This is a genomic window from Solibacillus sp. FSL H8-0523 (assembly GCF_038051985.1).
Lineage (GTDB): Bacteria > Bacillota > Bacilli > Bacillales_A > Planococcaceae > Solibacillus.
On the sequence record NZ_CP150291.1, the window covers coordinates 1 to 230,686 of the forward strand.

At 41.6% G+C, this 230,686-nt stretch carries 180 protein-coding genes, 30 tRNA genes, 18 rRNA genes, 1 other RNA gene, 1 riboswitch and 1 other annotated feature (1 of these 231 cut by a window edge); of the genes, 183 read left to right on the forward strand and 46 right to left on the reverse strand.

Annotated elements, in window-relative coordinates; all coding sequences use genetic code 11:
- From dnaA to asnB, 16 genes are all read left to right on the forward strand, one after another.
- On the forward strand, positions 1–1,344 hold the full coding sequence (dnaA, locus tag NSQ62_RS00005; protein ID WP_341321935.1) for a chromosomal replication initiator protein DnaA: 1,344 nt from the start codon (positions 1–3) through the stop codon (positions 1,342–1,344).
- A gap of 170 nt (positions 1,345–1,514) precedes the next feature.
- Positions 1,515–2,651: a DNA polymerase III subunit beta gene (gene dnaN / locus NSQ62_RS00010; RefSeq protein WP_341321936.1), complete on the forward strand. Its 1,137-nt coding sequence runs from the start codon at positions 1,515–1,517 to the stop codon at positions 2,649–2,651.
- A gap of 125 nt (positions 2,652–2,776) precedes the next feature.
- Positions 2,777–3,013, forward strand: coding sequence for a S4 domain-containing protein YaaA (gene yaaA, locus NSQ62_RS00015; RefSeq protein ID WP_341321937.1), 237 nt, complete (start codon positions 2,777–2,779; stop codon positions 3,011–3,013).
- 3 nt (positions 3,014–3,016) lie between these two features.
- The gene (gene recF / locus NSQ62_RS00020; RefSeq protein ID WP_341321938.1) at positions 3,017–4,132 is read left to right on the forward strand and encodes a DNA replication/repair protein RecF; all 1,116 of its coding nucleotides are present in this window, start codon (positions 3,017–3,019) and stop codon (positions 4,130–4,132) included.
- A gap of 71 nt (positions 4,133–4,203) precedes the next feature.
- Positions 4,204–6,129: a DNA topoisomerase (ATP-hydrolyzing) subunit B gene (gene gyrB, locus NSQ62_RS00025; protein WP_341321939.1), complete on the forward strand. Its 1,926-nt coding sequence runs from the start codon at positions 4,204–4,206 to the stop codon at positions 6,127–6,129.
- A gap of 114 nt (positions 6,130–6,243) precedes the next feature.
- Positions 6,244–8,724, forward strand: coding sequence for a DNA gyrase subunit A (gene gyrA, locus NSQ62_RS00030; protein WP_341321940.1), 2,481 nt, complete (start codon positions 6,244–6,246; stop codon positions 8,722–8,724).
- Positions 8,725–8,926: 202 nt separating this feature from the next.
- Entirely contained in the window at positions 8,927–10,027 is a 1,101-nt protein-coding gene (locus NSQ62_RS00035; protein ID WP_341321941.1) for an HD-GYP domain-containing protein, read from the forward strand.
- Between the two features lie 416 nt (positions 10,028–10,443).
- Positions 10,444–11,998: ribosomal RNA gene (locus NSQ62_RS00040) — 16S ribosomal RNA — on the forward strand.
- Positions 11,999–12,217: 219 nt separating this feature from the next.
- A 23S ribosomal RNA gene (locus NSQ62_RS00045) occupies positions 12,218–15,145 on the forward strand.
- 59 nt (positions 15,146–15,204) lie between these two features.
- A 5S ribosomal RNA gene (gene rrf, locus NSQ62_RS00050) occupies positions 15,205–15,320 on the forward strand.
- 1,697 nt (positions 15,321–17,017) lie between these two features.
- Positions 17,018–18,572, forward strand: a 16S ribosomal RNA gene (locus NSQ62_RS00055).
- Between the two features lie 219 nt (positions 18,573–18,791).
- A 23S ribosomal RNA gene (locus tag NSQ62_RS00060) occupies positions 18,792–21,719 on the forward strand.
- 59 nt (positions 21,720–21,778) lie between these two features.
- Positions 21,779–21,894, forward strand: a 5S ribosomal RNA gene (gene rrf / locus NSQ62_RS00065).
- The 16S, 23S and 5S rRNA genes sit together here, the layout of an rRNA operon.
- A 379-nt stretch (positions 21,895–22,273) precedes the next feature.
- Positions 22,274–23,737, forward strand: a complete 1,464-nt coding sequence (guaB, locus tag NSQ62_RS00070; protein WP_341321942.1) for an IMP dehydrogenase — start codon at positions 22,274–22,276, stop codon at positions 23,735–23,737.
- Positions 23,738–23,881: 144 nt separating this feature from the next.
- Entirely contained in the window at positions 23,882–25,216 is a 1,335-nt protein-coding gene (locus NSQ62_RS00075; RefSeq protein ID WP_341321943.1) for a D-alanyl-D-alanine carboxypeptidase family protein, read from the forward strand.
- Positions 25,217–25,327: 111 nt separating this feature from the next.
- Positions 25,328–27,148: an asparagine synthase (glutamine-hydrolyzing) gene (gene asnB, locus NSQ62_RS00080; protein WP_341323853.1), complete on the forward strand. Its 1,821-nt coding sequence runs from the start codon at positions 25,328–25,330 to the stop codon at positions 27,146–27,148.
- 44 nt (positions 27,149–27,192) lie between these two features.
- Here the strand turns inward: asnB and NSQ62_RS00085 are convergent, their stop codons facing one another.
- Entirely contained in the window at positions 27,193–28,587 is a 1,395-nt protein-coding gene (locus NSQ62_RS00085) for a PLP-dependent aminotransferase family protein (protein ID WP_341321944.1), read from the reverse strand.
- A gap of 154 nt (positions 28,588–28,741) precedes the next feature.
- Positions 28,742–28,958: a binding site (T-box leader), on the forward strand.
- A 97-nt stretch (positions 28,959–29,055) separates the two neighbouring features.
- On the opposite strand from NSQ62_RS00085, the gene serS reads away from it, so the two are divergent.
- Both serS and NSQ62_RS00095 read left to right on the forward strand, forming a co-directional pair.
- Positions 29,056–30,348: a serine--tRNA ligase gene (gene serS, locus NSQ62_RS00090; protein WP_341321945.1), complete on the forward strand. Its 1,293-nt coding sequence runs from the start codon at positions 29,056–29,058 to the stop codon at positions 30,346–30,348.
- 136 nt (positions 30,349–30,484) lie between these two features.
- Entirely contained in the window at positions 30,485–31,336 is an 852-nt protein-coding gene (locus NSQ62_RS00095; protein WP_341321946.1) for a hydroxymethylglutaryl-CoA lyase, read from the forward strand.
- Between the two features lie 21 nt (positions 31,337–31,357).
- Here the strand turns inward: NSQ62_RS00095 and NSQ62_RS00100 are convergent, their stop codons facing one another.
- Both NSQ62_RS00100 and tadA read right to left on the reverse strand, forming a co-directional pair.
- Positions 31,358–32,044 carry a YwaF family protein gene (locus NSQ62_RS00100; RefSeq protein ID WP_341321947.1) on the reverse strand — a complete coding sequence of 229 codons (687 nt, stop codon included), beginning with the start codon at positions 32,042–32,044 and terminating at the stop codon, positions 31,358–31,360.
- A 10-nt stretch (positions 32,045–32,054) separates the two neighbouring features.
- Positions 32,055–32,552, reverse strand: coding sequence for a tRNA adenosine(34) deaminase TadA (gene tadA / locus NSQ62_RS00105; protein WP_341321948.1), 498 nt, complete (start codon positions 32,550–32,552; stop codon positions 32,055–32,057).
- Positions 32,553–32,657: 105 nt separating this feature from the next.
- Here tadA and NSQ62_RS00110 point away from each other — a divergent pair, with 105 nt between their 5' ends.
- The 3 genes from NSQ62_RS00110 (at position 32,658) to NSQ62_RS00120 (ending at position 34,898) form a co-directional block, all read left to right on the forward strand.
- Entirely contained in the window at positions 32,658–33,470 is an 813-nt protein-coding gene (locus tag NSQ62_RS00110; RefSeq protein WP_341321949.1) for a hypothetical protein, read from the forward strand.
- Between the two features lie 124 nt (positions 33,471–33,594).
- Positions 33,595–34,230 carry a deoxynucleoside kinase gene (locus NSQ62_RS00115; RefSeq protein WP_341321950.1) on the forward strand — a complete coding sequence of 212 codons (636 nt, stop codon included), beginning with the start codon at positions 33,595–33,597 and terminating at the stop codon, positions 34,228–34,230.
- Positions 34,230–34,898, forward strand: coding sequence for a deoxynucleoside kinase (locus NSQ62_RS00120; RefSeq protein ID WP_341321951.1), 669 nt, complete (start codon positions 34,230–34,232; stop codon positions 34,896–34,898). Before NSQ62_RS00115 ends, NSQ62_RS00120 begins: the two co-directional genes overlap by 1 nt.
- 175 nt (positions 34,899–35,073) lie before the next feature.
- Here the strand turns inward: NSQ62_RS00120 and NSQ62_RS00125 are convergent, their stop codons facing one another.
- Positions 35,074–35,451: a sodium:proton antiporter gene (locus NSQ62_RS00125; protein WP_341321952.1), complete on the reverse strand. Its 378-nt coding sequence runs from the start codon at positions 35,449–35,451 to the stop codon at positions 35,074–35,076.
- A gap of 147 nt (positions 35,452–35,598) precedes the next feature.
- On the opposite strand from NSQ62_RS00125, the gene NSQ62_RS00130 reads away from it, so the two are divergent.
- Positions 35,599–36,222, forward strand: coding sequence for an RraA family protein (locus tag NSQ62_RS00130; protein ID WP_341321953.1), 624 nt, complete (start codon positions 35,599–35,601; stop codon positions 36,220–36,222).
- 50 nt (positions 36,223–36,272) lie between these two features.
- Here NSQ62_RS00130 and NSQ62_RS00135 read toward each other — a convergent pair whose 3' ends face one another.
- The 4 genes from NSQ62_RS00135 to NSQ62_RS00150 all read right to left on the reverse strand — a co-directional run bounded on the left by NSQ62_RS00135 (position 36,273) and on the right by NSQ62_RS00150 (position 40,183).
- Positions 36,273–37,511: a cation:dicarboxylase symporter family transporter gene (locus NSQ62_RS00135; protein WP_341323854.1), complete on the reverse strand. Its 1,239-nt coding sequence runs from the start codon at positions 37,509–37,511 to the stop codon at positions 36,273–36,275.
- Between the two features lie 109 nt (positions 37,512–37,620).
- The gene (locus NSQ62_RS00140; RefSeq protein ID WP_341321954.1) at positions 37,621–38,499 is read right to left on the reverse strand and encodes a response regulator; all 879 of its coding nucleotides are present in this window, start codon (positions 38,497–38,499) and stop codon (positions 37,621–37,623) included.
- A gap of 1 nt (position 38,500) precedes the next feature.
- Entirely contained in the window at positions 38,501–39,760 is a 1,260-nt protein-coding gene (locus tag NSQ62_RS00145) for an ATP-binding protein (RefSeq protein ID WP_341321955.1), read from the reverse strand.
- 330 nt (positions 39,761–40,090) lie between these two features.
- Positions 40,091–40,183 (reverse strand) — tRNA-Ser (locus NSQ62_RS00150).
- Between the two features lie 208 nt (positions 40,184–40,391).
- On the opposite strand from NSQ62_RS00150, the gene ffs reads away from it, so the two are divergent.
- The 19 genes from ffs (at position 40,392) to rsmI (ending at position 56,864) form a co-directional block, all read left to right on the forward strand.
- Positions 40,392–40,659, forward strand: an RNA gene (ffs, locus tag NSQ62_RS00155) — signal recognition particle sRNA large type.
- A 193-nt stretch (positions 40,660–40,852) separates the two neighbouring features.
- On the forward strand, positions 40,853–42,592 hold the full coding sequence (dnaX, locus tag NSQ62_RS00160; RefSeq protein ID WP_341321956.1) for a DNA polymerase III subunit gamma/tau: 1,740 nt from the start codon (positions 40,853–40,855) through the stop codon (positions 42,590–42,592).
- A 27-nt stretch (positions 42,593–42,619) separates the two neighbouring features.
- Entirely contained in the window at positions 42,620–42,934 is a 315-nt protein-coding gene (locus NSQ62_RS00165) for a YbaB/EbfC family nucleoid-associated protein (protein ID WP_341321957.1), read from the forward strand.
- Positions 42,935–43,003: 69 nt separating this feature from the next.
- Positions 43,004–43,600: a recombination mediator RecR gene (gene recR / locus NSQ62_RS00170; protein WP_341321958.1), complete on the forward strand. Its 597-nt coding sequence runs from the start codon at positions 43,004–43,006 to the stop codon at positions 43,598–43,600.
- A 15-nt stretch (positions 43,601–43,615) separates the two neighbouring features.
- Positions 43,616–43,831: a YaaL family protein gene (locus NSQ62_RS00175; protein WP_341323855.1), complete on the forward strand. Its 216-nt coding sequence runs from the start codon at positions 43,616–43,618 to the stop codon at positions 43,829–43,831.
- Between the two features lie 82 nt (positions 43,832–43,913).
- On the forward strand, positions 43,914–44,165 hold the full coding sequence (locus NSQ62_RS00180; protein WP_341323856.1) for a pro-sigmaK processing inhibitor BofA family protein: 252 nt from the start codon (positions 43,914–43,916) through the stop codon (positions 44,163–44,165).
- 271 nt (positions 44,166–44,436) lie between these two features.
- A 16S ribosomal RNA gene (locus NSQ62_RS00185) occupies positions 44,437–45,991 on the forward strand.
- A 219-nt stretch (positions 45,992–46,210) separates the two neighbouring features.
- Positions 46,211–49,138: ribosomal RNA gene (locus NSQ62_RS00190) — 23S ribosomal RNA — on the forward strand.
- A 59-nt stretch (positions 49,139–49,197) separates the two neighbouring features.
- Positions 49,198–49,313: ribosomal RNA gene (gene rrf / locus NSQ62_RS00195) — 5S ribosomal RNA — on the forward strand.
- Between the two features lie 227 nt (positions 49,314–49,540).
- Complete coding sequence (locus NSQ62_RS00200) at positions 49,541–50,959, forward strand: aminotransferase class I/II-fold pyridoxal phosphate-dependent enzyme (protein WP_341321959.1); 1,419 nt, start codon at positions 49,541–49,543, stop codon at positions 50,957–50,959.
- Positions 50,960–50,978: 19 nt separating this feature from the next.
- Entirely contained in the window at positions 50,979–51,608 is a 630-nt protein-coding gene (gene tmk, locus NSQ62_RS00205) for a dTMP kinase (protein ID WP_341321960.1), read from the forward strand.
- Positions 51,609–51,677: 69 nt separating this feature from the next.
- Entirely contained in the window at positions 51,678–52,007 is a 330-nt protein-coding gene (locus NSQ62_RS00210) for a cyclic-di-AMP receptor (protein ID WP_341321961.1), read from the forward strand.
- A gap of 85 nt (positions 52,008–52,092) precedes the next feature.
- The gene (locus NSQ62_RS00215; protein ID WP_341321962.1) at positions 52,093–52,530 is read left to right on the forward strand and encodes a YaaR family protein; all 438 of its coding nucleotides are present in this window, start codon (positions 52,093–52,095) and stop codon (positions 52,528–52,530) included.
- Between the two features lie 111 nt (positions 52,531–52,641).
- Positions 52,642–53,646, forward strand: coding sequence for a DNA polymerase III subunit delta' (gene holB, locus NSQ62_RS00220; protein ID WP_341321963.1), 1,005 nt, complete (start codon positions 52,642–52,644; stop codon positions 53,644–53,646).
- The gene (locus tag NSQ62_RS00225; protein WP_341321964.1) at positions 53,639–54,454 is read left to right on the forward strand and encodes a stage 0 sporulation family protein; all 816 of its coding nucleotides are present in this window, start codon (positions 53,639–53,641) and stop codon (positions 54,452–54,454) included. Before holB ends, NSQ62_RS00225 begins: the two co-directional genes overlap by 8 nt.
- 24 nt (positions 54,455–54,478) lie before the next feature.
- Positions 54,479–54,838 carry a DNA replication initiation control protein YabA gene (yabA, locus tag NSQ62_RS00230; protein WP_341321965.1) on the forward strand — a complete coding sequence of 120 codons (360 nt, stop codon included), beginning with the start codon at positions 54,479–54,481 and terminating at the stop codon, positions 54,836–54,838.
- A gap of 164 nt (positions 54,839–55,002) precedes the next feature.
- The gene (locus tag NSQ62_RS00235) at positions 55,003–55,749 is read left to right on the forward strand and encodes a tRNA1(Val) (adenine(37)-N6)-methyltransferase (RefSeq protein ID WP_341321966.1); all 747 of its coding nucleotides are present in this window, start codon (positions 55,003–55,005) and stop codon (positions 55,747–55,749) included.
- The gene (locus NSQ62_RS00240) at positions 55,733–56,011 is read left to right on the forward strand and encodes a GIY-YIG nuclease family protein (protein ID WP_341321967.1); all 279 of its coding nucleotides are present in this window, start codon (positions 55,733–55,735) and stop codon (positions 56,009–56,011) included. Before NSQ62_RS00235 ends, NSQ62_RS00240 begins: the two co-directional genes overlap by 17 nt.
- A complete protein-coding gene (gene rsmI / locus NSQ62_RS00245) occupies positions 55,992–56,864 on the forward strand; it encodes a 16S rRNA (cytidine(1402)-2'-O)-methyltransferase (RefSeq protein WP_341323857.1) in 873 nt (290 codons plus the stop codon). The genes NSQ62_RS00240 and rsmI overlap by 20 nt, the downstream gene beginning before the upstream one ends.
- 176 nt (positions 56,865–57,040) lie before the next feature.
- Here the strand turns inward: rsmI and NSQ62_RS00250 are convergent, their stop codons facing one another.
- Positions 57,041–57,325 (reverse strand): AbrB/MazE/SpoVT family DNA-binding domain-containing protein, encoded by a 285-nt coding sequence (locus NSQ62_RS00250; protein WP_341323858.1) that lies wholly within the window; start codon positions 57,323–57,325, stop codon positions 57,041–57,043.
- A gap of 324 nt (positions 57,326–57,649) precedes the next feature.
- Between NSQ62_RS00250 and metG the strand changes: the two genes are divergently transcribed.
- The 18 genes from metG (at position 57,650) to mfd (ending at position 76,633) form a co-directional block, all read left to right on the forward strand.
- Positions 57,650–59,623 carry a methionine--tRNA ligase gene (gene metG, locus NSQ62_RS00255; protein WP_341321968.1) on the forward strand — a complete coding sequence of 658 codons (1,974 nt, stop codon included), beginning with the start codon at positions 57,650–57,652 and terminating at the stop codon, positions 59,621–59,623.
- A gap of 238 nt (positions 59,624–59,861) precedes the next feature.
- Positions 59,862–60,638: a TatD family hydrolase gene (locus NSQ62_RS00260; protein WP_341321969.1), complete on the forward strand. Its 777-nt coding sequence runs from the start codon at positions 59,862–59,864 to the stop codon at positions 60,636–60,638.
- A gap of 246 nt (positions 60,639–60,884) precedes the next feature.
- The gene (locus NSQ62_RS00265) at positions 60,885–62,084 is read left to right on the forward strand and encodes a ubiquitin-like domain-containing protein (RefSeq protein WP_341321970.1); all 1,200 of its coding nucleotides are present in this window, start codon (positions 60,885–60,887) and stop codon (positions 62,082–62,084) included.
- A 164-nt stretch (positions 62,085–62,248) separates the two neighbouring features.
- Entirely contained in the window at positions 62,249–62,812 is a 564-nt protein-coding gene (rnmV, locus tag NSQ62_RS00270; RefSeq protein WP_341321971.1) for a ribonuclease M5, read from the forward strand.
- Positions 62,805–63,692: a 16S rRNA (adenine(1518)-N(6)/adenine(1519)-N(6))-dimethyltransferase RsmA gene (gene rsmA, locus NSQ62_RS00275; RefSeq protein WP_341321972.1), complete on the forward strand. Its 888-nt coding sequence runs from the start codon at positions 62,805–62,807 to the stop codon at positions 63,690–63,692. Before rnmV ends, rsmA begins: the two co-directional genes overlap by 8 nt.
- A gap of 139 nt (positions 63,693–63,831) precedes the next feature.
- Positions 63,832–64,089: a Veg family protein gene (locus NSQ62_RS00280; protein WP_341321973.1), complete on the forward strand. Its 258-nt coding sequence runs from the start codon at positions 63,832–63,834 to the stop codon at positions 64,087–64,089.
- A gap of 106 nt (positions 64,090–64,195) precedes the next feature.
- A complete protein-coding gene (locus NSQ62_RS00285; protein WP_341321974.1) occupies positions 64,196–64,387 on the forward strand; it encodes a small, acid-soluble spore protein, alpha/beta type in 192 nt (63 codons plus the stop codon).
- 197 nt (positions 64,388–64,584) lie between these two features.
- On the forward strand, positions 64,585–65,451 hold the full coding sequence (gene ispE / locus NSQ62_RS00290; RefSeq protein WP_341321975.1) for a 4-(cytidine 5'-diphospho)-2-C-methyl-D-erythritol kinase: 867 nt from the start codon (positions 64,585–64,587) through the stop codon (positions 65,449–65,451).
- Between the two features lie 73 nt (positions 65,452–65,524).
- Positions 65,525–66,349, forward strand: a complete 825-nt coding sequence (gene purR / locus NSQ62_RS00295) for a pur operon repressor (RefSeq protein WP_341321976.1) — start codon at positions 65,525–65,527, stop codon at positions 66,347–66,349.
- A 2-nt stretch (positions 66,350–66,351) separates the two neighbouring features.
- Complete coding sequence (locus NSQ62_RS00300) at positions 66,352–66,726, forward strand: RidA family protein (protein WP_341321977.1); 375 nt, start codon at positions 66,352–66,354, stop codon at positions 66,724–66,726.
- 346 nt (positions 66,727–67,072) lie between these two features.
- A complete protein-coding gene (gene spoVG / locus NSQ62_RS00305; protein ID WP_341321978.1) occupies positions 67,073–67,372 on the forward strand; it encodes a septation regulator SpoVG in 300 nt (99 codons plus the stop codon).
- A gap of 284 nt (positions 67,373–67,656) precedes the next feature.
- Positions 67,657–69,027, forward strand: coding sequence for a bifunctional UDP-N-acetylglucosamine diphosphorylase/glucosamine-1-phosphate N-acetyltransferase GlmU (gene glmU, locus NSQ62_RS00310; RefSeq protein WP_341321979.1), 1,371 nt, complete (start codon positions 67,657–67,659; stop codon positions 69,025–69,027).
- Positions 69,028–69,053: 26 nt separating this feature from the next.
- Positions 69,054–70,013: a ribose-phosphate diphosphokinase gene (locus NSQ62_RS00315; protein ID WP_341321980.1), complete on the forward strand. Its 960-nt coding sequence runs from the start codon at positions 69,054–69,056 to the stop codon at positions 70,011–70,013.
- A 122-nt stretch (positions 70,014–70,135) separates the two neighbouring features.
- Positions 70,136–70,747: a 50S ribosomal protein L25/general stress protein Ctc gene (locus NSQ62_RS00320; protein ID WP_341321981.1), complete on the forward strand. Its 612-nt coding sequence runs from the start codon at positions 70,136–70,138 to the stop codon at positions 70,745–70,747.
- Positions 70,748–70,906: 159 nt separating this feature from the next.
- Positions 70,907–72,106: an MFS transporter gene (locus NSQ62_RS00325; protein ID WP_341321982.1), complete on the forward strand. Its 1,200-nt coding sequence runs from the start codon at positions 70,907–70,909 to the stop codon at positions 72,104–72,106.
- A 73-nt stretch (positions 72,107–72,179) separates the two neighbouring features.
- Entirely contained in the window at positions 72,180–72,743 is a 564-nt protein-coding gene (gene pth / locus NSQ62_RS00330; protein WP_341321983.1) for an aminoacyl-tRNA hydrolase, read from the forward strand.
- A 56-nt stretch (positions 72,744–72,799) separates the two neighbouring features.
- A complete protein-coding gene (locus NSQ62_RS00335; protein ID WP_341321984.1) occupies positions 72,800–73,027 on the forward strand; it encodes an anti-sigma-F factor Fin in 228 nt (75 codons plus the stop codon).
- 90 nt (positions 73,028–73,117) lie between these two features.
- Entirely contained in the window at positions 73,118–76,633 is a 3,516-nt protein-coding gene (mfd, locus tag NSQ62_RS00340; protein WP_341321985.1) for a transcription-repair coupling factor, read from the forward strand.
- Positions 76,634–76,697: 64 nt separating this feature from the next.
- On the opposite strand, the gene NSQ62_RS00345 is transcribed toward mfd, so the two are convergent.
- Entirely contained in the window at positions 76,698–77,024 is a 327-nt protein-coding gene (locus tag NSQ62_RS00345; protein ID WP_341321986.1) for a hypothetical protein, read from the reverse strand.
- 248 nt (positions 77,025–77,272) lie between these two features.
- On the opposite strand from NSQ62_RS00345, the gene spoVT reads away from it, so the two are divergent.
- From spoVT to NSQ62_RS00385, 8 genes are all read left to right on the forward strand, one after another.
- Entirely contained in the window at positions 77,273–77,809 is a 537-nt protein-coding gene (gene spoVT / locus NSQ62_RS00350) for a stage V sporulation protein T (RefSeq protein WP_341321987.1), read from the forward strand.
- 121 nt (positions 77,810–77,930) lie between these two features.
- Positions 77,931–79,535: a polysaccharide biosynthesis protein gene (locus NSQ62_RS00355; RefSeq protein WP_341321988.1), complete on the forward strand. Its 1,605-nt coding sequence runs from the start codon at positions 77,931–77,933 to the stop codon at positions 79,533–79,535.
- Between the two features lie 9 nt (positions 79,536–79,544).
- The gene (gene mazG, locus NSQ62_RS00360) at positions 79,545–81,008 is read left to right on the forward strand and encodes a nucleoside triphosphate pyrophosphohydrolase (RefSeq protein WP_341321989.1); all 1,464 of its coding nucleotides are present in this window, start codon (positions 79,545–79,547) and stop codon (positions 81,006–81,008) included.
- Between the two features lie 3 nt (positions 81,009–81,011).
- On the forward strand, positions 81,012–81,302 hold the full coding sequence (locus NSQ62_RS00365) for an RNA-binding S4 domain-containing protein (RefSeq protein WP_341321990.1): 291 nt from the start codon (positions 81,012–81,014) through the stop codon (positions 81,300–81,302).
- 83 nt (positions 81,303–81,385) lie between these two features.
- Positions 81,386–81,685, forward strand: a complete 300-nt coding sequence (yabP, locus tag NSQ62_RS00370) for a sporulation protein YabP (protein WP_341321991.1) — start codon at positions 81,386–81,388, stop codon at positions 81,683–81,685.
- Positions 81,682–82,137, forward strand: coding sequence for a spore cortex biosynthesis protein YabQ (gene yabQ / locus NSQ62_RS00375; protein ID WP_341321992.1), 456 nt, complete (start codon positions 81,682–81,684; stop codon positions 82,135–82,137). The genes yabP and yabQ overlap by 4 nt, the downstream gene beginning before the upstream one ends.
- A 50-nt stretch (positions 82,138–82,187) precedes the next feature.
- Positions 82,188–82,628 carry a septum formation initiator family protein gene (locus NSQ62_RS00380; protein ID WP_341321993.1) on the forward strand — a complete coding sequence of 147 codons (441 nt, stop codon included), beginning with the start codon at positions 82,188–82,190 and terminating at the stop codon, positions 82,626–82,628.
- Positions 82,629–82,860: 232 nt separating this feature from the next.
- On the forward strand, positions 82,861–83,298 hold the full coding sequence (locus NSQ62_RS00385) for a S1 domain-containing RNA-binding protein (RefSeq protein WP_341321994.1): 438 nt from the start codon (positions 82,861–82,863) through the stop codon (positions 83,296–83,298).
- 100 nt (positions 83,299–83,398) lie between these two features.
- Here the strand turns inward: NSQ62_RS00385 and NSQ62_RS00390 are convergent, their stop codons facing one another.
- The 3 genes from NSQ62_RS00390 to NSQ62_RS00400 form a co-directional block, all read right to left on the reverse strand.
- The gene (locus NSQ62_RS00390; RefSeq protein ID WP_341321995.1) at positions 83,399–83,605 is read right to left on the reverse strand and encodes a sodium:potassium antiporter; all 207 of its coding nucleotides are present in this window, start codon (positions 83,603–83,605) and stop codon (positions 83,399–83,401) included.
- Positions 83,606–83,710: 105 nt separating this feature from the next.
- Positions 83,711–83,782, reverse strand: a tRNA-Glu gene (locus tag NSQ62_RS00395).
- A 7-nt stretch (positions 83,783–83,789) separates the two neighbouring features.
- Positions 83,790–83,866 (reverse strand) — tRNA-Met (locus tag NSQ62_RS00400).
- Between the two features lie 281 nt (positions 83,867–84,147).
- Here NSQ62_RS00400 and NSQ62_RS00405 point away from each other — a divergent pair.
- The 34 genes from NSQ62_RS00405 (at position 84,148) to rrf (NSQ62_RS00570) (ending at position 113,943) form a co-directional block, all read left to right on the forward strand.
- Positions 84,148–86,505, forward strand: coding sequence for a SpoIIE family protein phosphatase (locus NSQ62_RS00405; RefSeq protein WP_341321996.1), 2,358 nt, complete (start codon positions 84,148–84,150; stop codon positions 86,503–86,505).
- Positions 86,506–86,519: 14 nt separating this feature from the next.
- Positions 86,520–87,926, forward strand: a complete 1,407-nt coding sequence (gene tilS, locus NSQ62_RS00410) for a tRNA lysidine(34) synthetase TilS (protein WP_341321997.1) — start codon at positions 86,520–86,522, stop codon at positions 87,924–87,926.
- A 32-nt stretch (positions 87,927–87,958) separates the two neighbouring features.
- Positions 87,959–88,501, forward strand: a complete 543-nt coding sequence (hpt, locus tag NSQ62_RS00415) for a hypoxanthine phosphoribosyltransferase (protein WP_341321998.1) — start codon at positions 87,959–87,961, stop codon at positions 88,499–88,501.
- A gap of 173 nt (positions 88,502–88,674) precedes the next feature.
- The gene (gene ftsH, locus NSQ62_RS00420) at positions 88,675–90,699 is read left to right on the forward strand and encodes an ATP-dependent zinc metalloprotease FtsH (RefSeq protein WP_341321999.1); all 2,025 of its coding nucleotides are present in this window, start codon (positions 88,675–88,677) and stop codon (positions 90,697–90,699) included.
- Between the two features lie 173 nt (positions 90,700–90,872).
- Positions 90,873–91,640: a type III pantothenate kinase gene (locus tag NSQ62_RS00425; protein WP_341322000.1), complete on the forward strand. Its 768-nt coding sequence runs from the start codon at positions 90,873–90,875 to the stop codon at positions 91,638–91,640.
- A gap of 17 nt (positions 91,641–91,657) precedes the next feature.
- The gene (gene hslO / locus NSQ62_RS00430) at positions 91,658–92,539 is read left to right on the forward strand and encodes an Hsp33 family molecular chaperone HslO (RefSeq protein ID WP_341322001.1); all 882 of its coding nucleotides are present in this window, start codon (positions 91,658–91,660) and stop codon (positions 92,537–92,539) included.
- Positions 92,523–93,485, forward strand: coding sequence for a peptidyl-prolyl cis-trans isomerase (locus NSQ62_RS00435; protein WP_341322002.1), 963 nt, complete (start codon positions 92,523–92,525; stop codon positions 93,483–93,485). Before hslO ends, NSQ62_RS00435 begins: the two co-directional genes overlap by 17 nt.
- A gap of 282 nt (positions 93,486–93,767) precedes the next feature.
- The gene (cysK, locus tag NSQ62_RS00440) at positions 93,768–94,703 is read left to right on the forward strand and encodes a cysteine synthase A (protein ID WP_341322003.1); all 936 of its coding nucleotides are present in this window, start codon (positions 93,768–93,770) and stop codon (positions 94,701–94,703) included.
- Between the two features lie 138 nt (positions 94,704–94,841).
- The gene (locus tag NSQ62_RS00445) at positions 94,842–96,251 is read left to right on the forward strand and encodes an anthranilate synthase component I family protein (protein WP_341322004.1); all 1,410 of its coding nucleotides are present in this window, start codon (positions 94,842–94,844) and stop codon (positions 96,249–96,251) included.
- On the forward strand, positions 96,248–96,817 hold the full coding sequence (gene pabA / locus NSQ62_RS00450; protein WP_341322005.1) for an aminodeoxychorismate/anthranilate synthase component II: 570 nt from the start codon (positions 96,248–96,250) through the stop codon (positions 96,815–96,817). Before NSQ62_RS00445 ends, pabA begins: the two co-directional genes overlap by 4 nt.
- Before the next feature lie 12 nt (positions 96,818–96,829).
- Positions 96,830–97,675, forward strand: coding sequence for an aminodeoxychorismate lyase (gene pabC, locus NSQ62_RS00455; RefSeq protein ID WP_341323859.1), 846 nt, complete (start codon positions 96,830–96,832; stop codon positions 97,673–97,675).
- Between the two features lies 1 nt (position 97,676).
- Positions 97,677–98,537 (forward strand): dihydropteroate synthase, encoded by an 861-nt coding sequence (folP, locus tag NSQ62_RS00460; RefSeq protein ID WP_341322006.1) that lies wholly within the window; start codon positions 97,677–97,679, stop codon positions 98,535–98,537.
- Positions 98,538–98,547: 10 nt separating this feature from the next.
- Positions 98,548–98,916, forward strand: a complete 369-nt coding sequence (gene folB / locus NSQ62_RS00465) for a dihydroneopterin aldolase (RefSeq protein ID WP_341322007.1) — start codon at positions 98,548–98,550, stop codon at positions 98,914–98,916.
- The gene (gene folK, locus NSQ62_RS00470) at positions 98,913–99,434 is read left to right on the forward strand and encodes a 2-amino-4-hydroxy-6-hydroxymethyldihydropteridine diphosphokinase (protein ID WP_341322008.1); all 522 of its coding nucleotides are present in this window, start codon (positions 98,913–98,915) and stop codon (positions 99,432–99,434) included. Before folB ends, folK begins: the two co-directional genes overlap by 4 nt.
- The gene (locus tag NSQ62_RS00475) at positions 99,386–99,592 is read left to right on the forward strand and encodes a helix-turn-helix transcriptional regulator (protein ID WP_341322009.1); all 207 of its coding nucleotides are present in this window, start codon (positions 99,386–99,388) and stop codon (positions 99,590–99,592) included. Before folK ends, NSQ62_RS00475 begins: the two co-directional genes overlap by 49 nt.
- A 14-nt stretch (positions 99,593–99,606) precedes the next feature.
- Positions 99,607–100,623 (forward strand): tRNA dihydrouridine synthase DusB, encoded by a 1,017-nt coding sequence (gene dusB / locus NSQ62_RS00480; RefSeq protein WP_341323860.1) that lies wholly within the window; start codon positions 99,607–99,609, stop codon positions 100,621–100,623.
- Positions 100,624–100,795: 172 nt separating this feature from the next.
- Positions 100,796–102,298 carry a lysine--tRNA ligase gene (gene lysS / locus NSQ62_RS00485; RefSeq protein ID WP_341322010.1) on the forward strand — a complete coding sequence of 501 codons (1,503 nt, stop codon included), beginning with the start codon at positions 100,796–100,798 and terminating at the stop codon, positions 102,296–102,298.
- A gap of 596 nt (positions 102,299–102,894) precedes the next feature.
- A 16S ribosomal RNA gene (locus NSQ62_RS00490) occupies positions 102,895–104,449 on the forward strand.
- Between the two features lie 310 nt (positions 104,450–104,759).
- Positions 104,760–107,687: ribosomal RNA gene (locus NSQ62_RS00495) — 23S ribosomal RNA — on the forward strand.
- 116 nt (positions 107,688–107,803) lie between these two features.
- A 5S ribosomal RNA gene (rrf, locus tag NSQ62_RS00500) occupies positions 107,804–107,919 on the forward strand.
- Positions 107,920–107,930: 11 nt separating this feature from the next.
- Positions 107,931–108,006: transfer RNA gene (locus tag NSQ62_RS00505), tRNA-Val, on the forward strand.
- A gap of 10 nt (positions 108,007–108,016) precedes the next feature.
- A tRNA-Thr gene (locus NSQ62_RS00510) sits at positions 108,017–108,092 on the forward strand.
- Positions 108,093–108,099: 7 nt separating this feature from the next.
- Positions 108,100–108,175, forward strand: a tRNA-Lys gene (locus NSQ62_RS00515).
- An 18-nt stretch (positions 108,176–108,193) separates the two neighbouring features.
- Positions 108,194–108,278: transfer RNA gene (locus tag NSQ62_RS00520), tRNA-Leu, on the forward strand.
- A 44-nt stretch (positions 108,279–108,322) separates the two neighbouring features.
- Positions 108,323–108,397, forward strand: a tRNA-Gly gene (locus tag NSQ62_RS00525).
- A gap of 6 nt (positions 108,398–108,403) precedes the next feature.
- A tRNA-Leu gene (locus NSQ62_RS00530) sits at positions 108,404–108,492 on the forward strand.
- A gap of 17 nt (positions 108,493–108,509) precedes the next feature.
- Positions 108,510–108,586: transfer RNA gene (locus tag NSQ62_RS00535), tRNA-Arg, on the forward strand.
- Positions 108,587–108,592: 6 nt separating this feature from the next.
- Positions 108,593–108,669, forward strand: a tRNA-Pro gene (locus NSQ62_RS00540).
- A gap of 6 nt (positions 108,670–108,675) precedes the next feature.
- Positions 108,676–108,751: transfer RNA gene (locus NSQ62_RS00545), tRNA-Ala, on the forward strand.
- Positions 108,752–108,873: 122 nt separating this feature from the next.
- A 16S ribosomal RNA gene (locus NSQ62_RS00550) occupies positions 108,874–110,428 on the forward strand.
- Between the two features lie 99 nt (positions 110,429–110,527).
- Positions 110,528–110,604: transfer RNA gene (locus tag NSQ62_RS00555), tRNA-Ile, on the forward strand.
- Positions 110,605–110,641: 37 nt separating this feature from the next.
- A tRNA-Ala gene (locus NSQ62_RS00560) sits at positions 110,642–110,717 on the forward strand.
- 123 nt (positions 110,718–110,840) lie between these two features.
- Positions 110,841–113,768, forward strand: a 23S ribosomal RNA gene (locus NSQ62_RS00565).
- Positions 113,769–113,827: 59 nt separating this feature from the next.
- Positions 113,828–113,943: ribosomal RNA gene (gene rrf / locus NSQ62_RS00570) — 5S ribosomal RNA — on the forward strand.
- A 147-nt stretch (positions 113,944–114,090) separates the two neighbouring features.
- On the opposite strand, the gene NSQ62_RS00575 is transcribed toward rrf (NSQ62_RS00570), so the two are convergent.
- Entirely contained in the window at positions 114,091–114,726 is a 636-nt protein-coding gene (locus tag NSQ62_RS00575) for a LytTR family DNA-binding domain-containing protein (protein WP_341322011.1), read from the reverse strand.
- Between the two features lie 249 nt (positions 114,727–114,975).
- Between NSQ62_RS00575 and aceA the strand changes: the two genes are divergently transcribed.
- Together aceA and NSQ62_RS00585 are read left to right on the forward strand one after the other, a co-directional pair.
- A complete protein-coding gene (gene aceA / locus NSQ62_RS00580; protein WP_341322012.1) occupies positions 114,976–116,259 on the forward strand; it encodes an isocitrate lyase in 1,284 nt (427 codons plus the stop codon).
- A gap of 351 nt (positions 116,260–116,610) precedes the next feature.
- Entirely contained in the window at positions 116,611–117,783 is a 1,173-nt protein-coding gene (locus tag NSQ62_RS00585; protein WP_341322013.1) for an alanine--glyoxylate aminotransferase family protein, read from the forward strand.
- Between the two features lie 40 nt (positions 117,784–117,823).
- Here the strand turns inward: NSQ62_RS00585 and NSQ62_RS00590 are convergent, their stop codons facing one another.
- Positions 117,824–119,746 (reverse strand): tetratricopeptide repeat protein, encoded by a 1,923-nt coding sequence (locus tag NSQ62_RS00590; protein WP_341322014.1) that lies wholly within the window; start codon positions 119,744–119,746, stop codon positions 117,824–117,826.
- Between the two features lie 268 nt (positions 119,747–120,014).
- Between NSQ62_RS00590 and NSQ62_RS00595 the strand changes: the two genes are divergently transcribed.
- Both NSQ62_RS00595 and NSQ62_RS00600 read left to right on the forward strand, forming a co-directional pair.
- Entirely contained in the window at positions 120,015–120,752 is a 738-nt protein-coding gene (locus NSQ62_RS00595; protein WP_341322015.1) for a glycosyltransferase family 2 protein, read from the forward strand.
- 103 nt (positions 120,753–120,855) lie between these two features.
- Positions 120,856–121,224, forward strand: coding sequence for a YkvA family protein (locus NSQ62_RS00600; RefSeq protein ID WP_341322016.1), 369 nt, complete (start codon positions 120,856–120,858; stop codon positions 121,222–121,224).
- A 42-nt stretch (positions 121,225–121,266) separates the two neighbouring features.
- On the opposite strand, the gene NSQ62_RS00605 is transcribed toward NSQ62_RS00600, so the two are convergent.
- The 4 genes from NSQ62_RS00605 to NSQ62_RS00620 form a co-directional block, all read right to left on the reverse strand.
- On the reverse strand, positions 121,267–122,211 hold the full coding sequence (locus NSQ62_RS00605) for a BadF/BadG/BcrA/BcrD ATPase family protein (RefSeq protein WP_341322017.1): 945 nt from the start codon (positions 122,209–122,211) through the stop codon (positions 121,267–121,269).
- Positions 122,204–123,727 carry an argininosuccinate lyase gene (gene argH, locus NSQ62_RS00610; RefSeq protein WP_341322018.1) on the reverse strand — a complete coding sequence of 508 codons (1,524 nt, stop codon included), beginning with the start codon at positions 123,725–123,727 and terminating at the stop codon, positions 122,204–122,206. The genes NSQ62_RS00605 and argH overlap by 8 nt, the downstream gene beginning before the upstream one ends.
- Positions 123,728–123,860: 133 nt before the next feature.
- Complete coding sequence (locus NSQ62_RS00615) at positions 123,861–124,751, reverse strand: DMT family transporter (protein ID WP_341322019.1); 891 nt, start codon at positions 124,749–124,751, stop codon at positions 123,861–123,863.
- Between the two features lie 20 nt (positions 124,752–124,771).
- Positions 124,772–125,332: a GNAT family N-acetyltransferase gene (locus NSQ62_RS00620; protein WP_341322020.1), complete on the reverse strand. Its 561-nt coding sequence runs from the start codon at positions 125,330–125,332 to the stop codon at positions 124,772–124,774.
- A 149-nt stretch (positions 125,333–125,481) separates the two neighbouring features.
- On the opposite strand from NSQ62_RS00620, the gene NSQ62_RS00625 reads away from it, so the two are divergent.
- From NSQ62_RS00625 to NSQ62_RS00650, 6 genes are all read left to right on the forward strand, one after another.
- On the forward strand, positions 125,482–126,429 hold the full coding sequence (locus NSQ62_RS00625; protein WP_341322021.1) for a carbohydrate kinase: 948 nt from the start codon (positions 125,482–125,484) through the stop codon (positions 126,427–126,429).
- 153 nt (positions 126,430–126,582) lie between these two features.
- Positions 126,583–127,695 carry a helix-turn-helix transcriptional regulator gene (locus NSQ62_RS00630; RefSeq protein WP_341322022.1) on the forward strand — a complete coding sequence of 371 codons (1,113 nt, stop codon included), beginning with the start codon at positions 126,583–126,585 and terminating at the stop codon, positions 127,693–127,695.
- 3 nt (positions 127,696–127,698) lie between these two features.
- Entirely contained in the window at positions 127,699–127,899 is a 201-nt protein-coding gene (locus NSQ62_RS00635; protein WP_341322023.1) for a PLD nuclease N-terminal domain-containing protein, read from the forward strand.
- A complete protein-coding gene (locus NSQ62_RS00640) occupies positions 127,896–128,798 on the forward strand; it encodes an ABC transporter ATP-binding protein (RefSeq protein ID WP_341322024.1) in 903 nt (300 codons plus the stop codon). The genes NSQ62_RS00635 and NSQ62_RS00640 overlap by 4 nt, the downstream gene beginning before the upstream one ends.
- Positions 128,785–129,567 (forward strand): ABC transporter permease subunit, encoded by a 783-nt coding sequence (locus tag NSQ62_RS00645; RefSeq protein WP_341322025.1) that lies wholly within the window; start codon positions 128,785–128,787, stop codon positions 129,565–129,567. Before NSQ62_RS00640 ends, NSQ62_RS00645 begins: the two co-directional genes overlap by 14 nt.
- 169 nt (positions 129,568–129,736) lie before the next feature.
- A complete protein-coding gene (locus tag NSQ62_RS00650) occupies positions 129,737–130,444 on the forward strand; it encodes a CBS domain-containing protein (protein ID WP_341322026.1) in 708 nt (235 codons plus the stop codon).
- Here the strand turns inward: NSQ62_RS00650 and NSQ62_RS00655 are convergent.
- Positions 130,428–131,129, reverse strand: coding sequence for a DUF421 domain-containing protein (locus NSQ62_RS00655; protein WP_341322027.1), 702 nt, complete (start codon positions 131,127–131,129; stop codon positions 130,428–130,430). The genes NSQ62_RS00650 and NSQ62_RS00655 overlap by 17 nt on opposite strands.
- Positions 131,130–131,210: 81 nt before the next feature.
- On the opposite strand from NSQ62_RS00655, the gene NSQ62_RS00660 reads away from it, so the two are divergent.
- Positions 131,211–132,416, forward strand: coding sequence for an MFS transporter (locus tag NSQ62_RS00660; protein ID WP_341322028.1), 1,206 nt, complete (start codon positions 131,211–131,213; stop codon positions 132,414–132,416).
- A gap of 51 nt (positions 132,417–132,467) precedes the next feature.
- Here the strand turns inward: NSQ62_RS00660 and NSQ62_RS00665 are convergent, their stop codons facing one another.
- Positions 132,468–133,151, reverse strand: a complete 684-nt coding sequence (locus NSQ62_RS00665; protein ID WP_341322029.1) for a universal stress protein — start codon at positions 133,149–133,151, stop codon at positions 132,468–132,470.
- Positions 133,152–133,494: 343 nt separating this feature from the next.
- On the opposite strand from NSQ62_RS00665, the gene NSQ62_RS00670 reads away from it, so the two are divergent.
- From NSQ62_RS00670 to NSQ62_RS00745, 16 genes are all read left to right on the forward strand, one after another.
- Positions 133,495–135,906 (forward strand): Na+/H+ antiporter subunit A, encoded by a 2,412-nt coding sequence (locus tag NSQ62_RS00670; RefSeq protein ID WP_341322030.1) that lies wholly within the window; start codon positions 133,495–133,497, stop codon positions 135,904–135,906.
- Positions 135,893–136,315 carry a Na(+)/H(+) antiporter subunit B gene (locus NSQ62_RS00675; RefSeq protein ID WP_341322031.1) on the forward strand — a complete coding sequence of 141 codons (423 nt, stop codon included), beginning with the start codon at positions 135,893–135,895 and terminating at the stop codon, positions 136,313–136,315. The genes NSQ62_RS00670 and NSQ62_RS00675 overlap by 14 nt, the downstream gene beginning before the upstream one ends.
- Before the next feature lies 1 nt (position 136,316).
- The gene (locus NSQ62_RS00680) at positions 136,317–136,655 is read left to right on the forward strand and encodes a Na(+)/H(+) antiporter subunit C (protein WP_341322032.1); all 339 of its coding nucleotides are present in this window, start codon (positions 136,317–136,319) and stop codon (positions 136,653–136,655) included.
- Positions 136,648–138,132, forward strand: coding sequence for a Na+/H+ antiporter subunit D (locus NSQ62_RS00685; RefSeq protein WP_341322033.1), 1,485 nt, complete (start codon positions 136,648–136,650; stop codon positions 138,130–138,132). Before NSQ62_RS00680 ends, NSQ62_RS00685 begins: the two co-directional genes overlap by 8 nt.
- 13 nt (positions 138,133–138,145) lie before the next feature.
- Complete coding sequence (locus tag NSQ62_RS00690) at positions 138,146–138,628, forward strand: Na+/H+ antiporter subunit E (protein WP_341322034.1); 483 nt, start codon at positions 138,146–138,148, stop codon at positions 138,626–138,628.
- A complete protein-coding gene (locus NSQ62_RS00695) occupies positions 138,625–138,909 on the forward strand; it encodes a Na(+)/H(+) antiporter subunit F1 (RefSeq protein WP_341322035.1) in 285 nt (94 codons plus the stop codon). The genes NSQ62_RS00690 and NSQ62_RS00695 overlap by 4 nt, the downstream gene beginning before the upstream one ends.
- A complete protein-coding gene (locus tag NSQ62_RS00700) occupies positions 138,887–139,279 on the forward strand; it encodes a Na+/H+ antiporter subunit G (RefSeq protein ID WP_341322036.1) in 393 nt (130 codons plus the stop codon). The genes NSQ62_RS00695 and NSQ62_RS00700 overlap by 23 nt, the downstream gene beginning before the upstream one ends.
- 445 nt (positions 139,280–139,724) lie before the next feature.
- Positions 139,725–140,096: a GntR family transcriptional regulator gene (locus NSQ62_RS00705; protein ID WP_341322037.1), complete on the forward strand. Its 372-nt coding sequence runs from the start codon at positions 139,725–139,727 to the stop codon at positions 140,094–140,096.
- A 5-nt stretch (positions 140,097–140,101) separates the two neighbouring features.
- Positions 140,102–140,989, forward strand: a complete 888-nt coding sequence (locus tag NSQ62_RS00710; RefSeq protein WP_341322038.1) for an ABC transporter ATP-binding protein — start codon at positions 140,102–140,104, stop codon at positions 140,987–140,989.
- Positions 140,955–141,665: a silver transporter gene (locus NSQ62_RS00715; RefSeq protein WP_341322039.1), complete on the forward strand. Its 711-nt coding sequence runs from the start codon at positions 140,955–140,957 to the stop codon at positions 141,663–141,665. Before NSQ62_RS00710 ends, NSQ62_RS00715 begins: the two co-directional genes overlap by 35 nt.
- Complete coding sequence (locus NSQ62_RS00720) at positions 141,665–142,327, forward strand: glucose-6-phosphate isomerase (protein WP_341322040.1); 663 nt, start codon at positions 141,665–141,667, stop codon at positions 142,325–142,327. Before NSQ62_RS00715 ends, NSQ62_RS00720 begins: the two co-directional genes overlap by 1 nt.
- Before the next feature lie 35 nt (positions 142,328–142,362).
- Positions 142,363–143,178, forward strand: a complete 816-nt coding sequence (locus NSQ62_RS00725) for a metallophosphoesterase (RefSeq protein ID WP_341322041.1) — start codon at positions 142,363–142,365, stop codon at positions 143,176–143,178.
- Between the two features lie 182 nt (positions 143,179–143,360).
- Entirely contained in the window at positions 143,361–145,358 is a 1,998-nt protein-coding gene (locus NSQ62_RS00730) for a methyl-accepting chemotaxis protein (RefSeq protein WP_341322042.1), read from the forward strand.
- Positions 145,359–145,474: 116 nt separating this feature from the next.
- Positions 145,475–145,831, forward strand: coding sequence for a rhodanese-like domain-containing protein (locus NSQ62_RS00735; protein WP_341322043.1), 357 nt, complete (start codon positions 145,475–145,477; stop codon positions 145,829–145,831).
- Positions 145,832–146,103: 272 nt separating this feature from the next.
- A complete protein-coding gene (locus NSQ62_RS00740; RefSeq protein WP_341322044.1) occupies positions 146,104–146,424 on the forward strand; it encodes a hypothetical protein in 321 nt (106 codons plus the stop codon).
- Positions 146,425–146,753: 329 nt separating this feature from the next.
- The gene (locus NSQ62_RS00745) at positions 146,754–147,212 is read left to right on the forward strand and encodes a hypothetical protein (RefSeq protein WP_341322045.1); all 459 of its coding nucleotides are present in this window, start codon (positions 146,754–146,756) and stop codon (positions 147,210–147,212) included.
- 271 nt (positions 147,213–147,483) lie between these two features.
- Here the strand turns inward: NSQ62_RS00745 and NSQ62_RS00750 are convergent, their stop codons facing one another.
- Positions 147,484–148,656 carry a DHHA1 domain-containing protein gene (locus NSQ62_RS00750; protein WP_341322046.1) on the reverse strand — a complete coding sequence of 391 codons (1,173 nt, stop codon included), beginning with the start codon at positions 148,654–148,656 and terminating at the stop codon, positions 147,484–147,486.
- A gap of 133 nt (positions 148,657–148,789) precedes the next feature.
- Here NSQ62_RS00750 and NSQ62_RS00755 point away from each other — a divergent pair, with 133 nt between their 5' ends.
- Positions 148,790–149,098: a DUF6509 family protein gene (locus tag NSQ62_RS00755; RefSeq protein WP_341322047.1), complete on the forward strand. Its 309-nt coding sequence runs from the start codon at positions 148,790–148,792 to the stop codon at positions 149,096–149,098.
- A 151-nt stretch (positions 149,099–149,249) separates the two neighbouring features.
- Here the strand turns inward: NSQ62_RS00755 and NSQ62_RS00760 are convergent, their stop codons facing one another.
- Positions 149,250–150,857, reverse strand: a complete 1,608-nt coding sequence (locus NSQ62_RS00760; RefSeq protein WP_341322048.1) for a gamma-glutamyltransferase family protein — start codon at positions 150,855–150,857, stop codon at positions 149,250–149,252.
- Between the two features lie 21 nt (positions 150,858–150,878).
- Entirely contained in the window at positions 150,879–151,811 is a 933-nt protein-coding gene (locus NSQ62_RS00765) for a Gfo/Idh/MocA family oxidoreductase (protein ID WP_341322049.1), read from the reverse strand.
- A 229-nt stretch (positions 151,812–152,040) separates the two neighbouring features.
- On the opposite strand from NSQ62_RS00765, the gene NSQ62_RS00770 reads away from it, so the two are divergent.
- The 6 genes from NSQ62_RS00770 (at position 152,041) to NSQ62_RS00795 (ending at position 158,593) form a co-directional block, all read left to right on the forward strand.
- Positions 152,041–153,369, forward strand: a complete 1,329-nt coding sequence (locus NSQ62_RS00770) for an FAD-dependent oxidoreductase (protein ID WP_341322050.1) — start codon at positions 152,041–152,043, stop codon at positions 153,367–153,369.
- A 609-nt stretch (positions 153,370–153,978) separates the two neighbouring features.
- A complete protein-coding gene (locus NSQ62_RS00775) occupies positions 153,979–154,746 on the forward strand; it encodes an ABC transporter ATP-binding protein (RefSeq protein WP_341322051.1) in 768 nt (255 codons plus the stop codon).
- Entirely contained in the window at positions 154,733–156,586 is a 1,854-nt protein-coding gene (locus NSQ62_RS00780; protein ID WP_341322052.1) for an ABC transporter permease, read from the forward strand. Before NSQ62_RS00775 ends, NSQ62_RS00780 begins: the two co-directional genes overlap by 14 nt.
- Before the next feature lie 15 nt (positions 156,587–156,601).
- Positions 156,602–156,961 (forward strand): YxeA family protein, encoded by a 360-nt coding sequence (locus NSQ62_RS00785; RefSeq protein ID WP_341322053.1) that lies wholly within the window; start codon positions 156,602–156,604, stop codon positions 156,959–156,961.
- A 106-nt stretch (positions 156,962–157,067) separates the two neighbouring features.
- Positions 157,068–158,060 (forward strand): D-cysteine desulfhydrase, encoded by a 993-nt coding sequence (locus NSQ62_RS00790; protein WP_341322054.1) that lies wholly within the window; start codon positions 157,068–157,070, stop codon positions 158,058–158,060.
- The gene (locus tag NSQ62_RS00795) at positions 158,057–158,593 is read left to right on the forward strand and encodes a GNAT family N-acetyltransferase (protein WP_341322055.1); all 537 of its coding nucleotides are present in this window, start codon (positions 158,057–158,059) and stop codon (positions 158,591–158,593) included. The genes NSQ62_RS00790 and NSQ62_RS00795 overlap by 4 nt, the downstream gene beginning before the upstream one ends.
- A 71-nt stretch (positions 158,594–158,664) precedes the next feature.
- Here NSQ62_RS00795 and NSQ62_RS00800 read toward each other — a convergent pair whose 3' ends face one another.
- The 3 genes from NSQ62_RS00800 to NSQ62_RS00810 are packed head-to-tail and all read right to left on the reverse strand — an operon-like array spanning position 158,665 to position 161,133.
- Positions 158,665–159,012, reverse strand: a complete 348-nt coding sequence (locus tag NSQ62_RS00800; protein WP_341322056.1) for a YbgA family protein — start codon at positions 159,010–159,012, stop codon at positions 158,665–158,667.
- Between the two features lie 11 nt (positions 159,013–159,023).
- Complete coding sequence (locus NSQ62_RS00805; RefSeq protein WP_341322057.1) at positions 159,024–160,415, reverse strand: HAMP domain-containing sensor histidine kinase; 1,392 nt, start codon at positions 160,413–160,415, stop codon at positions 159,024–159,026.
- 19 nt (positions 160,416–160,434) lie between these two features.
- Complete coding sequence (locus tag NSQ62_RS00810; protein WP_341322058.1) at positions 160,435–161,133, reverse strand: response regulator transcription factor; 699 nt, start codon at positions 161,131–161,133, stop codon at positions 160,435–160,437.
- 176 nt (positions 161,134–161,309) lie between these two features.
- Here NSQ62_RS00810 and NSQ62_RS00815 point away from each other — a divergent pair, with 176 nt between their 5' ends.
- The 3 genes from NSQ62_RS00815 (at position 161,310) to NSQ62_RS00825 (ending at position 164,870) form a co-directional block, all read left to right on the forward strand.
- Entirely contained in the window at positions 161,310–162,683 is a 1,374-nt protein-coding gene (locus NSQ62_RS00815) for an acetamidase/formamidase family protein (RefSeq protein ID WP_341322059.1), read from the forward strand.
- Between the two features lie 94 nt (positions 162,684–162,777).
- Positions 162,778–163,293 carry a hypothetical protein gene (locus NSQ62_RS00820; protein WP_341322060.1) on the forward strand — a complete coding sequence of 172 codons (516 nt, stop codon included), beginning with the start codon at positions 162,778–162,780 and terminating at the stop codon, positions 163,291–163,293.
- 131 nt (positions 163,294–163,424) lie between these two features.
- Entirely contained in the window at positions 163,425–164,870 is a 1,446-nt protein-coding gene (locus NSQ62_RS00825) for a Fe-S-cluster redox enzyme (protein ID WP_341322061.1), read from the forward strand.
- Positions 164,871–165,107: 237 nt separating this feature from the next.
- Here NSQ62_RS00825 and NSQ62_RS00830 read toward each other — a convergent pair whose 3' ends face one another.
- Both NSQ62_RS00830 and NSQ62_RS00835 read right to left on the reverse strand, forming a co-directional pair.
- Positions 165,108–166,292 (reverse strand): CaiB/BaiF CoA-transferase family protein, encoded by a 1,185-nt coding sequence (locus NSQ62_RS00830; RefSeq protein ID WP_341322062.1) that lies wholly within the window; start codon positions 166,290–166,292, stop codon positions 165,108–165,110.
- Between the two features lie 246 nt (positions 166,293–166,538).
- The gene (locus NSQ62_RS00835; protein ID WP_341322063.1) at positions 166,539–167,738 is read right to left on the reverse strand and encodes a CAP-associated domain-containing protein; all 1,200 of its coding nucleotides are present in this window, start codon (positions 167,736–167,738) and stop codon (positions 166,539–166,541) included.
- A 605-nt stretch (positions 167,739–168,343) separates the two neighbouring features.
- Between NSQ62_RS00835 and NSQ62_RS00840 the strand changes: the two genes are divergently transcribed.
- From NSQ62_RS00840 to NSQ62_RS00865, 6 genes are all read left to right on the forward strand, one after another.
- Positions 168,344–172,744 (forward strand): S-layer homology domain-containing protein, encoded by a 4,401-nt coding sequence (locus tag NSQ62_RS00840; RefSeq protein ID WP_341322064.1) that lies wholly within the window; start codon positions 168,344–168,346, stop codon positions 172,742–172,744.
- Between the two features lie 336 nt (positions 172,745–173,080).
- Positions 173,081–174,349, forward strand: coding sequence for an OFA family MFS transporter (locus tag NSQ62_RS00845; protein ID WP_341322065.1), 1,269 nt, complete (start codon positions 173,081–173,083; stop codon positions 174,347–174,349).
- Between the two features lie 210 nt (positions 174,350–174,559).
- A complete protein-coding gene (locus NSQ62_RS00850) occupies positions 174,560–175,186 on the forward strand; it encodes a nitroreductase family protein (protein WP_341322066.1) in 627 nt (208 codons plus the stop codon).
- A 216-nt stretch (positions 175,187–175,402) separates the two neighbouring features.
- Positions 175,403–175,711: a DUF3243 family protein gene (locus NSQ62_RS00855; protein ID WP_341322067.1), complete on the forward strand. Its 309-nt coding sequence runs from the start codon at positions 175,403–175,405 to the stop codon at positions 175,709–175,711.
- Between the two features lie 222 nt (positions 175,712–175,933).
- A complete protein-coding gene (locus tag NSQ62_RS00860) occupies positions 175,934–176,716 on the forward strand; it encodes a glucose 1-dehydrogenase (RefSeq protein WP_341322068.1) in 783 nt (260 codons plus the stop codon).
- 616 nt (positions 176,717–177,332) lie between these two features.
- Positions 177,333–178,058, forward strand: a complete 726-nt coding sequence (locus tag NSQ62_RS00865; RefSeq protein ID WP_341322069.1) for a 3-ketoacyl-ACP reductase — start codon at positions 177,333–177,335, stop codon at positions 178,056–178,058.
- A gap of 139 nt (positions 178,059–178,197) precedes the next feature.
- Here NSQ62_RS00865 and NSQ62_RS00870 read toward each other — a convergent pair whose 3' ends face one another.
- Positions 178,198–179,442 (reverse strand): glutathionylspermidine synthase family protein, encoded by a 1,245-nt coding sequence (locus NSQ62_RS00870; RefSeq protein ID WP_341322070.1) that lies wholly within the window; start codon positions 179,440–179,442, stop codon positions 178,198–178,200.
- A 12-nt stretch (positions 179,443–179,454) separates the two neighbouring features.
- The gene (locus tag NSQ62_RS00875; RefSeq protein WP_341322071.1) at positions 179,455–180,024 is read right to left on the reverse strand and encodes a hypothetical protein; all 570 of its coding nucleotides are present in this window, start codon (positions 180,022–180,024) and stop codon (positions 179,455–179,457) included.
- Positions 180,025–180,201: 177 nt separating this feature from the next.
- Between NSQ62_RS00875 and dacB the strand changes: the two genes are divergently transcribed.
- From dacB to NSQ62_RS00890, 3 genes are all read left to right on the forward strand, one after another.
- Positions 180,202–181,596 carry a D-alanyl-D-alanine carboxypeptidase/D-alanyl-D-alanine-endopeptidase gene (gene dacB / locus NSQ62_RS00880; protein WP_341322072.1) on the forward strand — a complete coding sequence of 465 codons (1,395 nt, stop codon included), beginning with the start codon at positions 180,202–180,204 and terminating at the stop codon, positions 181,594–181,596.
- Between the two features lie 64 nt (positions 181,597–181,660).
- Complete coding sequence (locus NSQ62_RS00885) at positions 181,661–182,797, forward strand: DUF418 domain-containing protein (protein WP_341322073.1); 1,137 nt, start codon at positions 181,661–181,663, stop codon at positions 182,795–182,797.
- Between the two features lie 147 nt (positions 182,798–182,944).
- Complete coding sequence (locus NSQ62_RS00890) at positions 182,945–183,454, forward strand: GrpB family protein (protein WP_341322074.1); 510 nt, start codon at positions 182,945–182,947, stop codon at positions 183,452–183,454.
- 175 nt (positions 183,455–183,629) lie between these two features.
- Here NSQ62_RS00890 and NSQ62_RS00895 read toward each other — a convergent pair whose 3' ends face one another.
- Positions 183,630–183,830, reverse strand: a complete 201-nt coding sequence (locus NSQ62_RS00895) for a cold-shock protein (RefSeq protein ID WP_341322075.1) — start codon at positions 183,828–183,830, stop codon at positions 183,630–183,632.
- A gap of 322 nt (positions 183,831–184,152) precedes the next feature.
- Between NSQ62_RS00895 and NSQ62_RS00900 the strand changes: the two genes are divergently transcribed.
- Both NSQ62_RS00900 and NSQ62_RS00905 read left to right on the forward strand, forming a co-directional pair.
- Positions 184,153–184,662, forward strand: a complete 510-nt coding sequence (locus NSQ62_RS00900) for a sigma-70 family RNA polymerase sigma factor (protein WP_341322076.1) — start codon at positions 184,153–184,155, stop codon at positions 184,660–184,662.
- Positions 184,649–185,824 (forward strand): hypothetical protein, encoded by a 1,176-nt coding sequence (locus NSQ62_RS00905; protein WP_341322077.1) that lies wholly within the window; start codon positions 184,649–184,651, stop codon positions 185,822–185,824. Before NSQ62_RS00900 ends, NSQ62_RS00905 begins: the two co-directional genes overlap by 14 nt.
- A gap of 35 nt (positions 185,825–185,859) precedes the next feature.
- On the opposite strand, the gene NSQ62_RS00910 is transcribed toward NSQ62_RS00905, so the two are convergent.
- The 3 genes from NSQ62_RS00910 to NSQ62_RS00920 are packed head-to-tail and all read right to left on the reverse strand — an operon-like array spanning position 185,860 to position 188,362.
- Positions 185,860–186,651 (reverse strand): ABC transporter permease, encoded by a 792-nt coding sequence (locus NSQ62_RS00910; RefSeq protein WP_341323861.1) that lies wholly within the window; start codon positions 186,649–186,651, stop codon positions 185,860–185,862.
- Positions 186,641–187,384: an ABC transporter ATP-binding protein gene (locus NSQ62_RS00915; RefSeq protein ID WP_341322078.1), complete on the reverse strand. Its 744-nt coding sequence runs from the start codon at positions 187,382–187,384 to the stop codon at positions 186,641–186,643. The genes NSQ62_RS00910 and NSQ62_RS00915 overlap by 11 nt, the downstream gene beginning before the upstream one ends.
- Positions 187,385–188,362, reverse strand: a complete 978-nt coding sequence (locus NSQ62_RS00920) for an ABC transporter substrate-binding protein (RefSeq protein WP_341322079.1) — start codon at positions 188,360–188,362, stop codon at positions 187,385–187,387.
- A 144-nt stretch (positions 188,363–188,506) separates the two neighbouring features.
- On the opposite strand from NSQ62_RS00920, the gene NSQ62_RS00925 reads away from it, so the two are divergent.
- Positions 188,507–189,118 (forward strand): CoA pyrophosphatase, encoded by a 612-nt coding sequence (locus tag NSQ62_RS00925; protein ID WP_341322080.1) that lies wholly within the window; start codon positions 188,507–188,509, stop codon positions 189,116–189,118.
- A 66-nt stretch (positions 189,119–189,184) separates the two neighbouring features.
- Here the strand turns inward: NSQ62_RS00925 and NSQ62_RS00930 are convergent, their stop codons facing one another.
- From NSQ62_RS00930 to NSQ62_RS00945, 4 genes are all read right to left on the reverse strand, one after another.
- Positions 189,185–189,421 (reverse strand): hypothetical protein, encoded by a 237-nt coding sequence (locus NSQ62_RS00930; RefSeq protein WP_341322081.1) that lies wholly within the window; start codon positions 189,419–189,421, stop codon positions 189,185–189,187.
- A gap of 134 nt (positions 189,422–189,555) precedes the next feature.
- Positions 189,556–191,550 carry a methyl-accepting chemotaxis protein gene (locus tag NSQ62_RS00935; protein WP_341322082.1) on the reverse strand — a complete coding sequence of 665 codons (1,995 nt, stop codon included), beginning with the start codon at positions 191,548–191,550 and terminating at the stop codon, positions 189,556–189,558.
- A 1,214-nt stretch (positions 191,551–192,764) separates the two neighbouring features.
- Positions 192,765–193,079, reverse strand: coding sequence for a hypothetical protein (locus NSQ62_RS00940; RefSeq protein ID WP_341322083.1), 315 nt, complete (start codon positions 193,077–193,079; stop codon positions 192,765–192,767).
- A gap of 186 nt (positions 193,080–193,265) precedes the next feature.
- Entirely contained in the window at positions 193,266–194,753 is a 1,488-nt protein-coding gene (locus NSQ62_RS00945; protein WP_341322084.1) for a carboxypeptidase M32, read from the reverse strand.
- 373 nt (positions 194,754–195,126) lie between these two features.
- On the opposite strand from NSQ62_RS00945, the gene NSQ62_RS00950 reads away from it, so the two are divergent.
- The 19 genes from NSQ62_RS00950 (at position 195,127) to NSQ62_RS01040 (ending at position 201,525) form a co-directional block, all read left to right on the forward strand.
- A 16S ribosomal RNA gene (locus NSQ62_RS00950) occupies positions 195,127–196,682 on the forward strand.
- A 99-nt stretch (positions 196,683–196,781) separates the two neighbouring features.
- Positions 196,782–196,858, forward strand: a tRNA-Ile gene (locus NSQ62_RS00955).
- A 37-nt stretch (positions 196,859–196,895) separates the two neighbouring features.
- A tRNA-Ala gene (locus NSQ62_RS00960) sits at positions 196,896–196,971 on the forward strand.
- 124 nt (positions 196,972–197,095) lie between these two features.
- Positions 197,096–200,023 (forward strand): 23S ribosomal RNA (locus tag NSQ62_RS00965).
- A 65-nt stretch (positions 200,024–200,088) separates the two neighbouring features.
- Positions 200,089–200,204, forward strand: a 5S ribosomal RNA gene (rrf, locus tag NSQ62_RS00970).
- Between the two features lie 14 nt (positions 200,205–200,218).
- Positions 200,219–200,294 (forward strand) — tRNA-Val (locus NSQ62_RS00975).
- A 10-nt stretch (positions 200,295–200,304) separates the two neighbouring features.
- Positions 200,305–200,380 (forward strand) — tRNA-Thr (locus NSQ62_RS00980).
- A 7-nt stretch (positions 200,381–200,387) separates the two neighbouring features.
- A tRNA-Lys gene (locus NSQ62_RS00985) sits at positions 200,388–200,463 on the forward strand.
- Between the two features lie 50 nt (positions 200,464–200,513).
- Positions 200,514–200,588: transfer RNA gene (locus NSQ62_RS00990), tRNA-Gly, on the forward strand.
- A gap of 5 nt (positions 200,589–200,593) precedes the next feature.
- Positions 200,594–200,682, forward strand: a tRNA-Leu gene (locus tag NSQ62_RS00995).
- 30 nt (positions 200,683–200,712) lie between these two features.
- Positions 200,713–200,789, forward strand: a tRNA-Arg gene (locus NSQ62_RS01000).
- Positions 200,790–200,809: 20 nt separating this feature from the next.
- Positions 200,810–200,886, forward strand: a tRNA-Pro gene (locus NSQ62_RS01005).
- A gap of 6 nt (positions 200,887–200,892) precedes the next feature.
- A tRNA-Ala gene (locus tag NSQ62_RS01010) sits at positions 200,893–200,968 on the forward strand.
- Between the two features lie 19 nt (positions 200,969–200,987).
- Positions 200,988–201,080, forward strand: a tRNA-Ser gene (locus tag NSQ62_RS01015).
- A 32-nt stretch (positions 201,081–201,112) separates the two neighbouring features.
- Positions 201,113–201,188: transfer RNA gene (locus tag NSQ62_RS01020), tRNA-Asp, on the forward strand.
- Positions 201,189–201,198: 10 nt separating this feature from the next.
- A tRNA-Phe gene (locus tag NSQ62_RS01025) sits at positions 201,199–201,274 on the forward strand.
- Between the two features lie 6 nt (positions 201,275–201,280).
- Positions 201,281–201,357: transfer RNA gene (locus NSQ62_RS01030), tRNA-Ile, on the forward strand.
- Between the two features lie 18 nt (positions 201,358–201,375).
- A tRNA-Asn gene (locus NSQ62_RS01035) sits at positions 201,376–201,451 on the forward strand.
- Between the two features lie 2 nt (positions 201,452–201,453).
- A tRNA-Glu gene (locus NSQ62_RS01040) sits at positions 201,454–201,525 on the forward strand.
- Between the two features lie 108 nt (positions 201,526–201,633).
- On the opposite strand, the gene NSQ62_RS01045 is transcribed toward NSQ62_RS01040, so the two are convergent.
- Positions 201,634–202,704 carry an S-layer homology domain-containing protein gene (locus NSQ62_RS01045; protein WP_341322085.1) on the reverse strand — a complete coding sequence of 357 codons (1,071 nt, stop codon included), beginning with the start codon at positions 202,702–202,704 and terminating at the stop codon, positions 201,634–201,636.
- Positions 202,705–202,923: 219 nt separating this feature from the next.
- On the opposite strand from NSQ62_RS01045, the gene NSQ62_RS01050 reads away from it, so the two are divergent.
- The 4 genes from NSQ62_RS01050 to NSQ62_RS01065 all read left to right on the forward strand — a co-directional run bounded on the left by NSQ62_RS01050 (position 202,924) and on the right by NSQ62_RS01065 (position 211,168).
- Positions 202,924–207,882 carry an S-layer homology domain-containing protein gene (locus NSQ62_RS01050; protein ID WP_341322086.1) on the forward strand — a complete coding sequence of 1,653 codons (4,959 nt, stop codon included), beginning with the start codon at positions 202,924–202,926 and terminating at the stop codon, positions 207,880–207,882.
- A gap of 123 nt (positions 207,883–208,005) precedes the next feature.
- The gene (locus NSQ62_RS01055; RefSeq protein WP_341322087.1) at positions 208,006–208,935 is read left to right on the forward strand and encodes an AEC family transporter; all 930 of its coding nucleotides are present in this window, start codon (positions 208,006–208,008) and stop codon (positions 208,933–208,935) included.
- A gap of 152 nt (positions 208,936–209,087) precedes the next feature.
- Positions 209,088–210,710, forward strand: coding sequence for an FAD-dependent oxidoreductase (locus NSQ62_RS01060; RefSeq protein WP_341322088.1), 1,623 nt, complete (start codon positions 209,088–209,090; stop codon positions 210,708–210,710).
- 11 nt (positions 210,711–210,721) lie between these two features.
- The gene (locus tag NSQ62_RS01065) at positions 210,722–211,168 is read left to right on the forward strand and encodes an SRPBCC family protein (protein ID WP_341322089.1); all 447 of its coding nucleotides are present in this window, start codon (positions 210,722–210,724) and stop codon (positions 211,166–211,168) included.
- A gap of 45 nt (positions 211,169–211,213) precedes the next feature.
- Here NSQ62_RS01065 and NSQ62_RS01070 read toward each other — a convergent pair whose 3' ends face one another.
- Together NSQ62_RS01070 and NSQ62_RS01075 are read right to left on the reverse strand one after the other, a co-directional pair.
- Entirely contained in the window at positions 211,214–211,831 is a 618-nt protein-coding gene (locus NSQ62_RS01070) for a helix-turn-helix domain-containing protein (protein WP_341322090.1), read from the reverse strand.
- Positions 211,832–211,975: 144 nt separating this feature from the next.
- Entirely contained in the window at positions 211,976–213,463 is a 1,488-nt protein-coding gene (locus tag NSQ62_RS01075) for a catalase (RefSeq protein ID WP_341322091.1), read from the reverse strand.
- Positions 213,464–213,919: 456 nt separating this feature from the next.
- On the opposite strand from NSQ62_RS01075, the gene NSQ62_RS01080 reads away from it, so the two are divergent.
- Complete coding sequence (locus NSQ62_RS01080) at positions 213,920–215,767, forward strand: SLC13 family permease (RefSeq protein ID WP_341322092.1); 1,848 nt, start codon at positions 213,920–213,922, stop codon at positions 215,765–215,767.
- A 20-nt stretch (positions 215,768–215,787) separates the two neighbouring features.
- Here NSQ62_RS01080 and NSQ62_RS01085 read toward each other — a convergent pair whose 3' ends face one another.
- A complete protein-coding gene (locus NSQ62_RS01085) occupies positions 215,788–217,248 on the reverse strand; it encodes a helix-turn-helix domain-containing protein (RefSeq protein WP_341322093.1) in 1,461 nt (486 codons plus the stop codon).
- A gap of 155 nt (positions 217,249–217,403) precedes the next feature.
- On the opposite strand from NSQ62_RS01085, the gene NSQ62_RS01090 reads away from it, so the two are divergent.
- The 7 genes from NSQ62_RS01090 (at position 217,404) to NSQ62_RS01120 (ending at position 225,535) form a co-directional block, all read left to right on the forward strand.
- Positions 217,404–218,738, forward strand: coding sequence for a YjiH family protein (locus tag NSQ62_RS01090; RefSeq protein WP_341322094.1), 1,335 nt, complete (start codon positions 217,404–217,406; stop codon positions 218,736–218,738).
- Between the two features lie 18 nt (positions 218,739–218,756).
- A complete protein-coding gene (hutU, locus tag NSQ62_RS01095; RefSeq protein ID WP_341322095.1) occupies positions 218,757–220,415 on the forward strand; it encodes a urocanate hydratase in 1,659 nt (552 codons plus the stop codon).
- 6 nt (positions 220,416–220,421) lie between these two features.
- Positions 220,422–221,690, forward strand: coding sequence for an imidazolonepropionase (hutI, locus tag NSQ62_RS01100; protein ID WP_341322096.1), 1,269 nt, complete (start codon positions 220,422–220,424; stop codon positions 221,688–221,690).
- On the forward strand, positions 221,687–222,655 hold the full coding sequence (locus NSQ62_RS01105) for an agmatinase family protein (RefSeq protein ID WP_341322097.1): 969 nt from the start codon (positions 221,687–221,689) through the stop codon (positions 222,653–222,655). Before hutI ends, NSQ62_RS01105 begins: the two co-directional genes overlap by 4 nt.
- Positions 222,656–222,764: 109 nt before the next feature.
- Positions 222,765–223,028, forward strand: a complete 264-nt coding sequence (locus NSQ62_RS01110; RefSeq protein WP_341322098.1) for a hypothetical protein — start codon at positions 222,765–222,767, stop codon at positions 223,026–223,028.
- Positions 223,029–223,032: 4 nt separating this feature from the next.
- Positions 223,033–224,238, forward strand: a complete 1,206-nt coding sequence (locus tag NSQ62_RS01115; protein ID WP_341322099.1) for an RtcB family protein — start codon at positions 223,033–223,035, stop codon at positions 224,236–224,238.
- 238 nt (positions 224,239–224,476) lie between these two features.
- Positions 224,477–225,535, forward strand: coding sequence for a nitric oxide synthase oxygenase (locus NSQ62_RS01120; protein WP_341323862.1), 1,059 nt, complete (start codon positions 224,477–224,479; stop codon positions 225,533–225,535).
- A gap of 42 nt (positions 225,536–225,577) precedes the next feature.
- Here the strand turns inward: NSQ62_RS01120 and NSQ62_RS01125 are convergent, their stop codons facing one another.
- From NSQ62_RS01125 to NSQ62_RS01135, 3 genes are all read right to left on the reverse strand, one after another.
- Positions 225,578–226,555 (reverse strand): alpha/beta hydrolase, encoded by a 978-nt coding sequence (locus NSQ62_RS01125; RefSeq protein WP_341322100.1) that lies wholly within the window; start codon positions 226,553–226,555, stop codon positions 225,578–225,580.
- Between the two features lie 116 nt (positions 226,556–226,671).
- Positions 226,672–227,226 (reverse strand): restriction endonuclease, encoded by a 555-nt coding sequence (locus NSQ62_RS01130; protein WP_341322101.1) that lies wholly within the window; start codon positions 227,224–227,226, stop codon positions 226,672–226,674.
- A gap of 63 nt (positions 227,227–227,289) precedes the next feature.
- Positions 227,290–228,489: an MFS transporter gene (locus tag NSQ62_RS01135; RefSeq protein WP_341322102.1), complete on the reverse strand. Its 1,200-nt coding sequence runs from the start codon at positions 228,487–228,489 to the stop codon at positions 227,290–227,292.
- A gap of 153 nt (positions 228,490–228,642) precedes the next feature.
- A riboswitch (Lysine riboswitch) is annotated at positions 228,643–228,823 on the forward strand.
- A gap of 101 nt (positions 228,824–228,924) precedes the next feature.
- On the opposite strand from NSQ62_RS01135, the gene NSQ62_RS01140 reads away from it, so the two are divergent.
- Entirely contained in the window at positions 228,925–230,382 is a 1,458-nt protein-coding gene (locus NSQ62_RS01140; protein WP_341322103.1) for an amino acid permease, read from the forward strand.
- A 243-nt stretch (positions 230,383–230,625) separates the two neighbouring features.
- Positions 230,626–230,686, forward strand: partial view of an HD domain-containing protein gene (locus NSQ62_RS01145; protein WP_341322104.1) — the 5' portion only. The gene runs 491 nt beyond the window's last position; the window shows 61 of its 552 coding nt (coding positions 1–61); its start codon is at positions 230,626–230,628; its stop codon lies off the right edge, out of view.

The window sequence follows — 230,686 nt, forward strand, 5'->3', positions numbered from 1 at the left end:
TTGGAACATTTAGAAACTCTATGGAACGCAGTACTTACCCAAGCTGAACAAAAAATTTCAAAACCGAGCTTCGATACATGGCTAAAATCGACAAAATTACTCGCACACAGCGGCACAAACGTAACGATTTCAGCACCTAACTCTTTTGCCCGTGATTGGCTTGAACAATACTACATTCATATGATTACAGGAATTTTAAACGAGTTAACCGGCGAAGATTTGGTCATTAAATTTGTCGTTCAGAAGGATCAAATCGCAGATGATTTCGAACTACCACCACCGATTACACAAGCAAAGTCAAATGAAAACTCAGACATTTCACCAGGTATGCTGAACCCAAAGTATACATTTGATACGTTCGTTATTGGCTCTGGTAACCGCTTCGCACACGCAGCGAGCTTGGCGGTCGCAGAAGCACCTGCAAAAGCATACAATCCCTTCTTCATCTACGGGGGCGTAGGTTTAGGCAAAACACACTTAATGCACGCAATTGGTCATTATGTAAAAGAACATAACCCAAAGGCGAATGTCGTGTATTTGTCATCCGAAAAATTTACAAATGAGTTTATTAACTCGATTCGTGACAACAAAGCAATTGATTTCCGCAATAAATACCGAAACGTCGACGTTTTACTAATTGATGATATTCAATTTTTAGCTGGGAAAGAATCAACACAAGAGGAATTTTTCCATACGTTTAATACGTTGCATGAAGAATCAAAGCAAATCGTCATTTCAAGTGACCGACCTCCTAAGGAAATTCCTACATTAGAGGATCGTTTACGTTCTCGCTTTGAGTGGGGTTTAATTACAGACATCGCACCACCTGATTTAGAAACGCGTATTGCGATTTTACGCAAAAAGGCAAAAGCAGATGGACTAGATATTCCAAATGAAGTTATGCTCTATATCGCCAATCAAGTCGACACGAACATTCGTGAGTTAGAGGGCGCGTTAATTCGCGTTGTTGCTTACTCTTCTTTAGTAAACAAAGATGTAACGCCGGAGCTCGCTGCTGAAGCATTAAAGGACATTATGCCAAACGCTAAACCGCGTAAAGTGTCCATTTTAGACATTCAAACAGCCACTGGAGAGCACTTTAGCATTCGTTTAGAGGACTTTTCAGCAAAACGTCGTACGAAGTCAATTGCATTCCCACGCCAAGTCGCGATGTACTTATCACGTGAGCTTACAGACTTTTCATTACCAAAAATCGGCGAAGAATTTGGTGGCCGTGACCATACAACAGTTATTCACGCACATGAAAAGATTTCTTCTTTACTGAAAATAGATCAACAATTACAGCAAGATATTAAACAAATTCGTAGCATGTTAGGCAAATAAACCTGTGTATAAGTCGTTTAGTTTCTCACAGCATTGTTCACAACTTATCAACATGTGAATAACCTTGTGTTATCGTGCTAAACTATAGTTATCCACAAATCCACAGCCCCTACTACTATATCTATTAATATCTTTTAATAAATAATTAATTATATAAGAGAGGTAAAACCATGAAATTTGACATTTTACGAGATCGTTTATTAGACGGATTAAACGATGTAATGAAAGCAGTAAGTTCAAAAACAACGATTCCTATTTTAACGGGGATTAAAATTGATGTAACAAACGAAGGTGTTAGCTTAACGGGTAGTGATGCAGATATTACAATCCAAACATTTATTCCTGTAGAAGAAAATGGTCAGCAAATCATTAACATTACAGAAACCGGTTCAATTGTTTTACAAGCACGTATGTTCAACGAAATCATTCGTAAATTACCTACCAACGAAGTAGAAATCGAAATTACAAACAATTTTGCAACAACAATTCGCTCAGGTAAATCAGAATTTAACTTAATCGGTTTAGATTCAACAGAATATCCACAGCTTCCAGAAGTCGCTGCTGATAAACAATTTGCGATTCCAGCGGATCTTTTAAAATCAATTATCCGTGAAACAGGATTTGCCGTAGCTACTTCAGAAAGTCGCCCCGTGTTGACAGGTGTAAACTGGAAAGTAGAAGCGAATGAATTAATATGCGTTGCAACGGATAGTCACCGTCTTGCTCGACGCAAAGTAAATCTTGAAAACTTACCAACTGATGTGACTTCCGTTGTGATTCCAGGAAAAAGTTTAAATGAATTAAGCAAAATTCTAGATGATACAAATAACCCAGTTCAAATTGTATTAACAAATCAACAAGTGTTATTTAAAACAGACGATGTTTTATTCTTCTCTCGTTTACTAGAGGGCAACTATCCAGATACCTCTCGTTTAATTCCAGATGATTTTAAAACAAGCATCACGATTAACGGCAAATCGTTACTTCAGGCAATTGACCGTGCATCACTTTTAGCACGTGAAGATCGTAATAACGTTGTACGTTTTGAAACATTAGAAGACCAAACAATTGAAGTATCTTCAAACTCACCTGAAATCGGTAAAGTAGAAGAGCAAATTCAAGTTGAAAACCTTGAAGGTGAATCACTTAAGATTTCATTTAGTGCGAAATACATGATGGAAGCATTAAAAGCAATAGATGGACAAGATGTTGTCATTGAATTTACTGGTGCAATGCGCCCGTTCATCTTACGTTCAGCTTTAGACGATGCAATTTTACAATTAATTTTACCGGTACGTACGTATTAATTTCATACGAAAATAGAAAGGAACGGTCTTGAACTTGTTAATGAGACCGTTCCTTTTTTACTTATGAGCAAATTTTAGGTATGATAGAATGATAAGACTTTATATAAAGCGGAGGATGAATTACATTGAACGAATTAAAAATTAATAGAGAATATATTACGCTAGGTCAAGCGTTAAAAATGACAGATACAATTAGCTCTGGTGGTATGGCCAAATGGTTTTTAAGTGAACATGAGGTATTTGTGAACGGTGAAGCCGAGAATCGTCGTGGGAAAAAATTACGTCATGATGATGTCATTAACATTCCAGGTGTGGGTCGTTTCAAAATTGTTGATGAATTTATTGTAAACGGAGAAATGTAATTCATGAATATCGAGCGCTTGCAGCTAACGAATTATCGTAATTATGAATCGCTCACATTGGATTTTTCAGACAAAATTAATGTTTTTATTGGGGAAAATGCTCAAGGAAAAACAAATGTTATGGAATCGATTTATGTATTAGCGATGGCCAAGTCTCACCGTACTGCGAACGATAAAGAATTGATACGTTGGGATGCGGATTATGGTAAAATAGAAGGTGTAATTAATAAGCGTTACGGTAGTATACCGATTGAATTAACGATTTCCAAAAAGGGCAAAAAAGGCAAAATCAATCATCTCGAACAAACAAAGCTAAGTAACTATATTGGTCAGATGAATGTTGTGATGTTTGCACCGGAGGATTTAAATATCGTCAAAGGAAGTCCGCAAATTCGCCGTCGATTTATCGATATGGAAATCGGGCAAATTTCGCCTGTTTACTTACATGATTTACTAACCTTTCAAAAGATATTAAAACAACGTAATCATTTATTAAAAAGTAATCATGGAAAAGCAGCACTCGCAAGCGACGTGATGTTTGAAATTTATACGGAACAATATATAAGTGCAGCGGTAAAAATTATCCGTAAACGATTTCAGTTTATGGAGCTACTGCAAGCATGGGCAGAACCAATTCATGAAGGCATTTCGCGCGGATTAGAAAAGCTTGTGATTAAATATCGTCCGGTTAGTGGGATCGATGCAAGCTTGAGCGAAGAAGAAATGCGTAACTATTTAAAGCAAAAGCTTGATGAAGTGAAAATGCGTGAAATTGATCGTGGTGTCACGTTAATCGGCCCACATCGTGATGATTTGCAGTTTTTTGTGAATGACTACGATGTGCAAGTATATGGTTCACAAGGGCAACAGCGTACAACAGCACTGTCACTGAAGCTCGCTGAAATTGAGCTTATTAAACAAGAAACTAAAGAAACACCGATATTATTATTAGACGATGTATTATCAGAGCTTGATGATCATCGCCAATCGCATTTATTAAACACCATTCAAGGTGAAGTGCAAACATTCGTTACCACAACAAGCGTGGATGGAATTAACCATGAAACTATTAGGCATGCTAAATTATTCCACGTAAAACAAGGTACAATTGAACAATAGATACGCATATTTTTATGCATAAAAATAGAAAAGAAGCCCAATGATCGTTATGAAGGAGTAGGTGAACTATAGTGACTTTAGAAGATAATAAAGTCCAGCATTCTTATGATGCTGAGCAAATTCAAGTACTAGAAGGTTTAGAAGCTGTTCGTAAACGTCCTGGTATGTATATTGGCTCAACAAGTGCAAAAGGATTGCACCATTTAGTATGGGAAATCGTTGACAACAGTATTGACGAAGCGTTAGCTGGTTATTGTACAGACATTAAAGTAACAATCGAACAAGATAATTGGATTCGTGTAGAAGATAATGGTCGAGGTATTCCAGTAGATAATCAAGAAAAAATGGGTATGCCCGCTGTTGAAGTAATTATGACTGTCCTACATGCCGGTGGTAAATTCGGTGGTGGGGGCTACAAAGTTTCAGGTGGTCTTCACGGTGTAGGTGCTTCTGTAGTAAACGCATTATCAAGTGAGACAATCGTTCAAGTACACCGTGATGAAAAAATTCACGAAATTCGATTTGAGCGCGGTCATACAAAGCAAAAATTAATGGTCATCGGTGAAACAGATCGTACAGGTACGACAACACGTTTTAAAGCCGATATTGAAATTTTTAAAGAAACACAAGTCTATGAATACGACATTTTAGCAACACGTATTCGTGAATTAGCATATTTAAACCGTGGTATCAGTATTTCAATTGCAGATGAACGTGAAGGTCAAGAGCGTTCTGAAACGTTCCATTTTGAAGGCGGTATCCGTGAATACGTTGAACACATTAACAAAAACAAAGAACCAATTCATACACCAATCGATGTATTTGGTGAAAAGGAAGGTATTTCTGTTGAAATCGCTATGCAATACAATGCCGGCTTCAATTCAACAATTATGTCATTCGCTAACAACATCAACACGTACGAAGGCGGTACGCATGAATCCGGTTTTAAAACAGCGTTAACACGTGTGATTAACGACTATGCGCGTAAATCCAACATAATTAAAGAAGCGGATGCCAACCTTACAGGGGAAGATGTACGTGAAGGTTTAATCGCAATCGTATCAATCAAACATCCAGATCCTCAATTTGAAGGCCAAACGAAAACGAAGCTTGGAAACTCAGAGGTAAGTCAAATTACCAATGCGCTATTCTCTGAAGGCTTTGAACGTTTCTTACTAGAAAACCCGAGTGTTGCGCGTCAAGTTGTTGAAAAAGGTACGATGGCAGCACGTGCCCGTGTAGCTGCGAAAAAAGCACGTGAATTTACACGTCGTAAATCAGCGCTTGAAGTATCGAACTTACCAGGTAAACTAGCAGATTGTTCTTCAACAAACCCTGCTGAATCAGAAATTTACATCGTAGAGGGTGACTCTGCCGGTGGTTCTGCTAAATCTGGTCGTGACCGTCACTTCCAAGCCATCTTGCCACTGCGCGGTAAAATTTTAAACGTTGAAAAAGCACGTTTAGACCGAATTTTATCAAATGCCGAAATTCGTGCAATGATTACAGCGTTTGGTACAGGTATTGGAGAAGACTTTAACTTAGAAAAAGCGCGCTATCACAAAATCATCATTATGACCGATGCCGATGTTGATGGTGCACATATTCGTGTATTAATGTTAACCTTCTTCTTCCGTTTCATGCGTCCATTAATCGAGGCAGGTTATGTGTATGCTGCAAAGCCACCACTTTACCAAGTAAAACAAGGTAAGCACGTGGAATACTGCTACTCAGATGCTGAATTAGATGAAATTTTAGGTCGTCTGCCAAAATTACCAAAACCAAACGTACAGCGTTACAAAGGTTTAGGGGAAATGAATGCTACGCAGTTATGGGATACAACAATGGATCCAGAGCACCGTACATTAATTCGAGTAGAATTGGATGATGCTATTGAAGCCGATAAAATTTTCGACCACTTAATGGGGGATGAAGTAGCCCCACGTCGTGATTTTATTGAGGAAAATGCAGTTTACGTGCAAGACTTAGACGTTTAATTTTCTTGAAGTGCGTAGTAAAATACACGCTACAAAGAAATGACAGCCAAATTCGGATGCAATTATGCCTCGGCATAATTGATCAGTTAGTGCAATTGGAAGGGGGCCCTTATTTTGTCTGACATTGAACACGGACATATTGAATCAAGAAATATTACAACCGAAATTAAAACATCCTTCTTAAGCTATGCGATGAGTGTAATCGTTTCACGTGCATTACCAGATGTACGTGATGGGCTTAAACCTGTACATCGCCGTATTTTGTACGGTATGCAGGAGCTAGGAAATACTTCGGATAAACCATATAAAAAGAGTGCGCGTATTGTCGGGGACGTAATGGGTAAATACCACCCACATGGTGACTCGTCAATTTATGACGCGATGGTGCGTATGGCGCAAGATTTCAGCTACCGTTACATGCTGGTAGACGGACACGGTAACTTCGGTTCTGTCGATGGTGATGGCGCGGCTGCAATGCGTTATACAGAATCACGTATGTCAAAAATAGCAATGGAAATGCTACGTGATATTAACAAAGATACAATTGATTACCAACCGAACTATGATGGTAGTGAAAACGAGCCAAAAGTATTACCAGCACGTTACCCGAACTTATTAGTAAACGGAGCTTCAGGGATCGCAGTTGGTATGGCGACAAACATTCCACCCCATCAGCTTGCTGAAACAATCGACGGGGTATTAGCAATTGCGGATAACCCTAGCATTACAACAGAAGAGCTAATGGAAATTATTCCAGGACCAGACTTCCCAACAGGTGGTATAATTCTAGGTCGCTCAGGTATTCGCCGTGCATATGAAACAGGGCGCGGTTCGTTAACAATTCGTGCAAAAGTAGAAATTGAGCAGGCTGCAAACGGTAGAGAAACAATTTTAGTTCATGAATTGCCGTACCAAGTGAATAAAGCAAAATTAATCGAAAAAATTGCCGAATTAGTACGCGACAAAAAAATCGATGGTATTACAAAGCTTCAAGATGAATCAGACCGTAACGGGATGCGTATCGTCATTGAAGTACGTCGTGATGCGAATGCCAATGTTGTATTAAACAATTTATATAAACAAACAGCGATGCAGTCGAGCTTCGGCGTTAACATGCTTGCTTTAGTTAACGGTCAACCGAAAGTTTTAAGCTTAAAAGAAGTGCTTTATCATTACTTAGAACATCAAAAAGTAGTTATTAAACGCCGTACTGCATTCGAACTTCGAAAAGCAGAAGAGCGCGCACATATTTTAGAAGGCTTACGTATTGCACTTGATCATATCGATGAAATCATTTCAATTATCCGTGGCTCTCGTAGCGGAGAAGAAGCAAGACCTCAATTAATGGAACGCTTCAACTTATCTGAACGTCAGGCACAAGCCATTTTAGATATGCGCCTTGTTCGTTTAAGCGGGTTAGAGCGTGAAAAGATTGAAGCTGAATACCAAGAGTTATTAAAACTAATCGATGAGTTAAAAGCTGTATTAGCGGATGAAGCGAAAGTAATTGAAATTATTCGTACAGAAATGACAGAAATTAAAGAGCGTTATAACAATCCACGCCGTACGGAGATTACAGCTGGTGGCTTAGAAATGATCGAAGATGAGGATTTAATTCCTCGTGAAAATTCTGTTTTAACCTTAACGCATAACGGCTACATTAAACGTTTAGCAGCGAACACATATCGCTCACAAAAACGCGGTGGTCGTGGTGTACAAGGTATGGGTACAAATGAAGATGACTTCGTAGAACACCTACTATTCACATCAACGCATGATACGATCCTATTCTTCACATCTAAGGGGAAAGTATTCCGTGCCAAAGGGTATGAAATTCCAGAGTTCGGTCGTCAAGCGAAAGGATTACCAATCGTTAACTTATTGAATATTGATAAGGGCGAAAAAGTTACAGCGATGATTCGTGTAGCTGAATTCAAAGAGGATGCGTACTTTATCTTTACAACAAAAACAGGTGTAACAAAACGTACACCAGTGGATCAATTCGCAAATATCCGTACAAATGGTCTAATCGCCATTACATTACGTGAAGATGATGATTTAATTTCAGTACATTTAACAGATGGTACGAAGGAAATTATTATTGGTACACGTGAAGGAATGCTTGTACGTTTCAAAGAGGACGATATCCGTTCAATGGGACGTACAGCAGCTGGGGTACGTGGTATTAAATTACGTGAAGGTGACCATGTCGTAGGTATGGAAATACTGGAGCCAGGTCAAGAAATTTTAGTTGTCACAGAAAAAGGTTACGGAAAACGTACACCTGAAGAAGAGTATCGTCTGCAAAGTCGCGGTGGTCTTGGTCTAAAAACAATGCAAATTACTGAGAAGAACGGTAAAATGTGTGCAGTAAAAGCGGTAGATGGCACAGAGGACATTATGTTAATTACAATTAACGGTATGTTAATTCGTATGGACGTTAAGGATATCTCGGTAATCGGTCGTAGTACACAAGGTGTTCGCTTAATTCGTCTTTCAGATGAAGAGATTGTAGCGACAGTAGCACGTGTAAAAAAAGACGAAGATGTTATTGATGACGAAGAGCTAGAAGAAACAGAACAAACAGAACAATAAAATTCAAAAGCAATCTAGGTGGATTTCCCCACATAGGTTGCTTTTTTTAATTGTAATTTATGAGAATTAAGTTAAGATAGTATAAAATACACTCAATTCGTAGGTATAAAGATCTTCTTAGAATCGTTAGTTTAAAAATGATTTTCTTCTCAATGGTTTAAATATTCGTTACAATTGAATTAACTAATAAATGTAAGGAGTTGTGGATTTGGAAGCAGTATTTATGAGGGTAGAGGAATTACAATTAGGTAAAGTCATCGCAGAAGACGTATTTGCAAATACACAATATCCAATTATTCATAAAGACACAAAAATAAAACCAGAGCATTTACGTGTATTTGAATTGTTTAATTTAAAAATGATTTTAGTTTATAAAGGTGAAAGTATAGAGGAACTAAGTGAAAATTGCTTAGAAAACCAAGTAACCTCCGTTTCAATACCAAAATATATAGCATTCGAAACATATTATAATGATGCAGTGAATCAATTGAAAAAGGAATTTTCAAATTGGGGAGCTGGAGGGAAAATAGATATTACAAAAGTTCGTGGAATGATTATCCCTTTAATAGAGAAGGTTTTAGAAGATCGTTCTTATATATTTGATTTAAACGCTTACTCAAATCCAAAAGATTATTTATATCATCATTGTATTGCAACTGGAGTAATTGCATCGGTGATGGCAAAAAAATTAGGATTTGAGCGTGGAATTACCATCCAGATGGCAATTGCCGGCATGTTAGCAGATAGCGGAATGGCTCGTATCTCTAATCGCATCCGAGAAAAGAAAGTCCAGTTAACGAAGGAAGAATTTGAAGAAGTAAAAAATCATCCTTATTATAGCTTTATGCTTGTAAAGAATTTGCCTGCTCTAAAAGAGGTTATGAAAGAAGCAATCTACCAACATCACGAGCGTTTAGACGGAAGTGGTTACCCAAAAGGAGATCGAATTGGTTCCATTTCGAATTTTGCTCAAATTATTGCGGTAGCTGATGTATTTCATGCAATGACAAGTGAACGGTTGTATCGTACTAAGCAATCGCCATTTAAAGTCATGGAAATGATTAAAGAAGAAGAGTTCGGTAAGTTTGATATAAAAGTAGTTCAAGCATTAGTAGACATTGTTGTTGATTTACCAATCGGTACAAAAATTGAGTTATCAAATTTAGAACTAGGTGAAGTAATGTATATTAATAAGTATGCACCAACACGCCCTCTTGTTAAGTTAATTAGAACAGGTGAAATTATTGATCTTTCTTTAAATCGAGGCCTCTACATTTCACGTGTTATTACCAAAAATATTTAACACCCAAAGTAAAATGGAGCCCACAGTTAACCTATGATTAACTAGGGCTCTATTTTATTTTATTTATTTACGAAAAAGTATTGACGTTAACGAAATGAATTGGTATTATATTAATTGTCCTTAACAAACAAACGAAAATTCAAATGCAACGAAATGAATTTGGTTTTATATTTACAGGGCAATAAATTTTATAACCTGATTCCATCGATTGAATGAAAAAACCTTTTAAATAAAGTGTTGACAAACAAACGAATGGATGATAAGATATAAAAGTTGTCACAAACGACAACAACATGAACCTTGAAAACTGAACAAGCAACGTTAATGAAAAACAAGTTTCTTAAATGAAACAAACAATAGATTACAACTTTAATTAGTTGGATCGCTAGCAAAGCAAATGAGCTTTCAAACTAACTATTATGGAGAGTTTGATCCTGGCTCAGGACGAACGCTGGCGGCGTGCCTAATACATGCAAGTCGAGCGAATGATTAGAGAAGCTTGCTTCTCTCTGATTTAGCGGCGGACGGGTGAGTAACACGTGGGTAACCTACCCTATAGACTGGGATAACTTCGGGAAACCGGAGCTAATACCGGATAATACTTCGAAACACATGTTTTGAAGTTGAAAGATGGTTTCGGCTATCACTATAGGATGGACCCGCGGCGCATTAGCTAGTTGGTGAGGTAACGGCTCACCAAGGCAACGATGCGTAGCCGACCTGAGAGGGTGATCGGCCACACTGGGACTGAGACACGGCCCAGACTCCTACGGGAGGCAGCAGTAGGGAATCTTCCACAATGGACGAAAGTCTGATGGAGCAACGCCGCGTGAGTGAAGAAGGATTTCGGTTCGTAAAACTCTGTTGCAAGGGAAGAACAAGTAGCGTAGTAACTGGCGCTACCTTGACGGTACCTTGTTAGAAAGCCACGGCTAACTACGTGCCAGCAGCCGCGGTAATACGTAGGTGGCAAGCGTTGTCCGGAATTATTGGGCGTAAAGCGCGCGCAGGTGGTTCCTTAAGTCTGATGTGAAAGCCCCCGGCTCAACCGGGGAGGGTCATTGGAAACTGGGGAACTTGAGTGCAGAAGAGGATAGTGGAATTCCAAGTGTAGCGGTGAAATGCGTAGAGATTTGGAGGAACACCAGTGGCGAAGGCGACTATCTGGTCTGTAACTGACACTGAGGCGCGAAAGCGTGGGGAGCAAACAGGATTAGATACCCTGGTAGTCCACGCCGTAAACGATGAGTGCTAAGTGTTGGGGGGTTTCCGCCCCTCAGTGCTGCAGCTAACGCATTAAGCACTCCGCCTGGGGAGTACGGTCGCAAGACTGAAACTCAAAGGAATTGACGGGGGCCCGCACAAGCGGTGGAGCATGTGGTTTAATTCGAAGCAACGCGAAGAACCTTACCAGGTCTTGACATCCCATTGACCACTGTAGAGATACAGTTTTCCCTTCGGGGACAACGGTGACAGGTGGTGCATGGTTGTCGTCAGCTCGTGTCGTGAGATGTTGGGTTAAGTCCCGCAACGAGCGCAACCCTTGTTCTTAGTTGCCATCATTTAGTTGGGCACTCTAAGGAGACTGCCGGTGATAAACCGGAGGAAGGTGGGGATGACGTCAAATCATCATGCCCCTTATGACCTGGGCTACACACGTGCTACAATGGACGATACAAACGGTTGCCAACCCGCGAGGGGGAGCTAATCCGATAAAATCGTTCTCAGTTCGGATTGTAGGCTGCAACTCGCCTACATGAAGCCGGAATCGCTAGTAATCGTGGATCAGCATGCCACGGTGAATACGTTCCCGGGCCTTGTACACACCGCCCGTCACACCACGAGAGTTTGTAACACCCGAAGTCGGTGAGGTAACCTTTATGGAGCCAGCCGCCGAAGGTGGGATAGATGATTGGGGTGAAGTCGTAACAAGGTAGCCGTATCGGAAGGTGCGGCTGGATCACCTCCTTTCTAAGGATTATTTCGGAAATCTTTCCATGGGAAAGATACTCATTAACGTTTGCTGTTCAGTTTTGAAGGTTCATTCTTAATTGAATGAGATACTTCAAAACATTGTTCTTTGAAAACTGGATAAAACGACATTGATAAGTAATAAACAAACAATAGATCAAGAAATTGGTCGTGCAATATCCTTAAAATCTTAAATCTTTTGATTTAAGTTTAACTTTTGGTTAAGTTAATAAGGGCGCACGGTGGATGCCTTGGCACTAGGAGTCGATGAAGGACGGCACTAACACCGATATGCCTCGGGGAGCTGTAAGTAAGCTTTGATCCGGGGATTTCCGAATGGGGGAACCCACTATCTTTAATCGGATAGTACACTCACGTGAATTCATAGCGTGTTTGAGACAGACGCAGGGAACTGAAACATCTAAGTACCTGCAGGAACAGAAAGAAAATTCGATTCCCTGAGTAGCGGCGAGCGAAACGGGAAGAGCCCAAACCAAAGAGCTTGCTCTTTGGGGTTGTAGGACACTCAATACGGAGTTACAAAAGAATGATTTAGGCGAAGCGACTTGGAAAGGTCCGCAAAATAAGGTAAAAGCCCTGTAGCCCAAAAGTTATTCCCTCCTGAGTGGATCCTGAGTACGGCGGAACACGTGAAATTCCGTCGGAATCCGGGAGGACCATCTCCCAAGGCTAAATACTACCTAGTGACCGATAGTGAACCAGTACCGTGAGGGAAAGGTGAAAAGCACCCCGGAAGGGGAGTGAAATAGATCCTGAAACCGTGTGCCTACAAGTAGTTAGAGCCCGTTAATGGGTGATAGCGTGCCTTTTGTAGAATGAACCGGCGAGTTACGATTACGTGCGAGGTTAAGTTGAGAAGACGGAGCCGCAGCGAAAGCGAGTCTGAATAGGGCGAATTAGTACGTGGTCGTAGACCCGAAACCAGGTGATCTACCCATGTCCAGGGTGAAGGTGAGGTAACACTTACTGGAGGCCCGAACCCACGCACGTTGAAAAGTGCGGGGATGAGGTGTGGGTAGCGGAGAAATTCCAATCGAACCTGGAGATAGCTGGTTCTCTCCGAAATAGCTTTAGGGCTAGCCTCGTGATTGAGAATACTGGAGGTAGAGCACTGTTTGGACTAGGGGGGCATCTCGCTTTACCGAATTCAGACAAACTCCGAATGCCAGATATTTATACACGGGAGTCAGACTGCGAGTGATAAGATCCGTAGTCAAGAGGGAAACAGCCCAGACCACCAGCTAAGGTCCCAAAGTAATCGTTAAGTGGAAAAGGATGTGGCGTTGCTTAGACAACCAGGATGTTGGCTTAGAAGCAGCCATCATTTAAAGAGTGCGTAATAGCTCACTGGTCGAGTGACGCTGCGCCGAAAATGTATCGGGGCTAAACGATTCACCGAAGCTGTGGATGCATCCGTATGGATGCGTGGTAGGAGAGCGTTCTAAGGGCGTTGAAGTCAGACCGGAAGGACTGGTGGAGCGCTTAGAAGTGAGAATGCCGGTATGAGTAGCGAAAGACGGGTGAGAATCCCGTCCACCGTATGACTAAGGTTTCCTGAGGAAGGCTCGTCCGCTCAGGGTTAGTCGGGACCTAAGCCGAGGCCGATAGGCGTAGGCGATGGACAACAGGTTGATATTCCTGTACCACCTCCTCACCGTTTGAGAAATGGGGGGACGCAGTAGGATAGGGTAAGCACGCCGTTGGTTGCGCGTGTTCAAGCAGTAAGGTGTGTATGTAGGCAAATCCGCATACTTTAACATTGAGCTGTGATGACGAGTCCGTATGGACGAAGTTCCTGATTTCACACTGCCAAGAAAAGCCTCTATCGAGGTGAGAGGTGCCCGTACCGCAAACCGACACAGGTAGTCGAGGAGAGAATCCTAAGGTGTGCGAGAGAACTCTCGTTAAGGAACTCGGCAAAATGACCCCGTAACTTCGGGAGAAGGGGTGCTCTGTTAGCGTGCAAGCGTGAGAGAGCCGCAGTGAATAGGCCCAGGCGACTGTTTAGCAAAAACACAGGTCTCTGCAAAACCGTAAGGTGACGTATAGGGGCTGACGCCTGCCCGGTGCTGGAAGGTTAAGAGGAGTGGTTAGCGCAAGCGAAGCTGCGAATTGAAGCCCCAGTAAACGGCGGCCGTAACTATAACGGTCCTAAGGTAGCGAAATTCCTTGTCGGGTAAGTTCCGACCCGCACGAAAGGCGTAACGATCTGGGCACTGTCTCAACGAGAGACTCGGTGAAATTATAGTACCTGTGAAGATGCAGGTTACCCGCGACAGGACGGAAAGACCCCGTGGAGCTTTACTGTAGCCTGATATTGAATTTTGGTACAACTTGTACAGGATAGGTAGGAGCCAGAGATCCCGGAGCGCCAGCTTCGGAGGAGGCGTCAGTGGGATACTACCCTGGTTGTATTGAACTTCTAACCCATGCCCCTTAGCGGGGTAGGAGACAGTGTCAGGCGGACAGTTTGACTGGGGCGGTCGCCTCCTAAAGAGTAACGGAGGCGCCCAAAGGTTCCCTCAGAATGGTTGGAAATCATTCGTAGAGTGTAAAGGCATAAGGGAGCTTGACTGCGAGACCTACAAGTCGAGCAGGGTCGAAAGACGGGCTTAGTGATCCGGTGGTTCCGCATGGAAGGGCCATCGCTCAACGGATAAAAGCTACCCCGGGGATAACAGGCTTATCTCCCCCAAGAGTCCACATCGACGGGGAGGTTTGGCACCTCGATGTCGGCTCATCGCATCCTGGGGCTGTAGTCGGTCCCAAGGGTTGGGCTGTTCGCCCATTAAAGCGGTACGCGAGCTGGGTTCAGAACGTCGTGAGACAGTTCGGTCCCTATCCGTCGTGGGCGTAGGAAATTTGAGAGGAGCTGTCCTTAGTACGAGAGGACCGGGATGGACACACCGCTGGTGTACCAGTTGTTCTGCCAAGAGCATCGCTGGGTAGCTATGTGTGGACGGGATAAGTGCTGAAAGCATCTAAGCATGAAGCCCCCCTCAAGATGAGATTTCCCATTACGCAAGTAAGTAAGACCCCTGAAAGACGATCAGGTAGATAGGTTCGAGGTGGAAGCGCAGTGATGTGTGGAGCTGACGAATACTAATCGGTCGAGGACTTAACCACAATTTATGAACATCAATGAACCGTTTATCCAGTTTTGAAAGAATAATTCTTTCAAATAATCTAGTGATGATGGCAAAGAGGTCACACCTGTTCCCATACCGAACACAGAAGTTAAGCTCTTTAGCGCCGATGGTAGTTGGGGGTTTCCCCCTGTGAGAGTAGGACGTCGCTAGGTAATCGTAAAACCACTGAGAAATCAGTGGTTTTTTTGTGTTTTCTATATAAGGGAAAGGGCACTTCAATATGAACCGCAACGAACGGCCATGTGACAAGCAAAGGATAAATTGTATGAACGTTCAGACCGCCTTTTTATATTTCGATGGTAAGACGAATGTTGAAATTGGTGGGATTATCAAGCAGAACACCTATTGATGTAGGATTTGAACCGTATCCAAATTAGACATTTGCTCTGCTCGTTTGGTTAATTAAACGTGAATGGACTGCTTTTTATTTAATGCGTGGGCCTGTCCAAACTATTTGAACACATGGGACTTAATAATACACACCTTACGTCGCTAGCTAAAGCTAACCGAGAAAAAACAAAAGACATTCAAAGAGGAAGGGTTGCCTGCTTTTAAATAAGCTCTTTAATAAAGAAATTGATCATACTCTGTTTCAAGATGAGTCTCTTCTTTGAGATTATTAGGCGATTCGGAAGACGTGGTTCCAAAAGCTAAGCAGCGTCAAATCCCTACATATCGCAAGTATCAAAGTGTAAAAAAACGATTGCAGCTTGTCTTTTTACCGCCACACAGCCCTCAACTGATTTTAATCCAATACTTTTGGAAATAGTGAAAGACAGCGTAATTAATAATGTCTTTTTTCAAGTACACTACAAATTAAGCTGGTTCTCCGTTTCAATTTGTGCACCTTCAAAACGTATATAAACAAGGGGTAATTAACCGTCTTTGTCTACGGTTTTAAAGTTCAATTTATATAGTTAAAAAGTTAAGGTAGAGATGACAAGATAATGTTAAATAAATTCGTGTTTTTATCAACCCTATTTTACTTTACTACTGGGGGAAGCTCTTTCATTTTGAAGCTTTCAAACAAAAATAGTCGAGTATTTATTTACCTAGGAAAACTACAATTAAATAAACATTTATTACTTAAAAAATGGACCAAAGAAAATTCGTTGTAGATGCTAAGTTACCGAAAGGAAACATATTTGATGAATCTAAAAAAGATAAAGATGCTGGAAAGATAACACTAATTGTTATAGATGCAAAAGTATAAGAAATCATTATATATTATTAGACTATCAAAAAGAAACGAACAAGAATTAATGTGAACTATATGATAGAGAGACAAGCCAAGATTATGAGTTGCAGTAAAAAGATTGGATAAGCAGATCATTATTATAATTCTTATTAAAACAGTAAAGATAATTGTTTGATTTTTAAATTGATCGAACGTAACTTTTATTTATTCATAATTCCTTTATTGTACTTACTAAATTATTTTATCTAGCGATGTATTTATATAGATAAAACTGAACAAGATTAACTAGTGAATAGCTATTTGAAATAGAAGCTAGCCGATTTTTTATTGAAATAATCGATATAGGTAAGGGTTTTTACAATTAAAATAAAAATATTAATAAAAACTATTGCCAAGATAATAATATCGTGATATATTATTATAAGTCGCAAGCGCGACAAACACTATCGAAAAAATCATTAAAATAAAGTGTTGACATAACATTTTAAAAATGATAAGATATAAAAGTTGTCACAAACGACAACAACATGAACCTTGAAAACTGAACAAGCAACGTTAATGAAAAAACAAGTTTCTTAAATGAAACAAACAATAGATTTCAACTTTAATTAGTTGGATCGCTAGCAAAGCAAATGAGCTTTCAAACTAACTATTATGGAGAGTTTGATCCTGGCTCAGGACGAACGCTGGCGGCGTGCCTAATACATGCAAGTCGAGCGAATGATTAGAGAAGCTTGCTTCTCTCTGATTTAGCGGCGGACGGGTGAGTAACACGTGGGTAACCTACCCTATAGACTGGGATAACTTCGGGAAACCGGAGCTAATACCGGATAATACTTCGAAACACATGTTTTGAAGTTGAAAGATGGTTTCGGCTATCACTATAGGATGGACCCGCGGCGCATTAGCTAGTTGGTGAGGTAACGGCTCACCAAGGCAACGATGCGTAGCCGACCTGAGAGGGTGATCGGCCACACTGGGACTGAGACACGGCCCAGACTCCTACGGGAGGCAGCAGTAGGGAATCTTCCACAATGGACGAAAGTCTGATGGAGCAACGCCGCGTGAGTGAAGAAGGATTTCGGTTCGTAAAACTCTGTTGCAAGGGAAGAACAAGTAGCGTAGTAACTGGCGCTACCTTGACGGTACCTTGTTAGAAAGCCACGGCTAACTACGTGCCAGCAGCCGCGGTAATACGTAGGTGGCAAGCGTTGTCCGGAATTATTGGGCGTAAAGCGCGCGCAGGTGGTTCCTTAAGTCTGATGTGAAAGCCCCCGGCTCAACCGGGGAGGGTCATTGGAAACTGGGGAACTTGAGTGCAGAAGAGGATAGTGGAATTCCAAGTGTAGCGGTGAAATGCGTAGAGATTTGGAGGAACACCAGTGGCGAAGGCGACTATCTGGTCTGTAACTGACACTGAGGCGCGAAAGCGTGGGGAGCAAACAGGATTAGATACCCTGGTAGTCCACGCCGTAAACGATGAGTGCTAAGTGTTGGGGGGTTTCCGCCCCTCAGTGCTGCAGCTAACGCATTAAGCACTCCGCCTGGGGAGTACGGTCGCAAGACTGAAACTCAAAGGAATTGACGGGGGCCCGCACAAGCGGTGGAGCATGTGGTTTAATTCGAAGCAACGCGAAGAACCTTACCAGGTCTTGACATCCCATTGACCACTGTAGAGATACAGTTTTCCCTTCGGGGACAACGGTGACAGGTGGTGCATGGTTGTCGTCAGCTCGTGTCGTGAGATGTTGGGTTAAGTCCCGCAACGAGCGCAACCCTTGTTCTTAGTTGCCATCATTTAGTTGGGCACTCTAAGGAGACTGCCGGTGATAAACCGGAGGAAGGTGGGGATGACGTCAAATCATCATGCCCCTTATGACCTGGGCTACACACGTGCTACAATGGACGATACAAACGGTTGCCAACCCGCGAGGGGGAGCTAATCCGATAAAATCGTTCTCAGTTCGGATTGTAGGCTGCAACTCGCCTACATGAAGCCGGAATCGCTAGTAATCGTGGATCAGCATGCCACGGTGAATACGTTCCCGGGCCTTGTACACACCGCCCGTCACACCACGAGAGTTTGTAACACCCGAAGTCGGTGAGGTAACCTTTATGGAGCCAGCCGCCGAAGGTGGGATAGATGATTGGGGTGAAGTCGTAACAAGGTAGCCGTATCGGAAGGTGCGGCTGGATCACCTCCTTTCTAAGGATTATTTCGGAAATCTTTCCATGGGAAAGATACTCATTAACGTTTGCTGTTCAGTTTTGAAGGTTCATTCTTAATTGAATGAGATACTTCAAAACATTGTTCTTTGAAAACTGGATAAAACGACATTGATAAGTAATAAACAAACAATAGATCAAGAAATTGGTCGTGCAATATCCTTAAAATCTTAAATCTTCTGATTTAAGTTTAACTTTTGGTTAAGTTAATAAGGGCGCACGGTGGATGCCTTGGCACTAGGAGTCGATGAAGGACGGCACTAACACCGATATGCCTCGGGGAGCTGTAAGTAAGCTTTGATCCGGGGATTTCCGAATGGGGGAACCCACTATCTTTAATCGGATAGTACACTCACGTGAATTCATAGCGTGTTTGAGACAGACGCAGGGAACTGAAACATCTAAGTACCTGCAGGAACAGAAAGAAAATTCGATTCCCTGAGTAGCGGCGAGCGAAACGGGAAGAGCCCAAACCAAAGAGCTTGCTCTTTGGGGTTGTAGGACACTCAATACGGAGTTACAAAAGAATGATTTAGGCGAAGCGACTTGGAAAGGTCCGCAAAATAAGGTAAAAGCCCTGTAGCCCAAAAGTTATTCCCTCCTGAGTGGATCCTGAGTACGGCGGAACACGTGAAATTCCGTCGGAATCCGGGAGGACCATCTCCCAAGGCTAAATACTACCTAGTGACCGATAGTGAACCAGTACCGTGAGGGAAAGGTGAAAAGCACCCCGGAAGGGGAGTGAAATAGATCCTGAAACCGTGTGCCTACAAGTAGTTAGAGCCCGTTAATGGGTGATAGCGTGCCTTTTGTAGAATGAACCGGCGAGTTACGATTACGTGCGAGGTTAAGTTGAGAAGACGGAGCCGCAGCGAAAGCGAGTCTGAATAGGGCGAATTAGTACGTGGTCGTAGACCCGAAACCAGGTGATCTACCCATGTCCAGGGTGAAGGTGAGGTAACACTTACTGGAGGCCCGAACCCACGCACGTTGAAAAGTGCGGGGATGAGGTGTGGGTAGCGGAGAAATTCCAATCGAACCTGGAGATAGCTGGTTCTCTCCGAAATAGCTTTAGGGCTAGCCTCGTGATTGAGAATACTGGAGGTAGAGCACTGTTTGGACTAGGGGGGCATCTCGCTTTACCGAATTCAGACAAACTCCGAATGCCAGATATTTATACACGGGAGTCAGACTGCGAGTGATAAGATCCGTAGTCAAGAGGGAAACAGCCCAGACCACCAGCTAAGGTCCCAAAGTAATCGTTAAGTGGAAAAGGATGTGGCGTTGCTTAGACAACCAGGATGTTGGCTTAGAAGCAGCCATCATTTAAAGAGTGCGTAATAGCTCACTGGTCGAGTGACGCTGCGCCGAAAATGTATCGGGGCTAAACGATTCACCGAAGCTGTGGATGCATCCGTATGGATGCGTGGTAGGAGAGCGTTCTAAGGGCGTTGAAGTCAGACCGGAAGGACTGGTGGAGCGCTTAGAAGTGAGAATGCCGGTATGAGTAGCGAAAGACGGGTGAGAATCCCGTCCACCGTATGACTAAGGTTTCCTGAGGAAGGCTCGTCCGCTCAGGGTTAGTCGGGACCTAAGCCGAGGCCGATAGGCGTAGGCGATGGACAACAGGTTGATATTCCTGTACCACCTCCTCACCGTTTGAGAAATGGGGGGACGCAGTAGGATAGGGTAAGCACGCCGTTGGTTGCGCGTGTTCAAGCAGTAAGGTGTGTATGTAGGCAAATCCGCATACTTTAACATTGAGCTGTGATGACGAGTCCGTATGGACGAAGTTCCTGATTTCACACTGCCAAGAAAAGCCTCTATCGAGGTGAGAGGTGCCCGTACCGCAAACCGACACAGGTAGTCGAGGAGAGAATCCTAAGGTGTGCGAGAGAACTCTCGTTAAGGAACTCGGCAAAATGACCCCGTAACTTCGGGAGAAGGGGTGCTCTGTTAGCGTGCAAGCGTGAGAGAGCCGCAGTGAATAGGCCCAGGCGACTGTTTAGCAAAAACACAGGTCTCTGCAAAACCGTAAGGTGACGTATAGGGGCTGACGCCTGCCCGGTGCTGGAAGGTTAAGAGGAGTGGTTAGCGCAAGCGAAGCTGCGAATTGAAGCCCCAGTAAACGGCGGCCGTAACTATAACGGTCCTAAGGTAGCGAAATTCCTTGTCGGGTAAGTTCCGACCCGCACGAAAGGCGTAACGATCTGGGCACTGTCTCAACGAGAGACTCGGTGAAATTATAGTACCTGTGAAGATGCAGGTTACCCGCGACAGGACGGAAAGACCCCGTGGAGCTTTACTGTAGCCTGATATTGAATTTTGGTACAACTTGTACAGGATAGGTAGGAGCCAGAGATCCCGGAGCGCCAGCTTCGGAGGAGGCGTCAGTGGGATACTACCCTGGTTGTATTGAACTTCTAACCCATGCCCCTTAGCGGGGTAGGAGACAGTGTCAGGCGGACAGTTTGACTGGGGCGGTCGCCTCCTAAAGAGTAACGGAGGCGCCCAAAGGTTCCCTCAGAATGGTTGGAAATCATTCGTAGAGTGTAAAGGCATAAGGGAGCTTGACTGCGAGACCTACAAGTCGAGCAGGGTCGAAAGACGGGCTTAGTGATCCGGTGGTTCCGCATGGAAGGGCCATCGCTCAACGGATAAAAGCTACCCCGGGGATAACAGGCTTATCTCCCCCAAGAGTCCACATCGACGGGGAGGTTTGGCACCTCGATGTCGGCTCATCGCATCCTGGGGCTGTAGTCGGTCCCAAGGGTTGGGCTGTTCGCCCATTAAAGCGGTACGCGAGCTGGGTTCAGAACGTCGTGAGACAGTTCGGTCCCTATCCGTCGTGGGCGTAGGAAATTTGAGAGGAGCTGTCCTTAGTACGAGAGGACCGGGATGGACACACCGCTGGTGTACCAGTTGTTCTGCCAAGAGCATCGCTGGGTAGCTATGTGTGGACGGGATAAGTGCTGAAAGCATCTAAGCATGAAGCCCCCCTCAAGATGAGATTTCCCATTACGCAAGTAAGTAAGACCCCTGAAAGACGATCAGGTAGATAGGTTCGAGGTGGAAGCGCAGTGATGTGTGGAGCTGACGAATACTAATCGGTCGAGGACTTAACCACAATTTATGAACATCAATGAACCGTTTATCCAGTTTTGAAAGAATAATTCTTTCAAATAATCTAGTGATGATGGCAAAGAGGTCACACCTGTTCCCATACCGAACACAGAAGTTAAGCTCTTTAGCGCCGATGGTAGTTGGGGGTTTCCCCCTGTGAGAGTAGGGCGTCGCTAGGTAATCGTAAAACCACTGAGAAATCAGTGGTTTTTTTGTTGTTATAAATAATTATTTTTGCTTAAATATAGGTAATTATTATGAGTTTCTACTATAGTAATGTACACGCTTACATTGATAAGGTGTATAATTTTAATATGAGTACCATTTCTAAAAAGAATGGTATTAAGCATGCTAAAGGATAGTTATCATTTTGTTTAGATATTATTTTATATGGGCAAAATGATAAATTAATTAGTAGGAATTTATTAGCTGAACTAGAGAATACCAATGGGATTTTAATATTCCGAATTATTTTACTTTTCTAAGATTCTTGACAGTGGGTGACTACGTTGTTAACCTTACAATAATATTCTTTTCTAATAGGAGGCATTCTCAAAAATGTGGGAAACAAAATTTGCTAAAGAAGGTTTAACATTTGATGACGTATTATTAGTACCAGCACATTCTGAAGTATTACCAAAGGACGTTAATTTATCTGTGCAATTAACTGATAACATTAAGTTAAACATTCCAATGATCTCTGCAGGTATGGATACAGTTACAGAAGCAAAAATGGCGATTGCAATGGCTCGTCAAGGCGGGTTAGGGATTATCCATAAAAACATGAGCATTGATGAACAAGCGGAAGAAGTAGAAAAAGTAAAACGCTCTGAGAACGGTGTTATTACAAACCCATTCTTCTTAACGCCAGAACATCAAGTATTTGATGCAGAGCACTTAATGGGCAAATACCGCATTTCAGGTGTCCCTATTGTAAACAACATGGAAGATCAAAAATTAGTTGGGATTATTACAAATCGTGATTTACGCTTTATTTCAGATTATTCTTTAAAAATTGATGATGTTATGACAAAGGAAGATTTAATTACAGCAGCTGTAGGAACGACTTTAGAAGATGCTGAAAAAATTCTTCAACAATACAAAATCGAAAAATTACCAATCGTTGATGATGAAGGTAAATTAACTGGTTTAATCACAATCAAGGATATCGAAAAAGTAATCGAATTCCCGAACGCTGCTAAAGATAAACATGGTCGTTTAGTAGTTGGTGCAGCAGTAGGTGTTTCTAAAGATACAATGATGCGTATTGCAAAACTTGTGGAAGCGCAAGTAGATATTATCGTAATTGATACAGCACACGGTCACTCTCAAGGTGTATTAAACACAATTAAAGACATCCGTACAGCGTATCCTAACTTAGACATTATCGCAGGTAACGTAGCAACAGCTGAAGGTACGCGTGCTTTATTTGATGCAGGGGCTGACGTAGTTAAAGTAGGTATTGGACCAGGTTCTATTTGTACAACTCGTGTTGTTGCAGGTGTTGGTGTACCTCAAATTACAGCAGTATACGATGCAGCTTCAGTTGCTCGCGAATATGGTAAAGCAATTATCGCTGATGGTGGTATTAAGTACTCTGGTGATATCGTAAAAGCTTTAGCAGCTGGCGGTCACATCGTAATGCTTGGTTCACTTTTAGCAGGTACTTCTGAATCTCCAGGGGATACAGAAATCTTCCAAGGACGTCGCTTCAAAGTTTATCGCGGTATGGGTTCACTTGGTGCAATGGAAAAAGGTTCAAAAGACCGTTACTTCCAAGAAGACGCGAAAAAATTAGTGCCAGAAGGTATTGAAGGTCGTCTTCCTTACAAAGGGCCTTTAGCAGATACAATTCACCAATTAATCGGCGGTATTCGCGCTGGTATGGGATACTGCGGAGCACCTGATTTAGAATACTTACGTGAAAAATCACAATTCATTAAAATGACAGGTGCTGGCTTACGTGAGTCACATCCACACGATGTACAAATTACGAAGGAAGCACCAAACTATTCAATGTAATAATTATAAAATGAACCTTTCAAACGCTACTTTCGTCATAACTTGATGAGAGTAGCGTTTTTTTATTAATAACAGGGCACATTCGTCTATATATGTATGATAAAATGACGTAGACAAGAGATTAAAAAATTTGGAGGTAGCTTTGTGAAAAAGGTAAATAAACAAACAATGTTAAGCTTTATGTTGATTCCTGTATTACTTTTAAGCATGTTGACGTTAGCACCTGCTAAGGCAAATGCAGCGGGTGATTTAGGCTTAACGGTAGACGCAGCAATATTAATAGATGCTGACACAGGAAAAATTTTATATGAGCAAAATGCAGAAACAGCTTTAGGTATTGCAAGTATGACGAAAATGATGACGGAGTACTTATTATTAGATGCTATTAAAGAAGGTTCAATTACGTGGGAGCAACAATATAATGTAAACGAATATACACATAAACTTTCTCATAATCGTTTATTAAGTAATGTTCCACTACGTGCAGACGGTACATATTCGATTAAAGAATTATATGAAGCAATGGCCATCTATTCTGCCAATGCAGCAACAATCGCAATCGCCGAGACAATCGCAGGAACAGAAGCTGAATTTTTAAAGTTAATGAATAAAAAAGCAGAAGAGCTTGGTTTAGAAAACTATAAATTCGTTAACACAACAGGATTAAATAACTCAGATTTAATGGGTATGCACCCAGCAGGTACAGGGGAAAATGATGAAAATGTGATGCCCGCGAAATCGGTGGCGAAATTAGCATATAATTTATTAAAAGATCACCCTGAAATGTTAGAAACGGCGAAAATCCCAAAAAAGGTTTTCCGTGAAGGTACAGAAGATGCAATTAACATGTCAAACTGGAACTTCATGTTACCAGGTCTTGTCTATGAATACGAAGGTGTAGATGGATTAAAAACAGGTACAACTGATTTTGCCGGTCACACGTTCACAGGTACGGCGAAACGTGGCGATACGCGCTTAATCGCAGTTGTCATGAAAGCGGTAGATTCAAAAGGTGTAGGCTCTTACAAAGCGCGTTTTGATGCAACAGCAAAATTATTTGACTACGGTTTTGGTCAATTTTCAAAACAAGAAATTATTCCAGCAAACTATACATTTGAAGAGCAAAAAACGCTTACTGTAACAAAAGGGAAAGCAGACGACGTAAAAATCGCTGTGAAAGAACCGATTACAGTGATGGTAAAAACCACGGATAAAGATGCGTACTCACCATCATTAGTATTAAATACAGAAGAGCTTGAAGCTGGAGTTGAAAAGGATCAAGTTGTTGGTCAAGTCATCGTTGAACGTACAGAGGGCACAGATTACGGCTATATTGATGGTTCTGAAATTACAGCAGATGTTGTCACAACAGAAGCAGTTGAGCGCGCAGGCAAGCTCTCACTGTTCTTCCAAGGAATCGGTAACTTCTTCAGTAATTTATGGAACGGTGTCTTTGGTTTTGCAAACCCAACTTTATAATTTAGTAAGAGTGTTTTTATAAGTGAGCTACTTATAAAAATGCTCTTTTTTTGTTGGACAAATTTTAGTCTAAGCTCTGAACTCATATAGTGTTGTTATGGAGGGATGAGCATGTGTGGTATTGCCGGAATTATTGATTTTACCAAGGATATATCCGAGCAACGGCTTATTAATAAAATGACAGAAACATTAGCACATCGGGGCCCAGATAGTGAGGGTTATTTTGCTTCAAAACATGCGTTACTTGGGCATAAGCGGCTAGCTATTATTGATTTAGTAACCGGTTCACAGCCGATGACCAAAGGTGTGTATACAATTGTTTATAATGGAGAAGTTTATAATGCAGCCGAGCTTCGTAAGCAGTTAGAAGAGAAGGGGTATCATTTTTTTTCTACATCGGATACAGAAGTAATAGTAACAGCGTATATTGAGTGGAAAGAACACTGCGTTGACTATTTAAATGGGATTTATGCGTTTGCCATATGGGATGCCGACCTAGAACAACTGTTTTTATGTCGTGACCGCTTAGGTGTGAAGCCACTTTTTTATGTGGAAGATCGTACAGGGGTGCTATTTGCTTCGGAAATTAAGGCGCTTCTTGCACACCCATCTGTAAAAGCAGAAGTAGACGAGGATGGGCTTGCAGCACTCTTGAGTTTAGGACCTTCACGAATTACGGGTCATGCCATATTTAAGGGCATTCATGAATTGAAGCCTGCACATATAATGGTGGTTAGGCGTGACAAGGTGACCCGTCAACGTTATTGGGATATTGAAAGTAGAGAACATAAAGACAATGAACAGCAAACGATAGAAAAAGTACATCAATTAGTTTCTGATGCGGTATGTCGTCAGTTAATTAGTGATGTTCCCATTTGCACAATGTTATCAGGTGGTCTAGATTCGAGTATTTTAACTGCTATTGCAGCAAAACAACTTTCTTATACTGATAAAACTTTAGCAACATACTCGGTAGCTTATGAAGAGAATAACGAGCATTTCCAAACGAATGCGTTTCAAACGACACAGGATGAATTTTGGATTGGAAAAATGCAAAAACGGTATGGTACAAAGCATACACAAATTGAATTACAGCAACAAAGTCTTGTCGACGCCTTAACAGAGGCGATACAATTTAAAGATATGCCAAGTATGGCGGATATTGATAGTTCCCTTTATTTATTTTGTAAGGAAATAAAAAAGACGCATTCGGTAGCGTTGTCGGGGGAATGTGCAGATGAGGTATTTGGTGGGTATCCATGGTTTTATTCACAAAAGCAAACTGCATTTCCTTGGCTACGTGCAACAAGTGAACGTGAAGGCTTACTGAGTGAGCATTGGCAAAAGAAATTGCGGTTAACGGACTATTTAGAGAACACATACAACGAAGCGCTCGCACAAATGCCTGAATTTCTAGGCGACCAAGTAGAGCGTGAGCGCCAGCAATTATTTTATTTAAATAATCAATTCTTTATGCAAACCTTGTTAGAGCGTAACGACCGGATGTCGATGGGGGCAGGTGTGGAGGTGCGAGTGCCGTTTGCTGATCATACAATCATTGACTATGTGTGGAATATTCCATGGGAAATGAAAAATAGTGGTGCGATGGAGAAAGGAATTTTACGTCAGGCCTTTCGTGCAGAGTTACCAATAGAAGTGGTAGAGCGCAAGAAAAACCCATATCCTAAAACGTATCATCCACTGTATACAAAGCTTGTCTCGCAGCGGTTAGCAGCAATCTTGCAACAGAAAGACTCTGTGCTGCATGAGTTGTTCGATCGTGCGCAACTAGAACAATTAATTGCCAGTGGTGGAAAGTCATTTCAGGTGCCCTGGTTTGGCCAGCTGATGGCAGGTCCGCAGTTACTAGCGTATTTAATGCAAGTGCATGAATGGGTGGAGCATTACCGAATTAATATTATTTCAACATAAAGCACCATCTATTGTTAAATAACAATAGATAGTGTAATAAGAAGTTACTTTTTTAAGATGCTCCAAATCTGCATTAAATCATGTAATTTTGTTTCGATTGCCTCAAGAGGTAAATAGCCGAATCCTAATAAAAAGGAACGTTTAGAAGGTATTTTAGCCGTTAAATAGTAATTGGATAAGGGCAAAATGTAAATGTCATGTTCATGCGCGATTGTTTGTAATTCAAGTTCTGATCGCTCATGTTCAAATGAAATTAACATATTGGTACCCGCAGCATCGCCTGAAATCGTTATTTGCGGATAGTAGGTTGTGAATAGATCAATGCATTTATCATGCTTTTTGCGATACGTTTTGCGCATGCGATTTAAATGCTTCGCAAAGTGTCCGTCTTTCATAAAGTTCGCTAAAATATGTTGCTCAAAGCGTGGTACGGTCGATGAATAATAATTAAACTGCTCTTGATAACGAGACACAAGCGTTGGTGGTAACACAAAATAAGCAACGCGCAGTGACGGCATCAGTGATTTTGTAAAGGTACTTAAATAAATAACACGGTCATGTTGATCTAAACCTTGCAGCGCAGGAATTGGTTTTCCTATATAACGAAACTCGCTGTCATAGTCATCTTCAATAATATAGCGATCGGGTTCTTTTGCGGCCCATTTTAATAACTGTGTACGGCGATTCGCAGATAGAACAGCGCCGGTTGGAAATTGGTGTGATGGTGTCACGTAAACAACATTGGCGTTTGTTTGTTGGAGTTGTTCAATAATAAGCCCATCTTGATCAACATCAATTGGAATTGCTAATTGTGCGAGCTGTGTTCTTGGAATCGGTGAATAGCCTGGGTTTTCAAGTGCTAATAACACATCCACTTCAAGTAGCTTTAAAATCATCGGTAACAGTTGCTCGGTACCGGAACCGATAACAATTTGCTCTGGTTGACACTGGATTCCACGAGATTGATGAAGATAGTTCGCAATTTCAATGCGTAGGGCGAGTTCTCCCTGGCGTTCACCCGTTTGTAGTAAATGCTTGAAGGGCATGTCGAGTACATCCTTTGCGTACTTACGCCAAATCGTAAATGGAAAAGCATCCTCATCAATTTTTGCCGTTGAAAAATCGGTTGTAAAAGTCGTTTGCTGCAACGTTTGCTGAAGTGGTAAAATGGGCGCTGCTTCGCGGTAAGGTAAACTATCCACTTCCTCCACGAAATAGCCAATACGAGGCTTGGACATAATATAACCTTCTGCCTGTAACTGCGCATAGGCAAGTTCGACGGTCGTTTGACTAATCGTAAAAAATTCGGCTAATTCTCGTTTTGATGGTAAGCGTGTGCCTACGTCTAATTGATTATTGGTGATGGCGTTTTTTATACCGATATAAAGTTGTTCGTATAATGGAATTGTTTGTTCTTTATTGAGCTGGAAAAATAACATAAAAACCCTCCTCAACTGACTTGCTTAAAATGTTAATTTTAATCATAATGAACAATGCTAGGGAAGTATAGCTTATTTTTGTGAAATCCTTGAATACTTTAGCGGTAACTTGCAATAACGTATGGTTTATAGTACAGTAAGTGTAAATTTATAAATGAATTCGATGATAGGAAGTAGTAGCAAGCGCGTTTTTTCAAAGAGAGTCAGCGGGTGGTGGAAGCTGATAAAAACACTTGTGAATCCGTCCTTGAGATGCCTTTTTCGAAACGTTAGTAGATTAAGGCCGGCTGACCAAAGTCGTTATGATTTAAGTGGAATAGAATGTTTTCTATTCAATTAGGGTGGCAACGCGGGTAGCTCTCGTCCCTTTTATAGGGATTGAGGGCTTTTTTGTGTTCAATTCGCTAACACGTTAACGCGCGAAAGTGCTCAGGGTCATCAATTTCATCAACTTTAGGAGGAATGAACATGTTAGATATTAAACGTGTCCGTGAAAATTTTGACGAAGTAAAACGAATGCTTCTTACACGTAATGAGGATTTAGGGAACTTAGATAAGTTTGAAGGCCTTGATACGAAGCGTCGTGAGTTAATCGCAAAAACAGAAGAGTTAAAAGCAGAGCGTAACAAAGTGTCTGAGCAAATTTCTGTCATGAAACGTAACAAAGAAGATGCAACAGAAGTAATCGCACGTATGCGTACAGTAGGCGACGAAATTAAAGCATTAGATGCCGAGTTAAATGCCATTGAAGAAGAGTTCAAGGATATGATGATGCGCTTACCAAACATCCCACATGAGTCTGTGCCAGTTGGAACAGAAGAGGATGACAATGTAGAAGAATACACTTGGGGTGACGTGCCACAATTTGATTTTGAAACAAAAGCACACTGGGATATCGCGAAAGATTTAGATATTGTAGACTTCGAGCGTGGCGCAAAAGTTACAGGTAGCCGTTTCTTATTCTATAAAGGCTTAGGCGCACGACTTGAGCGTGCGTTAATTAACTTCATGATGGACCTACATTCTGATAACCACGGTTACACAGAAATGTTACCTCCACAAATCGTTAACCGCGATTCATTAACAGGTACAGGCCAATTACCGAAGTTTGAGGAAGACGTATTCAAGCTAGTACGTGAAGAAGACGAAATGGATTACTTCTTAATTCCAACGGCTGAAGTACCAGTAACAAACTATTACCGTGATGAAATTTTAGCAGCAGAAAACTTGCCACAAGCATTCACTGCATACAGTGCAAACTTCCGTTCAGAAGCAGGTTCTGCAGGCCGTGATACACGTGGTTTAATTCGTCAACACCAATTCAACAAAGTAGAATTAGTACGCTTTGTAAAACCAGAAGATTCTTATGCGCAATTAGAGCTTCTTACTGGCCATGCAGAAAAAGTATTACAACTTTTAGGCTTACCTTACCGTAAATTAAAAATGTGTACGGCTGATTTAGGCTTCACCGCTGCAAAAAAATACGATTTAGAAGTATGGATTCCAGCGCAAGATATGTACCGTGAGATTTCTTCTTGTTCAAACTTTGAAGATTTCCAAGCGCGTCGTGCCAACATCCGTTTCCGTCGTGAAGCAGGAGCAAAACCAGAATATGTACACACATTAAATGGTTCAGGCTTAGCAATTGGTCGTACGGTTGCTGCGATTTTAGAAAACTACCAAACAGCAGATGGATCAGTCGTGATTCCTGAAGCGTTACGTCCATACATGGGTGGCGTGGAAGTTATTTCTGCAAAATAATCATATTTACACCAGCTTACTTTTTCCAGTAGGTTGGTGTTTTTTGTTTGGCTATTCATTTACGTGCACAGTGAAATTTGTTATATTCTAGGAAATTAATGTATTTTCAAATGAATTTAAGCGAGGGGTGTTTTGTGTGCAGTTTCCAAAGCAAGTAGAAATTATTGAAGTTGGTCCGCGTGATGGTTTGCAAAACGAAAAAAAATTTGTTGAAACAGAACAAAAAAAGCAACTCGTTGAACGATTAGCACAAGCAGGCTTTTCACGGATTGAAACCGCTTCTTTTGTCCACCCAAAAGCGGTACCACAAATGAAGGATGCACTAGAACTAGCAAACTTCAGTCGCGAGCTGGATATAACATTTTTAGCATTAACGCCAAATCAAAAGGCATTATCGCGTGCAATTGAAGTAGGCGTTCCCCAAATTGCTGTTTTTGTCGGTGCGAGTGAAACCTTTAATGAAAAAAATATTAATCGTTCGATCGCAGATTCCTTAGCAGAATGTGCAGAGGTATTTAAAAAAGCGAAACAGCACAATCTCTTCATTCGTGGCTATGTGTCGATGTGTTTTGGTTGTCCATATGAGGGGGCGGTATCTTACGAGCAGGTGAAGCGGGTGGTTAGCCATTTTGCGGAGCACGGGGTTGATGAAATTTCGATTGGGGATACAAATGGGCAGGCCAACCCTAAAATCGTTTTTGAGCGTTTTTCACAATTGACAGGAGATTTTCCAGGAATGACGTTTGTCGCGCATTTTCATGATACCAATGGTTTTGCTTATGCCAATATCCTAGCCGCACTACAAGCCGGGGTGACAAAGTTTGATAGTTCCGTTGCAGGTCTTGGTGGTTGTCCATTTTCTCCTGGTGCAACAGGCAATGTCGCAACGGAGAAAGTCGTACAGCTCTTTTCTGAAATGGGTATTGAAACCGGAATTGATGAAGTGAAATTAAAAGAAGCCGTTTTGTATGCGAAAATGCTTAAATAAAGACAAAAAGTAGCTAGAAGATTAGCTACTTTTTTTCATGGTTTTCAGTGTATAAAGCACAATCCAAATGATAAAAATCACGCCTGTTAAACTCACTAAATACCCCGAGGCACCAAATGCATCATAAAGCCATTGTAGCGGTGTATTTTTTACAGGCTTATTTAAAAACATAAAGTTCGTGTTGAATCTTGCGTTATAAGCATAAATAATCGGGATGGTGACTAGTAAAAAGAGTACGGCTCGCCAACAGTCGCGAAACTGAGTTTTCAGCTGCTGTTCTTTCACGAGTACTAACACAAACACAATGAGTAACGCATGAAATACGAAGCTATGAATATGTAAAAAGCTCCAAACCGCATCAGCTGCCCAACCAGGGAACAAAAGCGCAATCGCGGCACCTGGTAACGTTAATGTAAAGAGTAAAGTCGCCGTTGTCCGGTTCGGGAAATAACTATGCCAGCCAATGATAAAAATACCAAGCCCACATAAATGCAGTGGTGGGCTCCAATACGAATATTGGTCGGTAATGACTAAGTAAAGTTGCTTTGTGATTTCCAAAAACAGCAACAGCCAAAAAATGATTTTTTGAAAAAACTGTTGCTGTTTAGTGGAAAAATAATGATAGCTATATAGTGCGATAATAAAAAACAAACTGATACCGATAAGCCATGTTAGATGAACTGAATCAAAAATCGTAAATCCGTTCATTCCTGATCACCTACTCTTCACGTTGTTTTCGCATTAATTTCTCCTGTTTTTTTCGTTCGCGTAAGGCGCGGAAAAAGTCCGTTAAAATTTGTCCGCATTCATCCGCTAATAAACCTTCTGTAACGATGCATTCATGATTAAAGCGCGGGTCGTTTAAAAGTCGGTAAAGCGAATCCACACAGCCCGCTTTTAGATCGCGTGCACCGTAAACAACGCGAGGCACACGTGATTGTAAAATGGCACCGGCACACATCGGACACGGTTCTAATGTGACGTAGAGCGTTGTTTCTTCTAATCGCCAGCTGCCAATTTTTTCACAAGCTTCTTGAATGACCATGCTTTCTGCGTGTGTTAGCGCATTTTGGGTCGTTTCACGTAAATTATGGGCCCGTGCAATAATTTCGTCTTTGTATACAAGTACAGCGCCGATAGGGACTTCGCCAAGTACTGCAGCTTTTTGAGCTTCTTCTAATGCTTGTTGCATGTAATAATGATCTTTTGTGAGCATTCATCTATCACTCCTTATTGGTAGTGTAGCATGATTCGAAATGTGCGCGCGACATTTGAATGAATCATGCTATGATGAAAGAAAATGTTTGAAGGGGTAAGAACGATGAAGGCATTTCAAACAATTGAAGAAGTAAATGACTATTATGAACAGCAACTAGAAGCACTAGAGCTTGAGTATGAAAAAAAGCAGCAAACGATTGATAAAAACGAGCAGCAAATTCGTGCGGCATTAGAAGTGCAATACGAACAGCAGTTAAAAGTACTAGAGGAACAGCAAAATAATGAAAAGTCTACACTAAATAATAATCGTACAGAAGCAATTGAAAAAATAAAAAAATTATTTCAACATAAAAAAGAAGTTATATTAAAAAAATACGAAGCCGAATTTAATGAACATTTCCAAGACTATCAGGTAACGAAAATTGAAATTTTGGAACAACAACAAGCAGAAGAACGCGCGAAGTTTAAAGCCTACCAAAAGCGACAAAAGGAATTGTTAACACAAGTCGAAGTTACTCGTGAACTCATGGCGGACTTTGAACAGGAACTGGACACACTGCACGCGGAGTTAATGGATGTCTTAACAAAGTTTGAGCAGCGGTTTGTTCAACTAGAAGAACAGTACGAAGAAACATGTGAACAGCTTGAACAACAGCGCGATGAAGCGATTGAAAAGCTAGGAGATAGTGAGGAAGCATCACAAACTCAGCTCGATGATCAATTATTTGAGGCGCTCCAAGATTTAGATGAAAAGATGGACCAACAGCAGGAAAAATTTCAGCAAGGATTTTCAGAAAAGGAACAATCTCTAGAAGACATGGTACGCACACAACAGGAAAAAATTGAAGCCGAATATGAACAGAAACACACGCGGATTTTTGATGAACAAGAAAAGGTGCTTTCCCAATTTGACTAAATAATTCTAATTAAATGAGCGTTCTCACACGAATTCAGTAAAATGGAATTGTTTGTTTTGTTGTCTATAGAGCGTTGTGATAAAATGTAAAGCATTGACTATAAAGAGAGAAGGAGTACTTCTAATGTCTGTGCCATTTATAACAGTAGAAGGTCCAATAGGTGTTGGGAAGACCTCATTATCTAAGGCCGTATCACAAACGTTTAATTATCACTTATTAAAAGAGATTGTAGATGAAAATCCATTTCTAGGTAAGTTCTATGAAAATATTGATGAGTGGAGCTTTCAAACAGAAATGTTTTTCCTGTGCAATCGTTATAAGCAACTGTCTGACATTCATCGGACTTTAGATGAGCAACATTCAGTTGTGGCCGATTATCATATTTTTAAAAATTTAATTTTTGCGAAGCGTACGTTAAAAACTGCGGAGTATGAAAAGTACGAAGCCATCTATAAAATTTTAACAGCCGACATGCCAAAACCGAATATGGTCATTTATTTACATGCAAGCTTAGATACGTTAATGCAGCGAATTGCGATGCGAGGTCGTGAATTTGAGAAAAACATTACACGTGAATATATGGAACAACTAGCAAGTGACTATCATGAATTTATTGGTCATTTCGAAAAGATGCATCCTGAAATTCCGGTAATTCAGCTAAATGGTGACGAGCTTGATTTCGTGAAAAGCGAAGAGGATTTACAGTATGTTTTACGACTAGTAGAACAAAAGTTACAACAAAGGAGTTCGCATCAATAATGAATTTACGAGAAAAATACAATATTCCTGCTAATGCGGTCATTACGATTGCAGGGACAGTTGGTGTTGGAAAGTCAACAATGACCAAGGCACTAGCGGACGCATTAAAATTCCGCACATCTTATGAGAAGGTTGATACAAACCCTTATTTAGATAAATTTTATGACGACTTTGAAAAATGGAGCTTCCATTTACAAGTCTACTTTTTAGCAGAGCGTTTTAAGGAACAAAAACGCATTTTTGAATATGGTGGCGGCTTTATTCAAGACCGTTCAATTTATGAAGATACAGGTATTTTTGCGAAAATGCATTTCGATAAAGGTACAATGACACCAACTGATTACGAAACGTATACAAATCTTTTTGATGCCATGGTGATGACACCGTACTTCCCACACCCAGACTTACTTGTCTACCTAGAAGGTCCGATTGATGATGTAATTGGCCGTATTCAAGAGCGCGGACGTGAGATGGAACAGCAAACACCACATACGTACTGGGAAGAGATGCACGGTCGTTACGAAGAATGGATTAACAACTTCAACGCGTGCCCAGTGTTACGTATTGATATTAACGATTACGATCTAATGAAAAACCCAGATCAAGTAGAAGATGTTGTCGCACGCATCGCCTATATGCTCGAGCAAACAAGTCATTTACGTAAATAATATTGATGCCCCGGTTCTATGACGCAAAATCATAGAATCGGGTCTTTTTTTAAAATTTTTTGACGTTATAGTAGTGTCTAGGAAAGCCTCTCAGGCATTTCGAACCCTCCTGCAAAAGTGATAGAGTCGGCTCCTCCAGTGCCTGTCGGGGTTTAAAGGGCGCTTTAACGCTTTCTTACTTCAGCCAGACAACAAAAAATACAGGAATGAGCACAAGTAAAAACACAAAGAAACTCCACAAAATTTGTTTGCCTGTCGACATGTTTTTGGGCTTGATGCTAATGGATTCATAGAGGGCATTTACCGCGCGCTGTTCTTTTTGATACAGCATCGACTGAAATGCGGCGTAGTTTTCAATATAGTCAGCTGGGCTTTCATAATGAAAACGAATGGCGCGAATGTCGTCCGTTACATCCTTTTCACCGTGCATATAGGTAATGGTTGGGGCGATTCCACCAGTTAAGCGTGCAACAACATCAATGTCCATTGTTTTCATTTGATAAATGGTTTGGCCCGCATCATTGGTCGTTTGTTCAATGAGTGGATTGTTCATCGTTATTCCCCCCTTTTATTAGTTAAAAGTATGATTCCCTTTATGGATAAATTTGTAACACAAAACTATTGCGGAGAAAAAGTTATTTCGCGTATGCTAAAACTGTCTCGTATTTTACGAACAGTATAGTCAAAAGGGGATGGGATTATGACTTTAAAAACAGTAGAACAGCGCTTACTTGCACTACCAACAACAGCGATATCTGATGCAACTGGTGGACATACAAACGTTGCAGCGAATATTCGCCCACTCGCAGATCACTTTAAAATCGCAGGGCGTGCATTAACGGTACGCTTACCAGACGGGGAAAATGGCGCGGTACTAGAAGCGATTAGTCGGGCAAGTAAAGGGGATATTTTAGTCATTGATGCAAAGGGCAATACGAATCGTGCAGTGGCAGGAGACTTTGTCATGCAGCTTGCACAAGGTGTGGGTGTACAAGGCTTTGTTGTAGACGGAGTGATTCGCGATTTAGCCGCGGCCCGTACGATTGATTTTCCTGTATTTTCATTAGGAACAACGGTAGCTGCTGGTAGTAAAAACGGTGGTGGGACTGTTGATGTACCCATTGCAGTTGGGGGTGTGGTTGTACAATCAGGAGATTACGTAATCGGTGATATCGACGGGGTCATTATTGTGCCACAAGCTGATATTGAAAAGGTAATGGAAGCATCAGAGCTAAAAGTACAAAAAGACGCAGCACGCGAAAAAGAAGCCTTACATAATGGTGAGGAATCGATTCGTGCTTACTTAGCGAAAGTAGTAAAATAACAAAAGCCGCGTGTAGAGGCCTCACCCTCATACACGCGGCTTTTTATGAATTATTTTAAGTTAGCAGCTTGATACGCAGCAAACTTTTTGTCGTCGAAACGCTTTTCCCATTTCGCGATAACAAGTGTTGCTAATGTGTTACCTACTACGTTTACAGCTGTACGCGCCATATCTAAGATACGGTCAATACCTGCAATGAACGCTAAACCTTCAAGTGGAATACCTACAGAGCCTAATGTTGCAAGAAGTACAACGAATGATACCCCTGGAACACCAGCAATCCCTTTAGATGTCACCATTAATACAAGCATTAATGTGATTTGTTCCATGATTGACAGATCAATACCGTACATTTGCGCAATGAAGAGTGCCGCAATTGCTTGGTAAAGTGTCGAACCATCGAGGTTGAATGAGTAACCTGTCGGAATAACGAATGATACGATATCCTTTGGCGCACCCATTTGTTCTGTTTTTAACATAATACGAGGTAATACCGTCTCAGATGAAGAAGTAGAGAACGCTAATAATAACTCGTCTTTAATCATACGGATTAAATTGAAGATGTTAATACCGAAGATTCTTGCAGTGATACCTAGTACTACGATTACGAAGAAGAACATCGCCGCATAGACTAAAATCGCTAGTTTCCCTAATGGTATTAGGGAGGATACACCAAACTTGGAAACGGTTACACCGATCAGTGCAAATACCCCAATTGGTGCGAACTTCATTACTAAGTTCGTTACCCAGAACATGGCGTCCGCCGTTCCTTGGAAGAAGGCCAGTACTGGTTTTCCTCGTTCACCAATGGCCGCAACACCTAAACCAAAAATAACCGAGAAGAAGATAATCGCAAGCATATCGCCTTCAGCCATCGCATTGATAATGTTTTTTGGAACAATATCTACGATAATTTGGAATGTGCTCTTTGCTTCTTCTTGTTCAGATGTTTCTACATAAGAAGAAATATCTGTTTGTTGCAGCTCGTTCATATTGATTCCAGCACCTGGCTGAACGACATTTGCTGCTAATAAACCAACAACAATCGCAACTGTTGTAATAACCTCAAAATAAATAAGTGTCTTACCACCAAGACGACCTAATTGTTTCATGTCACCAGTTCCGGCAACACCAACGATTAATGTCGAAATAATAATCGGTACAACGATCATCTTAATTAAATTTAAGAAGATATCGCCAAAAGGTTGTAAGTATCCTTGTACGTCTGTGTTACCATAGAACACAGCACCTACAATAACACCTAGAACTAAACCAATTAAAATTTGCATGGCTAAGCTAATTTTAAACTTTTTCAAAAGTAGTTCCTCCTAAAAAATGATATTCAGGGCAAGCCTAAATTAAGTGTATAGGATGGTTACAAAATCCGACAAAATCCGACTAGTTTACCTTGCTAATAATTTCTGAATATAAGACTTGAATGAATTTTTTAATATTTACCTTTGCTTTGCGTTGCTCATTATTTTCGATTTGTTGCATTAAATAACGAATATCCGTTAAGTCAAAATAGCGTGGTGTGTAGTATTCAAATTCTGCATTTGTATAATCAACAATACCGAGATTGGCTAAGTTAATCATCGCTGCCAAAATCGTTCGTCGTACACGTTGCTCGATTGCTTTAATTTCCTTTGCAATATCATCAGGTGTTGTTTTTGTTAACATCGCCACGCGCTCGTATACCTCTTTTAAAGGAGGTAGTGGGGCGATTTTATGCTTTTCAATTAATAGTTGCTCCGTAATTTTAATAATATCTTCACTGCCAATCTCTGCAATAATACCCATATCATTTAAAATCGTTTGAATATGATCACGCGTCGTCTTTTTTGTATGTTTAATTTCAGGAACCTCGAAATTACTCAGTGATTGGCGAATCGCTTGTAATGAATTTTTTAAACGATATTGTTCTGTGGTACGCTGCAAGACCATTTGCACCTCAATTTTATTAATTGGCTTATGAATGAAAAATTCAATGCCTTTTGAATAGCCTTCCGCCACCATTTCTTTATTGACGACCTGTGAAATCATAATAAAGTGCCCCTCAAAGCCACTCTTTTGTAAGCGTTCAATTGTTTCTATACCGTCTAAGTTTGGCATTAGTAAATCGATGAGCACAAATTCAGGCTGCATCATTAAGATTTGCGGGATGGCATCTATACCGTCCTTTGCTTCGCCAATCACTGTGCCAAGCTCGCAGTCGTTAATAATCGCACTAAGCATCACACGGCTAGCACGATCATCATCTACGATAAAATAACGCATATTAAAGCTCCTTTCGTAAGTTCCTCGTAGGAATATGGACGACAAAGCACGTTGTCGTATCACTTGATACGGTAATTGTTCCCTGTAAGTTATCAATTATTGATTTTGTATGGGATAAGCCAATCCCCGTAGAAGCTTGGCCTAAATTATTGAATTTTGATGTATAGCCAACATCGAAAATAATCGGAAGCAGGGCTGGTTCAATTCCGACACCGTTATCTTCTATAATGAAGGTTGTCTTATTTTGTTGAATTGATACACTCAGTGTAATGAATCCCCGTGTTGAAATCGCTTCGACGGCATTCGCCATTAAATTATTAAGTATCGCAAGTAGCGCAATATGCTCCTTTGTTTTAAAGTCTTCAGGGCAAATCAGAGTAAATGCAATGTCCTTTTTTAAGTGCAGCGCATAGTTTTCATTCGCCTCAACGATAAAGCTAAGTAAATCCGACAAATAAAAAGTTGTTTTATATTCGGTATTCGTAATTTTAGAGAGTCCAGCATAAATGCGTTCATGGTCTTTTTTGATTTCATGCATTTCCTGTGCAATTGTCAGTGCCTCTTTACTAAGTAGTGTATCAAGCGGTTTTATTTTTTTGTACAGTTGGTAGCTATTCGCGGTTAGCTGTTCGACTTGGTTCATTGATTTTTGAAGATACATCGCTTCGACATAGAGCTCCGAATGAATTGCCATCAGTTGTTGCAGCTGTTTTTTTTGTTCAGTGAGTGTAATGATGCTATATACACCAACAACAAAGAAGCTACGTAGCAAGCCAACCACAATAAAAATTAAAAAGGAAGAAAACGTTTCCTGCTCGGCGGATAGAAGGAGTTCCGTTGTGACATGCTCGTTTGTATTTGAAATAATCTCAAAAGCGGTCCCACATAACCCGAGTAGTAGCGGCTGCTTTTTGAGATCCTCTAATCGAATGAGTTTAAAGCACAGTGCATAGGTTAAATAAAACACACCCGCTGGAAGATGTTCGATTAATTGAGGAACAAATGAATCATTATAGAATAGGGTATCTAATAGCGAACGTTCAATGACTACGAATACACCTGTTAATATGCCAGTCCAAACAATAGGTAATGGACGGATTAATAAAGCAAAGAAGAAGATGATGCTACCTAATCCGAAGCGAAACGGGACATCTTCAAACGGCATGATTTTAATTTCGCCAAAAAGCGCGGTCATTAAGGCGATAAGCAGCATAAAAAAGAGTGATTTCGTAGTTTTTATGCGCGGTTGTGTTGTTTCCAAACAAATAACCACCTTTTGAAAGATAAGAAGTACAATTCGCACAAAGGAAACTTTGTAATGAAATGTGTCTTACGTCTAAGCTAAAGCGCCAGCTGCTCGAGTCCGCTTCAAAATACTCTACGCGTGGCAAGCACGTTAGGAGTCTTTCTCCATCGCTTGTCGCAGCTAAAAGGGCGCTTTAGCGCTTTTCTCATTAACTGAATAATTAATTGTACAAGAAAAGCATATAGAAATACAAAAAAGTACTATTTCTAAAGCAAAGAAATAGTACTTTTTCTGGTATAAGATATAAAAAAACCGTTACACAGTTGTAACGGATAAGTTCAAAAATGGAGGAGGTAGAGGGATTCGAACCCCCGCGCGGTGTTACCCGCCTGTCGGTTTTCAAGACCGATCCCTTCAGCCGAACTTGGGTATACCTCCAAAGTATTAGATGTCTTTTCGACAAGACTTAATTTATCATGAAATAAATCGAGCGTCAATATTATTTTTAAATTTTTTTAGTATATCTATATAGTGAAAATACGAGATAATAATCTTTTTTCCATAATCAACCTTAAATTTGACAAACAAAAAAATTATTGGGACATTTCGTTGCTTTTTATTGATACGCTTAGTATACTAATACTTGCCGTGCTAGATGGGGAGGTAGCGGTGCCCTGTAACTTGCAATCCGCTCTAGCAAGATTGAATTCCTTTTCTGAGGCTGTCCGTATTGTTTGGTCTGCCTTCTGCACGTAGTGTTGACGGTTGGGTCCTGCGCAATGGGCACCCATGAACCATGTCAGGTCCGGAAGGAAGCAGCATTAAGTGGTCCCGCTCATGTGCCGCGGGGTAGCCTAACCAGAGCTGTCGACAGGAGTAACGCTTATGTGCGGCAGTCGAAGAAAGGTGCACGGCATGAATTTGCCAAGCTACACGCATTCACTAAATTAGTGGATGCGTTTTTTCTTTTTTGAGAGTGATTTCGCCTGATTTTAATCGTGGCGAAATCACTCTTTTTAATTTGTGCTTGTCCGTTTTATTCAAAGAGTTTCATATTACTTTATGCTATACTGATGGTATGAATTTTTAACGAAGGGAGAGGGAATATTGACATATCAAGCGTTTTATCGTGTTTATCGTCCACAGTCATTTCGTGAAATGTCGGGGCAAACACATGTAAAGAGAACCCTTCAAAATGCCCTCCTTGCTAGCAAAACTACGCATGCTTATTTATTCTCTGGCCCACGCGGTACCGGGAAAACGAGTACAGCGAAAATTTTTGCTAAAGCACTAAACTGCGAAAATGCCCCAGCGAAAGAACCGTGTAATGAATGCACGACATGCTTAAGCATTACTGAGGGCTCACATACAGATGTTATCGAATTTGACGCGGCATCAAATTCACGTGTAGAAGAAATGCGTGATATTATTGAAAAAGTTCGCTTCGCACCAGCTGATGCACGCTTTAAAGTGTATATTATCGATGAGGTGCATATGCTTTCTACAAGCGCCTTTAACGCGCTATTAAAAACGTTAGAGGAGCCACCTGAGCACGCGGTGTTCATTTTAGCAACAACCGAGCCACATAAGCTCCCAGCAACGATTATTTCGCGCTGCCAACGTTTTGATTTTAAACGACTTTCTTCTATAGATATTGTCGAACGTATGAAGGTCGTTTTAGAAGATATTAGCATGGGTTATGACGAGCAAGCATTAAAAGCGATCGCGCAAGCTTCCGCAGGCGGTATGCGTGATGCGTTAAGCTTACTTGATCAAGTTGTATCATTTAGTAACGAATCGGTGCAACTAGAAGATGTCCTACTTGTTACAGGCTCAGTCAGTCAAGATGCCTTTTATGACATTGCTATCTCACTTCAGCAAAAGGGAGTGGCACAAGTATTAAGTCGTGTAGAGGGATTGATTTCGGATGGGAAGGAACCCCTGCGCTTAGCGGAGGATTTTATTACATTTTTCCGTGACTTACTCCTATTAAAAACGGATGGTACGTTAGAGGACTTATTAGAGTTTATTTCACCAGAAGAAAAGTTTTTACAGTTAGCGCAAGACTTTGATGCCGATACATTATACGGATTTATCGATATTTTGGCGAAAACGCAACAAGAAATGCGCTTTTCACATCACACGAAAATTTATTTAGAAACCGCGTTATTAAAAATGGCGCAGTATAAAGCGAGCCCAAGCGCGGGTGTAGCAATGGATCCTGCATTAGAAGGAAAAGTCGCTTCACTTGAAAACCGTCTAGGCCAGCTTTCGCAACAACTTCAAAATGGCGGTGGTGTCACACAAGTAAAAGAACAGCCTCGCCAGCGCGTACGTCCACAAGGCAATCAATACAATGCACCAACTGGTCGTATTCAAGAAGTATTAAAAACCGCAACAAAAACGGATTTACAAAAAATCAAATCAACTTGGGCGCTTGGCTTATCAAGCTTACAAAAGTCACAATCTGCGTTACTTGCAGATGCAGAACCTGTAGCGGCAAATGCGAGTGCTTTTGTGGTAAAATTCAAGTATGATATACATTGTCAAATGGTAGCAGATAACAATGCGCTTGTCGCGTCATTTACAGGGCGTATCGCTTCAGAAGCAGGTGTGCAGTATGAACTGCTCTGCATTCCAGAAAAAGCGTGGGGAACCTTGCGTGAAAACTTCATTCGCGAAAACGGCCTAGATCATAAAAATCCAACACAAAATGCTCCGGCAGATGGATTAGTAGAAGAGCCTGCATTTTTGGATGAAGCACAAGTTTTAGCGATGCAAGATCCACTCGTGGTAGAGGCTGAAAAGCGATTTGGAAAAGACTTTGTTGATGTTGTCGAAGAATAATTACACATTTTAAGGAGGAATTTTAATATGCGTGGTATGGGTAATATGCAAGGCATGATGAAAAAAATGCAAAAAATGCAAAAAGAGATGGTTGAAGCACAAGATGCTTTAAACGCTCAACAATTTGAAGGTACTGCTGGTGGCGGTATGGTGAAAGTTGTTATGAATGGCCAACGTCAAATGTTAGAAATCAACTTAGATGAATCTGTAGTAGATCCAGAAGATATCGAAATGTTACAAGACTTAGTCGTAATCGCAACAAACGAAGCGCTTAAAAAAGTTGAAGAAACAACAAATGCAACGATGGGCAAATTCACACAAGGAATGAACCTTCCTTTCTAATTTGAATCATGTAACAACCAACGCACATCTCAAAACTTTGGGATGTGCCTTTTTAAAGGAGGGAATACGATGCACTATCCAGAGCCAATATCAAGATTGATCGATAGCTTTATGAAATTACCGGGTATCGGGCCAAAAACGGCAGCTCGCTTAGCTTTCCACGTATTAACGATGAAGGAAGATACGGTGACAACATTCGCAAAAGCACTAGTTGATGCAAAGCGTAACTTAATGTACTGCTCACAATGTGGTCACATTACGGATATTGATCCATGTCATATTTGTTCAGACAAACAGCGTGATGTCTCAACAATTTGTGTAGTCCAAGATCCAAAAGATGTCATTGCAATGGAGAAAATGCGTGATTACCATGGTTTATATCATGTACTGCACGGTGCGATTTCACCAATGGACGGTGTAGGTCCTGAAGACATCAATGTTGCTTCATTACTAGGGCGCTTGCATGATGAGCGTGTCCAAGAATTGATTTTAGCAACAAACCCGACGATTGAAGGGGAAGCAACGGCTATGTATATATCACGTCTCGTGAAACCATCTGGCATTCGCACGACACGTATTGCACACGGTTTACCAGTGGGCGGGGACTTAGAATACGCAGACGAAGTAACGCTGTCAAAAGCATTAGAAGGCCGTCGCGAATTATAATCAGGAGGCTACATGATGTTTTTTTCACGTAAAGGAAAACTCAAAAAAGAATTCGATGAAAAATTAGTTTCTTCTATTAAAGAGACAAAAGAAACTTTACAAAGTGCGAAAGTAATTGAAGGATTAACGGACGATTACAGTTTAGAACTTATTGCTGAACGAAAAAAAGCCGAAAGCATTCATTTTTACTTATATAAAGAAGCACGTATACGCCGTGTGTTAATTAAATAAACGGTTGTAGAAATAAGAAACAATGAAGCCGCATAAGCTACCAGTAAAAAAGGATGGTGTTATGCAATACATAGTCATCGCTATGGGTTTTATTTTCTTATTTCTTTTTTTATTGAATAAAAAGACGCGCGGTATTGTTTTTGAATATTTAGCGTGGTTTTGGTTTAAATTTGCAGTAGTGATTATTCTTTTATTTGCGATCAATGCAATCTTTAGTTTTGTGAAGTGGGGGTTTCACATCCCGATTAATTTGTTTTCTATCGCTACAATCACGATTTTGGGGCTACCAGGTATGATTTGTATAAGTTTTTTAATGATAATGAAAAAAATTTAACAAAAATGCTTGCGGTAATAAATAATACATGGTATATTATTTTAAGTCGCAAGCGCGACAAACACTATCGAAAAAATCATTAAAATAAAGTGTTGACATAACATTTTAAAAATGATAAGATATAAAAGTTGTCACAAACGACAACGACATGAACCTTGAAAACTGAACAAGCAACGTTAATGAAAAACAAGTTTCTTAAATGAAACAAACAATAGATTACAACTTTAATTAGTTGGATCGCTAGCAAAGCAAATGAGCTTTCAAACTAACTATTATGGAGAGTTTGATCCTGGCTCAGGACGAACGCTGGCGGCGTGCCTAATACATGCAAGTCGAGCGAATGATTAGAGAAGCTTGCTTCTCTCTGATTTAGCGGCGGACGGGTGAGTAACACGTGGGTAACCTACCCTATAGACTGGGATAACTTCGGGAAACCGGAGCTAATACCGGATAATACTTCGAAACACATGTTTTGAAGTTGAAAGATGGTTTCGGCTATCACTATAGGATGGACCCGCGGCGCATTAGCTAGTTGGTGAGGTAACGGCTCACCAAGGCAACGATGCGTAGCCGACCTGAGAGGGTGATCGGCCACACTGGGACTGAGACACGGCCCAGACTCCTACGGGAGGCAGCAGTAGGGAATCTTCCACAATGGACGAAAGTCTGATGGAGCAACGCCGCGTGAGTGAAGAAGGATTTCGGTTCGTAAAACTCTGTTGCAAGGGAAGAACAAGTAGCGTAGTAACTGGCGCTACCTTGACGGTACCTTGTTAGAAAGCCACGGCTAACTACGTGCCAGCAGCCGCGGTAATACGTAGGTGGCAAGCGTTGTCCGGAATTATTGGGCGTAAAGCGCGCGCAGGTGGTTCCTTAAGTCTGATGTGAAAGCCCCCGGCTCAACCGGGGAGGGTCATTGGAAACTGGGGAACTTGAGTGCAGAAGAGGATAGTGGAATTCCAAGTGTAGCGGTGAAATGCGTAGAGATTTGGAGGAACACCAGTGGCGAAGGCGACTATCTGGTCTGTAACTGACACTGAGGCGCGAAAGCGTGGGGAGCAAACAGGATTAGATACCCTGGTAGTCCACGCCGTAAACGATGAGTGCTAAGTGTTGGGGGGTTTCCGCCCCTCAGTGCTGCAGCTAACGCATTAAGCACTCCGCCTGGGGAGTACGGTCGCAAGACTGAAACTCAAAGGAATTGACGGGGGCCCGCACAAGCGGTGGAGCATGTGGTTTAATTCGAAGCAACGCGAAGAACCTTACCAGGTCTTGACATCCCATTGACCACTGTAGAGATACAGTTTTCCCTTCGGGGACAACGGTGACAGGTGGTGCATGGTTGTCGTCAGCTCGTGTCGTGAGATGTTGGGTTAAGTCCCGCAACGAGCGCAACCCTTGTTCTTAGTTGCCATCATTTAGTTGGGCACTCTAAGGAGACTGCCGGTGATAAACCGGAGGAAGGTGGGGATGACGTCAAATCATCATGCCCCTTATGACCTGGGCTACACACGTGCTACAATGGACGATACAAACGGTTGCCAACCCGCGAGGGGGAGCTAATCCGATAAAATCGTTCTCAGTTCGGATTGTAGGCTGCAACTCGCCTACATGAAGCCGGAATCGCTAGTAATCGTGGATCAGCATGCCACGGTGAATACGTTCCCGGGCCTTGTACACACCGCCCGTCACACCACGAGAGTTTGTAACACCCGAAGTCGGTGAGGTAACCTTTATGGAGCCAGCCGCCGAAGGTGGGATAGATGATTGGGGTGAAGTCGTAACAAGGTAGCCGTATCGGAAGGTGCGGCTGGATCACCTCCTTTCTAAGGATTATTTCGGAAATCTTTCCATGGGAAAGATACTCATTAACGTTTGCTGTTCAGTTTTGAAGGTTCATTCTTAATTGAATGAGATACTTCAAAACATTGTTCTTTGAAAACTGGATAAAACGACATTGATAAGTAATAAACAAACAATAGATCAAGAAATTGGTCGTGCAATATCCTTAAAATCTTAAATCTTCTGATTTAAGTTTAACTTTTGGTTAAGTTAATAAGGGCGCACGGTGGATGCCTTGGCACTAGGAGTCGATGAAGGACGGCACTAACACCGATATGCCTCGGGGAGCTGTAAGTAAGCTTTGATCCGGGGATTTCCGAATGGGGGAACCCACTATCTTTAATCGGATAGTACACTCACGTGAATTCATAGCGTGTTTGAGACAGACGCAGGGAACTGAAACATCTAAGTACCTGCAGGAACAGAAAGAAAATTCGATTCCCTGAGTAGCGGCGAGCGAAACGGGAAGAGCCCAAACCAAAGAGCTTGCTCTTTGGGGTTGTAGGACACTCAATACGGAGTTACAAAAGAATGATTTAGGCGAAGCGACTTGGAAAGGTCCGCAAAATAAGGTAAAAGCCCTGTAGCCCAAAAGTTATTCCCTCCTGAGTGGATCCTGAGTACGGCGGAACACGTGAAATTCCGTCGGAATCCGGGAGGACCATCTCCCAAGGCTAAATACTACCTAGTGACCGATAGTGAACCAGTACCGTGAGGGAAAGGTGAAAAGCACCCCGGAAGGGGAGTGAAATAGATCCTGAAACCGTGTGCCTACAAGTAGTTAGAGCCCGTTAATGGGTGATAGCGTGCCTTTTGTAGAATGAACCGGCGAGTTACGATTACGTGCGAGGTTAAGTTGAGAAGACGGAGCCGCAGCGAAAGCGAGTCTGAATAGGGCGAATTAGTACGTGGTCGTAGACCCGAAACCAGGTGATCTACCCATGTCCAGGGTGAAGGTGAGGTAACACTTACTGGAGGCCCGAACCCACGCACGTTGAAAAGTGCGGGGATGAGGTGTGGGTAGCGGAGAAATTCCAATCGAACCTGGAGATAGCTGGTTCTCTCCGAAATAGCTTTAGGGCTAGCCTCGTGATTGAGAATACTGGAGGTAGAGCACTGTTTGGACTAGGGGGGCATCTCGCTTTACCGAATTCAGACAAACTCCGAATGCCAGATATTTATACACGGGAGTCAGACTGCGAGTGATAAGATCCGTAGTCAAGAGGGAAACAGCCCAGACCACCAGCTAAGGTCCCAAAGTAATCGTTAAGTGGAAAAGGATGTGGCGTTGCTTAGACAACCAGGATGTTGGCTTAGAAGCAGCCATCATTTAAAGAGTGCGTAATAGCTCACTGGTCGAGTGACGCTGCGCCGAAAATGTATCGGGGCTAAACGATTCACCGAAGCTGTGGATGCATCCGTATGGATGCGTGGTAGGAGAGCGTTCTAAGGGCGTTGAAGTCAGACCGGAAGGACTGGTGGAGCGCTTAGAAGTGAGAATGCCGGTATGAGTAGCGAAAGACGGGTGAGAATCCCGTCCACCGTATGACTAAGGTTTCCTGAGGAAGGCTCGTCCGCTCAGGGTTAGTCGGGACCTAAGCCGAGGCCGATAGGCGTAGGCGATGGACAACAGGTTGATATTCCTGTACCACCTCCTCACCGTTTGAGAAATGGGGGGACGCAGTAGGATAGGGTAAGCACGCCGTTGGTTGCGCGTGTTCAAGCAGTAAGGTGTGTATGTAGGCAAATCCGCATACTTTAACATTGAGCTGTGATGACGAGTCCGTATGGACGAAGTTCCTGATTTCACACTGCCAAGAAAAGCCTCTATCGAGGTGAGAGGTGCCCGTACCGCAAACCGACACAGGTAGTCGAGGAGAGAATCCTAAGGTGTGCGAGAGAACTCTCGTTAAGGAACTCGGCAAAATGACCCCGTAACTTCGGGAGAAGGGGTGCTCTGTTAGCGTGCAAGCGTGAGAGAGCCGCAGTGAATAGGCCCAGGCGACTGTTTAGCAAAAACACAGGTCTCTGCAAAACCGTAAGGTGACGTATAGGGGCTGACGCCTGCCCGGTGCTGGAAGGTTAAGAGGAGTGGTTAGCGCAAGCGAAGCTGCGAATTGAAGCCCCAGTAAACGGCGGCCGTAACTATAACGGTCCTAAGGTAGCGAAATTCCTTGTCGGGTAAGTTCCGACCCGCACGAAAGGCGTAACGATCTGGGCACTGTCTCAACGAGAGACTCGGTGAAATTATAGTACCTGTGAAGATGCAGGTTACCCGCGACAGGACGGAAAGACCCCGTGGAGCTTTACTGTAGCCTGATATTGAATTTTGGTACAACTTGTACAGGATAGGTAGGAGCCAGAGATCCCGGAGCGCCAGCTTCGGAGGAGGCGTCAGTGGGATACTACCCTGGTTGTATTGAACTTCTAACCCATGCCCCTTAGCGGGGTAGGAGACAGTGTCAGGCGGACAGTTTGACTGGGGCGGTCGCCTCCTAAAGAGTAACGGAGGCGCCCAAAGGTTCCCTCAGAATGGTTGGAAATCATTCGTAGAGTGTAAAGGCATAAGGGAGCTTGACTGCGAGACCTACAAGTCGAGCAGGGTCGAAAGACGGGCTTAGTGATCCGGTGGTTCCGCATGGAAGGGCCATCGCTCAACGGATAAAAGCTACCCCGGGGATAACAGGCTTATCTCCCCCAAGAGTCCACATCGACGGGGAGGTTTGGCACCTCGATGTCGGCTCATCGCATCCTGGGGCTGTAGTCGGTCCCAAGGGTTGGGCTGTTCGCCCATTAAAGCGGTACGCGAGCTGGGTTCAGAACGTCGTGAGACAGTTCGGTCCCTATCCGTCGTGGGCGTAGGAAATTTGAGAGGAGCTGTCCTTAGTACGAGAGGACCGGGATGGACACACCGCTGGTGTACCAGTTGTTCTGCCAAGAGCATCGCTGGGTAGCTATGTGTGGACGGGATAAGTGCTGAAAGCATCTAAGCATGAAGCCCCCCTCAAGATGAGATTTCCCATTACGCAAGTAAGTAAGACCCCTGAAAGACGATCAGGTAGATAGGTTCGAGGTGGAAGCGCAGTGATGTGTGGAGCTGACGAATACTAATCGGTCGAGGACTTAACCACAATTTATGAACATCAATGAAACGTTTATCCAGTTTTGAAAGAATAATTCTTTCAAATAATCTAGTGATGATGGCAAAGAGGTCACACCTGTTCCCATACCGAACACAGAAGTTAAGCTCTTTAGCGCCGATGGTAGTTGGGGGTTTCCCCCTGTGAGAGTAGGACGTCGCTAGGTAATCGTAAAACCACTGAGAAATCAGTGGTTTTTTTGTGTTCTTTTTTAATTTTATGAAAGAATAAGCTTAAGTTGTGCGCTCAGGGATGGTTAAATTTGAAATTGAAGGTACGGAGTGAAGATGGACTTGTATTTGACTAGTCTTTTTTTGATATACATGGATTATCTATAGTCTAAAAAATGGTGACATCTTATAATAGAAGTACAATCACAAAGAGGTGAGGCAAATGAAAAATGATCGACCAATCGTTCAAGCATTAAAAAAGTTTGTAGCAAACGAACCATTATCCCTTCATGTGCCCGGTCATAAAAATGGTCTACTTTCACAATTACCAACTGATATAAAGCGCGCGTTGATCTACGATGTGACAGAATTAACAGGTCTTGATGATTTCCATCACCCGGAAGAGGTGATTTTAGAAGCGGAGCAGCTGTTAGCCAAAACGTACGGTGCGAATCGTAGTTTCTTCCTAGTAAATGGCTCTACGGTGGGGAACTTAGCAATGATTTATGCTACATGTAAGCAAGGTGATACGGTACTTGTACAGCGTAACGCGCATAAATCAATTTTTCATGCCTTGCAGCTTGTTGGGGTAAAGCCTGTCTATATTGCACCCAAATGGCATGAACAAAGTGAGACAGCAGGCTGTATTGAACTAGCAACTTTAAAACAAGCAGTAGCACGTTATTCGCACGCAAAGGCAGCCATTTTTACATATCCATCATATTACGGTGTGACGGCACAAGACTTTCAACAGCAAATTGCCATTTGTCATGAGGCAAATATTCCGGTACTCGTCGACGAAGCTCACGGCGCGCATTTAACGGTGACTGAGCAGCTCCCAGCATCTGCGTTAGATTTGGGCGCAGATGTTGTTGTACAATCGGCACATAAAACATTACCAGCAATGACGATGGCTTCGTTTATGCATGTAAAATCACAGCGTGTAAGTGCGGATATGCTGAATCATTATTTGCGTATGCTACAATCAAGTAGCCCGTCGTATTTATTACTCGCGTCACTCGATGATGCGCGTGATTATGTGGCGAATTATACAGAGAGTGATTTTGTCTATTTAATGGATAAACGTAAACAGTTTATCGAATCATTAACTGCATCGACACAGCTACAAGTTGTTGAGGTAGATGACAATCTAAAATTATTAGTCCGGGCTCCAGGCTATACGGGCTTTGAATTAAAGGGTGCACTTGAAAAGATGCATGTTTATGTGGAATTAGCAGATGCCAAACAAGTGTTATTGATTTTACCGCTCTTAAAGCACGGAGACAGTTATCCGTTTGCTGATTTACGTATTCGTATGAAAGAAGCAATGATTCATTTAAAGGATCAACCAAGTAAAGAGCTTGAGCAACGTACGAATTTTGAAATGATGTCAATCACAACACCAGAATATTCGTTTGCTGAAATAGAAGCTGCAACTAAAGAATGGGTGCCCTATATGCGCGCGATCGGTCGCGTTGCCGCATCAACAATTATTCCATATCCTCCAGGAATTCCATTATTTGTACCTGGCGAGAAAATTACAGTGGCAAAGTTAAGTCAGCTAGAAGAACTATTAGCAATCGGGGCAACCTTCCAAGGCGAGCACCGATTACTTGAAAAATTAATATATGTCATAAAATAAATGCTAGGAGAATAAATATATGCAAAGAAGTTTTTTTATAACGTTTGAAGGCGGCGAGGGTGCTGGTAAAACGAGTGTGTTAAAGGCCATTGGTGAACGTCTGCAAGAAAAACAGCAAAACATCCTATTAACACGTGAGCCAGGAGGGATTGAAATTGCTGAAAAAATCCGTTCGGTCATTTTAGATCCAGCTCATACAGAAATGCATGAGCGTACGGAGGCACTCCTTTACGCAGCAGCACGTTCACAACACTTTTATGAAAAGGTGCTACCGGCACTCGAAAACGGACAACATGTGTTATGTGACCGCTTTATTGACTCCTCGTTAGCCTACCAGGGACATGCTCGGGGGATTGGCATTGATGATGTGTTAGCAATCAATGAATTTGCAATCGGTAAGCGTATGCCGGATGTAACGATTTTCTTTGATATTACACCGGAAAAAGGGTTAGCGCGTATTCAAGCAACACGTGCTGATGAAATTAACCGTTTAGATATTGAAGGGTTAGCATTCCACAAAAAAGTGTATGAAGGCTATGAAATCGTCATGAATCGTTATCCAGAGCGTTTTAAAGTAGTGAATGCAGATCAGTCATTAGAGCAAGTGATTGAAGAGGTCTGGATGATTTTAAATCCAATATTAGGGTAAAAGTAAATGAAGTGTTGCTTTTATTTATGATATAATAGAGGCACCAATTCAATGAAGGGGTGAGTACGGATGAAGTTAGTAGTAGCTGTAGTGCAAGACCAAGATAGCAACCGTCTATCGACTGCATTAACGAAAAACAACTATCGTGCGACGAAATTAGCGAGTACAGGTGGTTTTTTACGATCTGGAAATACGACATTTTTAATTGGTACGGATGATTCTTTAATCCCAAAATTATTAGAAATTATTCGTGAAAACTGTCGATCACGCGAGCAAATGGTTGCTCCTGTGTCGCCAATGGGAGGAAACGCCGATTCCTACATCCCGTACCCTGTGGAAGTTGAAGTTGGAGGAGCAATTGTCTTTGTTTTACCAATCGAACAATTCCATCATTTTTAATTTCTTTCGTACAGAAAGAAATTAAGTCTTTAGCGAGTGAAACAATTACGCGGAGATAGATTTGATTTTTGGAGGCGAGAGGTAAATGAAAATTAATCAAGATCTCCGTATGAATTTAAATACGAATACGAGTATACGTCAAAACAACCAAGCGAACAATCGCTTCGGTGATATGGTCGTCAAACAAGGTTCGAAAATGCAAACGGAGCAATTAACGAGATTATTGGGTGATATTTCAGCGGCAGGTGATCGCGTCGCACGTTCGCGTAACTTACGCGAATTAGCACGCTTTAAAATGCTTGTGAAGCGCTTTTTACAAGAGGCTGTTGATTATGGTCTTGAAATGAAGCAATCCCATACATGGAATCGTTTTGGTGAAGGACGACGCTTAAAAATTGTCGAAACAATTGATGAGCATTTAGTCGAACTAGCCGAAGATTTACTAAATGAAGAAAAAGAGTCTATTGAATTGTTAGCCAAAATTGGTGAGATTAAGGGACTTTTAATTAATCTGTATATGTAAAATGCGCCCGTGTCTTTGTTGTGCACTAGACACGGGCTTTTTTCTAGCAGAGAATATTGTTTGAATTGTACATAGTACTTTTTAAATATTTAGCAAGAAAAGGTGAAGAAAGTGACACGAACAATAGAACAGCTAACGAAGCTACAGCCTGTAGTAATGAAGCAGCTACAAACGATTACCTTCAAAAATCGATTAGCGCATGCCTATATTTTTGAAGGCGAAAAAGGCACGGGTAAACGCGATGTTGTCTCATTTTTTATGAAACTTCTCCTTTGTGAAAATTTGTCAAAAAATGTTCCATGTGAAACATGTCGAAATTGCAGAAGAATTGATTCGGGAAATCATCCTAATATTAAGCAAATCGAGCCAGACGGACAATTTATTAAAATTGACCAAGTGCGCGATTTAGTTGCGGAATTGAAGATGACGGGTGTCGAAGAAGGCAAGAAAATTTATGTGTTGCATCATGCAGACAAATTAAATGCCTCTTCAGCGAATATGCTGTTAAAGTTTTTAGAAGAGCCAGATGGACAAGTTGTAGCGATTTTATTAACAGAGCAAATTCAGTCGATTTTGCCAACAATTCGCTCGCGCTGCCAGCAAATCAAATTTGCAAAAGCACCGCGCGAAGCATTAATTGAAGATCTTATAAATCAAGAGGTTAGTGCTTCGATGGCAGCAACATTAAGCATGGTAACGAATGATATAGATACAGCGCTAGAGCTTGCAACAGATGAGCAGTTTTTACTTGCAAGAAAAACAGTGTTAAAATTAGTAGAGATTGTTCATCAAAATGTTCATGAAGCATTATTATTTGTACATGACGAATGGCTGCCTCTTTTTAAAGAAAAAGAGGAGATGGAACAGGCACTCGATTTGTTATTGTTTGCGTATCGTGATATGGTAGCGATTAAAGCAAACCAAAATTCGACGTGCACGTATCCTGATATGTATCAACGCTTTAATGACATTGGGCTGACGTTAACGTACGATAAATTATCACGTCAAATGCAATCAATATTGCAAGCGCGTGCGAATTTAAACCGTAATATGAATCGTACGTTGTTGATGGAACAGCTAATGCTGAATCTTCAGGAGGGGTATACATTTGTATAATGTAGTCGGAGTTCGCTTTAAAAAAGCGGGTAAAATATATTATTTTGATCCAGCGGCTTATATTTTAGAAGTTGGAGAATATGTCATCGTAGAAACTGCACGCGGAATTGAATATGGCAAAGTAGTTGTGCCAATGCGTCAAGTCGGAGAAAATGACGTTGTTTTACCATTAAAGCAAGTTGTTCGCCCTGCCGATGAGCGCGATCGTTTTCAAGTAGAAGAAAATGCAATTGAGTCGAAACGTGCATTTGAATTAGCAAGTACAAAAATTATCGAGCATTCGTTGGACATGAAACTTGTCGACGTTGAATATACATTTGATCGTAATAAAATTATCTTCTATTTTACAGCAGAAGGACGTGTCGATTTCCGTGAGCTTGTAAAAGATTTAGCGAGTGTATTCCGCACACGTATCGAACTGCGTCAAATTGGCGTACGTGACGAAGCGAAGTTACTTGGCGGTATTGGTCCTTGTGGCAGAATGCTCTGCTGTTCGACATTTTTAGGGGATTTTGATCCGGTATCGATTAAAATGGCGAAGGACCAAAACTTATCACTAAATCCTACGAAAATTTCAGGTTTATGTGGCCGTTTAATGTGCTGCTTAAAATATGAAAACGATGATTACGAAATCGCCAAAGAAGGTATGCCAGATGTTGGCGAAAAGACAATGACACCAGAAGGCGAAGGAAAAGTTGTCGGATTAAATGTATTAGAACGAGTAATTCAAGTATATTTAACGAAGCATGAGCGTATGGTTGAATATACGCTTGAAGAGTTATTAGAATGTGAGAAAAATCTTATATAGATAGAAATTAATGGGGTGGCTTGCGTGAAGGACCGTAATTTTTTGGATACTGTTATGGAGTTCGAACAACAGCTTGAGTCAATGCAGCAACAGTTCAATGCTTTAAAGCAATTTGTTGCGCATATGATGGAGGAGCATCAGACGCTTCAAACAGAAAACCTCCACCTGCGTACACGTTTAGAAGAGCTATTAGCAAAAGAAGTAACTGTGGATCCACGAAAGACGGAGCAGAAAAAAGAGCCCGTAGATATTGGTGAAGGCTACGATAATTTAGCAAGGCTTTATAACGAAGGCTTCCACGTATGTCATGTACATTTTGGCGGCTCACGTAAAGGTGAAGATTGTTTGTTCTGTCTATCATTTTTAAATAAACAAAATGGTTAAACGAAGGGGGTGTCCGAGAAGTATTTCTGGGACACCTCCTTTGCGCCGAGGATAGGGCAATGCATTTGCAGAATGGTTACTTCTAAATGGCACCTTTTGCAGTTGATTAATAAATTGGGGGACGTCCCCTTTTTAATAGTAGATTTATTTTGGAGGATATAAAAGTGGAACTATTAAAAGATGATGAGCGCTTAGATTATTTACTTGCGGAAAACTTACGTATTATTCAAAGCCCATCCGTTTTTTCCTTTTCATTAGATGCCGTGTTATTAGCACGCTTTGTACAAATCCCAAAAAGTAAAGGTCATATTATCGATCTTTGCTCAGGGAATGGCGTGATTCCGCTATTTTTAAGCGCACGAACAAAAGCAAAAATTACGGGTGTTGAATTACAGCCACGCTTACATGATATGGCGACGCGTAGTATTGCCTATAATAAGCTAGAGGCGCAAATTGATATGCAGTTAGGCGATGTAAATGATGCTCCAAAGACATTGGGCATTGAAAAATACGATGCGGTAACATGTAATCCACCGTATTTTTTAGCGAATGAATTAAGCGAACAAAATGCCAATGAGCATTATGCAATAGCGCGTCATGAAATTCATTTAACATTAGAGCAAGCCATCGAAGCGTCGAGTCGTTTACTCAAACAAGGTGGTAAGGCGGCGTTTGTACATCGTCCTGGTCGTTTGCTTGATATTGTAACCGCGATGCGCGCAAACCGCCTCGAGCCGAAGCGCATTCAATTTGTTCATCCGAAGCGAGGAAAAGAAGCAAATACGCTGCTGATCGAAGCGATTAAAGATGGCAAACCGGATTTAAAAATTTTACCGCCGCTCTATGTGTATGAGGATAATAACGAATACACAAAAGAAGTGAGGGCGTTATTATATGGAGAACAGCAGTAAGCATTATTTTTATGTGCTAGAATGCAGGGACACAACTCTATACGCAGGCTATACGAATGATTTAGACAAGCGTATCGCTGTGCATAATGCGGGTAAGGGTGCGAAGTATACAAGAGCACGCGGCCCAGTAAAATGCGTGTACTATGAAATATTCGATACGAAGCAGCAGGCTATGTCGGCAGAATATGCATTTAAACAATTAACACGAAAAAAAAAGTTCGAATATATGAGGAGGGCGCATGATGAAATCACAGAAAAGTAGCCAGCATGAACACGGTAGTTGCCTTTATTTAGTCGCAACGCCGATTGGCAATTTAGAAGACATGACGATGCGAGCACTACGCATTTTAAAAGAAGTTGATGTTATCGCAGCAGAAGATACGCGTAATACGAAAAAGCTATGTAATTATTTTGAGATTCAAACACCACTTATTAGCTATCATGAGCATAATTTAGAAGTAGGCGGCGAGAAATTATTAGCCTATTTACGTGAAGGGAAGTCTGTAGCGCTAGTAAGTGACGCCGGTTTACCGTGTATTTCTGATCCAGGCGCGGACATTGCAGCAAAAGCTATTGCAGAAGATTTTGCAGTTGTACCGATTCCGGGTGCAAACGCAGCATTAACAGCATTGATTGCATCAGGCATTACACCGCAGCCATTTTATTTCTTCGGTTTTTTAAACCGTAATAAAAAGGAGCGTCGTGAGCAGCTTGAAAAATTAAGTAAACGTGAAGAAACACTTTTATTTTATGAGGCACCGCACCGCATTAAAGACACATTAAAAGATTTACAGCTCGTATTAGGCAATCGCCGAATTACATTAGCGCGTGAACTAACAAAGAAATTTGAAGAATTTTTACGTGGTTCAATCGATGAAGCGATTAGTTGGGCAAACGAAAACGAAATTCGTGGTGAGTTTTGTGTCGTTGTCGAGGGGAATACGTCAGGGGAAGTTGAAGAAGAAGACAACTACTGGACAGAGATGACTCTGGAAGAGCATGTAAATTATTTAATAGAAGAAACTGAGATTTCATCAAAAGAAGCAATCAAGGAAGTTGCGAAATTACGCAATTTACCGAAGCGTGATGTGTATCAAGCTTATCATCAATTATAAAGTAGAAAAGTGTAAAGCGCCGGTAGACTGGCATTTTAGCCTAGATATAAAGAAAAAGCGTTGAAAAGTCAAAATCCTTTTCAACGCTTTTTTAATTTAGTACAATAGTACTTAAGTGTGTTAAATAAAGGAAAGAATAGTTCTCCAGATACTAGACCTTCTATTAAATTACAGCATTATTTTTTTAAGTTTGATTGAATCTCTTTTACTAATGTTTCTGCACCTTCAGCAGATAAAATTAATTTACCGCCTACTAAACGCATATTGTCGTCAGAAACTTCACCAGTTACTGCACAAGTCATATTAGGCATATATTTTTTTAAGATGATTTTGTCGTCATCTACATAAATTTCTAACGCGTCTTTTTCTGCAATACCTAATGTGCGGCGTAATTCGATTGGAATAACTACGCGTCCTAATTCGTCTACTTTACGTACGATACCTGTTGATTTCATATTAATATTTCCTCCTATATTTTAAATGTTGTTTAAATTCGTCAAAATTCGACATAAATTCCTCGTCTAAAAAGAATCATACCAACTAATGACATAAACGTCAATTAATTAGCATTAGAATTCCCTTTAATTTAGAAAGAAATTTGTTATATTTGCACTTTATGGTATTGATTTTAAAGATTTTTATCATAAATAATAATTTGTGGGCTTTAAGTTTCAGATAATTCCCAAAACTTTGCAACGATTTTTCGACAAATATTATTTACAATAAACTTTGATTGAAACAAATTTCGTACTTCGTTAGAATAAAGATTATACTTTAGCAAGTAAATGGAGGCTACATTCGTGAACGAACAACAAACATTCTATATAACTACCCCGATTTACTACCCAAGTGGTAAGTTCCACATTGGTACAGCGTATACAACGGTTGCGACAGATGCGATCGCTCGTTATAAGCGCTTAAAAGGTTTTGACGTACGTTTCCTAACAGGGATGGATGAGCACGGTCAAAAAATTCAAGAAAAAGCACAAGAGTCAAACATGCATCCACAAGATTACGTAAACGAAATTGCAGACAGTGCAAAAAAATTATGGGCTACTATGGATATTTCCTATAATGATTTTATTCAAACTACCCAAAAGCGTCATATTGACTCTGTAGAGAAAATTTTCCAAAAGTTTTTAGACAATGGCGACATTTATAAAGGCGAATATGAGGGCCTTTATTGTGTACCGTGTGAATCTTACTATACTGAGACGCAATTAATGGATGGAAAGTGCCCAGATTGTGGTCGAAAAGTACAAACTGTAAAAGAAGAGTCATACTTCTTTAATATGAAGAAATATGCGAATCGATTACTGGAATATTATGAAAATAATTTAGAATTTATTGAACCAGAATCGCGCAAAAATGAAATGATCAACAATTTCATTAAACCAGGCTTAGAAGACCTATCTGTTTCCCGTACTTCTTTCGACTGGGGGATTAAAGTACCTGGTGATGCGAAGCACGTTATTTACGTGTGGGTAGATGCATTATCAAACTATATTACGTCTTTAGGCTATGGTTCAGATAATGAAGAGCTATTTAATAAGTACTGGCCAGCAGATGTGCATGTAGTAGGAAAAGACATTGTGCGCTTCCATACAATTTATTGGCCAATTTTCTTAATGGCATTAGATTTACCATTACCGAAGAAAATATTCGCACACGGCTTTATTATGATGAAGGATGGCAAAATGTCGAAATCAAAAGGCAATGTTGTCTATCCGGAAATGTTAATCGAGCGTTACGGCTTAGATGCAACACGTTACTTCTTATTACGTGAGCTACCATTTGGCCAAGATGGCGTATTCTCGCCAGAGTCATTTGTAGAGCGTACAAACTTTGATTTAGCGAATGATTTAGGGAATCTTTTAAATCGTACTGTATCGATGATGAACAAGTATTTTGATGGGGTCATTCCAACAGAAAACTTACAAGCGACTGAGTTTGATGCAACATTAAAAGAACACGCAGAAAATGTACGTGTTAAATATGAAGAAAGCATGGAAAAAATGCAATTTAGCGTTGTATTAGGAGAGCTTTGGTCATTAATCTCACGTACAAACAAATACATCGACGAAACAGCTCCGTGGGTATTGGCAAAAGACGAAGCAGATAAGCCAAAATTAGCAGCAGTAATGAACTATTTAGCGGAAAGCTTACGCCAAATTGCGGTGATGAGCCAACCATTTATGACGAACGTACCGAAGCAAATTTTCGAGCAATTAGGTCTTGATGAGAAATTATTAGCATGGGACACAATTGAAACATTCGGCAATGTTATCCCACAAAACATTAAAGTGGCAGAAAAAGGAACGCCGATTTTCCCACGTTTAGACGTAGAAGTAGAAGTGGAATACATTCGTGAGCAAATGAAAGGCTCAGTGAAAACGGTTCAAGAAGAAGCACCTGCAGTGGAAGCACCGCAAACAGAAGAAATTACAATTGATGATTTTATGAAAGTAGATTTACGTGTAGCGACTGTTTTAGCTTGCGAACCAGTAGCGAAAGCGAAAAAGCTTTTAAAATTACAAGTCGACCTTGGTTATGAAACGCGCCAAGTCGTATCAGGCATTGCAGAGCATTACAAGCCGGAAGAATTAATCGGTAAAAAAGTAATTGTTGTCGCAAACTTAAAGCCCGTAACATTGCGCGGTGAGCTTTCACAAGGGATGATTTTAGCAGGATCGCATGATGGTGTCTTAACATTAGCAGCGGTTGATCAGAAACTTGCGAACGGCGCACAAGTAAAATAATTTTTGGGAGTCTGTTGAACACAATTGTTCGACAGACTTTTCATTATTCATACAATAGTATTTAAAAAAAGATATTCTACAATAATATTATTAGCGGTTAAATTAGGTATTTAATCCTAATTTAGAATTATCGAATCATTCAAATGACACGAAATAAGAAATTTGTAATGTTTTTGTAATGAATCTGAAAACTAAGAAATATTACGGGTGAGTACAATACACGATAGGAGAATCGAATATGAGCACATATATTGATACACATGTCCATTTAAATGCAGACCAATACGATGAAGATTTACAGGAAGTAATTGACCGAGCGCTTGCAGCCAAACTAGAAAAAATGGTGGTAATCGGCTTTGATGAAAAGACCATTAAACGCGCAATCCAATTAGCCGATGACTATGAATTCATTTATGCGGTAATTGGTTGGCACCCAGTTGATGCGATTGATTGTACAGATGCGTATTTAGCATGGATTGAAGAGCTTGCTAAACATCCAAAAGTAGTTGGGATTGGGGAAACTGGACTAGATTATTATTGGGATAAGTCACCAAAAGACGTGCAACAATATTGGTTCCGTAAACAAATTCACTTAGCGCAAAAATTAAATTTACCGATCATCATTCATAATCGTGATGCAACAGCCGATGTTGTGCGTATTTTGAAAGAGGAAAACGCCGCTTCTGTTGGCGGGATTATGCATTGTTTCGGTGGGAGTGTTGAAACAGCGCGTGAATGCATCAAGATGAATTTTATGATTAGTCTTGGAGGACCCGTCACATTTAAAAATGCGCGTCAGCCAAAAGAGGTGGCGACAGAAATTCCGTTAGAGCATTTATTAATTGAAACAGATGCGCCTTATTTAGCACCACATCCATACCGAGGCAAACGTAATGAGCCTGCACACGTTGTTTTAGTTGCAGAAGAAATTGCGCGCTTAAAAGAAATTTCGGTAGAAGAAGTGGCACAAAAAACGACGGAAAACGCCAAACGCTTTTTTAACATTAATGAATAAAAAATAGCTAACTGAAATAAACTATAATTTACCATTTAATTTCATTTAAAATAGCAAATATTTTTAATGCTAATCCGGTTTTCTAGCTTAAATATTGTTGTAAATGTTTAAAATTTTAAAACGCCTCCAATACTAGTTGTAGCATGAGTTTGAGCAAAATGTGGATTTTTGGAGAAATTCATTTCGGTTGACAGCTTTAACACTTGTCCGTATAATCCAACTTTGTATTAAGGAGGCGTTATTTTCATGTCAAAGCAAACCATGAAAAGCCAGTTCTTAGGATCATTGAGGAGTAAGCAAACAGGTGTTAGGATTTTTAGTCTTGTCCTGTTTGTTTCAGTAATTGCATTCGTTCTTTATCAGGGAACGAAAACTCCCGTTACGTTAGAAGCGAACGGTGAGTCAACGAAGTTTTATACACACGCAACTACGGTTGAAGAGTTATTAGAGACTCAAGATTATGATATATCGCAATATGATAAAGTCACCCCCTCACTGAGTACCAAGATTGACAGTGGAATGTCGATCACTTGGGAACAGGCTAAAGAAGTAGTAATTTCAGTTGATGGAAATCAGTCAAAAGTTTGGACAACTGAAAAATTTGTGAAGAACATTTTGGAAGAAGCAAATATCGAAGTAACAAAGCATGATTTAGTATCACAAAGCTTAGATACAGAAGTAGGAGCAGATAACAAAATCGATATTCAAAAGGCGTTTCAGTTAACGCTTGTCGATGGCTTAGAAGAGAGACAAGTATGGTCCACTTCGACTACGGTCGCTAACTTTTTAAAACAACAAGAGATTCAATTAGCTGAATCTGATCGTGTCGACAAAGATTTGGAGTATGTTATCACTCCAGATGATAAAATCGCAGTTGTTCGCGTAGAAAAGGTTACCGATGTAGTGGAAGAATCAGTAGATTTCGCAGTTGAAAAGAAAAATGATTCTTCTTTATTGAAGGGCGAAGAAAAGATTGTTACAGAAGGTAAAAAAGGTAAAGTAGAACGCACGTACAACGTCGTGAAAGAAAACGGTGAAGTCGTGTCAAAAAAAGTTGCTGTAGAAAAGGTGCTAGAAGAGCCAACGACAAAAGTTGTCGCAGTTGGTACAAAGGTTGTTACAGCGAGTGTATCTCGTTCTAGTGAACCCGCTTCAGGTAAAGAGTTTTACGTTCAAGCAACAGCATATACACCTTATTGTGCAGGCTGCTCAGGTATTTCAGCGGCTGGTGTTGACTTGCGCGGAAAGCCAGGTTTAAAACTAATTGCAGTGGACCCTCGCGTCATTCCGCTAGGCTCAAAAGTATGGGTTGAAGGTTACGGCCATGCGGTTGCTGGAGACACAGGCGGCGCAATTAAAGGAAATAAAATCGATATTTTAGTGCATTCAAAAGCCGAAGCGTATAGCTGGGGCCGTAAGAAAGTACGCATTAAAGTATTAAATTAATCGGGTTGTTTTAAGTAACAACACCTTCCAAAATGTATAGTAGCTTTCTCGCTTTTTGACTGATAGCGGGAAAGCTTTTTTTCGTTCCAAATCACGCACGCAAGTAACAAAACACAATCTATGGTAAAATAGCGAAAGACTATGTTAGAAAAGAGGAGCATTTCTTGGACATACAAGAGATTATCGTTGTAGAAGGGAAAGATGATACAACGGCAGTAAAACGTGCAACAGGTGCAGATACAATCGAAACGAATGGTTCAGCAATTTCTGATGAAGTATTGCGTCGGATTGCCCATGCGCAAAAGAAGCGCGGTGTCATTGTATTTACCGATCCAGATTATCCAGGTCGTCGCATTCGTGCCATTATTGAAGAGCGCGTTCCAGGCGTGAAGCATGCGTTTTTAGCGAAGGCAAAAACGATTGCGAAAAATGGTAAGGGTTTAGGGATTGAACATGCGTGTGATGCAGATATTCGCGAAGCATTAAGCAATGTGTACACAATAGCGGATGCACAAATTGACGAACAAATTACATTAGAAGATTTAATGACAGCCAAACTAATTGGGCATCCAAAGTCAAAGATGCGACGTGATCAGTTAGGTGAAATTTTAAATATAGGTATGACAAACGGCAAACAGCTGCATAAACGATTAATGATGTTTCAAATTACAATCGAACAGTTTGCTGAAGCTATTAGACAGTTAGATCAGGAGGATACGCATGCATAAAGACATCGCTACACCGATTCGTACGAAGGAAATTTTACAGAAGTACGGATTTTCATTTAAAAAGAGTTTAGGGCAAAACTTCTTAATTGACCCAAATATTTTACGTAACATTGTAAGCCACGCATATTTAACAGAAAATAGTGGTGCCATTGAAATTGGTCCTGGTATTGGTGCGTTAACAGAACATTTAGCACGTGAAGCAAAGAAGGTCGTATCATTTGAAATTGACCAACGTTTATTACCGGTACTTGAAGACACGCTAAGCCCATATGACAACGTAACGATTGTACACTCGGATATTTTAAAGGCCGACGTTGTAAAGGTGATTGAACAGGAAATGCCAGGTATCGAGGACATTATGGTCGTGGCGAACTTACCTTACTATGTAACAACGCCGATTTTAATGAAATTATTAAACGACCGTTTACCAATTCGCGGTTTTGTTGTTATGATGCAAAAGGAAGTAGCAGATCGTATTACAGCAAAACCTGGAACAAAGGCTTACGGCTCATTATCAATCGCAATTCAGTACTATTGTACAGCTGAAATCGCAATGGTTGTGCCTAAAACGGTATTTATGCCACAGCCAAATGTAGACTCGGCCGTTATTCGTTTGATTAAACACAATACACCACCAGTTGAAGTAATCGATGAGGACTTCTTATTTGAAGTATCACGTGCATCTTTTGCGCAACGTCGTAAAACGATTTTTAATAATTTACAGGCAGGCCTTCAACACGGAAAGCAAAAGAAAGAATTGATTGTAAGCGCATTAGAAGAAGCAGGTATTGAGCCAACGCGTCGCGGTGAGACACTATCCATTCATGAATTTGGCAAATTAGCAAACTGCTTACACCCAAACTTTTGTGTTCGACAATAATATGTAAAATGAACTAAAAAAAATAATGAAAAATTAATAAAAAAGTTGACGGTTATGTAACGCGGTGATAAAATAATATATTTTGTTGACGGTTTTGGCAATTTATGATACACTAGTTTACAGTGAGGTGTATGCAAAAATGCCAAAAACGTTAGCAGACATTAAAAAGTCGTTAGATGCTCATTTGGGCAAACGTTTGCAATTAAAAGCAAACGGTGGTCGCAAGAAAACAGTTGAATGCGAAGGTGTTTTAAGTGATACTTACCATGCCGTTTTCGTTATTGAACTAAAAGAGAAAGATAATGCGTGTAAACGCGTATCTTACAGTTACACAGATATACTTACTGAAGCAGTAGAGATTACTTTTTTAGATGATGCAGTAGCAGCCATCAAATAGTTTTTCTAGTACTTATTTTTATATTTTTGAAAAAAGCGCTCCTTTTGTGAGTGTTTTTTTATTTTCGGTACATGCTAAAAGCGTCAACGAAAAGGAGGTTTTTTGCATGGCGAAACAAAAAATCATGTCGAGTCGTCTGAAGGAAGAGATTGCAAAAGAACTTGGATTTTACGACGTAGTAGAACGTGAGGGTTGGGGCGGTATTAAAGCCCGTGATGCAGGAAACATGGTCAAGCGCGCAATTGAAATGGCAGAGCAAGACTTAGCCAATCAATCCGTGAAGAACAACCAAAAATAAGTTGACGCTTAGTAAGCACCTCTGTAACGAAAATTACGAGGTGCTTCTTTTTGTTTGTTTGAAATACAAAATCAATTTTTACCCGTCAGAAAATACCTTTTGCTCAATGTAGACACGTTTCGTATGTTAAAATAAAAACTAATAAAATTGACCGCGTAACGAAATGCGTGCCTTACAAAGTAGGAGGAATTTTTTCAATGTTATATGTAAAAGCACCCGCAAAAATTAATTTAACACTCGATGTACTGTATAAGCGTCCAGATAATTATCATGAAGTCGAAATGATTATGACGACGGTTGATTTATCCGATCGCATTGGACTTGAATCACGACAAGATGGACTGATTAAAATTGTTTCAACTGATAATTTTGTGCCGGACGACCAACGCAACTTTGCTTATCAAGCCGCAGAGCTATTAAAAAATACATACGGCATCAAAGAAGGCGTAACGATTACAATCGAAAAAGATATTCCGATTGCCGCAGGTTTAGCTGGTGGAAGTAGTGATGCAGCAGCAACGCTACGTGGCTTAAACGAGCTTTGGAATTTAAATTTAACACTCGATCAATTAGCAGAGCATGGAGCAAAAATTGGCTCAGATGTTTCGTTTTGTGTTTATGGCGGTACGGCACTTGCGACAGGGCGCGGTGAAAAAATCAAAGAGATTCCAGCACCACCAACTTGCTGGGTTGTCTTAGCGAAGCCAAAAATCGGTGTTTCAACAGCAGATGTGTATGGTGGACTAAAGATTGAAGGATTAGAACATCCAAATACGCAGCAAATGATCAAAGCTATTGAAAACGAAGATTATGAGTTAATGTGTCAATCACTTGGAAATGTTTTGGAAACTGTAACATTTAATTTACATCCTGAAGTGGTGATTATTAAGGAGCAAATGCATCGTTTTGGCGCGGACGCGGTCTTAATGAGCGGTAGCGGTCCGACTGTGTTTGGTTTAGTAGAAAACGAAGCACGTGTGAGTCGTATTTATAATGGCTTGCGTGGTTTTTGTGAGGAAGTATACGTAGTTCGAATGTTAGGAGAACGTAATCCACTTGCATAAACACGTATAATTATGGTAATTTGACTAGTAAATATTCGTAATTTAAAACAATAGATGTTTAGGAGAGGGTCGCATGAAATGGAAGCGTAGTGAACGCCTTGTAGATATGACATATTATCTGCTTGAGCATCCACATCAGTTGATCCCGCTAACTTATTTTTCTGAGCTTTACAGTTCTGCAAAATCTTCAATTAGTGAAGATTTAACAATTGTGAAGGAAACATTTGAAGAAAAAGGAATCGGGCTTTTAATTACCGTACCTGGGGCAGCGGGCGGTGTAAAATATATCCCTAAAATGGGCGAACAAGAAGTACGTGATATAACGGATGAATTTATGACACAGTTATGTCAATCTGATCGTCTCTTACCGGGTGGTTATTTATTTATGACGGATCTTTTAGGGAATCCGGATTTAATGAACCGCGTCGGTAAAGTATTTGCGAGCGCGTTTGCTCACCAACAAATTGATGTGATTATGACTGTTGCAACGAAGGGAATTTCAATTGCCCATGCGATTGCAAGACACTTAAACGTACCAGTTGTGGTGGTGCGCCGTGATAGTAAAGTAACAGAAGGCTCAACAGTAAGTATTAATTATGTTTCTGGATCTTCTCGTCGTATTCAGACGATGGTATTATCTAAGCGTAGTATGAAAAGCGGTCAACGCGTGTTAATTACGGACGATTTCATGAAAGTCGGCGGTACGATGAACGGCATGAAAAATTTACTGGAAGAATTTGATTGTGAATTAGCGGGTATCGCGGTGTTGGTAGAAGCGGAGCATGCTGATGAAACTTTAGTAGATGATTATTATTCTTTAGTAAAACTACATGAAGTGAACGAGAAAGATCGCACGATTGCATTAAGTGAAGGTAATTATTTCCAAAAGGAGAAATGACAATGAAAACTGTTTCAACAACAAATGCTCCAGCAGCAATTGGTCCATACGCTCAAGGAATTATCGTTAACAACATGTTTTATTCATCAGGTCAAATTCCATTAACGGCAGCAGGCGATTTAGTAGATGGTGACATCGAAGTACAAACAAATCAAGTATTTGAAAATTTAAAGGCGGTTCTTGCGGCAGCCGGTTCTTCATTAGAACAGGTTGTGAAAACGACAGTATTCATGAAAGATATGAATGATTTCGTAGCAATGAACGAAGTATATGCAGCACACTTCGGTAATCACAAGCCAGCACGCTCAGCGGTAGAAGTGGCACGCTTACCAAAAGACGTAAAAGTCGAAATCGAAGTCATCGCATTAGTAAAATAATGACCGAACACCATTTTCCTTAAACGGAGAATGGTGTTTTTATTTTGATAAGGAAATTATAAATTCATATAGTAGCTAACTTTCTATAAAAATTTTTCTACGTGTAGGCTAAACATAGGTTTTCGTACGTGTTGATTGTTCGAAAATTGACCCAAAATCAACTGAATATTTGGTTAATTTTAATAATTATAAAAATTGTAGATAGAAAAAAATTACATTTTGTTGTATTCTAATGATAAATGATGCAAATTTAAGAAATAACGTGAACTAGAGAAGGGGAAGTCAGCACTTTTCTTGAACAGTTATCATTTTTAATGCGCATCAAAGTAGAGGGAGGTATTTCATTATGGAAGTAACTGACGTAAGATTACGCCGAGTTCAAACAGAAGGTCGTATGCGAGCAATTGCATCGATTACACTAGACGATGAATTTGTAATTCATGATATTCGTGTAATTGATGGTAATACAGGTTTATTTGTCGCGATGCCTAGCAAGCGAACACCAGATGGGGAGTTCCGTGATATCGCACATCCAATTAATTCGAATACGCGCAATAAAATTCAAGACATCGTTTTAGACGCGTTCCATGCATCAACTGACGAAGACACAAAAGAGATATTAGAATTAGAAGAAGTAAACGTGTAAGAAAACACTTAGGGGTCACTCAAAAATGGGGAGGCTCTTTTTTTTATTAAATAAATTTAGAATTTCATGTTCTATAACAGAAAAAAGGGGAATAATGTCGAAAAAGTAGTCATACAAATTTTTAGGTATCAAAAATCCCTTAAATTGTAGGTAGATAGAAAAGAAGTTAAACCTATATAATTATTTTAAATTCAAACTTTTGTCAAGTCTGAATACCTTGAAAAGATAGTGAATTTACTATATAGTCATAATAGAAAATGAGCAAAAATGGAGGACTTAATAAGATGACAAATGTGTTTGCAGTCATTTTGGCTGCTGGTCAAGGTACGCGAATGAAGTCCAAATTATATAAAGTTTTACATCCAGTTTGTGGGAAACCAATGGTAGAACATGTAATTGATCATATTGGCTCTCTAGATGTTGAACGCGTTGTAACTGTTGTAGGTCATGGGGCAGAACTTGTAAAAGAAACACTTGGAAATAAGAGTGAGTATGTTTTACAAGCAGAGCAACTTGGTACAGCACATGCCGTTCAGCAAGCTGAACCTATTTTAGGTAGTTTAGAAGGCACTACGCTTGTTGTGTGTGGCGATACACCATTAATTCGCCCTGAAACAATGCAGGCGTTATTTGCACATCATGAAGCTAACCGTGCGAAGGCGACAATTTTGACAGCGGTTGCAGAAAATCCAACAGGTTACGGGCGTATACTCCGTGACGCAGATGGCCAAGTAGCGCAAATCGTTGAACAAAAGGACGCATCAGCAGATCAGCAACTAGTTAAAGAAATTAACACGGGAACGTATTGCTTTGATAACAAAGCATTATTCGAAGCGTTAAAGCAAGTGAAAAACGACAATGCACAAGGCGAGTATTACTTACCAGATGTCATTGAAATTTTACAAAAGCAAGGCGAGGTTGTAGCAGCTTATGTTACAGATAACTTTGACGAAACGCTTGGTGTAAATGACCGTTTTGCACTATCGCAAGCAGAAGAATTAATGCGTGCACGTATTAATGAACGTCATATGCGTAATGGCGTAACAATCATTAACCCAGCAACGACACATATTAGTGCAGATGCTGTTATTGGAAGCGATACGATCCTATTACCGGGTGTAATTATCGAAGGTAAAACGAAGATCGGTGAAGATTGCAAAATTGGTCCAAATAGTCAAATCGTGGATAGCCAAATTGGTGACGGGACAACGATTCATAGTTCGGTTGTGTTAAATAGCCAAGTTGGTAACGAAACAGCTGTCGGCCCATTCGCACATTTACGTCCAGATTCTTCATTAGGCAACCATGTAAAAGTGGGGAATTTTGTTGAAGTGAAGAAGAGTGCGCTTGGTGATGATACAAAAGTGTCTCACTTAAGTTATATTGGTGATGCAGAAGTAGGCAGCAATGTAAATATTGGTTGCGGTTCAATTACTGTAAACTATGACGGTAAAAACAAGTTTAAAACGACAATTGAAGATGATGTATTTGTTGGATGTAATTCAAATTTAGTAGCACCGGTGACACTGAGAAAAGGGTCATTTATTGCAGCTGGATCGACAATTACAAAAGAAGTTCCTGAAGAGGCATTAGCAGTAGCGCGTGCGCGTCAGGAAAATAAGCTAGGCTATGTGAGTAAATTAAATTCAAAATAAAACTATTTAAAATACAGGAGGCCATCATGCCGTATCAATACGCTGACTCAAAATTAAAAATCTTCTCATTAAATTCAAACAATCCACTTGCCAAAGAGATTGCTGGTGAAATGGGTGTAGAACTAGGAAAAACATCTGTAAAACACTTCAGTGATGGAGAAGTCCAAATTAGCATTGAAGAAAGTATTCGTGGATGTGACGTATTTATCGTTCAATCTACTTCTGCTCCTGTAAATGAGCATTTAATGGAACTTTTAATTATGATTGATGCTGTTAAACGTGCTTCTGCTCGTACAGTTAACGTTGTAATGCCTTACTATGGCTATGCACGCCAAGACCGTAAAGCAAAAGCACGTGAACCAATCACTGCGAAATTAGTTGCAAACTTACTTGAAACTGCTGGTGCAACACGCGTAATCGTTTTAGATTTACACGCACCTCAAATTCAAGGTTTCTTCGATATTTTAATCGACCACTTAGTAGCAGTACCTTTACTTGCTGAGTACTTTGGTTCTAAAGGTTTCAACGAAGATGAATTAATAATCGTATCACCTGACCACGGCGGTGTAACACGCGCACGTAAAATGGCAGAGCGTCTAAAAGCGCCAATCGCGATTATCGATAAACGTCGTCCAAAACCAAACGTAGCTGAAGTTATGAACATCGTTGGTAACGTAGAAGGTAAAGTATGTATCTTAATCGATGACATTATCGATACTGCGGGTACAATTACAATTGGTGCAGAAGCATTAATTAAGAGCGGTGCAAAAGAAGTGTACGCTTGCTGTTCACACCCAGTATTATCTGGACCAGCAATCGAGCGTATTGAAAACTCTTCAATTAAAGAATTAGTGGTAACAAACACAATTCAATTAAGCGAAGATAAGCTTTCTCCAAAAATTAAGCAAATTTCAGTTGCGAAATTAATGGCAGATGCAATCTCTCGTGTTTATGAAAACAAATCAGTAAGTACTTTATTTGATTAATTTATAGCGTAAAAGCAGTTTAAGGAAATATTCCTTAAACTGCTTTTTTTCGTTTCAATGTTTAAAAGACATAGAGGTAGGGTAAACATACTCCTGTACTATAATTTAAGGGGGATATGAAGATGACAACCGTATTAAAAGCGAACAAGCGACAAGCAGGGAAGCGTTCAACATTAACCCAATTACGGAAAGATGGTCAGTTAGCAGCAGTGCTGTATGGCTATCAAACAGAATCACTGCCGATTACGTTAGACTACAAACAAATCGCAAAGGTCGTTCAATCACAGGGCTATACGAGTGTATTTAGCATCGAGGTAGATGGCAATAAAGTGAATGCTGTATTAACAGACATTCAGCGTGATGCCATTAAAGGTCATGTAAAGCATGTAGACTTCCTTGCGGTGAACATGAAAGAGGAATTAGAGGTAGATGTTCCGATTACGTTAGTCGGTATGTCAGTTGGCGTAAAGGAAGGTGGCGTCTTAACGCAACCTAACCATACATTGAAAGTAAGAGTAAAACCGAGCGATATGCCAGACCAGATCGAAGTCGATATTTCACAATTAGCAGTGGGTGATACGCTATCTGTAGGAACTATACGTGAAAACTATACAGGGTTCATAATTGTCGAAGAAGACGATTATACATTAGCAACAGTAACACCACCAGTTGGAGATTTAGATCCGGATGCTGCAAACGTGACAGCAAATGATGTAGAAGTAAAAGGCGAATAATTATCACCTGACAAACTAGCCCTTAAAGATTAAATGAGAAGTAAAAGCCGTCCTAGATTTTAGGGCGGTTTTTATTTGTCTACAAAAACTTCGACATCCGAAAGAAAATCAGTATAATAAGATTGATAAGTGTAAAAATTAAGAAAAATAGAGGTCGACATGAAAACATATAATGAAAAAATGAGTATTTATCATGGGATGGCTTCGGCTGTAGCGCAAAATACGTCAAATAGCTATATACCGATTTTTGCCATGACGATACTTGGTGCAACAAACTATCAAGTCGGGTTAATTAGCTCGTTGCCTCCACTCGTAGCGCTCGTGATGACGTTACCAGCCGCGATTTTATTAAACCGTGCCATTGAGCAAAAAAAGCTGGTTGCCTTTTCGGTTGTCGCTGCACGCTTTATCTTTTTACTAATTGCTTTTGTCAGTTATGTGCCAGGAAGTTTTGGTTCGTGGCTGTTACTCGGACTTATTGCCACAATGAGCATTCCAAATACGATGGCGAATATGGGGTGGCAGTCGTTTATTGGTAATCTTATCGAGGAGAATCGCCGCGCCCAGTTTTTTAGTGACCGAAATCGGCTACTGACAATAGTAGGTCTTATTGTGACGTTAACGATTGGTGTTGTCATGAAAGACGTGACGACCAATAAACTAGCGTATCAAATTTTATTTATGTTCACCTTTGTTGTCGGGCTTGTAGAGCTCTATTTTATCCTAAAGCATGATGAGCCAAAGCGTGAAATACAGGATGAGAAGAAACGTGCGATGGATTGGTCGATTTTTAAGCATAAACAATATGTTCTGTTTTTAGCCGTGGCACTCCTGTTTAACTTTGGCTGGCAAATGGCATGGGGGCTTTTTAATATTTATAACGTCCGCTACGCGGAAGCAACGATCTTTTGGATAAGTATGTTTAACGTGGCGAATATGTTAGCGCAAATTGTTTCGTTTGGACTGTGGAAAAAATGGTCACAAAAATACGGGAATATGCGAGTGTTTGTGTGGGTAGCCTTCGGGATGTCGACGGCGCCACTTTTAACCGTGCTCTCAACCAATTTGTATTATTTAACCGCAATGATGATGCTGTCAGGAATCTTCGTCTCAGGAACAGTGCTCATTTTATTTAATCTACTCTTGGAAAATTCACCTAAGGAAGTGCGTACGTACTGCATTACAACCTACAATGTATTACTTGCGATTATTGCATTTACAGCACCTCAAATTGGGATTTGGCTACTTGAAACGTATGCAATGGACATCGCCATGTACTCGTCAACTGTCATGAGATTTTTAGCAGCCATATGCTTTTTAGTACTGTATATTGTGCGTAGAAAACGCCAGATTGCCTAAATCAACGTGCATCACTTTTCAGATCGATCTATGTTAAAATAAAGGCGATAAGAGAAAAAGGATGCGATATGTAGTGAAATTAATTATTGGTTTAGGAAATCCAGGCAAACCATATGAACATACACGTCATAACATTGGGTTTGATGTAATTGATGAATTAGCGAATCGTTGGAATGCCCCGTTAAATCAAAGTAAATTTAATGGGATGTATGCGAGCGTGCATCGTCCTGAAGGAAAAGTCATTTTATTAAAGCCTTTAACATATATGAACCTATCGGGTGAAAGTGTGCGCCCGCTAATGGATTATTTTGATATTGATGTAGAAGATATTATCGTCATTTATGATGATTTAGATTTAGAAACGGGTAAATTACGTTTAAGAGGAAAAGGAAGCGCGGGTGGCCATAACGGCATTAAATCACTTATTCAGCACCTAGGTACGCAAGAGTTTAACCGTATTCGTGTCGGGGTTAACCGTCCGCCAGCAGGTATGAAAGTGGCAGATTATGTGCTTTCGAAGTTTTCAAAGGATGATCAAGTCGTTGTAAAAGAAGCGATTGATAAAAGCTGTGACGCGGTAGAAGCGGCACTTAAAAAGCCATTTTTAGAAGTCATGAATCAATTCAACGGCGCATAATCGGAGCATCTTGTGGCTATACTTTACAATATACGACGTGAAAAGGAGGCATTAATGTGCCGATTCGTTATCGCTGTCGACATTGTAAAGCGGAGATGGGCAGCTTACCGTTTGATGCAGAAAAGACAATTCATAAATTGCATCTATTTGAGATTGGTGAAATGGATGAATTCGTTGAGAAAAATGCACGTGGTGAGACAATTGTGCATAGTATTTGCGAGCATTGTGAGCAGTCCTTGCGCCAGTTCCCAGATTATTATGCGTTGAAAAAATGGTTACAGTAAAGGAGTTGCTTTGGTCGCATAGCGTGCGCCAAGGCTTTTTCCATTTTTATATTTAGAGATGGTTAAATTCAGTAAGAAAGGAGTCCTATTGTGAGTACAATTCATCAAATTTTTTTACAAGATAAACAGATTCATAATCTTTTGCAGCAACTACAAACCGGTACAGCTGATGAAAGTCTCGTGACGGGTTTAACAGGTAGTGCAAGGCCAGCTTTAATACATTCGATGTTTGAAGAAACGAATAAATCGATTTATATTGTGTCATCTAATTTACTACAGGCACAAAAATTGGTCGATGATTTAAGCGCGCTTGTCGGCGAACAGTTTGTCCATTATTATCCGGCGGAAGAATTCATCGCAGCAAATGTCATGATTTCGTCTCCAGAATTACGTGCACAGCGTATCGCGACATTAGGACGTTTAGTTAATCAAGAGCGCGGGATTTACATTATTCCAGCAGCAGGCATGCGCAAAATGTTAAATGCGCCAACAGATTGGTTAGGCCATGAATTACAAAGTACGGTAGGGCAAGAAATCGTGATTGATGATTGGCTACATATGCTAGTGGAGATGGGCTATACACGTAGCGAAATGGTGACATCGCCAGGTGAGTTTGCGATGCGCGGAGGCATTTTAGATGTCTATCCACCGTATCTGGAAGATCCCGTACGTATCGAGTTATTTGATACGGAAGTGGATTCGATTCGTACGTTTTCAGCAGATGATCAGCGCTCCATTGAAAAATTACAGCAACTCACTATATTACCAGCAACGGAGCTACTTATTAAAAATTCGGAGCGGATTATTTTAGCGGAGCGCCTTGAAGAAGCACTTGCGGTGAGCTTGAAAAAGGTACGCAAAAAAGAAACACAAGAATTATTAATCGAACATATTCAGCAGGATATTGAGCTCTTACGTCAAGGGCAGCTGCCAGATTATATTGCTAAATACGGCTCGTTATTATTTGAGAAACCGCATTTTTTAGGCGATTATTTTGATCCAAACGGGATTGTGTTATTTGATGAGCTTGGCCGAATTCAAGAAGTGATGGAAGCGTGGGAGCGCGAGGAGCAAGAATGGTTCCTGTCGATGATTGAAGAGGGCAAAATGCTACATGAGGTGAAGCCGTCGTTTTCACTAAAAGAAATCCTACCAATGCTACAGCAAACAAAACTTTACTTTGCGCTTTTCACACGTGCATTTGGTGGTGTGAAACCGAAAAAGACGATTAATTTTTCATGTAAGCCAATGCAGCAGTTCCATGGCCAAATCGCATTACTTCAAAATGAAATCGCACGTTGGCAGGCTGAGAAATTTGTTGTGCTGTTTACAGCCGATTCAGAGGAACGTATGAAGGCTATTCAAAATTTAATGGATGACTATCATATTCAAGCGACAATTGGTTATGCAGATGCACCGGGCATTTATATTGTCAATGCGGCATTATCAACAGGCTTTGAATTGCCCCAGCAACGTTTAGCTGTTGTAACAGACGATGAATTATTTAAACAACAGGCGAAGAAAAAATCACGTCCACAGCAAATGACCAACGCCGAGCGGATTAAATCTTATACTGAAATTAAACCAGGGGATTACGTGGTTCACGTACATCACGGGATTGGGAAATATATCGGTATTGAAACGCTTGTTGTGAATAACACCCATAAAGACTATCTACATGTGCGTTACCGTGAAGACGATAAGCTTTATGTGCCAGTGGACCAAATTGAGCTTATTCAACGCTACGTACCATCAGGTGAAAAAGAGCCGAAGCTACATAAGCTAGGTGGCACCGAGTGGAAGAAGACGCGTACCAAAGTATCGAAAGCGGTACAAGATATTGCCGATGATTTAATTAAATTATATGCCAAGCGTGAAGCGGAAAAAGGCTTTGCGTTCTCACCAGATTCTGATGAGCAGCGCGGCTTTGAAGCGGCTTTCCCTTATGAGGAAACGGAAGACCAGCTGCGTACAATTGTCGAAGTGAAAAATGACATGGAACGTGAACGCCCAATGGACCGCCTTGTTTGTGGCGACGTGGGTTACGGCAAAACTGAAGTTGCAATTCGTGCGGCTTTTAAAGCCATTTTAGACGGCAAGCAAGTCGCGTTTTTAGTACCGACAACGATTTTAGCACAGCAACATTACGAAACCATCTCCAAACGTTTTGAAGACCAGGCAATTAATGTAGGGCTACTAAGTCGCTTCCGTTCGAAAAAACAGCAAACTGAAACGTTGAAGGGCTTACGTGAAGGTACGGTCGATATGGTTATTGGAACACACCGTATTTTATCAAAGGACGTAGAGTATCAGGATTTAGGTTTGCTCGTCGTCGATGAAGAACAACGCTTTGGTGTCACACATAAAGAAAAAATTAAGCAGCTGCGTACAAATGTTGACGTGTTAACACTAACGGCAACGCCAATTCCACGTACACTGCATATGTCGATGGTTGGGGTACGTGATTTATCTGTTATTGAAACACCGCCACAAAACCGTTTCCCAGTGCAAACATATGTAATGGAGCACAACGGGGCATTAGTACGTGAAGCGATTGAACGTGAAATGGCGCGCGGTGGGCAGGTATTTTACTTATACAACCGTGTCGAGGATATTACACGCCGCGTGGAAGAGATTCAAATGCTTGTACCGGATGCGCGCGTTGCTTATGCGCACGGTCAAATGACAGAGGCTAAACTTGAATCTGTTATTTTATCGTTCATTGACGGAGAATACGATGTTCTCGTTACGACAACCATTATTGAAACGGGTGTTGATATTCCGAACGTGAATACGTTAATCGTCCATGACGCAGATCGCATGGGCTTATCGCAGCTCTATCAGCTTCGAGGACGCGTTGGACGTTCAAATCGTATTGCCTATGCGTATTTCATGTATGAGCGCGATAAAGTGCTAACAGAGGTCGCTGAGCAACGTTTACAAGCAGTGAAAGAGTTTACCGAACTTGGTTCAGGCTTTAAAATTGCGATGCGTGACTTATCAATTCGCGGTGCCGGTAATTTACTCGGGGCACAGCAACACGGCTTTATCGACTCAGTCGGCTTTGATTTATATTCACAAATGCTAGAAGAAGCAGTTGAAGAACGTCGTACCGGCGTGAAAAAAGAAGATAAGCAAGAAATCGAAGTGATAATGCATATCGATGCGTACATCCCAGATGCGTACATTCCAGATGGCTATCAAAAAATCCAAATGTACAAGCGCATTAAAGCGATGGAACGTCTGGAGGACTATCACGAAATTATCGATGAAATGCAAGACCGCTTTGGCGATTTACCTGTAGAAACCGAGCGTCTGATGCGTGTGGCACGTATGAAAGTGTGGGCTGCACAGGCGGGTGTCGTTTCGATTAAAGAAAAACAGCAAATTGTATCGATTACCTTGTCAGAAGAAGGGACACAACAGGTGAACGGTGCCCAAATCGTCGAGGAGTCTATGAGCTATGGTCGCGCAGTTGGCTTTGGTATGGAAGGCATTCAGCTTGTCATTACCGTCGATTATCATAAATGTGGCAGTCATTTACCTTTTGATGTCGTTGAAAAAATGATGGAAGTAATAGCAGGTGCAAAAAAGGTAAACCAATAGTAAAAGAGCGTTACTAAAGAAGTAATTCACTCCTTTGGTAACGCTCTTTTTATATGCAGGAAAACTATAATTCTAAGATCGATTTGATAGAATGCTGAACGCTATAGTGGACACCGTTTTGATAATTTAAACGTTGGAACAATTCTTCGCGATTTCGGTGCTCATCGCGCAATTCTAAAAACTGTTTTTCTCGTGTTGTGGAAGTCATGGTAAGGTCGCGTTGGCCATTTGATTTTTCTAAATAGCGTTTAAAGATCCCATTTTCAAATTTTGAAATAGCCTGTGCACGCTCTTCGGAATAGTTTGGGTAATAGGCTAAATGCGTTCCTGCATAGTATTGCTGCTGACGATACGCGTCTGGGGTAGAGACAATTGAATCTACTCGTAACATTTCCAACACCTCCTATAGACTTGCCTACTTCTTTTATTTCCTTTTTTATGATTAGTGAAACTGAAATATGACTACCAAATAATAAAATGTTGACAACGAGTAATATCTAATAGGTACAAATGCATACATTTAAAGAAGCTTCGAAGATTGGTTCTGATATTTTTTTTGTGAATGCATAGCTTTATTTTTTTTAAGCCAAACTAGTAGCATCTTGCTGCAATAGATGTGAAAGTGAGGGAACAAAAACGATGAAAGCAACTGGAATAGTACGCCGCATCGATGATTTAGGTCGTGTTGTGATCCCGAAAGAAATCAGGAGAACACTACGAATTCGTGAAGGTGATCCGTTAGAAATTTATACTGACCGAGAAGGCGAGGTCATTTTAAAAAAATATTCACCGATTAATGATTTAGGTGAATTTGCACAGCAGTATGTGGAAAGCTTATTTGAAGTTTTAGGAACGCCAGCGCTTATTAGCGACCGTGACGAAATGATTGCAGTAGCCGGTGTTTCAAAGAAAGATTATTTATCAAGAAGGTTAACGATGTTTTCAGAGGAAATCATCAAGCATCGTACGGCAGTTACGGACAAGTTAGAGCAGTCGATTGAGCTTGTGACAGGGCAGCACGAACAAGTGAAATCCTATTGTATTGTGCCGATTATTGCGAACGGTGATCCAATTGGTGCAGTTTATTTATTTTCAAAAGTGCACTTCATAGGGGATGTCGAACAAAAGTCAACTGAAGCAGCAGCCAATTTTTTAGCGAAGCAAATGGAAAACTAAAGTAGTAAAAAAACGTCCTGATAAGGGGACGTTTTTTTGTTTTGAGTAAATGTCTTAAAAATTGAAAAAGTACTTTCATGGTATACTTATTACATTGTATGTAGAAGAGGAAGGAAATAGAATGTCTTCTCAAAATTTTGGTATGAAAAATTATATGAAGGGTGCCTTGCTTCTTACAATGGCGGCACTCATCGTCAAAATATTAAGTGCGGTTTACCGCGTTCCCTATCAAAATTTAGTAGGGGATCAAGGCTTTTATGTCTATCAACAAGTGTATCCGTTCATTTCTTTTTTTGTCGTCTGGACAGCAAGTGGATTTGCGGTAGCGATTTCAAAAATGCTGGCGGATATTGAATCACGCGGGGGCACGTTAATGGAAAAACGTGCCGTTTCAAAGGTCATTTTTAATTATTTAACGGTGTTGTCACTCGTATTTTTTAGTTTGTTATTTTTCGGTGCAGATATGCTCGCTTCGTTAATGGAAGACCCAAAGCTGGCGGGTTTATTAAAAGTGGGTGCCTTTATTACGCTATGTATGCCACTATTGGCGCTGTTAAAGGGACGTTTTCAAGCAGCTAGTCACATGCAGCCTGTTGCTTATGCACAAGTATTTGAGCAAACGATTCGCGTGGCCATTATTTTAATCGGAACAATCGTACTGTTACAGTATTCGTCATCTGTCTATGCGGCAGGTAAAATGGCGGTGTTTGGAACAGTAATAGGTGAAGTTGCAGGGATTGCGCTGTTATTATTTTTTGTGAAGCGTGAGCCAAAAAAAATGGTGAAAACCAAAATCGCGGTGTGGCCGGTTTTAAAAGAGGTCACACTGTATAGTATCGCCATTAGTATGAGTGCATTATTACTTTTATGTTTCCAACTCGTTGATTCATTTACGATTTTTAAAACACTCATTGCTTCAGGTATGGAAACCGTGAATGCAATGGAAGTGAAGGGGATTTATGATCGTGGGCAGCCACTTGTGCAGCTGGGGATTGTTGTTGCGACGTCCTTATCACTGGCAATTGTACCGCTAGTTGCATTAAAGGCGAAGGCAACCAATGGGCGCGGGGCAAAGCCATTTATTCAGTTAACGTATCGCAGTTCACTGCTATTTGGTGTGGCAGCGGCACTGGGGTTAATGCTCGTCATGCCGTATGTGAATACGTTATTATTTAAGACAGATAGCGATTCGAATACATTACGTTTATATACTGTGCAAATTGTGCCACTGTCGATTATTTTAACGTTTACAGCGGTATTGCAAGGTTATAGTAAATTAAAATTACCTGCGCTCTTTTTAGCGGTGAGTATTGCGTTAAAATATATAGGAAATGTCGTGTTCGTGCCAAGCTTAGGTGTATTTGGTGCGGCGATTGCGAGTAATATAGGATTAATTTTTGCGGCAGTGGCGTTAGTTATTTATTTAAAAAAGTTAACAGGGATTCATTTAGCACAAATGGCGTTTTATAAAAAATTATTGTTGGCCTGTCTAACGATGATACTCGTTGTAGAAGTAGCAGCATGGTTATTAGGAACTATGTTTACTGCTACGTATATGAGCCGTTTTGTTGCGCTTATTTATAGTGGCGTACTCGTAACACTCGGGGCGTTTAGTTTTATTACAGTCGTCGCGAAATTGCGCGTGTTAACGGAAAAGGATTGGTTCTTAATTCCGTTGGGTCGACGTATGGCGGCGTATCAATTATGGTTAAATCGAAAGAAGTAGGTGGATTTTGTGAATCAATTAACAGTGATTGGCTTAGGGGCAGCCGATTTTGAACAAATGCAAATGGGCGTTTATAAAAAAATTAAAGCCGCAAAAAATTTATATGTTCGTACGGACGATCATCCCGTACTACAAGATTTAAAACAAGAAGGCATCGAGTTTAAAAGCTTTGATGAAATCTACATTAAGCATGGTTCGTTTGGTCCGGTATACGAAGAAATTGCTGCGCAGTTAATCGAAGCGGTAAAAGTAGAAGATGTGATGTACGCAGTACCAGGGCATCCACTTGTAGCAGAGCAAACGGTCCAGCATTTAATCGAAGCCGACCGCCAAGGAAAAATTAACCTCGTAATTGAGGGTGGGCAAAGCTTTTTAGACCCAATTTTTGGTGCGTTAAAAATTGACCCAATTGAAGGCTTCCAGCTATTAGACGGCACAAGCATGTCGATGCACGACGTTAACATGCGTCAGCACATTTTAATCGCGCAGGTGTACGATACGTTCAGCGCATCGGAAGTAAAGTTAACATTAATGGAAAAATACCGCGACGATTACCCAGTAACAATCGTTACAGCAGCTGGTTCAACACAGGAGCAGCTGCGTACAGTGCCTTTATATGAGTTAGACCAAGCAGCGGAGATTAATAATTTAACGACCGTGTACGTGCCGCCTGTGACGTCTGATGAGGACGCACTACGCGATTGGACGACATTCCGTCAAATTATTGCCAAGTTGCGCGGTCCAAATGGTTGCCCATGGGACCAAAAGCAAACGCATGAATCGCTGAAAAAATATTTATTAGAAGAAGCACATGAATTTTTAGCGGCAGTGGATGCAGAAGACGATTTCGCGATGGTAGAAGAGCTTGGAGATGTGTTACTTCAAGTATTCCTACATGCGCAAATTGGCGAGGATAACGGCTACTTCACGTTAGAGGAAGTACTCGCATCGATTAGTGAAAAAATGATTCGCCGTCACCCGCATGTATTTGGAGATGTAGCTGTAGAAGATGCGGATGCGGTTGTTGCCAACTGGGAAGCGATTAAAAGGGCGGAAAAAGGCGAAGTAGACGAGCCGTTATTACAAGGCGAATACCGTCCTGACTCGGCACTTCAAACGTCGTTTAATTACCAGAAAAAAGCAGCGACAGTCGGCTTTGATTGGCCAAATGTAGAAGACGCATGGGCTAAATTTGCTGAAGAATGGCAGGAATTCCGTGAAGAAATTACGAACGGTGAAGCAACATCTCGTATGGATGAGTTTGGCGATGTGTTATTCACACTCGTAAACTTAGCGCGCTTTTATAAGATTTCACCAGAGGAAGCGATGCTACATGCCAATGAAAAGTTTGCACGTCGTTTTAACTTTGTAGAAAATCGTGTTAAAAATAGTGGTAAAGAATTTAGCGACTTTACGCTAGATGAATTAGATGCTTTTTGGGATGAAGCAAAACGTTTAGAAAAAGGGGAGTAACTTATGCGCTTAGATAAATTTTTAAAAGTTTCACGTTTAATTAAACGTCGTACATTAGCAAAAGAAGTAGCCGTACAAGGTCGTATTACAATAAACGAGAAAGTCGCAAAAGCAAGTACGCCAGTAAAGGTCGGGGACGAATTAGCAATTCGCTTCGGGCAAAAGATTGTGACAGCTCGTGTAGAAGAAATCCGTGAAAACGTAAAAAAAGAAGATGCATTAAAAATGTTTACAATTATTAAAGAAGAGCGTCTTGAAAAGGTAGAACCAGAATTTATTGATGACGAAGACTAAGATAGAGCGTGGCAGAGAAATCTGTCATGCTTTTTTTAAACCTTGCATATAGTGTACGACTACGAGCGATAAGGGGGACTAGCATGACAATTCATCAAGAAAGTACACGCTATACAATTTCTTCAGGGGATCATTTAGTAACAGTACGTAATCGTAAGCGAATGGATATGACATCGGTAAAAAGTATTGAACGCTTCGATCAAGAGGAATTTTTCGTGAATACATCACAAGGGCATTTACTCATTCGCGGCGAAGATTTACGCATCGTTCACCTAGATGTAGATAAAGGGTTATTAACATTAGAGGGAGAAGTAAAACAATTGCAGTATGAGGATACCGATAGCGGGTTATCGAAAAGCTTCCTCCATAAATTATTTGGATGATGAGTGCGCAGCTTGTAAGCATCATCGTGATGTTTGCAAGCGGAATTGCAGTTGGTGCGGTAATTGATGGGACAAGAACGATTGTAGGACAAGTTCCACATGTTATTTTCCGAAAAATGGTATTATTAATAGAATGGTGTGTCTGGCTTTTTCTAGCGATTAGCACATTTTACTTATTATTTTTAATTAAAGGAGGGCATTGGCGATTCGTCGATCCATTAGCCCAAATTGCGGGCATTATTAGCTATGAATTATTTTTCCAAAATATTACCCGTTTCATGGGAAGGCTTATTGTGAATATACTAATTAAGCCGATTTATTATATTGGACACATGTTTGTGGCGCTTATTCGGAAAATCATTAAATTTATTGTGAAACTTTTAATCTTGCTAACAAATCCAATTTTTAAAGTTTTTGAGAAATATTTGCTAAAAAACTTTAAATCCAAGTAGTGAACTCGTATAATAATAACAACTATTTTAACAAAAAGGAGGAGACGGCAGTGGGAAAACGAAATATGGAACAAGAGTTACATAACAATGTCCAACCACTTGATAACGACTTTGTCCGTTCAAATCCAAATGCCAAAAGAACCGAACAAAAAGCGCGAAAAAAAGTGTTGCTTCGTCGCAGGTTAGCCATATTTTTAATTTTTGGGGTTGTAATTATTGTTGGCCTAGCGCAATTTTCGAGTATGCAGAGCGAGCTTCTGATTGAAAAAGAGCAAAAAAAGCTAGAAACAACCGTTCAGCTAGAAGAAGTACTTTCGAAACAAGAATTGTTAAATTTACAAATTGCGAAGCTAGAAGACGATGAGTATATTGCAAAACTAGCTAGAAAAGAATTTTTCCTTTCAGAGGAAGGCGAAATTATTTTTACAATGCCAAAAGCAACCGATAAAGAAAATATAGAGCAAAAAAAATCGGACGAAAAACAAGAATAATGTTACCATAGTAAAAGGATAGTATTTTCTTGGTAATATGTTTCATTATGATGCTAAATTTATCAATTTTTTGATGATGATTTGTCATTTATTACCTTTAGGTAGAGTGTCTTGTTGACACTCTTTTTATGTTAGCTATAATTAGAAGAGAAACTACTGAACAAAAGTTTCATTATTTGATAAATGACTTTTAATAAAAGTCTCTTAAAATTTAAGGAGGAGCATTTTTTTTATGTCAATTGAAGTAGGCAGCAAAGTACAAGGTAAGGTAACAGGCATCACAAATTTCGGCGCATTCGTTGAGCTTCCGGATGGAAAAACAGGGTTAGTTCATATTAGTGAAGTAGCAGATAACTACGTAAAAGATATTAACGAGCACCTTAAAGTCGGCGATGAAGTCGAAGTGAAAGTGATGAATGTTGAAGCGGATGGTAAGATTGGTCTTTCAATTCGTAAAGCAAAGCCTCAAGCAGAGCGTCCAGAGCGACCAGAACGTCCACAACGCCCTCGTCGTGACAACAATCGTTCAAATGATCGCAACAATCATCAACCAAAAGAAAATTTTGAACAAAAAATGGCACGCTTCTTAAAAGATAGCGATGAGCGTTTAACTACATTAAAACGTGCAACTGAGTCGAAACGCGGCGGTCGTGGAGCTCGCAGAGGATAATTTTGCTGGCTATTTGAAACTTAGAAAAAGTGTCACATAGATGAAAAAGCTGATTCACAAGAAGTTTACTTCTGTGAATCAGCTTTTTGTTGTTAACCGATTAATTTGATTGTTTGTTAGCACTTTCGGCATTATGTTTAATGAGTAGACGGATTAACGTGATGAAACAAAAAATTCCCCCGATTAAACCAATAGCGATCATGATAATTTGAAGGGGGAGTGGTAAATTTGTTAAAATCACGCCGCCAACGACTAAGAGCATACTAATGCCACATAAAAAAGATAAGTATGTAAAGTTTTGTACCAATGAAAACGCCTCCTTAAACCCATTATAAAGTTAAAAGTACTTTTATTTCCATCTAATGCAAAAAAAAGAGCCGCCTCTTATAAAATAAGAGACAGCGCCTTAAGATGACCCGTACGGGATTCGAACCCGTGTTACCGCCGTGAAAGGGCGGTGTCTTAACCACTTGACCAACGGGCCATAAATATGGTGGCGGCAGAGGGAGTCGAACCCACGACCTTTCGGGTATGAACCGAGTGCTCTAGCCAACTGAGCTACACCGCCAAATTAACAACAAAATTAATAATACAAGGCAACGCAAAAAGTGTCAACACTATTTGCATTAATTTATATCAAAATACTTTATTTTTGCTTTTTTTAGTAACTATTAATGAAAATTTCTAGTATATCGAGGAATAAGTAGGTTTTTATTGTAAAAAAAAGCCTAATTATCAAGGCTGGTGACGAAAAAAAACGTCGAATACTTTTTTTTGTGGCTCCTACAAACAGACAACATTTTAAGTGAATCTTTTCTATAATGACAACAAAAAGAAAAGGTGAGGCTATTGGTTTCGATAGATCGTGAGCAAATTGAACGAATGTTCCCGAATGTAATGACACATGATATGGAAAATAGAAAGCAATTATTCGTAATAAGCGTTGTATTTATAGCCTTTTGTTGTGCGCAAGCGGTATTTTTTGAAACGATTGCGCCGTTATTTTTACCATTTTGGCTAATCGTGCGTGAACGCCTACCTGGTTTTCAAAAATATGCAGCCATTGGTGGGCTTGCCGGTGCCTTTTTATTAGGGTTTGGTCAAGGGAGTATCATCGTATTACAAATTATACTGCTGCAATTACTACGCCGTATTCCCTCCGTAAAAATCTCGATCTATATACAGTTAACGACAGCGATATTAGTTGTACAATTGATTTGGCAAATGTTCTTTTATGGAGGATTACCACCGATTTTAGTGATCGTTTCCGTTTTGTATGAATGTCTATTTGCTCTAGTATTACTCTTTTTTATTACGCGATTATTACCAGAATCAAATAGCCTAAAATATACGTGGACACAAGATAAAGTTGTAGCAGTAGTTGTTTTACTAGCGAGCCTACTCATTGGCATGAAATCTTTTGTCGTTTTCTATTTTTCTGTACCGCAAATTCTCTTGTACGTATTAATTTGTGTTGTCGCCTATACAACGACGATTGGGGCAACGGTTATTTTTTCGCTGACACTGGGCTTTTTAATCGGACTAGCAGATTTGTCGTTTACTGGCATGATGATTTTATATGCATGTAGTGGGCTTGTGGCGAGTTTTGTGCAAAATTACGGCCGGCTAGCGGTTGCTTTATTCAGTATGCTTCCAAGTGTATTTTTCTTTTTCTATGACGCCACGTTGCCGCTAGATAGTGTGTATTTTTTATCAATGCTGACGGGCACGTTACTATTTTTACTGGTGCCAAAAAGTATATTACATGATGCGCAAGACTACTATAAACTGCAAACAAGTCCCATTGTGCAGGTGCAGCGTCATGAAGTAGTCGAGCAGCACTTACAGCAGTTTCAGCACTTTGCGATGTTTATGAAAGAACTGGTCTTTGAGAGATTTACAAAGGAAGCAGTGGTCGTTTCTGAACAGAAGGAACCCTTTATTATTTGTTCCAGTTGTTTTCGTTATGAGCAGTGTTTTGGAGAAGCAAAGGAAATGGTACCGATTCTTGAAAATTGGCGATTAGCAAAGAGAAGTTCCAAGCCTGTGACATGGGTACGTGCAGAAGAGCAAATAAAAAATAAGTGCATTAAATCAGGCAAGCTATTAGACGAGCTATATGCGGCACTACAAAAAGAGCAAATGGAACGCCAATTTTATCATGGAAAAAAAATGATCGCGCTCCAATTACGAGATTTAACAGAGCACCTCCAACAGCTCTTAAAGCACCAGCAACAAGAGTTAGGTGCACCAGAAACAGCGAGTGAATTGCAAAGTTTTTTAACAGAGCAAGGTTTTCAGTGCTTGCATATTGAATGGCTAAATCAAGAAATGGGAGAACGTGAACTCATTTTTTATATTGCGGGTGAACATAATGTGCAAGAAATGATGCAACAATTGGAACAGTATTTGTTTGAATGGTTGCATGAACCGATGCAAGGGGAATGGATGGGTGTACAAACGACACCTATTTTTTATAATCAGTTGAAGTTTCGTTCAGCAATTCGTTATCAATTGGAGTATGATATATATACGTATTCGTATCAAGATCATACGATTTCAGGTGACTCGTACCGCGTATTTCCGTTGCATAAGGGCTTGATGGCAATTATGTTATCCGATGGTATGGGGACAAGTCACCGGGCACAGCAAGAGAGCGAGCATTTAATTCATATGCTCCAGCAATGTCTTGCTTATAATTTAGACCCAGAAACAGCGATGCATACGATGCATTACGTCTTGTCGCTTAAAAGTGCTGATATGTATGCAACGATGGACTTTGCGCTTGTTGATTTACAGTTTGGTCATTTATGGTGTTGGAAAGCAGGAGGCATGACAACGTATGTGCTGCGCGGTGATGAATTATTTAAAGTAGAGAGCACGTGTGCCCCTATTGGTTTCTTATCAGACTTTGCAGTGGATACAGAAATGGTAAAACTGCGGGCTGATGATGTGATATTAATGGTGTCAGATGGGTTATTTTCTGAAATGGAAAATTGGACAGTACAAGAGCAACGATTTATTTCATCGATTCGTGAAAGCTTAGCGCAAGGAGCGACGATTCAAGTGGCACTATTCGATTGTATGACACGCTATAAGCAAAAATACGAAATTACAGACGATTGCACGGTTATGTTATTTCGCTTACAACAAGAAGTAAAACCTTGGCATGTATTCCGTCCAAATCAAGATTTTCGTATGGTTTAAATGAGGTGAGTAGGATGCATCGTTTTGAGCATCGTGTAGTAGCATATATAAAAGAACATCGGCTTGTTGTGCCGGGGGATAAATTATTGATCGCTTGTTCGGGAGGCGTTGATTCAATGGCGCTTCTCTCTTTTTTTCAGCAGTTTCAGCAGTATTTTCAAATTGAAATTGCCGTGGCTCATGTCGATCATATGCTGCGCGGCGAGACATCGGCACAAGACCGAGCGTTTGTTGAAGCGTATTGTCATGAACATGGCATACCGGTAAATAGTTGCGCGATTCCAATCGCAGCTATTCATGAACAAGAAGGGGGCAATTCACAAGCAATTTGTCGTCGGGAACGCTATCAATTTTTTGAGCATTTGATGCATAAGCATGCATTTACGAAGCTTGTAACAGCCCATCATGCAGATGACCAATTAGAATCGATGCTCATGGCACTAGCGAAAGCGAGTTCGTTAAATGGTTTGAAGGGTATTTTACCGATTCGTTCATTCGGACAATATTTTGTGATTCGTCCGTTTTTAATGGTTACAAAAGCGGAAGTTGGGGAATATTTACATAACCGAGCGCTTACTTTTCGTGAAGATGCCAGCAACGCAAAAGATGACTATACACGCAATCGTTTCCGTCATCATATTGTGCCGTTATTAAAGCATGAAAATGAAATGGTGTCACAGCATGCCGTGCAAATGGCGCAGCAGCTTGTCGACGATGATTTCCTACTCATGCAGCTGGCGCAAGGCCGTTTTAGGCAGCTTTTCGAAAAAATTGAGGGAAATTGTTATAAAGTATCTGTTTCTGCGCTACAAAATGAACCACTTGCTTTACAAAGAAGGCTCATTTTAATACTATTAAATTATCTTTATAACGATTCGAATACGATTCAAAGTTATACACTTTGTACGGCAATTTTAGCGTTATTTGATACGTCTAAAGGTAGCCGTTCAGTCGATTTACCACAGGATTTTATTGCACGCCGTCAGTATGATGAAGTTGTATTTGAAAAAAAACGTCAGCAGCAGGAACTCAAAAAGTGCGCGCTTCCCTTCAATGAATGGGTGACATTCGGAATGATACGTATTTATCTCGGGGAGTTAGCATTGTGTGATGATACTTTTTTACAAAAGTATCAGCCTCATTATTTTGAATCTTCGGCTGTAGAATTTCCGCTTCACGTAAGAATACCGAAGCAAGGTGACCGTATTTCGCTAAAAGGTATGCAGCACAAGAAAAAAGTTTCTCGCATTTTTATTGATGACAAGATTCCCTTCGTAAAAAGAGCCAATTGGCCGTTGCTAGTGGATACAAACGACGAGCCGTTAGCTTTATTAGCTGTCCGCGTAAACAATAAATTTTCTAACGTACAATCGACAAAGCATGATTATGTGCTTATTGTAGAAAGCGATGAACGTTTTTAGAAGGTTTAAACAATCTAAGGAGGAATCTACCCATGATTCAAAACGATATTGAAAAAATTATGATTTCAGAAGAACAAATCCAAGAGCGCATTAAAGACCTAGGTGCACAATTAACGGAAGAGTATAAAGATCGCTTCCCATTAGCAGTCGGTGTACTAAAAGGTGCTATGCCTTTCATGAACGATTTAATGAAACGTTTCGATTCTTACATTGAATTAGATTTCATGGATGTATCTTCATACGGGAACGCAACGGTATCATCTGGAGAAGTAAAAATTTTAAAAGACTTAAATACAAGCGTTGAAGGCCGTGATGTTATCATTATTGAAGACATTATCGACAGTGGTTTAACATTAAGTTATTTAGTGGATTTATTTAAATACCGCAAAGCAAAATCAATTAAAATCGTTACATTATTAGATAAGCCATCTGGTCGTAAAGTAAAATTAGAAGCTGATGTTGTTGGCTTCGAGGTACCAGACGGTTTCGTAGTAGGCTATGGACTAGATTACGTAGAAAAATATCGTAACTTACCATACATTGGTATTTTAAAACGTGAAGTTTATTCGTTTTAATTTTTAGTCCAACTTTGGACACGCTAATGCGAATGCATCTTTGAAAATTGAGCGGATTTTGTCATAATTCGCGCATTCATTTAAAATGCTCGGTGCTTTTCGTTGTATCAATTTTTCAACGTATGTTAAGATTTTACTTATAGTTTTTCTGTAATGTTGTGAGGAGGCTGGGGATGAATCGAATATTTCGATACACCATATTTTATTTACTAATTTTTCTCGTGATTATCGGGATTTTTGGAACATTTAATGGTGGTAAAAAAACAACTGAAAACCTTGATTACCACGCATTTTTCGAGGCAATTGAAAGTGACAAGGTAGAATCAGTCACAATTCAACCAGAACGAGGCGTGTATAAAATCACAGGTGAAATGAAGGGCGCTGAAGAAGGCGAAACATTTACAGTAAACATTCTGCAAAATGACCAAACTTCAGTAGATCGCATCCTACAAATTCAAGATGGGGAATACCCAGGCGTTGAAGTGTTAGAGGCTGCCCAAACAAGTGGATTTGTTACATTCTTAACAAGTATTATTCCATTTGTGATCATTATTATTTTATTCTTCTTCCTAATGAGTCAATCTCAAGGTGGGGGCAATAAGGTAATGAACTTCGGTAAATCAAAGGCGAAGCTATTTGATGACTCGAAGAAAAAAGTTCGCTTCAACGATGTAGCAGGTGCTGATGAAGAAAAGCAAGAGCTTGTCGAAGTTGTAGACTTCTTAAAAGATCACCGTAAGTTCACAGATATCGGTGCGCGTATTCCTAAAGGGATTCTACTTGTAGGTCCTCCAGGTACGGGTAAAACATTACTTGCACGTGCGGTTGCCGGTGAAGCAGGCGTACCATTCTTCTCGATTTCAGGTTCTGACTTCGTAGAAATGTTCGTCGGTGTCGGTGCATCTCGTGTACGTGACTTATTCGAAAATGCGAAGAAAAATGCGCCATGTATCATTTTCATCGATGAGATTGATGCAGTAGGTCGTCAACGTGGTGCTGGTCTTGGTGGTGGTCACGATGAGCGTGAGCAAACATTAAACCAATTACTAGTTGAAATGGATGGTTTCGGTGCGAACGAAGGTATTATTATCATCGCTGCAACAAACCGTCCAGACATTCTAGATAAAGCATTACTTCGTCCAGGACGTTTTGACCGCCAAATTACGGTTGGACACCCAGACGTTAAGGGCCGTGAAGCAATCCTTAAAGTACATGCACGTAACAAACCTTTATCAGAAGGTGTTGATTTAGGAGCAGTTGCACAGCGTACACCAGGATTCTCAGGTGCTGACTTAGAGAACTTATTAAACGAATCTGCACTTGTAGCTGCGCGTAAAAACAAAAAATCAATTAACATGGTTGATATCGACGAAGCATCTGACCGCGTCATCGCAGGTCCAGCAAAAGCAAGTCGTGTGTATTCTCCAAAAGAGAAAAAGCTTGTGGCATTCCACGAAGCAGGTCACGTTGTTGTTGGTTTAGAGTTAGACGAAGCAGATACAGTTCACAAAGTAACAATCGTTCCACGCGGTCAAGCGGGTGGCTATGCGATTATGTTACCGAAGGAAGAGCGCTTCTTTACGACAAAAACAGAGTTACTTGACCGTATCGCCGGACTTCTTGGTGGACGTGTTGCGGAGGAAATCGTACTTGGTGAAGTATCAACAGGTGCACATAATGACTTCCAAAAAGTAACGAGCATTGCACGTGCAATGGTAACAGAGTATGGGATGAGCAACAGCCTTGGGGCAGTTCAATATGGATCAAATCAAGGTGGTAACCCATTCTTAGGTCGTGACTTCGGTTCGGACCAAAACTACTCAGATACAGTTGCTTATGAAATCGACAAAGAAGTACAACGCATTGTTGATGAGCAATATGCACGTACGAGACGTATCTTAACGGAAAACCGTGAATTACTAGATTTAATTGCCGGTACATTAATGACGAAAGAAACATTAAACGCGCAAGAAATCGAGCATTTACGTGATCACGGTACACTTCCAGCTGAAGAAGTAGAAGCGGAATCAGCACCAAATCTTGAGAAAGCTGTAACACCAACTTTAGAAAAAGCTGGTGATGCGAACATCAACGAAGAGGTAATTGGCGAAGCAAAAGCTCCAACAGTAGAAGATTTACCAAAAGACGCTTCAGTAGAACGCCCACAAGGCATCGACGAAGACCGTCCAAAACAATAAGTATCCAAACTGGCTATTTCCTTTAGAGGAAGTAGTCAGTTTTTTTAAGGATAAGACATACTGCTTATTCAACGCGCCAGGTTCAAAAGTAGCCTCGATTGCGAATCACTACAAACATAATGAGTAAGTGTGGTATTATTTTGGGAAAGAACACATTAAAGTAGGTGCTATGTGTGATATTAGTAATGAATGCAGGAAATTCCAATGTTATTTTAGGAGTGTATAACAAGGATCAACTCGCCTATCAATGGCGCATGGAAACAAATATTCGCAAAACTGAAGATGAATACGCAATGCAATTGAATGCGTTTTTTTCATACGAGGGCATTTCATTTCAAGAAATTACAGGGATTATTATTTCGTCGGTAGTTCCCCCAATCATGTTTGCCTTAGAGCGCATGTGCAAAAAATATTTTCATAAGGAGCCATTAATTGTGGGACCGGGTGTGAAAACCGGCCTCAATATTAAATATGAAAATCCGCGTGAAGTCGGTACAGATCGAATTGTGAATGCGGTCGGGGCGCTCGTACAGTACGGAGGAAAACCGCTAATTATTATTGATTTTGGTACAGCGATTACGTATTGTTATTTAAATGCGCGTGGCGATTATTTAGGCGGCGCGATTGCACCAGGTATTGCGATTTCAACTGAAGCGTTATATGCGCGTGCGGCGAAATTGCCTCGCTTTGAAATTGCAAAAACCAATCAAATAATCGGTAAAAATACGATTTCAGCAATGCAGGCCGGCATATTTTTTGGCTTTATTGGCCAAGTAGAAGGTATTATCAGTCGCATGAAGGCACAAAGTGAGGAAGAACCACTTGTACTTGCAACCGGGGGACTTGCAACACTCATTGCCGATGAAACACAAATGATTGATGTTGTTGATCCAGACCTTACATTAAAAGGGCTCGCGACAATTTATAAAAGAAATCAGTAGAAAAGAGGACATTCAATATGAAAGACTATTTAATAAGAGCAATCGCATTTGACGGCCAAGTCCGTGCATTTGCAACAAATACAACAGAGACAGTAGCAGAAGCACAGCGCCGTCACAATACATGGCCGGTTGTTTCAGCAGCATTAGGTCGCTCAATGACGGCTTCAGTTATGATGGGTGCGATGTTAAAAGGTGATGACAAAATCACTGTTAAAATCCAAGGTAACGGTCCAATCGGTCCAATGGTAATCGATGCGGATGCTAAAGGAGATGTGCGTGGTTTTGTGACAAATCCACATGTACATTTTGATTTAAATGAGCACGGTAAGCTAGATGTGCGCGCAGGTGTAGGGACAGAAGGAACGTTAACGATTGTAAAAGACTTAGGAATGCGTGATATGTTCTCTGGTCAAACACCGATCGTTTCAGGTGAAATCGCAGAAGACTTCACTTACTATTTTGCTTCATCTGAACAAGTACCTTCATCAGTAGGTTTAGGTGTATTAGTAAACCCAGACAACACGATTTTAGCTGCGGGAGGCTTTATCATTCAATTAATGCCAGGCTGTGAAGATGAAACAATTGATGAAATTGAAAAGCGTTTATCTTCAATCGAGCCGGTTTCGAAAATGATTGAAAAAGGATATACACCAGAGCAAATTTTAGAAGCAGTATTAGGGGCCGGAAATGTACAAGTTCTTTCTGAATTACCTGTACAATTCCAATGCCAATGTTCAAAAGAGCGTTTCGGTGCAGCGATTATTGGTTTAGGTGTCGGAGAAATTCAAGAAATGATTGATGAAGATGGCGGAGCTCAAGCACAATGTCACTTCTGCTTAGAAACATATGAATTCACTAAAGAAGAGCTAAAAGGCTTCATTAATGAAATCCAATCGTAATTTGCACGATACACCAACACCACAAAATATACCGTACACACAACGACGCTTAAAAACGAAACCAACGTTAATTTTATTGCTTATTTTGTTAATCGGAAATCTATTTTGGTTCGTGTTATGGTTACTCCCATCAGAGGAATCTGCATTAAAAGACGGTAGCGAAACAGTCGCTACCGTTGAGGGAGATGCAATTACACGCCAACAATGGCTAGCCTCAATGGAAAGCCGATACGGGAAAGAAACACTGCGAAACTTAGTAAATGAAACCGTGATGGACAAAGCGGCACAGAAATATAAAATCAAAGCGAATGACGAAGAAATCGATTTAGAAATTGCATTACTTCGTTCAGCGCGAGATACCAATGATACATCTTTACATAGTTTATCAACGGAGCAATTACGTCAAAAAGTACGTGCGCAGCTTCTCTTAGAAAAAGTGCTGACAAATGATGTCGTAATCGAAGAACAGGAAGCGAAAACGTATTACGACGAAAACCAATCACTTTATAATATTCCAACGACCTATCGTACGAGTATGATTGTTGTCAATTCGAAAGAAGATGCAGAGCGCGTAGAAAAGGAATTGAAAAATGGTTCTGAGTTCGCCGTTTTAGCACGTGAGCATTCGCTTGATGCGGCATCAGCGAGTCTCGGTGGGGATATCGGCTTTGTATCATCCGAGCAATCTTCAGTAGAAACGGCCATCGTAAAAGCAGCACAACAATTAAAAGCACAGGCTACATCGAAGCCATTCGTATTAAGCGATGGCCGTTACGCGATTGTCATGGTGGCTGAAATTATCGAAGGGAATTCATTCTCTTACGATGAAGTTGAAAATCATGTGAAACGTCAGCTCGCTTTAGAACAATTACCGTCGTCGATTACACCAGAAGCTTTTTGGGCTGAATTTGGTGTTGAATGGTTTTACGGGGAAACAAAAAAATAGTTGTCTTCTTATACGACATACCTAGAAAATGGTGTGTCGTATTTTTTTGTCTTAAGGAAATTATAGATACTCGCATTTGTGGATAACTTTGTATAAAGTTCCCTCTACGTCTAGGCTAAAGCGCCAGCCCCTCGAGCTTTTCGGTCCCGCCTTTGTTCTTAAAATAGTCAGAAAATTTCACAAAAAAATAGCGCAAGTAATTGACAACGTTTCCTTAGACTGATAAGATTACAATTAAGGAAAACCTATTAAAGTAGTAGGGATTAGGAGGAGACATGATTCATGAGTAAATTAGCAAATTCTGTGGCTGAATTAGTTGGCCACACACCAATCGTAAAATTAAACAACGCAACAGGTGAAAATGACGGTAACGTATACGTAAAATTAGAATACTTCAACCCAGGTTCTTCAGTAAAAGACCGTTTAGCATTAGCGATGATCGAAGCAGCTGAAAAAGACGGAACATTACAACCAGGTGGCACGATTATTGAGCCAACTTCAGGGAATACAGGTATCGGTCTTGCCATGATCGCAGCAGCAAAAGGCTATAAAGCGATTTTAGTAATGCCAGAAACAATGAGCTTAGAGCGTCGTAACTTATTACGTGCTTACGGTGCAGACTTAGTGTTAACACCAGGCCCAGAAGGTATGAAGGGTGCAATCGCAAAAGCAGAAGAATTATCTGCTTCTGAAGGCTACTTCTTACCACAACAATTCAAAAACGAAGCGAATGCAGAAATCCACCGTTTAACAACAGGTCCAGAAATCATCGAAGCGTTTGAATCAGAAGGTTTACAAGTAGATGCATTCGTAGCGGGTGTTGGTACGGGTGGTACAATTACAGGTGCAGGCCAAGTATTAAAAGAAAAATTCCCAGCTGTTGAAATTATTGCAGTAGAGCCAAAAGATTCACCAGTTTTATCTGGCGGTAACCCTGGCCCACACAAAATCCAAGGAATTGGCGCTGGTTTCGTACCAGATGTATTAAATACAGACGTCTATTCTTCAGTATTCCCAGTAGAAAACGAAGTGGCATTCGAACACGCACGTAAAGTAGCGCGTGAAGAAGGTATTTTAGCAGGTATTTCTTCTGGTGCAGCGATTTATGCAGCAATTGAAACAGCAAAACGTTTAGGCAAAGGCAAAAATGTTGTCGCAATCATCCCATCAAATGGTGAGCGTTACCTATCAACACCTTTATACCAATTCGAAGACTAATCATTTGTTTAGACAGCCGTTCTAGTGAGAGTATTCTTACTAGAATGGCTTTTTTTATGGATAAAACCGCAATTCCCTAGCAATTTTCAGTATTTTCAAGTTTAATAAAGACAAATAGCTAAAGAAGGTGGACCAACTATGCAGCAACTTCTAGTACACACATTCCAAATGACGAAAGATGAATTTTTTTATAGCTTCAAGGAGCAAACATACGATATAAAAGAACGTATATTTTTAGAAAGTGGACGTGGCGGGCATTATTCGATTGCCGCGTGGCGCCCATTTGCGAAAGCCTGGTCGGTAGAAACAGGTCTTAAAATCGATTGGCAAAACGGTGAAACGGAAATTCGAAAAGGGGAAGCGTTAGCGCAGCTTGAACAGCTTGTGAAGCAATATGAATTTCAATCAAATGAGCAGCTTCCAGATTTCCAAGGCGGGGCAATTGGTTTTATTACCTATGATTACGCGCGTACGATTGAAGTGTTCGCCGAGGCAACAACGGATGACTTGCATGTACCCGATGTGTTTTTCTATTTGTTTGATCACTGGGCGGTACATAACGTAGCAACAAATGAAGTGACATTGATGAAATTGAAAACGAGCGCGGTCGACCTAGAGCAGTGGGAAATGGAGTGGGGACAGGCGGCCAAGTCCGGTTTAACAGCGCGACACTTTCACCAAGAAGCTGCGACAAATGATAGTCAAGACGAAAGTGAGCTGCAAGTATCGTTTGCAGGCGTGGATTTTGAAGTGGCGGTGCAAAAGATTCAAGATTATATCGGGCAAGGTGATGTATTCCAGGTAAATCTATCCGTACGTCAGGCGAAAAAGCTGTCAGCTACGCCAATGACGATGTATGAGGCGGTACGCTCGTTTAACCCGTCACCATATATGGCTTATATTGAAAGTGAAGATTTTGCTGTGGTTAGTGGTTCACCAGAATTACTCGTAAAGAAAAAGGGGACAGAGCTATCCACACGCCCGATTGCTGGTACACGTCCACGCGGGGCATCAAAAGAAGAGGATTTAGCGCTCGCGAATGAACTCATCAACCATGAAAAAGAACGCGCAGAACATGTGATGCTTGTTGATTTAGAACGCAATGACTTAGGGCGTGTAAGTGCGTATGGTACCGTGGAAGTCAATGAATTCATGGTCATTGAGTATTATTCGCATGTCATGCATATCGTATCGAATGTGCGCGGACAAATAGCTGAAGGTAAAACAAACGCTGATGTTATTCGGGCAATGTTCCCAGGCGGTACGATTACCGGAGCTCCGAAAATCCGTACGATGGAAATTATTGAGGAGCTAGAGCCTGTGCGCCGTGGTCTTTACACGGGGTCGATTGGCTGGCTTGGCTATACGGGGGATGTAGAGCTAAATATCGTCATTCGAACAGCGTACATTCAAGACGGAATCGCCTATATTCAGGCAGGTGCGGGGATTGTCATTGATTCGATTCCGGAGCAGGAATACGTAGAATCCATGAATAAAGCGAAAGCGATGTGGCAGGCAAAAGCTATGGCAGAAGAGGTGTCAAAATGATTTTAATGATTGATAACTACGATTCGTTTACGTATAACCTAGTACAATATTTTGGGGAGTTCGGTTATGAACTAGTCGTCAAGCGTAATGATGCGATTACTCTTGAAGAAATTGAGCAGCTGAATCCGATGATGCTTGTCATTTCACCAGGGCCATGCACACCAAATGAAGCAGGCGAGAGCTTAAACATCATTAAGTATTTTGCAGGGAAAATTCCACTGCTTGGTGTGTGCTTAGGGCATCAGGCGATTGCGCAAGTATTTGGCGGGGATGTTGTGCGAGCAGAGCGCTTAATGCACGGCAAAACATCACCGGTACAGCATAAAGGAATCGGTTTACACAGAAATAACAATAACCCATTTTTAGCGACACGCTATCATTCGCTTATTGTCGAGCCTAGGACATTACCAAATTGTTTAGAAGTGACGGCCTGGACAGAAGAAGGCGAAATTATGGGGCTGCGTCATAAGGACTTCGCGATTGAAGGCGTACAATATCACCCGGAGTCGATTATGACCGAAGAGGGAAAGTTACTTTTGAAAACATTTATTGAAACCTATTGCTAAGGGGGAGTCATGATGCTTTGTTGGATGAATGGACAATTTATAGAGGAACAGGAATTACTTATTTCACCGTTTGATCATGGTTTTTTGTATGGGCTTGGCTTTTTTGAAACATTTCGTACCTATAAGGGAAAAGTGGTGTTTTTACCGCTGCATGTTGAACGTTTACTGGAAGCGTTAAAGGAATACCGTATTGATTTTCCATATACGCTGAACGAGCTCGAACAAATTATTGAACAGCTAAATGCACAAGACGGAGAGGAAGGCTATTTTCGTTTGAATGTATCTGCAGGGGAACACCCAATCGGGCTCGCGCCTACAGCGTACAATCAGCCAAACGTCATTTTATTTCGTAAACAATTAGCACAACAAAAGCGCGGCACAGAAAAAGAAGCGGTATGGCTAGAGACGATTCGGAATTCGCCTGAACAACAGCAGCGTCATAAAAGCCATCATTATGGCAATAATGTGCGTGCACGAATGGAATTACCAAGCTTAGCGGTACATGAAGGCTTTTTTACAGACGCGCGCGGTGTTGTGGCAGAGGGAATTACGTCAAATATTTTTTGGATTAAAGATGGTATACTATATACGCCTTCCGCAAAACTAGGAATTTTACCAGGAATTACGCGTAAGATGGTGATTGAACTTGCCACAGCAATGGGCATTCAAGTGCGTGAAGGCAGCTTTTTGAAATGGGAGCTTGAACAAGCAGATGAATGCTTTATAACAACCGCTATACAGGAGCTTGTCCCGATTTCGCATATTGGCAACGTTCGTTTTGCTGGTAGCGAGGGTAGGATGTATCAAAAGCTTCATAACGCGTATGTACAAAAAATTGTGACCCATTTAGGAGAATAGGATGCTAGAACATTATAAAACATTGACTTTAAACGGAATCAAACTCGATTTTCATAAAGAAACGTTCGTCATGGGCATTTTAAACGTTACCCCGGATTCGTTTTCAGACGGTGGGGAGTTTAATTCTGTTGAAAAAGCAGTAGCGCAGGCCAAAAAAATGGTTGCAGACGGGGCGAAAATTATTGATGTTGGTGGGGAATCTACACGCCCAGGCTATACGCGTATTTCAGACGATGAAGAAATCACACGTGTTGTGCCAGTCATTGAAGCACTAGTAAAGGAAGTCCCAGCAATAATTTCAATTGATACGTATAAATCACATGTAGCACGCGCTGCGATTAACGCGGGAGCTCATATGATTAACGATATTTGGGGCGCAAAAGCAGACCCTAACATGGCGAAGGTTGCAGCAGAATTGAACGTGCCAATCATTTTAATGCATAATCGTGAATCAGACGCGTATACCGAGTACTTTACGGAGTTTTTACAAGAGCTAGAGGGAAGTATCGAAATCGCAAAAGCAGCAGGCGTACCGGATGAACATATTATGCTTGATCCCGGTATTGGTTTTGTGAAAAACCTAGCCGAGAGCATTGAAACGATGCAGCGTTTAGACGAGCTTGTCGCACTTGGCTACCCGGTATTACTGGCTACTTCGCGTAAACGCATGATTGGTGCGGTATTAGACTTGCCTGTTGATGAGCGCGTAGAAGGAACAGCTGCGACTTGTGCATTCGGTGTACAAAAGGGCTGTCATATGATGCGCGTACATGACGTAAAAGAAATTGCGCGTACGGTGAAAATGACAGACGCTTTAGTAGGGAAATTTAACGTACAAGGTGAATTAGCACCAAGACATTAAGGAGATTACGATGGATTACATTCACTTAAGAGAAATGCAGTTTTTTGGTTATCACGGTGTATTACCGGAAGAAAATGTACTAGGGCAACGCTTTCGGGCGAATGTATCGCTGGCAGTAGACATCAAACGCGCGGGTGAAACAGATGAGCTAGACGATACGGTTAGCTACGTAGGTGTTTATGATATTTGTAAGGATGTTATGGAAGGCAAGCCGTACAAGTTAATTGAAGCGGTGGCAGAAACAATTGCAACGCGTATTTTAACGCAGTATGAAGGGCAAGTATTCGGTTGCCGTGTGGAAGTTGTAAAGCCTGATCCACCGATTCCCGGGCATTATAAAGAAGTAGCCGTTGAAATTACGCGAGGACAGTTCGTATGAAACGAGCGTATTTATCAATAGGAACGAATATTGGCGAGCGTGAAAAAAATTTGCAAGATGCAGTACGTATGCTAATTGCGCATGAAGCGATTACGGTAACCGCCGTTTCATCGATTTACGAAACAGCAGCAGTAGGCTTTACGGAGCAGGCTGATTTTTTAAATATCGCGCTTCGCTTAGAAACAACTTTAAGTGCACAAGAGCTGCTTTTAGTCTGCCAGCAAGTCGAAAATGACTTAGGTCGTGTACGTGAATTCCGTTGGGGTCCACGTATTATTGATTTGGATATTCTATTGTACAATAATGAAACCTCTAATACAGAAACGCTCATTGTCCCGCATCCTCGCATGTACGAACGTGCTTTCGTGCTCGTGCCGTTAAAAGAGATTATGCCAGAAAAATGTGATATGCTTGAAGGCGTGCAAAATGCATATCAAACATTCGACATAGAGAAAGAGGGCGTCAAACTGTGGAAGACGATCGCTACGGTCGACGAATTCGTGCCTTCCGAAAACTAAAGCGAATTCAACAAACCGAACTAGCAAAACGTATTAGCATATCTGTTACGATTTTAGGAAGAATCGAGCGAGGCGAAAAACAGCCGACAGATGAACAACTTCAATCAATTGCGGATGTATTCGACATAAATATTCAAGAATTAAAAGGGAACGAATAATGGAGGGACCAATGTTGTCAAACAGTGAACAAAAGCCATTCCAAATTGGTGATATCGTCATGGACAACCGTGTCGTACTTGCTCCAATGGCAGGTGTCTGCAATTCAGCATTCCGTTTAACAGTAAAGGAATTTGGTGCCGGTTTAGTTTATGCTGAAATGATTAGTGATAAAGCATTAAACACGCGTAACCAAAAAACGATGGATATGCTGTATATCGATGAACGCGAAAATCCAATGACCTTGCAAATTTTTGGTGGCGACAAAGAAAACTTAGTCGAGGCAGCCAAATATGTAGATAAATATACAACAGCGGATATTATCGACATTAACATGGGTTGCCCAGTAAATAAAATCATCAAATGTGAAGCGGGTGCTAAGTGGCTACTTGACCCAAATAAAATTTATGAGATGGTATCTGCGGTAGTGGATGCAGTAGATAAGCCAGTATCCGTAAAAATGCGAATCGGCTGGGATGATGAGCATGTCTTTGCCGTTGAAAATGCATTAGCAGCTGAACGCGCAGGTGTATCAGCCATTGCGATGCACGGCCGTACACGTATGCAAATGTATGAGGGCAAAGCGAACTGGGACGTACTAGCGGAAGTGAAGAAGCATATTAACGTACCATTTATCGGTAACGGAGATGTGGAAACGCCGCAAGATGCGAAGCGTATGCTTGATCATACAGGTGCAGACGCGGTCATGATTGGGCGCGCGGCATTAGGGAACCCATGGATGATGTATCAAACTGTGCGCTATTTAGAAACGGGCGAGCTTTTACCAGAGCCATCATTACGCGAAAAGATGGATGTGTGTTTATTACACTTCGAACGTCTAAAAGCCTTAAAAGGCGAAAAAATTGCCGTACTTGAAATGCGTAGTCACGCGTCATGGTACTTAAAAGGTCTTCGTGGTAACGGTAAAATTCGTAATGCGATTAACACAGCAGTAACAGGTGATGATTTACGTACAATCATCAACAGTGTTGTCGCAGAGTACGAATTACACGGTAAGCTACTAGAAGCGTAAACAAAAAAGGCATCTTGTAAAAAGGTGCCTTTTAGTGATTCTACAAAACTCTTTTCACAGAATTATTAAACATTTCAAATTAATTCGAAACAGATGAATCACAAAAAGAAATACGGTACAATAGAAATATTATGGACTATTGTGCCACATTCGAGCGCAAAAACATTAAGGAGTGAAACACGTGTCAAATATCGAAGAATTAAACGACCAACTTTTGGTGAGACGCCAAAAGATGACTGATATTCAAGAAAACGGTATGGACCCATTCGGTAGCCGTTTTGAACGTACACATTTATCAAATGAAGTAATTGCTGAAAACGAAGAGTTCGACAAAGATTATTTACATGATAACCCACGCCAAGTAGTAATCGCTGGTCGTATCATGACGAAGCGCGGTAAAGGTAAAGCAGGCTTTGCGCATATTCAAGACTTAGGTGGCCAAATTCAAATTTATGTACGTAAAGATGCAATCGGCGACGAAGCTTACGAATTATTCAATAAAGCAGACCTTGGTGATATCGTAGGGATTAAAGGGGATGTATTCCGCACGCAAGTTGGTGAGTTATCAGTTAAAGCAACTGAATTCACATTCTTAACAAAAGCGTTACGCCCATTACCAGACAAATTCCACGGCTTAACAGACGTAGAGCAACGCTACCGTCAACGTTATGTAGACTTAATGACGAACGATGAATCTAAAGCTACATTCATCTTACGTTCTAAAATCATCCGTGCAATCCGTAACTATTTAGATAACAAAGGTTATTTAGAAGTCGAAACACCAATGTTACACACAATCGCTGGTGGTGCTGCGGCGCGTCCGTTCATTACACACCATAACGCGCTTGATATGGAATTATATATGCGTATCGCAATCGAGTTACACTTAAAACGTTTAATCGTTGGTGGCTTAGAAAAAGTATATGAAATCGGCCGTGTATTCCGTAACGAGGGGATTTCAACTCGTCACAACCCAGAATTCACAATGATTGAATTATACGAAGCGTATGCAGACTATAACGACATTATGGACTTAACAGAAGGATTAGTTGCCCATATTGCTGGGGAAGTATTAGGTACAACTTCTGTACAATATGGTGAAGATACAATCGAACTAGGTGTAGGTTGGAAACGTCTACACATGGTAGATGCAGTTAAAGAAGCAACAGGTGTAGACTTCTGGGCGCCAATGACTGTAGAAGAAGCACGCGCACACGCTGCAGAACACGGTGTAGAAATCAAGCCATCACATGAAGTAGGTCATATCATTAATGAATTCTTCGAGCAAAAAATCGAAGAAACATTAGTACAACCTACCTTCATTACAGGTCATCCAGTAGAAATCTCGCCACTTGCGAAGAAAAACCCTGAAGATCCACGCTTCACAGATCGTTTTGAGTTATTCATCGTTCGCCGTGAGCATGCAAATGCCTTCACAGAACTAAATGACCCAATCGATCAACGCGAGCGCTTTGAAGCTCAAATGGCTGAAAAAGAAGCTGGTAATGACGAAGCACATGAAATGGATAACGATTTCATCGAAGCGTTAGAATACGGTATGCCGCCAACAGGTGGTTTAGGTATCGGTATCGACCGTCTTGTTATGTTATTAACAAACTCACCATCGATCCGTGACGTTCTATTATTCCCAACAATGCGTCACACTTCAAAATAACAACAATACTTTTAGGTGAATCTGTAAAAGGATTCACCTGTTTTTAATTTTATAGAAGTATAGAGTGGATTAAATTTAGATGTAATTGATTAAGTGTGATGAATAAGATTAAGTAAAATGCTCTTCTATAGAAGGAAAAGGCCAAAAACTTAATTTACCTCTATCTAATGATTCCGATGCTTAGTGAAGTCATAGGCCAAAGTAAAGCTATTTTAATAGTAGAACTAAAGAAAATTAATATAAATTAAAAGTTTTTCTCAAAAAACTATTGCAATATAGTTTGAGACGTGATAAATTATTACTTGTCGCTGAAACACAGCAACGAAAAAACTTTACTTCTATTTTTTAAAATGATAGAATATGAAAGTTACTAATTTTATATAACACTTCGTTGAAAAACTTTCTTTTAAAAAATAGTTGACATCGAAACTGTGAAATGGTAAGATATAAAAGTTGTCACAAACGACAACGACATGAACCTTGAAAACTGAACAAGCAACGTTAATGAAAAACAAGTTTCTTAAATGAAACAAACAATAGATTTCAACTTTAATTAGTTGGATCGCTAGCAAAGCAAATGAGCTTTCAAACTAACTATTATGGAGAGTTTGATCCTGGCTCAGGACGAACGCTGGCGGCGTGCCTAATACATGCAAGTCGAGCGAATGATTAGAGAAGCTTGCTTCTCTCTGATTTAGCGGCGGACGGGTGAGTAACACGTGGGTAACCTACCCTATAGACTGGGATAACTTCGGGAAACCGGAGCTAATACCGGATAATACTTCGAAACACATGTTTTGAAGTTGAAAGATGGTTTCGGCTATCACTATAGGATGGACCCGCGGCGCATTAGCTAGTTGGTGAGGTAACGGCTCACCAAGGCAACGATGCGTAGCCGACCTGAGAGGGTGATCGGCCACACTGGGACTGAGACACGGCCCAGACTCCTACGGGAGGCAGCAGTAGGGAATCTTCCACAATGGACGAAAGTCTGATGGAGCAACGCCGCGTGAGTGAAGAAGGATTTCGGTTCGTAAAACTCTGTTGCAAGGGAAGAACAAGTAGCGTAGTAACTGGCGCTACCTTGACGGTACCTTGTTAGAAAGCCACGGCTAACTACGTGCCAGCAGCCGCGGTAATACGTAGGTGGCAAGCGTTGTCCGGAATTATTGGGCGTAAAGCGCGCGCAGGTGGTTCCTTAAGTCTGATGTGAAAGCCCCCGGCTCAACCGGGGAGGGTCATTGGAAACTGGGGAACTTGAGTGCAGAAGAGGATAGTGGAATTCCAAGTGTAGCGGTGAAATGCGTAGAGATTTGGAGGAACACCAGTGGCGAAGGCGACTATCTGGTCTGTAACTGACACTGAGGCGCGAAAGCGTGGGGAGCAAACAGGATTAGATACCCTGGTAGTCCACGCCGTAAACGATGAGTGCTAAGTGTTGGGGGGTTTCCGCCCCTCAGTGCTGCAGCTAACGCATTAAGCACTCCGCCTGGGGAGTACGGTCGCAAGACTGAAACTCAAAGGAATTGACGGGGGCCCGCACAAGCGGTGGAGCATGTGGTTTAATTCGAAGCAACGCGAAGAACCTTACCAGGTCTTGACATCCCATTGACCACTGTAGAGATACAGTTTTCCCTTCGGGGACAACGGTGACAGGTGGTGCATGGTTGTCGTCAGCTCGTGTCGTGAGATGTTGGGTTAAGTCCCGCAACGAGCGCAACCCTTGTTCTTAGTTGCCATCATTTAGTTGGGCACTCTAAGGAGACTGCCGGTGATAAACCGGAGGAAGGTGGGGATGACGTCAAATCATCATGCCCCTTATGACCTGGGCTACACACGTGCTACAATGGACGATACAAACGGTTGCCAACCCGCGAGGGGGAGCTAATCCGATAAAATCGTTCTCAGTTCGGATTGTAGGCTGCAACTCGCCTACATGAAGCCGGAATCGCTAGTAATCGTGGATCAGCATGCCACGGTGAATACGTTCCCGGGCCTTGTACACACCGCCCGTCACACCACGAGAGTTTGTAACACCCGAAGTCGGTGAGGTAACCTTTATGGAGCCAGCCGCCGAAGGTGGGATAGATGATTGGGGTGAAGTCGTAACAAGGTAGCCGTATCGGAAGGTGCGGCTGGATCACCTCCTTTCTAAGGATTATTTCGGAAATCTTTCCATGGGAAAGATACTCATTAACGTTTGCTGTTCAGTTTTGAAGGTTCATTCTTAATTGAATGAGATACTTCAAAAAAATATTTGCTCCTGTCGCTAGCGCTATCGTCGCAAAGCTGCATGAAGTGAATTCAGCGAAGTTCAGTCATGAAGTGATTGAAGTCAGCTGCTTTGTTCTTTGAAAACTGGATAAAACGACATTGATAAGTAATAAACAAACAATAGATCAAGAAATTGATCGTGCAATATCCTTAAAATCTTAAATCTTTTGATTTAAGTTTAACTTTTGGTTAAGTTAATAAGGGCGCACGGTGGATGCCTTGGCACTAGGAGTCGATGAAGGACGGCACTAACACCGATATGCCTCGGGGAGCTGTAAGTAAGCTTTGATCCGGGGATTTCCGAATGGGGGAACCCACTATCTTTAATCGGATAGTACACTCACGTGAATTCATAGCGTGTTTGAGACAGACGCAGGGAACTGAAACATCTAAGTACCTGCAGGAACAGAAAGAAAATTCGATTCCCTGAGTAGCGGCGAGCGAAACGGGAAGAGCCCAAACCAAAGAGCTTGCTCTTTGGGGTTGTAGGACACTCAATACGGAGTTACAAAAGAATGATTTAGGCGAAGCGACTTGGAAAGGTCCGCAAAATAAGGTAAAAGCCCTGTAGCCCAAAAGTTATTCCCTCCTGAGTGGATCCTGAGTACGGCGGAACACGTGAAATTCCGTCGGAATCCGGGAGGACCATCTCCCAAGGCTAAATACTACCTAGTGACCGATAGTGAACCAGTACCGTGAGGGAAAGGTGAAAAGCACCCCGGAAGGGGAGTGAAATAGATCCTGAAACCGTGTGCCTACAAGTAGTTAGAGCCCGTTAATGGGTGATAGCGTGCCTTTTGTAGAATGAACCGGCGAGTTACGATTACGTGCGAGGTTAAGTTGAGAAGACGGAGCCGCAGCGAAAGCGAGTCTGAATAGGGCGAATTAGTACGTGGTCGTAGACCCGAAACCAGGTGATCTACCCATGTCCAGGGTGAAGGTGAGGTAACACTTACTGGAGGCCCGAACCCACGCACGTTGAAAAGTGCGGGGATGAGGTGTGGGTAGCGGAGAAATTCCAATCGAACCTGGAGATAGCTGGTTCTCTCCGAAATAGCTTTAGGGCTAGCCTCGTGATTGAGAATACTGGAGGTAGAGCACTGTTTGGACTAGGGGGGCATCTCGCTTTACCGAATTCAGACAAACTCCGAATGCCAGATATTTATACACGGGAGTCAGACTGCGAGTGATAAGATCCGTAGTCAAGAGGGAAACAGCCCAGACCACCAGCTAAGGTCCCAAAGTAATCGTTAAGTGGAAAAGGATGTGGCGTTGCTTAGACAACCAGGATGTTGGCTTAGAAGCAGCCATCATTTAAAGAGTGCGTAATAGCTCACTGGTCGAGTGACGCTGCGCCGAAAATGTATCGGGGCTAAACGATTCACCGAAGCTGTGGATGCATCCAATAGGATGCGTGGTAGGAGAGCGTTCTAAGGGCGTTGAAGTCAGACCGGAAGGACTGGTGGAGCGCTTAGAAGTGAGAATGCCGGTATGAGTAGCGAAAGACGGGTGAGAATCCCGTCCACCGTATGACTAAGGTTTCCTGAGGAAGGCTCGTCCGCTCAGGGTTAGTCGGGACCTAAGCCGAGGCCGATAGGCGTAGGCGATGGACAACAGGTTGATATTCCTGTACCACCTCCTCACCGTTTGAGAAATGGGGGGACGCAGTAGGATAGGGTAAGCACGCCGTTGGTTGCGCGTGTTCAAGCAGTAAGGTGTGTATGTAGGCAAATCCGCATACTTTAACATTGAGCTGTGATGACGAGTCCGTATGGACGAAGTTCCTGATTTCACACTGCCAAGAAAAGCCTCTATCGAGGTGAGAGGTGCCCGTACCGCAAACCGACACAGGTAGTCGAGGAGAGAATCCTAAGGTGTGCGAGAGAACTCTCGTTAAGGAACTCGGCAAAATGACCCCGTAACTTCGGGAGAAGGGGTGCTCTGTTAGCGTGCAAGCGTGAGAGAGCCGCAGTGAATAGGCCCAGGCGACTGTTTAGCAAAAACACAGGTCTCTGCAAAACCGTAAGGTGACGTATAGGGGCTGACGCCTGCCCGGTGCTGGAAGGTTAAGAGGAGTGGTTAGCGCAAGCGAAGCTGCGAATTGAAGCCCCAGTAAACGGCGGCCGTAACTATAACGGTCCTAAGGTAGCGAAATTCCTTGTCGGGTAAGTTCCGACCCGCACGAAAGGCGTAACGATCTGGGCACTGTCTCAACGAGAGACTCGGTGAAATTATAGTACCTGTGAAGATGCAGGTTACCCGCGACAGGACGGAAAGACCCCGTGGAGCTTTACTGTAGCCTGATATTGAATTTTGGTACAACTTGTACAGGATAGGTAGGAGCCAGAGATCCCGGAGCGCCAGCTTCGGAGGAGGCGTCAGTGGGATACTACCCTGGTTGTATTGAACTTCTAACCCATGCCCCTTAGCGGGGTAGGAGACAGTGTCAGGCGGACAGTTTGACTGGGGCGGTCGCCTCCTAAAGAGTAACGGAGGCGCCCAAAGGTTCCCTCAGAATGGTTGGAAATCATTCGTAGAGTGTAAAGGCATAAGGGAGCTTGACTGCGAGACCTACAAGTCGAGCAGGGTCGAAAGACGGGCTTAGTGATCCGGTGGTTCCGCATGGAAGGGCCATCGCTCAACGGATAAAAGCTACCCCGGGGATAACAGGCTTATCTCCCCCAAGAGTCCACATCGACGGGGAGGTTTGGCACCTCGATGTCGGCTCATCGCATCCTGGGGCTGTAGTCGGTCCCAAGGGTTGGGCTGTTCGCCCATTAAAGCGGTACGCGAGCTGGGTTCAGAACGTCGTGAGACAGTTCGGTCCCTATCCGTCGTGGGCGTAGGAAATTTGAGAGGAGCTGTCCTTAGTACGAGAGGACCGGGATGGACACACCGCTGGTGTACCAGTTGTTCTGCCAAGAGCATCGCTGGGTAGCTATGTGTGGACGGGATAAGTGCTGAAAGCATCTAAGCATGAAGCCCCCCTCAAGATGAGATTTCCCATTACGCAAGTAAGTAAGACCCCTGAAAGACGATCAGGTAGATAGGTTCGAGGTGGAAGCGCAGTGATGTGTGGAGCTGACGAATACTAATCGGTCGAGGACTTAACCACAATTTATGAACATCAATGAAACGTTTATCCAGTTTTGAAAGAATAAAATTTATTAAAAACACTTGACTTTTAAGGATAGTGTAGTATAATAAATATTGTCTTTTACAATAAAATAGTCTAGTGATGATGGCAAAGAGGTCACACCCGTTCCCATACCGAACACGGAAGTTAAGCTCTTTAGCGCCGATGGTAGTTGGGGGTTTCCCCCTGTGAGAGTAGGACGTCGCTAGGCTGTATTACCCAGGAGGATTAGCTCAGCTGGGAGAGCACCTGCCTTACAAGCAGGGGGTCGGCGGTTCGAGCCCGTCATCCTCCACCATTTCTAAAATGCCGGTGTAGCTCAGTTGGTAGAGCAACTGACTTGTAATCAGTAGGTCGAGGGTTCGACTCCTTTCGCCGGCACCATTTTAGAGAGCCATTAGCTCAGTTGGTAGAGCATCTGACTTTTAATCAGAGGGTCGAAGGTTCGAGTCCTTCATGGCTCACCAGTTTTATATTTGTCTGCTGCGGGTGTGGCGGAATTGGCAGACGCACTAGACTTAGGATCTAGCGCCGCAAGGCGTGGGGGTTCGACTCCCTTCACCCGCACCATTTTAATTTCATATACTGTCAGATAAAAATAGCTTATGCATTTTGCGGAAGTAGTTCAGTGGTAGAACACCACCTTGCCAAGGTGGGGGTCGCGAGTTCGAACCTCGTCTTCCGCTCCAAAAAATGCCGGGGTGGCGGAACTGGCAGACGCACAGGACTTAAAATCCTGCGGTGAGTGATCACCGTGCCGGTTCGATTCCGGCCCTCGGCACCATTTTTAAATAAATAATTGCGCTCGTAGCTCAATTGGATAGAGCATCTGACTACGAATCAGAAGGTTGTAGGTTCAAGTCCTGTCGAGCGCACCAATTTTCCGGAATGTAGCTCAGCTTGGTAGAGCACTTGGTTTGGGACCAAGGGGTCGTAGGTTCGAATCCTGTCATTCCGACCATTTTATGGGGCCTTAGCTCAGCTGGGAGAGCGCCTGCCTTGCACGCAGGAGGTCAGCGGTTCGATCCCGCTAGGCTCCACCATGAACCTTGAAAACTGAACAAGCAACGTTAATGAAAAACAAGTTTCTTAAATGAAACAAACAATAGATTTCAACTTTAATTAGTTGGATCGCTAGCAAAGCAAATGAGCTTTCAAACTAACTATTATGGAGAGTTTGATCCTGGCTCAGGACGAACGCTGGCGGCGTGCCTAATACATGCAAGTCGAGCGAATGATTAGAGAAGCTTGCTTCTCTCTGATTTAGCGGCGGACGGGTGAGTAACACGTGGGTAACCTACCCTATAGACTGGGATAACTTCGGGAAACCGGAGCTAATACCGGATAATACTTCGAAACACATGTTTTGAAGTTGAAAGATGGTTTCGGCTATCACTATAGGATGGACCCGCGGCGCATTAGCTAGTTGGTGAGGTAACGGCTCACCAAGGCAACGATGCGTAGCCGACCTGAGAGGGTGATCGGCCACACTGGGACTGAGACACGGCCCAGACTCCTACGGGAGGCAGCAGTAGGGAATCTTCCACAATGGACGAAAGTCTGATGGAGCAACGCCGCGTGAGTGAAGAAGGATTTCGGTTCGTAAAACTCTGTTGCAAGGGAAGAACAAGTAGCGTAGTAACTGGCGCTACCTTGACGGTACCTTGTTAGAAAGCCACGGCTAACTACGTGCCAGCAGCCGCGGTAATACGTAGGTGGCAAGCGTTGTCCGGAATTATTGGGCGTAAAGCGCGCGCAGGTGGTTCCTTAAGTCTGATGTGAAAGCCCCCGGCTCAACCGGGGAGGGTCATTGGAAACTGGGGAACTTGAGTGCAGAAGAGGATAGTGGAATTCCAAGTGTAGCGGTGAAATGCGTAGAGATTTGGAGGAACACCAGTGGCGAAGGCGACTATCTGGTCTGTAACTGACACTGAGGCGCGAAAGCGTGGGGAGCAAACAGGATTAGATACCCTGGTAGTCCACGCCGTAAACGATGAGTGCTAAGTGTTGGGGGGTTTCCGCCCCTCAGTGCTGCAGCTAACGCATTAAGCACTCCGCCTGGGGAGTACGGTCGCAAGACTGAAACTCAAAGGAATTGACGGGGGCCCGCACAAGCGGTGGAGCATGTGGTTTAATTCGAAGCAACGCGAAGAACCTTACCAGGTCTTGACATCCCATTGACCACTGTAGAGATACAGTTTTCCCTTCGGGGACAACGGTGACAGGTGGTGCATGGTTGTCGTCAGCTCGTGTCGTGAGATGTTGGGTTAAGTCCCGCAACGAGCGCAACCCTTGTTCTTAGTTGCCATCATTTAGTTGGGCACTCTAAGGAGACTGCCGGTGATAAACCGGAGGAAGGTGGGGATGACGTCAAATCATCATGCCCCTTATGACCTGGGCTACACACGTGCTACAATGGACGATACAAACGGTTGCCAACCCGCGAGGGGGAGCTAATCCGATAAAATCGTTCTCAGTTCGGATTGTAGGCTGCAACTCGCCTACATGAAGCCGGAATCGCTAGTAATCGTGGATCAGCATGCCACGGTGAATACGTTCCCGGGCCTTGTACACACCGCCCGTCACACCACGAGAGTTTGTAACACCCGAAGTCGGTGAGGTAACCTTTATGGAGCCAGCCGCCGAAGGTGGGATAGATGATTGGGGTGAAGTCGTAACAAGGTAGCCGTATCGGAAGGTGCGGCTGGATCACCTCCTTTCTAAGGATTATTTCGGAAATCTTCTCTTGGAGAAGATACTCATTAACGTTTGCTGTTCAGTTTTGAAGGTTTATGAATGAATTTTATATACTTCTAAGAGGGCCTATAGCTCAGCTGGTTAGAGCGCACGCCTGATAAGCGTGAGGTCGATGGTTCGAGTCCATTTAGGCCCACCATATAAATTCTTTATATACCTCTTATACCCATAATATTGGGGCCTTAGCTCAGCTGGGAGAGCGCCTGCCTTGCACGCAGGAGGTCAGCGGTTCGATCCCGCTAGGCTCCACCAATTTTTTTGTTCTTTGAAAACTGGATAAAACGACATTGATAAGTAATAAACAAACAATAGATCAAGAAATTGGTCGTGCAATATCCTTAAAATCTTAAATCTTTTGATTTAAGTTTAACTTTTGGTTAAGTTAATAAGGGCGCACGGTGGATGCCTTGGCACTAGGAGTCGATGAAGGACGGCACTAACACCGATATGCCTCGGGGAGCTGTAAGTAAGCTTTGATCCGGGGATTTCCGAATGGGGGAACCCACTATCTTTAATCGGATAGTACACTCACGTGAATTCATAGCGTGTTTGAGACAGACGCAGGGAACTGAAACATCTAAGTACCTGCAGGAACAGAAAGAAAATTCGATTCCCTGAGTAGCGGCGAGCGAAACGGGAAGAGCCCAAACCAAAGAGCTTGCTCTTTGGGGTTGTAGGACACTCAATACGGAGTTACAAAAGAATGATTTAGGCGAAGCGACTTGGAAAGGTCCGCAAAATAAGGTAAAAGCCCTGTAGCCCAAAAGTTATTCCCTCCTGAGTGGATCCTGAGTACGGCGGAACACGTGAAATTCCGTCGGAATCCGGGAGGACCATCTCCCAAGGCTAAATACTACCTAGTGACCGATAGTGAACCAGTACCGTGAGGGAAAGGTGAAAAGCACCCCGGAAGGGGAGTGAAATAGATCCTGAAACCGTGTGCCTACAAGTAGTTAGAGCCCGTTAATGGGTGATAGCGTGCCTTTTGTAGAATGAACCGGCGAGTTACGATTACGTGCGAGGTTAAGTTGAGAAGACGGAGCCGCAGCGAAAGCGAGTCTGAATAGGGCGAATTAGTACGTGGTCGTAGACCCGAAACCAGGTGATCTACCCATGTCCAGGGTGAAGGTGAGGTAACACTTACTGGAGGCCCGAACCCACGCACGTTGAAAAGTGCGGGGATGAGGTGTGGGTAGCGGAGAAATTCCAATCGAACCTGGAGATAGCTGGTTCTCTCCGAAATAGCTTTAGGGCTAGCCTCGTGATTGAGAATACTGGAGGTAGAGCACTGTTTGGACTAGGGGGGCATCTCGCTTTACCGAATTCAGACAAACTCCGAATGCCAGATATTTATACACGGGAGTCAGACTGCGAGTGATAAGATCCGTAGTCAAGAGGGAAACAGCCCAGACCACCAGCTAAGGTCCCAAAGTAATCGTTAAGTGGAAAAGGATGTGGCGTTGCTTAGACAACCAGGATGTTGGCTTAGAAGCAGCCATCATTTAAAGAGTGCGTAATAGCTCACTGGTCGAGTGACGCTGCGCCGAAAATGTATCGGGGCTAAACGATTCACCGAAGCTGTGGATGCATCCAATAGGATGCGTGGTAGGAGAGCGTTCTAAGGGCGTTGAAGTCAGACCGGAAGGACTGGTGGAGCGCTTAGAAGTGAGAATGCCGGTATGAGTAGCGAAAGACGGGTGAGAATCCCGTCCACCGTATGACTAAGGTTTCCTGAGGAAGGCTCGTCCGCTCAGGGTTAGTCGGGACCTAAGCCGAGGCCGATAGGCGTAGGCGATGGACAACAGGTTGATATTCCTGTACCACCTCCTCACCGTTTGAGAAATGGGGGGACGCAGTAGGATAGGGTAAGCACGCCGTTGGTTGCGCGTGTTCAAGCAGTAAGGTGTGTATGTAGGCAAATCCGCATACTTTAACATTGAGCTGTGATGACGAGTCCGTATGGACGAAGTTCCTGATTTCACACTGCCAAGAAAAGCCTCTATCGAGGTGAGAGGTGCCCGTACCGCAAACCGACACAGGTAGTCGAGGAGAGAATCCTAAGGTGTGCGAGAGAACTCTCGTTAAGGAACTCGGCAAAATGACCCCGTAACTTCGGGAGAAGGGGTGCTCTGTTAGCGTGCAAGCGTGAGAGAGCCGCAGTGAATAGGCCCAGGCGACTGTTTAGCAAAAACACAGGTCTCTGCAAAACCGTAAGGTGACGTATAGGGGCTGACGCCTGCCCGGTGCTGGAAGGTTAAGAGGAGTGGTTAGCGCAAGCGAAGCTGCGAATTGAAGCCCCAGTAAACGGCGGCCGTAACTATAACGGTCCTAAGGTAGCGAAATTCCTTGTCGGGTAAGTTCCGACCCGCACGAAAGGCGTAACGATCTGGGCACTGTCTCAACGAGAGACTCGGTGAAATTATAGTACCTGTGAAGATGCAGGTTACCCGCGACAGGACGGAAAGACCCCGTGGAGCTTTACTGTAGCCTGATATTGAATTTTGGTACAACTTGTACAGGATAGGTAGGAGCCAGAGATCCCGGAGCGCCAGCTTCGGAGGAGGCGTCAGTGGGATACTACCCTGGTTGTATTGAACTTCTAACCCATGCCCCTTAGCGGGGTAGGAGACAGTGTCAGGCGGACAGTTTGACTGGGGCGGTCGCCTCCTAAAGAGTAACGGAGGCGCCCAAAGGTTCCCTCAGAATGGTTGGAAATCATTCGTAGAGTGTAAAGGCATAAGGGAGCTTGACTGCGAGACCTACAAGTCGAGCAGGGTCGAAAGACGGGCTTAGTGATCCGGTGGTTCCGCATGGAAGGGCCATCGCTCAACGGATAAAAGCTACCCCGGGGATAACAGGCTTATCTCCCCCAAGAGTCCACATCGACGGGGAGGTTTGGCACCTCGATGTCGGCTCATCGCATCCTGGGGCTGTAGTCGGTCCCAAGGGTTGGGCTGTTCGCCCATTAAAGCGGTACGCGAGCTGGGTTCAGAACGTCGTGAGACAGTTCGGTCCCTATCCGTCGTGGGCGTAGGAAATTTGAGAGGAGCTGTCCTTAGTACGAGAGGACCGGGATGGACACACCGCTGGTGTACCAGTTGTTCTGCCAAGAGCATCGCTGGGTAGCTATGTGTGGACGGGATAAGTGCTGAAAGCATCTAAGCATGAAGCCCCCCTCAAGATGAGATTTCCCATTACGCAAGTAAGTAAGACCCCTGAAAGACGATCAGGTAGATAGGTTCGAGGTGGAAGCGCAGTGATGTGTGGAGCTGACGAATACTAATCGGTCGAGGACTTAACCACAATTTATGAACATCAATGAAACGTTTATCCAGTTTTGAAAGAATAATTCTTTCAAATAATCTAGTGATGATGGCAAAGAGGTCACACCTGTTCCCATACCGAACACAGAAGTTAAGCTCTTTAGCGCCGATGGTAGTTGGGGGTTTCCCCCTGTGAGAGTAGGACGTCGCTAGGTAATCGTAAAACCACTGAGAAATCAGTGGTTTTTTTGTGTTTTCAATAATGCATAATCAATTACGCCTCGATGTAATTGCGTCCAGATTTTTCTCAAGTGTACTCGAAAAACTTCTGTACCTCTATTAAGATGGGGTGCTAGATTAAGTTAAAATTCTAAAACTGTACGTAATTGATTAATATAAGATTGGCTCACAGGTAGTTCATTTCCATCCTTTAATTGAATGATAAAGTTTGATGCGACATCACGTGTGATTTTTTTAATGAAAAATATGTTAATAATATAAGAACGATGAATGCGAATAAATGTACCTGGAAGCCTTGTTTGTAATTCCTTTAACGTAACTGTCGTTTTGTATTGCTGTTTATTTGAATAGAACCAAGTACGTTTTTGTAGGCTTTCGATGTAGGAAATTTGTTCGATTGGAACAGGAATCCAGTCTTCGTCTTGTTTGCCAGTTAAAAATTGATACAGATCTGGCCCTTCTACTTTGAATAGAGGAGGTAAGACAACGACTAAGGCACCGAATTCATTATTAATTGTAATGGGGTATCCTATAGCGTAGTAGGGTGTTTCAAATAGCGTGTTGTCCATAACCGCATCAATTTTTTTCTTTTCGTGTAATACTTTATAAGCAATGCTGTCTTCAGGGACACGTGAACCCATTGTTAATGAAAAGTTATGATGGCCTGAACGGAAGTAAATGTACGTATCATTTACTGCAATTGCTATCGAGGCATCACTCGGAATCCAATCTTCTAAAATAACTTTATATTGTTCCAATACATTTTTCCCCACGTCTATATTCTTTAAATTCAAATGTACTCCACCCCTTCTGTATTATACAAATTTTGTAATTCATCCTTCCTATTTAGTATTTCGTCATCCAATACAGTTATTTTATCAGAAAATAATGAAAAATTAATTATTCTGTTATATATTATGTTACATGAAGAACACCTGTTATGGAACAGTAAGTTTATTGTTTTTTTAACAGAATTTTTATACACAATGGGGAAGGTGGAAATGATTATGACAACTCGTCAAGAAAGAATTGAAGCTTTACAAAAATCATGGGCAGAAAACAAACGCTGGGAGGGTATTGAGCGTGGTTATACAGCTGAAGAGGTTGTAAAGCTACAAGGTTCAGTAATCCAAGAGCAAACATTAGCTAAAAAGGGTGCAGCTCGTTTATGGAACTCTTTACACGAAGAGCCGTTTATCAATGCGTTAGGTGCTTTAACTGGTAATCAAGCGGTACAACAAGTAAAAGCGGGTTTACAAGCAATCTACTTATCGGGGTGGCAAGTAGCGGCTGATGCAAACCTTTCTGGTCAAATGTATCCAGACCAATCATTATATCCAGCAAACTCTGTACCAGCAGTAGTGAAACGTATTAACCAAGCACTACAACGCGCTGATCAAATCGATCATGCAGAAGGCCGTGAAGATGGCTTCGACTGGTTCGCGCCAATCGTAGCAGATGCGGAAGCAGGTTTTGGTGGTCCGTTAAACGTGTTCGAACTAGTAAAAGGTATGATCGAATCAGGCGCTTCAGGCGTTCACTTAGAAGACCAATTAGCTTCTGAGAAAAAATGCGGACACTTAGGTGGTAAAGTATTACTTCCTACACAAAATGCGGTACGTAACTTGATTGCAGCTCGACTTGCGGCTGACGTAATGGACGTTGATACGATCTTAATCGCTCGTACCGATGCAGATGCAGCAGATATGGTGACGAGTGATATTGACCCGCGTGATGCTGATTTCATTACGGGTGAGCGTACGCCAGAAGGTTTCTACCGTACGAAACCAGGTATTAAGCAAGCAATTGCTCGTGGTTTAGCATATGCACCGTATGCAGATTTAATTTGGTGTGAGACATCTCACCCATCATTAGAGGAAGCACGTGAATTCGCAGCAGCAATTCATGCGGAGTTCCCAGGTAAAATGTTAGCGTACAACTGCTCGCCTTCATTCAACTGGAAAGCAAAATTATCAGATGAAGAAATCGCTGAGTACCAACGTGAATTAGGAAAACTTGGTTACAAGTTCCAATTCATTACACTTGCTGGTTTCCACAGCTTAAACTTTGGTATGTTCGAGCTTGCTCATGATTACAAAGATAATGGTATGGCTGCATACTCAAAATTACAACAAGCTGAGTTTGCTGCAGAATCAAAAGGTTACACAGCAACTCGTCACCAACGTGAAGTTGGTACTGGTTACTTTGATGAAGTATCACAAACAATTTCGGGTGGTACATCGTCTACAACTGCTATGTCTGGATCTACTGAGACAGAGCAATTTGTTTAAGATTGATTTGCATAAACGGGGTATTTAAATAACAAAAATATTAATGGGCGAACACTTATTTTTAAAACACTGTTGGGGAACGGTCGTTTAGTAGAACTTTGTTATGCCGAAGCAAAGTCCAAATGAAAATTCGATAAGTAGCGCATTAACATTTTTCCACTCATGGATACACACTTTGAACATCTCTCTACTATAAATCGCTAAACCGAATTGGAAAGCGGGTTAGCTTGGGATTTGCCTCCCATTAGATAAATGTAAAACTTAGGGGTATTAAATAAATTGAAGAGAATGTCTTTCTAGTTAGGATGGGGCTAGAAGGGCATTTTCTTATTCTCAAAAGGGGATCATCGCATGAAAAATCAGGAGCTATTACTTGTACCAGGGCCAACACCGGTTGTTGATGAAATTTATGATGCGTTAGCAAGTGAAACAAGAGGACATACGGATCCACGCTTTGTTGAAGTATTTAAACGAGCAATTGGAAATACGAAAAAGCTTTTCCGTACAGATGGCGAAGTGTATATTGTGGCGGGTTCAGGAACACTCGCAATGGAAATGGCCATTGTCAACACCGTGGCACGTGGTGAGCGTCTACTTGTTATTAGTCATGGCTACTTCGGGGACCGTTTCACACCGCTTGCTAAAGCATTTGGCATTGAAGTCGATGTGCTTCAGTCTGAATGGGGCAAACGTGTGGATCCGGCTTTAGTCGAGCAAAAAGTAAAAGAAAAAGCGTATAAAGCGGTGACGATTACGCACGCGGATACGTCTACAGGAGTGGCTTCAGATTTAGACACGCTTATTCCGATTATTAAAGCGAGTGGTGCGCTTGCCATTGTGGATGGCGTTGTTGCTACTGCCGCAATGGATGAGGATATGAGTAAAGCTTATGGTGGACATGAAGCCTATAAAATTGATGTTGTATTAACTGGCTCACAAAAAGCAATTGGGATTCCACCTGGATTAGCACTTGTGGCATTTAGTAAAACGGCTCTTGCAGCACGTGCGGCGATGGAAACGATCCCAGCTTATTATGCGGATATTGACAACTGGCGTCCGATTATGGGCAACCCGGCTATGTATTTTGCAACACCGCCAGTGAACTTAATTTACGCATTAGATGTCGCCTTACAAATCGTTCTTGAAGAAGGTATGAAGGCTCGTGAGGCGCGTCATGTGGCGTTTGGTAAGGCGGTGCGTGCGGCACTTGGCGTTTATGGTATGACCGCACTTGCAAATGAAGACGTGGCTGCACCGACATTAAGCTGTATGTTGTATCCAGAAGGTGTGGAGGATGCAACATTCCGTGTGAGCTTAGCAAGTCGTGGAGTCATTGTTGCAGGGGCACTCGCGCATTTAGCAGGCAAGGCGTTTCGTATCGGACATATGGGGAATACAACAGCAGCGATGCTTGAAGAAGGAATTATTGCGATTGGTGAAGCGTTACAAGAACAAGGATTAGATGTAAATACTGAGCAGTCTGTACGCGTGTTTTCTGAAACAATGGAAGCGGTACAAGCATAAATAAGAGGAGGTACCCTAATTTGGGCGCCTCCTCTTTATGTTATAAATCCTGTTCAATTGCTTGCTTGAGCCACCTTGTTGCTTCGGTATAGTCCTGTGCAACGCCAAGGCCCTTCTTATAAAACATCCCTAGTTGGAATTGTGCTTTAATATGACCACGCTGAGCGGCGACGCGATACCATTTTGCTGCTTCTTGGTAGTCTTGTGCGGCGCCTTCTCCATTGGCATACATTTGCCCTAACTGAAACTGAGCTTTGATATGATTACCTTTTGCTGCATGTGTAATCCATTTGATGGCTTCGCTAGCATCTTGCTTTGTACCAAGGCCCTTATCGAAAATATTGCCTAAATGATATTGTGCGTCAATATGATTTTGCTCGGCAGCTAAACGGTAGCAGCGGCGGGCTTCGTCGTAATTAATTGGTGTGCCACGGCCTTTTTCATAAAGAAGTCCGAGCTGGAATTCAGCTTCTGCAAGATTTTGGTTGGTTGCTGATTGAAACCATTTAAACGCTTCTATATAGTTTGGCAGTGTTTGCTCGTCACCTAACGCTAAAAAGCCGAGCTGTAGCTGTGCTTGTGCGTGGTTTTGAATAGCAGCACGTTTGAGCCATTTCAGACCTGTTTCGTGGTGACCTGTTTCTAAATAGAGCATCGCCAAATCATAGTTGGCACTCACATGCTCGCTAGCTGCGGCTTTTATTAGCCATTCAATCGCCTGGGTGTTTGAAAGCTTTGTATGATGCTGTTTATAAAGCAATCCGAGTGTGTACTGGGCATTTGTGTGCCCGTGATTGGCGGCGAGTGTGAGCCATTTGATTGCTTCTTCCTCACTTTTTAAAACGCCTTGCCCCGATTGATAAAGGAGCGCCAATTGGAACTGTGCACTTGTATGATTTTGCATCGCTGCGGCTGAATACCAACATGCTGCATCCCCGTAAGATTTTGCAACGCCAAGGCCTTTTGCATACAAATAGCCGAGATTATATTGAGCGCTCGCATCCCCAGCGTTGGCGGCTAGTAAAAATAATTCAGCTGATTTTGCATCGTTTTTTTCGACACCCTGTCCATTATGATATAAAAAGCCGAGGTTGTTCATGGCACTTGTGTTGCCTTGTGTAATCGCTTGTTCATACCATTTGGCGGCCTGTTGAAAGTTTTGCGCGACGCCTTTACCTTGGTTATATAACGAACCAAGATTATATTGCGCATCTGAGTTGCCGGCATTTGCCGCGAGCTTGTACAGTTCAGCCGCTTTTTGCTCGTCTTGCGCAACCCCGTTACCGAGCTGATAGAGGACGCCAAGTGCATATTGTGCGTTTGGGTCGTTTTGCTCGGCTGCTAAGGTGTACCATTTGGCCGCTTCTTTGTAATTGCGTTTGACGCCTTTCCCGTGGTTATATAAAAAGCCGAGATTGTACTGAGCGCTAATATTTCCTTCTTCGGCCGCGATTAAAAACCATTTTGCGGCATCCTCGTAATCATGAGGTGCAACGTCATCTAGTTCAAATGAGGTTGGTGTTGGTTGTACGCCTTGGACATCAAAAAGTGCCGCTGGGTTTAATTTTTCTCCTTTTGATAGGTTATGGATATACCAATCGGTTACATCGATTATGTAGTCGAGCACCATTTTGGCAACCTTTGTATCGATTAAGTCATTGGCATTCATCGAAGTCATTTTTTGAATTAAATTCATTAATAAATACATACGACGTGGGTTGATTTTTTCTGTGAAATTTTTGTTATTCAGGAGTGTACGTACTTCGCTTTTTGTACCGTCCTTTTTCATGGCCTTTGCATAGAGATCACGTACAATAATGCTAAGAGCGATACGTGCTTTTTTTAATGAAAGGCTTGGGTTTGAAATGGTATAACGTGCGGCACCTTGAAGGGCTTCAGTTAATGGACGATGTGTTTCTGGGATTGTGTTGCACAATGATGTTAAAACGTCGCGATTGACCATATCAATTTCACTCCTTCCAAATTTTCTTAAGTATTCTTTTTATCGGAATTATTTGGGGAATGTAGAGTTTTTCTAAGAAGGAACCGGCTGGCCTTTTTTTGGCGAGATAAGAAAGGATAAAATTTTAGCGTTATAACAGTGTCTAGGTTAAAGCGCTTGCCCCTCGGAGCTGAAAGGGCGCTTTAGCACTTTTCTTAAGTTGTACATTGTAATTTGTCTGAATAATCGATAAAATTTAGTAAATATTGTTAGTAAAGGAGTATGCAAAATGGAACGAGCGATTGTGTTAATACCGGCTTTGAATCCTTTACCAGCGATTGTCCACTTTGTAGAAAAATTAAACACATTAGCGATTGAGAAGATTATTGTCATTAATGATGGCAGTGAAAAAAAATATGATGCGATTTTTGAACAGTTACTTGCCGAGGGATGTGTGGTGCTGACACATGAAAAAAATTGTGGTAAAGGCCGAGCGTTAAAAACGGGTATGGACTACATAATAAAGTCTGCACTGAGGTGTAAGGGTGTGCTAACAGTAGGGGCGCATGGTCAGCATTCGGTGCTCGATATTGAACAGGTGTTGGCAAGTACAAAAATTTTTTCGGACGGAATCGTGCTTGGGATTCGGGACTTTAAAGGATCGGATTATCCACTGATTACCCAGTTACAAAATCGTGCGAGCTCGATACTATTTGAGCTGTTTTTTCAAAAGCGGCTGCTTGATACACAGACAGGGCTACGTTATATCCCGATAGAATTTTTACCGTGGCTGTTAAAGGTGAAAGGGGAGTCGTTTCGCTATGATACAAATATGCTTGTTGAAGCGATTAAGCGGAAAATTTCACTTTATGAAGTCCCCATTGGGCATGCGAAGCTCCGAAAAAACTCGATTATTTATTATGATGAAATCACAAATCACAAGCAGGTATTACATCAAATTTGGGTGAATTATTTTAATAAAGACAAAAAGCAAGATGAAACTTTTTCAAAGCGTAAACGTAAATAATAGGGGATTTTAAATTTGAAATTTCGCGTCCCGCTAACGCGGGATAAAGTATTTTCCAAACAATTGGGTACAATAATAGAAAATGCTTGAAGGAGGAATAACCATGGAAGAAAATTTTGATTACGAGAAAATGACTGCTGGTTCAGAAGAGCAGTATTCCGATAAAAAATTTAAAAATAAATTTATGAATGTAGGAGGCGGTCTAGGGAAAAAGGCGATGGAGGCTGCAGCAACACTTTATGTAGCACTGCGTAGTCCGGACATGCCTAAATCCAATAAATTAATTGTGTTAGCAGCACTAGGCTATTTTATTATGCCGTTAGATGTAATTGCTGACTTTTTGCCACTTGCCGGTTTGACGGATGATGCCTTTGTGATTTTAACGGCTTTAGGGAAAGTGTATTTGTCGATTACCGATGAGATGAAGTTAGAGGCAAAAGAGCTTATTGAGAAGAAGTTTAATAAAGAATAATGAATAGGGCTTGCTCGCATTTACCGCGAACAAGCCTTATTTTTAATTTAATTGAATACGCTGTAACTCGTTTACACCGCGCTTAAAAATTGCCTCTAGTGGCTTTTCCTCACAAAGATGAATTGATAGGTTGGGATGCGTTTCGTTGAGTGACTTGATGATGGCATCTCGTACATAACAATTGTTTTTTAAGACACCGCCATTTAAAAATAATGTATGTGTCTCGCTTTGATAACCCGCATTTTTTAAAGCAGTTGTAACAAGCAGCACAAGCTCTTTGGCCGCTCGCTGCGCAATTTTTTGTGCGACTGTATCTTGCTGGTCGACTGCTTTTTGTAAATAGGCGCTTAGCTCGGCAAGTCGCGTATTTGTGTAGTCGGATGAATAAATGAAATTATACAGTTCATCGGTAGACGTAACGTTGTGTCCGTGTAACACAAGTTCTGTTAAAGCCGTTTTTTCGTTGCGGCCGTCCGCTGCGCGGAAAATGGCCTTTGCGATATGCTTACCAATCCAGTAGCCACTCCCTTCATCGCCAATCCGATGTCCCCAGCCACCTGTCCGGAATGTGTTGTGATCGATGACGCTATAGCAAAGTGCGCCGGTGCCAGAGATGAGTAGGCTGACGTTATTTTCCCCAAGGCCTTTTACGGTTGCTTCGGCATCATTTTCCAAAAGGATCTGGCCAAATGTAAACGGGCTACGTGCTGTACTTTCCTCGATAATTTCTGCGATGATTTTTTTATCCTGATTGGTATCCACACCTGAAACGGCAAAAACGGCGACATCGATATGTAGCTTTGGTAAATGTGCCGCGGCACTACGCAGTAAGCCAGTGAATACATGTTGAACATGTTCAGTGCCGACCGTTTGATAATTTGAGCTCGTCGATGTCGCGCTAAACAGCTCCCGACCTTCCGTAGTGCGAATCGTCATCGTTGTTTTTGTTGCACCGCCATCAAGCGCTAATAAGTAACGATTAGTCATGGCTAACCCACTCCTTTAAAATAGTTTCGAGCTGATTTTCGGCCTGTAAAATGGCTTTCGTTTTTTCGTTTAGCCACTTTTCAAGTACTTCGGATTCATTTTCGGATTGTATTAATGAATCACGCATTGTTTGTGGGGCAGGCCCACCTTTTAATGTACGGATATTGACGAAGTGCTCCGGCTGTAACGCTTGGTAAAAAGCAATTTCGTTAATTTGTAAGGGCTTACCCGTTACTTCTAAACATTTCTCGTTTGCGAGCTGCCACGTGAGACCAGATAGAGATTCTTCATTTTGTGCCAAGAGCTCGCGTACGCACAGGCTAACGATTTTATGCGATTGGCGGAATGAGATTTCTTCCGAGCGTACAAGTGAATCGGCAAGCTCCGTTACGTTGGCAAAGCTATTTTGTGCGCGCTTTAATAAATTCTCTTTGTTGACGTCCATTGTGACGATGAGGCTACTAAATAATTTATAAATGCCGACTAACTTATCCACCGCGCGCCATAAATACGGTTGCATGTCGTCCTCAGTATCAACAATGTCGCCAAATGGAGTATTGTGCACCATTTGAAGCACAGTAGAAGCGTCTCCAACGACGGATGATAATAGTGAACGTGTATGTTCAATCGATACGGGATTGCGCTTTTGCGGCATAATCGAGCTTACTTGAACGTACGGGCTAGCTAATTTAAAGGCGTTGAATTCTTGTGTAGCCCACAGTAAAAAGTCCTGTGAGGTGCGTCCTAAGTTTAGCGCGGCAAGCTGTACAACGCTTGCGGCTTCCGCGATATAATCGGCTCCAGCAACAGCGTCCCATGCATTTTCAATGATGTCGTCAAAAGCAAGTAATTCTTGCATACGCTCGCGGCTAATGGGGAAACTGGTTGTTGTAAGGGCAGCAGCACCCATGCTGCTTCGGTTAATGGTCGCGTAAGCAGCTTGCATACGCTTATAGTCACGTGTCAATTGGTCAATCACGGCCTTTAAATAGTGCGCGAAAGTTGTTGGCTGCGCTTGCTGTGTATGCGTATAGCCAATCATAATTGTTTCAACATGTTCCTCTGCAAAGGCGATGAGTGAGCTGCGTAAATTCAGCAACTCCTGCATGAGCAGTAGCATTTTTTTACGTAAGGTCATCCGGTAAATCGCAATGCCCATGTCGTTTCGGCTGCGACCAATATGTAGGTTTCCTGAAATATCGCCACCGAGCTCGATTAGTTTATTTTCTATACGGAAAAATAGATCCTCGAATTGTGGGTTATAATCGTGTGTTTTATAATATTCTAAATCGAGTTTTTCAATGGCCTGGCCAATCTGTATCGCGTGTTTTGACGTTACTAACTGTTGTTCTTCGAGCATTTTTAAATGCGCAATATGAATTTGAACCATAGAATCCAAAAAGTGCTTACGTGCTTCATCATAGGCCGGCTGCAAGACCATTTGACGGTAGCTATTTGATGGGAAATGAGTGCCTTCTTGTTCGTTAATTTGCTTACGGAAATCCTGAAAGAACATCTGACATTGCCTCCATTCAAAGCGTAAAATACGTTTGTTATAACTTAATTTTACAATTGTTAGAAAATTATAGCAATTCAAAACAAAGGAAGGGCGTGTTAAAAGTTTTTAACTTTCAACACGCCCAATTACGTTAGATTTTTAATTTTTTTGAAGCAAAATATGGTGGGAGCGTCATACCGATTAAAACGAGTAGGATCCCACAAATTTGAAGGATTGTTAAGCTTTCTTTTAGTACGATAACAGAAACCGTAATGGCTACGGGCAGCTCCATTGCACTTAAAATCGATACAAGTCCACCGCCAACTTTTGGCGCGGCAATAGAAAATAATAGAATCGGTAAAATAATTCCGAATAACCCCAGTGCTAAACCAAATTTCCAAAGGCCAGCTGTTAATTGCCCATTCCATAAGATTTCTGGTGATAAAAAGACAGAAACAACAGCGAGTGACACAATTGATAAAATAAATGTGCGTCCAATGGTTGTGATCCCTTTAACAGGGTATGAGTTTACTTGTAAGAACGCCGCAAAGCTAAATGCTGCAGCAAAGCCAAGTGCCCAACCTTGCCATGGGATTTGAGAAAGGTCGACGTCTAAAATACCTGCCGCGAAAATCGTTCCGCCAAATAAAAGGGCTAAAGAAATGAATTCAATACGGCTCGGGAATCGTTTCTTTATGATGCAATCAATTAAAAGGCCAATCCATGTAAATTGGAATAACATGACAACGGCAAGTGATGCAGGTAAGTAATTTAAACTTTGTCCGTAAACCATACCTGTAATTGCAGTAAGCGTACCGGCGAAAATCAGCATAAACGCTCCTGACTTCGATACTTTTGGTAAAGTACGCTGCGTTACGATAAATAAAATTAACGCTAAAAAGAAGCCAAAAAGATATTGGCTTGTAATCGCTTCGGCTGATGTGAAGCCGTGCTGCATTGCGACTTTTACAATGGTTGATAAAATCCCATAGCTACTTGAAGCGATGACAATCATCAGCGGGTAAATCCAGTTATGTTTCATTCGTGTTTCTTCCTATTCTATTAGAGCGGTTTCACCATATGATGAAACGGTTCGTTAATAATGGTCCAGCCTTCTGTTACGACGTAGCCAGTACGCTCGTATAGTCGGCGGGCATCGAGCTTTTCTAGTTCGACATTTAATGAGATTTTTTTGTAACCTAGTTCGCGTCCATGGCTTTCAGCAAATTGTAAGAGCTTTGTGCCGATACCTAAACCGCGTGCATTTTTTGCTACACAAATTGTATCAATATAATATTCGTCATCATGCGCTTCAATATCTAATGTGACATGAATATTTTGTGAAGCCAATTGCTTTTCGAGCTGACGATCAAGGATGTCACCTTGTTTACCATCATATAGTACGACAATACCTAAAACTTCCTCGTTTTGTACGGCGACAAACGTATTTAAGTAGCTATGTCGGTTTGTTTTCTCGGTTACAAATTGTTCTAAAGAAGCGAGAATCCTTGGTAATTCTTGCTCTCCGGTCAAATTATTTGCAATGTCCCCGATGGCATCATAAATTAGAGGAGCCACCTTTTTTGCATCCTGTGGTGTTGCTTGTCGAATGGAAATTGTCATGTAAAATCCTCTCCTTATCGAACAAAGTATAACAGAAAATAGGATAAGTGCACGAAAAAGAGTTACTGTCAGAATAGTATAAAGTTTTATGAATATATCTTTTATGTGGTAAATTAATAAGAACAATAATGTCGGAGGTTAGACAATTCATGAGCCAGTTAGACAAAGAATTTGTTCTCATCTATGGGGATGCGTTCGTTGATTATATTGCAAATGACCAAACAAATACGTCATTTACGAAGTTTTTAGGTGGAGCAACGATTAACGTTGCAGCAGGGATTAGTCGAATTGGCGCGCCTTCAGCGTTAATTACGATTACGGGTGATGATGAAACGTCACAGTTTTGTCGCGAGGAAATCGCCAGTGAAGGCGTAAATATGGATTTTTCCATTTTTGATCCAGCAAAACGTGTAAGCGGTGTGTATGTGCATTTAACAGAAAACTGTGAGCGCGAATTTAAAGATTATGTTGATGAGACGCCGAATTTACAAGTAACACCAGAGCAATTACAAGAGGAAGCATTTAAGCACGCTTCAATCTTTAATGTTTGCTCAGGGACAATGTTTGAACCGACTGCGTTAAAAACAACGCAAAGAGCAGTAGAGATGGCCAAGGATAAAGGCGCAATTATCGCAATTGATGCCAACATTCGACCATTACGCTGGGAATCTGAAGAAATTTGTCGCGAAACAATTGGCTCATTTTTCGAAGATGCGGATATTTTAAAGCTAACGGATGAAGAGTTGTTTTTCTTAACAGAAACAACAACAATTGAAGAAGGCTTATCGAAGTTGGACGAGCTATTAGTGCCGATTATTTTAGTAACGGTTGGTGGCGACGGTGCCTATGCGGTATTAAATGGTGAAGTAACGCATGTACCTGTAAAACGTATTGTACCGGTTGATACAACGGGTGCTGGAGATGCATTTATGGCGGGCGTACTACGCTATGTACACTTTAACGGTTTACCGACAGTAACAGAAGATTTAGTAGAATGTGTAGCATTCGGTAACAAGCTCGGTGCACTTGCGGCGACAAAAGCAGGCGCATTAACGGCTTTACCAAGCTACGAAGAAATTAAGCATTTAATTAAATAAATAAAAACGTAAGGAAGCCCGGCTGGAGAGTGGGCTTCCTTATTTTTTTGTTTATACGCAACTATTAGTTGACTAAAGTTTGAAAATGTAACGAGGATTCGCTACTAATTTGTGTAAATTATTTCTATAATGAAAGCAAAGAGGTGAAGCGATGTGAACAATTTTCAATTTGCAACGATTTTTACGCACAAGCGTAAAGCATTAAATGTCACGCAAGAGGACATTGCGCGCTATGTGGGGGTATCAAGAGCAGCGGTTTCGAAATGGGAAAAAGGTCAAAGCTATCCAGATATTTCGATCTTGCCGAAGCTTGCCGCATATTTTAATGTGTCGATTGATGATTTACTTGGCTATGAGCCCCAAATGACCGAACAACGTATCTTTAAAACGTATGCGGAACTAGCAGAGAAATTTTCGAAGTATCCGTATGAGGAAGTAGATCAAGAAATTCAAGTACTTATTAATGAGTATTATTCATGTTTTCCACTGCTACTTAAAATCGCGCTGCTGTATGCAAATTATTTTAACGTAGCAACAGACAAAGAAAAGGCTGTCGAGAAAATTCAGACGCTGTGCACACGAGTGAAGGAATTTAGTGGAGACTATAAGCTTGTAAATGAAGCTACGATGCTAGAGGCACTGAGCTATATTTTACAAGGTGCACCGCAAAAGGTATTAACACTACTTGGTGAGGATGCGAAAGTACAGCTTGGCGCGGAGCAGCTTATCGCGATGGCACAAACGATGCTTGGCAATGTGGAGAAGGCGAAGGAAATTCATCAGGTGAATCAATACCAATATTTACTGGGGTTACTCGGCAATGCGAGTGAGCTATTAATGCTCGAAATCGGAAACCCAGCATATTTTGAGCAAATCGTGACACGTGTCGAGGCAGTGACGGAGACGTTTCATATTGAAAAACTGAATGTGAATACGGCCTTGGTGTTTTATTTACGCACGGCGAGTGGCTTTGCGATGCAAAATCGTACAGATGAAGCGTTACGTTATTTAGAGCGTTACGTGAAAATTTGTCTGCACATGGAATTCCCGCTTCGACTTAAAGGCGACGATTACTTTTATTTACTTGAAAATTGGATAAAGCGCGAAGTCATGCTGAGCTCGCAAACACCACGAGACGATGATTCGATTAAAAAATCCCTTTATGAAAGCGTTGCGACGAATCCAATGTTTGAAAGCTTAAAAGACAATGCGGCTTATAAAAACCTAATAACAAATTTACAACATCATTTACGTATAGGAGGTTAAATTATGGATCAGTTAGCGAATATTCCTTGGGCGTTAGTAGCCCCATTACTTGTTTTACAGCTTGTGTTAGCACTTTTGGCGATTGTTGATATTGTGCGCATTCACGACACGCGCGGACCAAAATGGATGTGGGTGCTTATTTCACTATTTGGGAGTACACTTGGACCGATTGCTTACTTCATTATCGGACGTAAAAGCCAATGAGGACGATTGAAGTTAATCAGTTAACCAAACAGTTTGCTGCAAAAAAGGTCGTGGATGATGTGTCGTTTACACTTGCACCACACACCGCAACGGCACTCATTGGACCAAATGGTGCGGGTAAGACGACAACGCTCTCGATGCTTGCAGGTTTAATGGCACCGACAACGGGTGATATTGTGATGCCGGGCGTAAAGGATGTACGCACAGCAATTGGCTTTTTACCACAGTACCCGCAGTTTTACTCGTGGTTAACGGCGCTTGAATATATGGAGATGGTCGCGAATTTAAGTGGCGTTGAAAAACGCACAATCAAAGAGAAGTGTAAAAAGATGCTGAGCTTTGTTGGCTTAGAACAAGCAATGCATAAAAAAACGGTTACTTTTTCAGGTGGGATGAAGCAGCGTTTAGGTATTGCACAGGCACTCATTCATGAACCGAAATTATTACTGTTAGACGAACCGGTATCGGCACTTGATCCAGTAGGGCGTCGTGAAGTGATGAACTTGTTAAAGGAAGTTCAACAGCGCACAACGATTCTCTATTCGACACACATTTTAAATGATGCCGAGGAAATGACCGACCAACTATTATTTTTACGTGAAGGTCGATTAGTGGAGCAAGGATCTCTGGCAGAAGTGAAGGCGAAATTTGAAGCACCACGTTTTAAGGTCACATTTGCTACGGAAATCGATGCTTTGCAGTTTGCAAGTCAGTCAGAGCTACCTGCCGTGAGCGAAGGGGCATGTGCTTACGTTGAAATCGTAGACGCACAGCCGACGATGCACCAGCTGCTGAACCGGTTAGCGAATTCACCATTTGACGTGTTAAAAGTAGCGCGTCAAACGGCGAGCTTAGAGGAAATCTTTATGAAGGTGGCGGGTGACGATGCAGCAATTTAACGCATTACTGTTAAAGGAATGGCGCGATAGCTGGCGCAGCTTCAAGCTTATCTGGATTCCACTCGTATTTTTACTGCTAGGAGTAAGTGATCCGCTCATGAACTATTTCATGGATGATATTTTGCAGGCAGTTGGCAATATGCCAGAAGGATTCGAAATGATCATGCCCGAGCTAAAACCGGTAGATTTACTCGCTGCTTCTACGGGACAATTTCAATTGATTGGGATTATCGTGCTTATTGCGGCCTATATCGGAACGTTTAGTCGTGAGCGCCAAAATGGTACCGCTACACTTCTATATGTACGCCCCATTTCGTTTCGTGCGTTATTTTTAAGTAAATGGGTTGTTGCAAGCATTGTTGCGGTAATAAGCGCGGTGGCAGGGTATGCCGGGAGTATGTATTACACGGCGCTTCTCTATGGCACAGTGGACTGGCTGAAATTTTTTGCGATGGTTGGCACGTATTGTGTATGGTTAATCTTTGTAATGGCACTGACAATCGCGATGAGCGCGGCATTTCAAACTGCGGTAGCAGCGACGATTACCATTGTGCTCATACCTTTCGGACTGCTCATTGATCAGGTAATCGGAGGATTTTGGGAAATATCACCGTGGAAGCTAGCGAATTACGGGCTGGCGCTTGTTACCGATAGCGTACTCATGAAACATTATTGGTGGACGTTTGGGTTTGTTGTCGTGCTCATGGTTGCTAGTATGATGTTCGGTATTGTGATGAGTAAGCACAATAGCAGTAAAGTGAAAATTTAACTTAATTCAGCTCGGGTTAAAGCCCCTGCAGATGTCACAGATGGTTAACGGATAAGAGATGTTACGGCGGAAGTGTGAAACTTTCTCTGTAGCATCTTTTTTTACGTTAACTTTTCTAAAAATTAAGAATATAATAGTTTTTAGCTATAGTTAACGAGGAGGGATTGCTATGCGAAATTCAGATCGTTTTTTAACCGCATTTAATCGCATTGACCATACGATGCGTGACATCATTGGTACAAAGGATTTTATGGCGTTTTATCGTTTAGTGGATCAGGCGAAAAGGAAGAGTCCACTTGTCCGAAAATATGAGGATGATTTGCGTTCTTATGCAGATTTACGTAATGCCATTGTTCACAATCGAACATCAACGGAATATGTCATTGCGGAGCCGCATACGGACGTTGTTGAAAGAATCGAGCAGATTGATCAGGTGCTAGCGAAACCTAAGCTTGTTGGGCAATTATTTTGTAAGCCTGTCTTAACGTTTGAAACGAAGGATTCTCTGCAGCAGGTGTTAAGGGCAATTGATAAACAAAAGTATACGCAATTCCCTGTTTATGACGAGCGCAAGCAATTTCAAGGCCTGTTAACAACGGTAGGAATTACAAACTGGCTTGCTACGACAATGACGGGAGACAAGCCAGATTTACCTAAGGATTACCCAACATTAAAAGATATTTTACATCATGAAAAAAACACGGAAAATTACCGATTTATTAGTCGTTCTATGACGATCTATGAAGCGGAAGAAATTTTTAAAACCGGCGTAGAGCGCGGTCGTCGTTTTGAAGCACTTCTGATTACTGAGCATGGCCAAGCCGACCAGAAATTGATTGGGATTGTTACACCAATCGACATTATGAAGGTGGACTAGCATTTTTCTTGCTAATATAAAGTGAGCCGTTTTCTAAAATTTGTACATAATATAATGATTCGACAGATTGAATGTTTTTCTTTGATAACTTTTTAGTGAGCCATTCCTCCGTTAACTGCAACTCTGCTAAATTTTCTATAATGATTTGGCCGTCCGATACGAGCTCTGTCGGTAAATACTGCGGAGCGGGTGCAGCCGCGTGGACATCTTCTTTTGTTGCTGTGCGGGCGAGTGGTTTTTTTAAGACGCTTAATTGGCCGTTCGTTTCAAAAACGGCATAGAGCACTTCATCAAATGAAAAAATACTTTGTTCGCGTAGTAACATCGCAAGTTCATCGGTATGAAGTCGTGCTTTTTTTAATTTGTCATTTAAAATAACGCCATTTTGGATAAGGATCATAGGTTTGTCATCAAATAAAACACGTGCTTTTTTTGATTTTAATGATAGATAACTTACGAATAGTGTCAACACTGTCCACCAGATAAGTGAAACCAGTCCATCTAAAAAGGGTGTTTCGACTTGAGCAGAAATTTCAGCGGCAATGGAGCCGAATGTTATACCAGTAACATAATGAAAGAACGTCAGCTGGCTTAATTGTTTTTTTCCGATAACGCGTGCAAGTAAAAGAATCGCAAAAAATGCACAGCTTGAGCGGATTAACATTTCAGCTAAGTTTAATTCCATTGACATCACTCCTTGTAGTCGGTAGCATGGACAAAAAATAGTGGGAATATGCGATTTTTAAAATAGAAAGAATGTGAAAATATGTCGACAACTACAGTAAAACAGTCCAATCCCGTCTATCCGATTATGGTCGCAATTGGTGTGTGTCACTTAATCAATGACACGATGCAGGCCGTCATTCCAGCAATGTTTCCGCTGCTTGAGCGTGATTTAGGGTTAACATTTACGCAGCTTGGGATGATTTCGTTCGTACTTAATATGATTGCGAGTTTACTACAGCCGGCTGTCGGATTTATGACTGATAAGCGTCCCGTGCCGTATGCGTTGCCGTTTGGAATGGTCAGCTCATTTATTGGGCTATCGCTGTTAATTTTATCTACCGAGTATTGGATGATTTTAGTATCGGTCATTTTTTTAGGGCTTGGCTCGGCGGTATTTCATCCGGAAGGCTCGCGCGTGTCGTTTATGGCGGCGGGCAATAAGCGTGGGTTAGCGCAGTCAATTTACCAAGTTGGCGGGAATTCGGGACAAGCATTAGCACCGTTACTAAGTGCGTTTGTTATTTTGCCTTTTGGGATGAATGGCGTGGCGATGGTGCTAGTCTTCACATCAATCGGTATTTTCTTATTAACGAAAATTGCCGCTTGGTATAAGCGTCAGCTAGAGGCGGAAAAATTGTCGAAAGTCAAAAAAGTACTCATTTCGTCATTGCCCCCGTTATCGAAAAAACAAATCGGCTATGCACTTGTTGTGCTGCTACTCATTATTTTTGCCCGTTCTTTTTATGTGACGAATATGACGAGCTTTTATGTGTTTTATTTAATAGAAGAGTACGGGATTTCAGTGGAGCGCGGACAGCTATTTATTTTTCTTTTTATGGCCTTAGGGGTAGTAGGGACCTTTTTTGGTGGACCACTATCAGATAAATTCGGACGGAAAAATATTATTCTACTATCGGTAATTGTGCCGATTCCGTTTTGCTTAGCGCTGCCATTTGTCTCGCTGTATGTCGCGCTACTGTTCCTCATGATCATAGGGGCACTTATAATGATTAGCTTTACGGTAACGGTTGTTTATGCGCAGGAATTAGTGCCTTCGAAAATTGGGACAATGGCGGGTTTAACGGTCGGTGTCGCTTTTGGAATGGGTGCGATTGGTTCTGTTGTTATTGGTATGGTAATGGATGCGATGGGCATTCGTTTCACGATGATTGCAGTGTCGATTTTGACATTCCTATTATTTGTCGCGTTTTTCTTGCCAAAGGATACGGTTGGAAAAACGACTTAATGTTATAGCAAAATAAAAATGCATGACTCCAACAGTGGAATCATGCATTTTTTACTCATTTACTGGGCGACATGCCAGTGGTATTTTTTCGGGATCTGTTACAAGGCCCTCCGTAATATTCACTTCATGCATTTTGGCATCATAGGCAAATTTGAAAATACCATTATCAAAATCTGTGCCGATTTCCTTAAAGAATATGCCTTCAAGTGAGACAACTTTTGGACAAATGAACGCTACTTTAAAGTGCTCGCCTTCTTCGACTAAGTAAGCACGTACCCCTTTTTCAAAAACATCGATCAGCTCGTCTTCAGAAGGACGTTTTACCGATACAATGTGGAAATCTACGAATGGCACTTCTTTCAGTAAAACGTTTAAGAATGAGCCTTTCGTAATTTCTTCCCAGCGGCTTTGTGCGCTTTGACCTACGATGATTTGTGTAATATTAAAGTCCATCGCAATTTCTGTAATGACTTTATGAATCGGGCGTTTTTCGTTATCTTTTACAATGAACTCTTCTACTTCTAGCTCTTCTGTAAGCTGTTTCCATTGTTCAATGTAGCCAGATTTTTCCGCATCAAATGCATCTAGTGGTTTGGCGTCGACCGTTAAAACGTAGAGTGGGCAATCTAGTAAAGTCGCTAGCTTGTGTCCACGACGAATTAAACGCTCGCCATTTTTTCCGTAATATACACAAACTAAAATACTTTCATCCAAGCGGCCTTTTACGTATTTCATTTTAGTTCGCACCTCGTTTTCTTGTTCTATTAATATTTTATGGAAGATAAATTGTTGTTGAGAAATTCAGTATAAAAGAGTTAAAAATGATGCTATTACAGTGCATTCCATACATCATTATTGTATACTTAAAACTGTAATGTTTCACGGCGTTTAGTAATTTTTACATAATAATTTACGATTGGTTATAATTTCCGTTTCGCCTATCCATAAATGGAAGGATACTTTCTCTATATGCCACATTATTATGAAGTGAGTTAAATGGTTAGTCAAGTGTCATTATTTAACCGACATTACTATACATAGCGTACATTGACTTTAAGTATGTAGGAGGTTTTTGCTTTTGATTGTTGTATTGTCGATTTTACTTCCATTTTTAGCTGCGGCTTTAATTCCGTTTATATACAGGCGTTTTAAAAGCATTCATTTAGGATGGTTTATTTTAGTTGTGCCTGTCGTATTATTTTCGTTTCTAGCTACGTATATATCACGAATTGCTCGTGGTGAAACCTTTATCTACACGTTCGAGTGGATCCCCTCTTTTGGTATTAACATAACGACCTATTTAGACGGTTTGAGTATGATTTTTGCGTTGCTCATTACCGGTGTAGGAAGTTTAGTAATACTTTATTCTATTTTCTATCTATCAAAAAAAGAATCTTTGCATCACTTTTATTGCTACTTGCTATTATTCATGGGGGCAATGTTAGGTGTTGTACTTTCCGACAATTTAATGGTGCTGTATGCGTTTTGGGAATTGACGAGTGTATCGTCGTTCTTATTGATCGCGTTTTGGCATCACCGTAAAGCTTCGCGTGCAGGTGCGCGTAAAGCAATGACAATTACCGTTTCTGGCGGCGTGGCCATGCTAGCCGGATTTTTAATGTTATATGTTGCTTCAGGCACATTTAGTATTCGTGAAATTTTGACGAATTTAGATGTTGTGCAGGGGAGCGGTTACTTTGTGCCAGCGATGTGCTTAGTGCTGCTGGGGGCTTTTACAAAATCCGCGCAGTTCCCGTTCCACATTTGGTTACCAGATGCGATGGAAGCACCAACGCCAGTTTCGGCTTACTTACACTCGGCAACGATGGTAAAGGCCGGGATTTATCTTGTTGCGCGTACGACACCAATTTTTGGTGGGCATGAGGTATGGTTTTGGGCTGTCAGCGGCGTCGGGTTAATGACGTTATTCTGGGGTTCATTTAACGCGGTACGTCAATTCGATTTAAAGGCGCTGCTTGCGTATTCGACAATTAGTCAGCTTGGGTTAATTATGAGCTTGTTTGGACTTGGTTCTGCAGCCTTGCATTTTGGTTATACGGCGGAATCGGTTATTTATACGCAGGCCACATTTGCTGCACTGTTTCACTTAATTAACCACTCGACGTTTAAAGGTGCGCTATTTATGATGGTCGGAATTGTCGACCATGAAGTTGGTACACGTGATATTCGTCGGCTGGGTGGCTTAATGGCACTGATGCCGTTTACGTTTACGATTGCAGTAATTGGCAGTTTTTCAATGGCCGGGTTACCGCCATTTAACGGCTTCTTAAGTAAGGAAATGTTCTTTGCTGCCACATTAAAAATTACGCAATTAGATATTTTTTCACTTGATTCATTTGGTTTAGTATTCCCGATTGTGGCATGGATCGCGAGTATTTTCACGTTTATTTACTGCGTTATTATTGTCATGCGCACGTTCTTTGGGAAATTACAGCCAGATCGTTTAGAAAAGCCGCCACATGAGGCGCCGATTGGGATGCTAATTCCACCGTATATTTTAATTGCACTTGTGATTGGGATTTTCATCTTCCCAAATGTGTTAGGGCATTATATTTTAAGTCCGGCGATGGCGAGTATTTATCCAACGTTCCCATCAACTGAAGAAATGACCCCACATATTGCAGCGTGGCATGGCTATATTAATTCCGAATTGATTATGACGTTTGGAGTAGTGATTGTCGGGATTTTCTTATATAAAACGCTGAAAAAGTGGCGTCCCATGTATCAGTTAATTCCGCCGAACTATACGCTAAATGGTATTTATGAACGCGTTATTGGTTCAGGGGAACATTATTCAGGCACGATTACAAACCGTTATATGAATGGCAATTTAACGTATTACTTCATTTATATTTATGTGGTTTTTGTCGGGATTTTAGCAGGCTATATGATTTATGCAGATCTGTTTAGCTGGAATCCAGCAAATGATTCGGTCATTGAGCCGTACGAATTAATTTTAGTGTTTGTCATGATTGCCGCAGCGGTCGCGATTCTTTTTGCGAAGCATCGCATTACGACGGTTTTACTAAACGGGGTACTTGGTTATTCGGTGGCGTTCTTCTTTGTGGTATTCCGTGCGCCAGATTTGGCGTTAACACAGCTTGTAGTAGAGTCTGTCACAACCGCGTTATTCTTACTGTCCTTTAAATTTTTACCGGAATTACAGCCAGAAAAAGTATCAAAGGCTTGGAAATTTACGAAGGCGACTATTTCAATTGCAGTGGGGGCTACGGTAACCTTAATTGGTTTGGCGGTCATGAACTATGATAAGTTCGAACCGATTTCCGCGTACTTTGAAGACGCGTACAATTTGGCGGGCGGAAAAAATATCGTCAATACGATTTTAGGTGATTTCCGTGCGTTCGATACGATGCTTGAAGTTGTCGTACTATTTATTGCAGGACTTGGCGTCTACACACTCATTAAGCTAAAGGCGAAAAAGGGGGATACAGACGTTGAAAGTAAATGATGTGATTTTAAAAACCGTTGTACGATTCGTTGTATTCATCGTCTTTACGCTTGGGGTGTATTTGTTCTTTGCTGGACATAATGCACCAGGTGGCGGCTTTATTGGTGGTTTGGTGCTTGGTTCGGGGATTGTACTGCTCTACATTACGTACGATATCGAAACTGTGCATAAAGGAATGCCGTTTGATTTCAAAAGGGTTGCAGCGCTTGGTGTGTTACTTGCGACAGGGACTGCGGTCGCTTCGTTATTTTTTGATGCACCCTTTTTAACACAAACGGATGGCTATTTTGATATTCCGCTACTTGGTGAAAAGCACTTATCAACGGTAACGATTTTTGAAGCGGGAGTGGCGCTGACGGTTGTTGGGACACTTGTGACGATTATTTTAAATATAAGTGAGGATGAATAGTATGGAATCATTAATGATTGTGCTTGTTGGCATACTCGTAGCAGTTGCTACTTATTTAATCCTCTCTCGTAGTGTGTTACGTGTCATTGTCGGAACAGCGATTTTGTCACATGCCGTGCACCTTTTATTACTGACGGTAGGTGGCTTGAAAAAAGGAAGTGTACCGCTTTTAGGACAGGGGGCTGCACCGTTTACAGATGCCTTGCCGCAAGCGTTAATTTTAACGGCGATCGTTATTAGTTTTGCGGTAACTGCATTTTTACTTGTCCTTGCGTATCGGATGTATTTAACGAATGGCAGCGATGACTTACAGGAGCTTGGAGGGTCATCAGATGAGTAATATATTAGTGTTACCTATGATCGTGCCGATTATTACAGCGGCACTACTTGTATTTTTACATGATCAGATTAAATTACAACGAATCGTAAGTCTGATTACGATGATTTTCGTAAGCGGGGTATCGGTTGTCCTGTTGCAGCTTATTCAAACAGAGGGCATTTTGCGCCTTGATTTTAGTGGCTGGTTACCGCCGTTTGGGATTTTATTTGTGGCGGATTCGTTTTCTGTACTGCTCGTCTTAACGTCGAGTATTGTTACGACCATTTGTTTGATTTATGCGTTTTCGACAATTGGCGAAGCGCGTGAAAAAATGTACTTTTATCCGTTTGTGTTGTTTTTAATTGCAGGGGTAAATGGTTCGTTTTTAACGGGCGATATTTTTAACTTATTCGTTTGTTTTGAAGTCATGCTACTTGCCTCGTATGCGTTAATCGCACTTGGTGGAGAGAAATTCCAGCTACGTGAATCATTAAAATACGTATTGATTAATGTGGTGGCGTCATGGATGTTCTTAGTGGCGTTAGCGTATTTATACGGCACAGTGAAAACGTTAAACATGGCACATATTGCACAGCGTGTAGCAGAGGTTGGGCAAGAGCCGTTATTAACACTTGTGTCGTTTATTTTCTTACTGGTCTTTGCGCTAAAAGCCGGGTTACTGTTATTCTTCTGGCTACCAGGCTCGTATAGTGTGCCGCCAACCGCGGTGCAGGCACTATTTGCCGCACTGTTAACGAAAGTCGGGATCTATGCGTTATTCCGTACCTTTACGCTAATGTTCCCACTACAGCCGGAGATTACACACACGGTGATTGGTGTGATGGCTGGGCTGACGATACTTGCAGGCTGTCTAGGGGCGTTGTCAGGTAAAGATGTTCGAACGATTGCTTCTTATAATGTCATTATTGGCGTCGGCTTTATTTTGATGGCACTTGCGATTGGCAATGAAGAGGCTTTCGCTGGGGCTGTGTATTATTTAATTCATGACATGATCGCAAAGGCGCTATTGTTCTTATTAATTGGCACAATGGTCATGCTGACAGGCGAAATAGTCGTGAAAAACATGAACGGACTCATTCGAAACTATCCGCTATTCGGTTGGCTGTTCTTTTTAACAATGTGTGGACTAATCGGAATTCCGCCACTAAGTGGATTTATCGGCAAAGTGTTAATCGGGCAAGGTGCGGTCACACAAGGTTCTTACGTATTATTAGCGTTAGGCTTTGGCTCTAGTATTATTGTACTGTACTCACTGCTCCGTATTTTCTTAGCCTCTTTCTTTGGGGAAGCGACGATTAGCGAGGAAGATAAAAAGCCGATTCCAACAGGTGCGTATGTGTCGTTTGTACTTTTAGCGATATGCATGATTGTACTAGGTGTTGGCGCGGAGGGAATTGCTGTTTATGTAAATGACGCGGCGTATACGTTAGCCAACCCATCTGTTTATATTGACGCGATTTTAAATACGAATAAGTAAGGAGGGTGAGCGTATGTTAGGACAATTTATTATTAATATATTTATTGCGGCGTTATGGTTTTTATTAGCGGATGACCCGAATGCTGACTTTGCAACATTTATGTCAGGCTTCTTTGTCGGGATGCTGATTTTATATGCGATGCACCGATTTTTCGGTACGCAATTTTACTTACGCCGTGTATTAAAGATTTTGAAGCTCATCCTGTTATTTATTCAAGAGCTATTATTATCGAGCGTCGAGGTGTTAAAGCAAGTGCTAGACCCACAACTTAAAATTACGCCGGGCATCTTTACATATGAAACATGTCTTGAGGGTGATTGGCAAGTAACAGCGTTAGCATTGCTTTTAACGTTAACACCAGGGTCAGTCGTGATGGAAGTATCAGAAGACGGGAAAACGTTTTACATTCACGCCATGGACATTGTGGAATCAAAAGAAACGGTGCTGCGTTCGATAGGGAAATTTGAAATGGCCATCTTGGAGGTGACACAATGATTGATTTAATATTAAAGGCATCATTAGTGTTATTTATGGTAGGGATTGCGTTGTCACTTGTACGTGTGATTAAAGGGCCATCCTTACCAGACCGAGCGATTGCGTTGGATACGATTAGTGTGAATTTGATTTCGGCAATAGCGATTATTTCTATTGTGTTAAAGACGAAAGCATTTTTAGAGGCGATTTTAATTTTAGGGATTTTATCATTTATCGGAACAATCGCATTCTCGAAATACATTGAAAGAGGTGTCATCGTTGAGCGTAAATCAACTGATTGAGTTAATGGCGGCACTGTTCATTTTACTTGGCGCGATTGTTAGTGTCATTAGTGCATACGGCATGATTCGCTTGCCAGATGTGTATACGCGCTCACATGCAGCGACGAAAAGTGCGACGTTATCGGTACTATTGTGCTTATTCGGTGCGTTCGTGTATTTTTGGATTCATGATGGCTATGTGAGTATTCGTTTGATTTTAGGGATTGTCTTTGTATTTATTACAGCACCGGTTGCGGGACATTTAGTATGTCGCGCTGCGTATCGTTCACGTGTACCGCTTGCAGAAGGTTCAGGGGATGATGCATTAAAGCCGGTATTGTTTGGAGAAGAAGACGGTGAAGTAAAGTCAGATGGAGAAGAAATGAAATAAGTTGATGCAGAGCGCCACAAGTTATTAACAAAACTTGTGGCGCTTTTTTTGTTTTATACGCAAAAAAATTATTGCTGTGGATACATGTGGATAACTTTGTGTATAACTCGTAATTAGCACGCAAGTAGGAGCGAGAAAAGTAGGAAAAAAGGAAAATATGTACGTTTAGTAGCAAGCATTAGGACGAAAAAACGAAGATCCACACAAGCATGTAACCGTCTAATAGCAGGAGTTTCCCCATCATTATGCTCGTTTTGTGGATAACTAAAGGACAAGTTGTTGAAAAAGCGTGCTTAAATTGTGTGTAACTGTTGAAACAGTGGATAACTCTGTGGATAAAAAGAATATGTGGATAGTTTTTCTCGTTTAATTGACAAATACGCTAAGTTTTTATATAGTACACTACAACACTAATGTACTGATTAAGAAAGAAGGGGGGATCCATTTGGATTTCAACGCGCAAAGTACAACGCCTATTTATATGCAACTTGCAGATTGGTTGGAGCAAGAAATTCTTGCTGACCGTTTACTACCAGATGGCAAAGTGTATTCGCAATATCAGCTCGCCGAAATTTTCAATATTAATCCAGCAACAGCGGGCAAGGGATTAACGATTTTAGTAGAAAAAGAAATTCTATATAAAAAGAGGGGACTTGGGATGTTTGTTGTAGCTGATGCAAAACAGCGGATTATTGCAACGCGTAAAAATGAAACATTAACACAGCTAGCAAAGGAGCTTGTACAAGAAGCCAAGCGTTTAGGTGTTTCGGATGAGGATGTTATTAGCTTAATACAACATATTCAACAGGAGGGGTGAGCGATTTGATTTTATGCGAACAACTACAAAAGCGTTATGGGAAAAAAATGATTTTAGCGAATGTGTCTTTTGAAATAAATGAACCAAAAATTGTCGGTTTAATTGGTCGTAATGGGGTCGGCAAGTCGACGTTATTAAAAATGCTTGCAGGCCATCTAAACGCATCGAGTGGCACGATAGAAGTTGTTGGGAAAAAAGCATTTCAAAACTTAACGGTCGCTGCGAATACGATTTTGGTTGAGGCCCACATGACGTTTCCAAGTGTGTTAACGCTAAAAGAAATTTTGCAAAACGCACCGAAGTTTTATCCGAATTTTGCGCTTGATTTAGCGTTTGAACTGTTGAAATTTAGTGGCATTGCGGATGAAAATCATCACCATCAGCTGTCTAAAGGGCAAAAGGCAGCATTCAATTTAATATACGGCATGGCGAGCCGTAGTGCGGTGACGCTACTAGATGAGCCAATGAATGGTATGGACGAAACGATTCGCGATGATATGTATCGTGTGATTTTAAAGGACTTCTTAGCACATCCGCGCATTCTGATTATTTCAAGCCATTACTTAAATGAGATGGAGCATTTAATCGAAGATATTTTGCTACTTCATGAAGGACAGGTTGAGCTTTTTGCGCCGGTAGATGAAGTGCAAAACATCGCCGTAAAGCTTGTTGGGCAAAAGGATCAGGTCGCGCCGTATTTAGCGAAATGTGACGTGCTGTTAACACGGGAAAACGGGCCACTGTTTGAAGCGATTGTGCGCAGTAATGATGTGCCACTACCAGACAATGTGCGCCAGCAAAATTTAACGGCAAGTGACGTGTGTAAAGTATTAACGACGACGAAGGGAGGTTCTATTGATGACATCTATCGTAACGGTGAGTCCGGCGCGTAATGTATGGGAACAAGTGAAATGGAAGTGTCAGACGAGTAGTTCGATGTTCAGTACGATTATTTTAGTGCATCTTATTTTAGGGTTTCTGACGTCGGGTGGAACCGGTTCATTTTCTACGGGAGGTTCGTTTTTATCATTTGAAGCGCGTACGTATACATTAGACGTAGCGTTTTTATATAGCATTATCCTGATGCTTGGTATTGGCTGGATGCTTGCATCAGGTGCGTTGTCGCGAGATCAGTTTTCAATTGTGACAACGAATCAAACGGAAGTAGTATCGACCTTTTTCTTTTTTGTGCTACTGTCAATTTTTACGTTCGTTTCATCGGTTTGTATGCTTTGTATAAGTGTCGCAATTGAGATGCTGAAACTGAATGAACCGCTTGTGGTCGAAAATCAATTCTTTTCGGTAAGTACAATGGCGATGTTTATTGTTTGTATGCTTGTGGCGAGTACAATGGGTTACTTTATCCGTACGGTGTTTCAGTTTTCAAAGGTGCTACTTGGTTTACTCACAGTTCTGCTATTTTTACTCATTCGCATGTACGGCGTAGATAGTTGGAGTGCTGTATTTGGGACAACGAGTGCAGAAATTATTGGGCGTAGTAGCTTGTATGTCGTCTTATTATGGGGTGCGATTTTTGTTATGCGCCTACGTCGAGAGGTGAATCGTTGATGAGTATGGTTTTAATAATTACGATGGTGCCGGCTGTTTTTATCGTTTTACTAGGCATTTTTATGGCGAAATTTCGTATTTGGAAGCCGAAGCGCACATTTTATTTTGTAATTACTTATGCACTTTGTGGACTTGTGGCGTTTACGTATTTACTCATTGCGTCAAAGGATATGGATCAGGCACAATCAAAGGATGTAATTGTGCAGCAACTCGCTGAAAATGAAGAAATGACGGAGCGGTTAAAAATGCGTGATTTTACGGTGCTAAAACAAGAGCAGTTACAATTCACGGAAATGTTTGAACCAAGTGCTGAAGATGTTACAGTGAATCGTGATGGGGGGCTACGCCACATTCATACGGTCATTAACTGGGTAGATACCCCAGAGAATACCATTACCGCGAGCTATTACGAAACACCGATTTACATAAAGCGTGTTTATATGACGCCCTATGTAAAGGCTCCAGAGATTACGTTTGAAAATAATACAATCTTTATAAAAGACAAGGAAAGTCGCATTACGAGGAAGACAATTAATATGTCATTGGAAATGCTTAACGACGAAAGATGGAATGATCGAACGGATGAATTCGTCGGAAATCGTATTTTATACTTGAATGTTCCGAAGCAGTTCAATATCATTGATAGCGGTGGGTGGTATTAAACCACCTAAAACTTTCAATGAATTGAGCGAACACGTTGAAAAAGTTACTAAAACTTATTGTATTAATAGTAGGGATTTATGTATTTTTATATGTAAATAACAATTGGCTTGTGACGACGGAGCTAGTGTACGAGTCTGAAAAGATTCCACAAAGCTTTGATGGTTTTCGCATTACGCAAATAACGGATTTACATGATGCCACATTTGGTGAAAATCAATCACGGTTAGTTGAAAAAGTACGGGCTACCAATCCAGATGCGATTTTTTTAACTGGTGATTTAGTCGATAGTAGACGCTATGATTTGGATAATAGCTTGCAGGCGGTTGCGCAGTTTGTAGACATTGCGGATGTTTATTACGTGCTTGGAAATCATGAGGTTGCACTAAATTTAACAGATGAAATTTATGCGGCCCTAATGGATTTAGGCGTGCACGTCTTACCGAATGAGTCAGTAACGATTGAGCGTAACGGGGAACGCATCGTTGCTCTCGGTATTGAAGATCCGTTAATGGGACAAAATGTCGATGAGTCGATTGAGGCAGCACGAAACAACGTAGGAACCGATTCCTTCACGATGCTGTTATCACACCGACCTGAGCAATTCGAAACGTATATCGAAAAAGAAGTAGATTTAGTGTTTACCGGGCATGCGCACGGTGGCCAAATTCGTTTGCCGTTTATCGGAGGGCTTGTAGCACCAACACAAGGCATATTCCCAACGTATACAGCGGGTGTGTTTGAAGAAAAGGAAACGACGATGATTATTAGTCGTGGATTAGGTAATAGTCTGTTTCCGTTTCGTATCTTTAACTTGCCCGAAATCATTACTGTAAAATTGCAAGCAAAATAATAAAAACGTCACATTTGTGGCGTTTTTTTGTTGCAAAATTGACATATTAATTATTATTTACTTCCTTCTAAAAGTTATATATGATGAAAATAGATTAGATAATAATACAAAAAATAGAAAAAATATAATTATTATAGATTATATTTAACAGGTAGATATAATTAAGAGTTGGAGGGACCTTGATGAAAAATTGGGGGATTGGTGCGAAACTAACGGCATCGATTATCACATTATTAACATTAACATGTGCAGTTTTAGGGGTAACAAGTTATTTAAATAGCCATACGGCGTTAGAAAGACAGGTTCACGATAATTTACAGTCAAAAGCAGAGGACCTATCGCAATATGTAGAAGAGTTCTTTAAGCGTACGAATACTGAAGTAGAGGGAATTGCGGAGCAGGATGTTATTCGTAATATGAATTTTGCTGAGCAAAAAGCGTATTTACAGAAGCGTTTAGCATCAAGTGAAGATTATTTAGAGTTTGCGATTGTCGATGCAGATGGAATCGCCCATTATTTAGATGATTCTACGACAGATTTAGCAGACCGTGCATACATAAAAGCGGCATTTGCTGGTGAAACAGCGATGTCAGATACGTTGATTAGTCGTGTAACGAACGAGCCGGTTGTAATGATTGCCACGCCAATCGATACAGCAACAGGTGAAAAAGCCTTATTATTAGCTCGTATGGACGGTTACTTTTTATCAAACGTCTTAAATGAAATTGTTGTTGGAGAAACGGGTTATGCGTTCTTAGTAAATAAAGACGGGACCATCCAATCTCATACAAATGCGGAATTTGTAAAAAATCAAATGAATTTCATTTCGGAAGCACAGGAAACAGGAAATTCAACAGCCGAAGCGAAAGCGATTGAAGAAATTATCTCAAATGACCGAGGCTTTTATGAATTTAAGCATTCGGACGGTGATAATCGCTTTTTAGGGTACTACACCTTAACGAACGGTTGGAAGATGGCGGTTATGGCAAAGGAAGATGAAATGTTCGTTAGTTTAGAGACTATGCGTCTATTCATTTTACTTTCAACTGTTGTCGTTTTAATTATTGGACTTATTTTTGCCATTCTTGTATCGAGAGGTATTAGCCGCCCAATTCGCGCGGTAGTGAAAGTAAGTGAATTTATTGGTCAAGGTGATTTTACGCATAAACCAAATGCACATCATCAAAAGCGTCGTGATGAACTAGGGGTTTTAGCGCGTTCGTTAAACCAAGTAGTAGAGAATATGCATATGATGATTACAAAAGTGCAAACAAGCTCAAGTAACGTAAATGAAGCGTCATGCGAACTAATGGGCGATGTAGCAAAAGTTACTGATAATGCACAAGTCATTGCGCGCTCAATCGATGAAGTCGAGCGTGGTTCAATCAGTCAGGCACATGTCGCAGAAGAAAGTGCGGGTACGATGGGTCAAATGGCGATTGGCATTCAACAGGTTGCTGAAGTGGCAGGCACGGTTTCACAGCATACGGAGTTTATTGAAACAAAGGTACGTGATGGCTACAATGCGGTGCGTCACTCGATTGCACAAATGAATGCGATTCAAAGTGGTACCGCAACAGAAATCGATGTCATTCATAAATTAAAAAAGGAATCATCAGAAATCGGCTTAATTTCAAAAATGATTACCGACATTTCGGATCAAACGAATTTACTGGCATTAAATGCATCGATTGAGGCAGCACGTGCAGGTGAGGCGGGTAAAGGCTTCGCGGTTGTTGCAGGGGAAGTACGTAAATTATCTGAGCAAACAGCGGATTCAGCAGCACAAATTAATGCACTGATTCAAAAGGTGCAGCAGTACACAGAACAAGCGGTGCAAGCTGCAGAATTTGGTGAAGAAAATGTCGCACTTGGTTTGGCGTCGATTCATCAATTAGAAGAGCGTTTTGGTGAAATTGTCGAAGCCGTTACGGAAATTGCAACTGAAATCGAGCATTTAAGCGGTTCGGCACAGGAAATGAGTGCCAACACAGAAGAGGTTTCAGCTTCGATGGAAGAAATGTCGGCTTCGGTTACATCCGCTGCAGGCTATGTAAAGGATGTAGGCGTTTCGGCATCTGGCCAATTACAAACAGTCGATCAGATGAAAAAACAAGCAGATCAATTATCTCAGATGGCGAGCGACTTACAAGTTGCTACGCAGCAGTTTAAATTATAAGGTTCAGCAGCATAGGAGCACGTTTCCTATGCTGTTTTTATTTGATAAAACATTATATTCGCATCATTTTCTTGCGTTGCGTACAATGAAGAAAAGACGCTTTAAAGGAGTAGACTATGGAACAATGGATTACATGGATTGCGCTAGTTTTAATGGCAATCATGATTTTTCGCTTTATGCCGAAAAAGGGCGTGAAGTATATTTCAACGAAGGAGCTACAGCCGCTGCTTGAACGAGGGGATGTCGTGTTTGTCGATGTGCGTTCGGCAAGTGAATATAAAGAGGCGCATATTCCCAACTTTATTAATCGCCCAGTCGGTAGCTATTTAGGTGATTTACCGAAGGACAAGCCGATTGTGGTCATTTGTCAGAGTGGTGTGCGCAGTAATAAAGCGTGTAAGGAGCTTGTGAAGCTTGGGTATACAGACGTAACGAATGTACGTCGCGGGATGAATGGCTTAAAGGCAGCGTAAATAATAAGGAGAAGTCCCGCAGTTGGATTACGGGTTCTCTTTAGAGGTACAAAATTTAAAATAACTATTGAAATACCCTGTGAAATCTATTTGTTTTCAGAGGGTATTTTACATACTATATCGCATCTAAATTAGTACGATATAAAGGTGAACGTTCCCAAACAGTGGTTTGGGGACTTTAATACAAGGAGTTTTATAGATTATATAGAATATAAAACTTAACTAAAGGCGGTGTGTAAACTATTAGAAAAATAATTATATTGTTTTTTATAATGACGGTTCTTGTAGCTTGTTCAGAAAATAATGTGAAACTTAATGAATTAGTAAGTTTTTCAAAAGTTAAAACGGAGACTGAAAAAACATATACTGACGAACTTGAAGTAGAAATTTTTAGAAATGCAATAGAACACGCAATTAAATTAGATGGTATTGTTGATGTAGTTGACCCAATGTATAAATTTAAATTAGATGGTAAAGAATATTTTCTTTGGCTACATGATGCGGGTGGTTCAATTATGGAGACAAATGATACACATACAATTTATAAATTGCTAGAAGAAGATGCAAAGCAACTTAAAGAAGTAGTCAATTGATAGATTTTGTATATTAACGCACAAATTAATAAGATAACGTTCCCAAATGACACATAGGGAACGTTCAATCCAGCAGCTAAGATTTTCAACCAGTCTTAGCTACATCGCTTTGGGAATATTTATTCAACTAACGTCTTAGAATAGTGAAAGAAAAATCAATTGTTTTTTGAAATCTATATGTTGAACTTATGAAACTAACATTTCATTAGAATGAAAATCTAACTAAGAATACGTCGCCATCCATGGCAGCGACGCACTCGATTGAGGAAGATCTTTTAGAACGGAAAACTTTATAACTTTCTTTCACTACTGAGCAGGAGGATGAAATATTGCAAAAGAAAATAAAAATAATTGAAGACAGAAAATCATTTCTTTTAGCTATTGCTTTATTAATATATATTTGGATCTTTTTCAGTAATTACTGGCATTATCCATCTCCACCATTCGAGTCACTCACTTCAAAAGAGGTTATTCGTATTTTCGAGGAAGAAAGTTCTGAGAGCGGATTTATGAAAATTGCTACTGAAAAAAATTTTGATTGGTACGCATGTAAGGATACTATCTGTATAGACAAGAATATATTTTTCCCACTTGCAGATAGAGGTTGGGATAAACAAAATATGACTCCATATTATAAACCGAACGGAAAATCTATACGTATTGAGTATATTTACACTAAGAATCAATTTGACGGTAACCTAGGCACTACTCTAAAAATAGAAACATACCCTTGGGTGAATAGTGAAGATATTATTTTTTTGAAAATACCTCAAGATGTAGATTTTTAATTTAGATACATTGCATAATTAATCCATCCCATTATGAAATAACGTTCCCAAATCGAAGTTTGGACGCATATAAAAAAGGCAGAAATGTTGTTAAATCAACGTTTCTGCCTTTTTTAGTGGAACATTGTTTATACGCAATTTTATGCACGTTTCTACAAAGTCAGTGCCAGCAATGGTTTGATCGTGTTTTGTTGGATGATACAGCACTGGTCTTATTGAATGAAATCGTGCATATTTTCCAACCTCTAATTGTGGGCTTCTCCTTTTTTATTTACAGGCTATCTTTCATTGCTTGTAGTAAGGCGTCAGCTGTGATTCCTTTTTCGCCGCCACCTTGAACGAGTGCATCATTGCCGCCGCCTTTGCCGTTAATAAGCGGTAGCGCGGCTGCTGAGATGGTTTTCATCGATGTCGTATGAGCTTTCCCGCGTGCTGCAACGAATTGTAATTTGTCGTCATTTGTTGCGACAAGTAGCGCAATCGCTTGTTCGTTGTGCTCAGTAATGAAGCGTGCGAGCTTTTGTAACTCTTGAATCGAACGGTTTTCAAATGTACGCGCGGCAATTACTTCACTTGCTAGCGCTTGTGCTTCGTATTGTAGCAGTGCGTCCTGAGCGTCTTTTAAGTTTTTCTCGGTTTGCTTTGCAGCTGTCGCGAATTTACGCATCGCGTCAGCTGCTTGCTCTTCAGGTGCGCTTAGTTGGCGTGCGACATCTGAAAGTACGTTTTTACGCATGGCAAGTTGCTGGAGTACGCGCTGGCCGCATACAAAATGAACGCGAATTTGCTGTTTCATTTTTTCAGTTGCTAAAATTTTCAGTAGACCAACTTGTCCAGTAGACGTTGGGTGCGTCCCACCGCAGCCATTGTAATCGAACTCGGGAATAATGACTAAGCGAATGTCTTCGTCGACAATTACATCTTTACGTAAGTTGTAGTTGACTAAGTCTTCTTTTGTTACCCATTTTGTTTCAACTGGACGGTTTTCTAAAATAATTTCGTTGGCACGTTGTTCAGCGGCCGCTAATTGCGCTTCTGTCACGTCAGTTGTGTTTAAATCAATTGTCACAAGCTCTGTGCCTAGGTGGAAGCTCGTTGTTGCTAGATCAAAGAGCTCGACAAAAGCGGCGGTTAAAATGTGCTGGCCGGTATGCTGTTGCATATGGTCGAATCGACGCACCCAGTTGAGCTTGGCAGAAATTTCCCCGGAAATATTCGACACGTCCGCTGCTGTATAATGACGAATTTCATCATCCACTTTTTCAACGTCGCTAATTTCGATACCAGAAATCCAGCCTGTATCATGCGGTTGACCACCACCAGTTGGGTAAAAAGCGGTGTTGTCTAACACGATGTAGTTACGGCCTTCCTCACTGCCTGTTTTGACGACGGTTGCGTGAAACTCGGAAATCGTCGCATCTTGGTAATATAATAAATCCTTCATCTGTATCACTCCTTAAAACCTAGTTTGGCATATGGAAAACGGTGTGTCACGCGCAAATTTGGTCGTGTCATTTGACGCGTGAAAAATATCGTTTATCATTAGAAGAGAGATTTCCAAAAAGGGAGCTATTTACATGAACATTACACAGTATTCAGTTGACGAAATTTTAGATCCAACGAACATCATTGAAGGTAAGCGCTTTGAATTTTTACTAGATATCGAAGTGGATGAAGACGATGAGCTATATTCGGAAGCCGGATTAGAAATCCGCGCAATCGTTGGCTTAATTAATGAAGAAGTACGCATCATGAACTACTTCATTATTGATAAATCAAACAACGAATCACTAGAGTTTGCGTTAGAAGAAGACGAAGAGGCAATGGTTTTAGCGTTCTGCCAAGAAGAGCTATTAGCACCACCTACATCAGAAGACGCACAATAATGGAAGGGCAGCACGAGTAGTCGTGTTGTCTTTTTTTATGGGAATTTAAGGTTGATCACCATAAGTTGTCGGGAAAATAGTGTCGACGCGTAAATAGGGAAATGAAAAAGCTTCGGTACATGTTATTTCACATGCACCGAAGCGTTTATTTTTAAAAAGCAGCAATTGTACCGTCTGTGCGAGGTTCTGTACCACCATACAACACGCCGTTTGCATCGCGCCAAATAATTTGACCGCGTCCAAAGCTGCCACCATCTGTTGCGACATGAATGTCATGGCCTTTACGTTTTAACGCTTGCACTAAATAATTCGGGAAGTGCGGCTCCACATCAATGCGCTTATCACCAATCCATTGCCAGCGCGGCATATCGAGCGCGGCTTGTGGATTAAGTGCGAAATCCACAGTATGTGTCACGACTTGGAAATGCCCTTGAGGCTGCATATAACCGCCCATCACACCAAATGGTCCTACTGCTTCATTGTCCTTTGTTAAGAAGCCCGGAATAATCGTGTGATACGTACGTTTTCCTGGCTTTAAGAAGTTTGGATGGTTTTCATCGAGAGAAAAATCATAGCCCCGGTTTTGCAGGGACACACCTGTTCCGGGAATGACAATACCTGAACCGAAGCCCATGTAGTTACTTTGAATAAATGACACCATGTTGCCGTCAGCGTCTGCGGTTGCTAAATAGACCGTACCACCTTTAGGAATATCAAAAGGTGTTGGCTGCAGAGCGTGATCTGTTATTTCCGCGTAGCGCTTTTCACCGTAGTCTTTTGATAACAATGTTTCAGTCGTTACCAGCATTTCATCGCGTTCTGTGACGAATGCTTTGCCGTCTGTGTAAGCAAGTTTCATCGCTTCAATTTGCTTATGAAGTGTATCTGCGTCCTGCCATTTGGCTTCTGAGTGCTGATAAATATTGAGTGCCATTTGCGCGACAATGCCTTGGCCGTTCGGTGGAATCTCCCACACGTCATAGCCTTTATAATTCACTTTGATAGGATCGACCCATTCCACTTCGTAGCTTGCTAAATCGTCTTTTGTAAGAAAGCCATCGTGCTGTTTCATGAAGGCATCGATTTTGTCGGCGATGTCGCCTTTATAAAATGCCTCGGCATTCGTTTCGGCGATTTTACGTAACGTATCCGCATGACCGGGGGATGCCCAAATATCGCCGATTTCAGGCATGCGTCCGTCAATTGAAAACGTCTCAAACCAAGACTTAAATTCTGCGGTTGTCAGTGTTTCTTTATATTTTTTATAGCCGTTTTGCCAGTTTTGCCCGAGTGTCACGGAAATCGGATAGCCTTGTTCGGCATACGAAATCGCGGGTGCGAGCACTTCTGTTAATGGTAATTTCCCGAAGCGCTTTGACAATGCCGCCCAAGCAGCCGGCGCACCCGGTACAGTTACAGGAATGACCCCGTGCATCGGCATTTTATCAAAGCCGCGCGCGACGAGTGCTTCTTTTGAAATGGATGTTGCTGAAGGGCCGGAAGCATTTAAGCCGTGCAGCTTTTTGTCGTCATTAATCCAAACGAGCGCAAATGCATCACTGCCAATGCCGTTTGATGTTGGTTCAACAACGGTAAGGGCAGCAGCAGTCGCGATGGCTGCATCAACCGCGTTTCCACCCTTTTTTAAAATATCGAGCCCAGCCTGTGCGGCAAGTGGCTGAGATGTTGCCACCATTCCGCGGTTGGCAATGACCGTATTACGCTGACTTGCAAACGGATAATGTGATAAATCGAACATAAACAATTCCCCCAAATGTTTTTATTTTAATAATTCATCGACCCAGCGTTGTACCTTTAAGCCTTCTTCAAATGAAACGATAAAGCTTTCCTCACCAAGTAGCACATTGCGGCACGCCTCAAGCATCGTTTGCGGTGCTTCTTTTGGTGTAACTTCCACTTCTGCTTCATACGCTTTTGAAGTGAACACCTGTGACCAGTTGCGTAATGTGACCGTTTTTTCTGCACCAAAAATTTTGTAGTCAATGCGCTCTTCTTGGCCAATGCCGGCAAGGCCGTTAATAATCATTGGAATCCCACTCGTTGTTTTTGCGAGTGCCGATACACCTGTTTCACAAAGCGCTTCGTTTTCTGGATAGGTCGTATGGTGCGCGGTAATATCGAGATCGCCAAACAGATGATGCGTTAATTGTAAGTAATGCGGGAAAATCTCACGAATGAACCCGCCTTGTTCACGCGAGGCAATCCACGGATTTTGCTGCCATTTGCGCGGCCATTCTGAGAAATAGGTATGTAACTCAATGCGTACAATATCACCGATGTCCTGCAATTCCTCTTTTAATTGATGCACTGCTGCACCGTACATTAACGGGAAGTGCATCGCTGTTTTTACGTTTGCCTCATTCGCAACTTGTACCATCACTTCTCCGTCCGCGGCGTCATGGGCAAGTGGCTTTTCAGATAAAATATGCAGGCCGTTTTTTGCGATTTCCTGTGCAAGTGATGCGTGGCTAACGGGCGGTGTGCCGATATAGACCCAATCTGGCTTTAGCGCAAGTAGCGACTGTAAATCGTTTGTCGTCGGGACGGTATATTTTTCTTTTAGCTCGTTTGTGCGCTGTTCATTCGTATCGAAAATAGCAACGATCTCGTAATGTTCATTGTTTAAGGCTTGGTTAATAATGCGTTCACCGACAACACCTGTGCCGATAATCCCGATTGTAGTTTTTGTCATAAACTTGCTCCTTTGTAAGAGTATTCTGATAGTTAGTGTAGCATATTTTTCGGGAATCGGAATATAAAGAACAGGCTTTTCTCACAGTAGGCGCCGTTTGTGTGAAATACAGGGAAATATGTTTTACTTAGGGTAAGTTATCGCGCTTAAACTGTGAGTATGAAAAAAAGTAGACAAAAAGTGAAAATTAATTTCATAAATGGGAATAGATAAGCAAGGAGTGATCAGGATGAAGGTAATAATTATTGGTGGAGACGCGGCTGGCATGAGTGCGGCGATGGAAATCGTACGTAACAATAAAACAGCAAAAATTTTAGTGTTAGAAAAAGGTGATGTCTATTCGTACGGACAGTGTGGGTTGCCATATGTCATTAATGGCAAGGTAAAGAGTGCGGATGAGTTAATCGCACGTGATGTCGAGGAATTCCGTTCGAAATATGGGATTGATGCGCGCATTTTTCATGAAGTAACTGCGATTGATACGAAATTGCGAAAAGTATGTGGGATTGATGTGAATAGCAATGAACTGTTTGAATTTGACTATGATAAATTATTAATTGCAACCGGTGCTAAGCCGACGATTCCACCGATGGACAATGGAAAGTTAAAAGGGATTCATACGGTGAAAACGGTGCCGCAAATGGATGCATTAATGCGAGAGCTGCCGGATGTGAAGCATGTCACGGTTATTGGTGGCGGCTATATTGGTTTAGAGGTGGCAGAAACGGTGCGTGAGCGTGGGCTTGAGGTTCGATTAATTCACCGTGGCAATCAGTTGATGCCAGCACTTGATCCGGAACTCGCACAACTGTTGCTTGAGGAAGCAAAAAAGCACGGCGTTGAAGTGCTGTTAAATGAAAATTCGATAGGCTTTGAAGGTACAACCCATGTCGAGGGCGTGCGTACCGAAACAGGGGTTTACGAAACCGATTTAGTCATTGTCGCAACAGGTGTACGCCCGAATACGCAGTTTGCAGAAGGCTTTGCGAAGCTAGAAAACGGCGCGTTAATTGTCAATGATCATATGGAAACATCGATTGAGCATGTATATGCAGCGGGGGATTGTGCCACGCAGTATCACCGTATTAAGCGCCAGGTCGACTATTTACCGCTTGGCTCGACAGCAAATAAGCAAGGGCGCATCGCGGGGCTAAATATTGCTGGTTTCAACCAAATCTATAAAGGTATTGTCGGTACGTCGATATTAAAATTCTTTAATTTACACATTGGCATGACAGGCTTAACGAATCAAGCGGCAGATGAGCTAAATACACTTGTTGAGGCATATGCCATGACCGTCAATGATATTGCCAGCTACTATCCGAATGTACGCCCGATGAAAATGCGGATGTTAATCGATCAGCAAAGCCGTAAGCTACTTGGGTTGCAGGTTGTTGGGGAACATGGGGTTGATAAACGTATCGATGTATTTGCAACAGCACTTTATAATGACATGACGTTTGAGGATTTACTCGATTTAGATTTAGCGTACGCACCGCCATTTAGCGGTGTATGGGATGCCATTATGCAAATGCCGAAGCGCTACGGCAAAAAATAAATACAACGAAGAAGGCACGAGCTACTATTGGGAATAGCTCGTGCCTTCTTTTTTTCGTCCAGCATATAGCGCCAACTCCTCGAACATTTCGGTCCCTCCTGCAAAAGTTTTGCAGGAGGGACCTCCAATGTCTAGGCTCACACGATGTGAGTCATGTCGGTCATACCACATGGATGTGGCATGACCGACCGGTGTTGAACGGGCGCTATATACCTTTTTTTTATGAAAGAGGTAATAGTCAAATGGTCCAAAATGAATGAATATTTATGCGTTTTTGCATGCGAGCAGCTAGGTATCCTGCACCGGTGGAATCATGAAAAAGTGTAAATATTCGTTTGAACTTAAAACCACTATAGCGCAAAAATAATAACAAAATGCCATTTTAATGAAACTGTAAATGACATGTAATGTAGTCGGAATTCGCTTGAAGCCTATCGCAACAGGGGTTTATCCGCCATTTTAGTAAAAATACGCTGTCATGTGATGATATTTACATAACAAATAGATGACACATATGACAAACGAATTAAGGTTTTCGTAAGGTTGGACGCAGTTTTTTGTAAGGTTCGCTCGGTATAGTAAAACTAACAACAAAACGAGGTGTTCCATATGACAACTATTTTAAAAGTGAACAATGTTTCAAAGGTATATGGCAAAGGCCAAACCATATTTGAAGCGCTTAAAAAGATAACATTCGATATTGAAAAAGGTGAGTTTGTTGGGGTGATGGGCCCATCAGGTGCGGGGAAGTCCACGTTACTGAACGTCTTAGCGACAATTGATGCTCCAACGGATGGTGACATTTTAATCGATTACGCCAATATCGCCAAAATGAATGAAGAAAAGCTCGCAGATTTCCGTCGCGATCATTTAGGCTTCATTTTCCAAGATTATAACTTACTCGATTCGTTAACGGTACGCGAAAATATCGTGCTACCCCTAGCAATTGCCAAAGTAAAACCAGCAGACATCAAACAACGTGTTGAAAATATTGCCACGCATTTTGGCATTGCGGATTTACTTGATAAATACCCCTACCAAATTTCCGGTGGGCAAAAGCAGCGTACAGCCGCGTCACGTGCATTAGTAACCGAGCCAAAAATAATTTTTGCGGATGAACCAACAGGGGCACTCGATTCGAAATCAGCAACGGATTTACTTGAAAGCATGAGTCAATTAAACGAGCAGCAGGAAGCGACAATACTGATGGTTACACATGATGCTTATGCGGCGAGTTTTTGTCAGCGAATTTTACTCATTAAAGACGGGCAGCTATCAAAAGAGCTATTGCGCGGGACGAAATCGCGTAAGCAGTTTTTCCAATTCATTTTAGAAGAGCTGGCAGCATCGGACGGTGATATGCATGACATTATTTGATTTAGCGCTAAAAAACATCCGCCGCAATATGAAAAGCTATTCGCTCTATATCGGCTCGATGGTATTTAGTATTTTAATTTACTTCACGTTCGTAACACTGAAATATAGTGATGACATGTTCGCCGAGGCAGGCGGCTCGAAATTAATTAGTACGTTAATGAATCTTTCCTCGGTCATGCTCGTCATTTTCGTCGCGATCTTTATCGCCTATTCCAATTCGTTTTTCATGAAAAAACGTAAAAAGGAAATTGGCTTGTATTCACTATTAGGCGTACGCAAAAAACAAATCGGCTTTTTATTATTCTTTGAAAATATGGTCATTGGGCTATTTTCATTAATCGTCGGCATCCTGCTTGGCTTTTTAGCTTCAAAGGGCATTTTAGCGATTTTAATTCAGCTGATGGGCTTAACGATTGTTTCTAGCTTTACATTATCCGGTGAGGCAATTCGACAAACACTGTTGATTTTTATGATTATTTTTTTCCTGACGTCACTACAAGGCTACTTTGTGATTTATAAGTTTAAATTAATCGATCTTTTCAATGCAGAGAAAAAAGGGGAGGCCTTACCAAAGGCGAAGGCCATTGCGGCAATTTTTGGCGTAGTGATGATTGGCACGGGCTATTTTTTAGCATCGGCGGATCTGTTTACGTCTCAGGCTTGGAAACTGCTTGGAATCTCGACGCCACTTGTAATTGTTCTACTTGTTATAGCTGGCACATATTTATTATTTCATAGTGTTACGGTATTCGTGTTAACGAAACTAAAAAACAACGAGCAATTTGCATGGCGTGGCTTAAATTTAATGACCGTTTCGCAAATGCTGTATCGTATTCGCGGAAACACCAAAACATTAACATTAATTGCCATTTTAAGTGCAACGACCATTACGGCAGGTGGAGCAGTATTTGGACTTTATTACAATATTGGAAAAGATGTGGGGAAATCAGCACCAAATACATTCATGTGGCAGGGTAAATTTGTAAATATACAATCCGGTGGAATTTTATACAACGAAAATATAGAGGTTAAAAATAGCGATCTAACAATATACAGTAATTCGTATAACTATACATTTATAACATTATCTCAATATAATAAAATAGCATCTCTACAGGGAAAAGAGTCGTTAGAGTTGTTGGGAAATAATTCGTACGTCATTGATGCCTTTTATGATGAACGTTTTTCACAGGATTATACAGGAGGCAAAATGGAGGTAGGCAAGCAAATCTTTACGATTCAAGATTTTACAACGGAAGCGATGTTCAATACTCCAACTGTATTTGTAGCAGTGGTTGTTACAGATGAGGCTTACGAAGCAATTGAAGGCGAAGAACTTACGTATCAAATCGTAAAAATGGAAGACGAGAAAAATCAGTTAGCCGTTTCAGAGAAAATTCGCAAAGAAATTGGCGACACGGGTACATTCTCAAGCTACCCAGAAATGTATCAATCAATGGTGCAGTCATTTGGAGCGTTACTATTTGCCGGTAGCTTCTTGGGGTTAGTGTTCTTAATGGCAATGGGCAGTGTCATTTACTTCAAAATGATTACCGAAGCCGAGGAGGATCGTAGTAAATACGAGGTGCTCTTTAAAATGGGTGTGAGTGAAAAGGAAATGAAAAAAACAATTCGTGCACAGGTCGGCTTGATTTTCGGAATTCCGCTTGTACTTGGCATTGTGCACAGTGTGTTTGCATTAAAATTATTTTCGACATTGCTAAGTATGAATATCATCACACCGGTACTTATGTGGATCGCTGTGTATTCAGCTATTTACGGTGTGTACTACGTATTAACGGTATCGTATTTCAATAAAGTCATTCGACAAAACTTATAATGGAGGAAAATATAGATGAAAAAACTATTTATCGCATTTGGCGTAGTCCTTGCGCTATTTGTAGCGGGATTAGTGGTTTTAGCAACCGTCGATTATAATCGGCTAGGCAAAGAAAATGTCTATGTGCACATTACAGAAGATGGCGTAGAAGATCGGTTTGTTGCAGGTGATGGTGCGGTGCATAACATGTACTGGTATGAGCAGTCGGCTTACGATGAAAACGGGAACGAAATGCAAGTGAAATTCTCGGCACACAAAAATTTACGTCACAATGCGTATTTAATGCTGTATTTAAAAAATAGGAACGAGGTAACATCGTTTGATGAAGTACAATTCGATGATTTACCTACAAATGTGCAGGCTCAATTTAAATAATAGTTTGACAATTATTAGAAAATATTGAAAAATTAACAGTCATAAAGGGGTTGCTCAGCTGCCCTTTTATGGCTGTTTATGATTTAAAAATAAGGTGGGATTTGAAATGATTAGCGAACAAATTGAACGAAGAATATATACAAAAGAGGCCACACCGATTGAGCAGTTAGCACGTTTTTCTGAAGTTTTAGGTGGACCAACTATTTATATAAAGCGCGATGATTTACTTGGCTTAACCGGTGGAGGCAATAAAACGCGCAAACTGGAATATTTAATGGCCGATGCACTTAAAAACGGTGCGGATACGATTGTGACGTGTGGTGCTTTACAGTCGAATCATTGCCGACTGACACTCGCAGCGGCGGTAAAAGAGGGGCTACATTGTCAGCTCGTTTTACAGGAGCATGCGCATCGTAAATTTGATGAACAGGCACTTGGGAACCAGCAAATCTTTAAACTTTTAGGCGCAGAACAGCTACATATTGTCGCGCATGATACGGATTTAGTGGCACAAGCATTGGCGGTAACCGAGCAACTACGCAGGGAAGGGCGCAAGGTGTATTTTATTCCGGTTGGCGGTTCGAATGCGCTTGGGACACTTGGTTATGTGCGCGCGGCGGAGGAAATTTTAGCACAGTGTAAGGCGGAAGGTTTAGTGTTTAAAGAGGTCCTTGTTGGTAGTGGGAGTGGGGGCACACATGCCGGATTAGCGCTTGGTTTTTACGAGGGCAATGCACCGTTTTCGCTAATGGGGATTAATGTATCTGCACCGAACGCGGTTCAAGTTCTGAAAGTCGAGCAGGTGTTACAGGGCGCGGCACAATTACTAAAACTCACCGATTTACCAGACGGGCTCATTTCGTGTGAGGACGGCTATGTCGGGGAAGGTTATACCTTGTCAACGCCGAAAATGGTAGAGGCCGTGAAACTTTTGGCTCAGACAGAGGGGATTTTACTAGATGCGGTGTACACCGGAAAAGTAATGGCCGGACTAATTGATTTTGTGCGCCAAGGGAAGTATACAAAGGAAGACAAGATCTTGTTTATTCATACAGGTGGCGCCATGAGCTTATCGGCGTTTGGTAGGGAATTCATATGATTACCATTCATCCAGTTACAAAAAAGGACTTTCCCAATGGTAAAACTGTAACTTATCAATATTATTCAAATAGTTATTATGATATTCGAATGGAACAAACAGTTATCGGGTGGAATTGCACGTTACAATTACAACCACTTAGTCAACCATTCGAAAAGCAATTAGTAGAAGAAATTTTCGAGGATTATAAAAAAGGTTCAGAAAGTTACGTTGCAAAATGGAATAAGCAAGAAGCAGCGGTGATAGTATTTCAAAAGATGGCTTGGAACAATACGTTATTAATTCACGATTTATACGTAGAGGAAAGCTTTAAGAACCGTGGGATTGGTCAATATTTAATGAACTATGTGAAACAGCGTGCACATGAAATAAATGTAAGGGCGATTGTACTCGAAACACAAACATCTAATGTACCAGCTATTCAGTTTTATTTGAAAAATGGTTTTGCACTGGTCGGTCTAAATACAATTTCCTATTCCAATGAAGATATAAAAAATAAAGAGGTACGTATTGAAATGGCGTACATCCTATAGTAGTAAAGGGACTCCTTAATAAGTCCCTTTTGCATTCCCGCGGGCTTAGAGGTGGCTCATGCGCGGTTTTTTTAATGTAACACCCGACTGTCCAGCAAGTATTTCACATCATATTTCGTTGCAAGGTGCTTTAATAATAGTAGCAATGCGTCAAAATCATCTGCTTGAAGGAGCTGCTGGTAACTTGATTTTTCCTCGGTCGTGGCCTGTTTTTTAAAATAGCCCCACATATGCATGATGGCGTTACGCTGACTGCCGGTAGTAGGGGGCACGTTCAGCGCATCAGAAATGAGTGACGGGACGGTCGTGTAGTTTGCTTCTTTCATCGCCGTGCGAATGGTGTTGTAGTGATATTGACTATGAAGCATGACATGGTATTTTTCCTCGCGCCACAGTGTTTCAGCCTGCTTTTTCTCCATCTGCTCACCCCCTAAAGTTGAATCGTTACAGTAGTACCCTTACCAATTTCACTTGTAATTGAAACCTCACCGCCATGTGCGACGAGGATATCGCGTGCAATCGCTGTCCCAAGACCAGTACCGCGTATGTTTTCCGTATCGGAACCGCGGTAATAGCGTTCAAATACATTTTCGACATCCGCTTGTGCCATCCCACGCCCGTTGTCACGAATTTCAAGGTATGCCCGGTCATTTTTTGCTGTGAGGGTAACCATTATGCTCGTGTCATTCGGATTATGAATGAGGGCATTCACTAAAAAGTTGAGTAATGCCCGCTTCATTAAATGTTCATCAAGTGACCGTACAAGCTGCGGTGCATCGCTGTCAAAGCTTACATCACGTAGTGTAAATTGCGGATCATTCAAGACATCAATGACAACATCTCGTACAAGCTTTTCAATGCGCACCTTTGTTAGCTGAAGCGGTAATTGCTGTTCACGTAGCTTCATCGTTAAATTGAAATCATCAATCAGTTCACGCATATAAACGGACTTGCGTTCAATGACCTCTGCATATTCTTTGCGTTCTGCGGGCGAAACATTCGCATCGTTTAGTAATTCCGCATAGCCTTGAATCGATGCGAGGGGTGTTTTCATGTCATGCGAAATATTGCTAATCCATTCATTGCGCATTTGTTCTAATTTTTTACGCTCCTGCTCCTGTTTTTCTAGCTCACCTGAAACGTCCTGTAAGTTCGTGAAAACTTGCTTATAAATGCCGGGGCGCTTTACTTTTTGTAGCTGGAAATTGCGATTTTTAAGCTGCTGAATGCGATCAATCATCATATAAAGCGGCTTTGTTAAAATCGAGCCAAACATCAGCCCAGCTAGAAGGGCAATGACTAAATCGACGGCAATAATGTACAGCAAATACTGAGAAATGGTGTTAAGAATGGCCGAGTTATCGACCATAAAGGACACACGTGAAATATTCGGATTTTCAATGCCGATTAAATAGCTATAATCTTCAAATTCACTTATAAAAATGGTCGTGGCGTTGTCATATTCCTGGTATTTATAGTGCTGAATGAGATCGACTGGGCGATAGTGGGTCGGTGCTTCTTCAGGTGCAAGGGCGCGCACGATTTCTTGCCCATTTTTATCTAAAATTTGAATCCATGCTTGGCGACTTTGTAACACGTGTAAGCCTTCATCCATAATACGCGGCACACCCTGTTCAAGCGTTAAATAATCTGAAAAGCTCCGTACAAATACCTCGCCGGTCGTGTCAGTATTGCTATTAATGCCGTCTGTTGTGGCCTCTTTATATAAAATGACAAGCAGTAAAATGGTATTGGCAATAATGACGATAAATACAATCGTTAAAATTGTCATTAAAAAACGATTCGTCAGCTTCCATTTCATCGCGATTCACCTCCGAATCTTAAATGATAAATTTGTAGCCAAGCCCCTTAACGGTTGTAATGAAAACTGGCTTTGATGGGTCTTGCTCGACTTTTTCACGAAGACGGCGAATGTGGACCATGAGCGTATTATCGGCTCCAAAAAAGTCCTCGCCCCAAACCCGCTCAAATAATAGTTCCTTACTTAAAATGCGGTTTGGATTTCGCATAAAGCACGCCATTAAGCCCACTTCTTTTGCAGTTAATTCAAGCAAAGCTGCGTTCTTTTTTATTTCCGTTTCATCGGCATTCATCTCGAATGGCCCGCATATGGTAGAAGTACTTTCCACGATTGGTGCACTTTGCGTATAGCCAAGCCTACGTAACTGGGCCTTCACTCGAAACGCGACTTCCTTTGGGCTAAAGGGCTTTGTAATATAATCATCGCCACCGATTGCAAGTCCTAAAATTTTGTCGACCTCGTCGGATTTTGCGGATAAAAACAGCACAGGAATATGTGAGGTTTCACGAATTTTTTTACATAAGTCATAACCTTCTCCGTCAGGCAGCATGACGTCGAGTAACGCGATTGTTGGGGAAAATTGTTCGAATACACGAAGCCCCTCTGCGACGGATCCAGCGGTTTGGATGTCAGTAAAGCCTTCTTTTTTCAGTGCGGCCTTTAGTAAATTTCGTAAATCTGCTTCATCATCGACAATCAAAATACGCGGTTGTTCCATACAAGCACGTCCTTTCAAAAACTAGTAATTTCATTATAGAGCAAGTGGAAATGTTTTACCTTTGTGATAATTCGATTCGTAATCATTGTCGAAAAAATTGTATAATAGAGGAAAGGGTTAATTTTCCTAATATTCACGCGATTTTTACGATTTTCATATTTCAAGGAGGTTTTTACATGACAAATAACTATCAAACAGAAAACAACCCTGCACTCGATGTAGAGGAAACATTAACATTTATCGAGGAGCTGACTGTCGAGGCAGCGGAAACCTTATTTGTAAACGAATTTACGAACGGGATTTTAAATCCGAACGAACCGATGCTTGGCCCATTAAAAGATGGTGGTACCATTATTGCGAACACCGCACCGGGCTGCTGGGGACCCATGATTACACCGGCAATTCGTGGTGGGCATGAAGTGACAAAGCCAGTTTATATAGAGGGTGCTGAAGTAGGGGATGCACTTGTTATTGAAATCAAGTCGATTCAAGTGACATCAATTGCCACGTCTTCTGGAACTGATGAGGCTCAAAGCGACCGCTTTATCGGGGATCCTTTTGTGAAAGTGAAATGCCCAGGTTGCGGCAAGCTGTATCCGGCAACGGAAATTCAAGGCATTGGGCAAGAAGCGGTAAAATGTGTGACTTGTGGGACGGATACAACACCGTTTAAAATGACAAACGGCTATACGATGGCACTTAGTCATAAAGGGGATATCGGGTTAACGCTTGGTAAGGAAGCTGCGCGTCGCATCGCACTAAACCCAAAACAATTTATGCGTACACCGGAAAACTCGGTTCAAAACCCTGTAACTGCGTTTGCGCCGAGTGATTTAATCGGACTAATGGCTAGAATGCGTCCATTTGTTGGACAACTTGGTACAACGCCGTCAAAAGCAATGCCCGATTCGCATAATGCAGGCGATTTTGGTACGTCTTTAATTGGTGCGCCGCATGAATTTACAATGACGGAAGATGAGCTCGACATTCACCGTACAGACGGGCATATGGACATTAGTCGCGTACGTGAAGGCGCGGTTGTCATTTGCCCCGTGAAGGTACCAGGTGGTGGGTTATATGTGGGCGATATGCACGCGATGCAAGGTGACGGTGAAATCGCAGGGCATACAACCGATGTGTCAGGAATCGTACAGCTTAAGGTAAGTGTGCTGAAAAAGGCGAATTTACAAGGGCCTGTACTATTACCAAATGCGGAGGACCTACCATATACAGCGAAGCCATTTACAAAAGAAGAAAAACGAGTGGCGCGTGATTTGGCTGAGGAATTTGGCGTGAAAAATATGGAAGATAGCCTACCATTAGCAATTGTTGGTTCGGGGGCAAACTTAAATCTTGCCACGGATAATGCGTTAGCCCGCGCGGCGAAGCTATTTAACTTATCAATAGAAGAGGTAAAAAACCGTGCGACCATTACAGGTTCTATTGAAATTGGCCGTCACCCAGGTGTCGTAACAGCCACGATGCTGGTGCCAAAAACGATGTTAAAGCAGGCGCGACTACTTAAGCCAATTAAGCGTCAGTACGATTAGAGCTAGGAAAATCATTTTACAACCATTCGCTTGTGACGTTTTTTGATACTACTTTTCGGGAAATACAGTACTAGAAATGTAGAGAGGTGAGACCATGCAGCCAGTAATTAAAAAAATCGAAGCACTTGCCCTCTCGATTAGCGTCCAATCGGGTGTAGGCATAATCGAAACAATCAGTGAAAAAGATGGAACGAAAAAGGCTATTTTCAAAATCACAGCAAAAACACCGCTGATGACAAAGGACGGTCATCAAATCGGAGCGTCTGCGATTCCAGTAAAGGGTCGTTTGATCGCATTTGTCGATTCAAGCATACCGCTACCCATGCAAGCACCACCGCAAACTGAGCCACTACTTGTTATTTTTGATCAGTACGATAAAAAAGGTGAGGTCGCAGTGGGGGTATTTAATGAGATGCTGTTTAGTGAGCAGTTGAACTTGAAGCTTCATGTAAAGGATTCAACTGAAATCGTGGATTTGCAAGGCAAGCGTGTTGAAAAAGAGGGGCTTTATCGTAAGGTACTCATTGTACTTTACGAGGTGACAACGCGTAGCAGACCTACACAAACAAATCCGACGAAGATTATTGTGACCAATGTTTTAGCGGAATGATCGATGGGTGTGTTAAAAGTTTTTTGGCTTTTAACGCACCCTGTTTTTAATTTTTTCATTTCACACATTGGTGTGGAATGGTATATTTTTCTATAGATAACAGTGGGATATGTGAGGAGGAGGAATGGCCGTTGTTGCTTTCATTTGATGAGCAGCTTTTAACAAAAACATCAGGATTAACAGACAATCGATTAGAGCGCGCTTTACAGGAGTTTGGTACAGAAAGTGCTATATGGGGTGTAGCGTTTGATAGCAATGCATTTTTACTAGAGCAGGAACGTGCGGAAACGTTTTGCTTTTCATTACTGAAGCATTATTGGGGGAAAGTGAACTTATTTTCCTACGATTCTTTTCATGAGGCGCATTTCAATGTTGAGGTCGTAAATGAAAAGATTCAGCACTTTTTTGATGCGCCAGAAAATAAAAAAGCACTTTTTGCATTTATACATAAAAAAGACGGAATTCATTTTTCACAGCTTGTTGAATTATTATTTACGAAGTCGATTCAAACACCTGTCACCGAAACAGGGCTTGAACGATTAATCGTTTTTCAAGTAGGACAGCGCTTTTTCGTGCAGCCGATTTATTCAGATTCTAGTGACTACTGGGAGTATATCGCGGCAAAAAAAATGTATGCGCTGTTTTTACAGCAGCCACTCGTAGCAATCGAACGCCCGCTTCAATTGATGCGCCTGTTTAAAGAGGGGCTCTTGCTACAATTTAGTAAAAATCGTGTGGCGACGATGATTCATAAAATCGTACAGCAGCTAGATTTTGAAAATCCGAAAAGCTATGTGTTAAAGCAACTGCATTTATTTAACATTGAGATTCACTTTTCGAGTGGGCGTCGGCATTTGAAAAAACTGCGAAAATGTATTGCCCAAGTGCAAAGCGAATGGGAAGAGGGCCCCTTTGCACTTAATGAAAAAGAGCAAACCCTCCTAAGCTATATGCTTTTTCAAGAAGCCATTACACGGCAAGACAACGGTGCCATTATTCAGCACGGCCTGTATTTAATTGAGGAGGAGCGGCTGTCTAATCATGCGATCGAGCTCGTTGTGGACTACGAGGACGTCCTACCAAGCATGAATCCACAGCCGCAAGCCCTTGTGAAAAATTATCATAAAAATTACGTAGAGCATTTATTTTTTGTGCTACTCCATACACTTGTTAAAGAGGAACAGTGGAATGATGCAGTAACCTTGCTTAAAAACTATGAACTGGCAAGCTGTACGGCAATTTTTGAGCTGTTGCAGGAACAAAATCCGGACATGTTGCATTTAATTGAAGCCACTGTGCAGCAGGATATCGCGGTGCTTGTCGATGGAACGACGCAAATTATTCGAGATTCACTTGTAACGTGGCAAACTTCGTATGTCCAAAAAAATAGCCCGTACTATGAAATCGCGCTACAAACGTCACAGCATATGTGCAATTTACTACAAATTTTATTTTACGCTGAGCAAGATCTTTTAGTAGAGAAGCTACTAGTGGTATATAAAAAATACATGCTAATTCCGGCGCATTTTGAAAATTTACGTCAGTTTATTGAACAACGAACGGCGCTGCTTGCCTGAAACGCAAAAAGATACAACTTTTGCTGTGATTTTTCTCACAGCTAAAAAGCTATTCCTTCTATTACACTTAGAGATAGAAGGAGTGAGCAAAATGATTAAAAACGTTTTATTAAGCTGTGCAGGCGTCGTATTTTCGGTAGTAGCTGGCATTGGAATTTATTTCAGCTTCGTATCAGTAGGATGAGCGATGAAAAAAGGTGTATCCACGTTTAACAACAAACGCGGATACACCTTTTTCTATTTTAAAACGCCAGATTTTGTTAGTTCCTCAATTTGTTCCTTTGAATAGCCATAGCCTGTTAAAATTTCCTCGGTATGTGCACCGATCTTTGCCCCAACGAATTGATAGCTAGGTTCAACGCCTTCAATTTTTAATGCGGTTCCAATTTGGCGCTGTGTTGTGCCGTCTGGTTTTGGAATATCTACGACCATGTTACGCGATTGGATTTGTGGATGCTCGCACGCCTCGTCGAATGTTAAAACCGGTTCGACACACCCATGGAAGTCCTCATTGAAAATTTCTAGCCACTGATTAAAGGTTTTAGAGCAAAATGCATCCTTTACCGCCTCTTTGAAGCGTTGCTGTGTATAGGCGGAACCATTGAATGTGCTATCAATCAGCTCTGGAATATCAAGTGCCTCACAAAGCAGCTTGCGGAATTGCGGCTCTAAGCTCCCAACTGAGAAATAACGCCCATCTTTTGTGCGGTAGTAGTCATAGAACGTCCCGCCATTTAAAATTTCCTCTTCTGGCTGTGGTGCGCGGCCGCTACCGAAATATTGTGCGCCGTATAGTGCGTTCATCGCAAACATCGCATCGGTCATCGACACATCGATAAATTTTCCTTCGCCTGTTTTTTCACGGTGAAGCGCGGCGGCTAATATGCCGACTGCCGCATGCATTGTCCCACCGGCAATATCAGCAATTTGAATGCCCATCGCAACCGGCTTTTTGTCCTTTAAGCGTGAATGATCGAGCACGCCGCCAAGTGATAAATAGTTGTTATCATGACCGGGACGCAATGCGTATGGACCCGTTTGCCCGTAGCCTGTAATTGCACAGTAGATTAGGCGCGGATTAATCTTGCGTAATGTTTCGTAATCGATGCCAAGACGCTTCATTACCCCTGGACGGAACCCTTCAATAACGATGTCGTAATCCTGTACGAGCTTTTTAATAATGTCGGTACCTTCGTCGGATTTTAAGTTAATTTGCAGTGACTTTTTCGAGCGATTTAAATGCTGATGGATGTAGGATTCACGGTCTTCGTCATATGGTGGCATAATGCGCATTAAATCGACGCGGCGCTCAGATTCAATATGAATTACTTCAGCCCCTAAATCTGCAAACATCATCGTCGCAAGTGGCCCCGGTAATAGTGAACTAAAATCTAAAATTTTTAACCCATTTAAAATTGTCATGACTCCATCCCCCTATGTGATCAAAACAGCATTCTGTAATAATACAGTTAATTTATATTTAATTAGTATTATAACAGTTGAACTTAAAAATTCCTATATTTATCCTTTTTAAGGAGAAATAAAATGGATTGTTCTGTAAAAAAGTGATTACCCTCATTATATTTAAAATAGTCAGAAAATTATAGTGAAAAAATGAGTAAATTTTTATAAAAAAACTCGAGAGAACGTATCTCTCGAGTTTTAACATTATAACGAGTAAAAATTCATTGTAAAGTAAGGTTGGTTTTTGCTGTTGAAGTCCACACCAACAAATACATGAGTAAATTCGTTACGTAAAATATTTTCACGGTGACCGAGTGAATTCATGAGTGCTTCGTGGGCATAAATTGCACTATATTGACCATAGGCTAAGTTTTCGCCCCACCAGTTATACGTCACGCCGCCTTTTCTCATGCGATCGCCGCCGCGCAGCCCGTTTAAGTCCACATGTCCGAAGAAGTTAGAATCGGCCATGCTCGCACTATGCTGACGGGCAACTGGATTATACTTGGGTGTGTATTGTAATGGTTTTAAGCCTTCTGCGACACGGGCTTGGTTGATGAGTTCGACCATTAAGTTTTCAAGGCCGTCACGTAGCTGTGTAGATTGTGTCGCAAAGAAGCCCGGTTTCGACATTTCTGTTGCAGCACTTACCCATGTCACCGAGCGTACTTTGTATTTTTTATGGGCATCATAGAAAAAGGTAACATACTGATTGTCAATTAAGTACGTACCGCTTGTTTCTTGGTTGTATTTATCGGTATAGCTTTGTGTGTATTTCGTGTTGTTTTTTGAAATCCCTTTTAATGGTGCACCGTATTTCGCTTTGACGGTATCACGGGAGCTACCAACTTTAATGCCAAAAACCGTTTGACCAGTGCGTGTTTCATAGCCGCCGACCGTGTTGCTATTTTTTGTGCCAACTAAATGAAATGCTTTGTAATTTGCTGAAGGCATTTTCCAAAGTAAATCATATTCAGAGGCGAAGGTTTTAACTGAAGATGGCGTATTTGAAGTAGCTGAAGTTGCTTCTGTATTTTTTATTGTTGTAAATGGGATGATAATTTCTTGATTTATGACCTTTCCCTTCGTCGACTTTAATTTATCCGTAACGACAAGTTTGTAGCTGGTACCGTTCGTTAATTTAGTAGTCGGTTTCACTTTTAGTTTTTTCCCAGAGACAGTTGTAGTAACGGCAATTTTTTTATTAGTTGTAGTTACTATATAGACATTATTTGCAATGGAGCTCGCTGCGATATTTTGATTGAATGTAATGGTCCACTCTTTGTTTGTTGCTATATTGGAATAAGATTTCCACTCGGTCTTTGTGCTTGCATTGGTAATAAGTAAGAGCGAACTAAAAAATAGAGGGATCATGATTGCTATCAGAAAGCTTATTTTTTTCATTATTACGTTCCCTTCGTTTTTGCTAACGAAGAGTATTTTATACTGATTTTGTAGGTCATTTCATGCATTATGATTGAGCAGCTCATTTGTAAAAGCTACTAAAAAAGCGGAGTTAATCGATATGTTCTAAGGAATATCCAAAAAAAGGGGTGTGGGTATTTTTGGTTAAAGCTTATTAGGATATAATATATTGGATTGAGAAATGATTTTTTGTACATAGGCTAAAAAAATGAGGTAAAAAAAGTTTTAGAAAATTTCTGGTTATCGTAAATTCACAATTCCGCCACTTCAAACTAGGTATTTATAACCATTTTTGAAATCTAATGAAAACTTATTTTCCATCTGAACACAATTTTTTGGATAAATATTGGAATAATGGGTGAGGTGAAGTTGGTTGGTGATCTAGAGTGATTTTGTCCTTTGACTGGTAAGGTCAGATCAAAATCAGTCCTTTTTTTTGCTGAAATTGAGGGAATTTGTACAAAAAGCAAAACAAATCACTCTTTTTTGTACAATTTTAAGGAGCGGATGCCGATATAAAGGAAGTAGAATTACAAGTAGATTCAGCATGATTTTACAATTCAAAAAGGGAGGTATTCTCTAGCATGGAATCGAAAAGAGCACAAAAACTTTCAAAGGCTACAGTTGCAACAATTTTAGCAGCCAGTGGTGTGATTGTCGCGATCCCACAACCATCACATGCCTATTCTTTCAAAGATATAAATCCATTATCAGACTACTATGAGCCCATCTTAGATTTAGCGAGCCGCAAAATTGTGACAGGCTATTCAGACGGGACATTTAAACCAAACCAATCAATCACACGTGAAGATGCTGCGAAAATGCTGGCATTAACAATTGATATTAATATAAAAAACCCAAAAAAACCAGGATTCAAGGACGTTCCAATGAATAGTCCAAACTACCGCTACATTGCAGCATTAGCAGAAGCGGGCATTATTAATGGCTATCCAGACAAAACGTTTAAGCCGAAAGAGCCGATTACACGCGGTCAAATGGCAAAAATCTTAACACTAGGTTTTGAATTTGGTGTGTCGACTAAGTTAAATCACGGCTTTAAGGACGTATCAAGTAAAGATGGCTATGCGTACTTTATTCAAACGCTTTATGATTTAAACATCACAAAGGGAAAGACGGCCATTTCTTATGATCCGTTAAACAGCGTAACACGTGCTCAAATGGCAACGTTTATTTGGCGTGCTGAAAAGGCAGACCGTGGCAACCCGGTGTATACGGTAGGGGATATCATTGGCAACCAAATTTACATAAATGGTGTTGCGCATACAATCGCACCGCATTTACGCAGTATTTTAAGTGCAGCCAATAAAAATATTTTAAAGGATGCGACCATTGAGGGGGACTTCTCTGGTAATCGCATTAACAATATTTCAAGACTAACGATTAATGCGAGTGGTACCTCATCGCGCTTACTTGCGATGGACGGAGAGTATTCGTCATTTGCAGGCGAGCTTGTGGTCAATGGGAGCTATGTGCGCTTTAAAAACATTACGTTTACGGGTCGCGTTGAACTTGCGGAGGCACCGCGTCGTTCATTAGCGAATTTAAGCAATGTCCGTGTGGCAAGTGTTGGTAATGTTGCGCAGTTTATCGATTGGAGTAAGCCAACTGTTGATAAAAACGAGGACTTTTTAAATCCGATTGATAAGGAAAATTTAGTAGATAAACCAGATCCAACGAAGCCTAATAAAACGTATAAAGATCGTATGCCAAACTTAAAAAAATACGTGGACTTTGAGGGCTCAGATGTCCGTCATTTATATGTAACAGCAGATCATGCGTTTTTAAAGGCAGATTATGATATCGATCGTTTATATGTACAGGGCAATGTGGCCAATTTCGAGCTGTATGCAAGTCCAAATGCGATGTATATCGACACGGATTATAACGTCAACATTTACGGTGTGCATGATATTCGCTATGTGTACAAGAACACATTAAAAAACGTTCATTTACGTTCGGATGCAACCTATGATAACTACTACATTACATCGAGTAATGGTTTTACAAATATTAGCGATCATACGTATATTACGGATGCGATTATTCCTCCAAATAAAACGGTGAATGATGTATTTGACGATTTCGAAACCGACGAGCCACAAATTGGTCATATTGAGGATACGAACGGGAAGCCTGTGTCGCGTGATCCAGTCGGCGATACAGTCATTAAAGACGTAACCTCACCACGTATTACCGATTTAACTGTATCTGCGGGTGGGACGATTGCGGATGTTAGTTTAATAGCCGATGAAGACGGCACTTACTACTATGTGGTAAAGCAAGCAGATGAAAAGGCCCCATCGATTAATGAAATTAAAACAGGTGGTACAAAACATGCAGGGAAAGGTCCAATTGTGATGGACGAGCCTGCAAAGTTCCAAATAGTGGGGTTAGATACGAAAACAGATTATGTCATTTATGCGATTGTGATTGACGCTGCGGACAATGTATCGGAGAAGGAATCTACGGAGTTCTCGACGATTGATAACAGGCCACCGACATTACTTTTAAAACCAACAACACCACAGCCAGCTGGTGGTAAACGTTTAGAATTTACGTTTGAAAAAGTTAGTGAACCGGGGACAATTTATTACTACATTCGCGAAGGCAGTAGTGGTAACCCACCAGAAATGTCAGTGGATGATGTTATTAAAAATGCGACTGCTACGATTACAGCAACGAAACCGGGAGATATTATCGAAACATCTCGTATTCATGGGAGCAAGCCAAATCTAGCGGCTATTGAACCGAATAGAACTTATTATGTTTATGCGGTAATGGTTGATAGTACTGGAAATAAGATGACGGTAGTTGAGAATAAAACGATTAAGTCGGCAATGCCGGATGAAGCCCAGCCGTTTGTAGCAGATAGCGCTCAATTAAGAGTGGTTGATAAGGATAAAGGGATTTTTGAATTTACCGCTTCTGAAGAATTAGATAAAACGACAGCTGAAAATGTAGATAATTACACATTAACAGGTACAGCTGTTTTAAATATTACAGGTCAAAAAACAATTAAGCCGTCAAAGGTTGAAGTAAATAAAAACAAAGTACGTTTTACAATCCCAGCGCTCAACTCATTAGTTAAAGGCGATACCATTCGTGTAACGGTATCAAAAGATGTACTCGATTTAGCAGAAAATGAATTTGAGCACACGGATCGTTACCCAGAGGATCAAAACGCGCCGCGAAATGAAGCGTACTATACACATAGTGATGATACATTGCCAACGATTAAAATTAACAAAGTAGTTGTTGAAAAGGATCGTAACTTAGTAGAATTCGAAGCCCCAACAAAGGCGGGTACGTACTACTATATGATTATGGAATCCGGATTTGATTTTGCTGGAAAAGGCATCACAGCGCGTGACTTCTTAGATGAGTTCGAGCCACAAAATTTAACGAAACCAACGAAGTTTAATGAATCAACAGGTGGTAAAGCGTATATCGGCAACCTATTAAACCAGTCTGGCCCAGCGGAATTAGGGGTTAATACTCAATCAATTAAAATTGATTTTGATAAGTTAAATCCGTTCAAGAGTTATTCGGTATACATGATCTTAAAGGACCGTGCTGGTTTAGTGAGCACGCAAATTGTGGGTGCACCCATTGTTTCAGATTCGAAGGCACCGTTAATTTATGGCCTAGAAGTAGGGGCAACAAATGGCTTAAATAATAGTGTAGAGTTTAAATTTACAGCAGATGAGCCAGGGGAATTATCTGTAATTGCTGTACGTAAATATTTATTTGATACAACAACGAATAGCTATCGTTTAAATACGCAGTTCTTTAATGCGGATGGCACATTAAAAGAAATTCCACAGGTGTATCCAACATCAAGCTCGGATGCACAGCGCGAGGCGTTTAAAGCATTAGCAGCAAGTGCTGGCGGTGCAGAAATAGAGCCATTCCGTAAAGGTGATAACTCGATTAAAATTGGTGGCCTAAATGCGCACCAGGAGTATGGCTTCTATGTAGCAGCAGATGATAAGCTTGGTACAACAGGGAACTTTACCATCTTTAGTCGTAAAGATGGTGCGGACCCAGCAGCACCAAATGAACCGAATGGTGGTCAGATGCTGAAGACGGCTTATACAGATGGGAAAGCTCCAGAAATTCAAGAAGTTATTTCACGTAAAGGTGAATTAACTCAAGCTTCTTCAGAATTTATCATTACATTTAGTGAAGCGATTATGCGTCAAAAAGGTGATAGTAACCTTGCTGACTACAACAAACCAAAAGGCTTTACATTAGGTGAAATTTTAACAATCACTGATGAAAATGGCGTAAATATCACAAGCCAGTATGAAATTGCTGAAGATTACGTAGCGGGTATAAGTACAACCGCAACGGATAAGGCTTCTTCGTTGAAGATTAAGCTCAAATCGCCAATCTTAGCAGCAGCAAATCGTTCAATCAACGTGAAGCTGAATGAAAACAAGTCTGTTGTTTACGATTACGTTGGTCGAAATGGTGTGAATACAGCTAAGAACCTTGGGAAGTATGTATACCCAGCAGCGATTGCGAGTAAATTACTTGATGCAGTACTTACAGGCTACAACATTGGGACAATCCAAGTACCTGCATCTAAGACGATGCGTGTAATTACAGAGTTAGACATTGATTTAACTTTAAATCAGAAGTATTACTATGCAGTTACAAGTAGCTCGAGAACATCTGTTGATCCACAACTAGTTCTGAACTTAGTAAGTGACTCAAACACGCCGAACAATGATATTTTGACTTATGGCTCAGGTGTCTTACAAACGAATAGCCCAGCAGATAAACAGTTTGTGCTGAATTTAAATGCCCCACCAGCAAGTGCTGGCTATAATCCAGTATTCACACGAGGAAATCATATTTTCATATTTACAATAGATAAGTATGGAAATATTGTTTGGGCAACGGATACAGGAAATAAATATCGTTCAATTAGTAACGATTTAAATATTCCGTTGAATTAAATTCCTGCACCAGGCATCAAACATTTCACCACAATTCATAAATCTATAAAATAGAACGTCGTGCGAGGGTAACATCTCGTGCGGCGTTTTTTGTGTGCACTACATGTAGACTAACTTTTCTAAATCTTGCTAAAAAATAATTTTAATATAACAATTACTATTCATTTTTTCGGAAAGATGTTATATAATCAATTCATTAATTTTCGTAAATAAACAATATTAAGTCTATAAAATAATTAAATTAATGAAAATTTTGATTAAAAAGCGAAAATAATATAAAATATTTCACTTAATGTTCGTGTTTATAAGTGGGATAGATAATAAAGGAGTTTTGTTGTGGGGAAGTTTGAAAATAAGTGGATACGTGCTGTTATTCCGGCTTTATTAATTCACTGTAGTATCGGTACGGTTTACTGTTGGTCATTATTTAAGGCGGATATTGCTGCTTACATTGGAAATTCGGTCGGTGAAGTGGAATGGGCATTCAGTATTGCCATTTTTGTTCTTGGGATGTCGGCGGCTTTTGGTGGGAAGTTTGTGGAAAAAGATATTCATAAATCATCGCTGCTCGCTGCGCTATTTTTTGTAGTTGGGATGGCGGCAACCGGGTTCTTTATTTCTCAAAAATCACTACTTGGTATTTATATTTCTTATGGGTTTGTAATGGGGATTGGCCTTGGAATCGGCTATTTAACACCAGTAAAAACACTGATGCTGTGGTTTAAAGAGCAAAAAGGATTGGCAACGGGCCTTGCAGTTGCTGGCTTTGGTTTAGCAAAAGTAATTGCAAGTCCATTAATGGAACAATTAATGGGTGAAAGAAACAGCGACGGAACGTTAGTAGATCCAACAAATATTTATACAATGTTTTACATTTTAGCCGGCTTGTATTTAGTGATGATGGTGATTGGCCACATCCTGTTAAAGAAACCAGCAGGCTATGAAGAATCAGATGTACAAGCGCACAGCTTTAGCTATCGCAAAGTGTTAACGAACAAAACGTATCTTGGTATTTGGTTCATGTTCTATATTAATATTACATGTGGCCTTGCGTTAATTTCGCAGGAAAAAGGGATTTTAGCATTCATCGGATTTACTGCGATTGGTTTAGTGAGTTCGTTAACGGCGATTTTCAATGCTGGTGGACGTATTGCGTTTTCTTCATTGGGCGACCGTTTAAAGGACCGCAACTCGATTTATAAAATTATTTTCATTTCATCAATCGCCATTATTGTATGTACGATTGCGTTGGATGGCATTAATAATTCGATGGCCTTTCTGATTATTGCCTTACTTTGTATTGTCAATGCAGGCTACGGTGGGGGCTTCTCTTCTTTACCGCCACTATTATCGGACCGCTTTGGTTTAAATAATATTTCAACGGTGCACGGCTTAGCCTTATCAGCTTGGGCATGGGCAGGATTGTCAGGAAACCAGCTAAGTGCATTTATTCTGGAAAAGACACAATCGTACGACATGGTGTTATATGTAATTGCTGCGTTATTCGCGGTTGCGACGTTAATTAGTATGTTCGTTGTGAAACCTGAAAAAGTAAACTTGGAGCAGGAAGCGTTTTCTAAGAAAGAAGAAATGATCGTAGGGTAAATTTGTGTACGTACACAGTGAAGTAACAATTTTATAAAAATTTGAAGAGCCTTGTGTAGTTTTTAATTATGCAGGGCTCTTTTCAATTTCCTGCATCCAAATAATTCATAGTGCATGAAGTCTAATTACTTTTTTTCTATAGTAATCTCATTGTAAACTGATAGGTATATGAGTATTTCTCATGACTATCTAGACGAAAGAGGTAACAATATGACGACATCTACACAATCAATGACAGACTTAATGCATGCACGTAAATCTGTGCGTAAATATAAAGCAGGCGTATCTATTCCACAAGAAACCTTAGCAAAAATTTTAACGGATGCTACTTCTGCACCGTCTTCAAGCAACACGCAACCTTGGCGCTTTTTAGTTTTCCAAGACCAAGAGCTAAAAAAGGAATTACGTGGCTTAGCGTATAACCAAGAACAACTTGAAACTTCTTCTGCGGTCATTGCAGTACTAGCAGACACAGAAATGTACACACGAAGTGAAGAAATTTACAGCGCAACATGTGAGCAAGGCTTCATGCCACGCGACGTTGCAGAAAAAATGATTGAAAATACGATTAACCTCTATAAAAATGCACCGAAAGAAACAGTAAAAAATATCGTACACTACGATGCTGGTTTAATTTCTATGCAAATTCTGCTTCTTGCAAAAGAACGTGGTTATGACACAGTAACAATGGGCGGGTTTGATAAAGTGAAATTTGCAGAGCGCTTCGAGTTACCTGCAAATGAAGTACCAGTTGTATTGATCGCTATTGGTGAAGCGGCAGAACCAGCGCGTGGTACATCTCGTATGCCACTTGAACGTATTGTTAAATTTTTATAATCTGCATTAAGTAAATTAGAATTTTCTGCAGTGGGTGCACACAACGAATCCCATGCAAACCAGCGCTCGGCTAATCGCCGGGCGTTTTTATTTGCGAATACTCCAGAAGCGACTTAATCCAACTACCTAATTAATCCCCTAAAATTTTACTCGTTTATAAAGGGGAAGTAGGGGGAAGCTTAGTAAAGAACACGCTATTCAAAAGGAGGAACTTTAATGTCTGAAGAATTAAATCAAGTAGATCAGAAATTGAAAGATTTATCCCCAGAAGAAAAAGACAGGATTTTAAATAACTTTAATCAGTTCAAAAGCTATTTAAATGAGCAGCTCTCTAAAGGAAAAAGACTCGGTCTAAGCGATGAGTTTTTAGCTAAGGGTGCCAAGTTTGTTGCTGACCATTTAGCGAAAAATGAAGAACCACGTAATAGTGAACAAAAACTGCTGCAAGAAATGTGGAAGGTTTCGGATGATGAAGCCAAAAAACATATTGCGTTGGCATTAGTGAAAATGATTCAAACTGATTAAACGTACTGTAAAGCTACTGCACGCAGTAAACAAGTCATAAAACCCCAAAATCCTTGTGTGAAGCTCAAGCCACGCAAGGATTTTTTACATGAACGGCAAGGATTACTCCCTAATCCGTGCAACGTTTATTTTTTTAATTGCCTTTGATTGGGGGTTTGTTTTCTACAAAATACCCAATAATAAACACGGTACCAACTCCAACATGCAAAGGGGACAAGAATTATGAAACGTTTCGAGAAAAAGGTAGTACTTCTTACAGGTGGTGGTTCAGGTTTAGGACAAGCGGCCGCATTACAGCTTGCCGCAGAAGGTGCGAAGCTTGTATTAGTCGATTTAAATAAGGACGGCCTGGAGGAAACGAAGGCAAAAATTGAAGCGGCTACGCCTGGTGCGGAAACAGTACTTATTACAGCGAATGTAGTAGACGAAAAAGCGGTAGAAAATTTTGTGATGCAAACCGTCGCCACATTTGGAAAGATTGATGCGTTCTTTAATAACGCTGGTGTAGAAGGCAAGCAAAACCTAACGGAAGACTACGGGGTGGATGAATTCCAAAAAGTTGTGTCGATCAATTTAAATGGTGTGTTTTACGGTATGAAATTTGTGCTTAAGGTTATGAAAGAGCAAGGTTTTGGCACAATCGTTAATACCGCATCAGTTGGGGGTATTCGGGGTGTCGGCAATCAGTCAGGCTATGCGGCGAGTAAGCACGGAGTTGTTGGCTTAACACGCAACTCAGCTGTAGAATACGGACAGTTTGGTATTTCTGTGAAAGCCATTGCACCAGGTGCGTTTTTAACACCAATGGTTGAAGGCTCACTGCGTCAAATGGGCGGCGACAACTGGGAAGAAGTTGGCCGTGAATTTGTTCAAGGTAACCCAATGAAGCGCTTCGGTAAACCAGAGGAAATCGGCTATTTAGTGGCATTTTTACTGTCAGACCAGGCAAACTTCATTAACGGTGCAGTCATTCCGATTGATGGCGGCCAGTCTTATAAATATTAATTTACTAAACGTACACACAACTAACTCAACATAATTTATAAATTTTAAAAGCTTTGCGTACGGTTCGCTATTAGCAAAGCTTTTAAGTTTGCATGCGTGAAATTCGCAAATAATTAACAAAACTGCAAGCTGACTATAGGCTCTAACGTCGTGCAATCTAATGAAAGCAGCTACAAGGTAATCCTTTATAAGTATTGTTCTGTTATTTAGATATATAATGATAATTATTAGATTGAAATTAGAAGGGTTTGTTATCAGCATGTTCTCTATAAATTATGAAGCTTTGTTTGAACTGAATACAGATGCGATGATCGTTGTGAATCAAACGGGCGTTGTTATTCAGGCTAATCAGGCTTTTCATGCGTTGTCACAGTTTGAATTCGAAGATTTTCAACATAGAAATTATGAGACATTTTTCCAATATTTGCATGATCAACACGAAATAACAAAAAGCGATTAGCGCATGCAGTTAATTTGTAAAGATGTTGTGGCCTCACTGATGGTTTGATTAATTTCAAAACTCTTTCGTTTTTACAATTAAAAGGGGAAATCTCTGCATTTAAAAAAGGACTATGTTAAAATTTTAGTAGAATAATAGATAAGGGAGTCGATTAACATGAGTCAATCAATCCAAGGTAAAGTAGCAGTAGTTACGGGTGCCGCGCGCGGTATCGGGAAAGCAATTGCGTTAGAATTAGCAAAAGAGGGCGTAAACGTAGCAATTATCGCTCGCTCTGAAAGCGATTTACAAGCAGTTGCAAAAGAAATTGAAGGTTATGGTGTGAAAGCAGCGTATGCTGTAGCAGATGTAACGAATTTAGAACAAGTACAAGCAGCAGCAGAAAAATTCAAAGCAGAATTAGGCTTAACAGACATCTTAGTAAACAATGCAGGTGTTGGGAAATTCGAAAAGCTAGTGGACATGGACCCAGCTGATTTCAAAAACATTGTCGATGTAAGTGTGATGGGTACATTCAACGTATCACACACAATCGTGCCACAGTTAATCGAAAAAAATGCCGGTGATGTCATTAATATTTCATCAACAAACGGTTTAAACGGTGCGGCAACATCAAGTGCCTATAGTGCAGCAAAATTCGGTGTCATTGGGATTACGGAATCGTTAGCAGCAGAGGTTCGTCGTAACAACATCCGTGTTACAGCATTAACACCAAGTACGATTGCGACAGACTTAGCAGATTCACTGAACTTAATTCCAGCTGATAAAAAAGAGCAATACATGCATCCACAAGATATCGCAGAATATATCGTGGCGCAGTTAAAGCTAAACCAACGTATGTATATTAAAAACGCAACGTTAATGAATACAAACCCATTCTAATAGTCGTGAAAAAACGAAATTGCCCTTGTGTGCAATTTCGTTTTTTTTATGGATAGGAAAATATAACTTTTTCAAGGAATTCCACATAAGAAAGGACATCATTTTGCGCTATTTGGTGCGAAATGTGTTTTTCTAAAATTCATTCCACTCCAACGGCCATCCAGTGCGAATCCCATTCGGTAATGGCGTTTCCTACGCGGCATGCCACCCCGCAAGCTTTCCCGTCTACCATAAACGAGCCAATAAGCCATTTTTTCTTATGCGTGCCGTCCTTTAACTGAATCGTCACTTCAGGCATCTCGGTAAATTCCTGGTACAAGTACAAATTATCGGTATAGTGGCGATTGGGTGATGCGATTTGCATGTCACCGTGTGCGTCGAAAATTTCTACGGTATTACCCTCGCGTGAGAACACCGGCTTTTTCACGAATGCGCGACCCGCTTCTAAAAATGGGGCATCGCTTAAAAACGTCGGCAGCATATAGCGCTTAACCGCCCCGCGCTCATGCTTCGTAAATAGGGTTTCATCGTTACGACGCTCCCAAATTAGCCATAGTAAAATTTTCGATTGCAGTAAATAAGCAGCCGGTGCGTTGATGATGGCAAGCTCCTTGTCACGTACTAAATCCAGTAGCTGTAAGCCGATAAGGTCACCATCATCTGCCACATCATCTAATAAAAATTCAATTGGGTGAGCAGGGCGGTATAAAATATCAATGCGCTCTAATGCCTTGGTGTATAAGCCACGCTTTGGGCCTTCGCTAATAATAATTAGCTCTTTAATCGGGATATATTCGATGTCAAAGGGCAGTGCGTTTTGAATAAATTTCACCTGGCAGTGCTCCTCGATATCATCTTCAGCCGTTTTCCCGGTAATGACGACTTTCGGCTTGTCAGCTTTCCCGATATACTGCATTGCCTGAAACAGTGCCTGTGACATTCCTTTTACGAATTGCTTTGTATCATTTGGGCTGTTCACACCAAACTCCGCGCATAATTCCTCGTTCATCTCAAATGTTTCCTGTACTAAAAACGGTGTATCTCCGTTTAGCTCTATGCATTTAATGCGCCCATCATCGGTACAAATAAAATCAAAACGCGCGAGTACCGCCATTTCATTGAGGTAATCAATATTGATATATGGAAGCATGTCCTGACGTAAACCAAGTGCAAGTAGCTGCTCTTTTGGCATGTGCGGTAACACTCGCGCAACCTTACAAAAAATGCCCCACAGCATGTGTGAGGCAAAGCGAATTTCTTCGATTTTTTTCCTCGGTATGACCATCACATCATATAAGGCATATTCAAGATTAACAAAATCAGCGAAAAAGCTGTCTTTATAAGGCGCATAAAATTTCGCGCGCTTGCTGTAATCTCGTCTCATGACTTATCCTCCTTATGATGACGAAGAGCCACCGCGTGATGCGCCACCTGAACTGAAGCCTGATTTCCCGCTGCTATAGTTCGTCGTGCCGTTTGATGGTTTGTTTGTGTTTTGCGTGCTGTCTGTTTTGTTTAGTGATGGGGATGTCGTTGTTGCCCCGTTTGTCGTACTAGAAGTGCCACGCGAACCGCTTCCACCACCTGAGCTTGATCCGATTGGTTGCTCTTGTTTAAGTGCTTTTGATTTGTAATAAGAACTCGCAAGCATCGCGCCCATCGTTGCGTACATCAGCCCACCGAAATAGTGCTGTCCGTGATAGCTTGAGGCCTGATCCTCACATGTATAAGACCCGTCCTCATGCTCAGCCCATTCCTCACATGCCTCATAAAACTCGGATTCTTCAATTGCTTGTAAATTTTCTTCTGAATTTGGTACGCTTGTTGTTTCATCGTAGCTTGTGTCTGTATAAACGATTTCTTCAGCCGTTTCCTCATAAACCGCCTGCTCTGCGCCGCACGCAGTTAATTGTAATGTCATGGCAGAAGCTGTTGTTACTGCCGCTACCTTTTTCCAAGTTGCCATAAAATCCTCTCCCGTTCGATGGTGTTAATTATTCTACGATAGAACAATTAAGAAAGTTTCAATAATTTGTTAATTTTCATGAGAGGTAATGCATAAAAAATTCCTACATCATCAGTAATACTTTTCTGCTACAATTAATTTACAGTAAATTCAAACTATTCAACGGGGGATGAGGAAATGGGAGAAATTCAAGCGAGGATATTAGTACCTGAGGCGGTTACAGCACTTGATCAAGCTGTCGAACAAAGCTTAGGAAAAGACAAGGCGACGTTTACATTACGAGACCGCCAAACCGGTGAAATTTTATATAGCTATCGCGGTGAGCATTTAATGCGTCCGGCATCAAACATGAAAATTATTTCAGGTGCAGTCGCATTAGAGGAGCTTGGGTTAGACTACCGTTTTCAAACGGAAGTTTATGTAGACGGGGATATCGAAGCGGGGATACTAAACGGCAATGTATATATAAAAGGCTACGGAGACCCAACGATTAATAAAGAAACACTCGAGCAGTTTGCAGACATCTTATTACAACAAGGCATTGAGCATATAACCGGCCAAATAATCGGCGATGACACGTATTTTACAGGTGATACCCTGCCACCGGGCGTGGACGAGGAAGGGGAAACGCATTATTACGGGGCGCGCATTTCACCGATTACGATGTCACCAACTGATGATTTTGATGCGAGTACGATTCTCGTAACCGCACAGGCTCAAGCGATTGGAGAGCCCCCAACATTCGAAGTGATTCCACATTTAAGTGGTCATACGATTACAAATGAAGCGGTAACCGTAGCAAGTGAAGCCGAAAACACGCTCGAAGTGATTCGTCTAACTAACACGAATCAAATCGTCATTACAGGTGAACTACCAGCCGGCGAAAGCGCAAAAGTATGGGTGTCGCTACAAAACCCAACGCTGAACACACTCGGATTTTTTAAAGTGCTCTGTGAAGAAAAGGCGATTTTGTTTACACATAGTGAGCCGGTGACAGCTGGGGTTGTGCCTTTAAAGGCCAAGCTCCTTTATACACATCAATCCCGTACAGTGGGAGAACTGTTTTCGATTTTCATGAAGCTCAGCAACAATAGCATTGCTGATATTTTCGTGAAAACGCTTGGGAAATTAAAACACGGTGTTGGCGATTATGAAGCGGGGTTACGTGTTGTACAGGACTATTTAGTAAGAAAAAATATTGATTGTGCTACGTGGCAATTTGTTGATGGCTCGGGGCTGTCGCACGGAATCCGTCTGCATGCAAATGGCATTTCACAGCTATTATTCGAGCTACAAAAAGAGCCATATTTTGATGTGTTCTTTGAATCCTTACCAGTTGGTGGCAATAACAATCGTTTAATCGGCGGTACGTTAAAGGAACGCTTTTTAGAGCCGGAATACTTGGAGAAAATCTTCGCCAAAACAGGCTATATTCATGAGGTTAACTGCTTATCGGGCTACGTCACTGGGATGAGTGGGAAGGATTATATTTTTTCGGTTATGTTAGAAGGTCGTGAAGACGGAATACCGTATATAGATGAGGGCTTAAAGGCAGCTATAAGTGCAATATAGTATTTCAATCTAAGTATTCTGAAACTTAATTCATTATCCATCCGTATACAAAAGTAGGAGGTGTATGATGAATAAACGAATTGAAGTCATTGATGCGTTAAGAGGTTTTTCGTTACTAGGCATACTGATTGCCAATATGCTGTATTTTCAATATGGCGTTAATACGGAAGATGGGATTGAGCCATCAACCTGGTGGGATCAAGCAGCATACTATTTTACGAAAATTTTCGTAGAGGCATCAGTTTATCCGATTTTTGGTTTTTTATTTGGTTATGGAGTTATTTTGTTTGTGCGCTCTTTTGAAAAGCGTGAACTAAGTGCGAAGGGTCCGCTTTGGCGCCGTGCGATTGGGCTCATTGTGTTAGGTGCGGTACATATCACACTTGTATGGGACGGCGATATTTTACTTACATATGGCGCAGCACTGTTGTTTATACTAGTATTTTTCTTAAAGCGTCGCGTCAAAACATGGGTTGTATGGTCAATTATTTTGGCCGTACTGATGGTGCCATTTTTATTTATGAAAACGACATTTTTAGATTTACTTGCTAAGGAAAATGAAAAAGCGGCGGTTATTTTATCAAATGGTAGTTATTTAGAAGTCGTGCAACACCGCATTGGGATTACGGATGACGAATTTGGAGTTATTTTTTGGCTCATCGGACTTGTTATTGCGTTTTTATTTCTTGGAATTATAGCCTTTTTTGCGGTCGGTAGCTTCATTTTACTTGGGATGGCGGCAGCAAAGGTTGATTTGTTTAAAGATATCGAGCAAAAACAGCAGCTCGTAAAACGCTTGGCCTTACTTGTGCCAGTTGGTTTACTATGTAAAGCATTTTTATTGTGGGATCATTTTGTCGGCACGATTATTTATGGACTCGGTACGTATGTGCTTTCAATTGGCTACATCGCGCTCTTTACATTGATTTTTATGAAGGTAAAAGACAGCAAGCTGATGGACGGCTTTGCGAGTGTCGGGCGTTTGTCATTATCGAATTATTTACTGCAGTCGATCATTTGTACGACGATTTTTTACGGCTACGGCTTTGGCTACTTCGGCGAGCTTGGTGTGGCACTCGGACTTTTACTAGCGCTTGTCATTTATAGTGTGCAAGTTGTCAGCTCGCGATTATACCGTCAGCGTTTTTCGATGGGTCCAGCCGAGTGGTTGCTACGTAAGTTTGTTTATCTAGGGAAATAACGGTGTGAATGAAAAGGTATGTTTAATTTTATGGTCTCTTAGGAGTATAACTATTTAAACAATTAACGAAATCCCCTAAGAAATATTCATATTTTTTAGGGGATTTTGACTACTCATCGCTTTTCTTTGAAGGGAGGGTACGACACTATGGAAATTCGCCTTACAGATTATAGTGTAGATTGGTCTCAAATGTTTAAAATTGAGGCAGAGTTTCTTAAAACAATATTTGGCGACGAAATAATCAAATGCGAGCATTTTGGAAGTACGTCAGTTTATGGAATGAAAGCAAAACCTGTAATCGATATGATGTGTATCGTTAAGAACATTGAGAAAGTTGATTTATTCAATAACCACATGGATTCTCTTGGTTATGATGTTGTTGGGGAATGGGGTATTACAGGTAGAAGGCTATTTAGAAAAGGTGGAGAGAACAGAACCCACCATATCCATTTTTATCAACATGATAATCCTGAAATTCAACGCCATTTGATCTTTCGAGATTATCTGAGATCTCACCCCCAAGAAGTAACCAATTATAGTCGCTTTAAAGAAGAGTTGGCTCAACGCTACGATAATACAAGCCAATACAGTCCAGCAAAAAAGAAATTTGTAAGTGACATGGAGCAAAAAGCTCTCAGTTGGTTTCAAGAAAGGTAGAGGAAAGTAGATCCCTATGGAAAAATGTATTAAAATGAGCGTAATATTTACTACAACAATCAGTTTAAAGACGCTTTGGGGCAATACGGAAAGGTTTTCTGTAGAAATTCTATAAAAGACTATAAAAAAGAGGCATCCTAATGAAAGGATGCCTCTTTTAGCTACACTGTAAAAATTAAAGTTTTACGATGTTTGTAGCTTGTGGTCCACGTTGGCCGTCTTCGATACCGAATTCAACTTTTTGACCTTCGTCTAAAGATTTGAAACCGTCACCTTGGATAGCTGAGAAGTGAGCGAATACATCCGCGCCGCCTTCAACTTCGATGAAACCGAAACCTTTTTCTGCGTTAAACCATTTTACTGTACCTTGTGTCATTTAAATGACCTCCATTAATCGTATTTAATAAGATCATCCTATTTCTTCTAAAAGAAAAAAATTCACATATTACAAAAAGTACTAAATAAAACACGAATACTCTTTGGAATAGGTGAATTTATAGTGTTCTTGTAAACATCTTATTAACCTTAGTATACATGAAAGAAATCCGTTTGTCTATAGCTGAGATTACATTTAATTTCCTTTAGCAAAATTGTTCAACGATTCCTTCGCTTTTTACACTAAACTAGTAGGTAACTTTATGATTTTTGAAACTATTCCCAAGTGCTCAGGGTCTAATGATTTAAGGAGGAGAGCTGCGATGGATTCACAAACATTTGAACAGGTTGTTCATACATACGGCGATTACCTAGTGCGGCTTTGCTATACCTATACAAAGGATTGGCAAATGGCGGAGGATTTAACGCAGGAAACCTTTTTGCGCTTTTATGCCTCGGATTACCGGGCAGATGCGGATGTGAAGACGTATTTGTATCGCATTGCAGTCAATCGCTGCAAAAGTTATTTAGTGAGCTGGCGTTATCGGCAAACGCAGCTACTGCAGTTAAGTCAGCGCCTCGTTGTGAAGGATCAGGTTGCCCAGCAGGTAGAGCAAAATGAATTAGCTTCTCGGTTATATGAAAAAATCACCGAGCTGCCCGTAAAATATCGCGAGGTCGTTGTGTTTTATCATTATTTTGAATTTACAACCGCGCAAATAGCGGCTGTGTTAAAGCTACCGGAAAGTACCATAAAAACAAGGCTAAGGCGCGCGAGGCAACAGCTTGGTATCACACTGCAGAAGGGGGCGCTGTTAGATGGATCCAATTAAACAGGCGTTAACAGAGGAACTGGAACAAAAAACACTATCCCTGCACAAAAAGCAGGCGATTTTACAACATCAACAACCACAGCGAAAGTTATGGCTACCAAAAATTGTAGCGGTATGTATCGCGGCAATTGCCCTATTTTTACTCGTCACAATCTCAGAACAAAAGCCAGAACCATTAACGGCAACAGGTCCTTTAGGTTCTGTAGACACTGGGGTAGTGGAGTATTTCAACAAACATGCAACGCGCGAGGCATCAGACCTTTATAATGGTGACGCGTATTTACTGCGTCTTGCATTAGAAAACAATAGCCAGATGTTTTATGAGGACTCCCAGCTTTCGCTAAAGAATCGCTTCTTAGTCAGCGAGCTTTTACATTATATCCAAGAGGCGAGCTGGCAGGGGGACGTGCAATTTTCCTTACAGCCGGTTACATCCATTGAAGAGCTTGTCATACTGGCCCCCAAAATCATTTCCGAGTTAAAACCACAAGTTAACTTTTCTTATATGACGGTCGCAGATGAAAAAAAGCATCAGTGGAAATTTTACAGCTACGATACAAAGGCTTGGGTAGGTTATGTGGTCGTTTTAGCTTTGTTGCTAATGGCCATTGTAAAGTTAGGGCGCGATAGGCACTGGATTATTCTGTCGTGCTGCGTGTTTCTCGCTGTTGTTGCCGCTTATCAGCCATTCGATAAGCCTTATAAGGATACAGCAGCCTATGACGAGCAACTCTTAATAGAAGTAGTTTCAAATCAATTAGCAGAAATGGACGTTAAAGCAACCGGTGAGCCCGTGCTTCAATACGCCGCTACGATTCATACGACGCGCGCGGCACTCGTTGCGTTCGATGATTTCAAAGTACTGGCGACGTTTACTTACAAAAACGGACATTATGTAAAACACATGATGACGTGGCATACAGAGGAATTATTCCGTGAAACGGCGTTTGATACTAAGGTGAATTCGCCTCAGCAAACGTTAGTATTTGGCTTTGCAGACGGGCATAACGTGGCGACATTGCGTTTAGCAGACGAGGCTCGTTACAAACAAGAAATTGCCATCACTCAAAATGAGCCAACAATTATTTTCTATAAAAAACCACAAGACTTGTCCGGTTTTGGAGTTTTATATTTGGATGAACAAGGGCAGCAGGTGCAATGAGTAAAACGAGCCAATCTTTCAGCGATTGGCTCGTTTCATTTTGCTAACAATCTCCGCTCAATCATTTCCACCATCTTATACATCAGCGTAGCTAGAACCAAAATCATCACTAACGCTAAAAACACGAGCGTAAAATTAAACACCTGAAAACCTGAAATAATTAAATACCCCAAGCCTTTTGAGGATACTAAAAACTCCCCAACAATAACCCCAACCCACGACAATCCTACATTGACCTTCAATGTTGAAACAATCGTCGGCATCGAAGCCGGTAACACCACATGCCGAAACGTTTCGTATTTTGTCGCATGGAATAACTGCATGACCTTCAGATAATTTTCATTGACCTGCAAAAAGGCCGAGAAAATGACAATGGTTGAAATAATAACCGAAATTAGCACACCCATTACGAGCACTGCGAGCATATTTGGACCAAAAATTACCAAAATAATCGGACCAATCGCCACTTTCGGCATCGCATTTAACACAACTAAATACGGATCCAGTACCTCGGCAGCAGTTTTCGATGCCCATAAAAAGATTGCAAGGAGCGTACCAAACAGTGTGCCGAGTAAAAACCCAACGACCGTTTCAAATAAGGTGATCCCAACATGCGGTAAGAGGGAGCCGTCAACAAGCTTCTTTAAAAAAAGCGAGGCCACCGCCCCAGGACTACTAAAAATGAGCGGATCTACTAAACGGAACTGTGTGGCGAGTTGCCAAGCTAACAATAAACTGACCAGTAATACGAGCTGAAGCAGGATTACTTTCCGCTTATGACGACGGCGAGCGTGCCTGAATTGCTTTTGCAGTAAATCAATGTTCATCACGCTCCAGCTCCTTCCAAATCGTTTGAAATAATGATTGAAACAGCGGGTCATTCCGCGCATCTAGTGGCGGTAATTTGCGAATCGCTTCAGGGACGACAAAGCACTGTGTAATCGTGCCAGGGCGTGGGGAAAAAATGAAAATTTTATCGCTCATCGCAATCGCTTCGCTAATATCATGGGTGACTAAAATTGTCGTCGTTTTAAAGTGCTGTAAGGTTTTGGCAACAAAATTTTCGAGCATTAATTTTGAACGAAAATCTAAGGCGGAAAACGGTTCATCCAGCAAGAGCAGGGAAGGGTTTACCACCAAGGTGCGGGCGAGCGCGATTCGCTGACGCATGCCACCAGACAGCTGTGTAGGATAGAGCTTTTTTGTGTGACTGAGTTCAAAGCTTTCAAGGAGCTGATCGACAACTGAAGAAGGTGACCGTTTTAAAATCGTGAGCCCAAGTGCGACATTTTCTTCGATCGTTTTCCACGGAAACAAAAAATCCTGTTGAAGCATATAGCCGATTTCGGGTGAACCTTGTGAAAATCGAAGCTCGCCCTCTGTAGGGGTTAGCAGCCCAGCAATGATGGAAAGTAATGTCGATTTGCCGCAGCCACTCGGACCTAAAAAGGCTACGAATTCGCCTTCCTCAAGCGTAAAGTGAATATCACGAAGGGCAGTGGTCACATCTTTTTCAGTGAAAAAATGATGCGATATATTGTGTACATGTAAAAAGGTCATTTACTCCACAACCGCATCGGCAAGCGAGCGGTTCACAAGATCACTGTACGTTACGCTGTGGTCAAGCGTGCCAGCCTCACTCATCACATCGAGTAAATTTTGAAATTCATCTTCATCGATGATTGGATTTTCAGCATAGGATTTCTGTGCGCGATAGCGTTCGACTACCTGCTCAATTAAGGCAAGGTCGGTATCTTCAAAATAAGGGGCAATCGCTTCTGCAACATCTTTTGCTGAAGCTTCGTACACCCACTTTTGTGCTTCATATATCGCTTTTGTAAAGCTTGTGATGAACGCATCATCAACGATCGTACTTTCCTTTGTCATAAACGCGGTATATGGAATGGCACCAAGCTCCTCACCGAAGGAAGCGACAATTTTCCCAATGCCTTGCTGTTCGAAAATACTAGCAGTTGGTTCAAAGAGCTGTACATAATCTCCCGTACCCGAAGCAAAGGCATTGGCAATATTAGCAAAATCGATATTTTGAATAAGTGTCAGATCTTGCTGTGGGTTGATGCCATTTTTCTTCAATACAAACTCCCCAGCCATTTGTGGCATCCCGCCAACCCGTTGCCCTAAAAATGTACTGCCTTTTAAATTATCCCACGTAAAATTATCTACCTGCTCACGCGCAACTAAAAACGTGCCATCAGTTTGTGTCAGCTGGGCAAAGTTAATAATCGGGTCATTTGGTTGCTGTCCGGCTACATAAACCGACGTTTCGGCGCCGATTAACGCTACATCGATCCCATCAGAAAGCAGCGCGGTCATCGTTTTATCGCCGCCAGGAATGGTTGTGAGTTCAATTGAGAGGCCTTGCTTTTCAAAATACCCTTGTTCAATGGCAGCATAAAGAGGGGCATAAAAAATGGAGCGTGTGACTTCGCCGACTTTTACGTTTTGTGTTTCCTTGTCACCGCAACCAACTAAAACTAATAACAGTGCGCTAAAAAATAATAGGCGCAGCTTGTTCATGTCGCCATCCTTTTCTTATTAAAGTTGTACGTAGCATATGCAACGCGCCGGCGTTTCGTGCAAAGGGGGAATGCAACTTTTCGCCGAAAATCGTTGGTTCATGGTACGATAAAGGGAATAACTGTTTTAAAGTAGGTGATATGTATGTTTTTGGAGAATATAAAGGGTCAGCTCGCCAAGCCACAGCCGTTATTTTTAGGGGAAGAAACAGCATTTCGTTCAGCGGTACTCATTCCGCTTGTTCAAAAAAATGGAGAATGGCATGTGTTGTTTGAGGTCCGCGCGTTTACGATGCGTAAACAGCCAGGGGATATTAGCTTTCCGGGGGGCAAAATCGATCCAACCGATGCCACACCACTAGCGGCTGCACTACGCGAAACACATGAGGAGCTTGGGATTGACCCGGCGGCGATTCAAATTTTAGGGCATTTAAGTCCATTTGTGGCATCGCCAACCTTTGTTGTCTATCCATTTATTGGTGTGTTAGAAGCAGAAGAACTCGATTTCAACCGCGATGAAGTGGAAGAACTGTTTACCGTCCCACTAAATTGGCTTATGACGCATGAACCCTATGTACACTATGTACCGGTGGAGTTAAATCCGCCAACTGATTTCCCATACGATAAAATCGCAAACGGTCAAAACTATCAGTGGCGTTCAAGCCTGATGGAAGAATGGTTTTATGAATACGGAAACTATACGATTTGGGGATTAACGGCGAGATTATTGAAACACTTTATTGAAAAAATAAAATAGCGAAAAGGAATGCACAAGTCAAAGGTGCATTCCTTTTTTCTTTGAAAAATATGCTCTAAAATAAGGTTAAATGGGGAAAAGACGTGATGTTTTCGTGTAGTGATCGATAACTTCGCAGGAAATGGGATGGTCTAAGTAGATGTCGGTAACGAATAGTTCATCGGTAGATAAGTGCTGGGCCACTTGAACGTTAAGTGCTTTGATTGTACAGTCATGAATGAATTGAAGAAAGGTTTCGTTGTCGGTGCGGTAGTGCAAACGGTGGTTTTCTTTTGTAGTGATGATAACTTGATAGCGCGGCATGTAATTCCCCCTTGTGTGTAATTATTATAGAACTGAACACGATAAATGTAAAAATATAGTCAGAAAATTTCTTTTTAACCCGTTAAAAAGGATTAAAAACGGCCATTCCATTGTACTCTGGAATGGCCGTTTGATTATTGCGTTTTAAACACACTAACCTCTGTTAATAATTCGTCAACAATGGCTTCTAATGCTTCTGCTGTTGCAGAAATTTCTTCGATTGAACATAGTTGCGCTTCTGTAGATGTGGCCACAGATTGCAACAGCTCTTGTGATTTGGCAGAGATTTCTTCTACAACTTGAATATCGCCAACAACAAAGTCACTATCGCGTGCGATTAAATGCGCGCGGTCTTGAATGTCGACAAGCTGCTCCGTTAAGTTTTGGATAAATTGTTTCACTTGTAAGAAGTTCGTTTCGGTTTGTGCAAACATTTCTAAGCCTTTTGAAACCTCGTCTAAGCTATCGTGCATTGATTCTACTGATTTTGAAGATTCACGTTGAATGGCCGTAATGATTTCTTTTACTTGGATCGAAGAATTATTCGTTTGCTCAGCAAGCTTACGAACCTCTTCGGCTACGACTGCGAAGCCCTTACCATGTTCACCCGCACGTGCTGCCTCAATCGATGCATTCAGTGCAAGTAAGTTTGTTTGGTCGGCAATGGATGTAATGACGTTAACGATTTCGTTAATTTCATTCGCATACGTATTGACTGTGCCAATATCAGCAGATAGGCGGTTAAATGTGCCTTCGATTGCAGACATTTGCTGCTGTGTGGAAACGACGATATCATGTCCAACTTCCGCAGCGCTTACGGCATGTTGTGCGCTCGCTGTTACCTGTACCGTATTATCCGAAATTAAATGGATGTTGTTTGATACTTTTTGTAAGGATTTAAAGCTCTTCGATAATTTAACAGATTGCTGTTCGAAGCCGTCTTGTACATCATTCATCGCTATCGCAATTTGTTCAGATGCATTGCGATTTTCACCTAAAGTTGCTGATAATTCCTCAGATGATGCAGAAATAACTGATGACTGCTCATGGATTTGTTTAATAATCGATGAAAGCATACCACCCATTTTGTTGAATGCACGGCTTAGGACACCGATTTCATCTCGTTTATTGATTGATACCGTCGTACGTAAATCCCCAGAGCTCATGACAACAGCTGCGTCCGAGATTTGTTTTAACGGCTTTGTAATCGAACGAATAATTATGATTAAGAAGACACCTAATATTAATAGGGAAGCAATGACAACATATAGTGTTGTTTTTAAGATTGGAGCCGTTGCCTGTGAAATTTCACTTTTAAACATCGTGCCGCCAATTTGCCAGCCAGTTAACTCGTTTGTAGCGACGTACATTTTTTTGTCAGAGCCCTCAAATACATATTCAAATGAACCTTTTTCATTTTCAAGCATTTGTTTTGCCCATGGTTCCTCAGATACATCAGCGCCACCATCTAATGTAGGGTGAGCGATGATCGTTTGGTTAGATGACATTAAAAACGGATAGCCCTGCTCGCCAACTTGAATGTCGTTGACAATAGTAAATAGCGCGTCCATGCCTAAGTTAATCGCAAAAACACCGCTGCCATCGTCTAGCTGCTTCGAAATCGTTACCACCCAATCACCTGTAGATGCAGCTTGGTGAGGAGTTGCAATGACGTATTGCCCCGGATTCGCTTCTGCGTTTTGATACCATGCACGCGTACGAGGGTCGAATTCTGTGTTGTTCATCAGACCTAAGTCAGGGTGTTGAATCATATCCCCGTTCTTTGTCCCAACAAACGAAGAAACAATGCCTTCGCTCGTTTCAAAATATTGCTCAAGCTTTGTTAACATTGAGCTCCAGTTACCGTTTGTGTTCCAATCCGATTGATTGAAAACACTCGCAAAGTATTCCACGTCGTTCACAATAGGTGACACATGCTTGTTAATGAACATATCAACAGAGGATACACTTTGCATTTCGCTCGAATTAATTTTCGCTTCAATTTCATTTTTTGCTGAAGAATAGGAAGTGAAGGCGATTAATAACGTAGGAATAAGTAGTGCAATTAAAAATGCGAAGCCCAATTTATAGTTAATTGAGACTTTGAGCGCTCTTTTCTGTTTCTCCATGCAGATATTCCCTCCAAATTTAAATTAGTCTGTCTAGTTCTTTTTATTTATATCCAATTCCATTATAAAAGAATGTAAGATATTAGGCGAAGCAAATTTTGAAGGAATGACTAGTTTTTTGGCAAATTATAAAAGTTTGTGACAATTACGTAAATATGTGAGGGAAGTCCTTTACAACTAAAATAGATTTTTGTGGAGAAGCTCCTCGTTATGATAAATTTCTAGGTTTTTCTACAAAAATCACCTATGATGAATGTGAGAAATGTAGATGGAGGACTGTTATGAAAGGGAAAAAAGGATTGTATGTAGCGGTGGGCGGCGTAATTATTGTTGCAGCGGCTTTAGATATTGCATTTAAAGGCTTAGGCTATCAGTTATTACAAAAACTATTTTAAAATAAAACCCCTGTGCATCGGTTCAGCCGTGTGCTACAGGGGTTTTGTTATTTAATGATATAACTTAAATTGGCGTATTCTTGTCCCTCGGAAGTAAGAGTTAACACACTGGTTGATGTGCTCTTAATCTGTTCGTTGCCCGCGTTGACATCTTGAATTTTTAATGAAAAGTCACTGTCATTGCTCCAGCAACGTCAGCCGCATTACTTGCCTGAGATTCTGTGCCGCTCGCAATTTCTGCAACCGTTGTCGATACTTGTTCGGTCCCCAATTTCACCTCTGTTGAAGAGTGTGTTAATTCTTCACTATGCGCGATATAAGGGGATGTGAGGGTGGATTAGCTAGTTGATTCTCACTTTTTAAGTATTGAAAGTATGGAGAGGGTCTATTTACTCATTTTTTAAATTTTATAGAAATTACTATTTTTTTAACCTAATTTTAACCTTTGTTGGTTATATTCTAATTAAGGTTATTCAAGCGGCAGAGTTGATCTCGCCAGCTGAATATACTTTAGGTTTCTCCACTTTTTTACCCTTTCATTTAACGCAATCTGTCAGTGAAAGGGTCTTTTTTAAGCGAATTTCTATTTTCCCATAAATTTCTCCTTATTTTGTCCGTTGCGTTAGTGCAACGGATTTTTTTGTGGTCTGGTATGTGCACGAACTAGAGGGTGTAAATCCAGTTGGACAAAAGAAGCTATTCCCGGAAAGGGAGGAGATATTGAATCAAATCTTGGTATGGCAAAATATAATTCAAACAATAAAGCGAAAGGCTATCTAAAGGGGGACTGATAGGAGGATGATGAGACAAGGGAATGAGCTATTTTTCATCAAGAGCTTCTTCTTTCGATTTCATATTCAAATCTGATAAAACGCAAATAAAAAAAGTAATTAGGTTAACAGGCAGCACAAACAAAAAGAATCCAAATCCAAAAAAGATCCCATTTCCATTTCCTGAATCTGTAACCGTCATTATTAAGAAGAAGATATTGAAAAAACCAAATGTAAATCCGATTATTTTTGTATAAAACATTGTTTCAGTTTTTTTGATAAACCCACGTATAATCAATATTATTGCTACCAATAAAGGGGATAGCAAAAATAGAACAAATAACATATCCATTAAAATTTTCAATTTTACCTCCACTTACTTTTAAGAAATTAATTTGTTTCTTAATTAATCTTAAATCGCTTTAGGTGTTTTGTACATTTTTTTAGTTTTCACCGCTTCCGTCACTAGCAAAAAACCAACGGACCGTTAAATCAAGCGTTACTATAGAAAAAGTAAAAAGCCGCTCCTTATTAAGAAGCGACTTAGATATTAAAGCTGATATAGCTTTGTATATTTTTCTTGTAGGTAATTTGTTAAATATGCTGCACTTAGCGCCTCACCTGTACCTTCTACAATTAGCTCGTTTGGCTTTTTCAGTGCACCATATTGATGAACTTTTTCGGTTAGCCAGTTTTTAATCGGTGCTAATTGGCCGCGACCAAGGAGTTCGTCGAAGTTCGGAATGTCTTTATCCATCTCGTGCTTCCACTGCGCCGCGTACATGAAGCCTAGCGCATAGCTAGGGAAGTAACCAAAGCTGCCGTCACTCCAGTGCATATCTTGTAGCACACCTTCTGCATCATTTGCAGGGCGAATGCCTAAATATTCCTCGTATTTATCGTCCCAAACGCGTGGTAAATCTGTTGCTTGTAGATCCCCATTGAAAATCTCACGTTCAATTTCATAGCGAATCATTATATGAAGCGGGTAAGTGAGTTCGTCTGCTTCAATTCGAATAAATGAAGGCGCAGAGAAGTTAATGGCCTTTAAGAAGTCATCTACAGCTACATCGCCGAACTGTGCAGGGGAGTGCTTTTGTAAAATAGCGAAATTATGTTTCCAGAAGTTTTCGTTACGTCCGACAATGTTTTCGTAGAATAATGACTGCGACTCATGAATCCCCATTGAAGCACCTGTAGAAAGCGGTAGACCATTCAGCTTCGGGTCAATGTTTTGTTCGTATAAAGCATGGCCACATTCGTGGATTGTGCCAAATACTGCAGAACGGAAGTCTGCTTCATCATATTTTGTCGTTACACGAATGTCCCCGCTATTTAAGCCGATCATAAATGGATGCACGGTTTCATCCAAGCGTCCCGCATCGAAATCATAGCCAAGTTGCGTTAAGAGCTCTAGTGAAGCCGCATGTTGACCAGCTTTCGGGAAGTGTTTAAATAGAACCGAAGTATCCGGTTTGTTTGGTGATGCCTCAATGGCTTTCACCAATGGAACAATCGTCGCTTTAAGTTCGCCAAATAGCTGATCGAGCAGATCTGTCGTCATATCGGGCTCGTATTTATCAAGCAAAGTATTGTAGGCCGAGCCGTTTTTAATGCCCCAATAGCCAACAAAGCGCTTTTGATAATCAATGACTTCCTGTAGATAAGGTAAGAAAATAGAGAAATCCGACTTCGCTTTAGCCTCTTCCCAAGCCGCTTCTGACTTGGCTTTCAAAATGGTATAAGCCTTAAATTCATCAGCCGGAATTTTTTTCGACTCATCATAGCCTTTTTTCACTTCTTCATATAAACGACGCGTCACAAAATCTAATTCTTCATTTTCTAGCTGCGTTAGTAACTGTCCAAGTGCATCACTTGTTTGCAGTGCAAATAACTCAGCAGACAATGTTCCAATTACTTCAGCGCGCTGCGGTAAACCCTTTTTCGGAGCCCCTGTACGCATATCCCAAAAAATCACCGACAGCGCCTCAGAGTAGTTTTGCATTTTTTTCACATAATCAATAAATGTTTCTTTCAAAATGAATCACTCCTTTTCTAATTAAATTATATAACGCGAATAATCAAAAAAGGCATAGAAAAATAGATATACACTTTGGCTATAGAAAATAGTTATGAAAAAATGAAAAACTATTTAAATAAGTAGAAACTAGTAGCAAAAAAAAATAATGAAAAAAGTTTTTAAAAAGTGTTGACGGTTTTTGAAAAGGCGTGTAATATTCTAATAGTCGTCAGCAACGAGCTGATAACAAAGCGAAACAAAACGCAACATGAACCTTGAAAACTGAACAAGCAACGTTAATGAAAAACAAGTTTCTTAAATGAAACAAACAATAGATTTCAACTTTAATTAGTTGAATCGCTAGCAAAGCAAATGAGCTTTCAAACTAACTATTATGGAGAGTTTGATCCTGGCTCAGGACGAACGCTGGCGGCGTGCCTAATACATGCAAGTCGAGCGGACGAATTTTTGGTGCTTGCACCGAATTTTCGTTAGCGGCGGACGGGTGAGTAACACGTGGGTAACCTACCCTATAGACTGGGATAACTTCGGGAAACCGGAGCTAATACCGGATAATACTTTTGAACTCATGTTCGAAAGTTAAAAGATGGTTTTGCTATCACTATAGGATGGACCCGCGGCGCATTAGCTAGTTGGTGAGGTAACGGCTCACCAAGGCAACGATGCGTAGCCGACCTGAGAGGGTGATCGGCCACACTGGGACTGAGACACGGCCCAGACTCCTACGGGAGGCAGCAGTAGGGAATCTTCCACAATGGACGAAAGTCTGATGGAGCAACGCCGCGTGAGTGAAGAAGGATTTCGGTTCGTAAAACTCTGTTGCAAGGGAAGAACAAGTAGCGTAGTAACTGGCGCTACCTTGACGGTACCTTGTTAGAAAGCCACGGCTAACTACGTGCCAGCAGCCGCGGTAATACGTAGGTGGCAAGCGTTGTCCGGAATTATTGGGCGTAAAGCGCGCGCAGGTGGTTCCTTAAGTCTGATGTGAAAGCCCCCGGCTCAACCGGGGAGGGTCATTGGAAACTGGGGAACTTGAGTGCAGAAGAGGATAGTGGAATTCCAAGTGTAGCGGTGAAATGCGTAGAGATTTGGAGGAACACCAGTGGCGAAGGCGACTATCTGGTCTGTAACTGACACTGAGGCGCGAAAGCGTGGGGAGCAAACAGGATTAGATACCCTGGTAGTCCACGCCGTAAACGATGAGTGCTAAGTGTTGGGGGGTTTCCGCCCCTCAGTGCTGCAGCTAACGCATTAAGCACTCCGCCTGGGGAGTACGGTCGCAAGACTGAAACTCAAAGGAATTGACGGGGGCCCGCACAAGCGGTGGAGCATGTGGTTTAATTCGAAGCAACGCGAAGAACCTTACCAGGTCTTGACATCCCATTGACCACTGTAGAGATACAGTTTTCCCTTCGGGGACAACGGTGACAGGTGGTGCATGGTTGTCGTCAGCTCGTGTCGTGAGATGTTGGGTTAAGTCCCGCAACGAGCGCAACCCTTGTTCTTAGTTGCCATCATTTAGTTGGGCACTCTAAGGAGACTGCCGGTGATAAACCGGAGGAAGGTGGGGATGACGTCAAATCATCATGCCCCTTATGACCTGGGCTACACACGTGCTACAATGGACGATACAAACGGTTGCCAACCCGCGAGGGGGAGCTAATCCGATAAAATCGTTCTCAGTTCGGATTGTAGGCTGCAACTCGCCTACATGAAGCCGGAATCGCTAGTAATCGTGGATCAGCATGCCACGGTGAATACGTTCCCGGGCCTTGTACACACCGCCCGTCACACCACGAGAGTTTGTAACACCCGAAGTCGGTGAGGTAACCTTTATGGAGCCAGCCGCCGAAGGTGGGATAGATGATTGGGGTGAAGTCGTAACAAGGTAGCCGTATCGGAAGGTGCGGCTGGATCACCTCCTTTCTAAGGATTATTTCGGAAATCTTTCCATGGGAAAGATACTCATTAACGTTTGCTGTTCAGTTTTGAAGGTTTATGAATGAATTTTATATACTTCTAAGAGGGCCTATAGCTCAGCTGGTTAGAGCGCACGCCTGATAAGCGTGAGGTCGATGGTTCGAGTCCATTTAGGCCCACCATATAAATTCTTTATATACCTCTTATACCCATAATATTGGGGCCTTAGCTCAGCTGGGAGAGCGCCTGCCTTGCACGCAGGAGGTCAGCGGTTCGATCCCGCTAGGCTCCACCAATTTTTTTTGTTCTTTGAAAACTGGATAAAACGACATTGATAAGTAATAAACAAACAATAGATCAAGAAATTGGTCGTGCAATATCCTTAAAATCTTAAATCTTTTGATTTAAGTTTAACTTTTGGTTAAGTTAATAAGGGCGCACGGTGGATGCCTTGGCACTAGGAGTCGATGAAGGACGGCACTAACACCGATATGCCTCGGGGAGCTGTAAGTAAGCTTTGATCCGGGGATTTCCGAATGGGGGAACCCACTATCTTTAATCGGATAGTACACTCACGTGAATTCATAGCGTGTTTGAGACAGACGCAGGGAACTGAAACATCTAAGTACCTGCAGGAACAGAAAGAAAATTCGATTCCCTGAGTAGCGGCGAGCGAAACGGGAAGAGCCCAAACCAAAGAGCTTGCTCTTTGGGGTTGTAGGACACTCAATACGGAGTTACAAAAGAATGATTTAGGCGAAGCGACTTGGAAAGGTCCGCAAAATAAGGTAAAAGCCCTGTAGCCCAAAAGTTATTCCCTCCTGAGTGGATCCTGAGTACGGCGGAACACGTGAAATTCCGTCGGAATCCGGGAGGACCATCTCCCAAGGCTAAATACTACCTAGTGACCGATAGTGAACCAGTACCGTGAGGGAAAGGTGAAAAGCACCCCGGAAGGGGAGTGAAATAGATCCTGAAACCGTGTGCCTACAAGTAGTTAGAGCCCGTTAATGGGTGATAGCGTGCCTTTTGTAGAATGAACCGGCGAGTTACGATTACGTGCGAGGTTAAGTTGAGAAGACGGAGCCGCAGCGAAAGCGAGTCTGAATAGGGCGAATTAGTACGTGGTCGTAGACCCGAAACCAGGTGATCTACCCATGTCCAGGGTGAAGGTGAGGTAACACTTACTGGAGGCCCGAACCCACGCACGTTGAAAAGTGCGGGGATGAGGTGTGGGTAGCGGAGAAATTCCAATCGAACCTGGAGATAGCTGGTTCTCTCCGAAATAGCTTTAGGGCTAGCCTCGTGATTGAGAATACTGGAGGTAGAGCACTGTTTGGACTAGGGGGGCATCTCGCTTTACCGAATTCAGACAAACTCCGAATGCCAGATATTTATACACGGGAGTCAGACTGCGAGTGATAAGATCCGTAGTCAAGAGGGAAACAGCCCAGACCACCAGCTAAGGTCCCAAAGTAATCGTTAAGTGGAAAAGGATGTGGCGTTGCTTAGACAACCAGGATGTTGGCTTAGAAGCAGCCATCATTTAAAGAGTGCGTAATAGCTCACTGGTCGAGTGACGCTGCGCCGAAAATGTATCGGGGCTAAACGATTCACCGAAGCTGTGGATGCATCCAATAGGATGCGTGGTAGGAGAGCGTTCTAAGGGCGTTGAAGTCAGACCGGAAGGACTGGTGGAGCGCTTAGAAGTGAGAATGCCGGTATGAGTAGCGAAAGACGGGTGAGAATCCCGTCCACCGTATGACTAAGGTTTCCTGAGGAAGGCTCGTCCGCTCAGGGTTAGTCGGGACCTAAGCCGAGGCCGATAGGCGTAGGCGATGGACAACAGGTTGATATTCCTGTACCACCTCCTCACCGTTTGAGAAATGGGGGGACGCAGTAGGATAGGGTAAGCACGCCGTTGGTTGCGCGTGTTCAAGCAGTAAGGTGTGTATGTAGGCAAATCCGCATACTTTAACATTGAGCTGTGATGACGAGTCCGTATGGACGAAGTTCCTGATTTCACACTGCCAAGAAAAGCCTCTATCGAGGTGAGAGGTGCCCGTACCGCAAACCGACACAGGTAGTCGAGGAGAGAATCCTAAGGTGTGCGAGAGAACTCTCGTTAAGGAACTCGGCAAAATGACCCCGTAACTTCGGGAGAAGGGGTGCTCTGTTAGCGTGCAAGCGTGAGAGAGCCGCAGTGAATAGGCCCAGGCGACTGTTTAGCAAAAACACAGGTCTCTGCAAAACCGTAAGGTGACGTATAGGGGCTGACGCCTGCCCGGTGCTGGAAGGTTAAGAGGAGTGGTTAGCGCAAGCGAAGCTGCGAATTGAAGCCCCAGTAAACGGCGGCCGTAACTATAACGGTCCTAAGGTAGCGAAATTCCTTGTCGGGTAAGTTCCGACCCGCACGAAAGGCGTAACGATCTGGGCACTGTCTCAACGAGAGACTCGGTGAAATTATAGTACCTGTGAAGATGCAGGTTACCCGCGACAGGACGGAAAGACCCCGTGGAGCTTTACTGTAGCCTGATATTGAATTTTGGTACAACTTGTACAGGATAGGTAGGAGCCAGAGATCCCGGAGCGCCAGCTTCGGAGGAGGCGTCAGTGGGATACTACCCTGGTTGTATTGAACTTCTAACCCATGCCCCTTAGCGGGGTAGGAGACAGTGTCAGGCGGACAGTTTGACTGGGGCGGTCGCCTCCTAAAGAGTAACGGAGGCGCCCAAAGGTTCCCTCAGAATGGTTGGAAATCATTCGTAGAGTGTAAAGGCATAAGGGAGCTTGACTGCGAGACCTACAAGTCGAGCAGGGTCGAAAGACGGGCTTAGTGATCCGGTGGTTCCGCATGGAAGGGCCATCGCTCAACGGATAAAAGCTACCCCGGGGATAACAGGCTTATCTCCCCCAAGAGTCCACATCGACGGGGAGGTTTGGCACCTCGATGTCGGCTCATCGCATCCTGGGGCTGTAGTCGGTCCCAAGGGTTGGGCTGTTCGCCCATTAAAGCGGTACGCGAGCTGGGTTCAGAACGTCGTGAGACAGTTCGGTCCCTATCCGTCGTGGGCGTAGGAAATTTGAGAGGAGCTGTCCTTAGTACGAGAGGACCGGGATGGACACACCGCTGGTGTACCAGTTGTTCTGCCAAGAGCATCGCTGGGTAGCTATGTGTGGACGGGATAAGTGCTGAAAGCATCTAAGCATGAAGCCCCCCTCAAGATGAGATTTCCCATTACGCAAGTAAGTAAGACCCCTGAAAGACGATCAGGTAGATAGGTTCGAGGTGGAAGCGCAGTGATGTGTGGAGCTGACGAATACTAATCGGTCGAGGACTTAACCACAATTTATGAACATCAATGAAACGTTTATCCAGTTTTGAAAGAATAAATTCTTTCAACTTAATAAGTGAAGTGACGATGGCAAAGAGGTCACACCTGTTCCCATACCGAACACAGAAGTTAAGCTCTTTAGCGCCGATGGTAGTTGGGGGTTTCCCCCTGTGAGAGTAGGACGTCGCTTCGCTTATTTTATACCCAGGAGGATTAGCTCAGCTGGGAGAGCACCTGCCTTACAAGCAGGGGGTCGGCGGTTCGAGCCCGTCATCCTCCACCATTTCTAAATTGCCGGTGTAGCTCAGTTGGTAGAGCAACTGACTTGTAATCAGTAGGTCGAGGGTTCGACTCCTTTCGCCGGCACCACTTTAGAGAGCCATTAGCTCAGTTGGTAGAGCATCTGACTTTTAATCAGAGGGTCGAAGGTTCGAGTCCTTCATGGCTCACCAGTTTTTTTTAATTTCATAACTTGTCAGAATAAAAATATCTATGCATTTTTGCGGAAGTAGTTCAGTGGTAGAACACCACCTTGCCAAGGTGGGGGTCGCGAGTTCGAACCTCGTCTTCCGCTCCAAAAATGCCGGGGTGGCGGAACTGGCAGACGCACAGGACTTAAAATCCTGCGGTGAGTGATCACCGTGCCGGTTCGATTCCGGCCCTCGGCACCATTTTTAGTTATTTAAAACAAAAAAATTATAGCGCTCGTAGCTCAATTGGATAGAGCATCTGACTACGAATCAGAAGGTTGTAGGTTCAAGTCCTGTCGAGCGCACCATTATATATTTATGACAAATTCGGAATGTAGCTCAGCTTGGTAGAGCACTTGGTTTGGGACCAAGGGGTCGTAGGTTCGAATCCTGTCATTCCGACCATTTTATGGGGCCTTAGCTCAGCTGGGAGAGCGCCTGCCTTGCACGCAGGAGGTCAGCGGTTCGATCCCGCTAGGCTCCACCATATATTTTGTTTTCCTTTTGGAGGTATACCCAAGTTCGGCTGAAGGGATCGGTCTTGAAAACCGACAGGCGGGTAACACCGCGCGGGGGTTCGAATCCCTCTACCTCCTCCATTTTTAATTCAATAAGCAATACATAATATGTTGGTCCCGTGGTGTAGCGGTTAACATGCCTGCCTGTCACGCAGGAGATCGCCGGTTCGATCCCGGTCGGGACCGCCATTTTTTTTGTGGGTTTGTAGCTCAGTTGGTAGAGCATTAGATTGAAGCTCTAAGTGTCGGCGGTTCGATTCCGTCCAAACCCACCATATTATGGGCCTATAGCTCAGCTGGTTAGAGCGCACGCCTGATAAGCGTGAGGTCGATGGTTCGAGTCCATTTAGGCCCACCATAGTATTTATTGTATTGTTCCGAAGTAGCTCAGTTGGTAGAGCATCCGGCTGTTAACCGGCAGGTCGCAGGTTCGAGTCCTGCCTTCGGAGCCATTGGCCCGTTGGTCAAGTGGTTAAGACACCGCCCTTTCACGGCGGTAACACGGGTTCGAATCCCGTACGGGTCATACACTTGAGAAGAAAGCACATCGCATTTGCGGTGTGTTTTTTTGTTGTTTTAATTTAAGGGAAATAGAAGCGAAAAGGTTAGCGCCCATATACGAGCGCTAACCTTTTTATTTTTCTAGTGATAATGTGCCGTTAAAATTCGTGCCTTTATCGCGCCCAGCTTCGCAGTAAAACTCGGTTGTTTTAATAGAACGGATGCCGACCTTTTCAAATTCGATAACGCAGCGTTCACCGGCGCTCGTTTTGTTCATGCGCGCTTTTGTGTCAGAGGTAGCCGTTGCTGTACCTTCTACTGTACCGGAGCTCCAGCCATCATACGTATAGTATGTGACGTCAAAGCCTGTTTTTGAACTGTTGGTAATTGTGAGGATCCGGCCAAGTACGTCTAAGTCGCCCTTACCATATGTGTAAAAGTACGTGTATTCACCATTCCAGGTTTTTGAAGGCTTTGTGTTGGCTTCTGATGACCAGTTCGAGCCTTTACGTAGCGATTTGTCGAGTGTGTTACGTGCTAGATTTGCGCGTTTATTAAGTGTAAATGCTTCGATATTTTCAAAGCTGTTTTCAGCATTTGGTGAGATGTAGAAAAAGCTTTTTGCTTGTAGCTTATAGAAGAAGGCAACAAGCTGCGCGCGTGTTAAATTATTCGTTGTACCGAAGAAACGTTGGATATTTGTGTTTTCGTATTTCGGGTTTTGCCCTGATGAAATATGGTGATCGATTAAGAAACGAATCGATTTGTCTAAGCTTACATCCCCATTTAATATGTATGCAAGTGCATGAGCCACCGTGCCACGCTTAACGGCATGATCACGAATTTTATTATCAAAATAGCCATTCAGTGGTACTTGATAAGCGGCGAGTGTATTGTAATTGGCATCCGATGCTATTTCCTTATTAGAGTACTTTAATAGTTCGTCAGTGACAGGATCTAAATCAAAATATTTCACTAGTAATTGCGCAAATTGCTGCTCGGTAACAGCCTGATTTGGGCGGAAGGTGCCATCTTCGTAGCCATTCACAATATTAAAATCATAGGCCCATTTAATTGCATCATAGGCAAAATGCGTGGTTGAAACATCACTGAAAATGCGCTTTGCTTCGGCTTTTTGTAGAGGTAAGAGCAGACCACTCAGCAAAAAAATGGCACATAGGATTACGGTAACATATCGTTTCATAATTAAACCTCCTAGTTTTCTGGTTATATTTGACTGTAGCATGTGTACACTTTTCGTGCAAATGGCGAAAGTGTTAGAAAGTTGGTCTAATTCTTTTTTAGGAACTGGACTTTTTCATAATACATTGCGCAATTTTATTCTAAAATATGGGATATATGCCGATAATATTAGTAATGTGATTTTGTAGATAACTAGAAGCGAGAAGGAGATGTGTTACACATGAACCAATCGAAAAAAATATTAGCAGCTTTAGTGGCTGTACCAGCAAGTGTCGTAGTAGCAGACAGTGCATTCGCGGCAGACGTAACGCTTAGTTTTGAAGTAAATAATGAATTTGTTGGTGGGGATGCTGTAGATGTTGAGGCGGTTAAAGAGGCCGATTTAAATAATACTTTAAAAAATGTCATTGTTACTGGAATGAGTGCGTACAAAACAACATTTGACGCAAAATTAACAAAGGTTTCAGCAGCGGAAGCACAAGCTGAGGTTGAAAAAATATTTAAGGATATGAAGGCCAATTTAGCGATTGGTGATAACACGATGCTTTATGGCATGTTTAAAAATGCGAAGGTTAAAGCGACAGAAACCGTTAAAGATGGCGAGTCAGAAGTAAAGCTTGAGTTTACGATGAGTTATTACGGGACAAGCACAGATGTGATAGCTACGTTAGGAAAATTGACGTTTGAAACGGCGGATAATACACCGTTAAAAAAAGTAAAGAAGGTACATGATTATATTGTAAGTAATTCATTTATTACAGAAAGTGAGCATAGTCCAACATATTTAGCACTGAAAAATACAGGTTCATCCCATGCTTATGCGATGTATACATATATGCTTTTAAAGAAAGCCAATTTGGATGTTCATTACGTATACGGCATGAAAAACGGTGTTTATCGTTCTTGGAATATAGTGAAAATTGAAAATAATTATTGGTACAACCTTGACGTAGCGGCAAATGATAGTACAGACCGTAACAATAAAGACGTGAATTATCGCTACTTTTTAACAAATAATATAGGTGATCACCGTATTACAGTAGGAGCTCAAGAAACAAAAGACCCTTCATACGATCATTTAGCAACAGCAGATAATAAGGCGGTTTCTGATAACTTTATTTATTTTGTCGATGCGGATGGAAAAATAAAGAGAATTAATAACGATACATTAAAATTGGATAAAGATACAATAATTGACAATATAAAAATGAATAATGTAGAGATTAAAATTACTTCAGAGCCAGGTAAAATGGTATATGTGAAGCAAATGTCAGATACCGATTCTGCTATTGTTGAGAAAGAGAGCCTATACTTTGTAAACACAAGCATGGGGCATTATTTATATGAGTTAGTGATTCAAAATGAAACATCGGCAACTCCAACATTTGAATTAAAGCTATTAATCAACGAACCCGTTGAAGCAATTTCGATGGTCGGTACGGATGCCGTGAAATACAAAATAGCAAGCGGTGAAAAAACGGTTTATATTGAGGCGTTAGAAGATGGTCATAAAAATGCTATCAATAATGTGAAAATAGCGTTGAATGAGATGAGTGAGCTTGCAACAAGGATTGTTAGTGGCGATAAGCATCCAAATGAAACAATTGCTACGAAAAAAGGCAATCTTACAACTGAAGAAACAAAATTAGCGGCTAATCAAAAAGCGTTAAAGGAAAAAAATGATGAAATTATAGAAGAACAAAAGAAATTAGAGGAATTAAAAGCTGAAGCTTCTACTGATTCAGTAAAAATTTCTGCTTCAGAAGAGAAAATTAGGGATTTAAAAGTTACTAAAGAAACCTTAGAACTCACAAAAGTAACTATAGAAACAGATATTACAACATTAAAAACAGCTATCGCTAAATTAGAAAAAGACACAGCGGACTTAGAAAAGAAAATCATCAAAGCCCGTGAATTATATATGGCATTAACGCCAAATCAGCAAATGGAAATTGCCAAGGATGGAGTTTCAAAAGTAAAACTTGCTGAATTACAAAAACTTGAATCCATATTCTTCCCAGCAAGCGGAACGAATACAAACGTTAATAAATTAATTTCAAATATCAATAAATTAGATATTTTCAATGATGGCTACTACACAGCAATTTTTGCAGCTGCTGAAGTTTACAAAGGTTTAACAGCCGATGAAAAAAAGGCAGTTTATAACTATAACATTTTACAAAAAGCACTTGAGGAAACAAAAAAAGTAGATAATTTAAATGCCGATTTTAAAAAGTTAATCGGCACATCGAAGGATCCATTTGTTGATGTAAAAAACTTCATTACCGAAGTGGAAAAGCTGACGGTACGCTATGAGAAATTATTGCCATCACTACAAAAACAAATTACGAGCTCAGGTTTTATTAACCAAGTGAAAGAACGCCGTACTAACGTCGAATCCTACCGCCTAAAACTTAGCAATACTGACGAAACAACGTCAGATTACTTAGCGGTGATTAAAGAGATACTAGGTGCCTACAACAAAATGACAATTAGTGAGCAGGCGTTATTTACAGAGGCTGAGGTAGCGAAAATTACAGCGGCCAACAGCTTATCCGAATCGATTAAAGATATTGCGGAAAGCTTAACAACGCAATTAGATGACGTTACTTTGGGAACATCACCAATTACGCCAGAGCTTTACGATACGCTTCAAAGCTTAGTTTCTCAATATAACGCATTAACGACTGCACAAAAGGCAGAGCTAAATAGTGTGGCAACAAAAGCATTAGTAGAGAAGCTTAATGCGTTTGAAGCAGAAATCAAAAAAATCAAAAACTTACCAACTTTAAAAGCAATTGAAACAGCGGTTACGGAGCTAGAAACGAAAAAACTAGAAACATTAGAGGCGTTTGAAGCAGAGGTTAATAAAATAAATACCGAGATTACTAATTTCGAAAAAGCTAACAAACTTAGCAACTCAATCGCCAAATTCTACAGCAGCGAAGCGACGGCTAACATGTTTGGCACATACAGCGCAGCATTAGAACCGACACTGTTAAATGAAGCTAAAAATCTAATCGCAGATATTAACAAAATAACGACAAGCGCAGACGTAGACATGACAAAAGTTGTCGGATTACGTGCGAAGGCAAAAGAAATTACCGCTTTACTGCAAAGTTACATCCCGTTGGCTAAGCTTGAAGAACATGAAGTTCGAATCATCACAGCGGAAATTAAAAATCTAAAAGAAGATGCGTTATTAGCTGACGTAAAGCCTGTGTATGACCTATACATGAGCATTTCAGAAGATGCACGCAAACAGGTGGAGGAAGCAGGTAGCAAACTTTTAATCGAACTATACAACAAGGCTATTGCTAACGACACTGCAACAAAAGATGCCATAAAAAAAGTGCAAGAGATGGTTGATAAACTAGGCGATAAAACGACGCGGGAGGAGTTAAATGCTTTACTGGACGCTTACGATGCATTAGACGAAGAAAGTCAAAAGCAAATCGTTGACTATGATGAAAAGGTCGAAGCAGTTGAAGAACGTTTAATCTTACAGGAAACGACTGACAAAGATCGACTAGCTGTGCAAAATGTCATCACGATGATTGCAGCGTTAAATGATGAATCGACAGAAGAAGAAATCCTAGAAGTACGCGAGGCGTATAATGCGTTAACCGAGACTGGGAAGGATTTAATTTCTAAAGGTACACGAGAATTATTAGAATACTATGAATCACGCATTAAAGAGCTCATTATAATCGCACAAAAAGAAGCGGCTGTTGTACAAGACCGCATCAATCGTATTACAAGTGGCTACACAGAAGCACAAATCAAAAACATCCGTATTGCTTACAATGCATTAAGCAGGTTGGCAAAGACGTATGTAACGAACTTACAAGGTCTAATCGATGCTGAAAATAGGACCATCTATCAAGACACAGTCGTAAAAGAAGCGAAGCTAGATGCCAATGCTTTCGACGTATACATGAACGACATTACTCGTAACTCAACAACAGCACAAATTGCGCAGGCGCGTGCGAACTATAACCGCCTATCATCAGAGGCGAGAAGGCATGTCACAACGTATGAAAAACTTGTACGTCTAGAAACGATGTGGAAAGACCCAGAATACTTGGATTTAGTGTTTACCTACTACCCAGAGTATATCCATGCGGTAAAACCAGGGGCAATTGTTGTGCAAAAGCCAACATATGACCCGCTCTACATTCCAGATGATTCAGCGACAACGTCATCATCGGTAGTGACAAACCCGGTTGCATCATGGTCAGCGTATGAACCGATGCGTAACCAAAATGGCCGTTACACAACGACGATTTCGTCAACACAAGTGAAAAATAATACAGACCGCAATATGCGTTTAAAAGCTGATAACATTGAAATCGTCATCCCAACAGCGGATTTAAAGGCTTCAACAGCAACTGTCGGCGTTTCGGTTAATGTCACGAACAATCAGCTTAATATTCAATTTACAGAGGGCAACAAGGCCAAGTACTTCTCGGATTACGTAGAAATTCACGTACCGTTTAGTGCATTAAAGGGCAATGCCTCACAAATTATTGAGCGTGTCGCTGCATCTGGTTCGGTGGCATCATTTAAAGTAGACGGCTCGACATTCATTATCCGTACGAAATCAAGCGGTACGTTTAAAGCAACAACCGCGAGAACGTACAACGATATCCCGTCAGGTGCGCAAGGGGATGCGATTCGTGAGCTAGCGAAGCGCGGCATTGAATTTAATACGACCTCACGTTTATCACAGAGCTATAAGCAAGTAGCGAAGATGGACGTTGCATTAATGATTGCGACAGTACTTGATGTATCAAGTAACGCAAAATCGAACTATCAAGATTTAGAGAGCGATGTACATGTGAAGCGTGTACAGGGCTTACTTGAAGCGGGGGTTATGAGTGGGGCAACTTCTTCACGCTTTAATCCAAATGGCACAGTCACAAAGCAAGAAGCAGCGATTATTATTGCCAATATGTATCGCTATTTAAATCAGGATTTAGCGAAGGCATATAATAACCTAAATTCAAGTTACCGTGACATCGCAAACTTAACGGTAGAAGCGCGTCAAAGCATTGCGATTTTAGAATTATTTGGTGTGGTGAGTGGGACAGGCTCATTTGAACCAACAAAACAATTAACACGCGCTGAATTCGCGGAGCTCCTTTACCAAGCATTAAAAGCAATCGATTATCTATAAGCTAGAGCGCCTATGATTTTTAGTCATAGGCGTTTTTTCGCGTGAAAACGTAAGTCGCAACCTATGAAAAATGCGTTATAATTAACAACGATAAGAATTAGGCGTAAAAGGAGCAATGCTCATATGGTTTATTTATCTATGATTTTCTTCAAAATTGTTGCACCGATTTTAGTATTACTAGTCATTGGCGCACTGCTGCAACGTAAGTTTCATTTTAATTTAAAGGCCTTGTCGCATCTGATTACATACTGTTTTATGCCTGCTGCGGTATTTATTAATATTTATGAAACGTCGATTGAAATGAGTGTGCTAGGACAAATCACGCTATTTATCGTGCTATTTATTGGCTCGCAAATGCTACTGAGTCAGCTGCTTGCGAAGCTATTAAAGCTGGATAAAAAAGAGGGCGCGGTGTTCAAAAATAGTGTAGTGCTCATTAACTCTGGCAACTACGGCATTCCTGTGGCGCAAATGATCTTTGCCACGCAGCCGATTGGGGTTGCCATTCAGGTGATTTTGGTTATTTTTCAAAATATGACAACGTATACATATGGCTTGTATAATTTGATTTCTTCTACGAAGTCAGGCTTGGCAATTATTCGGGACTTTTTAAAAATGCCGATTGTTCATGCGCTTATTTTAGGTGCAGCATTAAACTACTTTACTATCCCGATTCCAGAAACATTTAGTATTCCACTTGAACATATTGCGGATGGATTTGTCGCAGTCGCCCTTATTACATTAGGAGCGCAGCTATCGACGATTGAAATGCGTACAATGTTTAACAAAACGATTTTTGTGAGCTGCTTTACGCGCCTCGTTGTGGGGCCGGCAGTGGCGCTCGTCATTATTTTTGCATTAGGGCTAGACGGTGTTGTCGCACAGTCATTATTCATCGCCAGTGCGTTCCCGACATCACGTAATAGCTCAAGTCTTGCGCTTGAATATGATATTGAGTCGGCAACCGCGGCACAGACGGTTTTATTTTCAACGATCATTAGCTGTTTGACGGTGACGGTTGTAATTTATATTTCTACTATATTATTTGTGTAAAAAGATTTGTCCTGGAATTGATTTCAGGACAAATCTTTTTATTTTTTCTCTTTAATGTATATTTTATCTCTTTTAAGTTGAAAAATTAGACAAATTACAACATAATAAAAATGATAGTATTACTATCATTTCACGAAGGGAGCGAATACAAAATGACAAATATTCAATGGGAAAAAGAAGTTGATGTGATTGTTCTAGGCTCTGGGGGAGCTGCTTTATCGGCAGCAGTATCAGCAGCAGACAATGGGGCGTCTGTACTGATTTTAGAAAAAACACACCAAATCGGTGGAACAACGGCTTACTCTGGCGGGGTTCCTTGGGTGCCGTTAAATCATTACATGAAAGAAGCAGGCTATGAGGATAACCGTGAAGCTGCGGTTAACTTTATTAAGCGTTTAGCGTTAGGTCGCGCAGAAGATCATATGATTGAGCGCTTTGTTGATAAGGGACATGAGGTGTTTCAAGCATTACATGACAAAACACCATTACGCTTTGCGACACCTGAAGGTTATCCGGAGTACTATAAAAACTTACCTGAAGCACTACAAAACGGGACGCGTTCATTAGACCCGAAGCCATTTAACTTAAATGAAATTGGTGAATGGGGACAGCATTTACGTCAAAACCCAATCTTCCCTCCGTTAACATTAGCTGAAGGCGGGGCAGTTGGTGGTATTGACTTCCAAATGATTGCGGAGCGTATGCAAAATAATATCGTAACGATGGGCCGTTCACTCATCGCGTCGTTGTTTAAAGGCTGCCTAGACCGTGGTGTGGAAACATTACTAAACACAGCAGGTAAGGAGCTTGTGTTAGGGGATAATCAAGAAATTATTGGCGTTATCGCAGAAACGTCAGAAGGCGAGAAAAAATATTTTAAAGCCAATAAAGGCGTGATTTTAGCATCGGGTGGCTTTGAATGGAATAAGCAGTTAACAAAAGCATTTTTAAAAATGGACATTACGCACCCAGTTTCTCCTCCTGGTAATGAAGGGGATGCGCTCATGATGGCAATGAAGGCTGGCGCGGCGTTAGATAATATGAGTGAGGCTTGGTGGTACCCGGCAATGATAGACCCGACATTTGAATACGAGGACAATGTAATGGCACAGCTTGGTGGCGGACGTAATGGCCCGAACTCTATTGTTGTAAACAAGCATGGTCGTCGTTTCACAAACGAGGGGACAACATATAATGACATGCCACGTGCATTCTTTAACTTTGATGCAGTGGAGTTTGAATTCCCGAATGAATCACCGGTGTGGATGGTATTCGATCAGCAGTTAAAGGATAGCCAGCTACTGATTACGATGACACCGGGTGACCCAGCACCAGATTGGGTAGACCAGGCACCAACAATTCGCGAACTAGCAGAAAAAATTGGCATCAATGCGAGTAATTTAGAGGATGAAGTGGCAAAATGGAATAAGTTCTGTGAAGACAAAGAAGACCCAGACTTCCGCCGCGGAACAACGCAATTTGAGAATTTAACAGGCGGCGGGGCAAGCCCAGAAGCCAACTTAGGCAAAATTGAAAAAGGCCCATTCTATGCACTACCAATTTATTTAAGTGCATTAGGAACAAACGGAGGACCAAAAATCAATGAAAATGGACAAGTCGTAAACTTTGCTGGCGTGCCGATTAAAGGCCTCTATGCAGCTGGGAACGCATCAGCAAACCCGCTTGGCCCAATTTATCCATCAGCAGGCGGAACAATCGGACCAGGTATGGTATTCGGTTATTTAGCAGGCGAGCACGCAGCAAAATCAAACTAAGAGGTGATCATATGCCAGCAGGAACACATTTAGTATCGGTACCACTTAACATCAATACGATTTGGGAATTCGTGCAAGATATGAACAACTGGGCGCCACTTGTACCAGGTTACATCGAGCATGAAATTATTAACGAAAATGAATCAACATGGGCATTTAAAGGCGATTTAGGCTTTATGAAAAAAACAGTAAAGCTAAAAATTGATATTAAAGAGTGGAATGATCCATCAGGTGTTATCTTTGATTTAACCGGGATGTCGGATAATTTCAAAGGCGGTGGCTACTTCAAAGCAGAGGCTGTTAGTGAAAATGAAACGACGATGACTGGGAACTTAGACATTACAGCAGGTGGGATGATGGGACCGATGATTAATCAAATTTTAGTGAAATTCGTGCCACAAACTGCTCAGGAGCTAACGGATAATATCGTGGCGAAGCTTATTGAAGTGAATAAATAAATGATAAAAACTACAACGGATTTTCCGTTGTAGTTTTTTATTCGATTATCCTTTTAAATAGTGTAAAATCATGTGTTTTACCTGTTGGAGCTGTTCTTTTTTTGGTGTTGGGAAAATTTCATAAGGCATGAAGCTCGTAAACGCATGCTTTTTCATAGCAATGCCGAATACGTTCATCATTGTATGTGCAGTTAATTCTGCTTCAGGATTTAATGTAATCGATCCATCTTGTTGGCCCTGTGCAATAGCTAGCGTGATGGAGTGACCAATTTTCGTATAGGCATTTTTAATGTTTGCCATAATTTCTACATCGATTGGATTGTACGTCGCGTAGTACTCAAAGTTTTCTAAAATCGTAACAGCCTCACGATTGGCTGTGAAAATATAGTCAATATACGTATCTAAAATGGCATTCATTTTTTCATAGCCTGTAGCCTCCGAAGTAATAATGGCTTCAAATTGTGGCATCATTTGTTCAATCAATTCAATGACAATTTCACTAATGAGCAGCTCCTTTTTTGGGAAATAACGAAACAAGGTTGCCACACCAACATTCGCTTCGTCAGCAATTTTTTGCATAGATGTTCGCTCGAAGCCGTGTGCTGTAAATAGTCTTTTTGCTGCTCGTAGCATTTGCTGATGTTTTTGTTGTTTTGCGTGCAAAAAAATCCCCCCAAACATTGTTCCTTTCATCATACAAAAAACACACAAAATGTGGAATGATACATATGTAAAAACCGCAAGCATCAAATGATACTTGCGGTGTGTAAGTGAATAAAGTTTGGATATCAATAACACTTTTATAAATTATTTATTTACTAAATCAACGTATGGGTTAGAAAGGTCCATACCGTCTAAAGTTAAGCCCATCGCTTTTGCGACACCTTCACCATAAGCTGGATCCGCTAAGTAGCAGTGTAAGATGTGGCGACGCTTGATGAATTCTTCAACGCCATTCATTTCAGAAGCCGTTGTTTCAAATAAACGTTGTTGTTGCTCTGGCGTTTGAAGACGGAATAACTTACCTGGTTGCTCGAAGTAGTTGTTGTCATCTTCACGATAATCATAGATGTCAGCAGGGCCATCAAGCGCTAATGCTGGATCTTTGAATTGCGGATTACCTTGTAATGCACCGTAGCTATTTGGATAGTACGTAATTGCTGAACCACGGTTTCCATCGGCACGACCTTGTCCATCGCGGTGGTATACCATGAATGGGCATTTTGGTGTATTTACTGGAATTTGGTGATGGTTAACGCCTAAACGGTAACGCGTTGCATCTTGATAAGCGAATAAGCGCGCTTGTAACATGCGGTCTGGTGAGAATGAAATACCAGGTACAACGTTAGAAGGTGCGAATGCCGCTTGCTCAACATCAGCAAAATAGTTTTCTGGGTTACGGTTTAATTCGAATTCACCCACTTCGATTAGTGGATATTCAGATTTATACCAAACTTTTGTTAAATCGAAAGGATCATCTTTTGAGTTACGTGCTTGCTCTTCTGTCATCACTTGGATGTACATTTTCCATTTCGGGAAATCGCCTTTTTCGATTGACTCGAATAAGTCACGTTGAGAAGATTCGCGGTCTTTACCGATAATTTCACCAGCTTCTGCACCTGTTAAGTTTTCAATTCCTTGCTGAGAACGGAAGTGGAATTTCACATAAACGCGTTCGTTTGCAGCATTAATCATTGAGTATGTGTGTGAACCGAAGCCGTGCATTTTGCGGTAGCCGTTTGGAATACCACGGTCAGACATAACGATTGTTACTTGGTGTAGGGCTTCAGGTAATGAAGTCCAGAAATCCCAGTTTGAATTGCCGTTGTGCATATTCGTTTTTGGATCACGCTTAACAACGTGGTTTAAGTCTGGGAAGTGTAATGGGTCACGGAAGAAGAATACAGGCGTGTTGTTACCAACCATATCCCAGTTGCCTTCTTCTGTGTAGAATTTAAGTGCGAATCCACGGATATCACGCTCAGCATCTGCAGCCCCACGTTCACCAGCAACTGTAGAGAAACGTGCGAACATTTCTGTCTTTTTGCCGATTTCAGAGAAAATCGCTGCTTTTGAATATTGAGTGATGTCACGCGTTACTGTAAATGTACCGAATGCACCTGAACCTTTTGCGTGCATACGACGCTCAGGAATTACTTCACGATTGAAGTTTGCTAATTTCTCAATTAAAAATACATCTTGTAATAGAACTGGACCACGACGGCCAGCTGTTTGTACATCGTCGTTTGATACTACTGGAGCACCAGTAGCAGTTGTTAAACGTTCATTTGTCATGTATAAGTTCCTCCTAAAAATAAAATAAATTTGAAAAACTCTTCACTAATAATATAGCAAAAGTAAATCAGAATTGCTACTACATTATAATAATTCTTTTTAAGTAATTTTTATATTAAGATACTAATTATATATTGTAATAACTATCTGATATAAATAAAATTCCTCGTATGCACAGTTGTTCTTGTACCCGTTATATATATTCTTTAAACGGAATCTTTATGCTCGTTGGTCTAAAATGGAATAAAATAAGAGAGATGAATAATTTACCTTTAAATAGGGTTCATAACTCTTTTTCACACGGCTTATAATGAAAATAGCATTTGTAATTGAAAATACCATGTACCATTTTTAGTGAAATCCGTATCATTTTTGTGACAACTGACAAAATACAAAGAGGTTTTGAGTTTTTTCCTATATAATAGTTGGCAAGTACATACATGAAAGGAAAGGATTATGCAATTAACGTTTACATTTATTATTTTGGCGCTGACAATCGTGTTATTTACAACGAATCGTCTACGCGCAGATTTAGTTGCCGTGATGGCTCTGTTATCGCTCGTTATTTTAAATATTTTAACGCCTGCTGAAGCGCTTGCAGGTTTCTCGAATTCTGTTGTTATTATGATTGCTGGGCTATTCGTCGTTGGCGCGGGAATCTTACGTACAGGCCTTGCAGGGATGGCCGGTAATCTTCTATTAAAGTGGTCAGGTGATAGTGAACTGCGATTATTTATTTTATTATTAATTATCGTTGCTGTTGTCGGTGCCTTTATGAGTAATACTGGAACCGTGGCGCTCATGCTACCAATCGTTGTATCGATTGCGATCAGCATTAAAGTAAGCCCGTCGAAATTTTTAATGCCATTATCTTATATTGCGAGTATGTCGGGACTTATGACATTAATCGCCTCACCGACGAACTTAATCGCGTCACAAACGCTAGTGGATCATGGCTTTGAAAAACTTGGCTTTTTCACGATTACACCAATCGGGATTATCGCGACGATTACGGTGATTCTTTATTTAGTCGCAGTGCGCAATACATTACTGCCAAATGAGGAAAATCGATCACAGTCGAGCGCGGGCTATAAATTGTCGCCGCAAAAGATTGCCAAGGAATACGATTTACAGGACAAGTTATTCCGTATTGTTGTAAGTGAAACGTCCACAATTATGGACCAAAAGCTAGCCGATTTAAAATTACCAGCAACGTACCATATCTACATTATGAAAATTAAACGCGGCGCAGCACAAGAAGGCATTAACTTGCGCCCAATGACGTATCAGGAGCTTGCCGGTCCAACAAGTGTCATTTATGCCGGTGATGAGCTGTACGTACAGGGGTTAGCGCAAGATGTAGAGCGCTTCGCACAAGATTTCACCTTAACTGTGCAGCCGTTTGAGGATAATGTTGAAGAGTTAATTTCGAAAAAAATTGGCGTAGCCGAAGTGTTACTAACGCCGCAATCAAGCTTGATTGGGGAAACGGTAAGTAAAATTGGCTTCCGCGAAAAGTACAATCTGAATATTTTAGGGATTAACCGTAAAGGGAATTACCTGTTAAAAAATATGGCGGAGCAAAAGCTGCGTTTCGGGGATGCGATTCTTGTCCAAGGTACGTGGGATGAAATCGAGCTATTATCACGCGAAACGCATGATGTGGTAGTCGTTGGTCAGCCGCGCGAACAAGCCGGCGCTGCTGCTGCAAATGGAAAAGCGCCACTTGCTGGTGCGATTATGCTACTGATGATTGGTCTCATGGTATTTGAAGTGTTTGATGCGGTCATTGCCGTATTAATCGGCGCGGTATTAATGATTATTACCGGTTGCCTGCGTAATATGGACGATGCCTACGGCAAAATGAACTTTGAAAGTATTGTGCTTGTAGCGGCGATGCTTCCGATGGCAACCGCACTTGAAAAAACAGGTGGAATGACCATTTTAGCTGACGGAATTATTAACGTGCTCGGTGATTTTGGTCCGTACGGTGTCTTAATGGGGATTTACCTATTAACCGTTATCTTTGGGCAATTTGTTAGTAATACGGCTACTGCGGTACTGTTCTCACCGATTGCGATTACCGCAGCGATTGCGATGGATACGAATCCGTACACATTTATGATTGGGGTTGCCACAGCAGCAAGTATGGCCTTTGCAACACCGATTGCGTCACCAACCAACTCACTTGTATTAACAGCAGGTGGTTATAAGTTTATGGATTTCGTAAAAGTCGGTGTGCCATTACAAGTTATTATGTTTATTGTCATGATGATTGTCGTGCCGCTCTTATTCCCATTTTAACAAACGAAAAGCCTAGCACATTAGCTAGGCTTTTTCGTTTGCGCGCGATAACGATACGGCGTGATGTGGAAATAATCCCGGAATACTTTAATGAAGTAATTGCTATCAACAAAGCCGACTGTTTCGGCAATCATTGCAACAGAATAATCGGTTTCTAATAATAAGGTTGCGGCTTGTTGTACACGGTACTGCTGTAGATATTTTTTAAATGGAATGCCCCGTTTTTTCGAGAAGACCGTACTTAAATAATTGGCGTTAATATTTAAATTTCGTGCAACACTTTGTAATGTTAACTTTGGATTTTTATAGTGTGCCTCAATCGAAGAAATTGCTAGCTCCGTATAGTCGGCCACCATTACTTGCTGCATTTTTTTCACGCAATCAATCAGTGTTTGTGTAAATAAAATAAATTCCTGCACAATCGCATATAAAATCGGGTGCTCCAAAATTTGATGAAAGAGTGCGCGGTACTGTTCCTCCGTTTTAGCTTGCTGCTGCAAATGGTATTTCAGCATAAAGCGTCGAATTTGTGCAAGAACGCTCGTTAAGTGAATACGCACATCCTCATAATGGTAAAAGGGCGGAGCATTCGTTAATTGATACAAAAAGGCTTTAATTGTTTTTAAATCCCCATTTTCTAAACTAGTAATCCAAAGCTGCTGTTGTTCAGGCGTTAAAATCGGATCTAAGCGTGTAAGCTGTAACGATTGGGAGCTTTTAAATAAATGCGAGTAACCTTTATAAAAGCGCTGTGTTAATACCTTTTTACACGCTTGATACATTACAAATAAAGTCGTTTCATCTCCATCGTATAAAGCGATGTTCAGTTCATCATCATTAAATTGCGCCCATTCTTGCAGGAGTAAACGTAGCTGTTTAGAAAGCTGAGCTAGGTCATCACAATCGGCAAGACAAATAATGCGATTTTGTAATGGGAGTACGGTTAAATTTATGAAAATCGGTACGTGAATCAGCCATTCATAAAGTGTTAAATTATGCTTGAACTGTGCACATTCAATTAAGAAGAACGCCCTTGTGTGTAACGAAAACAATTCCTGCCGATTTAAATACAAATCTGAATATAGTGTGGTTTCTACAGGAATCAAAGGGAACTGATGCGGTAAAGCAACCCTTTCTGATGGTAATGCTAAAATAATTGATTTTAGTTGCTCGAGTGGCACTGGTTTAACAAATAATTCAATTGCTTGAATACGAATCGCTTTCATTGCTTGTTGAAAAATCGGTTCTGCGGTTAGGGCGATAATCGGAACGCTTTGCTGCTTTAGTAATTTCTCCACCTCTAAAGTAATCAATTCCATCTCGATTAATAACAGCTGCGGCTGAAATTGCTCTAATTGTGTATGTAAATCCCCACAACTGGTTGCCGTTTTTATGTCAAGATCTGCGGCGATGTATGTTTTTAAATACCACATCACCCCATCTATTTCTTCAGTATCACGCTCAATAATGAAAATTCTCATAGGATCACCACCATATAAAATTATGAATCTAATAAAATTGCTATTTTAAGTTTAGAAAAGATTAATTATCTGTAAATTTTACTGTATTTCACAAAAATAATCTATTTATTCCAAATAAAAAGAAACATAAAGTAGAAGTACAAAGGGGTGGTGACATGACAAAAGTTCAGGAGAATTATGAAGGGCGCAAAACAGTGAATTTTGAGCTGGGTATTTTCGTGAAAATGGTCATTTGTAGCTTAATCGGGATTGTTAGTTTCTTTATTTCATTCGAATGGAACGGTAAAACTTCTATTTTAATTGACCATATCGTAACTGCTTTCACGTTGTATGTACCAACATTCGTGAACGTTTATGTAATGCTACTTTTAGTATTAGGGGCTGCATATCCGTTTGTCACAAAGAAATGGAAAACATCAAAGGTCAATATTGTCCTGTCAGGCTTTAAAATTGTTGGATTAGTTGTAGGGGTTATGCTAATTTTCAATGTTGGTCCGGCGTGGTTATTTGATCCGAATATCGGGCCATTTCTATTAGAAAAGCTTATAAAACCAGTGGGCTTAATTATTCCAATTGGTGCTGTTTTTTTAGCACTGCTTGTATGCTACGGCTTACTTGAATTTATTGGCGTACTTATGCAGCCAATTATGAAACCAATATTTAGAACACCAGGGCGCTCAGCCGTTGATGCGGTGGCGTCATTTGTCGGAAGTTATTCAGTAGGTTTGATTTTAACAAATCGAGTTTATAAAGAAGGAAAATACACAGCGCGTGAAGCAGCGATTATCGCAACAGGGTTCTCAACGGTATCAGCGACATTTATGGTTGTTGTCGCAAAAACGTTAGATTTAATGGAGCATTGGAATTTGTTTTTCTGGGTAACGCTTATTGTAACGTTCCTTGTAACAGCAATTACAGCGCGTATTTATCCACTGAATAAAATTAAAGACGAATACGCAGAAGGCTCGAAGCCACAGCCTGAAAAAATCGTGAAAAAAGATCGTTTAAAAACTGCATGGACAGAAGCGGTAGAAGGGGCAAAATCTAATCCTTCATTAGCTAAAAATTTAATCCTCCATTTAAAAGAAGGTTTTATCATGGCGATGGGTGTCATTCCTTCGATTTTATCGATTGGGTTATTAGGCCTTGTGTTAGCAACGTACACACCGTTATTTGACTGGATTGCATATATATTTGCACCATTTACGTACTTACTGCAATTACCAGAGCCAATGTTAACAGCTAAAGCGGTGTCATTATCGATTGCAGAAATGTTTTTACCAGCCATGCTTGTAACAGAGGCTGCATTAATTACGAAATTTATTGTCGCTGTTGTTTCAATTTCAGCAATTCTATTCTTCTCAGCGGTTATCCCAGTTATTTTATCAACGGATATTCCATTATCAATTCGTCAAATGATCATCATTTGGTTTGAACGTGTTGTATTAACACTAATTATAGTTACACCAATTGCATTTATATTATTTTAATTAAGGGAGCGAAACATTATGTTTAAAACAAATATCCGCGCACCACGAGGGAACGAATTATCGTGTAAAGGTTGGACGCAAGAAGCGGCAATGCGTATGTTAATGAACAACTTAGACCCGGAAGTAGCGGAAAATCCAGATGAGTTAGTTGTTTACGGCGGGATCGGGAAAGCGGCGCGTGATTGGGAAAGCTATGAAAAACTAATCGAAACATTAAAAGTGCTAGAAGATGATGAAACCATGCTTGTGCAATCAGGCAAGCCAGTTGCAGTATTTAAAACGCATGAAAATGCACCGCGCGTACTCATCGCCAACTCAAACTTAGTACCGGGCTGGGCAAACTGGGATCACTTCTATGAACTAGAAGAGCGCAACTTAATGATGTACGGGCAAATGACGGCGGGTTCTTGGATTTACATCGGCGCACAAGGGATTCTACAAGGGACTTATTTAAGCTTTGTTGAAGCAGGGAAAAAGAAATTCGGCTCAGCTGACCTACGCGGACGCTGGATCTTAACTGGTGGTATGGGCGGCATGAGTGGCGCACAGCCATTAGCAGGGAAAATGGCGGGTGCGGTAATTTTAGTAGTCGAAGTTGACCGAGCACGCATCGAGCGCAAAATGAAAGAAGGGTACTGCGATTACCTTGTCGAAACCGTAGATGAAGCAATGGAGCTCGTAGACAAATTAACTGCAGAAAAAACACCGGCTTCAATCGGCTTAGTTGGAAACTGTGCAGATGTAAATCGTGAGCTATTAAACCGTGGCATTACGCCAGATTTCGTAACCGATCAAACGTCAGCACATGACCCAATTAACGGCTATGTACCAAACTGCATGACATTAGATGAAGCGTTAGCATTACGTAAATCAGACGTAAAAACCTATGAGCGCCGCGCGAAAGAAACGATGGCAGAGCACGTAATTACGATGCTAGAATTCCAAGCAGCAGGGGCAGAAACATTCGATTACGGCAACAATATCCGTGCGTACGCAAAAGAAATGGGTGTTGAAAATGCTTTCGATTTCCCGGGCTTCGTACCGGCGTATATCCGTCCATTATTCTGCGAAGGAAAAGGACCATTCCGCTGGGCAGCACTGTCAGGTGACCCGGAGGATATTTATAAAACCGATCAATTAGCAAAAGAAATGTTCGCTCACGATGAGGCGCTTGTGAACTGGATTGATATGGCGCAAAAGATGGTGAAATGGCAAGGCTTACCGGCGCGTATTTGCTGGTTAGGTTATGGTGATCGCCACCGCTTTGCGTTAAAAGTAAATGAAATGGTCGCAAATGGGGAGTTAAAAGCGCCAATCGTTTTCGGTCGTGACCACTTAGATTCAGGTTCGGTAGCGTCACCAAACCGTGAAACAGAAGGCATGATGGACGGTTCAGATGCCGTATCAGATTGGCCATTACTAAATGCCTTAGTCAATACAGCAGGTGGTGCAAGCTGGGTAAGTATTCATCACGGTGGTGGTGTTGGGATGGGATATTCGCAGCACGCAGGTCAAGTACTTGTAGCAGATGGTACACAGCTTGCTTCAGATAAAATCAACCGCGTCTTAGTATCTGACCCGGGAATGGGTGTTGTACGTCATGCGGATGCCGGCTATGAGATTGCAATTCGCACGGCAAAGGAAAAAGGAATCACTATGCCAATGCTAAAAGGATGATGACAAATGGCGATTTTAATTCATAACGCAAATGAAGTATTAACTTTACAAAGTACTGTACAAGGGCCGCGTCGCCGAGAGCAGATGAGCGAGCTCGGGTTACTAGAAAACGTCAGTATTTTAATTGAGGAAAACCGCATTATGATGGTTGCCCCGCTTGAGGAAATCAAAGAGCAGTTTCCAAGTTTAGTAGACAACGCGGAAGTGATTGATGCGCTCGGCAAAATTGTGATGCCAGGTTTTGTGGATTGCCATACGCATTTAGTGCATGGGGGTACACGCGAGCATGAGCTGAACATGCGCCTTGCCGGAAAAAGCTATATGGACATTATGAATGCAGGTGGCGGGATTCATTACACAACAACAAAAACGCGTGAAGCGAGCTTTGATGAACTGTACGACAAAACGTATGAACATTTAAATGACTTCTTACGCCACGGCATTACAACGGTAGAAGCAAAATCTGGCTACGGCATGAACTGGGAAACGGAATTAAAGCAGCTTGAAGTTGCAAATAAACTACAGCAAAATCACGCCGTTGATGTTGTGTCGACCTTTATGGGCGCGCATGCCGTACCAAAAGAATATAAGGGCAACGAGGATGCTTTCGTTAAACTGTTGATTGAAGATATGATTCCCAAGGTGGCAAAGCTTGGTTTAGCGGAATTTAACGATGTGTTTTGTGAAAAGGGCGTCTTCACCCCAGCGCAATCGCGTTTAATTTTAGCGGCTGGGAAGGCATATGGGCTAACACCAAAAATTCATGCCGATGAAATCGAACCATATGAGGGCGCAGAGCTTGCAGCAGAAATGGGCGCAATTTCAGCTGAGCATTTACTTGTTGCATCAGACGAGGGCATTGAAGCGATGGCAAAGGCCGGTACAATTGCGGTGCTACTACCGGGGACAGCCTTCTTCCTACGTGCCCCGTATGCGAGAGGCCGTTTAATGGTTGACCGTGGTGTACCGGTGGCGATTTCTACAGACTTTAATCCGGGCTCTTCCCCAACAATCAGCCTACCATTCATTCAAAACTTAGCTTGTATGAATATGGGGATGACAATGGAAGAAGTGCTATGTGCCACAACGATTAACGCCGCACATGCGATTAACCGCGGGGATGTTGTCGGGACACTTGAGCAAGGCAAGCAAGCAGATCTTTTAATTTTAGATGTACCAAACTATAAGCAGCTGCAATATTTTTACGGCATGAATCATACTGATACGGTCATTAAAGCTGGTCGGGTCGTTGTGAAAGGTGGCAACTTGCTGTGAGCGAGCTTTTTGTTGCACCAAGTACTAGTTGGAATCGTAGTGTGCATGAGGATATGAAAGTAAAGGACTGGATTAAGCCAAGCTACGGCGAGCTAGGAGCCGATGCAGAGGTTGTATTAACCGGCATTCCATTATCGCGCTCGTCGATTAGTGCTTCGGCTGCTTCGGAGTACCCAGATTTTTTCCGCAAAGCATGGCACTGGTTTACGACATATTCAATCGATGAAAATATTGATTTTCGCGAGATGCGAGTTGTCGATGTCGGCGATGTGAAAATGCATGGCACGAATATTTTACAGTGTCATGAAAACATTGAACAGGCGATGACCGAAGTGCTAACAGGTAGTCCAAACAGCTTTTACGTGCAAATTGGCGGCGATCATTCGATTACGGCACCAATCATTCGCGCGTTTAAAAACCATACAAACAAGCGCATTGGCATCGTACAATTTGATACGCATTTAGACTTGCGCGCCACCGATTTAGATGGGCCGACAAACGGTACGCCGATTCGTCAGCTCCTAGATGCAGGTATTGTGCGCGGTGAGGATGTGTATAATATTGGACTTCACGGCTTTTACAATGCTCCGAGCTTAATTCGCGCGGCCGATGATTACGGCTTGAACCGCATTACATTAAAGGCATTTCGTCAAAAAGGTGCGGAAACACATATGCAAGAAGTGATGGCGGAGCTTGCTGAAAAGGTTGATATCGTTTATGTAACAGTCGATATGGATGTGCTTGATATTGCCTATGCACCAGGGGTTCCGGCATCCACACCGGGTGGCATGCGTACCGATGAGCTGTTTGATTTATTATTTGAAGTGGGGAAATACGAGCTTGTGCGCGGCATGGATTTTGTATGCTTAGACCCACATCGTGATACGCGTGAGCAACAAACGGTAAAGGCCGGCGTTTACGCGTTTTTACAGGTGATGCTGTCACGCTATATGCATGTGAAATAAGGAAAGCCGAAACTTCGCTTATTAGTGAGGTTTCGGTTTTTTTATTAATGAAACTAATTGTCATGTCCATCCGTAAATAATAGTAAAATTTTTCAAAGTAGGGGATGAAGTGAACAGAAACGTCTTACTCGCATTACTCGGTGCATCACTTTTACATATTGGCTATTTTTTAGTGCAGCTGCTGATCGGCATCGTACAAACCTTCTTCTATCAACCACAATTTGCGCCAACTGATGTAGTCCTTCAATCTGAGGTTGCATTCGGCTTTGTCAGTCGGGGCACACCGCTTTTCTTACTGGCAAGCTATTTTCTCGCTGCACTTGTGTTGTTTATGATGTTAAAAACAAAGGAATCGTTAAAAAGAAAGGTGTGAAACGATGATTGAAATTAACGGGAAATATACAGATGCTAAAATTTATACGAATCAGCCACAGCAATCGGCTATTGAGCAAATTGATGAGCTGGTGAACCAGTCATTTATGGCGGGTACAAAGGTGCGCATTATGCCGGATTACCATGCGGGGAAGGGCTGTGTCATTGGCACAACGATTGCACTGGGTGACTGCGTCGTCCCAAATTTAGTCGGTGTCGATGTAGGTTGTGGTGTGCTTGTTTCAGAAATCGGAAAAGGCACGCTAGACTTTAATGCGCTAGATGCTGCGATTCGTCGTTATGTGCCAAGTGGCAATGACATTCACGAAGACGTAACAGATAGTAGCGCACTTGAGACATTCCACAATGAAAGATTTATCGCGAGTGGTTTGCAAAATGATTATACAAGTCGTTCACTCGGCACGCTTGGTGGAGGCAATCACTTTATCGAGCTCGCAAAAGACGATGCCGGTGTGCACTATTTACTCATTCATACCGGCTCACGCTATGTCGGTGCGAAGGTCGCAAATTGGCATCAAAAAAGAGCGTTTGATTTACTGCAGCGTGAGGATTTAACCGAAAAAATTGACGCGTTAAAAGAAGCGGGACGCACGCAGGAAATTCAGGCGATGATTGAGGCTTACAAGCAGGAAAATCCAGTTGTTCCAAAGGATTTAGCCTATTTGCAGGGCGATGCATTTCATGACTACATTGCCGACATGAAGCTTGCGCAGCGCTTTGCCCATGAAAACCGTATGCGCATTGCGGCGATTATTTCCGAGCACATGAAATGGGAATTTGCCTCACAATTTGATTCCGTGCACAACTATATCGATACTGATGCCATGATTTTACGAAAAGGTGCGGTGCGCGCGGCAAAAGGTGAACAGCTTGTCATCCCGATGAATATGCGTGACGGCTCGCTTATTTGCATCGGTAAAGGAAATCCCGACTGGAACGAATCAGCCCCACACGGCGCGGGCCGCATATATTCACGTACGGCTGCGATGAAAAATTTATCGATGGATGCTTTCAAAGAAACAATGGCCGGGATTTGGACCACGTCTGTCAGTGAGGAAACATTAGACGAAGCACCAATGGCCTATAAGCCGATGCAAGAAATTGTCGAGCAAATTGGCGAAACCGTAACCATTCAAAAACACATTATGCCCGTCTATAATTTCAAGGCGAGCGACAAATGGACGAAGTAAAGATATGCGCAGTTTGCATATCTTTTTTTATGGTGGTGAGATTTTTTGGAACGCCAACTCGTTATAGGAAGTAAGGGGGGATGACTGTGGATGAGAACTACATAATCAAATCCCGCTCTACGAATGAATTTGAACACTTTTAGTCATGTATGTAAAATACATGTTTTAAATCGAGCGGTGTGCACTTGAGTTTCGCCTCTAAACAAGCCACAATGAGCTGTATGAGGAGGCGCAAATGATGACTTTTACGCTTACAAAAGAACGACAACAACGAATCGATTTTTTAACTTTATATAAACAAGAAATGAAGCAAACGGATGAATGGCTGGCGGAGCGACTTCAAGAAGCGGAGCAACCCGCGTTTCGTTTAACAACTGACGAACTAACATATGGTGCACGCGTTGCCTGGCGCAATAGTAATAAATGCATCGGGCGCTTATTTTGGCATAGCTTAACGGTATTTGATCGCCGTGATGTACTAGCACCACAAGCGATTTTTGACGCATTAGTGGCGCATATCGACTACGCAACAAACGGCGGTAAAATTCGCCCGGCAATTTCAGTTTTTGACCAGAAGCGCGTGCGTATTTGGAATCACCAATTGATTCGCTATGCGGGTTACGAAACAGCGATGGGCGTGATCGGGGATGCTAATTCGATTACTTTTACGAAAACGTGCGAGGCGCTTGGCTGGTGCGGACAACGAACAAACTATGATGTGCTGCCGCTTGTCATCCAAGTCGATGAGGCGCCACCACAAGTGTTCGAACTCCCGAAAGAAGCGGTGCTAGAAGTGAGCATTACCCATCCGGATTATGATTTTGGTAAGCTCAATATGCAGTGGTACGCGGTGCCGATTATTTCGAGCATGCGCTTTAATATTGCCGGTGAAGATTATCCGGCCGCACCGTTTAATGGCTGGTATATGGGCACTGAAATTGGTGCACGTAATTTAGCCGATGCAGACCGCTATGACTTTTTACCAGATGTTGCGCGTGTCATTGGGCTTGATACCGCGCGTAATGCGACGCTCTGGAAGGACCGTGCGTTAGTGGAGTTAAATATCGCAGTGCTCCATTCCTACAAGCAAGCCGGTGTAAGCATCGTTGATCATCATACCGCTGCACAACAGTTTGAATTATTTCAGCAGCAAGAGCAGGCGAATAGCCGGGATGTAACAGGCAACTGGGTATGGCTTGTGCCCCCGCTATCACCTGCGACGACATCGATTTATCATCAGCCAATAGACAATACGGTGAAAAAGCCGAATTATTTTTACCAGCCACAACCTTATTAAAAAATGAAGCGCGGTCGACAACATGTCAGACCGCGCTTTTCATTATTTCGTGACCTCTTTTAAAAATTGTAACGTTGCTTCAAAGGTTTCTACGGCCTCTTTTGTGTTCATCATAAATTGATATTCATGTGGAAGTTCCGCACTTGTATAAAATTTATCGACAACCGGAACGTCTAGCTGCTGCAATTTGTTTACGAGCGCTTTACCGTGTGCTTCAAAGGTCATGACATTACCATCAGTAATAAATGATGGCGGATAATCACTCGTGACAAAATCCACTGTAGAAGCAAGGCGCGTCGTTTCAGAGGATTGCCAATTGCGCTCACCGATATAGCCCCATCCGACACGATTTAATAAAAAGGCAACGAGCTTATTATCGCTTAAATGACTGAGCTGTTTAATATCAAACGGGCCGCAATACAGGAGTAGACCTGCAATGTTTTTGCGATCAACAACAGGTGTGATGTCGAGCTGTTTGGCATAATCGGCATTCGTTTGAACAAGTGCATATTGGCTGACAATTTGTGCACCAGCAGAATCCCCTGCAAATAAAATGTTAGACGTATCAAATTTATACGTTTCAGCATTTTTTAAAATCCACTCGTACGCATCGTTCATTTGCAAAAGCGGAGAAGGGTAGCGTTTAGTTGGTGCTAGGGCATAATTTATATTCACCACATGATAGCCGTTTGCCGCAATTTGAACCGCGTATTCGGTAATGTCGGATTTATCGCCCGCAACATAAGCACCGCCGTGTACCCACAAAATGACGGGAAGCAGTTCATCGCGGTCCTTTGGTGAAATGACATCGAGTCGTTTTTCTGAAAAGCTTGACTCATACACTAGGTTTACATAGTGTAGCGTTTGGTTTTGAATTGCCTCATAATTACTAGGCTTTACCGCAACGCCACCTTCGAATAGTTTCTTGACAAGAAAAGAAGAGGGGTACGGTGTGAAAACAATAAAGAGTACGATTAATAGAATGATAATTAGTAAGATAAGGCTAATAATTTTTAGCATCGAATTCTCCTTCATATAGAATGTATACCTTTATTTTAGTAGAAAATGCCAAACACTGATACCTAAAAAAACGCACACTCAAATTGTTGAGCGTGCGCCTTTTTGGTTGGTACGGTTTATTTTTTATTTAAAATGAGGTCGATTAATTCTTCGCGATCAATCAAATACACATCATTAATATTTGCCAGCTTTTCGGCTTGCTTTGTGTAGTGTGAATTTGTGACAACCCAAGCTTCTGTGGCATTGTACATTTTCACCGCACCAATGATTTCTTGTACGGCTTTGACACCAACCGTGCTTGAATAGCGCTTTGCTTGTACGGCAATAATGTCTTTACCGTCTTTTAAAATTAAATCTGCACCGTAATCGCCACTTTTGGCCGTATAGCTAACCTTAAAGCCACGGCGTTTAAATAATGTGCCTAAAAACTGCTCGAAATCTTCACCGCTCATTTTGTCGACTTCCTGAATGCCTGATTTGCGCAATTTTGCGGTTTTCCGTGACTTCTTCCATAGTTTAAAACCAATATATAGTCCGAAATAACAAACAATCCCCAAACCAATACTCTCAGGAGTAGAGTTGACCGCCCAGCCTGCATATCCTGCAAGTGCAATGAGCACAAGTGGGAAAATGGGTAAGCGTTTTTTATTTCGTTTTCTCTTTTTACGCACGTCTTGTTGTACTCCTTTTATTTACTTAGTCCTAGTATAGCACAAAAGGGTACATACGTTTGGTTATATCGTACGATTTTTTGCACTGGCAAAAGAAGCGAAAAACAATAGCACAGAGATGACAACAAATAGCGTTAATGGGACGAACCAGCTTTCCGTCACGTCATGTACAAAGCCGAACAAAACCGGGCCAATTGCTGCGACTAAATAGCCGATTGATTGTGCAAAACCAGATAATTCCGCCGCTTCAAAAGCAGTCGTCGTACGCAAGTTGAATAGCATCAGTACCAGGCCAAACGATGCCCCGCCTGCAAAGCCTAAAAAAATCATCCATAATACGGCAAAACTCGTCCATTCAAAAAGCATGCCACTAAAGCCTATAATGTAACAAGTCGTAAAGAATACGACAATCGGGCGCTGCGACGTCATTTTACCCGCGAGAATTGGGATTAAAAACGTCATTGGAATTTGTGCAAATTGCATCACCGATACCATCCAACCAGCAGAAGCGGCATCAAGACCTTGGCTCACATAAATTTCCGGAATCCAAGCAGCACAGCAGTAAAATAAAAAGGATTGTAAGCCCATCGCCGCAGCAATGGCCCACGCAAGCGGATGCCGCCACATTTTTTTTGGTTTATTTGTCGTTTTCGGTATTTGCATATCGACTTTTGATGTGCGTAGCAGAGGCACCCAAATGAGCAATGTCAGTACACCTAAAATGACTGAAAATCCAAGAGCGATTTGCCAGCCTGCATATTGTGCGATCGAATAACTAAAGCCTGCCGCAATCCCAGAAGAAATATTCATCGATACCGTATAAATACCGGTTAATAACCCAATATGTAACGGGAATTTCAATTTAAAATAACCGGGAATCAGTACATTGCCAAACGCAATGGCAATGCCAATGAGCACCGTACCGATAACGAGTAATGAGGTTATACCAACCGAGCGCAGCACGACACCCGCGCACAGTAAAATCACCGAATAAAACAGTGTCCACTCCATACCAAATCTGCGTGCAAGGCGCGGTGCAAAGGGTGAAATAACAGCAAACGCCAACAGTGGAATCGTCGTTAAAAAGCCGGCTAACACATTGGAAATCCCAAGCCCTTCACGAATAAATGAAATAATCGGCCCAACAATAGTGATGGGCGTTCTAAGTGTCGTTGCGAATAAAAAAATGGCCACAATGAAAAATAACAAGGGCTTATTCGATACTATTTTTTTGCTTTGGTAATTGATTTTTTCGGGGTCCATAAACTAGCTCCTTTTTATCGTAAATTCTATCATAGAAGGACTTCTAGAGAGGTTAAATTATCTAAAAAGTTAGAAAAATTCAAAGTCATTGCTATCAAATAGTTGTTATGATAGACTATGAAACGTTATTAAATTAAATAGATATACCTCATTTATTGAGGTAGAGGTCGCAAACGTTAAGATTAGTATAGCTGAGATTGGGAAGAATCGGTGAAGCTTTATGAAAGGAATGGTTGCCGAAGTGTTGTTTTTCTTCTTAAAAACAATGCTGGGGCTGTTTTCGATAAGGAACAGAACTGTCACATGTGTGAGCATGTGTTGAGCTATCTTTCAAGTTTTGAGGTTTTTATGAGCCGTCACATAACTTGTGGCGGCTTTTCGTTTATCATAAAAGCCCAATTGATCGATAAGTAAATGAAACAAGGGGATTTTTTCATGAGTGAAATTAAAATAGACCAGCTCGGCAATAAAAACGAGCTGAAACGTGGATTAAAAAGTCGTCACATTACGATGATTTCGCTAGGCGGAACAATCGGGACTGGGCTGTTTTTAGCATCGGGTGGCGCGATTGCACAAGCGGGTCCAGGTGGGGCACTCTTAGCCTACGCATTAATCGGGATTATGGTGTATTTCTTAATGACGTCTCTAGGGGAGATGGCCGCTTATATGCCAACTTCGGGGTCATTTAGTACATACGCCTCAAAATTTGTAGACCCAGCACTTGGCTTTGCACTAGGCTGGAACTACTGGTACAACTGGGCGATTACGATTGCCGCAGAAATCGCAGCGGTTTCGTTAATTATGAAATACTGGTTCCCAGATAGCTCGTCACTTATCTGGACAATCCTATTTATCGTCGTAGTTTTATCGTTCAACTTATTATCGGTAAAAGCTTACGGTGAAGCAGAATACTGGTTTGCGATGATTAAAGTTGCAACGGTGATTGTCTTTATTATTGTCAGCTTCTTAATGATTTTCGGTATTTTAGGTGGGAACGCGCCAGTCGGCTTTACGAACTTCTTTGAAGGCGATGCACCGTTTAACGGCGGCTTCCTAGCGATGTTTGGTATTTTCCTAGCTGCTGGATTCTCATTCCAAGGTACTGAAATGCTAGGGGTAACAGCGGGTGAAACCGATGACCCAGCGAAAAATATTCCAAAAGCCGTGAAATCCGTTTTCTGGCGCATCATTCTTTTCTACATTTTAGCGATTGGTGCAATCGGTTTATTAATTCCTTATACGGATTCTCGTTTATTAACAGAGGATATTGCAACAAGTCCATTTACATTAGTGTTTGAAAACTTAGGGATTGCATTTGCCGCATCGGTGATGAATGCCATTATTTTAACAGCGATGCTTTCTGCTGGTAACTCAGGATTATATGCAGCAAGCCGTATGTTATTCCAACTAGCGGTTGATGGCAAAGCGCCGAAAATCTTCCGCAAAATCAGTACGCGCGGTGTGCCGGTTTACGCATTACTTGCAACACTTGCAGTTGGCTGTTTATCATTTTTAGCGTCATTCTTCGGTGATGGCGTAGTGTACATTTGGTTATTAAATGCCTCAGGGATGTCAGGCTTCATTGCGTGGCTTGGGATTGCTATTAGTCATTACCGTTTCCGCCGTGCATACGTGGTACAAGGGAATTCACTGAGCGACCTGCCGTATGTATCGAAGTTCTTCCCATTTGGTCCGTTGTTTGCGTTCGCGCTTTGTATGATTGTCATACTAGGGCAAAACTACATGGCATTTACAGGTGGCACGATTGACTGGTATGGTGTGGTTGTTTCGTACATCGGCTTACCACTCTTTGCCCTATTTTGGATTGGCTATAAAGTGAAACATAAAACGAAATTGATTCCATTAAAGGAATGCGATTTAACAAATAAATAATGTTTGAAGGACAAGGCGATGTAATTCGTCTTGTCCTTTTTTAGTTTATGAACAAGTCATGGGGGTTATATGCACAGCTGATAGATATTTTCGAAAGCTCAGTGTTTAATGGCATACGATCAGCAATATTTACAGCGGGCCTATAAAAAAATTATGTCCGCGTCATAAAAAATCCAAGAAAATGACCTGATAACTTCCAAATTTTAGTGGTGGAAATGCTATACTAAAAGAGGGGGAACAAATATGAATATTGTAGACCAAGCTACACAATTTGTTGCACTGAAATATGACGGGAAACGTCGCA

Bases quoted from the DNA above. Each gene is read 5' to 3' on its own strand.
- NSQ62_RS01055 (WP_341322087.1), top strand. From the start codon at position 208,006: ATGGTTTATTTATCTATGATTTTCTTCAAAATTGTTGCACCGATTTTA.
- cysK (WP_341322003.1), top strand. From the start codon at position 93,768: ATGAGTAAATTAGCAAATTCTGTGGCTGAATTAGTTGGCCACACACCA.
- NSQ62_RS00640 (WP_341322024.1), top strand. From the start codon at position 127,896: ATGAGGACGATTGAAGTTAATCAGTTAACCAAACAGTTTGCTGCAAAA.
- recR (WP_341321958.1), top strand. From the start codon at position 43,004: ATGCACTATCCAGAGCCAATATCAAGATTGATCGATAGCTTTATGAAA.
- tadA (WP_341321948.1), bottom strand. From the start codon at position 32,552: ATGCTCACAAAAGATCATTATTACATGCAACAAGCATTAGAAGAAGCT.
- NSQ62_RS00110 (WP_341321949.1), top strand. From the start codon at position 32,658: ATGAAGGCATTTCAAACAATTGAAGAAGTAAATGACTATTATGAACAG.
- NSQ62_RS01080 (WP_341322092.1), top strand. From the start codon at position 213,920: ATGCAATTAACGTTTACATTTATTATTTTGGCGCTGACAATCGTGTTA.
- NSQ62_RS00915 (WP_341322078.1), bottom strand. From the start codon at position 187,384: ATGACCTTTTTACATGTACACAATATATCGCATCATTTTTTCACTGAA.
- NSQ62_RS00620 (WP_341322020.1), bottom strand. From the start codon at position 125,332: ATGACAATTTCCATTCGACAAGCAACACCACAGGATGCAAAAAAGGTG.
- NSQ62_RS01075 (WP_341322091.1), bottom strand. From the start codon at position 213,463: ATGACAAATGAACGTTTAACAACTGCTACTGGTGCTCCAGTAGTATCA.
- NSQ62_RS00870 (WP_341322070.1), bottom strand. From the start codon at position 179,442: ATGAGACGAGATTACAGCAAGCGCGCGAAATTTTATGCGCCTTATAAA.
- NSQ62_RS00210 (WP_341321961.1), top strand. From the start codon at position 51,678: ATGAAGTTAGTAGTAGCTGTAGTGCAAGACCAAGATAGCAACCGTCTA.
- NSQ62_RS01135 (WP_341322102.1), bottom strand. From the start codon at position 228,489: ATGGACCCCGAAAAAATCAATTACCAAAGCAAAAAAATAGTATCGAAT.
- NSQ62_RS00260 (WP_341321969.1), top strand. From the start codon at position 59,862: ATGAGCACATATATTGATACACATGTCCATTTAAATGCAGACCAATAC.
- NSQ62_RS00755 (WP_341322047.1), top strand. From the start codon at position 148,790: ATGAACATTACACAGTATTCAGTTGACGAAATTTTAGATCCAACGAAC.
- NSQ62_RS00140 (WP_341321954.1), bottom strand. From the start codon at position 38,499: ATGCGTTATTTTATCGTAGATGATGATCGTGCTAGCCGTGTGATGCTT.
- asnB (WP_341323853.1), top strand. From the start codon at position 25,328: ATGTGTGGTATTGCCGGAATTATTGATTTTACCAAGGATATATCCGAG.
- NSQ62_RS00770 (WP_341322050.1), top strand. From the start codon at position 152,041: ATGAAGGTAATAATTATTGGTGGAGACGCGGCTGGCATGAGTGCGGCG.
- hpt (WP_341321998.1), top strand. From the start codon at position 87,959: ATGATTCAAAACGATATTGAAAAAATTATGATTTCAGAAGAACAAATC.
- NSQ62_RS00805 (WP_341322057.1), bottom strand. From the start codon at position 160,415: ATGAAATGGAAGCTGACGAATCGTTTTTTAATGACAATTTTAACGATT.
- NSQ62_RS00100 (WP_341321947.1), bottom strand. From the start codon at position 32,044: ATGAACGGATTTACGATTTTTGATTCAGTTCATCTAACATGGCTTATC.
- NSQ62_RS00645 (WP_341322025.1), top strand. From the start codon at position 128,785: ATGCAGCAATTTAACGCATTACTGTTAAAGGAATGGCGCGATAGCTGG.
- NSQ62_RS00800 (WP_341322056.1), bottom strand. From the start codon at position 159,012: ATGGAGAAAAAGCAGGCTGAAACACTGTGGCGCGAGGAAAAATACCAT.
- NSQ62_RS00175 (WP_341323855.1), top strand. From the start codon at position 43,616: ATGTTTTTTTCACGTAAAGGAAAACTCAAAAAAGAATTCGATGAAAAA.
- NSQ62_RS00200 (WP_341321959.1), top strand. From the start codon at position 49,541: ATGAAAAATGATCGACCAATCGTTCAAGCATTAAAAAAGTTTGTAGCA.
- NSQ62_RS00690 (WP_341322034.1), top strand. From the start codon at position 138,146: ATGTTAGGACAATTTATTATTAATATATTTATTGCGGCGTTATGGTTT.
- yabP (WP_341321991.1), top strand. From the start codon at position 81,386: ATGACAATTCATCAAGAAAGTACACGCTATACAATTTCTTCAGGGGAT.
- NSQ62_RS00325 (WP_341321982.1), top strand. From the start codon at position 70,907: ATGAAAACATATAATGAAAAAATGAGTATTTATCATGGGATGGCTTCG.
- NSQ62_RS00685 (WP_341322033.1), top strand. From the start codon at position 136,648: ATGAGTAATATATTAGTGTTACCTATGATCGTGCCGATTATTACAGCG.
- NSQ62_RS00300 (WP_341321977.1), top strand. From the start codon at position 66,352: ATGAAAACTGTTTCAACAACAAATGCTCCAGCAGCAATTGGTCCATAC.
- NSQ62_RS00935 (WP_341322082.1), bottom strand. From the start codon at position 191,550: ATGGAGAAACAGAAAAGAGCGCTCAAAGTCTCAATTAACTATAAATTG.
- hutU (WP_341322095.1), top strand. From the start codon at position 218,757: ATGTTTAAAACAAATATCCGCGCACCACGAGGGAACGAATTATCGTGT.
- NSQ62_RS00600 (WP_341322016.1), top strand. From the start codon at position 120,856: ATGGAAGAAAATTTTGATTACGAGAAAATGACTGCTGGTTCAGAAGAG.
- NSQ62_RS00765 (WP_341322049.1), bottom strand. From the start codon at position 151,811: ATGACAAAAACTACAATCGGGATTATCGGCACAGGTGTTGTCGGTGAA.
- yabQ (WP_341321992.1), top strand. From the start codon at position 81,682: ATGATGAGTGCGCAGCTTGTAAGCATCATCGTGATGTTTGCAAGCGGA.
- NSQ62_RS00180 (WP_341323856.1), top strand. From the start codon at position 43,914: ATGGGTTTTATTTTCTTATTTCTTTTTTTATTGAATAAAAAGACGCGC.
- rsmA (WP_341321972.1), top strand. From the start codon at position 62,805: ATGCATAAAGACATCGCTACACCGATTCGTACGAAGGAAATTTTACAG.
- NSQ62_RS00240 (WP_341321967.1), top strand. From the start codon at position 55,733: ATGGAGAACAGCAGTAAGCATTATTTTTATGTGCTAGAATGCAGGGAC.
- ftsH (WP_341321999.1), top strand. From the start codon at position 88,675: ATGAATCGAATATTTCGATACACCATATTTTATTTACTAATTTTTCTC.
- NSQ62_RS00365 (WP_341321990.1), top strand. From the start codon at position 81,012: ATGCGCTTAGATAAATTTTTAAAAGTTTCACGTTTAATTAAACGTCGT.
- aceA (WP_341322012.1), top strand. From the start codon at position 114,976: ATGACAACTCGTCAAGAAAGAATTGAAGCTTTACAAAAATCATGGGCA.
- NSQ62_RS00625 (WP_341322021.1), top strand. From the start codon at position 125,482: ATGAGCCAGTTAGACAAAGAATTTGTTCTCATCTATGGGGATGCGTTC.
- NSQ62_RS00585 (WP_341322013.1), top strand. From the start codon at position 116,611: ATGAAAAATCAGGAGCTATTACTTGTACCAGGGCCAACACCGGTTGTT.
- NSQ62_RS00810 (WP_341322058.1), bottom strand. From the start codon at position 161,133: ATGGAACAACCGCGTATTTTGATTGTCGATGATGAAGCAGATTTACGA.
- NSQ62_RS00695 (WP_341322035.1), top strand. From the start codon at position 138,625: ATGATTGATTTAATATTAAAGGCATCATTAGTGTTATTTATGGTAGGG.
- NSQ62_RS00775 (WP_341322051.1), top strand. From the start codon at position 153,979: ATGACAACTATTTTAAAAGTGAACAATGTTTCAAAGGTATATGGCAAA.
- NSQ62_RS00280 (WP_341321973.1), top strand. From the start codon at position 63,832: ATGCCAAAAACGTTAGCAGACATTAAAAAGTCGTTAGATGCTCATTTG.
- NSQ62_RS00900 (WP_341322076.1), top strand. From the start codon at position 184,153: ATGGATTCACAAACATTTGAACAGGTTGTTCATACATACGGCGATTAC.
- NSQ62_RS00115 (WP_341321950.1), top strand. From the start codon at position 33,595: ATGTCTGTGCCATTTATAACAGTAGAAGGTCCAATAGGTGTTGGGAAG.
- NSQ62_RS00385 (WP_341321994.1), top strand. From the start codon at position 82,861: ATGTCAATTGAAGTAGGCAGCAAAGTACAAGGTAAGGTAACAGGCATC.
- NSQ62_RS00790 (WP_341322054.1), top strand. From the start codon at position 157,068: ATGATTAGCGAACAAATTGAACGAAGAATATATACAAAAGAGGCCACA.
- NSQ62_RS00320 (WP_341321981.1), top strand. From the start codon at position 70,136: ATGACAACCGTATTAAAAGCGAACAAGCGACAAGCAGGGAAGCGTTCA.
- NSQ62_RS00835 (WP_341322063.1), bottom strand. From the start codon at position 167,738: ATGAAAAAAATAAGCTTTCTGATAGCAATCATGATCCCTCTATTTTTT.
- glmU (WP_341321979.1), top strand. From the start codon at position 67,657: ATGACAAATGTGTTTGCAGTCATTTTGGCTGCTGGTCAAGGTACGCGA.
- NSQ62_RS00215 (WP_341321962.1), top strand. From the start codon at position 52,093: ATGAAAATTAATCAAGATCTCCGTATGAATTTAAATACGAATACGAGT.
- hutI (WP_341322096.1), top strand. From the start codon at position 220,422: ATGGCGATTTTAATTCATAACGCAAATGAAGTATTAACTTTACAAAGT.
- NSQ62_RS00780 (WP_341322052.1), top strand. From the start codon at position 154,733: ATGACATTATTTGATTTAGCGCTAAAAAACATCCGCCGCAATATGAAA.
- NSQ62_RS00890 (WP_341322074.1), top strand. From the start codon at position 182,945: ATGGAAATTCGCCTTACAGATTATAGTGTAGATTGGTCTCAAATGTTT.
- NSQ62_RS00820 (WP_341322060.1), top strand. From the start codon at position 162,778: ATGCAGCCAGTAATTAAAAAAATCGAAGCACTTGCCCTCTCGATTAGC.
- NSQ62_RS00655 (WP_341322027.1), bottom strand. From the start codon at position 131,129: ATGGAATTAAACTTAGCTGAAATGTTAATCCGCTCAAGCTGTGCATTT.
- NSQ62_RS00665 (WP_341322029.1), bottom strand. From the start codon at position 133,151: ATGAAATACGTAAAAGGCCGCTTGGATGAAAGTATTTTAGTTTGTGTA.
- purR (WP_341321976.1), top strand. From the start codon at position 65,525: ATGAAATGGAAGCGTAGTGAACGCCTTGTAGATATGACATATTATCTG.
- folP (WP_341322006.1), top strand. From the start codon at position 97,677: ATGCTAGAACATTATAAAACATTGACTTTAAACGGAATCAAACTCGAT.
- NSQ62_RS00735 (WP_341322043.1), top strand. From the start codon at position 145,475: ATGGAACAATGGATTACATGGATTGCGCTAGTTTTAATGGCAATCATG.
- dnaN (WP_341321936.1), top strand. From the start codon at position 1,515: ATGAAATTTGACATTTTACGAGATCGTTTATTAGACGGATTAAACGAT.
- dacB (WP_341322072.1), top strand. From the start codon at position 180,202: ATGGGAGAAATTCAAGCGAGGATATTAGTACCTGAGGCGGTTACAGCA.
- NSQ62_RS00120 (WP_341321951.1), top strand. From the start codon at position 34,230: ATGAATTTACGAGAAAAATACAATATTCCTGCTAATGCGGTCATTACG.
- NSQ62_RS01060 (WP_341322088.1), top strand. From the start codon at position 209,088: ATGACAAATATTCAATGGGAAAAAGAAGTTGATGTGATTGTTCTAGGC.
- NSQ62_RS00740 (WP_341322044.1), top strand. From the start codon at position 146,104: ATGACGGTTCTTGTAGCTTGTTCAGAAAATAATGTGAAACTTAATGAA.
- NSQ62_RS00905 (WP_341322077.1), top strand. From the start codon at position 184,649: ATGGATCCAATTAAACAGGCGTTAACAGAGGAACTGGAACAAAAAACA.
- NSQ62_RS00355 (WP_341321988.1), top strand. From the start codon at position 77,931: ATGTCTTCTCAAAATTTTGGTATGAAAAATTATATGAAGGGTGCCTTG.
- NSQ62_RS00125 (WP_341321952.1), bottom strand. From the start codon at position 35,451: ATGAACAATCCACTCATTGAACAAACGACCAATGATGCGGGCCAAACC.
- hslO (WP_341322001.1), top strand. From the start codon at position 91,658: ATGAAAGACTATTTAATAAGAGCAATCGCATTTGACGGCCAAGTCCGT.
- NSQ62_RS00730 (WP_341322042.1), top strand. From the start codon at position 143,361: ATGAAAAATTGGGGGATTGGTGCGAAACTAACGGCATCGATTATCACA.
- serS (WP_341321945.1), top strand. From the start codon at position 29,056: ATGTTAGATATTAAACGTGTCCGTGAAAATTTTGACGAAGTAAAACGA.
- NSQ62_RS00635 (WP_341322023.1), top strand. From the start codon at position 127,699: ATGGATCAGTTAGCGAATATTCCTTGGGCGTTAGTAGCCCCATTACTT.
- NSQ62_RS01115 (WP_341322099.1), top strand. From the start codon at position 223,033: ATGATTGAAATTAACGGGAAATATACAGATGCTAAAATTTATACGAAT.
- NSQ62_RS01125 (WP_341322100.1), bottom strand. From the start codon at position 226,555: ATGCTAAAAATTATTAGCCTTATCTTACTAATTATCATTCTATTAATC.
- NSQ62_RS00855 (WP_341322067.1), top strand. From the start codon at position 175,403: ATGTCTGAAGAATTAAATCAAGTAGATCAGAAATTGAAAGATTTATCC.
- NSQ62_RS01120 (WP_341323862.1), top strand. From the start codon at position 224,477: ATGACTTTTACGCTTACAAAAGAACGACAACAACGAATCGATTTTTTA.
- rsmI (WP_341323857.1), top strand. From the start codon at position 55,992: ATGAAATCACAGAAAAGTAGCCAGCATGAACACGGTAGTTGCCTTTAT.
- NSQ62_RS00265 (WP_341321970.1), top strand. From the start codon at position 60,885: ATGTCAAAGCAAACCATGAAAAGCCAGTTCTTAGGATCATTGAGGAGT.
- NSQ62_RS00615 (WP_341322019.1), bottom strand. From the start codon at position 124,751: ATGAAACATAACTGGATTTACCCGCTGATGATTGTCATCGCTTCAAGT.
- tilS (WP_341321997.1), top strand. From the start codon at position 86,520: ATGCATCGTTTTGAGCATCGTGTAGTAGCATATATAAAAGAACATCGG.
- NSQ62_RS00925 (WP_341322080.1), top strand. From the start codon at position 188,507: ATGTTTTTGGAGAATATAAAGGGTCAGCTCGCCAAGCCACAGCCGTTA.
- NSQ62_RS00165 (WP_341321957.1), top strand. From the start codon at position 42,620: ATGCGTGGTATGGGTAATATGCAAGGCATGATGAAAAAAATGCAAAAA.
- NSQ62_RS00830 (WP_341322062.1), bottom strand. From the start codon at position 166,292: ATGACAATTTTAAATGGGTTAAAAATTTTAGATTTTAGTTCACTATTA.
- NSQ62_RS00865 (WP_341322069.1), top strand. From the start codon at position 177,333: ATGAGTCAATCAATCCAAGGTAAAGTAGCAGTAGTTACGGGTGCCGCG.
- recF (WP_341321938.1), top strand. From the start codon at position 3,017: ATGAATATCGAGCGCTTGCAGCTAACGAATTATCGTAATTATGAATCG.
- spoVT (WP_341321987.1), top strand. From the start codon at position 77,273: ATGAAAGCAACTGGAATAGTACGCCGCATCGATGATTTAGGTCGTGTT.
- ispE (WP_341321975.1), top strand. From the start codon at position 64,585: ATGTTATATGTAAAAGCACCCGCAAAAATTAATTTAACACTCGATGTA.
- spoVG (WP_341321978.1), top strand. From the start codon at position 67,073: ATGGAAGTAACTGACGTAAGATTACGCCGAGTTCAAACAGAAGGTCGT.
- metG (WP_341321968.1), top strand. From the start codon at position 57,650: ATGGAGGCTACATTCGTGAACGAACAACAAACATTCTATATAACTACC.
- NSQ62_RS00815 (WP_341322059.1), top strand. From the start codon at position 161,310: ATGACAAATAACTATCAAACAGAAAACAACCCTGCACTCGATGTAGAG.
- NSQ62_RS00720 (WP_341322040.1), top strand. From the start codon at position 141,665: ATGAGTATGGTTTTAATAATTACGATGGTGCCGGCTGTTTTTATCGTT.
- NSQ62_RS00895 (WP_341322075.1), bottom strand. From the start codon at position 183,830: ATGACACAAGGTACAGTAAAATGGTTTAACGCAGAAAAAGGTTTCGGT.
- NSQ62_RS00750 (WP_341322046.1), bottom strand. From the start codon at position 148,656: ATGAAGGATTTATTATATTACCAAGATGCGACGATTTCCGAGTTTCAC.
- guaB (WP_341321942.1), top strand. From the start codon at position 22,274: ATGTGGGAAACAAAATTTGCTAAAGAAGGTTTAACATTTGATGACGTA.
- NSQ62_RS01090 (WP_341322094.1), top strand. From the start codon at position 217,404: ATGACAAAAGTTCAGGAGAATTATGAAGGGCGCAAAACAGTGAATTTT.
- NSQ62_RS00795 (WP_341322055.1), top strand. From the start codon at position 158,057: ATGATTACCATTCATCCAGTTACAAAAAAGGACTTTCCCAATGGTAAA.
- folK (WP_341322008.1), top strand. From the start codon at position 98,913: ATGAAACGAGCGTATTTATCAATAGGAACGAATATTGGCGAGCGTGAA.
- NSQ62_RS00345 (WP_341321986.1), bottom strand. From the start codon at position 77,024: ATGTTACGAGTAGATTCAATTGTCTCTACCCCAGACGCGTATCGTCAG.
- folB (WP_341322007.1), top strand. From the start codon at position 98,548: ATGGATTACATTCACTTAAGAGAAATGCAGTTTTTTGGTTATCACGGT.
- NSQ62_RS00875 (WP_341322071.1), bottom strand. From the start codon at position 180,024: ATGGCAACTTGGAAAAAGGTAGCGGCAGTAACAACAGCTTCTGCCATG.
- NSQ62_RS00285 (WP_341321974.1), top strand. From the start codon at position 64,196: ATGGCGAAACAAAAAATCATGTCGAGTCGTCTGAAGGAAGAGATTGCA.
- argH (WP_341322018.1), bottom strand. From the start codon at position 123,727: ATGTTCTTTCAGGATTTCCGTAAGCAAATTAACGAACAAGAAGGCACT.
- NSQ62_RS01045 (WP_341322085.1), bottom strand. From the start codon at position 202,704: ATGAAACGATATGTTACCGTAATCCTATGTGCCATTTTTTTGCTGAGT.
- NSQ62_RS00135 (WP_341323854.1), bottom strand. From the start codon at position 37,511: ATGCAAATTTTAATTGGTTTAGTTCTAGGTGTTATTGTAGGTGCTGTG.
- pabC (WP_341323859.1), top strand. From the start codon at position 96,830: ATGCTTTGTTGGATGAATGGACAATTTATAGAGGAACAGGAATTACTT.
- NSQ62_RS00885 (WP_341322073.1), top strand. From the start codon at position 181,661: ATGATGAATAAACGAATTGAAGTCATTGATGCGTTAAGAGGTTTTTCG.
- NSQ62_RS01050 (WP_341322086.1), top strand. From the start codon at position 202,924: ATGAACCAATCGAAAAAAATATTAGCAGCTTTAGTGGCTGTACCAGCA.
- NSQ62_RS00860 (WP_341322068.1), top strand. From the start codon at position 175,934: ATGAAACGTTTCGAGAAAAAGGTAGTACTTCTTACAGGTGGTGGTTCA.
- NSQ62_RS00650 (WP_341322026.1), top strand. From the start codon at position 129,737: ATGCGAAATTCAGATCGTTTTTTAACCGCATTTAATCGCATTGACCAT.
- NSQ62_RS00840 (WP_341322064.1), top strand. From the start codon at position 168,344: ATGGAATCGAAAAGAGCACAAAAACTTTCAAAGGCTACAGTTGCAACA.
- NSQ62_RS00435 (WP_341322002.1), top strand. From the start codon at position 92,523: ATGAAATCCAATCGTAATTTGCACGATACACCAACACCACAAAATATA.
- NSQ62_RS00590 (WP_341322014.1), bottom strand. From the start codon at position 119,746: ATGGTCAATCGCGACGTTTTAACATCATTGTGCAACACAATCCCAGAA.
- NSQ62_RS00315 (WP_341321980.1), top strand. From the start codon at position 69,054: ATGCCGTATCAATACGCTGACTCAAAATTAAAAATCTTCTCATTAAAT.
- NSQ62_RS00085 (WP_341321944.1), bottom strand. From the start codon at position 28,587: ATGTTATTTTTCCAGCTCAATAAAGAACAAACAATTCCATTATACGAA.
- NSQ62_RS01065 (WP_341322089.1), top strand. From the start codon at position 210,722: ATGCCAGCAGGAACACATTTAGTATCGGTACCACTTAACATCAATACG.
- NSQ62_RS00785 (WP_341322053.1), top strand. From the start codon at position 156,602: ATGAAAAAACTATTTATCGCATTTGGCGTAGTCCTTGCGCTATTTGTA.
- NSQ62_RS00680 (WP_341322032.1), top strand. From the start codon at position 136,317: ATGGAATCATTAATGATTGTGCTTGTTGGCATACTCGTAGCAGTTGCT.
- NSQ62_RS00445 (WP_341322004.1), top strand. From the start codon at position 94,842: ATGCAGCAACTTCTAGTACACACATTCCAAATGACGAAAGATGAATTT.
- NSQ62_RS00130 (WP_341321953.1), top strand. From the start codon at position 35,599: ATGACTTTAAAAACAGTAGAACAGCGCTTACTTGCACTACCAACAACA.
- NSQ62_RS00660 (WP_341322028.1), top strand. From the start codon at position 131,211: ATGTCGACAACTACAGTAAAACAGTCCAATCCCGTCTATCCGATTATG.
- NSQ62_RS00760 (WP_341322048.1), bottom strand. From the start codon at position 150,857: ATGTTCGATTTATCACATTATCCGTTTGCAAGTCAGCGTAATACGGTC.
- NSQ62_RS00715 (WP_341322039.1), top strand. From the start codon at position 140,955: ATGACATCTATCGTAACGGTGAGTCCGGCGCGTAATGTATGGGAACAA.
- NSQ62_RS00910 (WP_341323861.1), bottom strand. From the start codon at position 186,651: ATGAACATTGATTTACTGCAAAAGCAATTCAGGCACGCTCGCCGTCGT.
- NSQ62_RS00920 (WP_341322079.1), bottom strand. From the start codon at position 188,362: ATGAACAAGCTGCGCCTATTATTTTTTAGCGCACTGTTATTAGTTTTA.
- NSQ62_RS00605 (WP_341322017.1), bottom strand. From the start codon at position 122,211: ATGACTAATCGTTACTTATTAGCGCTTGATGGCGGTGCAACAAAAACA.
- tmk (WP_341321960.1), top strand. From the start codon at position 50,979: ATGCAAAGAAGTTTTTTTATAACGTTTGAAGGCGGCGAGGGTGCTGGT.
- NSQ62_RS01085 (WP_341322093.1), bottom strand. From the start codon at position 217,248: ATGAGAATTTTCATTATTGAGCGTGATACTGAAGAAATAGATGGGGTG.
- pabA (WP_341322005.1), top strand. From the start codon at position 96,248: ATGATTTTAATGATTGATAACTACGATTCGTTTACGTATAACCTAGTA.
- NSQ62_RS00595 (WP_341322015.1), top strand. From the start codon at position 120,015: ATGGAACGAGCGATTGTGTTAATACCGGCTTTGAATCCTTTACCAGCG.
- NSQ62_RS00850 (WP_341322066.1), top strand. From the start codon at position 174,560: ATGACGACATCTACACAATCAATGACAGACTTAATGCATGCACGTAAA.
- NSQ62_RS00930 (WP_341322081.1), bottom strand. From the start codon at position 189,421: ATGCCGCGCTATCAAGTTATCATCACTACAAAAGAAAACCACCGTTTG.
- NSQ62_RS01140 (WP_341322103.1), top strand. From the start codon at position 228,925: ATGAGTGAAATTAAAATAGACCAGCTCGGCAATAAAAACGAGCTGAAA.